Source organism: Chitinophaga sp. SYP-B3965 (assembly GCF_009647655.1).
GTDB lineage: Bacteria > Bacteroidota > Bacteroidia > Chitinophagales > Chitinophagaceae > Chitinophaga.
In genome coordinates this window covers 2,825,904-3,056,589 of the sequence record NZ_WJFD01000001.1, presented here as the reverse complement: position 1 = coordinate 3,056,589, position 230,686 = coordinate 2,825,904, and the positions used below count along the sequence as shown (strand labels likewise).

The 230,686-nt window shown below is 45.2% G+C and carries 172 protein-coding genes, 2 tRNA genes and 3 pseudogenes (2 of these 177 only partly in view); 97 read left to right on the top strand and 80 right to left on the bottom strand.

Annotated features, from left to right (window positions below):
• The 3 genes in view from GFS24_RS12025 to GFS24_RS12015 are tightly spaced (at most 27 nt apart) and all read left to right on the top strand, a layout consistent with a single transcriptional unit that may run on beyond the window.
• Positions 1 to 3,172, top strand: the 3' portion of a protein-coding gene (locus GFS24_RS12025) for a SusC/RagA family TonB-linked outer membrane protein (RefSeq protein WP_153659800.1). Its footprint begins 377 nt before the window's first position; the window shows 3,172 of its 3,549 coding nt (coding positions 378–3,549); the start codon falls outside the window, past its left edge; it ends in the stop codon at positions 3,170 to 3,172.
• Positions 3,173 to 3,189: 17 nt separating this feature from the next.
• Positions 3,190 to 4,536, top strand: a complete 1,347-nt coding sequence (locus GFS24_RS12020; RefSeq protein WP_153659799.1) for a RagB/SusD family nutrient uptake outer membrane protein — start codon at positions 3,190 to 3,192, stop codon at positions 4,534 to 4,536.
• A gap of 27 nt (positions 4,537 to 4,563) precedes the next feature.
• Positions 4,564 to 5,046, top strand: a complete 483-nt coding sequence (locus GFS24_RS12015) for a hypothetical protein (protein WP_153659798.1) — start codon at positions 4,564 to 4,566, stop codon at positions 5,044 to 5,046.
• Positions 5,047 to 5,104: 58 nt separating this feature from the next.
• Here GFS24_RS12015 and GFS24_RS12010 read toward each other — a convergent pair whose 3' ends face one another.
• From GFS24_RS12010 to GFS24_RS12000, 3 genes are all read right to left on the bottom strand, one after another.
• Positions 5,105 to 5,458 carry a hypothetical protein gene (locus GFS24_RS12010; RefSeq protein WP_153659797.1) on the bottom strand — a complete coding sequence of 118 codons (354 nt, stop codon included), beginning with the start codon at positions 5,456 to 5,458 and terminating at the stop codon, positions 5,105 to 5,107.
• Between the two features lie 68 nt (positions 5,459 to 5,526).
• Positions 5,527 to 5,967, bottom strand: a complete 441-nt coding sequence (locus tag GFS24_RS12005) for a MauE/DoxX family redox-associated membrane protein (protein WP_153659796.1) — start codon at positions 5,965 to 5,967, stop codon at positions 5,527 to 5,529.
• A gap of 128 nt (positions 5,968 to 6,095) precedes the next feature.
• Positions 6,096 to 7,136 (bottom strand): AraC family transcriptional regulator, encoded by a 1,041-nt coding sequence (locus tag GFS24_RS12000; RefSeq protein ID WP_153659795.1) that lies wholly within the window; start codon positions 7,134 to 7,136, stop codon positions 6,096 to 6,098.
• 194 nt (positions 7,137 to 7,330) lie between these two features.
• Here GFS24_RS12000 and GFS24_RS11995 point away from each other — a divergent pair, with 194 nt between their 5' ends.
• Entirely contained in the window at positions 7,331 to 8,251 is a 921-nt protein-coding gene (locus GFS24_RS11995) for a YihY/virulence factor BrkB family protein (protein WP_153659794.1), read from the top strand.
• Between the two features lies 1 nt (position 8,252).
• Here GFS24_RS11995 and GFS24_RS11990 read toward each other — a convergent pair whose 3' ends face one another.
• Positions 8,253 to 10,343 carry a type IA DNA topoisomerase gene (locus GFS24_RS11990; RefSeq protein WP_153659793.1) on the bottom strand — a complete coding sequence of 697 codons (2,091 nt, stop codon included), beginning with the start codon at positions 10,341 to 10,343 and terminating at the stop codon, positions 8,253 to 8,255.
• Between the two features lie 20 nt (positions 10,344 to 10,363).
• Positions 10,364 to 13,417, bottom strand: a complete 3,054-nt coding sequence (locus tag GFS24_RS11985) for a CHAT domain-containing protein (RefSeq protein WP_153659792.1) — start codon at positions 13,415 to 13,417, stop codon at positions 10,364 to 10,366.
• 80 nt (positions 13,418 to 13,497) lie between these two features.
• On the opposite strand from GFS24_RS11985, the gene GFS24_RS11980 reads away from it, so the two are divergent.
• The 14 genes from GFS24_RS11980 (at position 13,498) to GFS24_RS11915 (ending at position 34,206) form a co-directional block, all read left to right on the top strand.
• Positions 13,498 to 14,859, top strand: a complete 1,362-nt coding sequence (locus GFS24_RS11980) for an acyl-CoA dehydrogenase family protein (RefSeq protein WP_153659791.1) — start codon at positions 13,498 to 13,500, stop codon at positions 14,857 to 14,859.
• 57 nt (positions 14,860 to 14,916) lie between these two features.
• Positions 14,917 to 15,342, top strand: coding sequence for an SRPBCC domain-containing protein (locus GFS24_RS11975; RefSeq protein ID WP_153659790.1), 426 nt, complete (start codon positions 14,917 to 14,919; stop codon positions 15,340 to 15,342).
• A 65-nt stretch (positions 15,343 to 15,407) separates the two neighbouring features.
• On the top strand, positions 15,408 to 15,668 hold the full coding sequence (locus GFS24_RS11970; protein WP_173003054.1) for a hypothetical protein: 261 nt from the start codon (positions 15,408 to 15,410) through the stop codon (positions 15,666 to 15,668).
• 143 nt (positions 15,669 to 15,811) lie between these two features.
• Entirely contained in the window at positions 15,812 to 18,241 is a 2,430-nt protein-coding gene (locus GFS24_RS11965; protein WP_153659788.1) for a TonB-dependent receptor domain-containing protein, read from the top strand.
• A 69-nt stretch (positions 18,242 to 18,310) separates the two neighbouring features.
• Positions 18,311 to 19,591, top strand: a complete 1,281-nt coding sequence (locus GFS24_RS11960) for an acetyl-CoA C-acetyltransferase (protein WP_153659787.1) — start codon at positions 18,311 to 18,313, stop codon at positions 19,589 to 19,591.
• Positions 19,592 to 19,779: 188 nt separating this feature from the next.
• Entirely contained in the window at positions 19,780 to 22,590 is a 2,811-nt protein-coding gene (locus GFS24_RS11955) for an FAD-binding and (Fe-S)-binding domain-containing protein (RefSeq protein ID WP_153659786.1), read from the top strand.
• Between the two features lie 12 nt (positions 22,591 to 22,602).
• Positions 22,603 to 23,946 (top strand): thioredoxin family protein, encoded by a 1,344-nt coding sequence (locus tag GFS24_RS11950; protein ID WP_153659785.1) that lies wholly within the window; start codon positions 22,603 to 22,605, stop codon positions 23,944 to 23,946.
• 60 nt (positions 23,947 to 24,006) lie between these two features.
• Complete coding sequence (locus tag GFS24_RS11945; protein ID WP_153659784.1) at positions 24,007 to 24,594, top strand: RNA polymerase sigma factor; 588 nt, start codon at positions 24,007 to 24,009, stop codon at positions 24,592 to 24,594.
• A 70-nt stretch (positions 24,595 to 24,664) separates the two neighbouring features.
• Positions 24,665 to 25,555: a FecR family protein gene (locus tag GFS24_RS11940; RefSeq protein ID WP_153659783.1), complete on the top strand. Its 891-nt coding sequence runs from the start codon at positions 24,665 to 24,667 to the stop codon at positions 25,553 to 25,555.
• A gap of 144 nt (positions 25,556 to 25,699) precedes the next feature.
• Positions 25,700 to 29,125: a TonB-dependent receptor gene (locus GFS24_RS11935; RefSeq protein ID WP_173003053.1), complete on the top strand. Its 3,426-nt coding sequence runs from the start codon at positions 25,700 to 25,702 to the stop codon at positions 29,123 to 29,125.
• Between the two features lie 10 nt (positions 29,126 to 29,135).
• Complete coding sequence (locus GFS24_RS11930) at positions 29,136 to 29,957, top strand: DUF4397 domain-containing protein (protein WP_173003052.1); 822 nt, start codon at positions 29,136 to 29,138, stop codon at positions 29,955 to 29,957.
• A gap of 9 nt (positions 29,958 to 29,966) precedes the next feature.
• A complete protein-coding gene (locus GFS24_RS11925) occupies positions 29,967 to 31,601 on the top strand; it encodes a hypothetical protein (RefSeq protein ID WP_153659780.1) in 1,635 nt (544 codons plus the stop codon).
• 105 nt (positions 31,602 to 31,706) lie between these two features.
• Positions 31,707 to 33,053, top strand: a complete 1,347-nt coding sequence (locus tag GFS24_RS11920) for a thioredoxin family protein (protein WP_153659779.1) — start codon at positions 31,707 to 31,709, stop codon at positions 33,051 to 33,053.
• 61 nt (positions 33,054 to 33,114) lie between these two features.
• On the top strand, positions 33,115 to 34,206 hold the full coding sequence (locus GFS24_RS11915; RefSeq protein ID WP_153659778.1) for an amidohydrolase family protein: 1,092 nt from the start codon (positions 33,115 to 33,117) through the stop codon (positions 34,204 to 34,206).
• Positions 34,207 to 34,686: 480 nt separating this feature from the next.
• Here GFS24_RS11915 and GFS24_RS11910 read toward each other — a convergent pair whose 3' ends face one another.
• The 7 genes from GFS24_RS11910 to nirB form a co-directional block, all read right to left on the bottom strand.
• Entirely contained in the window at positions 34,687 to 35,052 is a 366-nt protein-coding gene (locus tag GFS24_RS11910; protein WP_153659777.1) for a hypothetical protein, read from the bottom strand.
• A 1-nt stretch (position 35,053) separates the two neighbouring features.
• Positions 35,054 to 36,415: a rubredoxin gene (locus tag GFS24_RS11905; RefSeq protein ID WP_153659776.1), complete on the bottom strand. Its 1,362-nt coding sequence runs from the start codon at positions 36,413 to 36,415 to the stop codon at positions 35,054 to 35,056.
• A 96-nt stretch (positions 36,416 to 36,511) separates the two neighbouring features.
• Positions 36,512 to 40,027, bottom strand: a complete 3,516-nt coding sequence (locus GFS24_RS11900) for a nitrate reductase (protein WP_153659775.1) — start codon at positions 40,025 to 40,027, stop codon at positions 36,512 to 36,514.
• An 11-nt stretch (positions 40,028 to 40,038) separates the two neighbouring features.
• Positions 40,039 to 41,337, bottom strand: a complete 1,299-nt coding sequence (locus GFS24_RS11895) for an MFS transporter (protein WP_153659774.1) — start codon at positions 41,335 to 41,337, stop codon at positions 40,039 to 40,041.
• An 11-nt stretch (positions 41,338 to 41,348) separates the two neighbouring features.
• Positions 41,349 to 42,641, bottom strand: a complete 1,293-nt coding sequence (locus tag GFS24_RS11890; RefSeq protein WP_153659773.1) for an alginate export family protein — start codon at positions 42,639 to 42,641, stop codon at positions 41,349 to 41,351.
• An 80-nt stretch (positions 42,642 to 42,721) separates the two neighbouring features.
• Complete coding sequence (nirD, locus tag GFS24_RS11885; protein WP_153659772.1) at positions 42,722 to 43,096, bottom strand: nitrite reductase small subunit NirD; 375 nt, start codon at positions 43,094 to 43,096, stop codon at positions 42,722 to 42,724.
• A 26-nt stretch (positions 43,097 to 43,122) separates the two neighbouring features.
• Entirely contained in the window at positions 43,123 to 45,612 is a 2,490-nt protein-coding gene (nirB, locus tag GFS24_RS11880; protein WP_153659771.1) for a nitrite reductase large subunit NirB, read from the bottom strand.
• 199 nt (positions 45,613 to 45,811) lie between these two features.
• On the opposite strand from nirB, the gene cobA reads away from it, so the two are divergent.
• From cobA to GFS24_RS11865, 3 genes are all read left to right on the top strand, one after another.
• Positions 45,812 to 46,597 carry a uroporphyrinogen-III C-methyltransferase gene (gene cobA, locus GFS24_RS11875; RefSeq protein WP_153659770.1) on the top strand — a complete coding sequence of 262 codons (786 nt, stop codon included), beginning with the start codon at positions 45,812 to 45,814 and terminating at the stop codon, positions 46,595 to 46,597.
• On the top strand, positions 46,572 to 47,261 hold the full coding sequence (locus GFS24_RS11870) for a Crp/Fnr family transcriptional regulator (protein ID WP_153659769.1): 690 nt from the start codon (positions 46,572 to 46,574) through the stop codon (positions 47,259 to 47,261). Before cobA ends, GFS24_RS11870 begins: the two co-directional genes overlap by 26 nt.
• Positions 47,262 to 47,352: 91 nt before the next feature.
• A complete protein-coding gene (locus GFS24_RS11865) occupies positions 47,353 to 48,333 on the top strand; it encodes a GlxA family transcriptional regulator (protein WP_153659768.1) in 981 nt (326 codons plus the stop codon).
• Between the two features lie 84 nt (positions 48,334 to 48,417).
• Here GFS24_RS11865 and GFS24_RS11860 read toward each other — a convergent pair whose 3' ends face one another.
• Complete coding sequence (locus GFS24_RS11860; protein ID WP_153659767.1) at positions 48,418 to 49,014, bottom strand: GNAT family N-acetyltransferase; 597 nt, start codon at positions 49,012 to 49,014, stop codon at positions 48,418 to 48,420.
• Between the two features lie 53 nt (positions 49,015 to 49,067).
• Here GFS24_RS11860 and GFS24_RS11855 point away from each other — a divergent pair, with 53 nt between their 5' ends.
• From GFS24_RS11855 to GFS24_RS11820, 8 genes are all read left to right on the top strand, one after another.
• Positions 49,068 to 49,826, top strand: a complete 759-nt coding sequence (locus GFS24_RS11855) for a hypothetical protein (RefSeq protein ID WP_153659766.1) — start codon at positions 49,068 to 49,070, stop codon at positions 49,824 to 49,826.
• 59 nt (positions 49,827 to 49,885) lie between these two features.
• Entirely contained in the window at positions 49,886 to 51,784 is a 1,899-nt protein-coding gene (locus GFS24_RS11850; protein ID WP_216647395.1) for a cytochrome-c peroxidase, read from the top strand.
• A gap of 108 nt (positions 51,785 to 51,892) precedes the next feature.
• Positions 51,893 to 53,497, top strand: coding sequence for a metallophosphoesterase family protein (locus GFS24_RS11845; protein ID WP_153659765.1), 1,605 nt, complete (start codon positions 51,893 to 51,895; stop codon positions 53,495 to 53,497).
• 247 nt (positions 53,498 to 53,744) lie between these two features.
• The gene (locus tag GFS24_RS11840; protein WP_153659764.1) at positions 53,745 to 56,861 is read left to right on the top strand and encodes a TonB-dependent receptor; all 3,117 of its coding nucleotides are present in this window, start codon (positions 53,745 to 53,747) and stop codon (positions 56,859 to 56,861) included.
• A 150-nt stretch (positions 56,862 to 57,011) separates the two neighbouring features.
• Positions 57,012 to 57,362: a hypothetical protein gene (locus tag GFS24_RS11835; protein WP_153659763.1), complete on the top strand. Its 351-nt coding sequence runs from the start codon at positions 57,012 to 57,014 to the stop codon at positions 57,360 to 57,362.
• A 96-nt stretch (positions 57,363 to 57,458) separates the two neighbouring features.
• Positions 57,459 to 58,385, top strand: coding sequence for a PHB depolymerase family esterase (locus tag GFS24_RS11830; RefSeq protein ID WP_153659762.1), 927 nt, complete (start codon positions 57,459 to 57,461; stop codon positions 58,383 to 58,385).
• A gap of 1 nt (position 58,386) precedes the next feature.
• Positions 58,387 to 59,364 carry a sensor histidine kinase gene (locus GFS24_RS11825; protein WP_153659761.1) on the top strand — a complete coding sequence of 326 codons (978 nt, stop codon included), beginning with the start codon at positions 58,387 to 58,389 and terminating at the stop codon, positions 59,362 to 59,364.
• A gap of 3 nt (positions 59,365 to 59,367) precedes the next feature.
• A complete protein-coding gene (locus tag GFS24_RS11820) occupies positions 59,368 to 60,132 on the top strand; it encodes a LytTR family DNA-binding domain-containing protein (RefSeq protein WP_153659760.1) in 765 nt (254 codons plus the stop codon).
• 85 nt (positions 60,133 to 60,217) lie between these two features.
• Here GFS24_RS11820 and GFS24_RS11815 read toward each other — a convergent pair whose 3' ends face one another.
• The 3 genes from GFS24_RS11815 to GFS24_RS11805 form a co-directional block, all read right to left on the bottom strand.
• Complete coding sequence (locus GFS24_RS11815) at positions 60,218 to 60,613, bottom strand: hypothetical protein (protein WP_153659759.1); 396 nt, start codon at positions 60,611 to 60,613, stop codon at positions 60,218 to 60,220.
• A 50-nt stretch (positions 60,614 to 60,663) separates the two neighbouring features.
• Entirely contained in the window at positions 60,664 to 63,555 is a 2,892-nt protein-coding gene (locus tag GFS24_RS11810) for a polysaccharide lyase family 8 super-sandwich domain-containing protein (RefSeq protein WP_153659758.1), read from the bottom strand.
• Positions 63,556 to 63,642: 87 nt separating this feature from the next.
• On the bottom strand, positions 63,643 to 67,632 hold the full coding sequence (locus GFS24_RS11805) for a hybrid sensor histidine kinase/response regulator transcription factor (RefSeq protein ID WP_153659757.1): 3,990 nt from the start codon (positions 67,630 to 67,632) through the stop codon (positions 63,643 to 63,645).
• A gap of 183 nt (positions 67,633 to 67,815) precedes the next feature.
• On the opposite strand from GFS24_RS11805, the gene GFS24_RS11800 reads away from it, so the two are divergent.
• From GFS24_RS11800 to GFS24_RS11780, 5 genes are all read left to right on the top strand, one after another.
• On the top strand, positions 67,816 to 71,019 hold the full coding sequence (locus tag GFS24_RS11800; RefSeq protein ID WP_216647394.1) for a TonB-dependent receptor: 3,204 nt from the start codon (positions 67,816 to 67,818) through the stop codon (positions 71,017 to 71,019).
• A 20-nt stretch (positions 71,020 to 71,039) separates the two neighbouring features.
• On the top strand, positions 71,040 to 73,070 hold the full coding sequence (locus GFS24_RS11795) for a RagB/SusD family nutrient uptake outer membrane protein (protein ID WP_153659756.1): 2,031 nt from the start codon (positions 71,040 to 71,042) through the stop codon (positions 73,068 to 73,070).
• Positions 73,071 to 73,094: 24 nt separating this feature from the next.
• Positions 73,095 to 74,012: a DUF5017 domain-containing protein gene (locus tag GFS24_RS11790; protein ID WP_153659755.1), complete on the top strand. Its 918-nt coding sequence runs from the start codon at positions 73,095 to 73,097 to the stop codon at positions 74,010 to 74,012.
• A gap of 2 nt (positions 74,013 to 74,014) precedes the next feature.
• On the top strand, positions 74,015 to 75,253 hold the full coding sequence (locus GFS24_RS11785) for a glycoside hydrolase family 88 protein (protein WP_153659754.1): 1,239 nt from the start codon (positions 74,015 to 74,017) through the stop codon (positions 75,251 to 75,253).
• A gap of 197 nt (positions 75,254 to 75,450) precedes the next feature.
• A complete protein-coding gene (locus GFS24_RS11780; RefSeq protein ID WP_153659753.1) occupies positions 75,451 to 76,245 on the top strand; it encodes an AraC family transcriptional regulator in 795 nt (264 codons plus the stop codon).
• Between the two features lie 37 nt (positions 76,246 to 76,282).
• Here GFS24_RS11780 and GFS24_RS11775 read toward each other — a convergent pair whose 3' ends face one another.
• Together GFS24_RS11775 and GFS24_RS11770 are read right to left on the bottom strand one after the other, a co-directional pair.
• On the bottom strand, positions 76,283 to 77,872 hold the full coding sequence (locus GFS24_RS11775) for a Na+/H+ antiporter (RefSeq protein ID WP_153659752.1): 1,590 nt from the start codon (positions 77,870 to 77,872) through the stop codon (positions 76,283 to 76,285).
• A 1-nt stretch (position 77,873) separates the two neighbouring features.
• Positions 77,874 to 78,434 (bottom strand): flavin reductase family protein, encoded by a 561-nt coding sequence (locus GFS24_RS11770; protein WP_153659751.1) that lies wholly within the window; start codon positions 78,432 to 78,434, stop codon positions 77,874 to 77,876.
• A gap of 82 nt (positions 78,435 to 78,516) precedes the next feature.
• On the opposite strand from GFS24_RS11770, the gene GFS24_RS11765 reads away from it, so the two are divergent.
• Positions 78,517 to 80,646, top strand: a complete 2,130-nt coding sequence (locus GFS24_RS11765) for a TonB-dependent receptor (protein ID WP_153659750.1) — start codon at positions 78,517 to 78,519, stop codon at positions 80,644 to 80,646.
• A gap of 34 nt (positions 80,647 to 80,680) precedes the next feature.
• On the opposite strand, the gene GFS24_RS11760 is transcribed toward GFS24_RS11765, so the two are convergent.
• From GFS24_RS11760 to GFS24_RS11720, 9 genes are read right to left on the bottom strand one after another with little or no spacing between them, the layout of a single operon-like run.
• Positions 80,681 to 81,871, bottom strand: a complete 1,191-nt coding sequence (locus GFS24_RS11760; protein WP_153659749.1) for a M56 family metallopeptidase — start codon at positions 81,869 to 81,871, stop codon at positions 80,681 to 80,683.
• Entirely contained in the window at positions 81,868 to 82,236 is a 369-nt protein-coding gene (locus GFS24_RS11755; protein ID WP_153659748.1) for a BlaI/MecI/CopY family transcriptional regulator, read from the bottom strand. Before GFS24_RS11755 ends, GFS24_RS11760 begins: the two co-directional genes overlap by 4 nt.
• A gap of 56 nt (positions 82,237 to 82,292) precedes the next feature.
• Positions 82,293 to 84,212 carry a heparinase II/III family protein gene (locus GFS24_RS11750; RefSeq protein ID WP_153659747.1) on the bottom strand — a complete coding sequence of 640 codons (1,920 nt, stop codon included), beginning with the start codon at positions 84,210 to 84,212 and terminating at the stop codon, positions 82,293 to 82,295.
• Positions 84,212 to 86,053: a heparinase II/III family protein gene (locus GFS24_RS11745; RefSeq protein ID WP_153659746.1), complete on the bottom strand. Its 1,842-nt coding sequence runs from the start codon at positions 86,051 to 86,053 to the stop codon at positions 84,212 to 84,214. The genes GFS24_RS11750 and GFS24_RS11745 overlap by 1 nt, the downstream gene beginning before the upstream one ends.
• Before the next feature lie 2 nt (positions 86,054 to 86,055).
• Positions 86,056 to 87,228, bottom strand: a complete 1,173-nt coding sequence (locus GFS24_RS11740; protein ID WP_153659745.1) for an alginate lyase family protein — start codon at positions 87,226 to 87,228, stop codon at positions 86,056 to 86,058.
• 52 nt (positions 87,229 to 87,280) lie between these two features.
• Positions 87,281 to 88,261, bottom strand: a complete 981-nt coding sequence (locus GFS24_RS11735; protein ID WP_216647393.1) for a DUF4466 family protein — start codon at positions 88,259 to 88,261, stop codon at positions 87,281 to 87,283.
• Positions 88,262 to 88,271: 10 nt separating this feature from the next.
• Complete coding sequence (locus GFS24_RS11730) at positions 88,272 to 88,676, bottom strand: hypothetical protein (RefSeq protein ID WP_153659744.1); 405 nt, start codon at positions 88,674 to 88,676, stop codon at positions 88,272 to 88,274.
• A gap of 27 nt (positions 88,677 to 88,703) precedes the next feature.
• A complete protein-coding gene (locus GFS24_RS11725) occupies positions 88,704 to 90,563 on the bottom strand; it encodes a RagB/SusD family nutrient uptake outer membrane protein (RefSeq protein ID WP_153659743.1) in 1,860 nt (619 codons plus the stop codon).
• A gap of 11 nt (positions 90,564 to 90,574) precedes the next feature.
• Positions 90,575 to 93,661 carry a TonB-dependent receptor gene (locus GFS24_RS11720; RefSeq protein WP_253906437.1) on the bottom strand — a complete coding sequence of 1,029 codons (3,087 nt, stop codon included), beginning with the start codon at positions 93,659 to 93,661 and terminating at the stop codon, positions 90,575 to 90,577.
• A 1,851-nt stretch (positions 93,662 to 95,512) separates the two neighbouring features.
• Between GFS24_RS11720 and GFS24_RS11715 the strand changes: the two genes are divergently transcribed.
• The 4 genes from GFS24_RS11715 to GFS24_RS11700 are packed head-to-tail and all read left to right on the top strand — an operon-like array spanning position 95,513 to position 111,937.
• Positions 95,513 to 108,775, top strand: a complete 13,263-nt coding sequence (locus tag GFS24_RS11715; RefSeq protein ID WP_173003051.1) for a gliding motility-associated C-terminal domain-containing protein — start codon at positions 95,513 to 95,515, stop codon at positions 108,773 to 108,775.
• Between the two features lie 9 nt (positions 108,776 to 108,784).
• Positions 108,785 to 109,747 (top strand): type IX secretion system membrane protein PorP/SprF, encoded by a 963-nt coding sequence (locus GFS24_RS11710; protein ID WP_153659740.1) that lies wholly within the window; start codon positions 108,785 to 108,787, stop codon positions 109,745 to 109,747.
• Between the two features lie 11 nt (positions 109,748 to 109,758).
• Positions 109,759 to 111,669 carry an OmpA family protein gene (locus GFS24_RS11705; RefSeq protein WP_153659739.1) on the top strand — a complete coding sequence of 637 codons (1,911 nt, stop codon included), beginning with the start codon at positions 109,759 to 109,761 and terminating at the stop codon, positions 111,667 to 111,669.
• A 19-nt stretch (positions 111,670 to 111,688) separates the two neighbouring features.
• Positions 111,689 to 111,937: a hypothetical protein gene (locus GFS24_RS11700; protein WP_153659738.1), complete on the top strand. Its 249-nt coding sequence runs from the start codon at positions 111,689 to 111,691 to the stop codon at positions 111,935 to 111,937.
• Here the strand turns inward: GFS24_RS11700 and GFS24_RS11695 are convergent.
• Positions 111,934 to 112,827, bottom strand: a complete 894-nt coding sequence (locus GFS24_RS11695) for an AraC family transcriptional regulator (protein WP_153659737.1) — start codon at positions 112,825 to 112,827, stop codon at positions 111,934 to 111,936. The two genes, GFS24_RS11700 and GFS24_RS11695, sit on opposite strands and share 4 nt — an antisense overlap.
• 139 nt (positions 112,828 to 112,966) lie before the next feature.
• Here GFS24_RS11695 and GFS24_RS11690 point away from each other — a divergent pair, with 139 nt between their 5' ends.
• From GFS24_RS11690 to GFS24_RS11675, 4 genes are read left to right on the top strand one after another with little or no spacing between them, the layout of a single operon-like run.
• On the top strand, positions 112,967 to 114,190 hold the full coding sequence (locus tag GFS24_RS11690) for an enolase C-terminal domain-like protein (RefSeq protein ID WP_153659736.1): 1,224 nt from the start codon (positions 112,967 to 112,969) through the stop codon (positions 114,188 to 114,190).
• Between the two features lie 2 nt (positions 114,191 to 114,192).
• Positions 114,193 to 115,830 (top strand): sodium:solute symporter, encoded by a 1,638-nt coding sequence (locus GFS24_RS11685; RefSeq protein ID WP_153659735.1) that lies wholly within the window; start codon positions 114,193 to 114,195, stop codon positions 115,828 to 115,830.
• Between the two features lie 5 nt (positions 115,831 to 115,835).
• The gene (locus GFS24_RS11680; protein ID WP_153659734.1) at positions 115,836 to 116,231 is read left to right on the top strand and encodes an L-rhamnose mutarotase; all 396 of its coding nucleotides are present in this window, start codon (positions 115,836 to 115,838) and stop codon (positions 116,229 to 116,231) included.
• A 9-nt stretch (positions 116,232 to 116,240) separates the two neighbouring features.
• On the top strand, positions 116,241 to 117,014 hold the full coding sequence (locus GFS24_RS11675) for an SDR family NAD(P)-dependent oxidoreductase (protein WP_153659733.1): 774 nt from the start codon (positions 116,241 to 116,243) through the stop codon (positions 117,012 to 117,014).
• Here the strand turns inward: GFS24_RS11675 and GFS24_RS11670 are convergent.
• Positions 117,007 to 117,585: an alpha-ketoglutarate-dependent dioxygenase AlkB gene (locus GFS24_RS11670; protein ID WP_153659732.1), complete on the bottom strand. Its 579-nt coding sequence runs from the start codon at positions 117,583 to 117,585 to the stop codon at positions 117,007 to 117,009. The genes GFS24_RS11675 and GFS24_RS11670 overlap by 8 nt on opposite strands.
• On the bottom strand, positions 117,573 to 117,806 hold the full coding sequence (locus tag GFS24_RS11665; RefSeq protein ID WP_153659731.1) for an Ada metal-binding domain-containing protein: 234 nt from the start codon (positions 117,804 to 117,806) through the stop codon (positions 117,573 to 117,575). The genes GFS24_RS11670 and GFS24_RS11665 overlap by 13 nt, the downstream gene beginning before the upstream one ends.
• Before the next feature lie 170 nt (positions 117,807 to 117,976).
• Here GFS24_RS11665 and GFS24_RS11660 point away from each other — a divergent pair, with 170 nt between their 5' ends.
• The gene (locus GFS24_RS11660; RefSeq protein WP_153659730.1) at positions 117,977 to 118,540 is read left to right on the top strand and encodes a hypothetical protein; all 564 of its coding nucleotides are present in this window, start codon (positions 117,977 to 117,979) and stop codon (positions 118,538 to 118,540) included.
• A 78-nt stretch (positions 118,541 to 118,618) separates the two neighbouring features.
• Here GFS24_RS11660 and GFS24_RS29185 read toward each other — a convergent pair whose 3' ends face one another.
• Both GFS24_RS29185 and GFS24_RS11650 read right to left on the bottom strand, forming a co-directional pair.
• Entirely contained in the window at positions 118,619 to 118,729 is a 111-nt protein-coding gene (locus tag GFS24_RS29185; RefSeq protein WP_253906436.1) for a sterol desaturase family protein, read from the bottom strand.
• A 275-nt stretch (positions 118,730 to 119,004) separates the two neighbouring features.
• The gene (locus GFS24_RS11650) at positions 119,005 to 120,336 is read right to left on the bottom strand and encodes a hypothetical protein (protein WP_153659729.1); all 1,332 of its coding nucleotides are present in this window, start codon (positions 120,334 to 120,336) and stop codon (positions 119,005 to 119,007) included.
• A gap of 162 nt (positions 120,337 to 120,498) precedes the next feature.
• On the opposite strand from GFS24_RS11650, the gene GFS24_RS11645 reads away from it, so the two are divergent.
• A complete protein-coding gene (locus GFS24_RS11645) occupies positions 120,499 to 121,278 on the top strand; it encodes an alpha/beta hydrolase (RefSeq protein WP_153659728.1) in 780 nt (259 codons plus the stop codon).
• Positions 121,279 to 121,606: 328 nt separating this feature from the next.
• Here GFS24_RS11645 and GFS24_RS11640 read toward each other — a convergent pair whose 3' ends face one another.
• A complete protein-coding gene (locus GFS24_RS11640) occupies positions 121,607 to 122,335 on the bottom strand; it encodes a YafY family protein (RefSeq protein ID WP_153659727.1) in 729 nt (242 codons plus the stop codon).
• Between the two features lie 31 nt (positions 122,336 to 122,366).
• Complete coding sequence (locus tag GFS24_RS11635) at positions 122,367 to 124,010, bottom strand: alpha-amylase family glycosyl hydrolase (protein WP_253906435.1); 1,644 nt, start codon at positions 124,008 to 124,010, stop codon at positions 122,367 to 122,369.
• 26 nt (positions 124,011 to 124,036) lie between these two features.
• Between GFS24_RS11635 and GFS24_RS11630 the strand changes: the two genes are divergently transcribed.
• Positions 124,037 to 124,678, top strand: coding sequence for an ABC transporter ATP-binding protein (locus tag GFS24_RS11630; protein WP_153659726.1), 642 nt, complete (start codon positions 124,037 to 124,039; stop codon positions 124,676 to 124,678).
• A 1-nt stretch (position 124,679) separates the two neighbouring features.
• Positions 124,680 to 125,798 (top strand): hypothetical protein, encoded by a 1,119-nt coding sequence (locus tag GFS24_RS11625; protein ID WP_153659725.1) that lies wholly within the window; start codon positions 124,680 to 124,682, stop codon positions 125,796 to 125,798.
• Between the two features lie 8 nt (positions 125,799 to 125,806).
• Here GFS24_RS11625 and GFS24_RS11620 read toward each other — a convergent pair whose 3' ends face one another.
• Positions 125,807 to 126,814, bottom strand: a complete 1,008-nt coding sequence (locus GFS24_RS11620) for a DUF6528 family protein (protein WP_153659724.1) — start codon at positions 126,812 to 126,814, stop codon at positions 125,807 to 125,809.
• A 234-nt stretch (positions 126,815 to 127,048) separates the two neighbouring features.
• Here GFS24_RS11620 and GFS24_RS11615 point away from each other — a divergent pair, with 234 nt between their 5' ends.
• Positions 127,049 to 128,266: a serine hydrolase gene (locus GFS24_RS11615; protein WP_153659723.1), complete on the top strand. Its 1,218-nt coding sequence runs from the start codon at positions 127,049 to 127,051 to the stop codon at positions 128,264 to 128,266.
• Between the two features lie 137 nt (positions 128,267 to 128,403).
• Positions 128,404 to 129,162: a LytTR family DNA-binding domain-containing protein gene (locus GFS24_RS11610; RefSeq protein ID WP_153659722.1), complete on the top strand. Its 759-nt coding sequence runs from the start codon at positions 128,404 to 128,406 to the stop codon at positions 129,160 to 129,162.
• On the opposite strand, the gene GFS24_RS11605 is transcribed toward GFS24_RS11610, so the two are convergent.
• Entirely contained in the window at positions 129,131 to 131,431 is a 2,301-nt protein-coding gene (locus tag GFS24_RS11605) for an ATP-binding protein (RefSeq protein WP_153659721.1), read from the bottom strand. The genes GFS24_RS11610 and GFS24_RS11605 overlap by 32 nt on opposite strands.
• 2 nt (positions 131,432 to 131,433) lie before the next feature.
• Positions 131,434 to 132,930, bottom strand: coding sequence for an NAD(P)/FAD-dependent oxidoreductase (locus GFS24_RS11600; protein WP_153659720.1), 1,497 nt, complete (start codon positions 132,928 to 132,930; stop codon positions 131,434 to 131,436).
• A 167-nt stretch (positions 132,931 to 133,097) separates the two neighbouring features.
• On the opposite strand from GFS24_RS11600, the gene GFS24_RS11595 reads away from it, so the two are divergent.
• A complete protein-coding gene (locus GFS24_RS11595) occupies positions 133,098 to 133,988 on the top strand; it encodes a class I SAM-dependent methyltransferase (protein ID WP_173003050.1) in 891 nt (296 codons plus the stop codon).
• A 27-nt stretch (positions 133,989 to 134,015) separates the two neighbouring features.
• Here GFS24_RS11595 and GFS24_RS11590 read toward each other — a convergent pair whose 3' ends face one another.
• The 3 genes from GFS24_RS11590 to GFS24_RS11580 form a co-directional block, all read right to left on the bottom strand.
• The gene (locus GFS24_RS11590) at positions 134,016 to 134,657 is read right to left on the bottom strand and encodes an HD domain-containing protein (protein ID WP_153659718.1); all 642 of its coding nucleotides are present in this window, start codon (positions 134,655 to 134,657) and stop codon (positions 134,016 to 134,018) included.
• A gap of 166 nt (positions 134,658 to 134,823) precedes the next feature.
• Positions 134,824 to 135,657: an AraC family transcriptional regulator gene (locus tag GFS24_RS11585; protein ID WP_153659717.1), complete on the bottom strand. Its 834-nt coding sequence runs from the start codon at positions 135,655 to 135,657 to the stop codon at positions 134,824 to 134,826.
• Positions 135,644 to 136,030: a helix-turn-helix domain-containing protein gene (locus tag GFS24_RS11580; RefSeq protein ID WP_153659716.1), complete on the bottom strand. Its 387-nt coding sequence runs from the start codon at positions 136,028 to 136,030 to the stop codon at positions 135,644 to 135,646. The genes GFS24_RS11585 and GFS24_RS11580 overlap by 14 nt, the downstream gene beginning before the upstream one ends.
• A gap of 89 nt (positions 136,031 to 136,119) precedes the next feature.
• Here GFS24_RS11580 and GFS24_RS11575 point away from each other — a divergent pair, with 89 nt between their 5' ends.
• Entirely contained in the window at positions 136,120 to 136,704 is a 585-nt protein-coding gene (locus tag GFS24_RS11575) for an FMN-dependent NADH-azoreductase (RefSeq protein WP_153659715.1), read from the top strand.
• Between the two features lie 87 nt (positions 136,705 to 136,791).
• On the opposite strand, the gene GFS24_RS11570 is transcribed toward GFS24_RS11575, so the two are convergent.
• Both GFS24_RS11570 and GFS24_RS11565 read right to left on the bottom strand, forming a co-directional pair.
• Entirely contained in the window at positions 136,792 to 137,535 is a 744-nt protein-coding gene (locus GFS24_RS11570) for an SDR family NAD(P)-dependent oxidoreductase (protein WP_153659714.1), read from the bottom strand.
• A 90-nt stretch (positions 137,536 to 137,625) separates the two neighbouring features.
• Positions 137,626 to 138,489 (bottom strand): helix-turn-helix domain-containing protein, encoded by an 864-nt coding sequence (locus GFS24_RS11565; protein WP_153659713.1) that lies wholly within the window; start codon positions 138,487 to 138,489, stop codon positions 137,626 to 137,628.
• Between the two features lie 135 nt (positions 138,490 to 138,624).
• On the opposite strand from GFS24_RS11565, the gene GFS24_RS11560 reads away from it, so the two are divergent.
• The 4 genes from GFS24_RS11560 (at position 138,625) to GFS24_RS11540 (ending at position 147,232) form a co-directional block, all read left to right on the top strand.
• Entirely contained in the window at positions 138,625 to 138,927 is a 303-nt protein-coding gene (locus GFS24_RS11560) for a DUF6660 family protein (RefSeq protein WP_153659712.1), read from the top strand.
• Positions 138,928 to 139,007: 80 nt separating this feature from the next.
• A complete protein-coding gene (locus GFS24_RS11555) occupies positions 139,008 to 143,288 on the top strand; it encodes a CusA/CzcA family heavy metal efflux RND transporter (protein WP_153659711.1) in 4,281 nt (1,426 codons plus the stop codon).
• A 3-nt stretch (positions 143,289 to 143,291) separates the two neighbouring features.
• A complete protein-coding gene (locus GFS24_RS11550) occupies positions 143,292 to 144,731 on the top strand; it encodes an efflux RND transporter periplasmic adaptor subunit (protein WP_216647392.1) in 1,440 nt (479 codons plus the stop codon).
• A 2-nt stretch (positions 144,732 to 144,733) separates the two neighbouring features.
• Positions 144,734 to 147,232: a heavy metal translocating P-type ATPase gene (locus GFS24_RS11540; protein WP_253906434.1), complete on the top strand. Its 2,499-nt coding sequence runs from the start codon at positions 144,734 to 144,736 to the stop codon at positions 147,230 to 147,232.
• Positions 147,233 to 147,326: 94 nt separating this feature from the next.
• Here GFS24_RS11540 and GFS24_RS11535 read toward each other — a convergent pair whose 3' ends face one another.
• Positions 147,327 to 147,758, bottom strand: a complete 432-nt coding sequence (locus GFS24_RS11535) for a response regulator (RefSeq protein ID WP_153659710.1) — start codon at positions 147,756 to 147,758, stop codon at positions 147,327 to 147,329.
• Positions 147,759 to 148,096: 338 nt separating this feature from the next.
• Here GFS24_RS11535 and GFS24_RS11530 point away from each other — a divergent pair, with 338 nt between their 5' ends.
• Genes GFS24_RS11530 through GFS24_RS11515 form a run of 4 tightly spaced genes read left to right on the top strand, consistent with a single transcriptional unit; the run spans position 148,097 to position 155,864 of the window.
• Positions 148,097 to 154,018 (top strand): HAMP domain-containing protein, encoded by a 5,922-nt coding sequence (locus GFS24_RS11530; protein WP_253906433.1) that lies wholly within the window; start codon positions 148,097 to 148,099, stop codon positions 154,016 to 154,018.
• 33 nt (positions 154,019 to 154,051) lie between these two features.
• Complete coding sequence (locus GFS24_RS11525; protein ID WP_371730428.1) at positions 154,052 to 155,278, top strand: response regulator; 1,227 nt, start codon at positions 154,052 to 154,054, stop codon at positions 155,276 to 155,278.
• Between the two features lie 53 nt (positions 155,279 to 155,331).
• Complete coding sequence (locus tag GFS24_RS11520) at positions 155,332 to 155,706, top strand: hypothetical protein (RefSeq protein WP_153659708.1); 375 nt, start codon at positions 155,332 to 155,334, stop codon at positions 155,704 to 155,706.
• Positions 155,700 to 155,864 carry a hypothetical protein gene (locus tag GFS24_RS11515; RefSeq protein WP_153659707.1) on the top strand — a complete coding sequence of 55 codons (165 nt, stop codon included), beginning with the start codon at positions 155,700 to 155,702 and terminating at the stop codon, positions 155,862 to 155,864. Before GFS24_RS11520 ends, GFS24_RS11515 begins: the two co-directional genes overlap by 7 nt.
• A 6-nt stretch (positions 155,865 to 155,870) precedes the next feature.
• Here GFS24_RS11515 and GFS24_RS11510 read toward each other — a convergent pair whose 3' ends face one another.
• Positions 155,871 to 156,683 carry a hypothetical protein gene (locus GFS24_RS11510; protein ID WP_153659706.1) on the bottom strand — a complete coding sequence of 271 codons (813 nt, stop codon included), beginning with the start codon at positions 156,681 to 156,683 and terminating at the stop codon, positions 155,871 to 155,873.
• Positions 156,684 to 156,824: 141 nt separating this feature from the next.
• Here GFS24_RS11510 and GFS24_RS11505 point away from each other — a divergent pair, with 141 nt between their 5' ends.
• Positions 156,825 to 157,271 carry a hypothetical protein gene (locus GFS24_RS11505; protein ID WP_153659705.1) on the top strand — a complete coding sequence of 149 codons (447 nt, stop codon included), beginning with the start codon at positions 156,825 to 156,827 and terminating at the stop codon, positions 157,269 to 157,271.
• 36 nt (positions 157,272 to 157,307) lie between these two features.
• Here the strand turns inward: GFS24_RS11505 and GFS24_RS11500 are convergent, their stop codons facing one another.
• The 8 genes from GFS24_RS11500 to GFS24_RS11465 all read right to left on the bottom strand — a co-directional run bounded on the left by GFS24_RS11500 (position 157,308) and on the right by GFS24_RS11465 (position 170,297).
• On the bottom strand, positions 157,308 to 158,609 hold the full coding sequence (locus GFS24_RS11500; RefSeq protein ID WP_153659704.1) for a DNA mismatch repair protein: 1,302 nt from the start codon (positions 158,607 to 158,609) through the stop codon (positions 157,308 to 157,310).
• Positions 158,606 to 159,916, bottom strand: a complete 1,311-nt coding sequence (locus tag GFS24_RS11495; RefSeq protein ID WP_153659703.1) for a DNA mismatch repair protein — start codon at positions 159,914 to 159,916, stop codon at positions 158,606 to 158,608. Before GFS24_RS11495 ends, GFS24_RS11500 begins: the two co-directional genes overlap by 4 nt.
• Position 159,917: 1 nt before the next feature.
• The gene (locus GFS24_RS11490; protein ID WP_153659702.1) at positions 159,918 to 162,299 is read right to left on the bottom strand and encodes a Gldg family protein; all 2,382 of its coding nucleotides are present in this window, start codon (positions 162,297 to 162,299) and stop codon (positions 159,918 to 159,920) included.
• A gap of 6 nt (positions 162,300 to 162,305) precedes the next feature.
• Positions 162,306 to 163,229, bottom strand: a complete 924-nt coding sequence (locus tag GFS24_RS11485; RefSeq protein ID WP_153659701.1) for an ABC transporter ATP-binding protein — start codon at positions 163,227 to 163,229, stop codon at positions 162,306 to 162,308.
• A 26-nt stretch (positions 163,230 to 163,255) separates the two neighbouring features.
• Positions 163,256 to 164,731, bottom strand: coding sequence for a RagB/SusD family nutrient uptake outer membrane protein (locus tag GFS24_RS11480; RefSeq protein ID WP_153659700.1), 1,476 nt, complete (start codon positions 164,729 to 164,731; stop codon positions 163,256 to 163,258).
• A 20-nt stretch (positions 164,732 to 164,751) separates the two neighbouring features.
• Positions 164,752 to 168,255: a SusC/RagA family TonB-linked outer membrane protein gene (locus tag GFS24_RS11475; protein WP_173003049.1), complete on the bottom strand. Its 3,504-nt coding sequence runs from the start codon at positions 168,253 to 168,255 to the stop codon at positions 164,752 to 164,754.
• Positions 168,256 to 168,512: 257 nt separating this feature from the next.
• Positions 168,513 to 169,655 (bottom strand): FecR family protein, encoded by a 1,143-nt coding sequence (locus GFS24_RS11470; RefSeq protein ID WP_153659698.1) that lies wholly within the window; start codon positions 169,653 to 169,655, stop codon positions 168,513 to 168,515.
• Between the two features lie 51 nt (positions 169,656 to 169,706).
• A complete protein-coding gene (locus GFS24_RS11465) occupies positions 169,707 to 170,297 on the bottom strand; it encodes an RNA polymerase sigma factor (RefSeq protein WP_153659697.1) in 591 nt (196 codons plus the stop codon).
• A 117-nt stretch (positions 170,298 to 170,414) separates the two neighbouring features.
• Here GFS24_RS11465 and GFS24_RS11460 point away from each other — a divergent pair, with 117 nt between their 5' ends.
• From GFS24_RS11460 to GFS24_RS11415, 10 genes are all read left to right on the top strand, one after another.
• A complete protein-coding gene (locus GFS24_RS11460) occupies positions 170,415 to 170,810 on the top strand; it encodes a nuclear transport factor 2 family protein (protein ID WP_153659696.1) in 396 nt (131 codons plus the stop codon).
• Positions 170,811 to 170,855: 45 nt separating this feature from the next.
• Positions 170,856 to 171,266 (top strand): hypothetical protein, encoded by a 411-nt coding sequence (locus GFS24_RS11455; protein ID WP_153659695.1) that lies wholly within the window; start codon positions 170,856 to 170,858, stop codon positions 171,264 to 171,266.
• Between the two features lie 13 nt (positions 171,267 to 171,279).
• Complete coding sequence (locus tag GFS24_RS11450; protein ID WP_153659694.1) at positions 171,280 to 172,446, top strand: hypothetical protein; 1,167 nt, start codon at positions 171,280 to 171,282, stop codon at positions 172,444 to 172,446.
• A gap of 54 nt (positions 172,447 to 172,500) precedes the next feature.
• Entirely contained in the window at positions 172,501 to 173,088 is a 588-nt protein-coding gene (locus GFS24_RS11445; RefSeq protein WP_153659693.1) for a hypothetical protein, read from the top strand.
• Between the two features lie 89 nt (positions 173,089 to 173,177).
• Complete coding sequence (locus tag GFS24_RS11440) at positions 173,178 to 173,693, top strand: hypothetical protein (RefSeq protein WP_153659692.1); 516 nt, start codon at positions 173,178 to 173,180, stop codon at positions 173,691 to 173,693.
• Positions 173,694 to 173,703: 10 nt separating this feature from the next.
• Positions 173,704 to 173,979, top strand: a complete 276-nt coding sequence (locus tag GFS24_RS11435) for a toxin-antitoxin system YwqK family antitoxin (RefSeq protein ID WP_153660282.1) — start codon at positions 173,704 to 173,706, stop codon at positions 173,977 to 173,979.
• Between the two features lie 143 nt (positions 173,980 to 174,122).
• On the top strand, positions 174,123 to 175,100 hold the full coding sequence (locus tag GFS24_RS11430) for a bestrophin family protein (protein WP_153659691.1): 978 nt from the start codon (positions 174,123 to 174,125) through the stop codon (positions 175,098 to 175,100).
• Positions 175,101 to 175,161: 61 nt separating this feature from the next.
• Entirely contained in the window at positions 175,162 to 175,620 is a 459-nt protein-coding gene (locus GFS24_RS11425) for a carboxymuconolactone decarboxylase family protein (RefSeq protein ID WP_153659690.1), read from the top strand.
• A 36-nt stretch (positions 175,621 to 175,656) separates the two neighbouring features.
• Entirely contained in the window at positions 175,657 to 176,001 is a 345-nt protein-coding gene (locus GFS24_RS11420) for a YciI family protein (protein ID WP_153659689.1), read from the top strand.
• Between the two features lies 1 nt (position 176,002).
• Positions 176,003 to 177,250 carry an RNA polymerase sigma factor gene (locus GFS24_RS11415; protein ID WP_153659688.1) on the top strand — a complete coding sequence of 416 codons (1,248 nt, stop codon included), beginning with the start codon at positions 176,003 to 176,005 and terminating at the stop codon, positions 177,248 to 177,250.
• Positions 177,251 to 177,267: 17 nt separating this feature from the next.
• Here GFS24_RS11415 and GFS24_RS11410 read toward each other — a convergent pair whose 3' ends face one another.
• From GFS24_RS11410 to GFS24_RS11375, 8 genes are all read right to left on the bottom strand, one after another.
• Positions 177,268 to 177,624 (bottom strand): YciI family protein, encoded by a 357-nt coding sequence (locus GFS24_RS11410; RefSeq protein WP_153659687.1) that lies wholly within the window; start codon positions 177,622 to 177,624, stop codon positions 177,268 to 177,270.
• A 108-nt stretch (positions 177,625 to 177,732) separates the two neighbouring features.
• Entirely contained in the window at positions 177,733 to 180,366 is a 2,634-nt protein-coding gene (locus GFS24_RS29180) for a sigma 54-interacting transcriptional regulator (protein ID WP_253906432.1), read from the bottom strand.
• A gap of 104 nt (positions 180,367 to 180,470) precedes the next feature.
• On the bottom strand, positions 180,471 to 181,241 hold the full coding sequence (locus tag GFS24_RS11400; RefSeq protein WP_153659686.1) for an alpha/beta fold hydrolase: 771 nt from the start codon (positions 181,239 to 181,241) through the stop codon (positions 180,471 to 180,473).
• 136 nt (positions 181,242 to 181,377) lie between these two features.
• Complete coding sequence (locus tag GFS24_RS11395; RefSeq protein WP_153659685.1) at positions 181,378 to 182,448, bottom strand: nitronate monooxygenase family protein; 1,071 nt, start codon at positions 182,446 to 182,448, stop codon at positions 181,378 to 181,380.
• Positions 182,438 to 182,791 carry a nuclear transport factor 2 family protein gene (locus GFS24_RS11390; protein ID WP_253906431.1) on the bottom strand — a complete coding sequence of 118 codons (354 nt, stop codon included), beginning with the start codon at positions 182,789 to 182,791 and terminating at the stop codon, positions 182,438 to 182,440. Before GFS24_RS11390 ends, GFS24_RS11395 begins: the two co-directional genes overlap by 11 nt.
• 4 nt (positions 182,792 to 182,795) lie before the next feature.
• On the bottom strand, positions 182,796 to 183,014 hold the full coding sequence (locus GFS24_RS11385; protein ID WP_153659683.1) for a 4-oxalocrotonate tautomerase family protein: 219 nt from the start codon (positions 183,012 to 183,014) through the stop codon (positions 182,796 to 182,798).
• An 11-nt stretch (positions 183,015 to 183,025) separates the two neighbouring features.
• On the bottom strand, positions 183,026 to 183,547 hold the full coding sequence (locus tag GFS24_RS11380; protein ID WP_153659682.1) for a YceI family protein: 522 nt from the start codon (positions 183,545 to 183,547) through the stop codon (positions 183,026 to 183,028).
• A 71-nt stretch (positions 183,548 to 183,618) separates the two neighbouring features.
• Positions 183,619 to 184,185 (bottom strand): Crp/Fnr family transcriptional regulator, encoded by a 567-nt coding sequence (locus GFS24_RS11375; protein WP_153659681.1) that lies wholly within the window; start codon positions 184,183 to 184,185, stop codon positions 183,619 to 183,621.
• Positions 184,186 to 184,261: 76 nt separating this feature from the next.
• Here GFS24_RS11375 and GFS24_RS11370 point away from each other — a divergent pair, with 76 nt between their 5' ends.
• From GFS24_RS11370 to GFS24_RS11340, 8 genes and pseudogenes are all read left to right on the top strand, one after another.
• A complete protein-coding gene (locus GFS24_RS11370; protein WP_173003048.1) occupies positions 184,262 to 184,825 on the top strand; it encodes an RNA polymerase sigma factor in 564 nt (187 codons plus the stop codon).
• A gap of 81 nt (positions 184,826 to 184,906) precedes the next feature.
• Positions 184,907 to 186,037 (top strand): FecR family protein, encoded by a 1,131-nt coding sequence (locus GFS24_RS11365; RefSeq protein WP_153659679.1) that lies wholly within the window; start codon positions 184,907 to 184,909, stop codon positions 186,035 to 186,037.
• Positions 186,038 to 186,264: 227 nt separating this feature from the next.
• On the top strand, positions 186,265 to 189,690 hold the full coding sequence (locus tag GFS24_RS11360) for a SusC/RagA family TonB-linked outer membrane protein (RefSeq protein WP_173003047.1): 3,426 nt from the start codon (positions 186,265 to 186,267) through the stop codon (positions 189,688 to 189,690).
• 25 nt (positions 189,691 to 189,715) lie between these two features.
• Positions 189,716 to 191,179, top strand: a complete 1,464-nt coding sequence (locus GFS24_RS11355) for a RagB/SusD family nutrient uptake outer membrane protein (protein WP_173003046.1) — start codon at positions 189,716 to 189,718, stop codon at positions 191,177 to 191,179.
• An 11-nt stretch (positions 191,180 to 191,190) separates the two neighbouring features.
• Positions 191,191 to 192,393, top strand: coding sequence for a TlpA disulfide reductase family protein (locus tag GFS24_RS11350; RefSeq protein WP_153659676.1), 1,203 nt, complete (start codon positions 191,191 to 191,193; stop codon positions 192,391 to 192,393).
• A gap of 10 nt (positions 192,394 to 192,403) precedes the next feature.
• Positions 192,404 to 192,733, top strand: a pseudogene (locus tag GFS24_RS29440) (DUF4369 domain-containing protein); the annotation flags it as partial.
• A gap of 384 nt (positions 192,734 to 193,117) precedes the next feature.
• Positions 193,118 to 193,489, top strand: a pseudogene (locus GFS24_RS29435) (peroxiredoxin family protein); the annotation flags it as partial.
• 11 nt (positions 193,490 to 193,500) lie between these two features.
• The gene (locus tag GFS24_RS11340) at positions 193,501 to 194,700 is read left to right on the top strand and encodes a TlpA disulfide reductase family protein (protein WP_153659675.1); all 1,200 of its coding nucleotides are present in this window, start codon (positions 193,501 to 193,503) and stop codon (positions 194,698 to 194,700) included.
• 67 nt (positions 194,701 to 194,767) lie between these two features.
• Here GFS24_RS11340 and GFS24_RS11335 read toward each other — a convergent pair whose 3' ends face one another.
• Both GFS24_RS11335 and GFS24_RS11330 read right to left on the bottom strand, forming a co-directional pair.
• The gene (locus GFS24_RS11335; RefSeq protein ID WP_153659674.1) at positions 194,768 to 195,232 is read right to left on the bottom strand and encodes a hypothetical protein; all 465 of its coding nucleotides are present in this window, start codon (positions 195,230 to 195,232) and stop codon (positions 194,768 to 194,770) included.
• A gap of 171 nt (positions 195,233 to 195,403) precedes the next feature.
• A complete protein-coding gene (locus GFS24_RS11330; protein WP_153659673.1) occupies positions 195,404 to 195,757 on the bottom strand; it encodes a DUF2200 domain-containing protein in 354 nt (117 codons plus the stop codon).
• Between the two features lie 100 nt (positions 195,758 to 195,857).
• Between GFS24_RS11330 and GFS24_RS11325 the strand changes: the two genes are divergently transcribed.
• From GFS24_RS11325 to GFS24_RS11310, 4 genes are all read left to right on the top strand, one after another.
• On the top strand, positions 195,858 to 196,313 hold the full coding sequence (locus GFS24_RS11325; protein ID WP_153659672.1) for a MaoC family dehydratase: 456 nt from the start codon (positions 195,858 to 195,860) through the stop codon (positions 196,311 to 196,313).
• 3 nt (positions 196,314 to 196,316) lie between these two features.
• The gene (locus GFS24_RS11320; RefSeq protein ID WP_153659671.1) at positions 196,317 to 196,805 is read left to right on the top strand and encodes a hypothetical protein; all 489 of its coding nucleotides are present in this window, start codon (positions 196,317 to 196,319) and stop codon (positions 196,803 to 196,805) included.
• Positions 196,806 to 196,945: 140 nt separating this feature from the next.
• Positions 196,946 to 197,707: an SDR family NAD(P)-dependent oxidoreductase gene (locus tag GFS24_RS11315; protein ID WP_153659670.1), complete on the top strand. Its 762-nt coding sequence runs from the start codon at positions 196,946 to 196,948 to the stop codon at positions 197,705 to 197,707.
• A 25-nt stretch (positions 197,708 to 197,732) separates the two neighbouring features.
• On the top strand, positions 197,733 to 198,638 hold the full coding sequence (locus tag GFS24_RS11310; RefSeq protein ID WP_153659669.1) for an AraC family transcriptional regulator: 906 nt from the start codon (positions 197,733 to 197,735) through the stop codon (positions 198,636 to 198,638).
• A gap of 54 nt (positions 198,639 to 198,692) precedes the next feature.
• On the opposite strand, the gene GFS24_RS11305 is transcribed toward GFS24_RS11310, so the two are convergent.
• Entirely contained in the window at positions 198,693 to 200,072 is a 1,380-nt protein-coding gene (locus GFS24_RS11305; protein WP_153659668.1) for a sialate O-acetylesterase, read from the bottom strand.
• Between the two features lie 102 nt (positions 200,073 to 200,174).
• Between GFS24_RS11305 and GFS24_RS11300 the strand changes: the two genes are divergently transcribed.
• Positions 200,175 to 201,593 (top strand): sulfatase, encoded by a 1,419-nt coding sequence (locus GFS24_RS11300; RefSeq protein WP_216647390.1) that lies wholly within the window; start codon positions 200,175 to 200,177, stop codon positions 201,591 to 201,593.
• A 123-nt stretch (positions 201,594 to 201,716) separates the two neighbouring features.
• On the opposite strand, the gene GFS24_RS11295 is transcribed toward GFS24_RS11300, so the two are convergent.
• Positions 201,717 to 202,010, bottom strand: coding sequence for a hypothetical protein (locus GFS24_RS11295; protein ID WP_153659667.1), 294 nt, complete (start codon positions 202,008 to 202,010; stop codon positions 201,717 to 201,719).
• 97 nt (positions 202,011 to 202,107) lie between these two features.
• On the opposite strand from GFS24_RS11295, the gene GFS24_RS11290 reads away from it, so the two are divergent.
• Positions 202,108 to 202,872 (top strand): hypothetical protein, encoded by a 765-nt coding sequence (locus GFS24_RS11290; RefSeq protein WP_153659666.1) that lies wholly within the window; start codon positions 202,108 to 202,110, stop codon positions 202,870 to 202,872.
• 35 nt (positions 202,873 to 202,907) lie between these two features.
• Positions 202,908 to 203,114 carry a hypothetical protein gene (locus GFS24_RS11285; protein WP_153659665.1) on the top strand — a complete coding sequence of 69 codons (207 nt, stop codon included), beginning with the start codon at positions 202,908 to 202,910 and terminating at the stop codon, positions 203,112 to 203,114.
• A 140-nt stretch (positions 203,115 to 203,254) separates the two neighbouring features.
• Here the strand turns inward: GFS24_RS11285 and GFS24_RS11280 are convergent, their stop codons facing one another.
• The gene (locus GFS24_RS11280; protein ID WP_153659664.1) at positions 203,255 to 203,899 is read right to left on the bottom strand and encodes a Crp/Fnr family transcriptional regulator; all 645 of its coding nucleotides are present in this window, start codon (positions 203,897 to 203,899) and stop codon (positions 203,255 to 203,257) included.
• Positions 203,900 to 204,084: 185 nt separating this feature from the next.
• Here GFS24_RS11280 and GFS24_RS11275 point away from each other — a divergent pair, with 185 nt between their 5' ends.
• From GFS24_RS11275 to GFS24_RS11265, 3 genes are all read left to right on the top strand, one after another.
• On the top strand, positions 204,085 to 204,561 hold the full coding sequence (locus GFS24_RS11275) for a DUF4199 domain-containing protein (protein ID WP_153659663.1): 477 nt from the start codon (positions 204,085 to 204,087) through the stop codon (positions 204,559 to 204,561).
• Between the two features lie 182 nt (positions 204,562 to 204,743).
• Complete coding sequence (locus GFS24_RS11270) at positions 204,744 to 205,295, top strand: dihydrofolate reductase family protein (RefSeq protein WP_153659662.1); 552 nt, start codon at positions 204,744 to 204,746, stop codon at positions 205,293 to 205,295.
• 114 nt (positions 205,296 to 205,409) lie between these two features.
• Positions 205,410 to 205,979, top strand: coding sequence for a dihydrofolate reductase family protein (locus GFS24_RS11265; RefSeq protein ID WP_153659661.1), 570 nt, complete (start codon positions 205,410 to 205,412; stop codon positions 205,977 to 205,979).
• A 23-nt stretch (positions 205,980 to 206,002) separates the two neighbouring features.
• Here the strand turns inward: GFS24_RS11265 and GFS24_RS11260 are convergent, their stop codons facing one another.
• Positions 206,003 to 206,359, bottom strand: coding sequence for a hypothetical protein (locus tag GFS24_RS11260; RefSeq protein ID WP_153659660.1), 357 nt, complete (start codon positions 206,357 to 206,359; stop codon positions 206,003 to 206,005).
• Positions 206,360 to 206,465: 106 nt separating this feature from the next.
• On the bottom strand, positions 206,466 to 207,107 hold the full coding sequence (locus GFS24_RS11255; RefSeq protein ID WP_153659659.1) for a YceI family protein: 642 nt from the start codon (positions 207,105 to 207,107) through the stop codon (positions 206,466 to 206,468).
• A 299-nt stretch (positions 207,108 to 207,406) separates the two neighbouring features.
• On the opposite strand from GFS24_RS11255, the gene GFS24_RS11250 reads away from it, so the two are divergent.
• A complete protein-coding gene (locus GFS24_RS11250; protein WP_153659658.1) occupies positions 207,407 to 208,315 on the top strand; it encodes a winged helix-turn-helix domain-containing protein in 909 nt (302 codons plus the stop codon).
• A gap of 75 nt (positions 208,316 to 208,390) precedes the next feature.
• On the opposite strand, the gene GFS24_RS11245 is transcribed toward GFS24_RS11250, so the two are convergent.
• From GFS24_RS11245 to GFS24_RS11220, 6 genes and pseudogenes are all read right to left on the bottom strand, one after another.
• Positions 208,391 to 209,401, bottom strand: coding sequence for a two-component regulator propeller domain-containing protein (locus GFS24_RS11245; protein WP_153659657.1), 1,011 nt, complete (start codon positions 209,399 to 209,401; stop codon positions 208,391 to 208,393).
• Between the two features lie 421 nt (positions 209,402 to 209,822).
• A complete protein-coding gene (locus GFS24_RS11240; protein WP_153659656.1) occupies positions 209,823 to 210,425 on the bottom strand; it encodes a hypothetical protein in 603 nt (200 codons plus the stop codon).
• 129 nt (positions 210,426 to 210,554) lie between these two features.
• Positions 210,555 to 212,990, bottom strand: coding sequence for an ATP-binding protein (locus GFS24_RS11235; RefSeq protein WP_153659655.1), 2,436 nt, complete (start codon positions 212,988 to 212,990; stop codon positions 210,555 to 210,557).
• Positions 212,991 to 213,033: 43 nt separating this feature from the next.
• Positions 213,034 to 215,649: an AAA family ATPase gene (locus GFS24_RS11230; protein WP_153659654.1), complete on the bottom strand. Its 2,616-nt coding sequence runs from the start codon at positions 215,647 to 215,649 to the stop codon at positions 213,034 to 213,036.
• 260 nt (positions 215,650 to 215,909) lie between these two features.
• Positions 215,910 to 216,254: pseudogene (locus GFS24_RS29430) on the bottom strand (JAB domain-containing protein); the annotation flags it as partial.
• An 80-nt stretch (positions 216,255 to 216,334) separates the two neighbouring features.
• A complete protein-coding gene (locus GFS24_RS11220; RefSeq protein ID WP_153659652.1) occupies positions 216,335 to 216,943 on the bottom strand; it encodes a hypothetical protein in 609 nt (202 codons plus the stop codon).
• Positions 216,944 to 217,058: 115 nt separating this feature from the next.
• Between GFS24_RS11220 and GFS24_RS11215 the strand changes: the two genes are divergently transcribed.
• Complete coding sequence (locus GFS24_RS11215) at positions 217,059 to 217,232, top strand: hypothetical protein (protein WP_153659651.1); 174 nt, start codon at positions 217,059 to 217,061, stop codon at positions 217,230 to 217,232.
• A 127-nt stretch (positions 217,233 to 217,359) separates the two neighbouring features.
• Here GFS24_RS11215 and GFS24_RS11210 read toward each other — a convergent pair.
• From GFS24_RS11210 to GFS24_RS11200, 3 genes are all read right to left on the bottom strand, one after another.
• Positions 217,360 to 217,445: transfer RNA gene (locus GFS24_RS11210), tRNA-Leu, on the bottom strand.
• An 83-nt stretch (positions 217,446 to 217,528) separates the two neighbouring features.
• Positions 217,529 to 217,604, bottom strand: a tRNA-Gly gene (locus GFS24_RS11205).
• Positions 217,605 to 217,677: 73 nt separating this feature from the next.
• On the bottom strand, positions 217,678 to 218,517 hold the full coding sequence (locus GFS24_RS11200) for an RHS repeat domain-containing protein (protein WP_153659650.1): 840 nt from the start codon (positions 218,515 to 218,517) through the stop codon (positions 217,678 to 217,680).
• 114 nt (positions 218,518 to 218,631) lie between these two features.
• Here GFS24_RS11200 and GFS24_RS11195 point away from each other — a divergent pair, with 114 nt between their 5' ends.
• Genes GFS24_RS11195 through GFS24_RS11180 form a run of 4 tightly spaced genes read left to right on the top strand, consistent with a single transcriptional unit; the run spans position 218,632 to position 221,635 of the window.
• Entirely contained in the window at positions 218,632 to 219,687 is a 1,056-nt protein-coding gene (locus GFS24_RS11195) for a DUF3667 domain-containing protein (protein WP_153659649.1), read from the top strand.
• 12 nt (positions 219,688 to 219,699) lie between these two features.
• On the top strand, positions 219,700 to 220,479 hold the full coding sequence (locus tag GFS24_RS11190; RefSeq protein ID WP_153659648.1) for an enoyl-CoA hydratase-related protein: 780 nt from the start codon (positions 219,700 to 219,702) through the stop codon (positions 220,477 to 220,479).
• 12 nt (positions 220,480 to 220,491) lie between these two features.
• A complete protein-coding gene (locus GFS24_RS11185) occupies positions 220,492 to 221,121 on the top strand; it encodes a carbonic anhydrase (RefSeq protein WP_153659647.1) in 630 nt (209 codons plus the stop codon).
• Positions 221,105 to 221,635, top strand: a complete 531-nt coding sequence (locus tag GFS24_RS11180; RefSeq protein ID WP_153659646.1) for a hypothetical protein — start codon at positions 221,105 to 221,107, stop codon at positions 221,633 to 221,635. Before GFS24_RS11185 ends, GFS24_RS11180 begins: the two co-directional genes overlap by 17 nt.
• Positions 221,636 to 221,675: 40 nt before the next feature.
• Here the strand turns inward: GFS24_RS11180 and GFS24_RS11175 are convergent, their stop codons facing one another.
• A complete protein-coding gene (locus GFS24_RS11175; RefSeq protein WP_153659645.1) occupies positions 221,676 to 223,958 on the bottom strand; it encodes a Tex family protein in 2,283 nt (760 codons plus the stop codon).
• A gap of 167 nt (positions 223,959 to 224,125) precedes the next feature.
• Here GFS24_RS11175 and mazG point away from each other — a divergent pair, with 167 nt between their 5' ends.
• A complete protein-coding gene (gene mazG / locus GFS24_RS11170; RefSeq protein WP_153659644.1) occupies positions 224,126 to 224,890 on the top strand; it encodes a nucleoside triphosphate pyrophosphohydrolase in 765 nt (254 codons plus the stop codon).
• A 4-nt stretch (positions 224,891 to 224,894) separates the two neighbouring features.
• Complete coding sequence (locus GFS24_RS11165; RefSeq protein WP_153659643.1) at positions 224,895 to 228,650, top strand: HAMP domain-containing sensor histidine kinase; 3,756 nt, start codon at positions 224,895 to 224,897, stop codon at positions 228,648 to 228,650.
• Positions 228,651 to 228,709: 59 nt separating this feature from the next.
• Here GFS24_RS11165 and plsX read toward each other — a convergent pair whose 3' ends face one another.
• Genes plsX through GFS24_RS11150 form a run of 3 tightly spaced genes read right to left on the bottom strand, consistent with a single transcriptional unit; the run spans position 228,710 to position 230,478 of the window.
• Positions 228,710 to 229,666 carry a phosphate acyltransferase PlsX gene (plsX, locus tag GFS24_RS11160; RefSeq protein WP_153659642.1) on the bottom strand — a complete coding sequence of 319 codons (957 nt, stop codon included), beginning with the start codon at positions 229,664 to 229,666 and terminating at the stop codon, positions 228,710 to 228,712.
• Positions 229,667 to 229,714: 48 nt separating this feature from the next.
• Positions 229,715 to 229,909 (bottom strand): 50S ribosomal protein L32, encoded by a 195-nt coding sequence (gene rpmF / locus GFS24_RS11155; protein WP_074239520.1) that lies wholly within the window; start codon positions 229,907 to 229,909, stop codon positions 229,715 to 229,717.
• 32 nt (positions 229,910 to 229,941) lie between these two features.
• Entirely contained in the window at positions 229,942 to 230,478 is a 537-nt protein-coding gene (locus GFS24_RS11150; protein WP_153659641.1) for a DUF177 domain-containing protein, read from the bottom strand.
• 194 nt (positions 230,479 to 230,672) lie between these two features.
• Between GFS24_RS11150 and GFS24_RS11145 the strand changes: the two genes are divergently transcribed.
• A protein-coding gene (locus tag GFS24_RS11145; RefSeq protein ID WP_153659640.1) for a PAS domain S-box protein crosses the window boundary here: on the top strand, positions 230,673 to 230,686 show its beginning. 2,452 nt of this gene lie beyond the right edge of the window; 14 of the gene's 2,466 nt are visible here — the first part of the coding sequence; it begins with the start codon at positions 230,673 to 230,675; the stop codon falls past the right edge of the window.

Sequence of the window (230,686 nt, the reverse complement as noted above, 5' to 3'; positions counted from 1 at the left end):
TGTGCTGGATGAAGCGGGTGCGCCATTGCCCGGGGCTACGGTTTTAGTGAAAGGTACAGGGAAGGGGGCCGCTGCGGATGTATCAGGTAATTTCCGGGTGGCAGGAGTGCCTTCGAATGCTACGCTGGCTGTGAGTTTTACGGGGTTTGAGCAGCAGGAAGTTTCTTTAAGAGGCCGTTCTGAACTGGCGCTTTCCCTGAAGCGGCAGGCGAAGACGATAGATAAGGTGGAAGTGTTTTCCACGGGGTACCAGGATGTGCCGAAGGAGCGGGCCACGGGTTCTTTTGAGTTTGTGAATAATGAGGAGTTGAACAGGAGAGTGGGGAGTGATATTTTGAGCAGACTGGAAGGAGTGACAACGAGTATATTATTTGACAGGAGAAGAGCGCTGGCGAGCGATATGGGCATTGGCCTGAATAACCTGATCATCCGTGGCCTGAGTACTTTAGATACTGATCTGCAGTCGCCATTGATCGTAGTAGATAACTTTCCTTATGATGGGAACATCAATAATATCAATCCGAATGATGTAGAGAACATTACTATTCTAAAGGATGCCGCGGCTGCGTCTATCTGGGGTGCCAGGGCAGCTAACGGGGTGATCGTTATCAATACAAAAAAAGGACAGTTCAACCAGCCGGCGAAATTATCTTTCAATGCTAACATGACCATCACGGAAAAACCTGACCTGTTCCATTTCCCAAGGATGTCTTCTTCCGAATTTATTGACGTTGAAAGCTTCCTGTTTGGTAAGGGATATTATAACAATATCATTAGTAACAGTGAATATCCGGGATTATCAGATGCTACTGAGATATTGCTGAAACGCAGATCAGGACTTATTTCTGCTGCTGATTCCGCTGCCGGGATAGATGCATTAAGAAGCCGGGATATGCGGCATGATTTTGAACGGTACATTTACCGGACTGCCATCAGCCAGCAGTATGCCTTGAATTTAACAGGCGGTAGTGATAAAGTGAAGTATGCAGTATCAGGTGGGTTTGACCGTACGCCCAGTATCCTTAAAGGAGATAACTATAAAAGAATAACCCTCAATTCGGATAACAGTTTTACACCCATCAAAAAATTGATCCTGCAGTTAGGTGTGCGGTTCACTTCTGTTCAATCAACAGATAACAGCCTGGGAGATATTGGTGCAAACACCTATTCCATCAGGGAAAATTACAAGCTGCCGTCATATGCCAGGCTGGCAGATGATCAGGGGAATTATTTATCTATTCCTTTTATGTACAGGGAGGGATATACAGATACTGCGGGAGCAGGCAGGTTACTGGATTGGAAATACCGTCCGTTGCAGGAACTTGACAATGCGGATCTTCGTACAAAGGAGCGGGAGTTTGTTATAAATACAGGGGTGAATTATAAACTAACTGATTTTTTGAGCCTGCAGGCAAATTATCAGTTTCAGTTTGCCAGCATTGTAGCCAGCAGGCATTTTTCTAAAGAAACTTATTTTGTGCGGGACCTGGTGAACCTCTTCACTAACTTTAATACAACGGTGCCCAGTCTGCGATACCCTATGCCAATAGGGGGCGTATTAAGTGAAAATAGAATAGAAAGGAATGCCCATATGGGTAGAGGGCAATTGAATTTTAATCACTCCTGGAGAAATAAACACCAGGTAAATGGTGTAATAGGGAGTGAAATAAGAGAGAATATAAATACAGGAAGTGCCAAACGTACTTATGGATATGATGAGGACAAGCTTACATTTATTACAGTAGATAACCTTACTTCTTTCCCGCAATATGGAAACAGAGGGAATGCGCGTGTTCCTGCAGGTACGAATGGTTATACCAAAACGACAGATCACTTTGTTTCTTTTTATGGCAATGCAGCCTATACGTATGATAACAGGTACACTATTTCAGCGAGTGGCAGGAGAGATGCTGCCAACCAGTTTGGTGTAGATGTCAATGACCAATGGAAACCATTCTGGTCACTGGGTGCTTCCTGGAATATAGCCAATGAACCTTTTTTTAAAGTAAAGGCCATCTCCTATTTGCGATTTAGAACTAATTACGGGTACCAGGGTAATGTTAATAATAAACTCTCTCCCTATACGATCCTTTCCTATCAGAATGCCAGTGCACTCTCCAACAATATACCCTATGCCAATATCTCCACACCGGCAAATCCTGGTTTGAGCTGGGAAACGACTAAACAGTTTAATGCAGGGTTAGATTTTCGTATAGCTGGCAACAGGTTGTCCGGTAGCCTGGATGTGTACCAGAAAAATTCAAATGACCTGATACTTTCTGCTCCCATGGATTTTACTTCAGGTGTTACCAGTGTATTAAAGAATAGTGCCAGTATGAAGGGGAATGGCATCGATGTCTTATTAAACAGCCTGAACGTTAACGGGAGGGTGCAGTGGAGAACAGAACTGGGCTTTAGCTATGTAACCAATAAAGTAACGGATTTCCTTACTGACGGTAAGATACCAACGGTCGGCAATATTGTGCCTGAAAGAGGCATATTTATAGTTCCCCGGATTAACCGGACGCCTTATTCGATATTCAGCTATCCATTTGCGGGGCTTGATCCCCTTACGGGTGACCCCCAGGGGTATTCCGGACAGAAGGTGACAAAGAATTATGTTGAATTGTCTGGTCAGCGCCTGGATACCGGGAATATCATTTACCATGGTTCTGCGATACCTACCATATTTGGCAACATTAATAACAGTGTGCGTTACAGGGGTATTTCTCTCAGTATTAATATCAGCTACCGGTTTAATTATTATTTCAGAAAGAATACTATTTCTTATAGCACTTTATACTCGAACGGTATTGCACATGCAGATTTTTCCAAAAGATGGAAGCAGCCCGGAGATGAAAAATACACTACTGTTCCTTCTATGATCTATCCCACTTCCAATGCCAACAGGGACCTCTTTTATGCGTATTCTTCTGTAAATGTTTTGAAGGGAGATAACATCCGTTTGAATAATATCCGGCTGAGTTATGACCTGGGTAATACGGTCATAAAGCGGTTATCATTAAAGCAGGTACAGGTATATATGAATGTTGAAAACCTGGGCATTATCTGGAGGGCTAATAAAGAAGGCCTGGATCCTGATTATGATACGGGTAACACTGCCTATATGCCTCCTAAGCGAATTGCTTTTGGTTTGAGAATGGATCTTTAACATCAAAATGAGGAACAATGCGTACAAAATATCTTCTTATATTCTTATTGATCACCTGCAGCTCCTGTAAGAAATTCCTGGGAACTAAATCCAATCAAATATTATCTACTCCCGGTAACCTGGAAGATCTGCAGCTGCTGTTGGATAATCCTACTTTACAGAATGGATTAAATTCCATCAATACGGGCACGGATGAATATTACGTAACCTACCAGAATTGGTCCAACCTTACTGAGGTTAATAAAAATGGATACAATTGGGACCCGCAATTGAATAACCGGGGAGACTGGAGTACTACTTATCAGTGTGTTTTTTATGCCAATACGGTATTGTTTAACCTGGATCAGATCCCGGAGAAGGGAGATGCTGTAAAGCGGAACAATATCAAAGGAGCTGCATTGTTCATAAGGGCCCATTATTTTTACCTGATAGCCCAGGAGTTTGCACCGCAATATGATCCGGCTACAGCAACAACAGACCTGGGCATTGTGCTCCGGCTGGATGCCGATTTTAATGAAATCAGTTCCCGCTCAACAGTAGCCCAAACTTATCAGCAAATAACCAGCGATCTGGAAGCTGCTGCTGCGTTGCTTACAGAGGAAAGGCCTCTTTTCAAAACAAGGCCTGGAAAGGCAGCGTGCCTGGCCTTATTGGCGAGGGTATATCTTCAAATGGGGAACTATACAAAAGCAAAGGAGCATGCAGATGCCTGCTTAAAGATGGCGAATAGCCTGGTTGATTACAATAACCTGCCGCTGACGGCTCCTTATCCCATGGGGGATTTTAATAAGAACATAGAGATCCTCTATTTATTCAATGCCAGTTTTGCCACTCCGCTGAATGGAGATGAAACAAGGGGCAGGACAGATTCCGTTCTTTATAAGTTGTTTAAAGCAGATGATGTAAGGAAGAAAGCGCTGTTTAAGGATAACGGAAATGGTACCTATACCTTTAAAGGAAGTTATACCGGTACAAAAACATTGTTTAACGGGCTCGCTGTGGACGAGGTATATCTGATCCGGGCGGAATGTTATGCAAGAATGAATAATGCTGTTTCAGCGTTGGAGGACCTTAATGCATTACTGCAAAAAAGATGGGCTACTAATAAATATGTTAATTATCAAAATCTACCGGCAGACCAGGTATTGCAATTGGTGCTGGAAGAAAGGAGGAAAGAATTGCTCAACCGCGGTACCAGGTGGTCTGATCTAAGGCGATTGAATAAGGAGCCTAAATTCGCCATCACCCTTAAAAGAGAATTGAATGGCCAGATCTATGAGTTAGCCCCCAACGACCTGAGGTACACCGTCTTAATTCCTTTGGAGATCATGCGGTTGACTGATCTGCCGCAAAACCCGAGGTAAACAAAAACACAATAAAAAAATACAATTATGATGAGAAGAACTGTTTTGATCTGTTTATTGGTAGTGCTGGGGACTTATTGTTTTGCACAGCAGGGACCCGCTGGTGAAATGCAACAGAATAAAGTAAGGATAACAAACTGGAAGAGGACGGTGTACAGGTTTGCTCCGGATTACTGGGATAATAAACAGCAGGATGAAATAGTGGCAAAGATTGGGCAGGAGGAATTTGAAAAGATGAAAGCATTTGCTGATAAACCGGTGGTTCCTGCTGAAATGTCTATGATTTCTGGTAAAGCGAGAAAGGACAGTGTGGCACAATCCGAACGGTTAAACAGGCTGAACATATACAGGATAGCCACCTATACACACGTTAGCAAATCAGGTAAGGTATTTGAAATGGCGGTGCTCCATGTGCCTTACGAAGAGAACAGGGCGTGGGATGATCAGGTGAAATGGGGGCCTTTGTACTTTTTTATTGAAAACAGGTTCGTGGAAGAAATGCAAAAATGATATAAGATCAAAGGGTAGCTAAGCTGCCCTTTGATCTTATCAGGAGAACGTGTGTTTATTATTCCACGTCTTTGATATCCAGGCTGCCAGGGATGTCTATTTCGTCATTCAGGTTGTCTCCGTCAACTCCTACATTGTAGATGTCAAATTGATCTTCTACTTCGTCATTTTCAATAGCATCACTGAGATCTGCATCTTCTACTCTGATCCAGTTAAGTATCTGAGGACCGCTTTGTTCGCCAAGATGATCAGGCGCTTCGAATATGTCAGCGGATGAATAGCTGTCTCTCAGTCGTTGATCGGCAGTTCCGCCGTCATACACTAAATAATAGCTAACCAATGTTTTGCCTGTGAATGAGCTAAGTGTAAAAGCAGCAACAAGGGCTACTAATGCTAAAAGATTCCTTTTCATAAAATAGTTATTTGATAGTTAAGTGAATGCCTACTCTTTTTATCCAGGGCTTTCGGCTGCCAACCTGTTTACCTACTGTGTTGCAACACAGTAGGCTTACTGCGCAATAATATCTTTGGGTATATAGCTATCGATGTGAGCACGATCATCGTTATTTCAAAGGGCAGGTACCATCTTTTGCCCAGGTAATTAAGCACTCCTCCAAAGAGGTGGGGGGAATGCGGTGTACGTGCTACTATGATCGTTAAAGTCAACAGGAATAAAAGGGACAATATCAAACCGGCTAACCTTGTCCTGGGCAGAAATAATAGTATAGCAATGCCTGCTTCAATGATGATAATGGACGAGGCGACTGCTCCAACACTCCTTGTATAAAACCATAGCAGGTTTTTGAGACTGAGGAAGTTGAGGAAATTATCAATCGCACTATGCACAAAAAAAACGAGTAATAAAGCCGTAACGATCTCCACCGCCCATAGGCGCCATGGTTTGGGTTGTATGTCTTTCATGATGGAAGTAAGGGTCTTTTATTTTTTAATGGTCTTTATCGGTTCAGTGAAGTAAAATTGCTTTAATTCTTTCTCAATCACGTTCACTATTTCATTTTATTATGTGCATTATTTCCGGCGTGGCTACACTAATTGAGCCGGGAGCGCTGTGCTGTAGCGGTTTCCCATTTATGTTTATACTGTAAGGGAGATAAAGCATGGTGTTTTCTGAATACCCGGGAGAAGTAGGTCCTGCTGGTGAAACCTACCTGTGCCCCGATCTCTTCTACAGACATATCACTGTGCAGTAAGAGATGTTCCGCTTCCTCTATTCTTGTCCGTTGGATGTATTCTGCCGGCGTGGTGCCCATGATCTTTCTGAAGCGGGTGGTGAAAGCATTGATGTTCATGCCTGCCTTGCGGGCCAGTTTGGGAATGGAAATATCAAAGGAGTAATGTTCTCCTATGTAAACAGAGGCATCCCTGATGGCCGTTTCATAGGGGATATTAATATCCTTTAACGGCGCAGTGAGCAGGCTGAAATAAATGAGGAGCAACTCATTGATGCGTGATTGCAGGAAGATATGGATGGCAGGACCTTCCAGCCTGCATTCCTTTATCTCATTCACGATCTGCAACGCTTTGCTGTTGAACTCAAATACCTGGAACTGTTCCCCGTTCAATGCTTGCTGTAACAGACTTTCCTGTAACTGTGCAAATTGCAGGTGCTGGGAAACAAATTTGGATAAGTGTGCAGCGGAGAAAGAAAAATAGATGCTTTTATAATGACCTGGTTTGAATACGGCTTTGTTCAGCAGTTTGGGGGGAACATAATAGAAGCCGAACTTCCTGTGTTGCAGGCTGAACAAGCCAGGCCGGCCATATAATTTTGTGACGATGTTCCCTTGCAGGCTGCAATACAACATGGCCATGGGGATGTCCGCTACTGGTGTGAAAGTGACTTGTTTGTTAATGAAGAAATTCATCCAGCCAATGGTCCAGTCCGGCTCTGAGATCACCTGGGTGAAATAACAGCCAAAGGGGCCTTCCGTGAATTCTGTTTCCCCGAAGGATAATTCATATTGCTTATAGTGGTCTGGTATTTGAGAAGAGATATTAACCTGGTTACGCATTTTGGCAGATACGCCAAAGGATAGCCGGGCCGGGTTTGGATGATTGGTAAGCAGCATTGTTCGTATCTTTTTAATGGTTAAATAAGATGCAACAAGCTTGCGGATTCAATATGTAATGTGGAGGATATAAATGTGGTGGCTATGTGAATGTATACCGTTCGACTGCAATATAACAGCATTATTGTCATATTATACATTTAATCCAATTGAGGCGCCCTGTTTTATTAAACCCTATATTCGATCTTCGAATTATGAGAAGCAAGAGAGAACACTTAAAACGCTGGCAATTATTTCTACTGTCATTCAAAGACGCATTCAAAGAACTGAATGCTAATGATCCTTTGCGTATGGCGGGTGCTACTGCTTTCTTTACCACATTTGCACTTCCTGCCATCCTGGTGATCATCATCCAGATGTTGAGGCTCATCTTTGAACCCAGGACGATCAGTCGCCAACTTTTTGACGAGTTACGGGCTATTATCGGCGTTGAGACCACACAGGAAGTGATACATACGTTAAGGGCTTTTCGCGGGATTGCACAAAGCTGGCTGATTGCTATCTGTGGTTTTATCTTCCTGTTATTTGTAGCCACCACCTTATTGAAAGTGATGAAAGGATCTGTGAACCAGATATGGAGCCTGCGGCCTATTGCCAATGGAAATTTTAAGCAGATCATGCTGTCCCGCTTAAAGGGTTTGCTGGTGATCCTGTTCACGGCGGTGCTTTTTATGATAGGCATCCTGGCGGACACTGCACAGGCCTTCCTGGGTCATTATATTGAAAGGGGATTACCGGCGTTTATGATATTTTATGAGAGTGTATTACGGTATGTTATTTCTATCCTTACAGTTACGCTTTGGTTTGCGTTGGTGTTTTACCTGTTGCCAGATGGACGGCCGCGCTGGAAGATCTTACTCACCAGTGCCCTGGTAACGAGTGTATTGTTTAATGTGGGGAAACTGGTACTGCATTGGTTACTTACTTATAGCAATATCAATACTATTTACGGGGCTTCTGCTTCAACCGTGCTTTTACTGCTTTTTGTATTTTATACTTCCCTGATCTTTTATTACGGAGCTGCTTTTGCGAATGTATGGTCCAATGCGAATGGGCATCCTATTCAACCATTACCACATGCCATCCGGTATGAGTTAACGAATGTAGAAGAATAAGTTATTCCATTTCAAGATTGAAGTCTGCATTGAATGCCAGTTTCGCTTCTTTGGCGGTATCGCTGCCAGGTACTTTCAGGCCTTTTATCTTACCGGTCTTTCCTTTATTCAGCAGGTCTGCTATTTGTTTATCTGTTAGTTTTTTACCGAGCACTTCAAAGGGTAGCTTGAATCCGCAAACAGTGTAGTTGCCGCAGCCATAAGCAGTGTTACCTTTTTTTAATAAATGGGTTTTGCATTTGGGGCATTTGAGTTCTTCTATTGCAACAGGGGCTTTGGGCTCTGGAGGCGGCGGTGCATCAGGCGCTATGGTGATCACTTTATAAGAACTTGTTTTTACTTCCCGGGTGAGGTCTCTTACCATTTCTATCAGTTCCTGCTTGAAGGTCTCCATCGCATATTCCCCTTTTTCTATCAGGCGTAATTTGCGTTCCCATGTGCCCGTTAGTTCGGGGCTTTTCAATAATTCGGACTGGATGGTATCTATCAGGTCCATGCCGGTTTGGGTGGCGAAGATGTTCTTTTTCTTCTTCTCAATGTATTTCCTTCTGAAGAGTGTTTCAATGATATTGGCGCGTGTGGAAGGGCGGCCGATACCATTATCTTTCAGCAACTCCCGCATTTCTTCGTCCTCTACCTGTTTGCCGGCTGTTTCCATGGCCCGCAGTAAAGTAGCTTCCGTGAAGGGTTTGGGAGGCGTGGTTTTGCCTTTGTGTACTTTAGGCGTGTGTGGTCCGCTTTCTCCGACTATAAAAACAGGGAGGATCTTTTCTTCCTCTTCTTCTCCTTCTTTCTTTTCCGTTACATCATTGGCATATACTTCTTTCCAACCTGGTTCGAGGATCTGTTTACCGGTTGCTTTAAAGGGTACCTGGCCTACTTTTCCTAATACGGTGGTATTGGCGATCTTACATTCCGGGTAAAAGGCCGCAATAAAACGACGGGCAATAAGGTCATAGATCCTTTTTTCATCCAGGTGAATACCTTCCGGGTACTGGCCGGTGGGGATGATGGCATGGTGATCTGTTACTTTCTTATCGTCGAATACGGATTTTAGTTTTGGAATGGGATTGGCCAGGATGGGGGCTATCAGCGCTTTATAGGGCGTGAGGTCCTGCATGATGCCCTGGATCTTTGGATGCAGGTCTTCAGAAAGATAAGTGGTATCTACCCTGGGGTAGGTGACCAGTTTCTTTTCATAGAGGCTTTGCACGAATTTAAGGGTATCATCCGCAGAGTAGCCATACTTTTTGTTGGCTTCTACCTGTAGGGCCGTGAGATCGAATAAGCGGGGATTACCCTCTTTGCCTTCTTTTCTTTCAAAGGAAGTGATCTCGAAGGGATGTTCTTTCAGGTATTCAAGGCCCTTGTTGGCTTTGTCAACATTCTTGAGCCGGTCTATGGCAGCGGTGAATTCTGTTTCGCGGTAAATGGTTTTTAGTTCCCAGTATTCTTCGGATACAAATGCATTGATCTCTTTTTGCCTTTGTACGATCATGGCCAGGGTGGGTGTTTGCACCCTGCCGATTGATAACACTACTTTGCCCTGTGCGAATTTTTTGGTGAACAGGCGGGTGGCATTCATGCCCAATAGCCAATCCCCAATTGCGCGGGCGCTGCCTGCAGCGTATAGATTGTTGTATTGATCGCCTTCTTTTAATTTCTGAAAACCTTCGCGGATGGCTTCTTCTGTAAGAGAGGAGATCCAGAGTCTTTTAACGGGCACAGTGCATTTTGCTTTCAGCAATACCCAGCGCTGGATGAGTTCTCCTTCCTGGCCGGCATCCCCGCAATTGATCACTTCCTCACTTTCCTGTACCAGTTTTTCTATTATTGAAAATTGCCTTTGTACGCCGTTGTTCTCAATGAGTTTAATACCAAAGCTGGGTGGGATCATGGGCAGATCTTCCAGGCGCCAGAACCGCCATTGTTCATAGTAGTCGTGCGGCTCTTTGAGGGTGCAGAAATGCCCGAAAGTCCAGGTGACCTGGTATCCATTGCCTTCATAGAAGCCATCCCTGCGCTGTTTCGCTCCCAGCACTTCTGCTATGTCTTTTGCCACACTTGGCTTTTCGGCAATGCAAACTTTCATCAGGAGCGAAGGTAAATATTTCACACTAACTCTGCTAATCTGGCTCTTAGCTTCTCTACTTCTTCTGCTTTAGCGATGCCTGCAGCACTGAGGATATTGGTCAGGAATTCGAGGTGATTGATCACGATCATCTTTTTCCCTTTGGACTCCGCTTTTTTCCATACATCATTGTAATTCTTAAATACGGTGTCGTGCGAAGTGAATTGTTTATCCCTGCATGCATCCAGTATCCAGTTGCAGCAATGTACGTTGGCGTTGTTGATCATCTGCCAGTAATCGAATTTCCTGCCTGGTTTGCTGATGAGTTTATTCAGCTGTTCCTGGAGCAGGTCTATTGCCGGGAGGGTGTAATCTTCTTCATTATACCGTACGCTTGTACCCCATGGCCTTGCTGCGGCTACATTCACAACGGCTTCCAGTTCTATCCAGTTGGTATAGGCATAGGCCAGTGTGGTATTGCTTTCTATACCACATGCTTTCTGATAATAATAAGCGGCTGCCTGGCAGGCTTCTATTTTCTGAGCAGGGTCGTCCTGCAGCATGGCCTTTCGTTTATAATTACTGCCAATGAGGCTATAACGTTCTGCGGTTTGGCCGAGGCCCAGAAGTATGCCTAATTGTGAATGGATAAAATCGATATCCTTTAATAATACATCTGCGGTGAAGCCATCCTTGCGGCGTTCATAACACATTTTGGAACGCACGCTGAGGTATTTTTCCATCACGGAAAAAGAGAAAGAGGCATCTTCTACCTGCATCAGTTCCTGAAATTTTTCGCTGGCATCTTCATACCGGAAGAGGTCTGCATAAATGAGTGCTTCTTTTTCCGTGATCCTGGCTGTGCGGATACCTGCTTTGTCTACTGCTTCAGAAATGGTGGCCAGCTGTTGCAGGTAGTTCTCATCTTTTGCGGAACCCATATCCAGCTGGTTGCGGAGGTTGGAGAGATCTATTTCTGCTTCCTGAGATATCACGTAACTGCGTTGACCAGCCGACCATCCGGCGCGGCTGTTGTTCCTGAAACGATAGAAAGGATCTCCGTAACATTGGTAAGCGCCCCAGGTATTTGTATCGTTAAAATCTTCATACACTTTGGCGCGTGATTTCTTTACAGCTTCGCCAAAGGTTTCACCGGCAAACATCTGTTTATAGAATTCGTCTGTAAAGGCCAGTGCGGCAGCATCGCTTACTGCCCATCCTGCTGCAATAACTGCTTTCACACCATTCTGGATCAGTTGTGTGCCAATGTTGGCGGCAAACTTATATCGTTGCTGGTAGAACCTGTTATCTGTGCCCTGCATTTTGCCGAGGGAGCAGCAGTTTACAAATACAAATTCCGGCACAGAACTCATCTGGGCAATGGTGCCGGAGGTGAGGAAAATTCCCTGGCCGATCACCATCCCTGTTTCGCCAGGTTTTTCCGGATTGTAAGAGCCATGGCCTGCGAGGTGTATGATCTTGTACACATTGCCGAATAAGGCTTCCGTTATCACTGAATTGATGCCGTTGATGATGGTGGTGACTTCGAAATTATGGTCCTTCAGGGTCTGCTCTACTATTTTTCCTTCTTTGATAGCTCCCGGTAATTGCGGGAGGAATCCGAAGAGTTTGGGATCTCCTATCACGAGTGCATTATCTGCTGCCACGCTTTGTACGGTATTCCTGAAATTATTGGTGATCATCTGGCGGATCATACCGGAATTGATACAAAGGGGTTTTGCATTGCGGGAAGTGGTATCCTGCAATAATTCCCAGGGATAGGCAGCCGTATCTTCATCGAGGATCCAGTTGATATTTCCCTGGCGTTTTAACTGCTCTTTAAATGCATTCGGGATGAGTAGTTCAAAAACAGTTTGTGCCAGTGTGGGCGTCCATTTATTATTGGTGGAGATATCTTCTATCAATTGATCCAATACCTGTGTGCTGCTGAAAAGATTACTTTGTTCTTCCCGCGCAGAACCAGTGGAGGCATTGAACACAAGGGATTTGAAATGTGCATCCTGTTCTTTTGACTGGATGACGGTGATCCTGTTCCACCAGCCTTCTCCTGTTTTTTCTATGATCCTTTGCTTGCTGCCGGGCAACATGCTGATGCGTTTCTTTTCTATGCCGATATTGTATGAGTTGGTGACATCCTCTTCCAGTTTGCTGAGGGAATAAAGGCAACTTACGGCACGATCTTCGTATAGTTCAATGAATTCCAGCTGCTCTATTAATTGGGCCGTTCCATCGAATAATTTATGGATCTTTTCATTGGCATACTGGATGCCCAGTATAATACCACTGATGGCATTTTCTACTGTGAGCCCGCCATATCCGCAACCGATGATCAGGGATGAAATGCCAATAGGCCCGTCGAAATTATTGCCGGGGTTAAATAATTCGCGTTTCAGGTCTATGAGATATTTGGCAATCCCTCTTTCTACGGTATTGGCCAGTTGGAAGGCGGTGAGGGTTTCTGGTTTTCCCAATCCTACAATGATGGCGCCGGCAAAGGTGGTTTGCGGGCTGATAATGATCTCGGTAGTGCCAATTTCGCCGGGATAGATGCCCAGGTTATGTTTTTCCCGGAGTGCGCCTCTCAGGGCTTTATCTATTTCGTTTTCTGCATAGAGGATACCGTCTCCCTGGAAATGCCCTGCCAGTAAAGGGTAGCTGGCAAAACGCAGATCTCCCTGCATGATGCTGACCTGCAGTGTGTTCCTGGAAGTGGCTGCAGCAGCGGTTGTGGCCGTTTGGCGGTTTTTGAGGTTGAGCCCCCGGGAATCATCTGCTGTTTCCTGGTATATATTGATGAATTGAATGGGGCTCTCTATTTTGATGCCGTAGGGCTCCATTTTTGAAGGAATTTCAAATGGATCTGCAACTACCAGTGGAAATAACATATCCAGGTCGCTCTGCCCGCAGCGCCAGGCGGTTTTATCTGCCAGTACGAATTCCAGAATAAGATCTGAATTGATGGATAATTCCAACAATTCGGCTGAACTGTTTGTACTATAAGTGGAAACTGTTGTCTGCGCACCGGGCGTCCGCGGTTGCAGTTCCCCTCTGATGAGGACCTTATTAATTTTCATGATGTGGGCGATGGGGTTAAATATTACCCTAAATATAAGAATAATCTTAGTTTTGATACTCACGATAAAAAATATGGCTTATGGCTGGAACATTCTCCAAAATTAAGAACGCCTATAACTTGTTCAGATCAATTGATTTTGACAAGCTGGGTAAGCTGTCTCAGAAAGTAGATCTGCAAAAGGTGATGGATGGTTTTTCGAAGCTGGATGATAACCAGCTGAAAGGCCTGATGAAGATGATAGATGGTGGTGGTGGACAGAAGAAAGAACTGCCGGTGATCAATGGTGATTTTTACGAATTGCATTTGCGCCTGAATGAAGAAGATCGTGCTATACAACTCAAGGTGCGTGAATTCATGGAACGCGAAATAAAACCAATTGTCAATAATTTCTGGTTGCATGATGAGTTCCCTTATGAGGTGATCCCCAAGTTTGCAGAATTGGGCTTGTGTGGCGTAACGTATGAAGGATATGGCTGCCCGGGCAAATCTTTCCTGATGGAAGGGATCATAGCGATGGAAATGGCGCGGGTAGATTCTTCTATTGCTACTTTCTTCGGTGTGCAAAGCGGACTGGCCATGGGCTCTATTTATATCTGCGGATCAGAGGAACAAAAACAAGAATGGCTGCCGGTGATGCATCAGATGAAAGCTATCGGCGCATTTGGCCTCACGGAACCGGAAGTTGGTTCCGGTGCTGCAGGAGGGCTTACAACTACTGCAAAGAAAACAGCAGATGGCTGGGTGCTCAACGGGCAGAAGAAATGGATCGGTAATGCTACGTTTGCGGATGTAACAGTGATCTGGGCCAGGGACCTGGATGATAACCAGGTAAAAGGATTCCTGGTACGGAAAGGAACACCGGGTTTTACTGCAGAAAAGATCAAGGGGAAGATGGCATTGCGCATTGTGCAGAATGCCCTCATTACACTGAAAGATTGTGTAGTGGAAGAGAAAGACCGGCTGCAAAATGCTAATTCCTTTAAAGACACTGCGAAGGTATTGCAGATGACCCGTGCCGGAGTAGCCTGGATGGCTGTAGGTTGTGCCCGCGGTGCTTATGAAAATGCACTGGATTATACCCGCCAGCGCAAACAATTCGGTAAACCTATTGCTTCTTTTCAACTGATACAGAACCACCTGGTAGAAATGTTGTCTAATTTAACAGCGATGCAATCCCTTGTATTCCGCTTGTCTGAATTGCAGGACCAGGGCATGCTGAAAGATGAACATGCTTCCCTGGCCAAAGTGTTCTGTTCGTTGCGCACAAGGGACATAGTGAGTAAAGCAAGAGAAGTAATGGGAGGAAATGGCATCTTGCTTGACCATAATGTTGCCCGTTTTGTGGCAGATGCAGAAGCTATTTATTCTTATGAAGGCACCAAAGAGATCAATTCACTGATAGTGGGCCGCGCTATTACGGGATTCAGCGCTTTTGTGTAAACAACAATAGCATGGCATGTAATTTGGCATACTGAACAAGTACTAAAAATTATAACCATGAAAGGGAACCTCATATCAGAAACATCTGTAAGCATTAAAGCTTCTGCTGCCAAGGTATGGAAAGCCATCACAGATCCTAAAAAAATTAAGGAATACCTGTTTGGCACCAAAGTGACCTCTGACTTTAAAGAAGGCAGTGAGATCACTTATGAAGGAGAATTTGAAGGCAAACCTTATAAGGATAAAGGTGTGATCCAAAAAATGGAGCCAGGTAAAATATTTCAAAGCACTTTCTTAAGTGGGGCGAAAGAAGATAAACCGGAGAATTATAACCTGGTCACCTATAGATTGGCAGAGGAAGATGGTAAAACAGTGGTGACACTTTCGCAGGATAATATTACCACAGAAAAGGAAAAGGAACATTCGGATGGGAATTGGTCTGCAGTGTTAAAAAATTTGAAAGAAGTAGTGGAAGCGGAATGATAAAACTTTTTTCCTTCCATAAATTATTGCACATTGCGCCCTCATTTTAAGAGAACAGACAGGAGATGGCCATTAAAAAGATCGTTAAGTTCAATAAAACGTTTAGCATAGAACAACATCAAGTGCAATTCGAATTCCTTCCGATGAACGCCAAGGATCAGCAGTTATACCAGGTGTATTTTATGTACGGACCAAAAAGGGTTCGTTTCCATATGCAAATAAATAGTGAAGGGCAGTTTGTGATCACAGATAAGAACAGGTGCCCGGATAAATGCAATGCTTTAGAAAGCGAATTTTCCCAGGCTATCCTGGAATCTCTCGTTTAAATAAGCATTGCATTTATTTTTTAACCCCATTGCAACCTTTTCGGGAGCTGGTCGTCTTTATTTAAGTATATAGTTTTCCAGCTCAAATTCAATTTCCTAAGTTCAATACTTAGCCCGAACTTTAAAAAGCTTAAAGGTTGCTAATGAAAAAGCTCTTCCTGATAGCGATCCTGTTATTGTGTACAGTCGCTCCAATGTTCGCCCAAACCCACGCCGGGAGTATCAGCATAAAGATCGCTGATGCCGCCGGAAACCCGCTGCCATACGCTAGTGTGGTGATCCGTAAAGTTTCAGACAGCTCTCTTGTAAAAGGCCAGATGAGTGATAACGACGGGAAATGTGCCTTTGAAAAAGTAGCCAACGGTACCTATTATATGGAGGCTTCCCAATTGGGATTCACTACTAAAAAAAGTGCCTCATTTGCAATCGATGCCACTCATCAGCAAATAGACCTCAAAACACTCAGCCTTTCTACCGCTCCTAAGAATTTGCAGACGGTTAATGTTACCGGACAGAAACCTTTTATAGAAAGAAGCGAAGGCAAAACTATCCTGAATGTGGAAAGTAGTGCGGTAGCAGCAGGTAATACAGCCATGGACGTATTACGCAGGGCCCCCGGTGTAACGGTAGATAAGGATGATAACCTGCAACTCAAAGGTAAACAGGGGGTAACTATCATGCTGGATGGCAAACTTACTTATCTCACCAATGAAGCATTGGCCGATCTGTTAAAGAGCATGCCGGCGGAAAGTATTTCCCAGATAGAGATCATTACCAGTCCCAGTGCCAAATATGATGCAGCGGGATCTTCGGGGATCATTAACATTAAAACTAAAAAGGGACAGTTAACCGGGTTTAATGGTACTGTGAATGCGAGCTTCGGCGGTGGCAGGTATCTCTTCTATAATACCGGTGTTAACCTGAACTGGCGGACAAAGAAATTGAATGTTTTCGGGAATCTTAACTGGGGAGACCGGCAGTTCTTTAACACCCGTGAACTGCATCGTACAACAGGCGGTAGTATTCCCATGCAGTTCAGGCAGGATGTTTTCCAGAAAGGAGAATTCCTGAACCGTTCTTTAAAAGCGGGGATAGACTATTCCATTACAGAGAAACAAACGATAGGGGTGATGGTGAATGCGTACAACAATGCTTTCTGGAGAGATGCCCCCAGTGTTACGCAGATCGCCAACAAAGGAGGTAGTACGGATTCTGTGCTCTACACCGGCGTTTGGGGGAACAACCGTTTTAACAATACTGCTTACAACCTTAACTATAAACTGAAACTGGATACTACAGGGTCTGAATTTAGTGTAGATGCTGATTATGCCACTTTCGGCAATAACATGAAAACACTGCTAAGTGACAGCACCACGGTATCGCAAACTGGCGCTATCAGCCAGCGCAGTTCTTTGAACACCACACCTTATTCGGACATCATTATCAAAAGTATCAAGGCAGATTTCGTAAAAACACTGAATAAAACGAGCAAGTTAGAAGCCGGCGCAAAAGCCAGCTTTGTAGAGTCGGAGAACTTTATGCGGTATGATTCCTTGCAGGGAGGAGTGTTTGTACCTGTGCCTTCCCAGTACGATCAGTTCAATTATACGGAAAAGATCCTGGCCGGTTATCTCATCTACAAAAAACAATTTAAGAAAACGGACTTTGTATTGGGATTAAGACTGGAACAAACTACCGCAGATGGTAACTCCATTTCCCTGAAGACCAGAACAGAAAAAACATACCTGGATTTCTTTCCCAATGCTTCTGTGGATTATAAATTTGATGATAACAACAAGTTATCCCTGGCATATTCCAAACGGATCAACCGCCCGGGTTATGGTCAGCTGAACCCCTTCATGTTCTTCCTGGATAAATACACTTACTTCCGTGGTAACTCTTACCTGACGCCGGAGTACACGCATAATACAGAGCTGTCCTATATGTTTAAACAGAAGTACATTGCTACCCTGAGTTATAGCCGTACCAATGATCTATGGGATGAATGGTTAATTGTGGATGATGAAACAAGGATCACGATCAGCACCAACAGGAACATGGGTATACAGAATAATTATTCGTTAGATCTTACGCTGCCGTTTGATATTACGAAGTGGTGGAATTCCAGCAATAACATTTCTTTCTTCTATAATCAATACAAGATCAGTGATCCGGTAAAGAGTTTCACCACGGAAAAGTTGGCGTATAACTTTAATACCACCAATATTTTTACCCTGCCTAAAGACATCAAAATTGAACTGGGCGCCTGGTTCAATTCTCCTACGGTATATGGCATTTTCAAATCCCAGGCACAGGGCGCTGTGAATATGGGGATCCAGAAGAGCATCCTGCAAAAGAAAGGTAACATCAAGATCAATGTAAGTGATGTATTTGCCTCTAACCGTTTCAGAGGAACGGCTGAATACAACAATGTATACCTGAAAGTGGATAACCGCTGGCAGAACAGGACCCTGAATGTTGCTTTAAGTTATCGTTTTGGTAACACGAAAGTAGAAGCAGCCCGGGAAAGACAATCTGGTTCTGCGGATGAATTACAGCGTGCCGGCAACTAACTGAATTATGCACGATGATAGGAAAGGGCTGGTAAAAACTTTATCAGCCTTTTTCCGTTATTTTATATTATGCTGAACAATCATCAATCCCGGAAAGTAGCGATCGTTGGATATAATCGTATCCCCTTCGCCCGTCAGAATACCTTTTATGCGGATGCCAGTAATAAAGACATGATGACGGCGGCCCTGAATGGCCTCATCGCCCGTTATAAACTGGAAGGCCAGTTATTGGGAGAAGTAGCAGGAGGCGCTGTGATCAAACACAGCTGGGAAATTAACCTGATGCGGGAATGTGCGCTCAACACTTCCCTTCATCCCGGAACGCCGGCCTGTGATATTCAGCAGGCGTGTGATACGGGCATTGAAGCAGCTGTTTACATTGCCAATAAAATATCCCTGGGCCAGATAGAAGTGGGTATTGCAGGAGGGGTAGATTCTTCCAGTGATGTGCCCCTGGTGTTGGGAGAAAAATTAAGAAAGATCTTACTGGCTGCCCGGAGAGCTAAAACTACCGGCGACAGGTTGAAACAATTCCTTAAAATAAGGTTCAAAGACCTGAGCCCTGTGGCCCCCATGAACCGGGAAGCGCCAACAGGTTTATCTATGGGAGAACATACGGAGATCACGGCTAAATATTACCAGATCTCCCGGGAGGATCAGGATGCTTTTGCTTTGGAGAGTCACCAGAAAATGGCGAAGGCTTATGAAAGTGGTTTTTTTGAGGACATGATCACACCTTACAAGGGTTTGCAAAGGGATAATAACCTGAGAACGGATTCCAGCCTGGAAAAACTGGCTAAACTGAAACCGGCTTTTGATAAAGTGAATGGTTCCCTTACAGCAGGTAATTCCTCTCCGCTCACGGATGGGGCATCCTGTGTGTTGCTGGCCAGTGAGGAATGGGCTGTACAACATGGTTTGCCGGTGCTGGCCTATATTACTTTTGCGGAAGTGGCAGCCCTTGAATATCAACAGAATAGGCATAATCTCTTACTGGCGCCTATTTATGCTTCTACCCGCATGCTGCAAAAAGCGGGTATGCAATTGCAGGATTTCGATTTTTATGAGATCCATGAGGCTTTTACGGCCCAGGTATTGGCTACCCTGAAGATCTGGGAAAGCCCTGAACTGACGGCGCAATTTGGATTGGATAAGAACCTGGGGGCTATAGACCGGAGCAAACTCAATGTGAACGGGAGCAGCATCCCTGCTGGCCATCCTTTTGCGGCCACTGGAGGGCGTATTATTGCCACCATGGCTAAATTGCTGCATCAGAAAGGGAGTGGTAAAGGGTTTATTTCTATTTGTGCGGCAGGGGGATTGGGGATTACGGCGATCCTGGAGAAATAGATAGTATATTACCTATATAGCTAACCGAACGTGAACCCTTGGTGAACCCTTCCTGGAGCCTATGTGGACCCTATGTCAAGGCTTGTTAAAATAATATCAGTAGGAGGAGATTTGGAACGATCTGTTCCATGAATGTTCTTTCAAAGATAAGAATTTTCTACTTTAGTAGGGAAAATAGGAAGCATTAAATGGAAACAGGCAAGTTATTAGAAGCGATCTTACCCAAAGCCCGGATTAAAACACGATTAATAGACCTCGTTTCCTATGCCTCCGATGCCGGATTTTATTACCTGCGGCCCAAAGCAGTAGTACAACCCGTGAGTGAAAACGAGATCATCTCGCTATTTCACTTTTCCCATCAACATAAAATTCCCCTCACATTCCGCACAGGCGGTACCAGTTTATCCGGACAGGCCATTACGGATGGCATCCTGGTAGATCTGAGTCAATACTGGAATAGTTTATCCATAGAAGAAAATGGAGACCAGGTGAGGGTGCAACCAGGCATTACGGGTGGTATGGTAAATGCCCGTTTGAAAAAATTCAAACGGAAAATAGGGCCGGACCCTTCGAGTATAGATTCTGCCATGATCGGGGGCATACTGTCTAATAATTCCAGTGGTATGTGTTGCGGTGTGAAACTGAACTCCTATCATACTACGAAATATATCCGTTTTATCCTGCCGGATGGTAAGGTGTTTAACACGAGCCTACCGGAAGATTATGCGCGGTTTGAAAAGGAGTGTGCTTCTATTTTTAATTCCATCAAAACCTTAAGCGCACAGGTTACGGGCAATGCAGTTTTACAAAACAGGATCCGCCAGAAATATGAAACCAAAAACACGGTTGGTTATTCCCTGAATGCATTGATCGATTATACGCATCCCCTGGATATCCTGGCGCATTTATTAATTGGTGCGGAAGGAACACTGGGTTTTATTGCAGAAGCGGTGATGCAAACCGTGCCTGATTATCCTAATAAATCCACTGCATTTTTATATTTCCCGGATATCTATGCTGCCTGCCAGGCTATTCCATCACTTACTTTATCAGGTGCGGAAGCAGTGGAATTAATGGACAGGGCATCCCTGCGATCAATAGAACATGTTGCCGGTGTTCCTGAACAATTGAAAACATTACCTGAAACAGCGGCTGCGTTGCTGGTGGAATTTGGTGCAGACAGTATAGGTCTGCTGCGCGAGAAATTAAACCGCCTTTCGCTGGATGGTTTTTCTTTGTTAGAACCACCGCGCTTCACAGAGGACGCATATGAGCAGGCTTTTTTATGGAAACTCCGCAAAGGAATGTTCCCTGCAGTGGGTGCTGTGAGGGCCAGCGGCACAACGGTGGTGCTGGAAGATATTGCTTTCCCTGTAGATAAACTGGGCAGCGCTATCCTTGATCTGCAGGCGCTTTTTGTAAAACATGGTTATGATAATGCCATCATCTTTGGGCATGCCAAAGATGGAAATATACATTTCGTAGTAACGCAATCTTTCAATACTTCCGCAGAGATTGAACGGTATGATCGGTTTTTGAGAGATGTGGTGGTATTGGTTGTAGAGCAATATGATGGTACCCTGAAAGCAGAACACGGAACCGGCCGGAACATGGCGCCTTTCGTTGAAACGGAATGGGGTGGCGAAGCTTACCAGGTGATGAGATTGCTGAAGGAAGCCATTGATCCGCAGAATTTACTCAACCCCGGTGTGATCATCAGCGATGATAAAAATGCACACATCAAACATCTTAAACCATTACCTGTAGTAGAACAGGAAGTGGATAAATGCATTGAATGCGGTTATTGTGAACATAAATGTCCCAGCAGGGATATTACGCTTACGCCCCGCAGGCGTATTGTGGTGAGAAGGGAACTGGCGCTGCTGAAGGAAGCCGATAAGAAAAGTGAATATGCAACGTTGATAAAGGAGTACCAGTACGATGGGCTGGAAACCTGTGCTGTGGATGGTTTGTGTGCTACTGTTTGTCCGGTGGATATCAATACCGGCGACCTTGTGAAAAGATTACGAAGAGAAAATCATACTTCGTTTGCTAATAATGTAGCGCTAAAGATTGCAAAGAATTTTAAAGCTACTACGCAGGTAGTATCTTTTGCATTGAAAACAGGGAATGCCATCAATAGTGTGTTCGGTAAAAATGCGATGCATTCATTTACCGGGGGCATAAAGAAAATAATCCCCACTTTCCCTTTATGGAGCAACCAGTTACAGGCAGCTTCTTTTACGGCTAAGAGTACTAATAACAAGGGACACGCCACTGTGGTGTATTTCCCTACCTGTATTTCCCGTATAATGGGCGGTGCCATGGATGATAAGAAGAACCTTGTGGATACCTTCATGAGTGTATCTGCCAAGGCATCCATCAATGTGTTGATCCCGGATGATATTAAATCAACCTGCTGTGGTCAGTTGTTTTCTTCCAAGGGATTCAGCCAGGCTTATCAGCATACAGCGAATAACACCATCAGCAAATTGTGGGAGTGGACGAACCATGGCCTTTATCCTGTAGTGCTGGATGTTAGCTCCTGTTCGCAAACGATACAACATAGCCGTGGGGTATTAACGCCGGAAAACAGGGAACGTTTTGATAAGATGCAGATCATTGACAGTATTGATTATCTGCATGACCTGGTGCTGGCATCACCCGTTACTATTCATAAAAAGGATAATATTGTTTTACACCCTGTTTGTACTTTGCAGAAAATGAAGTTAACCGGCAAACTGGTGAGCATTGCGAAACATTATGCGAATAATGTAGATGTTCCTATTACTGCTGGATGTTGTGGTATGGCGGGAGACAGAGGATTCCTTTTCCCTGAGTTAACCGCTGCAGCCACTGCACCGGAGGCCCATGAAGTAAAGAAAAATAACTATGAAGGATATTATTCTACCGCTAAAACCTGTGAGATGGCCCTGTCTGATGCGGTAGGAAAGAACTATGAATCCATCCTGTACCTCGCGGATGAATGTACCAGCTGAAAATAGCTTAACATGACAAAGGTCAAAATTATAACCTGCTGTTTGTTCTTCTTCTTTACACTTCCTGCGCTTGCACAGGAAGATGGCATCCGCTTTTTTGAAGGCAGGTGGAAGGAAGTATTGGCAGAAGCTAAGAAAAGCGGGAAACTGATCTTTGTAGATGTTTATACGAACTGGAGTATACCCTCTCAAAAAATGGCAGCGGAGATCTTTCCGTTAAAGGCAGTAGGGGATACATACAACGCCAACTTTATCAATTACCAGGTGAATGCGGAAAAAGGTCCGGGGTTCTCGTTTGCTGAAAAATATTTCGTGAATCGTTATCCTACTTATCTCTATATAAATGGCGATGGGTTTTTAGTATATAAGATCACTGGCTTCACTAGTCCACAACGTCTCCTGGCTTCTGTGGATAGTGCTTTGCACAAACAGGAAGTGAAGGAAACATTGACCGCCTACCAGGAAGCTTTTGAAAGCAGGAAAACGGATAAGGCTTTCCTGCGGCAATATGTGAACTGGCTTTGCATGTACAAAATGCCCGAAGATACCATCAGCCATGTGCTGGACGAATATTTCAGCCAGCTAAAACCTGCAGAATTAAAAGATCCGGTGATTGCCACTTACCTGTTAAATATACTCACAACGATAAGGTCTCCTGTATTTGATCATATTATTTCCCATCAGCCTTTTTACAATACTTTTTTTAAACAGTTTCCCCAAACGTTGGGATATGTGATCGTCAATTCATTGGCGAAAGCTGTTGAAACAAAGAACGATCCGCTATTCTGGGAAGCACTTAGCGCCAGTAAAAAACTGGAGAACCCTGCCCTGCTATATCCTTATACTGTTTTCCTGCTTACTAATCAGTATTATGTAAGGAATCGCCAGGAAAAGCGGGTGTTTGAAAGATCGCCGGTGCTCCTGGACCGCGTTTATCTGATGAAGGAAGAAGAAATAGCCCATAATGACCGGCGGCAATTTGAAGAACTCATGTATCCTTATGTTTCCGGTGAAAAGGATAGTTTGCAGGTGTGGGATTTTCCCCGGCAAAAGGAGATCTGGCGCACCAGTTATTCCCGGTATCTTGCCCGCGTGCTGTCTATAACGGCAGATATGTATCTTCAGCATACCAGGAATAAGACAGATCTGAAAAAGGCCTGCCTTTGGGCGGAAAGAGCGGTGGAACTGGACGAGCATAACTATTTATATTATCCGGTATTATCCAGGCTGTATGCAAAAACAGGGATGAAGCGGGAAGCCATTATTGCCATGCAGTCCGCCATTACGCTGGCGCAGGAGCAGGGCGCGTCTCCGCTGAGGATCATGGTATATAAAAGGATTTTGCAGGACCTGTAACGTTAAATAATTTATACGGACTTAATATAAACTTAACCGGCTTGTGCCTAGTTTTGCGCCATGAAGAATTTGCCGGATGTTGATCTGATGGAACTTGTAAAAGAGGAGAATGACAATGCGTTTGAAATTCTCCTGAACAGGCATAGCAAAGCGCTGTATGACCTGGTTTATAAACGTACCCGTTCTGATGCAGATACAAAGGACATTATCCAGGATATATTTATCTCCGTCTGGAAGAACCGGCAGACCATTACTATTGAAACTTCATTATACCCCTATCTTTACCGGGCCGCTAAATATGCGGTGATCGATCTTACTATCCGCAACCGCAAAGTGCTGGCCTTTCAGGAAATATTGATGAGCGCCCCCATGGATATAGATCCCGGTGCTGAACAGATCACCATTGCACAGGAACTGAAACAGGAATTTGAGGCAGAAGTAGCCAATATGCCTTCCACCATGCGGGATATTTTCCGCCTGAGCCGGGATGAAAAACTCTCTTCCCGCGAAATTGCCCAACGCCTTCAATTGTCTGAACAAACCGTTAGAAATAATATCACCTTGGCCCTGAACCGGCTGCGGGTAAGGTTTAAAGCTAATCAACTCCTTGTACTCGTTCCTCCTGCTATTTATTTTACTTCCCTTTAGGCTCAACTCTTAACATTGCGTTAATATACATCTTCGGTACAAACCCGGTATTACGCAGATGTTATAGGTAATGGAGCATCAAAAAGACGCAATTGAATTGCTGGAAAGGTACCGTACCGGCATTTGCACACCCGAAGAAATTAAAAGGGTAGATGATTGGTTCGACCGGTTTGAACAGGAGCCGGTTCCCTTACATGCAAAACATAAGGAAGTGAACAGGGCGGTCATGCGGATGATCAGGGGCAGGAAGAACTATGTTTTCCTAAGGGTGGCAGCTGTACTGGCTGTGTTACTGGGTATCTCTGCGCTCTGGTTATTCCGGCAGCAGCCTGCTACCCGGGTTGCTTATCTTGATATACAGGCCATGGCAGGAGAGAAGAAAAAGATCATCCTGCCGGATGGCTCCCGCGTTTTACTGAACAGCGTATCCCATTTACGTTTTCCTGAAAAATTTGCAGCTAATAGAGAGTTGTTCCTGGACGGAGAAGCATTCTTTGAAGTGAATGTGGATGAAGAACATCCTTTCATTGTGCATACGGATAGCCTGGATGTGCAGGTTTTAGGAACGTCTTTTAATGTTTCCTCTTACAAAGAAGAACAACGCGCTACCGTTACTGTGGCCAGTGGTAAAGTGCAGGTAAATGATTCGCTGGTCGTGAATCCGGGGGAACAACTAACGTATAAGAACGGCCTCCTGATGAAAGCCCCTGTAGATACAACCGCCGCTCTGGCATGGCAAAAGGGTATCCTCATATTTAAAGATCAGTCATTGGAAAGTATCTGCCAGCGGCTGGAAAGATGGTATGGGGTAAGTATTGAGATCAGGGATCAGCCATTGAAAAGAACGCGCTTCAGCCTTACGCAAAACAATGAAACCATCAGTAACGTCATGGAATCGCTAAGCCTTTCCGGTAAAGGATTCCGTTATAAGATCACGAACAGGGAAATTATTATCTGGTAACATATTATTTAAACGAAATGAGCGAAAGTGGTGGAACACTTTCGCCCGAATAGTTTAAATGATCAATTGAATTTTCGCAACAACAACCATCAAACTACTATGCACAATTTTACGAAAAGAAGTGTAATTAAACCACTATTGTTTATGGGGAGACTCACTTTTATGGCTTTAGTGATCACTTTATCTGCTGTAGGTTTACTGCCGGCAAAGGAAGGGAGATCGCAGGACTTGGCTAAGATCCGGGTTACGCTTCACTATGAGCATGCCTTCCTCGAAGAGATCCTGAAAGGGCTGGAGAAGCAGTCGGGGTTTACTTTTACCTATCCGGCAAAGCTGGGCAAATTAGGCCCTATCAGCATTGATGTGGAGGATAAGTCTATGTTACATGCGTTAACCCAACTCTCCGCAGAAGGGAGATTGCGTTTCAGCCGTACCAATCGCATGCTGGCAGTAAGCGAAATTACCCCTCCGGTTCCGGTTCAGCAGGTGAAAGTTACAGTGAGAGGGCGTATTGTGGAATTTGAAACTTCGCAGCCACTGCCGGGCGCTACGGTGATGATCGTGGAACTGAACAGGGGCCTGGCCGCTGATGAAAAAGGGTATTACCGGTTTGAAGGAGTACCCGGAGGGAAGTACACCATCAAGGTATCTTTCATTGGTTATGAAACCACTACACAGCAAATAACAGCGGGTGAAAAAGATGTAGTGGCAGATATCAAACTGCAGGGCGCCAAACAACTGAACACGGTAGTGGTAAAGAGTGGAAAGAGATTATCCCGCGCACCGGTCACCTACACTACAGATAAAGAACTGCTGACTGAAATTAAAACATCCCGGGCTGTTGTTTCCGGTATTTCCAATGAACAGATCGTGAAATCGGCAGACCGGAATGCGGCGGAAATTGTAAAACGTATTCCCGGTGTTACCGTGGTGGACGATAAGTTTATTGTAGTGAGGGGCATGAATCAGCGGTATAACCTTACTTACCTGAATGATAACCTGGCACCTTCCACGGAAGTGTATAACCGGGCATTTGCTTATGATATGTTGCCTTCTCCAATCATTGATCGTATCCTCGTGTACAAGTCTCCGGCTGCTGAACTATTGGGCGATTATGCAGGTGGAGCTGTAAAGGTTTTCACCAAGAATGCAAAACCGGTGCGCCACCTGGATGTGGGTGTGCAACTAGGATACCGTGATGGCACTACGTTCAAAGATCTGAATGGTTATAAAGCCGGCAATACAGACTGGCTGGGCTTTGATGACGGTTCGCGCAAGCTGCCGGGCATTATCCCTTCTTACCGGGAATCTGGTGGCAAAAATAATCTCACGCAGGCGCAGTTGCTAAATGCTTTCAGTAATAACTGGGAGTATGGCCGTCTGCAGGCTTTACCGGATCTGCAGATCTTTGTAAATTATTTCGATAACTGGCGTATTGGCAAATGGCGTTTGTATGATCTTACTTCGGTCACTTATACAAAGGAAAGCCGCCATATTGTGCAGCAAAGACAAACTGGTAACACGTATGCCTATACGCTGGATAAATTTGGTTTGAATGTAGGCGCATCGAATAGAACAGGAAAGAATGACCTGAGCACACAAACGGCAAAGATCAGCCTGCTGCAGAATTTTACCTTAAAGATGAATGAACGGAACCGCCTGGAGTTTAAGAATTTTTTATTGAATGATGGGCGTAGTACAACGGGGGTAAATATAGCCCAGGCCAATGTAAATGAAAACAGAAATGCCGGCCTTTTCAATTATGCAGAATATAAGCAGAACACCCTTCAGTTTCAGCAGCGTTTCCTGTACAACGGCAATTTGAGCGGATATCACTCCCTGGTTGCAAAACGCCCACAGGAGCTTCACTGGAACCTTGGTTATTCCTATAGTTTGCAGGATATGCCTGATCAACGGATCTCACGCTTCCGGAGAAGCTTTTCACCTGGTAACCTAAACGGTGCAGAAGAAAAAGATCTGCGCTGGCAGGTGGATTATGGTACAAGTGAAAATCAAATGTTCTATGGGATGATGAATCGCTTTTTCGTCAGCAACCGGGAGAACATGTATAACGGATCTGCTGATTATGCGATTACGGTTTCTCCGCAATTACAATTCAAAGCAGGTACTTATCAGTTATACCGGATACGTTCTGTAGACCGCCGCTTTTTAAAGGTGAACCGGGGTGGATTGATCAATACGGAGGTAGCTTCAACTGATCCCGGAGCCTGGGATAACAATGGCAAAATAGATCCTGCGTTGCTGAATTTCCGGGAACAGGACCTGGGTAAAATATGGAGCCCGGAATTCTTTCATGAAGATGGAACCGGACTTCAATTGTATGATGTTTCAAGTCCGCTGGATCAATATGTGGCCAGTGAGCAGAATAACAGTGGTTATATACAGGGGGAATGGAGCAGCCTTAATAAAAAGCTGATACTGAATGCGGGGCTGCGTTTTGAACATAATGTACAACAGGTATCCGGCGCGGTGGAGGCATTTAATACCTTTTTACCCACACACGTGAACCTGGCAAAAAACAGCTGGCTGCCTTCTGTAAATATCAATTACAGGCCGGATTCCAGCCTTGTATTGCGAGCGAGTTACGGCCGTACTGTAAACAGGCCGGAGTTCCGTGAAATAGCACCATTCAAGGATTTTGACTTTGTAAACCAGGAATTCATCAGTGGCAATGTTTTATTGAAAGGTACAGATATCGATAACTATGATATCCGCCTGGAATTATATCCGGGCCGCCACCAAAATGAAACGGTAAGCCTCGGTGTGTTTTATAAAAACCTGGAAAGGCCGATTGAACGGTTGCGGATGGCTAACAGCACGGAAGGTTCTATACCACAAACGGTGATCACTTATTTCAATTCTGATCGCGCAAAGGTATATGGTGTGGAACTGGAATTGCGTAAAAGCCTCGGTTTTATGCCTGGCAGGGTGTTCAGAAATATGTCTGCCGTATTGAACGGTGCATGGATCAAAAGTGAAGCCTCCCGCTCTAAGATGCCGGTTTCTGATAATGATCAGATCGTTACTATACCTGGTGCCGCAGCAGGACTCTTTTCCGGCAGACCTTTGCAAGGGCAATCGCCTTATGTACTCAACGCCGGCCTGTATTATGAGAACCCTGCATGGGGAACCAAACTTGGTGTTATGTATAATGTGAACGGCCCCAGTATCTATGCACTGGCTGATGCCAATGCGGAAGAAATTCTGGCATTGCGGGCAAAAGAGGGAGGATATGAAATTGATGAACTGATTAAGCTGGGCGCTTCTCCTGACTTACTGGAACTCTCCCGGCATTTGCTGGACTTTTCATTTACGCAACGTTTATACCGGTCATTACAGGTACGGATCAATGTACAAAACCTGCTGGACGAACCGGTGCGTATTGCAGAAGATCAGAATTACAACCATAAATACAACAAAGAGGTGCGTACAGCTGCTGTTCCTTCCTATGAAAACAGTCGTGGTTTTTACTATTACGAAGGGGATAATATTTTCCTGCAATACAGGACGGGCCGCTATTACAATGTAACGTTCACCTATGCTTTCTAAAAAGAACAACATGAAAATTAAGATATTAACAGCTTTTGTGCTTTTGTTGTGGGCCTGCAACAAGGACCCGGAATTTACAACAGTAGAAAATGGAGGGCTGGCATTTTACAATGCTTCCCAGTTATTACGCGTGGAACTGGAACAGAAGAATCCCCTTAATGTGCAGCAACCTGCACTTATCCTGCTGAATACAACGGATAAAAATCACAAGCCAGACAGTGCTGCGGGCGCAGATGGGAAAACACTGCCTTTTTTTGCTATGAGCACAGGCGGACAGCAGATGTTTCCCATGTATGGATTTTCACAGGTAACGCCGCCGTGGTTGACCTATATGCGGGTACGGTCCGGCATACAACAGATCTCTTTTCTGAAAACGGATAGCACACTTGCGGTGAAAACGGATGTTGTGCTTGATGCCGGAGAAAACACCACGGTTTTCCTGATGGATAGTTTGGGTGAGTATGCTACGATGGTACTCCATGATGATTCAAAACCTGCTGCTAACCAGGTACAATTACGGATGGTGCATACCAGCCCGGATGCGGGGGAACTGATGGTGAAAGTGAATGGGCAATGGTTAGGGAAGGATACGCTGGGTTTCCGTGATGCTACCGGTTTCCTGTCATTTACCATGCCAGATAGTGTTACCAGTACTATTTACCGTGTACAGGTAAGCAGCAAATCTGATACATCCGGTTTTATTGCCAAAGGTGCATTGATCGGCGCAAAAGGGCATAGTTATACCATGGTGATGAATGGCTATGTGGAGAGTCATTTCGATCCCATTTATGTTGAAGCAGATTTTCGTTTATCCTTTCTCAGAAACAAATAATTTATTGATATGATCCGGTTTAATATAATAGCCATATTACTTTTTTGCAGTTTTATTTCCTGCAATAAAGTAGATAACGATCTTCGTGATCAATACGATCAGCCCAGTATTTCAACGCAATCTTTTTCGCTCCCGGATGGCACTTCAGTGGTTTATCCTACAGTAGTGATGGTAGGTGATACCATAACGCTGGCGGGTAGGTTGAATATAGACCAGGGTGGGGTGATCACTTTTGGGAATGCAAAAGCGATACTTGTACATCATTCGAAAGTAGATTACAGGTATTACCTGACAAAGGCGGATTATGTATTTGATATTGTCCGCTTTGTGGTAACGGCAGACATGGGGTCCGGGCCACAAGACCTCACGGTGAGTTGCAAAGGGCGGATGCAGAAAGGCCCCGCCATTACCATCCTTACGCAGCAGCCAACCAATTCACGGCAGGATACCACGTTGATCGTACAACAATTATTTGATGTGAGCATGCCAGGGTTTAAGGAACGGTATAGTTATCTAAGCCTTCCCTTTTTTGAACAATGCATGGAAGTAACAAAGGATGGCACAGTATTCATGGCCAGTACACATGACATTTTCCGGTTCAGGGCCGGTAGTTATGAAACGATCCTTAAAAAAGAAGACCTGTTAATGATCGGTGAAACACCGGTGAATGTATTGCAATTCCTGGGAGCAGCGCCGGACCCGGATAATACCCTTCTCTATATTTCCCTGGTTGCGGAGTTGCCGGCTGCCACGGATGATTTCAGAGGAGCTGCTTTCCTCTTAAAAATGGATCTTGCTACCAGGGCAATAACCGTTCTGAACCGAACAACATATACGGATTATCAGTTTAGCGCATATGAAAACCAGAAAAACCCTGCTGTACTTATTTACAGAGGCACCATTGAAAACGTACAGCTGTATGCAAAGAATTTAAAAGTAGATGCGAAGAACAGGCTGTTATTCGATAACGAACATGGTGATAATAAAACTTCTTATACCGCCAGGATGGCTGCTGACGGAACAGTGGCACCATTGCTGGAGAGCCCGTCTGGAAATGGCTCGGGGGGAATGAAATATGAGAAGTTTGCATGTTATACGCAGGACGGATTAAATGCCTTCATTTCGCATGAGCATACAAGCAGCTATCCTCCCAGTACCGGCCTCATGTTATATGACCTGGATAATAAGGAAGCTGTTGTGTACACAGATGCATCGGTAAATTATGCGTATTCATCTTCCGAGCCTATTCCTGCATTCAAATTTTCCCTGCAACGGGGTCTTCTTTATTTCGATTATCCCAGGAAAGGAGATTTCATGGCGCTATCTAACAGGGAATTACTGAAGGTTGGTGGCCCTACCATAGGTTCCATTAATCCTGAAACGGCTGTTGTTTACGCTTATGCAGGATTAGAAATTGGTTACAGCGGGAGAACTGATGACTATAAACCAGAACAAAATAAACTTACCGGGCAGGCCAGGTATGTGAGTTTCGGATACGTAGAAAACGTAACGGACAGATGCCGGTTCATAGGGTTGGATGCCGCAGGGCGTGTGTATTTGATGAGAAGTCGTGAATACAGCTGGTATGATCCTTCAAGCACTGCAGAAGGGAGTCCTGAGATAATAGTAATTAGAAAACCGTAACACAACCTTTATCCCGTATATCTGTGAGAAGAGGGCCATCCATAACGGGTGGCCTTTTTTTATGTGAGGAAATTCTATACCTTTATTTTACCCTTAGCGTTTAACATGACAAAATTCAAAATTGTAACAGGCTGTTTGTTATTCTTCTTTACACTTTCTGCACAAGCGCAGAAGGATGGCATCCGTTTTTTTAATGGTAACTGGAAGAAGGCACTGGCGGAAGCTAAGGAAAGTAAAAAACTGATCTTTGTAGATGTATATGCAGGCTGGAGCATACCCTGTAAAAAAATGGAACAGGAGATCTACCCGCTAAAGGTAGTGGGGGAGAAATATAACAACCATTTCATCAATTACCAATTGGATGCGGAAGGGAGAGAAGGTGTTTCCTTTGGAAGGAAATACCAGGTGAAGGGGTATCCTACCTATCTCTATATAGACGGCAATGGTGATGTGGTGTACAGAGGTGGCGGATACAATGACAACCCCGATTGGTTCCTTAAAATGGCAGATACTGCTTTATACTTATACAAAGCAAAAGAAACGATGCTGGTTTACCAGGCAACTTATGAAAGCCGGAAAAACGATAAGTTGTTCCTGATGGATTATATCAACAAACTTGCTCTTTTTGAAATGCCGGAGGATACCATCGACAAAGTGGTGGACCACTTTTTTAGCCAGCTAACGCCAGCGGAATTAAAAGATACGCTCATTGCCGGTTACCTCTTAAAAGCCATCGCAACAGTAAAGTCACCCGTATTCCATTATATCATTTCCAATCAATCCTTTTACAGCGGCTTTACACCACTCCTTTCTGCCACACTGGGTAATGTGGTGCTCAATTCTTATTCGAAAGCCATCGCGACAAAGGATGAGAGGTTATTCCAGCAAACACTGGCAGCCAGTAGTAGGGTTGAAGATCCGCCCCTGAAATATCCTTATGCTATTTTTCTTTTCGAGAACCAGTATTATCTGACCACAGGACAAATGGATCAGGTAATAACAAGAGCTTCGGCATTTATGGATAGCACCTGCCGCATAGGCGAAAAAGAAATGGCCCGCAGAGATCAGCAGCAGTATGAGAATGACATGGCCCTCTATACTTCCGGTATCATGGATAGTACAACGGTTCCTGATTTTCCCCAGGTGAAGCTTACCTGGCGTAACAGCTATTCGCGGTATGTGGCTGGTGGCATGAACAGAACGGCGGAGATCTTTCTGCAGCATGCCAAACAGAAAGAAGATCTGCAAAAGGCCTGCAAGTGGGCGGCGATATCAGTGAATATGGAACCGGACAACTATTCCTATTATGCGGTGCTCGCAGGGCTGTATTCAAAAGTGGGCTTGAAGAGGGAAGCTGTGAGCACGATGGAGTCTGCCATCCAGATTGCATATGACCAGGGCGCACCGGAAATGACCATCCAGGTATATGAGCTTGCGCTGAAAAAGCTATAGCTTATTGCCGCTCATCATTTCGTCCTTTCTCCATATTTATTAGTTTACTATCTTATACGTTATGTGGAAATTCTATACCCTTATTTGTACCCTCCTGCCCTACGCGGGTTTGCTCTGCGCCCAGGAAAGATCTTCCATGGGCTTCGAGGAATATGAGCCGAAATCTACGCTCGTAGTACCGGAACATAAACTTACCAAAGCTAAATTCCCTTTCATTGATGTGCATAATCATCAGAATGGACTGGGGTCCGGGAATCTCAGTGGAATTCTGAAAGATATGGATGCGCTGAACATGAAGGTGATGGTGAATTTAAGTGGTGGTAATGGCGCTGGTTTAAAACGCCAAACAGATAATGTGAAAGCGAATGCGCCTAAACGTTTCATCATATTTGCCAATATTAGTTTTGGTGGGATCGGAGAACCCGGTTGGTCTGAAAAGGCAGCTGCGCAATTGGCGGAAGATGTACGTAATGGGGCTAATGGATTGAAAGTCTTCAAAAGCCTGGGCCTCAGTGTGAAAGATAATGCAGGTAAACGGGTAGCTGTTGATGATCCTCGGCTGGATGCCATCTGGAAGAAAGCGGGAGAATTAAAAATACCTGTACTGATCCATGCAGCTGATCCTAAACCTTTCTGGGACCCTGTAGATAAAGACAATGAGCGCTGGCTGGAAATAGTAACACACCCGGGCCGTAGGAGAGGACCGGATAATCCTGTTCCCTGGGAGCAGATCATTGAAGAAGAGCATCGTATGTTTAAAAAACATCCGGGTACTAAGTTCATCAATGCGCACTTTGGCTGGTATGCGAATGACCTCGGTAAACTCAGTAAGTTAATGGATGAGATCCCGCATATGTATGTGGAATTTGGGGCGGTGATTGCAGAGTTGGGGAGGCAGCCTAAAATGGCGCGGCAGTTTTTTGAGAAGTACCAGGATAGGATCCTCTTTGGTAAAGATTCCTGGGAGCCGGAAGAGTATACTACTTATTTCCGGGTGTTGGAAACTGCGGATGAGTACTTTCCATATCATAAGAAGTATCATGCTTTCTGGAGAATGTACGGTATGAATTTGCCGGATGATATTTTGAAGAAGGTGTATTATAAGAATGCGTTGAAGCTGATTCCCGCGATTGATAAGAGTTTGTTTGAATAAAATGCTGTGGGTTTGCCGCGCAGCAGAGGGCGGAGGTTTTTTTTATTTTAGGAAGGAGATTCTTTTTGATAAATTAAAACCCGCCGCAGGCGAACTCTTTTAGGAGTTATATGCAGGAGGTTATGTACAGATAAAGCCCGCCGCAGGCGAAACCTCTTTAGGGGTTATGTGCAGATGGAGCAGCGAAGGGTGTTTTTTATTTATGCGCAGATGGTTATGCACAGATAAAGCCCGCCGCAGGCGAACTCTTTTAGGAATTAGTGCAGATGGTTATGTACGGATAAAGTCCGGCGCAGGCGAACTCTTTTAGGGGTTATGTGCAGGTGGTTATGTACAGATAAAGCCCACCGCAGGCGAAATCTTTTTAGGAGTTATGTGCAGATGAAGCAGCAGTTCTTTTTTATGCAGGGGCAGGCGTAGCCTGCGCCCATATTCTAATAATAAAAAAGGCCCGCCGCAGGCGAACCTTCGTAGCCCTTTTTAGCAATCATGCTGCGCCAGGGGATTCTCAAAAGCACTGCTGTCATCTTCCTCCCTTTCGGTGAGGCACTTGAAATCCTTTTCGATCAATATCTTTAAGACGCTGTTATCCGGGTTTTGTTGTTCAAACTGAATCCCTACCTGGTCTGTATCTATCCATTCCGCAGCTTTTTCTGCAAGGATGCTCATGTGCACAGCGCTGCCTTCCAGTTTAACTTTCTGTTTGTCGCTGATGCGGATGCAGAAGTGGAGGCTTGAGGGGCCAATGTGGGTTTCTTCTTCTACCTTGCCGTTTTCTTTTAATGCCTGGATATCCAGTTTATCCAGCCTGTAACGGATACTATTTCCCCTTATCCTGATCTTCATGTTAAGTAGTTTGAATTAATGTACTGAGTGGTACTTCTTTAAACTCGCTGATAGCTGTATCGCAGATATAACATTCTTCTCCCTGTCCTTCCTCATAAATGCTCAAACAGCAAGGACATTGCAATACTGTTTTTTCAGGAAGGTTGTTCACCGGAGCTGTTTGCTGCTCTGCCACGTATTGCTGTAATACATCCCATTCACTTCCCTTCTCGTAATAATGCTTACACAAAGATACGATATATGGGCCAAGATGTTCTTTGGTGACATTATCGCGGAAAAGAACCAGCGTGCTGGAATTGGGGTTGAAATCAGCGGTGTAAAGGATGTCGAACCGCTGCATGTACTTTAGTTTGCTGTTGTATTTATTTTCCTGTTTGCGGATCACGATGGCTCCGAAATGACTATTCCCGGGTTGCATGCGGATGCTGAAGCAGAGTCCGTAAGTACGTACGTCTGCTGTGTCGAAGTGGCGGATGATATGTCTTTTGAGGATGAGGCTGTCTTCACAGTTGTCTGCTATCTGCCAGTTTAGTTCATTGGCGGCATGGCGTACGTTGATGCCATGTTTTCCTAACACATAATCCCAGAGGCGGCGGTGTGTTGGATCGATGTCCCGGATGATGATGGATTTCCAGGAGGTGGCGTATAGCTGCCCTACGCCGGTTTCCAGGCAGATGGAGCAGATGTCTTTCAGGAAGGCTACGGAGAATTCTTCATCCCTGCGGTAGATGCCCAGCCAGTAACGGTCGTTGTATTTATTGAACCCTTCGTAATAGGGGAGATGGAATACGGGTAATTCCAGTTCTTTATCTTTTGGGCGGCCAATGTATTCGCAGAGCTTTTCAGGAATGCGATCCATGTGGTTTTCCAGGAATTTGCTGACTTGTGCGATACTGTTGGTGTAAATTAACTCCGGCCAGCAATAAGTAGTTTGTTGGCCTGGGAGGCGGATATATAAATACCAGTGATGTGCATGTGCGGAGGCGATCCAGTTGATGTGCCCGGTGAAAAAGGGAACGAAGGTTTGTCGGCTATCGCAGATATTGATCTTTGCTTTCGGTGGTGTCTCGAACATGTCGAAGATATCTTTGTAGATACCTTCTGTTAACCAGGAATCCGGGATGAAAATATCTGTGGCGGCGTAAGAACTGCTGATATTAGGGGTGACAGAGATTTCTTTGCAGGCAGCTTCAAACTGTTTGCAGTGTTTGTTCTGCACTTCTACATAGAGTTGTTGCCGGAGACCGAAACGGACTTGCGTAACCTGTGCGGCAGTGGCTATCTCCAGCACTTCCTGCAGGTAACCGGGGGAGATGATACCTCCGGTGAAATTGATACTGTAGATGTTTGATAGTCTGGCCATGGTTACACGAGTTCCTGGTAAAGGTTTTTTATTTTTTTGTAGGTATTTGTTACACGAGTTCCTGGTAAAGATTTTTTATTTTTTGGTTGCTACTTGTTACACGAGTTCTTCCTGTTGTAAAGGTCTTTTTACTTTATTCTTTTCCAGCAGTTGTTTCACTTCCGGTTTGCAACTCCCACAACCCAACCCTGCGCCACTGGCTTTGCAAAGTTCATCCAGCGAAGTAAACCCTTCTTTGATCTTCTCACAGATATTACCTTCACCCACATTTCCACAGGAGCATACCAGTTTCCCTAATACCGGCGCTGCCTTTTTACCGGAACGAAGCAGCTCCAGCCTTTTATCTGATAGTTCGATCTTCTGTTGTATAAGGTCTCTGAATTCCGGGAATTCAGATTTATCACCAATGAGGATTGCGCCTACCAAACGATCATTATGGATGATACATTTTTTATAGAACCTCCTGGATTTATCAATGAACACCACCTCTTCATAAGCCGGATCAGATGGTGTTTCCACCATACCCAGCGAACAAAGTTCCATGCCATGCATTTTAAGGATGTTCATGAAAAGGGAACCTTCGTAATAGCCGGTGATATCCCCATTCATATGACGGGCTACAATAGCGGCCTGTTGTTCTGCGGCTGCAGTAATGCCATAGAGTGTACCTTCATAAGCAGCAATTTCACCAATGGCATAAATGGAAGGATCGCTGGTGAGCAGGTATTCATTCACGATCACACCACGATTGCAGGAAAGCTGACAAGCCTGCGCCAGTTCAATATTAGGTACTGTGCCAATAGACATTACCACAGCCTGACAGGCAATATTACGGCCGCTCTTCAACCGGATTCCTTCCACCTTTTTTAAACCGGTGAACTGCTCTATCTCATCATTGAAGTAGATATCAATATCCCGGTCTTTTAATTCTTCAGATAAAAGCTGTGCACCCAGGGTATCCAGTTGCCTGTCCATCAGACGGGAGGTACGTTGTATGACACCCACATCAATATTCATCTCTCTTAGCGAGGCGGCAAGTTCAATGCCTAACAATCCACCACCTACAATGATGATCTTCCCTTTGGATGGATCAACATGTTGCACAAAGGCATCTGCATCCCTGCGGCTGCGCATCGTAAAGATTCCTTTCAGTTTGGGTACATCTTTCAAAGTAGCAGCCCGACTACCAGTGCCCATGATCAGTACATCATAGGTGTGTACATTTCCCAGGCTGTCTGTAATACATTTTTCTTCCCTGTTGATCTTTTCTATGCTCACACCTCTGTGCAGTGTGATATTAAAAAGCGCTTCTTCCGCATCAGTCATCTTTACCAGCTGTGCCCACTGCTGGGTGCCACTGATATAATCGGGGAGCATCACGCGGTTATAGAAGGGTTGGTCTTCTTTGCTGAATACTACTATTTCATCTTTGGTGTTCAGTGTGCGATAAGTTTTCACAAAGCCATAGGCACCGGCTCCGGCACCTATGACTATGATCTTCTGGAAGGGTTTTTCATAACGCAATACCTGTACAGCAGCGTATTTCAGATCAGGTTGTTTCGAGATCGGATCTACGAGATTATTAGTTAGGTTATTAGCACGATTAAGGTCACTGTTTAATATTTTTCCCCAATGCATGGGAAGGAAGACTACTCCTTTTTTGATGGTGGTACAGAGTTGTGCTTTTACACGCACAGTACCTCTTTCATTTTTTATCTCTACCAGATCATCCTGCCGGATGTTCCGCTGTCGGGCATCTTCGGGATGTATTTCTAAGAAAGAAGAAGCAATGTGTTGTTTCAGTTTGCTCACCTTTCCCGTTTTACTCATGGTATGCCACTGATCTCGTATACGTCCGGTGGTAAGGATCAGCGGATAGTCGTCACTTAATGGCTCAGAATTATTTTCATCATCAAAGGAATGGATGTTGGCTTTTTTATTAGGGGTATAAAAGGAATGATCTGTAAATAACCGGGATGTACCATGACTTTTAGCCCCCTCAGGGTAAGGCCATTGTACACTGCGTTTTTCCTGTAGCAGTTGATAGCTCAGGCCGCTGATATCAATATTGGTACCTGCTGTCAGCCGGCAATGTTCATTGTAGATCTCTCCCGCATTGGCATAATCAAAACCTTTAAACCCCATCTTTTGTGCAAAACGGCAGAGGATCTCTGCATCCGGTAATGCTTCGCCGGGAGCATCTGTTATTTTATTGAGGTAACTGATGCGGCGTTCTGCATTGGTCATGGTGCCTTCTTTTTCTGCCCAGGCTGCAGCAGGTAAGATCACATCTGCATAAGCCAGTGTTTCTGGTTTATTGGAGATCTCCTGTACTACTACAAACTTTGCTTTCTTTAATGCGGCTTCCATGAAACGTGCATCCGGCAGGCTTACCAAAGGGTTGGAGGACATGATCCAGATGGCTTTCAAGCGACCATCATGTAATGCTTCAAACATCTCCGTGGCTGTGAGGCCGGGTTTGTCTGATAGAGGAACACCACCCCAAAATTCCTGTACTGCCAGCCGGTGTGCAGGATTATCCAGTACACGGTGGGCGGGTAATAAATTAGATAAGCCACCTACTTCCCGTCCGCCCATGGCATTGGGCTGGCCGGTTAAAGAGAAAGGGCCGCTGCCCGGCTGGCCTATCTTTCCGGTGATCAGGTGAAGGTTGATGAGGCTGAGGTTTTTATGTACACCTACTACACTTTGGTTCAGGCCCATCGTCCACATGGTCATAAATCCCTTGGCTTCACCGATGTAATGTACGGCATCATAGATGGCAGTATCCGGTATGCCGCAGATGATAGCGGCTTCTGCAATGCTTCGCTGCATCACCATCTCCCGGTATTTCTCATAACCATTTGTATGTTGCTGCAGGAAATGGGCATCTGCTTTTCCCTGTTCTATCAATAGTCTTCCGATGGCATGATGTAATACAATATCTGTTCCGGGAAGCAGTTGCAAATGAAGGTCTGCCATGGCACAACTTTGTGTAACGCGGGGATCACTGACGATGATCTTCAACCGTGGATTGGCTGCCTTGGCGGCTTCTATCCTGCGCCATAAAATGGGATGGCACCATGCAGGATTAGCGCCGGCTACAAAGATGCAATCTGTTTGTTCAATATCATCATACGTGCCGGGCACTACATCTTCTCCTAAGGCCATCTTATAAGCGGCCACAGCACTGCTCATGCAAAGCCGGGAATTGGTATCGATATTGTTGCTGCCAATAAAACCTTTTATCAGCTTGTTGACTACATAATATTCTTCTGTCAGGCATTGGCCGGATGCATAAAAAGCTACAGCATCCGGCCCATGTTTTTCAATGATCGCTTTAAATACTGCTGCCGTGCGGTCCAGCGCCTGATCCCAGGAAACCCTTTGGCGTGGGCTGTTCCGACTGTAACGCATTTCAGGATGTGTTAAACGGTCTGAAGTATCTGTTACGGTATAATGCAGGTTCATTCCTTTGGAGCATAACATGCCCCTGTTCACAGGATGATCTTTATCTCCTTCTACTGTTAATCTTCCTTGTCTGTCCTTGTGAACCACTATGCCACAGCCTACTCCGCAATAGCAACAGGTGGTTTTGAATGATGCCTGCATATAAAGAATATTTAATCAGCCAGTACCGGTTTTGCATGTGCCGGTACACTGATATTAGCAGTTTGTTTACTGAACCTCGTCAGCAGTACGATAAAGCCGGTTGCAATCACCGCGTAACCGATATAAGTGAATGCCTGCTCGTAGGAAATATTTTCTGATTTGAACAGGAAGCCAAACAGCATACCGCCAAGGTTTCCACCTGCTCCCACAATGCCGCTTACCAATCCTACATTCTCCTGATTAATAAAAGGAACAATGCCATACGTAGCACCATTTGCCATTTTCAGGAACAATGCAAATCCCAGCATGGCTGCGATAGCCAGGCCAAGTGATGGTGCGCCTGCAAACAGCAACAGTCCGAATCCTTCAGCCACTAATACTAAGGCCAGCAGGATACCTTTCCCGCGCATACCTTGTTTGGCGCCCACTCTGTCAGATACAAAACCACCGAGCGCCCGGGCAAAAAGGTTCATCAATCCGAACACGCCAGCCCATAGCCCTGCGCTGCTTTGTGATAAATGATAAGTATCCACGAAATGAAGAGAAGCCACGTTATCAAAAGTGATCTCCATGCCAAAACACATGGCGTAGGCCATCATCAAAGCCCAGATGCGCCAGTCCTTCAGAATTTTCCAGTCTGTTTTACGTTTAGCACCGTTGTATCCTATTTCATCATAATTGCCATTGGGTGTGTCTTTTGTGTATTTGTGATAAAGTATCGCTACACCGATCATCATCAATCCGGGAACGATCATGGCTAAACGCCAGGAGATGCCTGCGCTGTAACCCATTCCTACTATCGCTGCAAAGATGAGCGGCATCACCATGTTGGTGATACCACCGCCCAGATTTCCCCAGCCACCAGTTACTGCATTTGCAGTGCCTTTGATGTTAGGGGCAAACATCATGGAAGTATGGAATTGTGTGATCACAAAAGAGGCACCGATAGTACCAATAGCCAAACGGAAGATGAGGAAGGTGGTGTAATCATGTGCCAGTCCTACCAGGAACACAGGGATTGAACCAAAGATCAGTAGTCGCACAGCAGTTTTGCGTGGCCCCCAGGTATCGCATAACCTGCCAATGATCAATCGTGCAATGATAGTGCTGGATACAGAAGCGATGATGATATTGCCTATTTGTGATTTGGATAATCCAAGGTCTGCACGGATAGTGGGCATCAGTGGCGCCAGTCCAAACCAGCCAAAGAAACAGACGAAGAACATGAGCCAGGTGATATGGAACGTTCGCATCTGAATGCCTTTCAGTGAAAAGATGCGTAATTTATCGAGAGGTTTGTTGTTTAGCATTAGTCAGGTTTTTATTTGATAAATATTTCCGGCCGGATATTGATCATCAGGTAAGCCCAGTGATTGTTGTACTGTGCATCCGGCACATTTTTAGCAGCGGCCAATTGCGCTGTACTGTTAAAGTAGCTGTAACCACCTTCGAAAGCGATGGCTTTTGTAAGGTTGTATTGCAGTGTGAGATCTGCTTCCGTTCCAAACTGGAGGCCACTTGAACTATAGAACTGGTGAAGGTCTGCGTTGATCGCCCATTTGGTATTTTGACGGAATTTTGCTTTCAGGTAATAGTCCTGCAGACCATTGTTACCAAATTTGCTGGCCACATAGAAGTAGTCCATCGTGCCCCAGAATTTATGCGGTGTGCCATAGAGGGGATCGAAAGTATCTGTGGTAAAATCCACACCGGCTTCTGTGCTGAAGCTGGTTGTAAAACTTCGCTGATAAGCTACAGAGAACAATGCACCATCTACTGCTTTTCCTTCTCCATTTTTTCCTTTCTGATAATATACGGCTGCTGTAATGTTGTTCTTTGAGAAGGGGATGTTGGCATACAAACCTGTGGTGATGCGGTTATAGCTGGCGGCTTCCCATTTCTTTACCAGCAAACTGTCTACACTGTATTTGGAAAACTGATCTGCCAGGAAGAGCAATGATATACTGCTTTTGCCGGTTTGTTTATTGATGTGCAGGAATTCCAGGCTTTTGTATTGTGGTGCGCCGTTTGTATTTGCGGGGTAATTTCCCGGAGGGGCAGGATTGTAAGTAGTGCCTGATGCATTTTCTTTATTTTGGGAAAATGCGCCGCCTGCGTTGAAATTCCAGCTGTTGTGTTTGTATTTAAGTACAGCCGCATCATGTCTTCTTCCTTGTTGCAGCCAATCCAGATTGCCCAGCAGGCGGCTGTCGTCATAGACTAATTCCTGCCGGCCTATTTTTAAAGAAAGGCTTTTGTTTTTGATGAGGGTGTCTGTTAGTAAAATTTCAGCCCATGTTTCGTGCAGGAGGAATCCATTATTGTCTGCGGTGGTGGTTCTGTTGATGGTGGATGCGTCCTGTCCCCAGACCCTTGTGTCCTGCAAAGTGAGGCCCAGTTTTAACCGGTAGGTGGTATAACCTGCGGATAGCCGGGTACGTTGAGAAGTGAAGAGGGCTGGTTTGGCACCTTTGGGAAGAGGGGCTCCCTGGCCGTCCCGCAGTTCTGTGCGGGTTCTTAGTTGCGCGCCCACAGTGAATTGAGCGGAACAATCGAGGGAGACGAAGGAGCCAAAGAAAATGCAGGATGCCCCGCTGAGGAACAATTTTTTCATGTAACTTTGGTAAATTTTAAGTGAGCCAATCATATTAAAATTCAGAAGCCCGGATAGCCTGCCAGCTACCGGGTTTCGCTTTAATACGCTTCTTCGTTTTCGCTAATGCCAATGTATACACGGTCGTCTTCCGTTCTTACCGGATAGGTAGTGAGGGAACATTCGTGCTCATCCGTTAAACATCTTCCATCTGCCAATGAAAATGTTTTCTTGTGAAAGGGGCAGGCTACTTTTGGCTCTCCCTGATGTGAACCGGTCATACCACGACTTAAAGCCATTTGCTTCCTGTGCGGACAAAGATTCTGTGTGGCATACCAGGCATCGCTGCGGGTGAAATAGAACAGGGCGATCTGTTCTTCTTTGTACTTAATGCAAACCCCACCGTTCGCAGGAACGTCTGTTGTTTTGCAGGCAAAGAACCAGGTGATGCCGGTTGTACTGAGCGTTGATGACATATGTGTAGCGATTTGATGTAAAAAATCTATTTCCATTCTGCAGCTTTCTTCTGACTGCGCATGGTTTCAAACTTAACTGTCGGATCTTTTTCTTCCGGTGCGTTGACGAAGTGATTAAAACGTTTCCGGAGTTGTGGATTATCCACTACTTCCTTCCACTCACATTTATAACTATCTACCAGCAATTGCATTTCTGCTTCCAGGCTTTCGGCTATGCCTAAACTGTCGTGCAGTACTACATTGCGGAGGTAATCAATGCCGCCTTCCAGTTTGTTGAGCCAGGTAGCGGTACGGGTGAGGGGATCTGCTGTTTTGATGTAGAACATCAGGAAGCGGTCTATATAACGGATGCAGGTTTCATCATCCAGGTCAGTGCCCAGCAATAATGCGTGTTGTGGTTTAGAGCCGCCGTTGCCGCATACATAAAGGTTCCAGCCTCTCTCTGTGGCAATAATGCCAAAGTCTTTGGATTGTGCTTCTGCGCATTCGCGGATGCAACCGGATACAGCAGATTTTATTTTGTGCGGAGCACGGAGGCCGCGATATCTTTCTTCTATGCGGATAGCAAAACTTACACTGTCGTGTAAACCAAAGCGGCACCAGGTAGATCCTACGCAACTTTTAACGGTGCGTAATGCTTTACCGTATGCATGGCCGCTTTCAAAACCTGCTATAATTAATTCTTCCCAGATAGCGGGAAGATCGCTGAGATGTGCGCCGAACATATCAATGCGCTGGCCGCCGGTGATCTTTGTATAGAGATGATATTTGTGTGCGATCTGCCCGATAACGATCAGTTTTTCTGGTGTGATCTCTCCTCCGGGAATGCGGGGTACTACAGAATAAGTACCACCTTTCTGAATGTTGGCGAGGTAACGGTCGTTGGAGTCCTGTGCGGTGTCATTGCCTTTATCGAGGATCATTTCATTCCACAAACTGGCGAGGATGGAGCTTACAACAGGTTTGCAGGTTTCGCAGCCTTCGCCATGGCCGTAGTGGTCCAGTACTTCGTCAAAAGATTTCAGGGCTTTTACTTTAACAAGGTCCAGTAGTTCCTGGCGGGAATATGCGAAGTGTTCGCATACTACGTTGCGGATGTATTTGCCTTGTGCTTTCATGGTGGCCGTGATGATATCTTTCACCATGGGAACACATCCTCCACAACAGGTGCCGGCTTTTGTACATTTCTTTACGGCATCCAGTGTTTCGTAACCTCCTTCCACAGCTTGTGCGATGGCCAGTTTGCTGATGCTTTCGCAACTGCAGATGATGGCATCATCAGGTAAGTTGATACCAGTGCTGGCAGTTCCATTCCTGGCGCCGAGTAAGATGTCGATGGGATTAGGCGGAAGTATCACTTTGTTCTTGCTCGTTTGCAGGAGCATATTATAAGCGTCTGCATCTCCAATGAGGATGCCACCTAAGAGATATTGACCACAGGTAGAAATATTGATGCGTTGATACACTCCTTTCATGGAATCTTCCAGTACAATGCTGTTGCCTTCTTCCGGTGTAATGAAAGGATTGCCGAAGCTGGCTACATCTACGCCAATGAGTTTCAGTTTTGTGCTCATGTCAAAACCCGTAAAGGATTTATGCTGACCGAGAATGTGAGAAGCAGCTGTTTCGGCCATTTCATATCCTGGCGCCACGAGGCCATAGATCATACCATTATATAAGGCGCATTCGCCGATAGCATAAATGGAAGGATCTGAAGTTTGCAACTGTTCATTGACAACAATACCACCACGGGGGCCGGTAGTGAGTCCGGCAGCTTTTGCGAGTTCATCTCTTGGTTTGATACCTGCAGAGATCACCAGCATATCTGTATCTAATATAGTGTCGTCTGTAAATTGAAGGCCGGTGATGGTATCCGCGCCCAGTATTTCGCGGGTGTTCTTATTGGTATGGATCTGTAAACCCAGCTTTTGCAGTTTGGACTGGAGGATAAAGGAACCTTTATCATCTATCTGGCGGGGCATGAGGCGAGGGGCGAATTCAATAATATGTGTTTCCGCCACGCCCAGATCTAATAATGCTTTGGCTGCTTCCAGGCCTAATAGCCCACCACCGATCACTGTTCCTTTTCTGGCTTTGGGAGCAAAATCCAACATCAGTTCCAGGTCTTCAATGGTGCGGTAGATGAAAACTCCTTTTTTGTCTACGCCCTGGATGGAAGGAACAAATGCGGAAGAGCCGGTAGCCATTATGAGGAAATCATAAGATTCACTGATGCCCTGGTGGGAGTGGACGATCTTATGAAGGGTGTCTATTTCTTTGATGGGATCTCCCAGATGGAGGGTAATATTGTGGGAAGTATACCAATCCAGCGGAGCCATTGTGAGGTCGTCTGCAGATCTGCCGGCAAAAAACTCACTTAAATGCACTCTATCGTAAGCTGGGCGGGGTTCTTCTCCAAAAACCACTAATTCTATGCCTGTATCTCCGGTTTTTTCGACTATTTTTTCACAAAATTTATAGCCTACCATGCCATTACCGATAACTACAATTTTCATTAGAGGGCGATTTTTAAGATCAGGAATAAGAGGATACTGATATATAGTTATATTATCAATATTATATCTTTTAGCTTAAAAACCGTAAAAAAGTAATGGTGTATCTGACTTATATCATAAAAATACACCAAAATGATTTAATTTTATGCATGATGAGTGTTAAATATAATATATAAATATTAATGTAATATATCAAAGCATGCCTAAACCATCCTTATCTTTAGTAGGTGCCGGACCCGGAGATCCGGAAATGATCACCTTAAAAGCTATCCGGACCATCCGGGAGGCAGATGTTATATTATATGATGCATTGGTGAATCCGGCATTATTGGAATATGCGGGGGCGAATGCCCGGGTGAGTTTTGTGGGCAAACGATATGGTTGCCATGCTTTATCCCAGCAGGAGATCAATGAATTGATCGTCAGCAGTGCTTTCGCTTTTGGGCATGTGGTAAGGCTGAAAGGAGGGGACCCCTTCATTTTTGGCAGGGCGGCAGAGGAAATTGAAGCAGCTACCCGCGCAGGGATACCCGTAAATATTGTACCCGGTATTTCCAGTGCACTGGCTGTTCCGGCTGGTCAGATGATTCCGCTTACCTTGAGAGGAACAGCGGAAAGTCTTTGGATCACAACAGGTACCACCCGCCATGGCAGTATTTCAGATGACCTGCGACTCGCTGCACAATCCACTGCCACGGTAGTGATCTTAATGGCCATGAGTAAGTTAGGAGAGATCATGGACCTGTTCAGCAGTTTCGGTAAAGCCACGATGCCGGTGGCCATTATACAAAATGGTACCACCCCGGAAGAAAAAATGGTGACGGGTACGGTGAGGGATATTATATTTAAAGCGGCACATGCAGGGCTGGAAAATCCAGCCATCATAATAATAGGAGAAGTGGTGAGATGGCGGGAGGCTTTGCCAGATATCCTCGTTCAATCGCAAAAGGTAGAAAGATATGAAGAAAGACAAGCAGGGATGTGACCTGCAAACCTGTCTCGTTTGCAAACTGTGTGTAAAAGAATGGAAGCCGGCTATCACGCATGAGCGGAAGAACTTTGCGCTGAAGAAAGGTGCAGAGTTATTTAAGGAAGGAGATCCGGTGAATGGTGTTTACTTTCTCCATACGGGAAAAGTGAAAGTGCATAAACATTGGGGGGAAGAAAAAGAACTGATCGTACGTTTTGCAAAAGCAGGAGATATTGTGGGGCACCGGGGCATCGGAACGGAATTGGTATATCCTGTTACGGCTACTGTTCTGGAAGCGGCCACTGTTTGTTTCTTTGAACTGGAATTTTTCCAGGCTTCCCTGAAAGTGAACCAGGACCTGATGTATGAGATGATGATGTTCTATGCGCGGGAATTGCAGGAGTCAGAAAAGAGGATGCGCAACCTGGCGCATATGCCGGTGAAGGGAAGGATAGCTTATGCCTTACTGGCGCTGCGCGATAAATTTGGCCGTAATGAAGGCGGTTTTATTGATTTTTCATTGAGCCGGCAGGACCTTGCTTCTTACATTGGCGCCACTTATGAAACCACATTCAGGATGTTAAATGAACTGATCCAGGAAAACCTGATCATCTTATCCGGCAAAGATATTGCCATTGCCAACGAAGAAAAACTACGGCAATTAACACTGGCGGGTTAGCAAAATTACCTGTTTGATCTTTAACAGGGGCGGTGCAATTCCGTCAATCTAAGGGGGTGTTTGCGACATCACTTTTACCTACCTTAGTTCCATGAAACACATCACCATCTTAGTTCCCAACGAGGCTGTGCTGGCCAGTGTAGATGACCCACGCTATATTTTCACCGAGGTAAATAAGTTGCTGGAAGCAACCGGTAAACAAGCTGCTTTCGACGTGAGCCTGGTAGGACTTACGAAGGAAGTTTTATTGCATGATAAGTCGTACACGGTGCATACGGATCTGCTGTTGAAAGATGTCAAAAAAACAGACCTGGTATTTATTCCTGCACTCACGGGTGATATTAAAAAAGCGATAGCGATGAACAGGGAATTCATTCCCTGGATCAATCAACAATATAAGAATGGCGCAGAGATTGCCAGTCTTTGTGTGGGTGCATTCCTGCTGGCTGCTACGGGTTTATTAAAAGGAAGGAAATGTTCTACGCATTGGGGCAGGGCTAATGAATTCAGGCATATGTTCCCGGATGTGAAACTCGTGGATGATAAGATCATGATGGAGGATCAGGGGCTCTATTCCAGCGGTGGCGCTAATTCTTACCTGAACCTGCTTTTGCATTTCATAGAGAAATATACGGACAGGGAAACGGCGATCCTCACTGCTAAGGTATTTGAGATAGAGATAGACCGTAAGAGCCAGGCCACTTTTTCTATGTTCATGGGGCAGCGGGATCATGATGATGAGTCTATCAAAAAAGCACAGGCATTCATTGAGAATAATTACCAGTACAAGATTACGGTGGATCAGCTGGCGGGGATGTTTTCTCTTGGCAGGAGAAGTCTGGAGCGAAGATTTAAAAAGGCCACCTCCATTACGGTGATAGAATATATGCAGCGGGTAAAAATAGAATCGGCGAAGAAGAGTTTTGAGAACAGCCGGAAGAATATCCTGGAAGTAATGAATGATGTGGGATATGCGGATACGAAAGCATTCAGGGTGATCTTTAAAAAGATCACAGGTTTATCTCCGATCGATTACAGGAACAAATATAATAAAGAGGCGATGGCTATGTAGCGCATGGCTTGCAGGAATAATACAGATTATGCAGACCATAACTTACAGGAATAATACCGGTTATGTAGCCCACAGTTTACTATGCTATCCAGCCAGGATACTGATATCTTTCCAGCCATACCCTCCATCAAACCCGCCTTTACTGTTGATGAGCTTTTTACCCCCTAAAGCCTCGTGGAAATAACAGGTAGGATTTTGCGGGACACCAAATAACACCATCGTAGAAATATTCCTTTCAAGGAGCCAGCGGGCTGAATATCCTGCCAGCTTGCGGCCCAGGCCAATACGTTGATAATCTTTTAAGAGGTAGATCTTATCTAACTGGCCATGGTAGTCTTTCAGGTCTGCATGCGCATAACGGGCCACTTTTGCAAAGCCAACCAGTTTTCCTTTGGGATCTGCTACAACATAACAGCACCAGCTATCGTCTTTTGCTGCAAACTGTTCCTGCCATTGACGTGTGCGGAGTCCCAATTTGGAGAAACGGGGAGTGCCATAAGTTTCATTCCATGTTTGCACATGCAGTACGGCCAGTGCGGGTACGTCTTCTGTTACCGCTTCCCGGATCAGGAAGGAGCCTGGTGTTTCTCCCCGTTCACGCAGCAGGCGCATATTGCGGGCTTTTGACGGCCTGCTGAGGGAATTGAGGAAACGAAGGATGGCATTGATCGTATTCTTCATGCTATTTAAAAGTAAGGATTATATAATTATCTTCATAGGAGCAAAAAACAACTATGGTATCCTACATCTTCTACTTAGTTATCTACCCCTTGCTGCTGATCCTTTGCGTTTTTATGGGCAACAGACTAGCCGCCCGGCAATTGAAGAAAGGTTATACCTGGAAACCGCTGGGTGTGGAGAATGGTATTGTAGGGTTTTACGCTTTGCTTACTTCTTTTACTTTGGTGCAATCCGGCACCCAGTCGCATGAAAGATCCAACATGGTGCAAACCATTACCACAGATATTTCTGAAATATTAAGGGTGTCCGCTGTTTACGATCATACGGTGTATGAACAGGTGCGGCTTTATTACACGGACCTTTACCAGTTCATTAAACTGCCGGTGGGCACTACCCGGGAAAAAGTGGTGGAAAGGGTCCGGAGCATAGACAGCCTGGACAGCAATTTTGACCAGCATATGCAGCAATACCTGGCGGCGCATCCGGCAGAATGGGACAGGATCAGTACCCTGATGGCTAAAACGGACCGGGTGGAATCCACTTATTACAGGCTGATGCATTCTTATCACCGCACGCTGCCAAAGATGATCCTTTGGGTGTTGTTCCTCTTCTCCATGTGCCTGAGTGTATTGATCGGTTATATCAGTAAGAACAATGGAAACCGCTACCGGATCACGTCTTTTATATTTGTTTTCATGAGTGTGATCATTGTGAGCATCATCCATGACCTGGATAATCCGGCCTTTGGCTTTATCCGGCCTTCTTTTGATGATATTGAGGAAGTGATGAATACTTATAATATCCCAACCTGATCATATTAAATTATGATGAACAGATAACAGGCTGCGGACAGGAAAGCTACTTTTGCGTTATGGTAACGATAAAACGACTGTTATTACCAGGCTTTTGTCTTTGTGTATTGATGAGCCTGACCACCTTCTCTGGTTCATCCATAGGATTAGAACCAACGGTGAAGTATTTCCGGTCGGGGGCGCAGGGTTTTGCAGTTGCTACGGAGGCTTTGCAGTCCGCTGTTCAGGCCATCAAAAAAGATGATTCCGCCAGTGTTATCATGGCCCGGCAGCAATTAAAAAATTGCCGGTTACAGTATAAAAAGATCGAATTCTTCCTTGAATATTTCTTAAAGAGCTCCAGCCTCATTTATAACAGTCCCGCTAAAACAGAGATAGAAGAACCTTATATGGAATACCAGGAACCTGTAGGCATGCAGGTGATGGAAGCCCTGTTGTATGAAGATGATGTGGCGGAGCATAAATCGGAATTACTGGAGCAGGTGAATGTGATCAATTCTTCTGCGGAAGATCTGTTATCCCTGCTGTACGGATTTACAGCAGATGATAAACAGATACTGGAAAGTTTGCGCATAGAGCTGATCCGCATTTATACATTGGGTATTTCAGGGTTTGATGCGCCATTATTGAAATCAGGTATTCCTGAATCTTATGAAGCGCTGAACGCCGTGAAAGTTGTACTGGCACCTTACCTGGATAAACGTGCGCGTTATGCAGACAGTGTGGCTTATTACCTGGATAAGAGCCTGCAATTCCTGCAGGCGGGTAAAGACTTTGATACCTTTGATCGTTTACGTTTCCTGCAGTTATATGCTTTGCCTTTGCAAAGGACTTTTGGTTACATGATCAAGGATATGCAGCTGGTGCATAATACAACGGGTGGTGTATTGAATTATAATGCGGAAGACCTGTTCAGTAAGGATGCTATCAATATAGATGCATTTCCTTCTAATGCTGCCACTGATACGATAGAAACTTTCCCCTTATCCGGTGTTGCAGCCACACCTGGATTGTATAAGTTTATTGCTGAGGATGCTTTTGCTTCTTACGGCACCACGGTGAATGCTGCATTGATCCGGTTAGGGAAAATGCTTTTTCATGAAACGGCATTGTCCGGCAATAATAAAATAAGCTGCGCTACCTGCCATCGCCCGGAGAAACATTTCACGGATGGCCTGGCCAACAGTGTTGCATTTGATGGGCATTCCCATGTAAAACGGAATGCACCTTCTCTGTTGTATTCGGGATTCCAGTATGGGCAGTTCTGGGAAGGACGTACAAAGAGTTTGGAAGAACAGGCGCTGGATGTGATACACAACCCGACTGAAATGAATGGGGATATTGCAAAGGTCTTAACACTACCAGCTTATGCGGTACTGTTTAAACAGGTATTTCCGGATAGCAGTATGAAGGCAGAAAAAGTAGCGGTTGCACTGGCTGCTTTTGTGCGTTCCCTGAATCCGCGTAATTCCCCTTTTGATCAGTATATGGGAGGTGATACGATGGTGATGAATGCCGCACAGAAAAGAGGTTTTAATTTATTCATGGGTAAGGCACAATGTGGCACTTGTCACTTTGCACCGCTCTTTAATGGACTGGTGCCGCCTTTGTACCAACTCACGGAGTTGGAAGTACTCGGTACCCCAAAGAACGAAGACCTGGCAAAACCGCTGGCAGATGATGATAAAGGCCGCTTTGATGTATTCCCTATTTCGTATTATGAGCAGGCATTTAAAACACCTACTGTGCGGAATGTATCAGCGACAGGGCCTTATATGCATAATGGGGCATTTACCACATTGGAGAATGTGGTGGAGTTCTATAACAAGGGTGGTGGAAGTGGTATCGGATTGGCTACACCCACACAAACATTATCATCCGTGCCTTTGCAGTTGACAAAGGAAGAGGTAGCTGATGTGACTGCTTTTATGCGGGCACTGGAAGACTCGCTGCCATAGGGTGTTCACAATTGCTTAAAGATTTGTTAACTGCCTTTGTTACAGCAAACGGCAGGAAGCGTCTAATTTGGCAGCGCAATTACGTAGGATTAAAACTTTTTAATAAACATGAGCATCAGATCTTTATTCGCGCTGTTATGCGTGTTTACCTGTATACAGGTGAATGCACAGGAAACAACAACCCCAAAGCCCAAACCACAGGAACGCAAGCCCAATGTATTACAGGCTGGTCTGATGAGAGGCCCTTATTTACAGGTGGCTACAGATAAAAGCATCATCATCCGCTGGAGAACGAACGCACTGACCAGAAGTGTGGTTACTTATGGTACTACTTTAGGGCAACTGGATAAGATGGCAGAAGATTCCATCCTTACTTTTGAGCATAAAGTACAGGTAAGTGGTCTGCAACCACGCACAAAGTATTATTATTCTATTGGTGGTGGTAACGGAGATACCTTGCAAATGGATGCTGATAACTATTTCGTGACCATGCCTGTACCGGGTACAGAAGGACCAGTACGTATTGGTGTGTTCGGGGATTGTGGTAACAACTCTATCAATCAGCGGACCGTAAGGGATCAGGCTGTTAAATATTTGGAAGATAAACCAATGGATGCATGGATACTGTTGGGTGATAACGCTTATTCCAGCGGTACTGATCCTGAATTCCAGGAGAAGTTCTTCAACATCTATAAAGATAACCTGCTGAAGAAATATCCTTTGTTCCCGGCTCCGGGTAACCATGATTACAACGATCTGTATCGTTTCAAGGCTACTTCCCAGGGCAGTAAAGCCATTGCTTACTATCAGAACTTCTCTATGCCTACTAATGGAGAAGCTGGTGGTGTTGCTTCTAATACACAGGCTTTCTATTCTTTCGATATCGGGAATGTGCATTTCCTTTCCCTGGATTCTTATGGTAAGGAAGATATGGCCAGCACCCGGATGTATGATACATTAGGCGCACAGGTACAATGGATCAAAAAAGACCTGGAAGCATTTAAGAATACGCGCAGAGGCTGGGTAGTTGCTTACTGGCATCATCCTCCTTATACCATGGGCTCTCATAATTCTGATAAAGAAGGAGAACTGGTTAGGATCCGTGAGAACTTTATCCGTATCCTGGAACGTTATGGCGTGGATCTGATCCTTTGCGGTCACAGTCACGTATATGAGCGTTCCCGTTTAATGCATGGGCATTATGGTATGGAAGAGACCTTTGATTCTGCCACGCATAACATGAGCGGTTCTTCTGCTTTATACGATGGATCAGACAATTCCTGCCCTTACATTAAAGACCCTGTGACCAATGCAGGTACTGTTTATGTGGTAACTGGTTCAGCTGGTGCACAAGGTGGCCGCCAGGCTACTTATCCGCATAATGCATTTTATTATTCTTATAACGAAGCAGGTGGTGCTTCCATGGTGGAAGTGGATGGTAATAAACTGGAGTTGAAATGGCTTTGCGCAGATGGCCAGATCAGGGACCATTTTGTGATGATGAAAGATGTGAATAAAACGACTACCATTAACCTGAAGAAAGGGCAGAGCGCTACACTGACTGCATCTTTTGCAGGTACTTATAAATGGAATAAAGGTAAAAGTGCGGAGAGAAGTATTACAGTGAAGCCATCTGCCGGTAAAACGGTGTATGAGGTGCAGGATAATTACACTTGTATTAAAGATACTTTCATCGTGAATGTTTCTAAATAAGTAATGATCATGCGTTTGCTAAATTGGGTAATACGTAGATATTTTCTGAGCAGATAATGAAAGATCGTTTTCTGAATAAACAAACCTGAACTGTTCTAATAGTATAGTTAATATTTGATTCACACGCATCCCGGTACACATTGTGTACCGGGATTTTTTATTATTGATCCCTTAACACCCCCGTAATAATTTGGTTAAACAGTACAGGTAGATTTACATCATATCCCAAACTAATACTAAAACCTGTATGAAACAATTCTACACTTCAACCCTGTTGATGTTATTCCTCATGCCCCTGCATCTCTTTTCACAAGGCCTCATTTCCGGCCGTGTGATCGACAAAGACAACCTCAGCCTTCCCGGTGCATCGATCGTTATCAAAGCGATCTCGAGGAATGCAGTGTCTGATGTAACAGGTAGTTTCAAACTACTGAACATCCCTGATGGCACACATGTTGTGACCATCTCTTACATCGGTTTTAAAACATTTGAGAAAACAGTTACCATTCAAAACGGTGCTGCTGTAAAACTGGATGCTGTGCTTACGGCAGGTGGCAGTAAAGACCTGCAGGCAGTAGAGATAAGTGGTTCATCTGTTTCAGCCCTGAAAGCATTGAACCAGCAAAAGAACTCCAACAGGATCATGAATGTGATCTCTGCAGATCAGATCGGCCGTTTTCCTGATCCTAACATTGGAGATGCTTTAAAACGTGTGCCGGGTATCTATGTACAGTTAGACCAGGGAGAAGCTTCCCTGGTGAGTGTACGGGGTACTGATCCTTCCAAAAGTACGATCAATATCAATGGTACAAATATGTCCGGTACGGGTAATGACCGTTCTGTGGGCATTAACGCAGTGCCTTCAGATATGGTGCAGTCTGTGGAAGTAACCAAAGCGATCACGCCTGATATGGATGGTGATGCTATTGGTGGTGTGATCAACCTGATCACCCGTAAAGCACCTTATAAAAGAATGTTATCGCTCACGGGTGGTAGCGGTTATTCTTTCATGATCAAAAAACCGATGGCAAATGCCAACCTGGTATTTGGTGATCGTTATGGAAAGAAAAAGCAATTTGGTGTGATGGTATCCGGTTCCTACTATAAACAATCCCTTGGTTCCAATATGCATGGCAGTGACTGGGGAGATACCAAATGGGTAGATGACAAAACGTATTTCATGCCTAAATACCTCAGCATGGAACAGATCCTGCTGGAACGTATCCGGCAGAGCTATACCCTTGGCCTGGATTATAAATTTAACGAGAAACATAGTATTGCACTGACAGGTATCTTCAATAACTATAAAGACTGGCGCCAGCGTTATACACTGAAGGTAGATGATATCGGTGCTGATTATCCTACCAACTGGAAACGTGCTGCAGGATATGAAAGAAATACTGCGCAAGGGAAAAAGGTGAAGGATTCGAACAAGGATATGATAGATGATGTGACGAAGGAATATTATGTAGACCGGACTAATGATCCCTTTCATCCGCAATATGATCCTGAACTGGAAAGGCATGTGAATGGTGGTGTGAATGACAAAAACGGTGCAGTGATAGCACAGAAGATCATCAACCTTGGCCTGGAAGGACAGCACATCCTGGGTAAAGTAAAAGTGGAATGGAAAGGGTCTTATATGAAGAACAGAGGTGATAACCCGGATGCACGCAACCTGGAACTGGAAAGTGAAATGGAAAAAACGGTACAGATGGATTATACCAATCCCCGTTTTATTAAAGCAACCGGTGGTACTGGTATTGATAATGTACTGGAAAGCCTGAAAGGCAGACCTACCAATAACAGTGATACCGTAGATACCTGGTATGCAGATAGCTACAATGGTTCTGACAAACGTTCTTTTACCCGTCAATATTTAGCACAACTGGATGTGACCATTCCATTATGGGAAGGTAAGTTTGCCAACACACTGAAGCTGGGTGGTAAATACCGCGGCATGACCAAAGAGAATACGATCCTGAACCAGGTGGTTTGGAAACCGGGTATTGATCCAACCAGGAAAGCAGAGTATGATCAGAAGGTGGCGAATGGTGAAAAAGTGAACATAGAAGATTACCGCGACTGGGGCCATTTCTGGAATGGTTACGGAAACAGCATGAAGAACGTGAGCCGTTCTCTTTTCCCTAACTCCCGTTACGAAGTGGGCAGCACAGTTACAACAGAATGGGTATCTCACCAGGATGTAAGTTATGCCGGTAACACGGAGCATTTTATTAAAGACGCTACTAAAGTGGATGCCCTGGCGGGTAACTACAACGGAGCGGAAGGGATCTCTGCCGGTTACCTGATGAGCACACAACAACTGGGCAGCAAACTTTCGCTGATCGGTGGTCTGCGGTTTGAATACAGCACTTTAAAATATGAAGGTTATAACTACAACAAAAAGATCGATAAGATCGAAGATGAAAAGATCGTTTCGAATACGAATTCCCTTGACCTGATGCCGGCCTTTCACATAAAGTATACCCCCACCAAACAATCTGTTTACCGTTTTGCTTATACCCGTACCATTTCCCGTCCGGCTTATGGAGACATTGCGCCTAAGATGAACGTGAGTATTAAAGACAAAACTGTTTCTGAAGGTAATCCATACCTGACCCCTACACTGTCTAACAACCTGGATCTGCTGGGAGAATATTACACAGGTGGTACGGGTCTCATCTCTGGTGGTGTTTATCTGAAGAACATCAGCAATTATACTGTTATCAAAAAGGATGCAGTGAAATTCTCCCAGGTGGATGCTTTTGTTCTTACACCGGAAGAGTTAGCAGCGAAAGAAGGTGTTACACCAGCTGTACTCACGGATTACAAAAAGTATTACGATCCTTTAAAGGCGAATGATGAACTGCTGCAAAGGACCAAACCCGGTAATGCAGGAACAGCTAACCTGCTGGGTGTGGAAATTGCTTTTCAGCGGAGTCTTTCCTTTTTGCCTAAACCGCTCAGCAATCTGAGTGTATATGCAAACTATACACACAACTGGATCTTTACGAAAAAGGGAGAACCTGAATTGCCCGGTACGGCAAAAGATATCCTGAACCTTTCTATTGCTTATGAAGTAAGCCGGTTCAGTGCAAGGGTGTCTTTCAATAATACTTCTGCTTTCAGTACGATCACGGGTAGTTTGCCGGATCATAAGGGAGATGTGTATTATGATAAGGTGTATTACCTGGATGCTAATATGAACTTCTTCCTGTCTAAGAAAGTAGTGATCTATGCCAACGCTAATAACCTGCTGAATCAATCACAACGCAGGTATATGTGGCAGCCGCAGTATACTTATTCTTCTTTGTATACAGGTGCAACTGCACAAATAGGGGTGAAACTGAACTTATTATAGTATTATACTCTCTGGTGAACAATGAACAGCCAAACCCTTGAGGTTTGGCTGTTTCTATTTAACTCCGGTTTTCTCCGCTTTAACCTCAAAAAAGGTTGCTTCCGCTATTTCTTCCTTGTCCGCCGTTGCGGGATGGGATTTCTTTACAGCATGAAAAAGATCATCATACTTACCACCGTGCTGTTATTTACAGCCTGTACCAGCCTGCTGGCGCAACAGCAGGAGGCGCTGGAGAAATACCAGGCCAATCGTGCAAAATTGAACCTGACGGAAGAGCAAGAGCAGAAGGTGAAGTCCATCGATTCTGTTTACCTGACCGGCCTGGAGGGCTTGCGAAAGGAAGGCGGGTCTAAGATCGCCAAACTGCGGAAATTTAAAGACATGACTGCTGCAAAGGACCAGCAGATGAAGACGGTACTGGATAAGGAACAGTATAAGACTTACCAGGCCCAGCAGAAGGAAATGAAGGAGGCGGTGAAGAATAAGCGGCGTCAGCGGTAAAGTGGTAGTGAAAACACTACGGGGTATTAAACGCTCAGCATTAAAACAATAAAAATACTGCGCTCCCATTAAACGTTCACCCTTAGAATTGATCAAATGAAAAACATATTCATGCAGCTGCCTTTTCTCCTTTCCCTTTTGCTATTAACCAACTGCGACCGGCAAAACGATCCGGATACGGGCAGGCAGTATCGCTTTTCCGGTACTATAACGGTGGATGGCAGAACACGGCATTTTCTGCTGAACCTTCCTCCTGATTACTATGAGGAAGGAGAAAGCTTTCCACTGGTAATAGGCTTACATGGTGCAGGAGGCAGTGGCAGCCAGTTTGAACTGGATTACCGGTTTATACAAAAAGCCAACAGTGCCAGGTTCATTGCCGTGTATCCGGATGGGGTTAGGAGTGATGGGATATTGGGGCTGCGGTTCTGGAATGCCGGCTACTGCTGTAATTATGCCAGTGATAATAACATTAATGATGTTAAGTTTATCAGTGAATTGATAGATAAGCTGGTGGCTGAACATAAGATAGACCGTAAAAAGGTGTATGTGGCAGGCATGTCTAACGGAGGAATGATGGCCTACAGGCTGGCTTGTGAAATACCGGAAAAGATAGCAGCTATTGCAACCGTTAGTTGCAGTATGGTGCAAACGCAATCCTGTACACCTTCCCGTGCAGTACCTATCCTTCACCTGCATTCTGAATTGGATGCGAAAATTCCTTACAAGGGCGGGATAGGATTAGCAGGGTATTATTATCCGCCGGTAGATTCTGTATTGAATATATGGTCTGCTAAAAACAATTGTACTACAGGGCCGCAGGTAATTACAGACAATGAAAAGTATAAATTAACGGAATGGCCTGCCTGTGGCAATGGTGCTGTGATGCAATGTTATCTCACAAAGGATGGCGGGCATGCATGGCCGGGTGGCAGCAAAAGCAGGGATCAGGCAGATACACCATCCACCGCGATCAATGCCAATGATGTGATCTGGGATTTCTTTGAACGTTTTTCCTTGTGATATGAAGTTTAAGTATAAGATACAGCTCATCCTGCTAAGCTCCCTGGCTATTACCATTCTCTTTTCCATACCCAGGCTGGCCCTGTTGCGGTTTCCGCAATATGAACTGCCAGACCTGATTGCCCGTGCGGTATATTCCTTTCTGTTCGCGCTTTTGTTTTTTGCGATCAACCTGGAAAGAAGAAAAATCCGGCTGGGGGTTTTATTCTTATTGAATGTGGTGCTGTTCTTTATAGCAGATTTTTTATTATTGCGCTTACATCTTTACCTGTTTGAACCGGCGTTGAAAGAACGGTTATTCCGTTTCCTGTTTAACGTCACCTTTATATTGGAATTCCTGCTGATCATACTGGTATCCTATATTTACCGGTTGGTTTTTTATAATCAACAGATCAGAATGGCCAACCAGGTACTGCTGAAAACAAATGCGGAAACAAAGTATGAAGTATTGAAGAACCAGGTGAATCCTCATTTCCTGTTTAATTCATTCAATACCATCAATTCCCTTATCCTGCGGGATAAAGAGGAGGCGATGAATTTTGTAAATAACATGTCTGATGTATTCCGTTATGTGCTGGAAAGCAGGGAAATGGTAACACTGGAACAGGAATTGTGTATGATGGTAGCTTATACCGCGATGCTCAAAGGCAGGCATGGGGAGAAGATCATGGTGGAAATAGATATCGATGACACAAAACTGCAACATAAATTGCCACCGATGGCTTTGCAGATACTGGTGGAAAATGCGGTAAAACATAATGTGGTGTCTGCCCGGCAGCCATTACGCATCCGGGTATCTGTAAGTGAACAGGAAACGTTGATCGTTGCAAACGACTTGCAGGAAAAGAAAGTACGGGAACGTTCTACAGGACTGGGACTGTCTAATTTAAACCAGCGGTCTAAATATTTGTCTAACCGGGATATTACGATCCGGCGTACGGACGATCAGTTCATTGTCGCGGTACCGTTAATACAGTAAACCATGAGGATACTCATTATTGAGGATGAAGAAAATGCAGCCCGGCAACTGGAAAGCCAGATCCGGGACCTTGTTGCATTCCCCGAATTTACAGGCGTTATTGATAATGTAGAAGATGCTGCAGCTCTGCTGGCTACCAAACCCCGCATTGATCTTATTTTCCTGGATATTAACCTCTCTGACGGACTTTCCTTTGAGATCTTTAAGGATGTGCAGGTGGATATTCCGGTGGTGTTCACCACGGCATATGATCAATATGCTATCCGGGCTTTTGAACTGAACAGTATTGATTATTTGTTGAAGCCTATCCGCAAGGAAAAGCTGCAACAGGCATTGGATAAATATTTCCGGCTGGAGAACCGGAGCCAGGTTTATACGTTGGAACAGGTGAGCAAACTTCTGGCCGTTCAACCTAACTATAAACGCAATTTCCTGGTCCCATATAAGGATAAACTGATCCCGGTGAACGTGGATGAATTTGCCTGGTTTGAATTACATGGCGGAACAGTGAAGGGCGTGCGGTTAGATAAGACCATCCTGATCATGGAAGAGAAAAGCCTGGAAGAGTTATCGGATGTGCTGGATCCGGGAAAGTTCTACCGGGCCAACCGGCAATACCTGATCAGCCGGCATGTTATAAAGGAAGTGGAACATTACTTTTCCGGAAGGCTGTATCTCAAAACAGATCCGGCTACAGGAGATAAGTTATTGGTGAGTAAAGCCAAAGCGGGAGATTTCCGGCAATGGATGAATGATTACAAATACTAAAAAAGCAAGGTATGCCCCATGGTATACCTTGCTTAATGGTGGCTTATACACTGACCCTATGTGAAGGGTTTACCAGTACTAAACTTTAGTTCTTTGTAAAGGTCAAAAACTCCGCACTGCTGGCATTATCATCTGTTAATTTAATTTCATTTGTGCCCACGGAAATGATCTTCCAATCGTCTGTTAATTCCCCCAGTGGTTTGTTGGCATCTGATTTAACACCAAGGTCCAGGTTGAATTTTTTGGAACTGATGCTCCAGGTGCCGTTTTGATTGGCACCATTCTTTGTTGCTACGGCTGTTCCATTACTTCCGAATGTGAAAGTATAACCGTTGAAGTCATTCGTCTCATTATCGCCGCGCTCAGAAAAGAGGGTTACCCGCCAGGTTCCACTTGTTGGAGCATTGGGATCGATAGCAGGAGAATTATCATCTCTGCTGCAGGATACAAAGAGCAACATTACCAGGGCAATTTTTCGCATAACAGTTCATTTTAAGTCTTATACGAAAACAACAGTGAGTTGGTTGCCAATCAGATCTTTATAACCTTTTTCACGATCACACCATTCTGGCCCTGTAGATGAAGAAGGTACATTCCCGGGCTGATCCCTTTCAGGCTGAAATCAAATTGCTGCCTGCCGCTAATATCCTCCTGGCGTAATAACTGGCCGGATACATTCCTTAATTCTGCTCTCCGGTAACCGCTGGCTTCTATACGGATAAATGCAGCTGCGGGATTGGGATATATTTTAACGCCGGTGGTTTCACTTTCTGTATCGGGCATTTTGGAGAAGAGTCCGGAGTCCGTGGAGCAAAGTAACACAGGACGTAGATTCGTGTCACCACTTTCACGGGAACTGAAAGAAGCATCTGATGTTTGACCGGTGACATTGGATATTACTTTCAGTGATAATACTCCGTCTGCACTTTGTTGTGACAATGCAATGGCGGAAACATCAAATTCCACATAATTACCGGCAGCTTTAGCGGTTATGGTATCCAGATTACTGTTGGTAACGGGCATATTGTTCCAGTTGATGCCGGTTTCTGTCCAACTATCGGTGCTAACGTATTGTGCGGTCCAGGTTACAGCAGCGATGCCGGTGTTGGCGTAATTAACATAAAGACGCAGCTTTACGCGGTCTGTGCTAACCGGGATATTGGCAACGTTGAATTTAAAGAACGTTTCCCGTGCATAGCCTACGCCATCTTTTTTTATGACCAGTGAATTAACTGTTCCGTAATTAACACCGGCATAAGAAGTACCGTTGCGTACATAAGCGTCTGCAATAGCAGGTATCGTTGGAGCAGGTGTATATACAGGTGTTGATGCACTCACATTATATCTTACAGAAGATCCTGCGGAGGAACCGGAAGGCAAGTTGCATATCAACTGACGTGTGTTGGCGATGCCTGGTGTATTGATGTATACGTTTATCGGATCAGCGGATTGAGCAGGGTCTGCAATAGACAGGGATACATTTGCAGTGCCTACATTTTTCAGCATAATTACGCAGGCCCTGTCTACTGTTACAGTAACAGAATCTTTACTGAAAGTACCTGCTTTATAAAATACCAGCTGCCATACATTTAAGCCTACATGTCTTACGGCTTGTACATCTCCGTTATTATTCAGAACACGCACCTGCGTTGTATCATACGCTGGCATACTCTGGCCGGGGATCACGTAATAAGCATAAGCGCCACCGGTAGGAGCTACGCCATGATTGAACCATAATTTGAAAACATTCATGGAAACAGAAGTGGTGCTGCCGCCATTATTGATACTTTTCCAGGTGCCTGTTTGCGCTTGTGTGGTTAATTGCATATTACCACCGGATGGGAAATAATAGCTGATACCATTGTGAGTTATCCACTTGAGATTATTGTTGTAAGTATAACTGCCAGCGGGTACAGTGGTGGTTGTTCCATTGGAATTAACGGTTACCGTGCCGTTCAGCAAAGATTGTTCAACGGTAGTATTGATAGCTTGTGCTGCAGTGGAATTAATATTGGCACCGAGGCATACTACTTCTTTATCAAAGAAGAACCATGCTTTGCGTGCCTGTGTGCTATAATCATTAAAAGCCAATGCAGTTGCCCCATACAGCGAATCAGACATACCGCCGGAAAAAGTAGCGGTGCCGTGATCTGCACCCCATGGAGTACGTAATGGAAAAGTAGTGATCACAGGAACGGTTGTGCCGGGGATCCTGGCCCAGTCCCATACAGGGAAAATATTGTGGTACTCAGTGCCGCTTACAGTAATATTGGTAGCGCCCTCTGAGAGATAATATCCTTTGAGGTTCTCTCCATTTCCATTCTCAGATTTGGAAGTACGTGTAGATGCATTCCGTAAACCAAAGAAATATCCCGGCCGGTGATGGATGGTATAATCAGAACGCCAGAATTGTGTGTGGGATGGATCTATCATATAAGAGGGTGGCTGTGTACCGGAGAGCCTGGCAATGATTTCATTATATTCTGCGATATGGGCTGTGTCCAGGTCCTTCAGTTTATTGAATGATCCTGTTCCACCCTGTGATAAATTGTTACTGCGGCTGATACTTCTTCCATTCACACTATAGTCTATATATTTTCCGCGCATTACTTTCAGGTATCCGTTGCGGACGAAATTACTGAAGAGCGCAAGTTTGGTACCAGATAAAGCATAAGAAGTACCCCGGAGGTAGTGAGCTACTTTTGCTTCGCCATTTACAAATACAGACCCGTATCCAAACATGTATAATTGTGGCCCGTGTTGCTGATAAGAGAGGTCATGCTGAATACCTTCCCCTGTGGTGAGCAGGATGGGATAAAAGGCTTCTGTTACACCTGTTTGCGTAACGGAGGCATTAGCCGTGAGGCAACCCCGGTAAATAAAGTGGGTGGCCACGTCCAGTTTATTAGCGCCAGTCTGGTTAGCCGGCACACCTCTGTTCATTTGTGAAAGGAGATTGTTGCGTAGCGTGGTTCCTATGAATTCCGGGGCTATTTCCAGCATGATCAGGATCTCGCCGAGATACTGAGGATTGGAGATCTGGTTGTGATACCAGTTCCAGCTTTGAGGATCTGCTGTATCCCAATAAGTTAAACTGCTGACGATGGCATTGAAGAGGGTGGTGTCGTGATAATAACTGCTGTTGGATTTGGAATAAGCGATCACAAAGTTCTTTACACGGATGATATGCTGGTCCGCCGTGTAGGTCGTAGAACTGTAAGCGTAACTGATGTCCGGCCAGGAACCATTACTTTGAAGGGTAGCCAGGGTGCTGGTGACCCCATTATCTAAAGTGGTGACATTGGACGCTGTGGAGAGCACCTCAGCTCTCACCCTGTCCATTATAATAGTGTATTCTGTTTGTGCCTGCAATTTGGTCCAGCAGGAAAGGCATAACGATAAAATGAGTAGTGCTTTTTTCATACGTCGTGGATTTTGGTGGATAGTAAACAAATATAACTTTCCACGAGGGAGGGGTAGGGGGACTAATCTAAATAAATAGGGGGAATTTTACTCTGTTTCCCGCTCTCCTGCGAATTCTGTGGGTGTTTTGCCGAATTGCTTCTTGAACTCTTTGCTGAAATATTTGCGGTCGGCATAGCCCACCATATAAGCCACTTCGTAGACGGTGTGTTGTTTTTTGAGGATGAGGGCGGCGGCTTTTTTGAGCCGGAGGGACTTTACGAAGTCGTTGACGGACATATCCGTGAGGGCTTTCAGCTTCTTATATAATACGGGTTGGCTCATGGCTACCTTCCGGGATAACATTTCCACGCCAAATTCCGGTTCGTCCATATGTTCTTCTACCAGCTGGATCACCTTTTGGAGGAAGGCATTGTCTACGGAATTGTCCAGCTGTTCCGGGGTTTCTGTTAATAGTTGGCGGCTGAATTTCATCCGCATCTTTTCCCTGAGTGCCAGTAAGTTGCGTACGTTAAGTTCCAGCACCCGGGTGCTGAATGGTTTGCTTAAGTATAAGTCTGCACCATTTTCCAAACCGCTTACATGATCTGCCTGGGAGCTTTTGGCGGTGAGCAGGATCACGGGGATATGGCTGGTGCGTTCGTCTGTTTTGAGGCGGGAGCAGAATTCCAGGCCATCCATTTCCGGCATCATCACATCGCTGATCACGAGATCGGGGATCTGTTCTGTGGCGATGGCGAGGCCCTGGGCGCCGTTTTCGCTTTCCAGTACCTGGTAAGTTTGCTCAAAGGTTTCGCGGATGAGCTTACGGAGTTCCTGATTGTCTTCGACAATCAGGAGGGTGAAGGCTGATGGGTTATTGCCCAGCATTTCCGGAGTTGTTTCCGGAGTGGCAGTAACGGGGAAAGTGATTTCTTCTGATGGTGAATAACCCAGCACTTCCGGAATGGCGGGTATTTCCTCTGCTGGTTTATAACCCAGCACATGCTGCGTACCTTCAAAATGTTTATTCCCCTGTAACAGGGTAACGGTGAAACAGGTCCTGTTAGCCGGTTCACTTTCTACAGTTAAAGAGCCTTTATGCAATTCCACAATATTTCGGGAAAGTGCCAGCCCGATCCCATACCCTGTATTTTGATGTCCATGATCTGCCACCTGGAAGAAGTTGGAGAACAATTTATCCAGGTACTCCGGGGCAATACCTCTGCCATTATCTATTACCTGGATGGTGATCGTATCCTTTTGCTGTTCCACACTCAGGCAAATAACGCCACCGTCCGGGGTGAATTTGAATGCATTACTCAGCAGGTTGAAACATACTTTTTCCAATTGTTCCCTGTCGAAATAAACAAAGACATGCTCCATATTATGCACGAAGGAAGTTTTGATATTCCTGCTCGGCGATAATTCGGAAAAGCTGTTATAGATCTCCTGGAGGAAAGGAATGAGGTCCTGTTTCTCTACATATAACTTTAAATGATTGGTTTCTGCTTTGCGGAAATCCATCAGTTCGCTCACCAGCTTTAATAAGCGGTTGGCATTATTCTTTACGTTAAACAGCTGTTGCTGAACGGGATCGTCTTTTTTAAAGGTATCTATCATTTTCTCCACCGGCGCCATGAGTAAAGTAAGGTGTGTGCGGATCTCATGGGAGATATTGGTGAAGAAGTTCAGTTTCACCTGGTGCAGTTCTTCTTCTTTCGTTAATAAAGCACGCATGAAGAAGAAGCGGGTTACTAAGAAAAATACAGATGCCACCAGCAGGGCATAGATACAATAAGCCCACCAGGTAAGCCAAAATGGAGGGAGGATCTTTATACGCATGCGGGCAGGTTCACTCCATACTCCATCATTATTAGCACCTTTTACGAGGAAGGTATAGTTGCCGGAAGGAAGGTTGGTATAAGTAACAGCCGTGCCGTTTGTTTCGATCCAATCTCTGTCTATTCCTTCCAGTTTATATGCATACCTGTTCTTATTACTCTTGATATAATTCAGCAGGGCATATTCTATAGTGAATACTTCCTGGTTGTATTTAAATGTCAGCGCTTTGGTGAATCCTATGTCTTGTACCGGTTGATTAAATAACCGGAGACCGGTGAACACCATGGGAGCTGAGTAGGTATTGGCTTCAATTTTTCCGGGGAAGAAACTGGTGATGCCGTTGTATCCGCCAAAGAAAAATTCGCCGTTACTGTCTTCCAGGAAAGAACCATAATTGAATTCATTCCCGGCAATACCATCGCTGGTAGTATAGGTCTGGAAAGCTTTTTTAGCCGGGTCAAATTTGACGAGGCCATTATCTGTGCTGATCCAGAAGTTTTGTTTGTCGTCTTCCAGGAGGCCTAATATATTACTGCTGGGCAATCCGTCTTTTTCTGTATACCGGGCTATGATCTTCATCTCCTGGTCCAGTTTTATCAGGCCGCCATAATAAAGGCAGAGCCAGATGTTCCCCTGCCGATCTTCCGTGATGGAATTATTATAACAATCCGTACACACTGTTTGCAGGATATTGCCTTTCAATACGTATTGTGCATAAGTACTGCCAATCCATAACCTTTGCTGAGAATCTTCATACAGATACCGGATGGAGGTTTTGGACAGTGTGCTTAATAAAGCGGTATCATTCACCTCTGTGAGTTGTGTACCTTCCCTTTTAAAAAGATGTAATCCGGTATTGGTCCCTACCCAGAACCTTCCGTCTGTAGTTTCCAGGATGGCGGTGGTTTCCAGCGTAAGGGTATAAGGGTCCTGTTTATCGTAGAAGAGATGTTTAAACTTACCACTGCCACGTTCCAGCAGATTGAGGCCTCCACCGTGTGTGCCTACCCAGGTATTATTGTCTTTATCATTGTATACGATCTTCACAAGATTAGAACCCAGGCTGGCAGGATCATTAGGATCATGTTTATAATAAGTATACACATCGGTTTTCCTGTTGAGGTAATTGAGGCCTCCGCCTTCTGTGCCTATCCATAAATTATGCTGACCGTCTTCCAGGATACTGCTCACTACATTATTACTGATCCCGGAATGGGAAACATTGTTTTGCAGGGTAGAGAAAGAGGTATTATAAGAATGGATCATATTGATCCCCCCGAAATAAGTGCCGATCCATACGGAACCATTCACATCTTCAAAAAGACTATGGATGGAATTCTGGCTCAGGCTCTTTTTGCCGCCGGGGTCATGCTGGTAGGAGTTGCTTGTATTATTAACAGGATCAATAATGGTCAATCCTTCCTGTGTACCTACCCAGAGTTTACCGGCCTTGTCTTTAATGATCTCCCTTACATTATCATTTATAATGTTTGTTACAGGAGAAAAAGTACGGGTAGTGGGCTGATAGACACATACCCCACCATTCAGCATGCCTATCCATAAACGTTCCTGACTGTCCGCCGTGATAGCAGATATATAATTAACAGGGAGGCTGTTGGGATTCCCTTCTTCATGGCGGAAGTTTTCAAACTGAATATCTGTTCCTGAAATGATGAGGCGGCTGAGACCATTGGTAGTGCCCACCCATATATATCCTTTTTTATCTTCGTAAATGCAGCGTACATGTGTTCCTGCAATGCTGTTGCCGGAAGCATTTGCCGTAAAATGCCGGAAGCCGGTTGCTGTTTTGAGGTATAAACCGGAGGGCGAACCTATCCAGAGCCGTCCTTTTTTATCTTCAAAGATGGCGTAAATGCTGATGGGATAAGGAGACATGGAGATCCTTTCAAACTTGTCGCCGGCCGGATCGTATTTATTCAGGCCCTGGGAGGTGCCTACCCATAAAGTGTTTTTGGAATCACTGAGCAGGGCCAGTACAAGATTGTCATTTAAAGAGGAGCTGTCTGTATTGTTCCTTTTGTAGATCCTGAAGCGCTGGCCATCGTAGCGGTTGAGTCCATAGCGGGTACCGTACCACATGAATCCCCGGCTGTCCTGTGTAATAGATAACACGGCATTATGTGATAATCCATTTTCAACGGTCAGGTAATTAAATGCGATATTTTGTCCCTTCGTTTTTGCGGAAAAAAGTAAAACGGCCAGTATTAATGTAGCCCCCCAGCGATACATCATACCTAAATATATGGTTTTTTTGAGAAATAGCGTACTTTTAGTTGCTTGATAATCAGTATGATGTAAAGCATTTAGGATATTCCCCCCATTCTTTTATGATTGTCCCCCCATGTTTGTTTGGGGGAACCACATATTTGTGATCATGTGATTCGCCAATTCTAATATTCCACCAAAATCATTGCTATGCGATTGCCAAAAATTGCGCAACTACATTCCCGTTATGCTGTAAGATCTCTTGCGGGTTCTATTGTTATGATGCTACTCTTTCCTGTTCTTTTATTTGCCCAGACCCCGGTTCAGAAGAAAACTGTTTCCGGAACGGTGAATGATAACAATGGATCTCCCTTACCTGGTGTTTCTGTAGGTGTTAAAAATGAGAAGACAGGTGTAAGTACCAATGCAGATGGTAAGTTTACCTTATCTGTTTCTCCGGGTGCTACGCTCGTACTTACTTTTATTGGATTTGAAAAGACCGAAGTGCCGATAGGCAATCAAACGGTTTATAATGTCCGGATGAAAGAGAAAGTGGGTACCCTCAGCGATGTGGTGGTGGTAGGTTATGCCACCCAAAGGAGGAAGGACCTCACGGGGGCTGTGGGTAGTGTGAACATGAGCGACTTTGAAAAGGCGCCTGTTAAATCTTTTGATGAAGCACTGGCAGGAAGGGTTGCCGGTGTGGCAGTGTCCAGTAACGACGGGCAGCCGGGTTCTATTGCCAACATCGTGATCCGGGGGGCAGGATCTATCTCGCAGGACAATGGTCCTTTGTATGTGATAGATGGTTTCCCTTCGGAAAATTCCAATGCCAACTCTATTAGTCCTTCAGACATTGAATCTATCGACGTGTTGAAAGATGCGTCCGCCACTGCCATTTATGGTGCAAGAGGTGGTAACGGTGTTATCCTGATCACTACCAAAAAAGGAAAGACCGGACCTCCGCAGGTTACCTACAACGCTTACTATGGCTGGCAGAAGGTCCCTGAGAAAGTGGAACTGATGAACGCTTATGAATTTGTTCGGTATGTGGGGGACATTAATCCCAGCATCAGGGATTCCGTTTACCTGAAGGGGGGCGTGAAACTGGATGATTACAGGAACAAGGAGAGCCTGGATATGCAGGATTATATCTATCAGACCGGTCAGAACCAGAACCATGATATTGCTGTACGTGGCGGTAATGATAAAACCAGGTATTCTCTCTCCGGCAACTTCAACAATCAGAAAGGTATTATTATTAATGGCGGGTTTAAACGTTACCAGGGAAGGTTTGTAATAGACCAGACGGTGAACGATAAACTGAAAGTTGGTATCAATGCCAACTACGCTTATAGTGAGTCCTATGGTATCCCTGTATCTGCTACCAACTTTTATGCATCGGCCACTACGTTGTATTCTGTATGGGGCTCCCGGCCTACTACCAGTATTGCGGGAAGAGATAGTGCGGTAGATCTGATCGAAGAATTCTATGATCCCACCAATGAACTGGCCAACAACCAGGATTACCGGGTGAATCCTTTGCAGAATATCCAGAACCAGATCACGATTGCGAAAACGAATAGTTTTATCGCCAATGCATATGCAGAATATGCTTTTACAAAAAACCTCACGCTGCGTATAGCAGGCGGTATCACCAACACCAGCCTGGAAACGAATATCTTTAATAATTCAAAAACACAGTCCGGCAGTAAATGGAGTTCCAATGGGGTGAATGGTGCTATCTGGAATCAACCCAATTCTACCTGGAGAAGTGAAAACTCACTCAACTACCGGAAGAAATTCGGGAAACATAACCTTACTGCACTGGGGGTATTTGAAGCACAGGGGAACAAAAGTTCCAACAGGAGATTTACTGCCACGCAGATCCCGAATGAAGAACTTGGGCTGGATGCAATAGATCTTGCACCTTCTGCGAATACCACATTAGTTTCCTCCAGTTCCCGGTGGACGATGGCTTCTGTACTGGCAAGGATCAACTACGATTATGATTCTAAATACCTGTTCACTGCTTCGATCCGCGCAGATGGTTCTTCCAAATTTGCAACGGGTCATAAATGGGGGTATTTCCCATCCGCATCTGCAGCCTGGCGTTTCAGCAGTGAAGAGTTCATGAAGCCGCTGCGTTTTGTAACAGATGCCAAGATCAGGATCGGTTATGGTGCTTCCGGTAATAACAGGGTAACGGATTTTGCTTACCTGTCTCAGTTGCAAATGACCAGCAACCAATACTGGTATTCTACCGGCGGCCTTTTCCCTTCCATTGGTTCTGTGATCGTATCTCCTGAAAATGAGGACCTGAAATGGGAAACCAATCAGCAGACCAATATCGGGCTTGATCTGGCTTTCCTGAAGAACCGCCTGAACGTTACGGTGGATGTATATAAAAGAACAACCAATGATCTGTTACTGCTTGCAGCATTGCCTTACATGCAGGGGATTGAAAGTGCCAGCGGTTTTAAGAACATTGGTAAACTCGAAAATAAAGGACTTGAATTTACAATTGGCGGTGTGATCGCTGATAATAAAAAGTTCTCCTGGAACAGTAGTTTCAACATCAGCTTCAACAAGAACAAGATCCTGTCTTTAACAGAAGGACAAACTTCTATTCTTTCCGGTTCCGGTACTTTCTTTAATACTACCTATTCCGGACTGTTCCCTTATATCTCTGTAATTGGCCGCCCGATGGGAGAGATGTATGGATTGATATCTGATGGCGTATACCAGTTTTCAGATTTTAACGCAATGCCCAACGGCACTTATCTGCTTAAACCGGATATCACTACCAATGGTTCTGCCAGAACTGCTATCCGCCCGGGAGATGTTAAATACAAGGACCTGAATGGTGATCTGCAGGTGAACAATTCAGATTACACGATCATCGGCAGCGGTTTACCAAAACATACCGGTGGTTTCAGTAATAATTTCACTTATAAAAACTTTGATCTGAACGTGCTGTTGCAATGGTCTTATGGTAATGATGTGATCAATGCCAACCGTTATGTGTTTGAAGGTGGTATTGTGAACAATCCCAACCTGAACCAGTTTGCTACTTACGCTAACCGCTGGACGCCGGAAAATCCCAGCAATACTTTGTTCCGCGCAGGCGGGATGGGTAATGCCGCTTATTCTTCCCGTGTGATAGAAGATGGTTCTTATCTGAAATTGAGAACAGTATCCCTGGGTTACAATGTACCTTCTCCCATCTTAAAAAGAGCGAAGATCAAAAATATACGGGCATATGCTTCCGCGCAAAACCTGTATACCTGGACCAATTATTCCGGTAAAGATCCGGAAGTGTCCGGCCGCCAGGGTAACCTCACACCAGGTTTTGACTATGCTGTGTACCCGCATTCACTCTCTTATGTACTGGGATTAAACGTAACCTTTTGATCAACGCAAAACTTTCCATTATGAAACGCATTTATCTTTTTGCATGGATCATGATAGCAGGACTTTCTTCCTGTAAAAAGTTCCTTGATACAAAACCAACTGACTTTTATACACCGGATAATTATTACAACACAGAAGCGCAATTGCAGCAGGCACTCACTGGGGTGTATGGAGATCTGATGCGTCCTGAACTGTATGCGCAGGTGATACCTTTTAATTTTACCACCACTACGGATGAAGTATTGTCCAACCGCACAGCGGATGGGGATACGCGCGGCCTTCGTTATAATTATGATGCATCGCAGGTATATGTGGGCAATCTCTGGCGTTTCTCTTACGTAGGTATTGCCAATCTGAACTCCCTGCTGCTGAACATCAACAAACCTGAAATGGATTCCACCAAAAGGAATATCATCAAGGGGCAGGCATTGTTCCTGCGCGGGTTCCTGTATTTCACACTAACGAGTAACTATGGCGATGTGCCATTGATCTTACGTCCATTAGCCATCAATGAAACCACCATTCCGGCAGCTGCGCAGAAAGATGTGTATGCGCAGATAGAAAAAGATATGAAGGAAGCGGAGGAGCTGCTGAAAAATTATACAACTGCTAAACTGGGTTATAATGATGTAGCCACCCTTTCTGCGGTGCAGGCTATGTTGGCAAGAGTATACCTGTATTGGGCAGGTTATCCGTTGAATGATGTATCCAAATACCAGGATGTAATTACTTATACCAGCAAAGTGGTGAACTCTGGCTTACATGCACTGAACCCTGATTACAGGCAGATCTTCATCAACCTGAGTAAAGATCAGTATGATGTGAAAGAAAATATCTGGGAAATAGGGTCTTATGGTGCGGCACCAGGTGTGGCCACGAAAAGCGGCAATGATATCGGGAATTTTGTGGGCATCTCCTCTGCTATTGTGGCTGCGGATACTGCCTCTTACAGTTCTGCATCGTGGGTATGGGTAACACGGAAATTATTTGATGCTTATGAAGTAGATCCGGCTAATACGGCTACGCCTTTAAAATCTTCGCTTGATGTAAGGAGGGATTGGAACTGTGCCAACTATATCTGGGGCGGTACGCCGCGTGTAAGACAACCCCGTCCGAATGTATGGCAGATGAGTGCAGGTAAGTTCAGAAGGGAATATTGCCCTGCGATGGTCCGTAACGTGAATGGTGCCGCAGGCGCTTATAATATTAACTGGCCGGTGATCCGTTATTCGGATGTGTTGCTGATGCGTGCAGAAGCAGAGAATTATGTGAATGGTCCTGCTAATGCTTATGCAGATATTAACCTGGTAAGAAGAAGAGGATATGGCATCATGAACGGGAATGTGGTGAAATCTGTTGTGGTGAACAATCAGGGATCTGGTTATACAGTGGCACCAACGGTTACTATTACAGGTGGCGGCGGAAGTGGTGCTACAGGCACAGCCGTGGTAACATCAGGTAAAGTAGTAGGTGTTTATCTGAGTTCTCCCGGTGCGCTGACTGCTGGTAGTTATTATTCTTCTGCACCATTCGTAATTATTGGTACAGCATGGACAGCAGGTACTGCTTATGCAGTGGGTACACAAATAACAAACGCAGGTAATCTTTATACCGTTACAACAACTGGTACTTCAACCATTACACCTCCTACACAACTTACCGGTGCATCCAGTGCAGCGGTAACAGGTGCGGTGTTCACTTATGCAGGTGTGGTAGCCACTGCTACTGCCACTATTACGAATGGTACAGAAGCTGATCTTACACCAGGCCTTGGCAGGGAAGATTTTCAACTGGCTATCCGTGATGAAAGGATGAGAGAACTTTGTTTTGAAGCGGTGAGAAAAGCAGACCTGATCCGTTGGGGGAATTTTTACCAGGATATGCAAACTTTTGCAGCATGGGCAGGAGCCAATGGTGCATCGGTTACTGCCACCGGGAATCCTAATGGATTGCAGGGCGCACAGAATGTGGGCACAAGGCACGTACTGTTGCCTAAGCCAACTTATGAGCTGAACCTGAATCGTGCACTCATCCAGAATACCGGCTGGTAATTGTTATATACTAAACATTATTTTATGCAAAGATCATTCATCATATTGGCAGGACTGGCTTTAATGGCCGTGGCCTGCAGCAAAACGCTCGAAACAACTGCACCTACTTTCCAGGTAAGGATAGACCCGGCACGGCTTGTAGCGGATACCTTCACTTACAAAGTAGGGGATACCACACAGTTCCTGTTTTCAGGCGATGCAGATAATATTGCCTTCTATTCCGGCGAACCGGGTAAAAGTTATGCCAACAGGAAAGCCTCCTTCAAACTGGGAAAAGTGACGTTATCATTTTCCACGAAAGCAGAATTTGGCACACAGACCAATACACTACAGGTATTGGCGACCAACAAACTAACAGCATTGGATTCCGCTACCGTGGTGAATGCCAACTGGACGAACATCACATCCAAAGCAGCGCTTTCTACCAGTGCTACTGTCGTGAATTCCGGTACCATTGATCTTACGGACCAGGTGTCCGGAGAAAAGGATTCTCTTTTCATTGCATTCAAATACAGCGGTGTAACGGGTAGTACACAACGTACCTGGACCATCACCAATTATGTAGTGAACAATGTTCTGGCGGATCAAACCTTTGCTGTAAGCAACCTGACCACAGATGTTAGTTTCTGGATACGGTATGGTAATGTCTGGAATCCGGCCTCTGCAAGATGGACGGCCACCGCTACTGATCTGAAACTCACTGGTGGTGCAGCAGCAGCCCCTACCAATACCAGCTGGATCATCAGCCGGCCATTGTATGTTGGGCAGATCTCCCCGGATGTAAGTGTGGCGGTGAAGAGCATTACAGATGCGGTAAAAACAGGATATCCTTACAAGTATACGGTGCCTGGTGTTTACAAAGCCACCTTTGTTGCATTTAACCGTACACTGGACGAAGAGAAGTCTGTGATAAAAGAAGTGATCATTAAAGTAATACCCTAAGTATGAAGCGTTTATTAATTTGTACAGCGTTCGTTAGCCTGCTCGCTTTTTCAACAGACAGCACGGAAGATGATTTTATCAAAAGCAATTATTCTTTTGCTACTAAGCAGTTAAAGAATATGCTGAAGGAAACAAAACCGCAAACACCGCCTTTGTTTCCCCGTACAACAGATGCCAGCGGTAAAATGGTGTCTACCAATATGTATGATTGGACGCCCGGTTTTTTCCCCGGGAGCCTTTGGTTCTCTTATGAGTTCACCAAAGACCAAAGTATCGCCACCGCAGCTTCTGCCTGGACGGAGAAACTGGAGCCGCTGAAGGATTTCACCAAACACCATGACCTGGGTTTTATGATGTACTGCAGTTATGGTAATGCTTACCGCGTTACAGGTAAAGCTGCATACAAAGATATCCTGGTGCAGTCTGCCCGCTCTTTGAGCACACGTTTTAACCCGGTAACAGGCAGTATTAAATCATGGAATGCGTTTAAGTCATGGCATGGGAATAAGACTTATTCTTTCCCGGTGATCATTGATAACATGATGAACCTGGAGTTGTTATTCTTTGCTTCTAAAGTAACGGGTGATACTTCTTTCCGGCATGTGGCAATTTCTCATGCATTGACTGCGATGAAGAACCAGATCCGTCCGGATTACAGTTCTTATCATGTTGTATGTTATGATACTACTACGGGTAAAGTGGCAGGCCGGGAAACGGGACAGGGTTATGCAGATAATTCTACCTGGGCAAGAGGCCAGGCGTGGGGGATCTATGGTTTTACCATGGTGTACCGGGAAACAAAAGATGCCCGTTTTTTAAAGACGGCCATGGGCATGGCAGACTGGTTCCTGGATAGCAAGAACCTGCCGGCGGATAAAATACCTTACTGGGATTTTAATGCGAATGAAGCGGGGTATACACCTGGTGTGAATTCTTATGCCAATAAAGTAACAGAGAAACCAAGAGATGCTTCTGCGGCTGCTATTACTGCTTCTGCTTTATTTGAGCTGAGCAGGTATGCGGGCGAAAAAGAAGAAAAATATAAACAGGCTGCGATTAAAATGCTGCACACACTGGCCAGCCCTGTTTACAGGGCGCCGGTGGGCAGTAACGGAAATTTCCTGCTGATGCATAGCGTGGGAAGTATCCCGCATCGTACGGAAATAGATGTGCCATTGGTATATGCAGACTATTATTTCATGGAAGCTTTGCAACGGTATGAAGATCTGTTGCAGCAATAAGAAGTAGTTCTAATCTTGACAATCGCGATGAAATGAGGGCTGCCATTTGGCAGCCCTTTTTGTTGCGCATTGGTAATGAACACATTGAATTAAACAAGATAAGAACAGTGGATACGCCCGGCGCTGTGCATATTAAGTTTGTGAGGTTTAAGTATTAACACGCTTGCTTGCGGCAGTGAAAACAGCTACTTTAGCATATGTCTTCCTCAGTTGCTAAAAGGACCCCAGCCGAAGCACTTCGGCCCTTCATTACGGAATATGTTTTCAGAACGGTGAAAGTACCGGTTGTGAAAGCAATGCCCCTGCGTTACCTCAGTTCTATTGATTTTTTCCTGGGTGCTGATTTTGAAACCACTGATCACCGAACGGGAGAACTGCTCCCTTTTTCCCGGTGTTCCATCCGCGGACCCCGTACTTTCAGGAAAAGTGCCATCAGGATAGAGAAGGACTTCGTCTCCTTTGTGATCCGTTTTAAACCTACTGGCCTGTATGGTTTGCTGGGAATTTCCGCACACCTGTTCCGGGACGAAGCGATTGATGGTGCCCTGGTATTACCGGCCCTTTTTCCGGAGATCACGGAACGTTTGATGGCCTGCAAAGATATTGATAGCTGCATAGCTGTTGTAGAGCCTTACCTGTTAGTTTTGGCGAAGAAGGCCAGCTATACTTCTGTTGGTGTGGATCAGATGGTGAAACTGGTGATGGCTTCCTCTGCCAAAACTTCTATTAATGCTTTACAGCAAAAGGTTTGTTTATCCCAACGGCAGCTGGAGCGGAATTTTGTGAAAGAGATCGGTACCACGCCTAAATTGTATAGCAGGATGGTGCGGTTCTCTAATATGCTGCAGCACAAAATGCATCATACGGATACAAAATGGTCCGGGCTGGCGTATGAATTTGATTATGCGGACCAGATGCATCTGATCAAAGATTTCCAGCATTTCCTGGGGGTTAGCCCCGGGGATTTTGTGGCGGAGGATTTTGCTTTTTAGCTTGTGTTTTAAGTGTTAGCCTATGAGATTCTACCTTTTATGCCTCAAATTTCAACCGTAATTTTTCTTCTTCCAGGTCTAACAGGCTTTGATGCCTGCGGATGATCTCTTCATCTGTGTCCGTGGATCTATCCAGTTCGTGAAGGAGTTTGCGTTGCTGTTCCAGGATTTCTAAGTATACGCGGCGGAAATCTTCATGTTCCGGTTCTATGAGATGTTCTGCGTTGTAGAGATTTTCCCTCTCGTACCGGCTTCTCAATTGTAGTAAGGTCTTATTGGTCTGAGAGATCTCGGGATGCTGCTCATTAAGGAATTGCAGGGTGTGACCCGCCAGTTTTTTCCTGATCATTAACTCCTGTTCTTCTGTGCTAAGCCTGATATCCGGGTCGGGCATCTTTACCCAGCGGATCATCAGGGGAAGTGTTAATCCCTGTAGCACCAATGTAACGAGGATCACCATAAAGGTGATAAAGAGGATGAGGTTACGTTGGGGGAAGGGCGTTATTTTATCCGTTAATAAAAGTGGAATGGATAATGCGGCCGCAAGGGAAACCACTCCCCGCATGCCTGCCCAGCCCAGCAGGAAAGGTCCTTTTAATCCTGGCCTGCTATCTGCAGTTTTGATGTAGCGACTGATGAAAACCGTAAAATAGGAAGCGCCAAACGTACTGAGCAGCCTGGTGACGATCAATACCAGGGAGATCAGTAAACCATATTTAATGGCTTCTCCTAAACTTACCGGTCCCAGTTGATTCACAATTACAGGCAGTTCCAGTCCTATCAGCATAAACACCAGCCCGTTCAGTACAAAACCAAGCGTAGACCATACATTACTTCCCTGGTAACGGCTTCGGTGATTGAGGAAGAGATGGCTCCTGGCGGAAAGGAAAAGGCCACCGCTTACTACAGCCAGCACACCGGAAAAATGAAATGCTTCTGCTGCGATGTACATCACATAAGGTGCGGTAAGGCTCAGCACAATATCCATATTGGTAGTGGTGGGCAACCATTTATGCACGGCAAAATAGATCATCCCTATCAGGATACCTGTGAGTATGCCCATCACGATCACCACTACAAAACTCAATGCCGCTTCATGAAAAACAAAACGTCCGGTATCAACAGCCACGAGGGCAAAACGGAATACGATCAAACTGGATGCATCATTCATCAGGCTTTCTCCTTCCAGGATGGCGGAAAGCCTTTTGGGCACTTTCACATTCTTCAGCACAGCGCTGGCAGATACTGCATCCGGAGGAGATACAATGCCGCCGAGCAAAAAGCCGAGGGCCATGGTGAAACCGGGTATGATGGAACTGGATACCAATGCTACTACAAAAGAGGTAAGGATAACGATCAGGAAAGCGAAACTGGTAATTACACGCCGCCATTTCCAGAAATCTTTCCAGGAAGTGTACCAGGCTGCTTCATACAAAAGAGGTGGCAGAAAGATGATGAAGATCAGCTCCGGGTTGATCTCTATGACCGGCAGGCCCGGGATCAGGCTGATGGCCAGTCCGCCTATCACTAATACAATGGGGTAAGCGATCTTCAGTTTCGAGGCCAGCATCACCAGTGTGATAATAACCATGATAAGGGAAAGATATTGAATAACGTGATGCTCCATCTTATAGATTCTGTGGTTTGAATTTTCTGACCTTTGAGATATTCTTTCCGGATATCATGAATATACCTTCTCCTCTGTAATGCACCGTTGTGGGATATTTTGGATAAACAGCAGCATGTGCTTTCACCACTTCCAGGATAAAGAAACTGTATTTATGCAGCAGGCTCTCGTCCACTACTTTGCATTCAAAATTAGCATAACATTCTTTTATCAGTGGTGCTTTTACTTTATCTGCTTCTTCCGGCGTGAGTTTAAACTTTTTGAATTTATCTGTTTTTTCGCCTGAACTGTTACCAATACCTATTACTTCATCCAGCAGGTTTACGGTGGGGATATTGATCACACATTCTTTGCTTTTGCGGATCATATCGTAGCTATGGTTGGCGCCGGTGATAAAACAGCCGATCCGGGAGGGAGAGAATTCCATGACAGTATGCCAGCCCATGCTCATGATATTGGTTTCCTCCTTCCAGCGGGAGCTTACTAATACAATGGGACCCGGCTCCAGGAATTTGCGGATCTTGTCCACCGGGAGGTCTTCCTTTTTGTAATTTCTTCTCATGATAGTCAATTTAATAATTTTTTCCGGATGCGATCATTGATCCAGCCGATCAAGCTGTAATTTCGCGCAAATTTATAAGCTTATGAGGCGCATTGGCTCCCTTTTATTCATACTGGCAGCGGCTTTTTCCGTTTCTGCCCAACAAAAGACAAAAAAAGATACTGTGTCACTGGGAGAAGTGATCGTATCTGCCAGCCGTAAACCGGAGGTGCTGGACAAAGTTCCTTCATCCGTAACAGTGGTCACCCGCAAAACCCTGGAAAGGGACCTGACCATTACGACTGATATCACAGAGATCCTGGCCAACGAAGTACCCGGCCTGGCGCCTTCTGCTCAAACTAACAGCAATGTGGGACAGTCTTTAAGAGGCCGTTCTGTATTGATCATGATAGACGGGATCCCGCAATCCACACCCTTGCGGAATGGAGAAGTAGACCTCCGCTCTATTGACCCGGCGGTACTGGAAAGGGTAGATGTCCTGAAAGGTGCTACGGCTATTTATGGTAACGGTGCTACCGGTGGTCTGATCAACTATATCACTCTCAAACCGACAAATGCAGGTCCCATCTCCGGTAAAACCACACTTAACCTTACGGGTTCTTTAACCAGTCCCAAGAACAGTCTTGGTGGCAGGGTAGGGCAATTGCTCTATGGTAAGTTAGGAAAGTTTGATTACACCGTTAGCGGAGTATATGAGCAGAACGGAGAATTTAAGGATGCAAAGGGGAATATCCTGGGCAACAATTACAGCCTGGGAGAAACAGAGAGTTACAATGCATTTGTGAAACTGGGATTTGAACCTACCAGCCGTCAGCGTATCCAGCTGATGTATAACTACTATAGCAGCCAGCAGAATTCCAATTACACTTTGGTGAATGGAGATTTTCTCACAGGAAAACCTGCTACCGGCGTATTAGGTAAACAGCCTGGTGAGCCAACCGGCGTAAAAGGAAACCACAATGTGCAATTGTCTTACAAGGCAGATAGCCTCATTGGCGGAACTTCCCTGTATGCAGATGCTTATTATGCTTCCCGGGATGATATCTTCTATGTTTCCATCGGCCGGTTTGAAGGCGGAGACGGACAATCCCACACGCTTGCAAAAAAGCAGGGTTTCCGTTTTATGTTCAATTCTCCGTTGATGAATCATGCTTCAGCAATGGGATCATTGTCTTACGGTGCGGACGTTTTACATGACGTTACTTCTCAACCGCTTGTTGATGGCCGTGTTTGGGTACCTGAAATGAAGATGTTCAACCTGGCGCCTTTTGCAGAAACAGAATGGACCTTCCTGGATAACATCATCCTGAAAGGTGGTGTGCGGATAGAAAAAGTAAACATCGGTGTGGAAGATTACACTACTTTAAGGATCACCAATGCTACCGGTGGTACGGTTACGCCGAGCTTTGCAGTAAAAGGTGGTGATCTGAAATACACCGCTACTTTGTTTAATGCCGGATTACGTTACAACCGTTTCCCGCTCTTTACGCCTTACGCCAGTTTCTCCCAGGGATTTTCTGTGTCTGATGTAGGTTTGGCACTGAGGGATGCGAAGGTGGATAATATCGATAAGATCAACACAGAAGCAGTGCTGGTGAATAACTACGAACTGGGTTTTGTGAGCAAATACAAACAACTCCGTTTTGAACTGACGGGTTTTGTGAGTACTTCCAAATTAGGTGCGGAAATGGTATATGATGCTGCTACTGACTTGTTCAATGTAGCACGTACGCCAGAGCGCATTTATGGTTTTGAAGCAGCTGTACAATACAGCCCGGTGCATAATCTTGATCTGGGTGCTTCTTACAGTTATGTGGAAGGAAAAGCAGATACAGGCCGCATCGATGATAAGTACGATGCTTATCTGAACGGCAGACGCATTGGTGCTCCGAAGATCGGTGCCAGCGTTCATTACAGACCTATCAGCGGTTTTGAGGTTGGTTTGCAATATACCGGCATCCAGGAAAGAGATCGTTTCGTTAAATTGCCCAGCGGGCTTTATAAAGGAAATGAAGGGATCGTGAAGGCGTATAACCTGGTTAACTTTAATGCCAGCTATCGTTTAACGAAGAATGCACTGGTAACGTTAGGTGTGGAGAACGTTTTCAATGAAGATTATTTCCCTGCACGGTCACAATGGTTTATGATCCCCGGCTTTTATTCGAAAGGTAAAGGAAGGGCGTTTAATATAGGTATTGCCGTAAATTATTAATAAAAAAAGGGGCTTCTGTTTGAAGCCCCTTTTTTTATTTTAGAAAAGCCGATTTAGAAGAATGTACCTTGAGTTCCTGTTTTTCCTTATTTAAAGAAACCATCAGGTAGTAATTTTTGCTGATCATTTCATTTACCCTATATGTAGCACTTACTGATCCGAGATCCCCTTTTAACTCAAAACCCAGCAGTTGAATTGTTTCGTTGCTCCCCTGCACCTTCTCTGTCACGGTCAGGTTGTATCCCTGTTCTTTGAACATCGCCCGGATCTTTTCAAAGCTGCCCGCTTCAAAGTTTTCAAATGCTGCCCAGGAAGCGTTAGCGCCCAGCAGTTCTTTGAGTGATATTTGTATGGTAAGTTCTGTGCTGTCTGATTTAATGAGCAAACCTTTGGGCGATTGGTTTGGCGTTATTAAAGCAAAGCTGCTAATGGCCAGTGCCAGGCAGGGGAGTACTAAGAGATAAAGGGCTTTTTTCATGTTGCTGGTTTTATCGGTGAAAAGGGAATGAATGCGTCGTTTTAAAGGATGAATGTTGTAAAGGTTTAGCAGGCTATGCTGCTTGCCGGCATTGAATTTTAAAAGCAACTGTGCATATGCTGCTTTATCTACCCGACCGGTTACCAGTTCATCTGCTTCCAGTTCATGTAAGTTTTTTAATGTTTTCCCGTAGATATACACTAAAGGATTGAACCAGCAGAAGATCTTTACCAATTCAAGCAGGAGGTTATCCAGGCTGTGCAATTTTTGCTGGTGGGCTCTTTCATGTAAATAGATGATCCTCTCTTCTTCCGGGTCCAGGTTTTGCTGGATGAAGATATAATGAAAGAAAGATGCATTGAGGTCTTTTGTGCGTATAACGGTAGGGCTATTCTTTATCTTTTTATATAACTTAATTGCATTGATAATAAAGAGTATTGCCATAATGAATACGCCCATCCAATAAATACCAGCCAGCCAGTTGAAGTTGGAGCTATGGGTTAGTATATCGGGTATTGCCGGCATATTGGCTGGTTGAGTAGTTAGCACGTCCTCTATTGTTGAACGGACAGCAGGAATGTAACCTGTTCCCGGAAAACGCAGGAAAGGAATGAATATAGAAATCAGAAGTGTAGCTATCAGATAAACCCTGTTCCACCGGTGAAAGCTGAGGCGTTGAAAGAAAATAGCATACAGGCTATAGAACAACAACAAACAGCCTATAGAAGACAGGATGAAAGTTTTCATGAGCGTTGGTTTTGTTTATCTATGAATTGTTGCAGCTCCTGCAATTCCTTCTTACTCAGCTTCTTTTCCTGCATCAGGAAAGACAGGAGGTTGGCCGTTTTATCATCGAAGTAGTTTTTTACCATGCGCTGAATACTTCCTTTCTTATATTGCTCTTTGGAGATCAGGGGGCTGTACTCATGTGTTTTTCCGTAGGCTTTGTGAGTTACAAATCCTTTGGTTTCCAGTATTCTCACTACGGAGGACACTGTGGTGTAGGGAGGTTTGGGTTCCTCCATTTCTTCTATGATATCCTTTACAAATGCAGTATCCAGCTTCCAGAGGATCTGCATCACGTGTTCTTCTGATTTAGTCAGTTCTTCCATTTGAGGGATAAAATTTATCTACCTCAAATGTATAACGTATTTTCCAGTTATACAACTTATTTTTCCGTTGATATGGTTATGGCAATGTTTTCCTTTGCTGCAGGACTGATGCTTTTCAGGTTGATCCGGTATATTTCTTCTCCCCATTTCTCTTTCACGCCTTTATCTTCCATTGTTTCCAGGGGGACTCTTTCAATGGTGGGCAGTAAGCGTTTGGCCGGGTAGTGGATAAAGAAATCCTGTTTGGCATGTACTACCAGTAAACCAGGTTTTACTACTTCAACGGGGAAGCAGGTCATGAGGTGTTCTGTGTAATCACCGGCTGTTTTCAGTTGCATGGCATCTTCTACCTGTACATTCTTTCCTTTATTCAGTTTAATACTGCGCTGCCATTTTACGATACCTGCAGCGGCAGGATAAGACGGGGCAATATCCATGCTGAGTTGGCTGGCAGAAGAGGATGTTTTATAAGCTACGTTAGCGGCTTTGAAATCAGGACCCGGTGGTTGTGTTTTACCATTCACGGTGGGTACGTTATGATAGTCAGAGCAATTGTACCAGATCTCGTAACGTTTGTTGCTGAAGGTTTTGGCAGTATAGCTGCCTCGGCCGATATCTATCAGTACAGGCAGGCCATCGTAATACACCACGTAATTGCCGATATCATTATGGTTATGGCTCTCATCATTATTACCACCTTTAGCGGCTACAAAAAAACCTTTCGTGCTGCCTGCATGGTCACGGGATATCATCACCTGTAAGTCCGGCCACCATACATCTCCGGGTAATGGCAATCCTTTGGCTGCTTTGTCGAATTCCTCCTGCATGAAGAGGGCGAAGAAGTTGCGGAAGTACTGGAACCTGCCCACGGAACTTTTATCCTTATCCGTCATGTAATAAGCGCCGAATTCCATCATGGCGGGATCGCTGATGTCTTTTCCGTAGCGGTAGATCATACTGGCTGCCATGCCGGGTTGTGGATCTGCGTCTGCAAAGTTGAGGAAGTATTTTTCACTGATCTGGGCTTTGTAAATGAACTGACCCATGTTGCGGAACTTCTCGTCCTTGTAAACATAGGTGAAGGCATTATTGCTGGCGAGGTTCAGCATAGCGATGTTATCATATAAGGAAGCTGCGGCAGCACCCCAGTAACCGGGGCCTTCATCACATCCGCCATCAGCAGGGTAGGGGTTCAGGAAATTATCCAGCACACCTAATATCTTAGTCACTGCAGCTAAACGTTTGGTATCATCTTTTTCCAGCAGCAACACAGCATTTAGCCAGTTGGAGCAGATCCAGGGATTCCAGTTATTCGGGCGGCGGCCGTTGGCATTGCTGCTCATGAAGCCATGATGTTTGGTCATCAATGGTTCAAAGATGCGGCGGTTGGTTTCGTTATAGATCCGCTTTCTGATCTGCGGGGAAATTGCATCCAGTTTCTCTCCGAGGAAGTAATCTGCCCAGGCTAAGAAAGTAGCTGTTTCTGCAGAGAATAGTTCCACGAATGGGGCTGATACATCATGCAGGCCCAGGTATTCCGGTCCTTTGGGCAAGTGAGCGGGAGAACCCCAGAAGGATTCTTCGCAGATAGACCAGATGCCGTTGACGATCGGGTCCATAAAGCGGCCTTTGTTCTCATATATTTCTGCCAGGATTAATGTGCCTAATACTTCACGTTTTTTAAAGCTGATCACTTCATAATCATTGCGATTACCATTGCGCACGATCTGTAATGATTTGATAGCGGGTACGCCAGGCCATTCATAATTAATGAAACCTTCTGCTTTTGCGATGAGGGCTTTACCGGATGCAGGATCTGCTTTTGCCCATCCGGCACGGTCGTTCAAACGGGGGAAAGGTGTCCATTTGGCTTGCGGGATCAATTCCAGCTTTTGGTATTTTCCGCTGAGCAGGTTTTGTGCTTTCGCTAAAAGGCTGCCTGTTAGCAGACAGATGATCAGGCAAAATGATCTCATTATTTCTTCCATTTTTGGAGCGGCTCGTTAAGGGCATCGCCCACAACGGTTCCTTCCGGATGAAAAACTATGGTGATGTTCGTTTCTTTAGTAGCAGGTAAATACACACTGAGTTTTTGGATGCCATTGTTTGGATTGTTCTCAGCGGGTTGTGGTGATGACTTCAATGGTTTTGCGGGCATCGCCGTAAAAGTTGCGCCGGTAGGAGCTATGATGGTAACTACTATCTTTTTGCCATTTTGCTGCAGTGTGGCAGATCGTTTATTTTCTGAAAGTCTGATGGTTGCTTTGGTATGTGCAAACCAGTAAACCGGTTCTGCTTCCTTGTTACTGATCTCATCTCTGATCACCACCATGTCCTTTTGCTTCAGGAGGGCAATACCGCGATGAACAGAAGTACCATACGCAGGAGAGAGATCCATCACAGCATTCGCTTCTGCAGCACCGCTGTTAAAACTTGTTATGACAGTGGCAGCTTTTGGGTCCTGATCTTCTGCTTTGGAAGGATGGATCACAAGGGTGTTATGTCCTTCAGCACGATTACGATAATACGTCCAGCGTTGGCCACCTTTGGCTGTACTGAAATAACCGGGGATGTTGTAATTGTCTGCACCAAGGTCTACGATCCATCTTTCACCTTGTGCATCGAGGATAAAACTGCCTAAGTCGAGATGACTGTGGTTGGCTTTGTTATCCCCGGCTTTGAAGGAAACGAAAGTAGCATTGGGATCATTCCATTTGCTGCGTAGTGCTACTACTTCTGCTTCGCGGAAATAACTATCCGTTTGCAACGTAGACTTTACATTGATCAGGCTGGCATCATACCATAACAATGCAAATGCATTGGCAGGTTTGAAAGCGTAGAGATATTGCGCAGCTTCCGGTTGCTTAAATCTTTTAGCGAACCAGAAGAGCTGTGCACCTTTGATCGCTTCATCACCTCCATCTGCATAATTGAAAGAACGATTAATGGGACTATTCAGGTATAGGGGGAATAGGCCTGTTTTGGAAAAACCTTCTATGTCTGATAAGCCAAAGTCTTTGCCCAATGCACTGTTCAGCGCAGTAATAATGGCTACATTATATCTTGTGGCGTAATTCCAGTAGCCGGGGCCTTCATTCCATGCACCATCCGGTGCAAAATGTTTCATGGCCAACGGGAGTTTTTGGATTACATTCTGCAAAATAACGGTAGCGAGTTTGGGCTCTTCATCAGCAATCGCTAATGCGCCCACACCAATGCCGCCATTGCATACCTGGTTCCAGTTATGCGGTACATCCGGCCACCAGCCGGTACTTTGGGTGGCGAGTTTTTCATACGCCAGCAGGGCGCGGCTTAATCCTTTTTCAATGATAGCAGAACGGATGATCTTTTTCTGATCAGCATTCCAGTAGTCATAGAACCAATCATATCCCAATGCGAAGGCAAAGGTCATTTCTCCTACATCCAGGAAGTGCGTGGGGTTCCAGTCGGGGAATTGAGCAGCGGCAGAGAGTTCTTTCCATGCGCGTTCTGCAAAACGTTTTTCTTTTGTTACACGATATAAGAGTCCCAGTGTGGAGATCCTTTCTACGGCAGCACGGCTGGTAGCGAGGAGGCGTTTGCCATCTGGTATTTCAAATTTTGCAGCGGGTTCATCGAGGATCTTTTCCCCTGTTGTATATAACTTCAGCCAGGCCGTTTTAACGTATTCGTCTGTGTTCTTTAATGTGGCCACCCGCTCAAAATCAGCATTGCTGAAGAGGAGGCGGGGATGTTCTTTTTTCAGGCTGCCAAGCAGGGAGTCCTGCGCCTGGGCAGATAGAGTTAACAGACAGAGGATAGCAAGTAAATAACGCATAACTAAAAGTTCCAGCCGGTGAGTAATAAGATATCATCCTGTGGCAGTTTCAATCCAGTGATATTTACATCGGAGTATTTTTTGGTTGCCACTGCTGCCATTTTCAGGTAGCCGTTCATCTCCATTTTCTTGATCTGCTCATGCTGCCATTTTTGTTCTCCTTTGGCGAAGGGCAACATCCAGGTGAATGCTTTCTTAATGCTTTTATTATCTGCGGTGGTATAGTTCCAGAGGTTTATCTGTACATTTTCTGCCAGCAGGGCCAGTTCAAAGAATCCTTCGAGGTTCATGGAGGAATAGTTCCAGGAAAGTGTGCGGGCCAGTTCATGCGGCTGGCTGCCTTCTTCTTTCAGCTGGCTGGCTATACGTTGTTGTGTTTGTGTAGTGATGATCTCTTTGGCGAGCGCAGGTTGTTGTGTGAAGAGCGCAATAGAAACAGCCTGCACATCATACCAGGTACCGTGGTTATTGGCTTCGTCTGCTTCATCTTTTCCAATGGGATTGTTACGCATCCATTGCAGGAATTGTTTATGCCATTCCTGGATGGCGGTATAATCTTTTTTAGGCAATGCCTTGGAATCAGCCAGCAATTGCATGCCATCTATCAGTTTCGTAACAGCGCGGGTATCTATCAGGCCTATACCTCTTCCTTTTGTAACGCCGGGAATGGCTTGCCCGTAATTCAGGTTGGGGTTCATGCGTGTAGTGGTATCAATGTACCAGGTGTGTAGTAGTTTGGCTGCATGTGTTGCGTATTGTTCCTCTCCGGTATAATACCAGGCAAGGCCCAGGAGGCAAACATCGTGGCAGAGGGATTTGTAGAATTCCGCATCGTTGATGGCAAAACGTTCCGGGTTGATCTGCCCGTCTTTCCGGATATAGGGCACGCCACCTGGTTTGCTGGAATCCGGCCACCAATAGGGGCCTACGCTCATGTAATCATGTTTGTCCCCGCTGTCCGGTGTTCTGGTTTTGTATACCACGGAATAAGGGCCATCTTTCAAAGCTTTATCGGCAGCGCCTTTCAGTTTTGCGAGGGCTTGCAGCATAGCTGGATCTCCGTCTTTTATCTTTTGCTTATTAGCGCTGAGAACAGATGGTTTCAGCAGAAAGGTCTTTTGTGCGGAGGCTGTTAAAGTAGCGAACAGCCATAAAATAGTGCATAGTTTCTTCATAACAGTCTAAAGATAAAGAAGGGCTATGGAATCCCATAGCCCTTTTTATGTGTTAGTTCATCGCGTAACGTTTGATACAGATAGTGGCAGTTTTGGTAGTATTGTTCAAAGCCTTCAGGAAGATGTAGGCCCTGTACTTTTTGTCTGCGGTTTCTACCCATATGCCTGCTTCGGCTTTCATGTTGATGGCGAAATCAGATGCATCGCCGAGGTCCAGTTTCTGGAAGTCCAGGTCATCAATGAAGATGCCGAATTGCAGGTCGGACAGTTGCTGATCACGGAGGCCCCAGGCTTTCACCAGTTTGCTCACTTTGTTTACGCCGGCAGGTAAAGTAATACCCGGAAGGTATTGCGCATTAGCACCCGGGGAAACAAAGCTGTGGTTATACGGCGCAGGGCGATATACATACACGAGGTCTATCTTATCTGCTTTTGTAGCTGCCTGTGCTGCCGTATAAATAGCCGTATCCGCAATAGAGATATAACAGGCACCACCATCCACCGGTGCGAGGTTCAGTGCCATATCCATTTTGGAAACGTTATAAGGCCCCATGGAGTAGGTAGCTGTTTCACCATCGCTGCTTTTAGCGGTGAATTTGAATGTTACAGGTTTGCCGCGGGCTTCTTCCGGTGGAAAGTAATAATAGCGCAAGGTAGAAGCCATCGTGTCCTTATTAAAGGTCACCACCGTTTTATTACCCGTGTTTACGGAAGGTGCACCGATCAATGTTGGGATATCTATTCCACTATTGTTGGTGTAATAGGTCTTGTTTTCCAGCCAGGTAGCAGGAGCACCTGCAATGGAGGCTTCCACTTCGGCAGAAACGATCTTTCCCTTTAAAGCAGGCAGCGCCATAGCATAAGCGAATTCTATGTTCCGCCCAACCAGGTTTGGCCCAAGTGAACGTTTGATAACATCGTTCTGCAGAATGCCTTTCGGCTCTGGGAGTGCGTATTTATCTTCCTTGCAACCTGCCATGAGCAGGATGAAAGAGAAGAGTAACGCAGTATGTTGGAAATATTTTACTGACATGATCAATGATTTATGGTTGTACGGTAATGAAAATTTTGTAGGTCTTTCTAATCTTGCGGTTTCCTGAAACAACGGCATATTGTTTCGGATTAGCGAGATCGGAGAAGTCTACTTTACCGATTACTTTTGGATCCAGTTTGGCATCCGTTGAAAGGCTAAACTGCGGCCAGAGGTTCTTCAGGTCTGTACCGTAGAACACTTCTATATTGATCGTACAGGCCGTGGTATCTATCACCGGAGATTTTGTTCTTACGGTTTGAAAATCTGTTCCAACCAGATCAAAGTTGGTGACAACGCATTCCGCCCGGTCAGTGATCAGCAGGCCGTCATCGTCCACCGGTTTATCTTTTGAGCAGCTGACCCAGGCAAAAGCCATCAGCATCATCACAACGGTTATTGAAATATATTTTTTCATCTTTCTCTTTTTAAAGTTTGGATTGGGTTACAGCCATGGTGTGTTCTGCGTGAGGTTTGGATTACGGTCACGTTCACCCGGAGGTATCCTGAAAATGTAATTCTGCTGATACGTTCTTTCCGGTGTGTTCTGGTAGTAACGGGTGATGTTGAAACCTTGTGTGTCAATTCTCCAAACGCCTGCACTGCCTGGAGGTCCCCAAATTCTTTCCAGGGCTCTCCATCTGCGAATGTCAAAACCACGCTGGCCTTCACCGATCAGTTCAACAATACGCTCCTGTTCAATAGCACTAAAGAAGGTAGCTTTATCTGCTGTTTTTGATGCGGCGAGCGCAGGCAATTTTCCTCTGTAACGTACTTTGTTCACTAATGCAATCGCATCTGCCTGTGGTCCGTTTACGGCATTGGTAGCTTCTGCATACATGAGGAACACATCTGCCAAACGTATCACCGGCCATGCAAAATTACCATCACTGCGGCCTATGCCCGGGTAGTTCCTTACGAACTTGCGGAAGATATAACCAGAGTTAACGCCATCAGGGAAAGAGGTCGTATAATTTATACCGTCTATAACAACAGGGGCGCTATTTGATTTATAGATGAACGGCCAGTACCCGGTGGATTTCAGGCTGGTTAAACCAATGCTCATTTCGTAATCCCAGATGAGGGATGCCTTCATCCTATAATCACGATTAGCATAACTTTGAGGGTTGATAGCTGAATTAAGCGTTGTTCTTCCAGCTCCTGTGGGTCCGGGGATCATTGGTTTCAGCAGCGGTGCAAAATCACCTGTTACGATGGATTGGTAGCGGTCTGCAATTTCATACCTGGGGTGTACCCATAATTGAGAACTTTCCACTGTACGTGTTCCAAGGTTACGCATCAGTTCTTCACCCTGGCCGGTACCTGTTCCTCCATGCATAAAGTACAGGAGGTTTTCCGCATCACCATTGGCTACAGGCATGAAGAGGTAAAAATAGTTGGGTAATATTTCTGCTTTTCCAAGCACGTCAATGTTGCCAGGCTCACCACCTCTGAAGAGTACCAGGCCATAATCATTGATCACTTTTCTGAAATCGTCTGCTGCTGTGGTATAGGCAGCAGTGGCAGTAGCAGCATTGGGTACGAAGCCTGCTAATTCCGGCCAGCCGAAGTTATTCCAGGAGGCCCAGTACAGTTGCACTTTACCACGTAATGCCAGCGCAGCAGGTTTGGCCATGCGGCCTACTTCAACCGCTTTAGTGGGCAGCTTTTCAAATGCATAGGTAAGATCTGCCATGATGGAATCTTTCACCTGTCCGATAGGGAGACGTGGAAGCTGGGCTACCTCACTGTTATCGAATACCGTTTTACTGAGGTAAGGAACATCCCCCCACATGGATATCAGTTTGAAATAACACAAACCGCGCAGGAGTTTTGCTTCTCCCACCACTATTTCCAAGCTGGGTTTTGAAGTTTCACTGGCAGTTTCCAGCATCTTGTTCACATTATCGATCACATAGTTACAGCGGTTCACGCCACCATACAGGTAACGGTACATCTTATCCCATTTGTCCCCGTAATTGGTAGGATCATAAATACCGGCGTTTCCCTGGTAAGCATCTCCTGTTTTGTAATTATCAGGATATTCAGTTGCCGGAGCTGCCATTCCGCGTACCCTGGTATATTCACCATGGCCTTCCATCATGTAATCCCGGTCGAACACATAACGAACATCAGCATAACAGCCCATGAGTGCCATGGTGGCATCTGCCTCTGTTTTCCAGAACTGGGAATAAGGAAGTTCTACAGTGGCTTTCTGGTCCAGCAGGTTTTTGACGCAGCCGGTTGTAAACATTGCCATACTGGCAACGGCACCTATCAGATATATTTTTATTGATCTTTTCATGATTATAACTTTTAAAAGCCCACATTAACACCTGCGGAATAAGATTTATTCACGGGGTATGCATTACTCCTGTTGCCGGTTGCTTCAGGATCCAGACCGCGATAGTTTGTAAGGGTCATGATGTTCTCTGCAGAACCAAAAATGCGGAATTGCCTTACGCCGATCCTTTTCAGCAGATCAGCAGGAAGGGTATAACCGAGCTGAATATTTTTCAGACGGAGATAGGTCATATCATCCAGCCAGAAAGTAGTTTCTTCCCTGTTTGCATTCCCTGACAGGCGTGGTAATGAACCGCCCCTGTTATCGAGTGACCATGCGTTGTTCCAAAGATCCCAGGTCCAGGCATATCTTTTTCCGGCAGGATTGGTGTTGTTATAGTTATTGGTTACATAGTCCTTACGGCCGGTAGCGCCCTGGAAGAGGATAGACAGGTCAATACCTTTCCAGGCAACATTTGCATTCATAGCATAGAAAGTGGTAGGCCTGTCACGCTGAATATTTGGATAGGCTTTCTTATCCTCTGCGGTGATCCTGCCATCGCCATTTAAATCTTTACGCAGCATATCTCCGGGTGATGCACCTTGTGGTGTGGCATTGTAAACATCTTCCCAGGTTTGTGCAATGCCGATGTCCTCAAACGTGTACAAGAAGTGGTAAGGCATATCTAAGAAGGTGTAACCTTTGCCCAGGAATTCATTCCATTTCTCCAGCGTAGTTTTATTATAAGATCCGTTCAGGTTGACTCCGTATCTTACTTCACCAATTTTGTCAGACCAGGTAAGGTTTAGTTCTACACCTTTGTTGCGCAGGTTGCCGATATTCCTCCTTGGCGCCACATAACCACCAGAAATCAGGTTAGACATATCCGAAGGCCTGTTCATGCCTGTTGTTAAACGGTTGTAATAATCCAGTTCGGCCGTGAGCCTGTTGTCCAGGAATCCCAGGTCCAGGCCAATGTTTAACACGGTATTTGTTTCCCAGCTTAAGGAAGTATTCACCAGCTTGGTGTTCACAAATCCTTTGGTGGCGTCCATGTTTGCACCTATTATGTAGGCAGCAGCAGCCAGCGTTGGTTGTTGTTCGTATCTGCTAACGCCACTGTTATTACCCAGTGAGCCATAAGAGATCCGGAATTTACCCTGGCTGAGGATATTTTCAGTGTATTGCTTGATAAAATTCTCTTCTGTAAAACGCCATCCTAATGCTACTGACGGAAAGAAACCATACTGTGAGCCTGGTAGGAATTTAGAAGAACCGTCATACCGTGCATTGAATTCAAACAGGTATTTGTCAAAGGCGGTATAGTTCACGCGGCCGATATAAGAGAGGAGCCCTTCTGTACTGGAGTTACCACCTGTTGATTGTGTAGTGGTAAGTGCCGCATCAATTTCATGCATGGTGGGATGGAACCTGTCGTTACGGCTGGATCCCTGGGAACGGTCGTACCAGTATTCCTCACTGTACACTACCATGGCACTTATTTCGTGGTGTTTGGCAATTGTTTTCTTGTAATTAAGACTACCATTCAGCATGCTCTTATACCCTGTATTGGTAAAGTTGCCTACGCCGGCATTGTCCCCTACATAAACGCGGGTGCCAAAGGTATTGGTCTGGAAATTGAAAGCTTTGTTAGGCGTATTGGCATTCCAGCGGAATTGATTGTAGTAATTAAGGGAATAATCAATACGTGCAGTTAACCCTTCGATGGGAGACCAATCAAGGTAGAAGGTACTGTTAGCGCCCTGTCTGTTGGTACGGTTGAGTGTATTCTGATATACTGTATATGGATTGTATGCCTGCGCATCTTCATTGTAGGCCATTACACCGCCATAGTAGCCAGTTACAGGATCATAGGGTGTAATACCTGCTATCGCATATTGCAGGTCAAAACCTGCGGTGTTGGAAGTGGCATCATCCGTAAAACCATCTTCCAGGGCATACACAAATTTGCTCCAGTTACCATTGAAGCGTACACCAACGTTCATGTTCTTGCGCAGTTTGTAATCATAGTTAAAGCGCGCATTGTAACGGGAATAATCATTATTGATCTGCAAGCCTTTTTCGTCCATTACTCCAATGGAGATGAAGAAATTGGAGTTCTCGCCACCACCGGTAGCAGAAACATTGTAATTTTTTAATTGCCCGTCGCGAACGATCACATCCCACCAGTCCGTATTAGGGTAACGAAGCGGATCTATCATGCTCATGGCCATCCACTGATCTATTGTACCATCTTTAAAATCCCATGAGGCACGTGCTGCACCAACAGCATTCTGGCGTTGGTGCATGGTGAGCCCACGCGCATAGTCCGCCATGAAATCATAAGCCTTCGTAGGTTTGGTTAACGCAAAAGATCCGTTGAAGTTGAGCTGTGTTTTCTTCAGGCCTTTTCCGGATTTGGTGGTGATCAGGATCACACCATTTGCCGCGCGGGAACCATATACAGATGCAGAGGTGGCATCTTTCAGTACAGAGATACTTTCAATGTCGTTGATGTTGATCAGGTTGATATCTACATCCGGCATACCATCCACTACTACAAGTGGATTAGCATTATTTACAGTGCCTAATCCACGAATCATGAGAGAGGCGCCATTGCGGCCAGCCATACCGGTAGATTGTGTTACAGCTAAACCCGGCACCAGACCTGAGAGTGCGGAAGAAGCATTTGGCAAAGCACGGCTGGTGATGGCTTCATCTACTTTAACTGCAGAAACGGCACCTACCATGTTTACTTTTTTCTGTGTACCATAACCTACTACCACTACTTCACCGAGTGCTTTCTGATCAAGGCCTAATTGAACATCTACTCCTTTGTAATCAGAGTAAGCCTGTTCCTGTTTGGCATAACCAATAAAGGTAAACTCAAGAACGCCGGAAGAAGCGGCCACTTTCAGCACGTAAAATCCGCTGGCATCTGTAACGGTACCTTGCTTGGTACCTTTCACGGCTACTGTAACACCAGGCAATGGTGTTTTAGTTTCATCCGTTACGCGGCCACGGATCTCGCGTGTTTCTTGTTGGAAATAGGTGGCAGTTGCTGCCGTCCCTTTTGCGGATACTGTGGTGGAAAAACAGGCCACTGGGATCCAGGCCAAATATATCCACCGGACACGTAGCCAACGGGGAGATGGACAATTGTGTAAATAATCTGACATAACGCTTTATTTAAAGTGAGGCAAGAAATATAAAATCCGGGCGGTGCTACCTACCTGCCAGGACGAAATTAACGTCATTGAATGCAATCGTTTGCATGATTCAAGCTGTCTTAGTTAGTCTTTTTCTTTGGTTGCATCGTGGAATAAAATTGTTTTTAGTTAGTGGAAGTTTTTAATCACTTTTCTGGTACTGATTTTGGCAATTTCATGGTCACTCGATAAGACCTTCAAAACAAATGTATTGAAAAAAAACAATCGATTGCTCTTTTTTACCTTAAAATAATAGTATTTTCAGGTAAAGGGTAGTGATTACACTTCTTTAACCCTTTGGTCTTCATGATAAGAATGTGGTTTTTCCAGTAAGTTTTACAGCCGTGGAATTATCTTGTTCCAGGCATTTTTCAAGATAAATATCTGGCATTTATATGCAAACGATACCAATAGTATTTATATCACTTACAGGAAGGGGTGTTTGGAAACATTATGCCTTTGTTTGCAAAGGATGCCTGCGCACATACCGCCTGGAGCAGGCGAGTATTCGATCGAACCCTTCGGAAGGTTATTAAAATTGTTTAGATTGATAAAAAACCGGCAACTCTAATGGCTATTTTGTTTGGTATTAGTTCCAGGTAGAACAGGGTGAGGAACTTTTTATTTTTTGTTTATTGTAGCTGGAAAAAAGTCTGCTATAAATCCGGGTTCAATACGGCAATGATTTAAACTTATTTTGTCAAAGAATAGAATAGTAATAGCGTCTCTGCTCCTGAACCTGTTTATTGATCATTCTGAGCATCATTTCTTAGTATGCCTTATTAAAAACAAATTTTTTAGCTTTGCATTAAGCTCTTTCAGTTTTTCCGGAACGTCTCTGATGCTCCATTTGTTCCTCAATTGTCATTCCAGGATACTTATGACTACTGCTTAAACATGGAGGATATTTCAGCGTAAACCTTTTTGACGGAAATCGACAATCGAAAACATGTTTGCATTAATACTGGTATCCGCAAAGCGTGTAGGTAATTTTAATAGTACCAGGCTTCTCCGCAAATATTTAGCTAGTGCCTAATGCCTTTTATAATCCTGGAGGTTGCATCTGCACAAACTTGTTTGCCATATGATGAATGAATGTGTTATGATCTTTTTTTGTTAATCAGTGTTCATTTTTTGTTTTGTGATTTTTTGTTTAGTACCTTTGCTGGTGAATAACCAGACTATACCTATTGGCACGAATGAGAAACCATAGCAAGGAATTATAACAACCTCACTTTTTAGATAAAATATCACGCATATCCGTAAATGATTTCAATGTGACTTAGTATTTTCTATAATGAAAATCAACAAAAGTCCATACTACTCTTATTCATTTCTGAGACTCAGATATGTTGTTTTTAAGCATTTACCAGAGATATCCGTTCTTAGCATCTCCCGATATTTCAAACTATTTGTCTCCACGAGCAGCAATTGTTCCTCAACAAGGAGCATGATTAATCTCATTAATAATAACCCATGAATGTGTATTTGATAATGATTTTAAGATGACATTAAAATTATTATCAAGCAGCTGGAAGAGCTATGTGAATTAGCTTCTTCATGCACCATTTTGCCAGTGTACGCAAGCTTTATTGTTTGTACCGCCGGAGTATGCCTATTATATTAATGTCAGTAGCCAAAACATACTGATCAAGTAAGTTTTTTAATAGAAAATCTGACGTCCTTTCCTGCTTGAGGGGAAGGCGAAGTGTATCCTTATTCATTTATGCAATTGTATCTCTACTCATGATCGTAACTCGCATGCAAAAGAAGGTTTTATTCCTCTTCTCCGTTTCTCTTTTGACTTTACAACTGAATTTGAAAGCTCAGTTTACGCTCACGGAAACCTTTAAGGGTAGTACAACGCAGGGCACCATCATTATGGGAGACGCAGCCAAGCTAACATCTGGCTCTCCCGATCCCGTCAATCAGGGATGGCTCCGGTTAACACCGGCTAGTAACGCCCAAAGAGGGTATGCCTATATCAATAAATCATTCCCTTCCTCACTGGGCGCACTGATCGAATTTGAGTATAAATCATGGCGCCCCAGTAACGACGCTGGTTACAATGGAGCCGATGGTTTTACTGTATTCCTGTTCGACGCAAGCGTTTCAACTTTTACATTAGGCGCCTATGGAGGCTCTTTAGGTTATGCCAACAATGATACGGACCCCGGTCTTTCGGGTGGTTTCCTGGGTATGGCCATTGATGAATTTGGCAACTTTGCAACCGCAAACGAAGGGCGTAATGGTGGTGTAGACTTTATAGCCGGTGCCCCAATAGGACCTAACGTAGATTTCCCATACCTGCGGCCGAATTCCATCTCAATCAGGGGAGCCACCACTTCTAATCCCTCTACAACTAACCCCTATCTCGGCGGTGTAACCCTTAAGGCCGGCTCGGTGCAGAATATTGGCACCACTATAGGAGATGGAGCGGAGAATGAGATCGACTATAACACATATACCTCTACGCGGCCTACAGATGCTCAATTCTTCCGGCGTGTGCAGATCGATATAAAACCGTCAGGTGTCAATCGATACAGTATAACTGTCAGATGGAAAAAGACGGCCAACGGCAACTTTATTGACCTGTTAACCTTTCTCACGCCAGTGGGTTCTATACCGCCAAGCTTCATGAAAATCGGTTTCGCGGCTTCTACGGGGAACGGGTTTAACTATCATGAGATCAGGAATATCATGGTAACAACACCCGGTAATATCCGTATCACCAAAAGGGCCGACAAGGATGTGCTGCGAAGTGTTCCCGATACGTATAGCGCGAACCAGGTTTCTTACCAGATAGACGTAGCTAATGATAACCCTGTTGCTTTGTCAAATATACTGTTTACAGACAGTCTTACAGATGCGAACGGAAATATAATACCGCTCAGTGGATTCACCATCACTAACGTTACTAACAGCGGCTTTTCCGCCGGCACCACTATTACACAATCACCCACCTCCAATAAGGTCACAGGTAGTCTTAATATGGCCGGCAGTTCATCGGGCCGTATTACCATAACCGGCACTTTGGCTGCAGTACCTATAGGTAATGTATTAAACAACACCGCCAATATTATACCTACCGATATCAGCGATCCTGATATAGACAATAATACGGCCGTTGTTTCTACGCCTGTGCTGGCAGAGAATGTTGATATTATCGTACAAAAGTCAACTAATACGCCTTGCCTTTCTGCTTCCGGGAATACATTCACCACTACGGTACATAACATGGGTACTGTGGCTACTACAGCAGCAGGGAATAAAATAGTGCTTATAGATTCATTTCCGGCAACCTATACTTTTGCAGCCAACAGTAATCCAGGCTGGACAGTTGTAGGGCCGGTTACGTCAGGAGCTAATAAAATAGTGACCTATTCTAATATAAGTACATTAGCCTCAGGAGCGGCTACTTCAGCTATTACCTATACATTAACCGCCCCTGGCGGTGTTACAGGTTATACTGATAAAGTGACCGCCTATTACATGAATAGCAGCAACGTAGACATAGAACTGGTTCCCAACCGTGGCAACAATAGTGCGTCGAATCTTATGCAGGTAGTATCTGCAAATCCAACGGTAACAACTCCCATAACTTATTGCCTGAACGGTACTGCAGTGCCACTTACTGCAACCGCAACAGGGGGAAATACGCTGCTCTGGTACAGGTCGCAGGGAGGCGTTTCCTCCGTTAACGCACCAACGCCGCTTACTACACCCGCCGGCACTACCGCATACTATGTTACCCAAACCAATGGTACATGCGAAAGTGGCTATTCGCAAATTAATGTAGCGGTGCAAGCTGCCGTAGTTGCCGGTGCAATCGGAAGCGCCCAAACTATTTGTAATGGCGCTACAGCGGCCACGCTTACATCCACCACGGCCGGTAGTGGTGGTTCAGGTACCTCCTCCTACCGGTGGGAGAATTCTATAGACGGAGGAACTACCTGGACAACGATTTCTGGTCAGACCGGGACCACTTGTGCACCCGGCAGCCTGACGCAAACTACACGGATCAGGCGTGTATTCATATCCACCCTTAACGGGGTCGGTTGCGAAGCGGCAACAGCGCCAGTTATTATTACCGTACAAAACATTCCCACTGCAGGTACTGTGGATGCCAGTCAGTCTATTTGCACAGGTTCACAGCCAGCGGCCCTAACATCATCAACCAATGGTACAGGTTCCGGAACGCTGACTTACAGATGGGAAAGTTCACCTAACGGTTTAGTATGGACGATTATCAGCGGGCAAACAGGCACAGTATATGCACCCGGAACGCTTACTGCCACCACTTTATACAGGCGCACAACAATATCTACACTTAGTTCCAATGTATGCACCTCTTCTCCGGGAACTCCTGTAACGATTACCGTTTTGCAGCCACCCACTGCGTCATCTGCCGGGCCGGATATAACCCAGAATAATTCCGGGATCTTTACAATGCAGGGCAACACTCCCTCAATTGGCTCTGGTAGCTGGGCCGTAGTTAGCGGAACCGGCACTATCATCGATCCTTCCATCTTCAACACAACCGTGACCATTCCGGCCAATAGTTCAGCTATTTTACGCTGGACGATCGCCAACATTCCCTGCGCTTCGTCAACTGACGATGTAGCGATCACCTACACCCGGTCTTCCAACTTGCAGGTAACCCAAACTGTGGATAACACAAACCCGATAGTTGATGAAAATGTTGTTTTCACAGTTACGGTGAAGAATAATGGTCCTACGGACGCTACAGGAGTTGTAGTCACAGATCTCCTGCCCGCTGGTTATACCTTTGTGAGCGCATCTTCAGGCAGTTATAACAGTACAACCGGCGAATGGACGGTCGGCAACCTTAGTAACAGCATTTCTCAAACATTAAACCTGACCGCCCAGGTTAACGCCAATCAGTCAGATTACACAAATACAACCACCGTTATTGGTACGGAAGCGGATATCGTTCCATCCAATAATACCGCTACAGTAAACAATATTATCCCGGTAAGGTCCGCTGATATACAGCTCAGTAAAACAGCATCGCCCAAACCTGCTGTTGCAGGGCAACCGCTCACTTATACAATAACAATCCAGAATAACGGACCAAGTAATTTATTGACGACCGATGTTTTTTCCATTGCTGAAAATTTACCGCCTGCTTTTGCGGTGTCTTCTTACAACGCTTCGGTCGGTACTTTTAACAGCACTACTCATAACTGGAGTGGCCTCACACTCACACCAGGCCAAACAGCCAGCCTCACCATTACAGGGAGTGTAGCCGCTACAGCAACCGGATCTATAACAAATACTGCAACCATTTCGGTACCAGTTGCAATGAACGATCCCAACCTTACCAATAATAGCCAAACAGATAATACTGCGATTTCAAGGGTGCTGGATCTCGGTATCAGCAAAACAGCCTCTCCGAAACCGGTACAGGCGGGAACAGCCCTTACTTATATATTGACGTTGACTAACAACGGCCCTTCTACACTTCTGCCAGCAGACATTATAAACATCACGGATAATTTTCCCGCAGGTTTCACATCATCATCATTTACACCTTCCGCCGGAACTTTCAATTCCACTAACGGTAACTGGACAGGTCTGTCCGTGGCAACAGGACAAACAGCTACATTAACCATTGCAGGCAATGTAGCTGCTACCGTAACCGGTAGCCTTTCCAACACAGCGAGTGTAAGCGAGCCGGTTGGCACAACGGACAACAATCCCTCCAATAATACCGCAACAGACAACACCATAGTAAACCGTGTAGCTGATCTGAGCATTGTAAAAACCGCCTTACCCGATCCAGCCATAGCTGGTGAAGCAATGACCTATTCTATACAGCTTGTTAATAACGGGCCGGCCGCCTTATTGCCAGCCGATGTGGTCAATATAGCCGATCTGTTGCCCACTGGTTTCACGCCTTCCGGCTATGGAACCACTTTCGGCACTTTTGATAGTAATACCGGTAACCTTACCGGGCTGTCGCTGTTAGCAGGCGAAATCGTAACCATCACCATTACAGGCGTGGTAGCACCTTCGCTTACCGGATCACTCACCAACAGCGCAACGGTAACGGCGCCTACCGATATAACCGACCCTGTCAGCCTCAATAATGCAACGTCAGTTAATACGGTTGTGATTGCAAAACCCGTTTTGAATATTACAAAAACAGGTGCTTCATCACTGACTGCCGGTGCTTCTGTTACTTACACACTGCAAGTGGCCAATGCCGGAAGCAGTGATGCCATAAATGCAGCTATTATTGACGCCGTACCAGCTTCCATCAGTGGCGTAACGTGGACGGCTACTGCAGCGGGAGCAGCTTCCATAATTTCCGGGGTTACCGGCAGCGGTAATAGCATAGCGGTTAACGTCAATATTCCGGCAGGGTCAACCAATACTATTACCGTTAATATCTCTGGTACTTTGGACGCCGGCGCTACTGGCAATATAACCAATGCAGCTTCTGTTGCGTCTTCAGAGCCGCAAGGATCGGGCACCAATTCTTCAATTACTTCAAGCGTCACCAGCACATCAGGCGTGGTTATTTCCAAATCCAGCCCCTCTGCGGTTGTTGCGGGAGAACTGGTAAATTACCGTATAGAAATTGGCAATAACGGCCCCAGCAACGCTACCGGTATACAAATAGCTGACCTCGTCCCTGCAAGTATCAGTACTGTCAGCTGGAGCACGCTGGTTCAGGGAAGCGCTGCAATTACCAGCGGAGCCTCCGGTACCGGCAATGCTGTGAACGTTACAGCCAATATCCCGGCAGGCACCTCCAACAAAGTGATCATCGATGTGTCAGGTACCGTACTACCTGGCTTTATAGGCAGTATAACCAATACGGCCGTTGCCACGCCCCAGGAAACCGGTACCACGCCAGTGAGCGCAAATGCGGTGACACAAATCAGCAGTCATCCGGTATTTACGATCAGCAAATCCGGCCCGGCTACCGCCATTGCAGGTAATAATATCAACTACATAATCTCTGTACGCAATACAGGGCCTTCCAATAGTACGAATACTTCCATTACAGACGTAATACCCGCCACCCTTAGCGATGTAAGCTGGACCAGCCTGGTAACAGATGGCACGGCCACTATTACGGCAGGGGCCACGGGTACTGGCAACATTATCAATGTAACGGGAAATTTCAACGCCAATAGTACGATACAGATCAATGTGAACGGCAATATAAACCCGAACGTACTGACCCCGGTCAGTAACACGGCCACGGTAACACCGTCAGAAGCGGGCGTTACACCAGTGTTGTCCAATACAGTAACAACCAATGTGAACAGCCGCTCTGGTCTTACTATATCGAAAAACGGACCTTCAACTATTATTTCCGGATCTACCATCACCTACACCATCGAAGCAGGGAATAACGGGCCCAGTGACGCTGTTGGCGCCGCTATTGCGGATGCTATCCCTGCCAGCATTATTGATCCATCGTGGACAAGTACTGTACAGGGAGCAGCCACCATATTATCAGGCGGCAATGGTGCCGGTTACAATCTGCAAACGGTGGTGAATATTCCCTCCGGCGCAGGGAATAAAGTAATTATTACCATTATCGGTAAAGTTGATCCCACACTGAATGCCGGCATTACAAATACGGCTACTGCAACGCCACAGGAGAGCAGTAGTCCGGCACCACAATCTTCCGTGACCACAACAGCTAATCGTACACCGGTAGTGGCAATTACTAAAAGCGGCCCCACAGCCTTGTTAGCGGGCGCTAATATCACCTACCTGGTGGAAGTGATCAATATAGGGCAATCAGATGCGCTTAATATGGCCGTTAGCGATATGGTACCGCCGGAAATCGGCGGCGTTTCATGGAGCGCAATTGCCAGCGGCACTGCTTCAATAAGCAACGGTTCTACCGGCGCCGGCAATAACTTAGTACTGGAAGTTAATATCCCCGCAGGCAGTGACAATAAGATATTGCTGACCATTACCGGAAAAATGAGCGGTGCATTTAACGGCACGTTGCAAAACCAGGCAGTAGCTACTCCAGCCGAAGCAGGCACTGTGCCTGTTACATCCGCTGTAACTACCACTGTTAGCAAGATACCCGTATTAGCCATTCAGAAAACGGGACCAGCCAGCATCAACTCAGGCCAGGTTGTTACCTACACGATCAGGGTCAACAACACTTCCACTGCCAATGCGAATGCCGCTGTTATTACAGACAATGTGCCTGCAAATATTCAGCAGGTAACATGGACAGCGATGGCGAATGGAGGAGCGGCCATTACTGCCGGTGCAGCCGGGTCTGGCAATAACATTAGCGTTACTGCTGATCTGCCGGGAGAAACCAGTAGTGAGGTGGTGATCACAGTTAACGGTGTACTGGACGCTTCTGCTACCGGTAACCTGGTAAATAGCGCCACAGTAACACCTGCCGAGCCCGGTGCTGCAACTAAAATATCCGCAGATGTAGTTACCCAGGTAATAAAGTCACCGAGCGTAAGCCTTCTGAAAACCGGACCGGCTACCGCCAATGCAGGACAAACAGTAACATATGTTATTGAAGCTGTCAACAACGGTCCTTCTAACGCCGATAACATTGTTATCTCGGATATTATACCTGTATTACTGACTAACGTCAGCTGGACAGCCGTTGCTAACGGAAATTCATTAATCACAACAACCTCCGGTACCGGTGATGTAAACGTTTCGGGCAATTTACTGGTGGACAATGCCAACAGTATCCAGATCACGGTAACTGGCACTATTCCCTCTGCCCAGCTTAATACTACGATGACCAATACGGCAATTGCTATACCAGTAGAAACCGGCGTAGCAGTAAGTTCCAACAGCGTTCAGACAACCATTATTAACAGGAGCGGTATTGCCATTTCCAAATCTGCACCTGCAGTGATCAATGCCGGAGAAACTGTTAATTATACCTTGACGATCACAAATAATGGCCCCAGTAACGCCGTGGCAGCTCTTATCGAGGATAATGTGCCGGCTGATATCTCAAATGTAAGCTGGACGGCAATTTCCACTGGTAGCGCTCTTGTAACCCAGGGCACTGGCGGCACAGGAAATTCGATAGCCGTAACAGCCAATATCCCCGTGGGTAATACCAATACGGTAGTCGTAAATATCACCGGTCAGCTCAATGCTGATTTTACTAATACGACCCTAACCAATGCCGCCACAGTAACCCCGTCGGAAAGCGGCAATCCGGTTGTTAACTCTAATAATGCGGTGACAAACGTCAATATTCAGTCTGACCTGCGTATGTCCAAAACGGGCCCCGGCAGCCTGTCTGCAGGAGAAATCGTGACCTATGTGCTGACTGTGGGCAATCAGGGCCCCAGCGATGTAACGGGAGCTGTTATTACTGACAACCTTCCTGCTGAAATACGGAACGCTACATGGACGGTAGCAACTGTGGGCACTGCTACAGCAAACACTGGTAGCGGAACCGGTAATGTTAACCTGACCGCCAGCCTGAAAGCAGGCGGTGCTGATAAAGTGATCATAACGATCGTTGGGCAGGTAGATCCATTCACGACGGCAACTACACTGGTAAATACAGCGGAAGCAACACCACCCGCAGGTATTACCGATCCAAGTCCCGCATCGGATGCAATAACAAGCAATATCGCCCGCACCGCGAATGTGAGGATCGTAAAATCCGGACCTTCGGACGGCCGTGCCGGAGACCAGGTGATCTATACACTCCGTGTCACCAATGAGGGCCCCAGTAACGCTCCCGCCACAACTATCATTGATAATATGCCTGCCGGCATAGTCTCTCAAACATGGGTGACTTCCGCTTCCGGCGGCGCCAATATTTCACAAACTTCAGGAACGGGTGATGTGTTGCTTACTGCTGATATTCCATCGCTGACAGGCGTTGTGGAAGTAACGGTAACTGGCATTTTAAACCCGGGCCTGACAACCGGTGCTGCTATCACCAATATCTCATCTGTTTCAGTTGCTTCCGGCATCACTGATCCGGAGCTAACCAATAACACATCGCAGGTCGTTACCAACATTGATAACGAAGCAACATTCCTTGTATCCAAATCAGGTCCGGCCAATGCTAACGTTGGTGATAATGTGACCTACACCATCTCCGTAAAAAATACCGGCCTTGGCGATATCACGAACGCAACAATTGTAGACAATGTGCCGGCGGATGTGCAGGTAACTTCCTGGCAGGCGATTGCCAATGGCAGCGCCTCCATACAGGCCGGTGCCCCTACCTCCGGTAATACAAACGCTATATCCACAGTGGCTGACATCCCGGCAGGAAGTGGCAACTCTGTATTGTTGACCATCCAGGGTATCATACTGCCTACAGCGGGCAGCAGCTTTACCAATACGGCAGAGGTTACCTCGGGTAATGTCAAACATAGTTCGGTGGTCACGAGTGTGAACAGGTCCACTGATATTTCGGTGGTAAAAGCGGGGCCGCAAACACTTGCCGCCGGAGAAGATATTATCTATACGGTTAACGTTTTCAACAACGGGTATGTAAGTGTGCAGGGCCTTCAGATCGTAGACAATGTATACAGCTTCATTTCCAATGTAACCTGGGACGCAACTGTAACAGGGACCGCAACCATAACAGGGGTGACCAGCGGCACGGGTAACAGCATACTGATAACAGGCGATATTCCTGCGGGGCAGAGCAATTACATTACCCTTACCATACATGGAACACTTCCGTCTGGTTTGCCCAACACAAATATCCTGAACTCAGCGGAGGTTATAATGCCAGCCGGTGTTACTGATTACAATCCTGCTAATAACATTTCCGAAATAACTACAGGCGTTGCGCTCAGGCCCAATGTTACGGTGCTGAAATCCGGACCTGGCTCAGCAAACGCCGGCAATTCTATTGCTTATACGATCAATATATCAAACAGCGGTCCCAGCGATGCTTACGGTGTAGTCATTTCAGACATCATCAACGCAGCCATCACTGGCGTGATGTGGACTGCGACGACTGCAAACGGTGCGATCATCAGTTCGGGTGCAACAGGCAACGGGAATAACCTGTCTGCCCTGGCGGATATTCCCGCAGGCGGTAATATTACATTCTTTATTTCAGGTGTTATCAGTCCCGATTTCTCCGGCAATATCGACAATACGGCGGCGGCGGCCATTGGCGCTGCACCGCCTGTACTTTCGCCTGTGATTACTACTGTGGTCAGCAAACAGGTAAACCTGAGCATTATAAAATCCGGCATGCCCTCGTTGAGTGCAGGGCTTCCCATCACATATACCATAGAAGCCACCAATGCGGGCCCGAGCAACACCACCGGTAGTGTGATCACAGACAATATACCGGCCAGTATCCAGCAAGCAGCGTGGTCTACTACAATATTAAATGGCGCCACTGTAACAGCAAACCCAACGGGAACAGGCAACAACCTGTCAGTCACCGCCAATATCCCGGCAAACGGCAGGGTGCTCATTACCGTAACCGGCACAGTAGCCTCCAGTACGACTATGGACCTGACCAATATCGCAGTGTTAACGCCCGCAGAACCAGGGCATCAGCCTGTTTCCAGCCAGCCGGTCATCACAGTGATCAGAAAAACACCGCAGTTGCAGTTGATCAAATCTGCGGCACCGACGGCCGCCAGTGGTGAACAGATCACTTATACGCTTCATCTCTCCAACGATGGCCCTTCTGATGCAGTAGATACCAGGCTGTCTGATGCAGTACCTACAGAAATCAGCAACGTGCAGTGGACCGCCACGGCAGTGGCCGGCGCTTCGATCAGCAACGGACAAACCGGAAACGGTAACAATGTGCTGCTCCTTTGCAACGTACCAGTTGGTGGATTCGTAGATGTTGTCATTATCGGTACCATCGATCCTTTGTTCAGGGGCACACTTGTCAATACCGCTACCGCTATTCCTTCTGAAAGTGGCATACCTGAACAACAACAAACTGTTTCTACCGTGATTACACCAGCTGTTGGCCTTGTTATCTCGAAGAGCGGGCCTGCACAGATCAACGCTGGCAATATGATCACCTATCAGGTGGTGGTTACAAACAATGGCCCCAGCACTGCTCTTAATGCTTCTATCACAGACATGGTGGCAGCGCAGATCAGCAATCCACAATGGACGGCCGTAGCTGAAGGCAATGCCGTTATTCTCTCAGGTAGTGACGGCATCGGCAGCAATGTGGCAGTGACCGCTAACATTCCAGCCAATGCCGCCGACAGGATTATCATCAATATAACCGGCGTAATAGCACCTTCTTACCAGGGCGATATCACAAACACTGCTACTGTTCTGCCCGCAGAAACCAATATAGCAGTGCCCTCAACCCCGGTAGTCACAACCGTTAACAGAGTACCAGTGATTACTATCACTAAATCGGCACCTGAAGCCTTGCGATCCGGCAACACTATAACTTACCTCATTGAAGTGGCCAACACCGGAAACGGTGATGCGCAAAACCTGTCTGTCAGTGATATCATGCCGGCTGTGTTTACAGACGTCAAATGGAACGCCGAGGCCCTGGGCTCTGCGACCATATCGGCTTCCAGCGGAACGGGCAACGTTGCTATCACTGCCGGTATCCCGGCAGGCAGCGGCAACTCCGTCAACATCCGCATTACAGGCCTCATACCCACCAGCTTTGATGGTAACATTGTCAATACAGTAACAGCAACACCAGCTGAAAGCACTGCTGTAGTGGCCTCTTCCAGTGTTACAACCGCCGTTTTCCGGGCCTCTGTTGCGCTTGTAAAAACGGCCACCAACACTGTAGTAAAAGCGGGAGACGTCATCAGGTATGACCTGGTGATCACAAATACCGGATCTTCCATCTTAACAGATGTTACCGTCATTGATCCGGGAGCAGATGCAGGCAGCATCGTGCCCGGCATTACAGCCAGCATCGTGCCCGGCGAATCTGCAACTGTAAATGCGGCTCACACCGTCACCCAGCAGGAAGCAGATCTCGGCAGCGTGATAAACAGCGCCATTGTGGATGCCAGAGCACAGGACGAGGCAGGGGTCAGCGATATTTCGGGCCAGACGGTGTCCGATGATATCCCAACCGTAACCATCATTACTGCCAGATCATCAGTTACACTGGTCAAAACAGCGGCACCGGTGAATCCCACAGCCGGGGAAGTTATTAACTATACCCTGATCTTGAGAAATACCGGCAATGTAACGCTGTATAACCTGGTGGTAACGGATCCAAAGGCCGTTGTCAGTGGCAGTCCCGTGGCTATATTGTTCCCTGGACAGGTAACCACCCTCTCTGCCTCCCACGTGCTTACACAGGCCGACGTGGATGCTGCCTCGTTCTCCAATAGTGCTGCTGTAACCGCTACTCCGGCAAGTGGTTCCAATATCACTGACCTATCCGGAACCGGCGAAGAAAATGACGATCCCACCGTGGTGACCCTGCAACCTGCCGGGACCATAACACTTACAAAGACTGCAGACAACGCAGTTACAAAGGCGGGAGATGTCATCAACTATACTATAGTCGTGAAAAATAGCGGCAACGTTACACTCACAGCCATTAATATCGCCGATGCAGGAGCTGACGCAGGTTCTATTGTACCGGCAACCATACCAACGCTGGAACCAGGCAACAGTGCTACGATCACCGCAACGCATACTGTTACTCAAACAAACGCTGACAGGGGCATTTACCGGAACATGGCAAGTGCAACCGCCACAGATCCCAAAGGTAACTCGATCGTGCTCCCGCAATCAGATGATCCTAACACGCCTGCGATCAATGATTCTGCCACCAGCATTATCACACCGGCCGCCACTGTAAACGTGGTTAAAACCGGCGTGCTTGCCAGTGATGGAAATCACATCAGCTACTCATTCATCATCACGAATACCGGTAACGTAAATCTCAATTCTATTTTGCTGCTTGATGCCAAAATCGGTCTGAACAGAACACCTGGCAGTAACCTCGCGCCAGGCGTTGCACATACCGAAACATATGAGTATCCCATTACCCAGGCAGACAGGGATATGGGATCTGTTACCAATTCTGCAACCGTTTCGGCGAATACACCAACGGGAATAACCGTCACAGATGTTTCCGGCACCTCAGCAATGAATGACGATCCAACAGTGACGACCCTTTCGACCACTGCATCGCTGACGCTGGTAAAAACAGGAGTGTTCAGTGGTAATATCATCACCTACACATTTGCCGTTACCAACACCGGTAGCGTAACGTTGAGCAATATTACTTACAGTGATGTTAAGCTCGGTATTACGGGTAAAGCGCTGGATGCACCCGGTGGATTGCCGCCAGGCGGAATGCTTACGGCTACAGAGGTTTATACGGTCACCGCGGCTGACAGAACGGTTGGCACAGTGACCAACTCCGCATCGGTCAATGCCCGGACAATTGCAGGTGTAAGTGTAACTGATATCTCAGGTACCGCTGCCGGCAACAATACTCCTACGGTTACACCCGTACCGAACAATCCTGTAGCTCATGACGATGCTGTTACTACCAACGCTAATACACCGGTAACGATCAATGTATTGCTGAACGACGATCCGGTCAACTCCACCTTTGATCTGCAGTCTATTGCGATCGTAACACGGCCGGTGCAAGGGCTCGTAACCATCCATAACAACGGCACGGTTACCTATACACCTGCGGTAGGATATACAGGTGGAGACAGCTTTACTTATCGGGTAAAGGATGCATCCGGGTTCTATACAAATACAGCTACGGTAACTATAACTATCAGCTTCAACAATATCAAAATACCCACATTATTCACGCCCAACGGTGATGGGCGTAACGACCAGTTCGTGATCGTTGGATTGAACCAGTACATCGAAAACGAATTGATAATCGTAAACCGGTGGGGGAACGAAGTGTTCCGGCAGAAAAACTATCAAAATACTTGGAAGGCTACAGGCCTGCATGAAGGCACCTACTATTATGTGTTGCGCGGCAAGCGGGATAATAGCAATCAGTGGGAAATCATAAAAGGATACGTTACGCTGATCAAGACCTTAAACCCATAACATAAAACCATGAAAAAGCGAATACTGACAGGATGGTTGCTGGGATTATGCTTTGCTGCAAGTGGGCAGCAAAGCACCCAATACAGCCAATATATGTTCAATGGCATCTACATTAACCCGGCATATGCGGGGTACAAAGAGCAACTCAATTTACATGCTTTCTACAGGTCACAGTGGACTGGCTTCCCCGGGGCTCCCCAAAGTTTTTCCGTTGCAATAGATGCCATTGCCAACGATGGCAATGTTGGGCTTGCATTTCAGCTGGCAGGAGACAAAATGGGCGCACAGCGCAATCTTGGTGGGTACGCCAGTTACGCTTACCGCATCCGGACGAATGCAGATGGCAGCGGCAGATTGGCCCTTGGGCTGAGTATAGGCATTGTGCAGCTGGGGCTGGACGGGTCCAAGCTGGAGACGGTTGAACCAGAGCCAGGTATGCCAACCGGGCTGCGTACCAAAATTGTTCCTGATGCCCGTGCAGGAATTTATTATTCTGATGATCGTTTTTACGTGGGTGCGTCTGTAGACAACCTGATTACCCAGTACATAGACATGGACCGTTTCTTTCTGCCGCAGTCAAAGTTACATAGCTATCTAACGGCAGGTATGCTCCTGCCACTAAACGAACAAATGCAGCTTAAACCCTCCTTTCTGCTGAAGGACGATCTGGCAGGCCCTACTTCACTGGACCTTACCCTGTTCCTGCTATTCAGAGACCTGATATGGGTGGGTGGTTCATACCGTACGGGGGTTAAGCTTTACAAAAAAGATTACTTCCAACCGGCACTCACTTTTCGTAACGCTATAGTGGCAGCCATTGAACTTTTCCCGATCGAAGGCCTTCGAGTGGGGTATGCCTATGATATTTCCGTTGGGCCATTGGAAGGCTATAGCGGCTCAACACACGAGATATCTATAGGGTACATGTTCAAAAAAAAGGATGTTGTAGTGACTTCACCAAGGGTGTTTTAAATGATTCAAAAATGACAAGATTTTATAGTATCGTTCTTTTCTTCTTATTTGTTGGTGTGCAGGGATATGGTCAATATATTCTAAAGAAAGCAGATGAATTTTATGATCAGTTCCGATACGCAGACGCAATACCTTTGTATCAAAAAGCTTATCAGTCAAAAATTACACTACATGCAGCAGAACATCTGGCAGATTGCTACAGGCTAAACAATGATTATCAACAGGCGGAGCATTGGTATGAAATTGCCATTACCTTACAGGAAAGCAAAGCCCGGAACCGACTGTATTATGCCAGAGCGCTTCACAACAATGGCAAGTTCACCGAGGCCAGGCAGCAGTACACAGCGTACGCGGAAGCCGATAATCTGGCAAACCGGCCACAGGTAGAAGCATGGATAGCATCCTGTGATTCAGCCAGGTGGTGGATGTCGAGCCCCACTGGCACGGAGATCACAAATATGCTAAAATTCAATTCTCCGGCAACCGAGTGGGGCATAATGCCATACGATAGCGGTCTCGTTTTTGTTTCTGATCGATTGACCATCGAAAAAAGAACTAACAGAAAGCAATTTCTGAAGTTCGATTTGTCCGAAATGCCTGACCACCAACGTTTTCCATGGACCGGTAACGGCTACCAGCGTTTATACGCCAGTGTTGTCTACGATACCACTGTCCGGGGCTTTTCAACGATTGATCCACAAAATTTTCATGCAGAGGCCTATCACATTGGCCCTTGCTCTTTCAGCGCCCATGGCCGGCAGGTGTATTTTGCTTTCACCCCTGTATCAGAAAAAAATCCCAAAAGTACAGCGAAGAAAATTATTGTGCGTACAGGGATCTACTACAGCGAAGTGGACTCTTCCGGCAAGTGGTCTTCCCCCGCTGCAGTGCCTTTCAATGATCCCGGGTGTGACGTAACCGACCCTTTTGTAAGCCTCGATGGCGGCACCTTATACTTTAGTGCAAATTTCCCTCAGGGGGCAGGCGGGATGGACATCTATTACAGCTCCAGACTTTCGAACGGGTCCTGGGGCCCCCCGGTCAATATGAAGGTGATCAATACACCAGCTAATGAAAGAACTCCATATATGACGAGCGATAGTGTTCTGTATTTTGCCAGTGATGGGCATATCGGGATCGGAGGGTTGGATATTTTCCGTCTTCAAAACGATGGTATATACAATCTTGGATTTCCGGTCAATTCTCCACAGGACGACTTTAATTACATTGTTGTAGATACAGTGGGTGTTGCCTATTTTACTTCAAACCGGTATGGAGGGGCAGGAAGTGATGATATCTACCGTGCGTACACTCCGCCAATGAACAAATATTTGTACTTGAGTAAAGTTGTTGATGTAATGGGGGACCCAATTTCCAGTGCAGATGTAGCAGTGAAAGGTACATCTTTAAAAACAGTAACCGCTGCAGACGGTAAATTCAATTTCACCCTTGAGAAGCAAAATTCTTATGCGTTGAATGTATTGGAGCGCGGAAAAGCCGTTGGATGGATGCAGGTCAGTGAAGATGGTACCAGTTCACCGGCAAACCTCATAAAAGTTGAAGTAAATCGTTCTTTCAGACTCAATATCCACTATGAATATAAAGACTGGAGTGTCAGAGACCAGGATAACCCTTCCTTGGACCAACTTGCGGCTTTTCTAAAAACGCATCCCGACGTTTACATCGTTGTTGCTTCATTTACAGATAGCCGTGGTAATGATGAATACAACATGAAGCTATCGCAGAAGCGAGCCGGATCTATTGTAGATTACCTGGTTTCAAAGGACATCGATCGTGGCCGTCTGAACCCGATCGGTTATGGGGAGACCCGTCTTTTGAATAAATGTGGCGATAATGTTGATTGCACTGAAGAAGAGCACCAGCAAAACCGCCGTGCTGAGTTTTGGGTAGTAAAACAATAAGGTGCAAATTTCATTCTGAATGTGGCGCCTAACCGGGATGACGAAAGAAACAGGTTTTAAAACGATCGTGATCACAGAGAACAGGGCGAATGTATCGGCTTATACTTTAGAATATTTCGCGGATAACAAGTGGCATGCTATTGCAGAAGGTATCAATACTTCCCGCATCAAGGTGCATGCTTTAACCGGGTGTATGGAGAAGAAGTGCGCATTAAGTTTGACACTTTCCGCCGTTCACCGGCCATTGCAGTATAATGAAAGACGTTAAACTTTCTTCTTCCGTAATACCCTGTATTGTTCCGGAGACATATCCATGAGCTTTTTGAACAGGCGGGAAAAATAATAGGGATCATCATACCCAATTGATTTGGCGATATCCTTGATCTTAATAGATGCATCATAGAGTAACTGGCAGGCCTTCTGTAGTTTCAGATGAATGAAATAATCGATGGGAGACATGCCGGTTGCTTTTTTAAAGAGATTGGAAAAGTGGGAAGTGGATAACTGGTGGCGTGCTGCGAGTTCTTCTACAGACGCTTTCAATTCCAGGTTATTGCGCATGAACAGGATGGTTTCTGTAACTAGGTCCGGTTCCTTGCCACTTTGCTGTTCCATGTGTTTTTCAGGATAGAGGAAAGTAGCCAGGAAATAATGCAGGCAGAAATTGGCATTCATCAGGTTATCCTTGCTATAGCCCATTTCGAGGCTCTGGTACATGTCTTCCCAGATCTTAATGGACTTCTCATTAAAGGCGATGTCCCTGGGGCCGTCTTTCTCCGTGATCTTCAGGGAGGCGTTGAATGTTTGCATATCCTTGCCACTGTAATGTACCCAATAGATGGTCCAAGGATCCTCTGCATCTGCACCATAACGCATATACTGTGAAGTAGCGGGGATCTGGATGAACTGGCCGGGGCCAACATGATATTGTTTGTTGCCTATGATATACCAGCCTTTTCCCCTGAGGCAATAAATGAGGATATTATCTGCACAGCCTTTCCTGCGTTCCCGGAAATGATAGGCCGCTTTGGGAAAATACCCGATGTGTGTGATGTATACCTGTGTAACAGGTGAGTTGTTCTTATGGATGATGTCCGGCAGGCTGATCAGCTTTTGCCCTTCAAATCCATCTCTTCTTTTTTGAATGACTGTGTTCATGCGGGTGAAAGTCTATATGGTACACTGTTCTGCCTAAAAGTAACCAAAATACCTCAGAAGCCAAAGTGCAGGTGGATAGTCCATTAAGGTTGTAGCATACTCTATTTCAGGGTTTGGGTTTTAGGGATATCTTAGCCTTATGATAAAAAGGATTGCTGTTAGTGATAGGCGCTTTCCGCTCAGTAAAGGTGCGGGTAGCGATGCCATACACCGGGACCCTGTTTACTCTTATGCGGTAACGGAGCTAATGGATGACAAGGGAAACGTGGGAACAGGTTTTGCTTTTACACTGGGAGAAGGAAACGACCTGGTTTGTAAAGCTGCGCAGTTCTATGCGGCGCAATTGGAAGGCAGGGATATTGAAGAGATCATGGCGGACTTTGGGAACATCTTCCGCCAGTTATCTAATGAACAGCAGTTCAGATGGCTGGGCCCTCACAAAGGGGTAGTGCATCTGGGACTGGCTGCTGTAACCAATGCCTGTTTTGATCTTTGGGCTAAAAAGCGTGGCCTGCCTTTGTGGAAATTATTGACGAGCCTTCCTGCGGAAGCTATCATCAACACACTGGACCTTTCTTATCTCGAAGATGAACTAACGCGGGAAGAAGCCCTGCAATTACTGAAAAGCAATCGCAGCAGTATGGCAGACAGGGAACAGATCATTACAACCGGTTACCCGGGATATGATACTTCTGTAGGCTGGTTTAATTATTCTGATGAGGAAGTACGGGAGAATGCAAAGAAAGCAGTGCAGAACGGTTTTTCTGCCATGAAGTTAAAAGTAGGATCGGCAGATGCGGAACGGGATATCAGGCGTGCGCATATTGTAAGGGAAGCAGCAGGCGATGATGTGAAGATCATGCTGGATGCTAACCAGCAATGGACTTTGCCACAGGCGATGAAGATCTGTAAAGTATTACAGTCTATGAACCCCTACTGGATAGAAGAACCTACCCATCCGGATGATGTACTGGCACATAAAGTATTGGCAGATCACATTGCACCTGTTAAACTGGCGCTTGGAGAACACGTACCTAACAGGATCATTTTTAAGAACTACCTGCAAACTGGCAGCGCTGGTTTCATTCAGGTGGATGCTGTGAGAGTAGGTGGGGTGAGTGAATTCATCACCATCAGTTTATTGTGCCGCAAATTCGGTATTCCGGTAGTACCGCATGTGGGAGACATGGGGCAGTTACATCAGCACCTGGTGTTGTTCAACCATATGGCCATAGGACATGAAGCATTGTTTTTAGAACATATTCCACATCTACAGCAGCATTTTGTACACCCGGTGAACATCAGGGATGGTAGATATATCACTCCCATGGAAGCTGGCAGCAGCTGCGATCTGAAAAAGTAAATATGATAAGTCATCTTGATCTTACCATTGCAGGCATTTACATTCTGGCCATCCTGTTCATCGGGTTATGGGCAGGTGCCGGGAATTTTAATAAAGGCGCCAATGAATATTTCCTGGCGGGGAAACGTTTAACATGGCCATCCATCGGGTTGGCTTTGTTTGCTACCAATATCTCTACGGTGCATCTTGTAAGCCTTGCACAAAGCGGGTTTGATTCAGGATTGCTGAACGGCAATTTTGAATGGATGGCGGTATTTGTGCTGATCACCCTTGCTTTATTATTTGTTCCTTTTTATATCAAGTCCGGCGTATCTACTTTGCCGGACTTCCTGGAGAAGCGGTATGATAAAGCTTCGCGGGATTGGCTGGCGGGTGTTTCTGTTGTGTCTGCCATCATTGTACATATTGCATTTTCTATGCTGGCTGGTGGCATTGTGCTGAAAACACTTTTTGGTATGAACATGTACCTGAGTGTGATCATCATCTCGCTTATTACGGCGGTATATACCATCGTAGGTGGGCTGCGGGCTGTGGTGATCACAGAATCCATACAAACAGTGGTATTACTGGGTGGCGCTGTGATCATCAGTATTGCTGCGTATTACAGGATGGGTGGATGGCATGAGATGAAAGCTGTATTGCAAAGTGGCGGAGAGCTGGAGAAATTATCTATGCTCAAACCGCATGGCGATAGCAGTGGCATGCCCTGGTATGCTGTTTTCCTGGGTTATCCCGTAATAGGCATCTGGTATTGGTGTGCGGACCAGACCATCGTGCAACGATTACTTGGCGCAAAAGATGAAGATCATGCAAGGGCTGGTGCGTTGTTCTGTGGTTTCCTTAAAATATTACCGGTATTTATTTTTGTGTTGCCGGGTTTACTGGCCTATACTTTATCTAAAGCAGGATTGCTGGATGTGAGCAGTATCACTTCCGTTGTAGATGGTAAAACGGTGGTAGAGAGCAAGGGTATTTATACTTTAATGATCACGCAATTATTGCCCAGCGGATTGATCGGTGTATTGGTAGCTGCATTATTATCAGGTTTGATGAGCCAGGTGTCTGGTGCCCTGAATGCAGTATCTACTATTGTCACGTATGATTTTTACCAGCGGTATCATCCCGGTGTGGCGGATAAAAAGCTGGTAAGGATGGGGCGGCTGGTAGCGGGAGGGGCATTGGTCGTTTCCTTATTCCTGTTGCCTTTGCTGAATAGTTACGAAAGTATTTTTGTGGGATTGAATGATATCATCGCACACATTGCGCCGCCTATTACCTGTGTGTTTGTATTGGGGATTTTCTGGAAGAAGGCATCTGCTGCGGCGTCTAAATACACTTTGTGGATCGGTTCTGCTTTGGGGGTAGGTGTATTTATTTTCACCAAAACTTATCCGGCTTCTCTATTAGGGCAGATCCCTTTTATGCTGATGGCCTTTTACCTGTTCTGCTGTTGTGTGCTGGTGCAGGTGGTGTTCTCTTATATTTATCCGGTGCAGCATACAGCGGAAAGTGCGCAGTTGTATTGGAAATCTCCATTGGAACCTTTGAAACATCAGGGATGGAAGGGACTGGCTAATTATAAAGTACTATCAGCCTGCCTGCTGGGGATCATGATCGTTTTATACATACTATTCAAATAAAGAAAATGCGACAATTCATACTGCTGCTGTTACTTGTATTATCTGCCTGCGGGCCTGGTAAGGTGCAACGTTATGGTTCCGTTACCGGTTTAAAACCGGAGAAGCTGGGCTATTACAAGGAATTGCATGCCAATGCCTGGCCGGGTGTGTTGAAGAAGATAAAGGAATGTAACATCCGGAACTATTCTATCTATCTGCAAAAGATAGAAGAGCAGTATTTCCTGTTCAGTTATTTTGAATATACAGGGAAGGATTTTGATGCGGATATGAAGAAGATGGCGGCGGATACCTTAACACAAAGATGGTGGAAAGAAACGGCGCCCTGCCAGCAGCCATTGCCGGAGTCGGCTGCAAAAGGGGAAACATGGACAAACATGGAAGAAGTATTTCATGCTGATTAAAGAAGATGTATGCAAGCGTTAAAAGATAAGGTCATATTCCTCACCGGTGGCTCTATGGGCATTGGGTATGAATGTGCAGTAAAATATGCGGAAGCGGGTGCCAAAGTGGTAGTGGTGACGAATGATCAGCTTTCCCTGGAAGCTACAATGGCAACATTAGGCCCGGATCACCTGGGTGTTTTATGTGACGTTACAAGGGGAACGGATGTACAAAGTGCGATACAAAAAACGCTTGACCGTTTTGGGAGGATAGATGCTATTCACAATAATGCAGGGATCGCAGATCCGTCCAAACCATTACATGAAACTACGGAGCAGGAATGGGAGAAGGTGTTTGACACTAACCTGAAAAGCGTTTTCCTTACTTGTCGATTTGGGATAGAGGCCCTGAAGCTTACGAAGGGTTGTATCCTTAATACCAGCAGCCTGGTGGGATCTATCGGGCAGGATAATCATGCGGCGTATGCTGCAACGAAGGGGGCGATGAATGCGTTGACGAAATCTATGGCCATTGATTATGCAGTGTACCAGATCAGGGTGAATGCTGTTGCACCTGCGGGTGTGTGGACGCCGATGTTACGGCAATGGAGTAAGGAGCAGCCTAATGATGCAGCAGGGGTGGATTATCTGAATAATATCCATTTGCTGGGGTATTGCCCGGAGGCGGATGTGATTGCAGATGTTTGTGTGTTCCTGTTGTCTGATAAGGCGCGATTTATTACGGGGCATATTATGCCGGTGAGTGGGGGCGCGGAATTGGGGTATAGGAGGCTTGCTAAATAATCGTTCTAAAAGTCAAATTAACCCTTCCCTCTGCCACCTTTAGCTCTTTGGGAATACTGTGATACCAATGATGCTGTGTGGCTCCTTTCATTAACAGAAAACTGCCGTGTGTTAATAGTATTTTTGCTTTGAGGGTTTTATCCACCCGATGTTTTAAATGGAAAAACCGTGAAGCGCCAAAGCTTACGGAACCAATAACAGGATTGTTGCCCAGTTCTTTTTCATTATCTCTGTGCCAGCCCATGCTATCTTTTCCATCCCGGTAATAATTCAATAATACGCTTGTAAATGTATGCCCGGAGATGTTTTCTATCTTTTCTTTTATGAAGCGTAATTCCGGTGTCCAGGTATGTGGTGTCATGGTGATGCCGGTATAGCTGTAGGCTTTATCTGCATCGCCGTACCATGCGGTGAGGCGGGGTTGCATGATCTCTTTGCCCATGATGAATATGGGTTCCTGTTTCCATGCGATGTTTTCTATCAATGCGGTGCAGAGCTGATCACTTTCTTCCGGGCTGAATAATGCCGGGTAGAAATAGACTTCTCCATCAACAGGTATCAGGTTTTCCATTGTTTATATTTTTCGGGCAGGCAGTGGCCGCAGGGCCTGTATCCTTCGGCCAGGGCTTCTGCTTCATCTTTAAAGAATACACGGTTTTCCATCTTCATCCGTTTGCCGGAAGAACAGGTGAGCAGGCCATATATTTTGCCTTTCTTATAACCGGCAAGACTTATCTCTCCTTTACGGATAAGTTCGCCCAGTTTATTTCCCACTTGTGTATGGAGTATCATCCTGCAAAGATAGGGCTCGTTTCTAACCGGGTAAACCCGAATCTTGCGGATAAGGATCCTGATCAGGTGTTAAATTTAACAAATCCTTCTAAACTTATAGCTTAATACCCCTGTTGATCATGTTAGGTTTGACGGTGCTCTTTTTTAACAGTTTTAAAAAAAAACAGGTAATGAAAAAGTTAGTATTGTTAGTGGCCATCGTGATGGCGGCGGGGACTATGTATGCACAATCTGCATTAGCCATTGTTGGAAAAGACAAGAAAGAAACCCGAAAGGAAAAACATGCGCATCGGGTTGCTTTGAGGGCACTGGAAGGGAAGGATGTCAGTTATCAGTCCAAGGGAGCGTTTGGGGTAGATTTTGGGAACATGCCGGATGTACAATGGACGAGGTCCGGTTTTTATGATGAGGCTACTTTTACGGGAACGGATGGGAAGCAGATAACTGCTTATTATGATAATACATCCTCGTTGGTAGGTACTACTTCTCATCGGGAATTTAGTGATCTGCCGGCCAGTGCGCAGAAATATATAGCTAAACATTATCAGCATTACGCGGATGGGCCTGTGCTGCTCTTTGATGACAACGAGGCCAATGATACAGATATGTTGCTGTACGGGACACAGTTTGATGATGAGGATATGTATTTTATTGAAGTACGGAAAGATAACAAAACGGAGGTGTTGAAGGTGGCGATGGATGGGTCGGTGTCTTTGTTTAAAGAGTTAAAGTAATACTATGGTTGTTGGCTGGTTAGCCAGGAAGCCCTCCTTTTGGAGGGCTTTTTTTATTTTATTTTGGTAGTATACCCTTTAATCAAAGAAAGTCCCGAACATCCTGTCCCATAGAGAAGTACTTACGCCAAATCCTCTTTCTTCACTTTTGTAATGATGCAGATGGTGATTGCGCCATAAGGGTTTCATGAACTTAAAGGGCGGGTTTCAGGCATGGATGGCATAATGGATGCTGCCATAGATGAGGTAACTTCGCAATTCCATCTCCTATAATTTTTTTGTATTCAGTAGCTTTCTCAGGGCTAGTATGATCGCTATAATTAACATTGGCTTTTTGAATACAAAAATGAGGAGATGGGGCCTGGGGGCATGAGAATTTTTCTTGAGTTGCAGGATTTTGACCTTGAAACGTAAGATTCGGCTGTTGAAATAGTTCAGGCAGCAGGGCTGCTGCCTGAATGTTATTACTCAAAGAACTGTAACACCTTTTCATCATAAGCCCGTTGGGCGGATGCGCTCATATTGGTGAAAGCTTTTGCCAGTTTGGTGAGCTGGATCACTTCATTACAGATACCGGATAAGATAGCCGGAGGGGTTTGATTCCTTTGTGCCATCAGCTGGTCTGTGGTTTTATTTTTACCCCAGTAAGCACCGAGGAATTCATCGTATTCTGCTATCGTTACTTTTATGGCAGACAGTTGGCTGGCCCATATGTTTTTGTTAGCCATGGCTTCCTGTACTTTTATGGGGTAGAGTACAATGTTATAAGCAATATCCAGAGGGCGGGTATCTTTTCCACTGCCGGCTTCTCCATGTTCTACAACGGGTAATGCTTTCACCTGTGCATCCAGTTGTTCATCCAGGTTCTTATACAGTGCTGCGAAATGTTCTTCTGTTTTAGTCTGTAATGGGGCTACTGTCTGACTTAATTCCTGGCGATGATTGAAGATGCCTGTTATCTTCTGATCTATCGTAATAGTCAGCGCTGCATTGCTGGTTTTTTTTGGTTCGTTGTCCACAAAACCATTTTCTTTTTTGAACAGTTCATATTCTTCCTGTTGCTGCGGTACGGTCATGTGATTGAACTTGGCGGCGAAGGTGGCATCTTTGAGCATCTTCTGGGTGAATGCTTTTTTAGGATCGCTTTCCTGGCCGTTATAGGCGGAAGGGTTCTGTTTCATTTTTTCAGCCATCTTTTTGGCGAGGGCTTGTCTTTCTTCGGGGCTCATGTTCTGGAGTTTTTCCAGTCCGCCCATTTGCTGGATCATTGGGTTGTTCTGCAGGTCCTGTTTGGCTTTGTAGGAGTTGGGCATGGTGGTGAAGGAAGCAGCATTCTTCAGGATCTCTTCTTTTAACTGCTCCTGGTAGGCTTCTACCTTTTTAATGTAAAGGGCAAAGATATCCTCACCGGGTTTTGCTTTCATGGCTTTTTTTGCGGCATGAAGGCTGATAATGGGTTCCGGCATATCTGCAATGAGTTTCATGAATTCTCTGTCCAGTCCTGCGGAGCCGCTCGAAGCAGGAGGCAGGTATGCTTTTTTTCGGTCGTCTATTTCCTTTTTCATTCTGGCGGTTTCTGCATCCAGAAAGGCTAAGCCGATATCCGTGGCTTCTTTCAGTAGCTGGTCATCTGCTACTGTTTTGATCTCTTTGGCTTTTGCGATATCAACTTTGTTGATGGCCGAGAGTGCCTCGTCTAAACGTTTTTTAAAATTGGGGGCGCTTTTTTGCGCGAAGGTGCTGGAAACAAAGGTCATCAGAACCAATGTTAACAGCCAGGGGTGCCGCTGTTGCATAACAAACTTTTTATTTTTTATTTATTGGCGCAAGTAAGCGCTTCTTAGCGGGGTGGCAATAGTAACATTGGTTTAACTGGGGATTTGGCGGTATGAATTAGCTAAAATAGTGTATTTTGTATAGGTCTATTCCCTATCTGTCACCTCAAAACCTGTACTATTATGGAAACTTCTAAAACTATCTTATTCGTGACCGGCGCATTTGTTACCCATCATTGCTGGGATGAATGGAGAACGTATTTTGAAAGCAAAGGTTATAAAACATTGGCCCCGTCCTGGCCATTTAAAGATGGGGATGCGCCTACGCTTCGGAACAGGCAGCCGAACGATACTGATCTTGCTGCTTTAACGCTTTCGGAAGTGATTGATTCTTATGCGAATGTGGCTCAATCATTACCTGAGAAGCCGATCATTATCGGGCATTCATTGGGAGGGTTGATGACGCAGATACTGGTGAACAGGGGGCTTGCTGCTCTTGGGGTGGCTATTCATCCGGTGCCGCCACTGGGGGTTTTTCCTTATGAGTTTTCCTTTTTGAAGGGTGGGTGGAAATCTTTGGGTTTGTTTACTTCTATGAAGAAGACTTACCTGATGTCTTTTAAGGACTGGCAGTATGCTTTTGTGAATGGGCAGCCTTTGCAGGAGCAGAAGGCGGCGTATGAGCAATTTACGATTCCTGAATCTAAGACTGTGGCGAGAGGGGGATTGAGTAGTGCGGCTAAAGTGGATTGGGATAAACCGCATGTTCCTTTGTTGATTACCTCCGGGAGTTGGGATCATATTATTCCGGCGCATTTGAATGCGCGGAATTTTAAGAGGTATCCGCAGAATGGGTCTGTTGTGGAGTATAAGGAGTTTCCTGGGAGGAATCATTTTGTGTTGGGGCAACCGGGGTGGAAGGGGGATGCTGATTATGTTTTGGATTGGATTCAAAAACATTAGCAGGGTGTTTGCCGCGCAGCAAAGGGCGGTATTTTTTTTTCTTTCTTATGGGAAGGTTTCTTTTTGAAAGGGCCTTTTTTGTAAGGCGTTTGCCGCGCAGCAAAGGGCGGTGTTTTTTTTCTTTCTTATGGGAAGGTTTCTTTTTGAAAGGTTTTTTTTGTAAGGCGTTTGCCGCGCAACAAAGGGCGGTATTTTATATTTTTTATTTTGAGAAGTTTTTTTTGCGAAAGGGCCTCTTTTTTTGGAAAGAGTTCTTTTTCTTTTTTATTAAATTAAAAAAAAACCCCCTTACACATTTGTGCAAGGGGTGTTAATATTTTAAGGGGCTCTACTTATTACCAGTGTTCTTAGGATGTTTTTCTTTTGCTTCTTCAAAATACTTTTGTAAGGTCATTTTGTGTTGTTCGAATTTTTCGGGGAGGAGTTCCAGTTGGAGGATGCGATCCAGGCGGAAGGCGCGGTAGTCTTTTCTTAGATCACAGTAGGCGAGGACCAGCCAGTTTTCCTGGGAGCTGTTGTAGAGCGCGAAGGGTTGGATGGTTCGGGTGGTGCGTTCTTCGTTTTCTGAGATCTGGTAAGTTATTTTGGTGAGGTTGTAATTGGTGAGGGCTAATTGTAACTGGGATAGGTATTTACTCGTTTTTACTTCTTCATAATTATTCCAATAGATAACACGGGAAGAAAGCAGGTCTACTTTATCTTTTGTATGATGTGGTAATACAGACCTGATCTTGTTGATGGCTGCTGTGTATTCTTTTACAAAGGAGGCGTCTTTGTCCTTTATGATGAATTGTTCTGCAGTGATGAGGGCGTTGGCTTCCGTTTCTGTGAACATCACAGGCGGGAGGCGGTATCCTTCCATAATGGAATATCCTTTTCCTTCTTCTGTAAGGATGGGAACGCCGGCTTGCTCTAAGGCTTTGATATCCCGGTAGATCGTTCTTACACTTACTTCAAACTTCTCTGCCAGCGAGGTCGCCGTGACCAGGCGTTTGGTTTGTAGTTGTATCAATATGGCCGTGAGGCGGGAAAGGCGTTTTAAGTCGTTATCGATCATCGGTTAAATTCAGCTTTAAATTTAAGCAAGATTATGCAAGTCTTATCAGTAATCCTTCGTTTCCATTCAAATGAATTTCATCACTGACCATACTGCCTTCTATTTCCGGAGCAGTAGCTATTTCCACGATTCCTTTCAAAGAGAAATTAAATAGTTTGAACTGGCAGGGCTGTGCTGTTAAGTTCAATACAATAAGGAATAAAGGAGCGCCTTCCAGGCTTCTTGTAAAAGCAAGCATCTGATCATCTGCATGTACGGTTGTATACTCACCAGCTGCCAATGCAGGTTCATTTTTGCGTAAATGGATCAGCCGTCTGTATAAGGACAGGATGGAATGAGGGTCTTCTTTTTCAGCAGCCACATTGATGTGTGCATAGTTTTCGCTGAGCCTGAGCCATGGTTTGCCTGTTGTGAAACCTGCATGTTGTGTATCATCCCATTGCATGGGTGTGCGGGACGGGTCTCTGCTCAAATCCTTACCGGGCATATTTAGTCCTTGCGGGTCCTGTATTTCATCCAATGGGATGAGTACATCCTGCATACCTATTTCATCACCATAATAAATGGTAGGTGTGCCGCGTAAAGTGAGCAGGAGCATCGCCGCGATCTTCGCTTGCTGATAACCTGCACGGGTGGCAATGCGGGGCCTGTCGTGATTGCTCAATACCCAGTTGGGCCATCCTGTGGCCGGTAATGCGGCTTCATATGTTTCAATAGCGGTGGCGATCTGTTTTGCATTCCATGGCAGGGAAAGTAGCTGGAAGTTGAAGGGCAGATGCGCTTCTTTCTGATCTGTGCCATAATAGGCCATCAATTGCTGTAAAGGCAGATATACTTCTGCGATCAATACTCTTTCGTCATCATATTCTTCCAATACATTCCTCATTTTACGGGCTATATCATGTACTTCAGGCTGCTCTGTAGAATACGTCTGCAAGAGTTGTTCGAAATCCGGCATGTGATCTCCGTAATCAGGATTGGGCAGGTTATCCCGGAATTGACTGTCTTTTATCACATACCATAATACATCTACCCTGAATCCATCCACACCTTTCTTCAGCCAGTACCGCATTACATTGAGCATGGCTGTTTCCACTTCGGGATTCCGCCAGTTCAGGTCCGGTTGCTCTTTGAGGAAAGCATGATAGTAGTATTGCTGTGTATTTTCATCCCACTCCCATGCGTTCCCTCCAAATACACAGAGCCAGTTGTTTGGCAGGGAACCATCCTGGCAGGCATCCTTCCATATATACCAGTCGCGCTTTGGATTAGTGCGGGAGGAACGTGATTCGAGGAACCAGGGGTGTTGATCGGATGTATGGTTAGGAACGAAGTCCAGCAGTATTTTTATGCCTCTTTCATGGGCGGCTTGCAGTAGTGCATCAAAATCTTCCATGGAGCCGAAGAGGGGATGGATGCCGGTATAATCACTTATATCATAACCAAAGTCTGCCATCGGGGAAGGATAGATGGGGGAGAGCCATATTGCTTCTATGCCCAGCCATTGCAGGTGATCCAGTCGTTGAAGCACTCCTTTCAGATCACCGATCCCATCTCCGTTACTGTCCTGGAAAGACCGGGGATATACCTGGTAAATGATCCCTGTTTGCCACCATTTGTTATTGCTGATCGTCATATTGCTTAGGCTGCAATATTTCTGCCAATAAAAGGACATCGCTTGTTTTTTACTATTTTTATGCCATGTCTGAAACAGTTATTGCCCTTCATGCGGTTAAAAAGAGTTACCAGGATACCCCGGTGCTGGATATTGCCTCCCTGGCACTGATCCCCGGTATTTACTGGTTGCAGGGAGAGAATGGCGCAGGGAAAACTACCTGCATGAAAGTAATGGCGGGCCTGATCCCTTTTAAGGGAGAGATCGTTCTGAACGGAAATGTGAGCAGTCGCCAGCATCCTGTTCAGTTCCGCCGGCTCATCAATTATGCGGAGGCAGAACCTTTGTATCCATCTTTTCTCACAGGGCGTGATCTGCTGGAGTTGTACCTGAATACTAAAGGTGGGGACAGGGAGCAGATCCGAGCCATCAGTGAAAAGCTGGGCATTGATGTGTTTGTGAATAACCCGGTAAGCAGTTATTCCAGCGGTATGCTGAAGAAGTTATCCCTGCTGCTGGCTTTTACGGGTAATCCTGTATTGATCTTACTGGATGAACCATTGATCACGATCGATGTACAGGCCCTGCGGGTACTGTATGACCTGATCCGGAGTTACAGTGCAAAGGGCGTTACGTTCTGCATTACTTCCCATCAGCCAATTGATCCGGCAGAATTGACGTTAACAGGTACGCTTAAAGTGGCACATAAAAACATTACGCTCAACTAGTATGCGTACAACTATTCAGATCCTTCAGAAGATATTTACCCAACGTTTTTATATTCAGAACACGGGATTTTTCCTGGTGCTCTTCTACCTGCTCTTTGGTGTGGTGGATGGGGGGAACCTCATCAGCTATCATACTTCCCTGATGCTGGGTTTCCTGGGCAGTTATACTTTCCTGCTCATCGTGTTATTGTTATGGGGTTTGTATGCTTTGAAGTGTGTTGGTTTTATCCTCAAAACATTTCAAACGCCGGGATATGATTTTCTGTATCCTACCATGGGCAGCATTCCGAAAGCAACACGCGGGCGTATCTGGTTGTTACTGCATATGGCCATTTATATGCCGGTGCTGGTGTATGCAGGCATTGCTTTAGGCGTGGCCGTTACACATGGGTTCTACCTGCCGGCTGTTATTATTGTGGTGTTCAATGTGGCGATGTGTATATGGCCTTTGCTGGTATATGAAAGGAAACTGAACCATCCGGATGTGCTTTTCTTTACAGGACATCTGCAACGCTGGCTGAACCGGCATTTTACAAAACCGCCGTTATTGTTCTTCCTGTATGAACTGTTTACGAATTATCCCCGGCGGATCTTCAGTGTGAAACTGTTTTCTGCGGGTGTGCTCTGGCTTACTTTTTTCCTGCTGGGGCAGATGGAGTTTGATCTCCGCGGTTTACAACTGGGTATTATACTCAGTGTATTACTGCATATGCAACTAATGCTGCATCACCGTTCTTTTGATGACAGCTACCTGAACTTTGTACAGCAACTGCCGGTTCCTTTGTGGAAACATTACCTGCGGGTGATGGGGATCTATTTTTTGCTGTTTGTACCGGAGATGGTCATGATCACCATAAACGCTAAAACATCCCTGCCCGGATTACTGACCTGTTTTGCGGTGGCGGTATCTTTGCTGGTGCTGTTCCGTTGTTTATTATACTTCTCTAAAGTGGATGCGGAAATACATCTGCGTTATGTATTGATCATTTCATTCGTGGTACTGTTCATGATACTCGGAAAGTACGAATGGCCGGCTGTCCTGTTGTTACAGACAGCATCGGCCATTATCTTTCTTGCGAAATATCGTACCTATGAACCATTACCTAAAATGGAATCATAGTGGTTATGTTATGGGTGGGTACATTCGTGGAAGCTGTCTCCTGCGGGATAGCTGAATGTATTCACCAGTTTCCAGCGTGCTTTGTATAACCCCAATGCAGTGTTGCTATATACTACTGCACTGTTGATATCCAATATCCTGTTCGTTCTCCATGTTTCTCCTCCTGTATTATTTGCCTGGGCTATGATGGTTTGATAACCGCTGGGCCCGGAAGAAACTGTTTTAACAGAACTGATGGTCTTTTGCAAGGTGAATGCGCCGGTGGTTACATTGAACTTGTAAATGTGCCCTGAATTGGTGAGCCAGAGATCTGTTGTACTGCCATGTACAGGGAACAGGTCATGAGCATTGCCCTGGGGCATGGTGTAAGTAGTGATGAGGGTTAGCTTCGGAGCTGCGCAACTGTTATTATAGGAATATACCCTCAGCTTGTTGAGGCCGGCAGCATATAATCGCTGGCGTGCATGGTCCCATACTACGTTGTGCACATCGGGGAAAGCGATCTGGCCTGTTTGTGCGGATGCATCATTGATGTACGAGTCTACTGTAAAGATCATGAGGTAACCGCCTGTGGAGGATGCGGTGACTACATTACCATTGGGCAGCAACTCTGCAGAGTGGGTATTCCCTCCTGCATAGTCGAACCAGATGGCCTTTTTAGAGGCAACACTGATCAGGGCCACACCTCCGCCGGAAGCGGTGGCCAGGATGTATTTGCCATTGTACACCAGTTTGGCTTCGCTGAGGTTGGAGAACCAGCCCTGGGCGCCTGAACTGATCATGGCATAAGCCGCGTTGGCTTTCCATTCCCAGGTGATGGCATTGCCGTTGGCAATATCCACCATAATGATACGGGCATTCTTTTGATCGCAGATGATGATCTCTTTGGGTGTGGCAGCTGCGGCAGCCACATCTGATCTTTCTGTTCCTGTCTGGATATTTTCGGGCGCTTCAGTTTTCTCGCGTTTGCAGCTCAGGGCAAGCATTAAGGATGCAACTAAAAATAGTGATCTCATTGGTGAAGGTTTTTTGGATGTAAACGTGAATAAATGTGGAATTTAATCTTCTTCAACAATGACGGGTTCCTATCAGTAATATAGTAACTAAAAATTAATTTTTATAGTGTTTTTGGCATTTCGTGAATTGAAAGTGGCTTTCCGTTAAACGTGCCCTTCTGTTAAAGCAACCCTGCCCTACATTTGAACCATCAAACCAAAAAACAATTTTAAACCCCCAATAGTAAAACTTTTATGAAAACAAAAAACCTTAAAGCCGTTGCACTTGCCATAGTAGCTGGTGCGGCATTATTCTCTACCAGTTGTAAAAAAGAAAACATACTGGATGAAAAAGTAAACCTGGATGGAGCGCTGGCTGGCACTGGCAATAAAGGTGTTCCTGAATTAGATGGGATCAAGTTTGCCCTGAACATTGAAAGCTATATGAATGGTAAAGTGGCAGGTTATGGTTATGCCATCTACCACGACAGGAAGCTGTATTATTATGGCAATGGCGGCGGCGGCTGGGCGCGTAAAAAAGTAGATGCGCCTGCTAATGCACATAGTATTAATACACGCCAGGGTATTGCCAGTTCCACAAAATTTGTTACTGCGCTTGCTACCTTAGCTATGCTGGAGAAGTATGAGCTGGATCTGGACGAAAAGATCTACAAGTATCTTCCTTCCAACTGGAAGCCCTGTAAAGAATTTAAAGAATTAACTTTTGCACGCCTCCTGGCTCACCGTACCGGTTTGAAAAATTATGGCGGGAAATTCTCTGATTACAAGAAAACAGTGGAAGACAGTGTGCAGTTGAACGAGTTTAATGCAAATATCAGGGACTACGACAATATCAATTATGGCCTGGTGGCAATCCTGCTTCCTTACATGATGGTGAAAAAATCACCTTCCACAGCAGATGATAATGCGTTGAAATTGATGGAAGCTTACCCCTCAGAGCTATACAGCATATTAGGTTCTTCCTTTATTCAAATTGTAAGGCAGAACGTTTTCAAACCCGGAGGCGTCATCCACTGGGATATCATGGACTACCGCGTTTGGGGTACTGATGGACCTATGACCGCAGCACAGGGGACTTTAGGATACCCGTCTGTTAACGGCACCGAGAAAGGAAACCAAAAAGGAGATGAACGTGCGAACGGCGGTGCAGGTGGCTTGTATATCAGCCCTTTGGAATTTGCCCGCATCCAGTTAGCGGCTACTGATGGTGCAATTGTAAGCAAGGAAGGTTATCTGCGCATGCGGACCGAGTTACTTGGTTTTGATGGTGCAGTAAAGGGTGCGCATGGCAGATATACCTGGAAGAATGGCGGTGCCAATAATCACGAAACCATGATCTTTGATTTCGGCAGAACACAGGTAGCTGTATTTGCGAATTCAAACCTCAGTGAGATCGGCAATGATCCAAGCATCCTGGCAAATGCATATGATGCAGCCTGGGTTACTAAATAAATAATCACCTATTGAATGAATGAGTCCCGGGGGCATTAAGCCTCCGGGATTTTTTATTAAGTGAAATGGTGGTTCTGTTAATTCAGGGCCCCATTTTCCTGTTTTTTGCCGATCTTACTCCTTATAATCCATAACGTATGAAAATTTCAGCTTTAATTGTGGAAGATGAGTTGCTGAGCAGGGATTTCTTGTCTAACCTTGTACGCGAGTACTGTCCGCAGCTGGAACTGGCTGGCACTGCTTCCAATGTGGAAGATGCCGTGAAGTTTATCAATACACATTCCCCACAGCTGGTATTCCTGGATATTGAAATGCAAACGGGCACGGGGTTCGATGTATTACAGAAAGCTGATCATCATAATTTCCAGGTGATCTTTACTACGGCTTTTGATCATTATGCCATCCAGGCTATTAAATTCAGCGCAGTGGATTATCTGTTGAAACCTATCAACCTGGAAGAACTGGAACTGGCGGTGGCCAAAGTGGAGAAGCAACTGGAAGGTAAAAAGGAAGATCACCGGCTGGATGTTCTGTTGAAGAACCTGCAAAAACCTGCCAGTGATGATTTTTGTATCAGCCTCTCTACTTCAGAAGGGGTGGATTTTATTCCTTTGTCTACTATTATCAGGCTGGAAGCGAAAGGACCATATACGATCTTTTATATCAGGGATGGCCGCCAGATCATGGTGAGCAGGAACCTGAAGGAATATGAGCTGAGCTTGCAGGAGCATGGATTTTTCAGGATCCATAACTCCTACATGATCAACTTGAAGGATGTAAAAAGGTGGGTAAAGACAGATGGCGGTTATGCCGTAATGAGTGATGATGCCATGGTAGCCATATCTCCTAAAAAGAAAGATGAGTTTATGACGCTGATGACAAAGCGGATGGTGTAAGCTGCTGTAATTCTTTAATAGCCTGTTCGCAGATCTTTTTTACTTTTTCGAAGCGCTTAACTTCTGCAAACCGCTTCTGTTGCATTAATACTAAGTCTTTTCCGATATGCGGCTTCAGGCCGAAATACCCCACTGAGGTACTTAGCGTATGCGCGATCTTGTATACCATCTCTCCATTATTCTCTTTCATCGCTTTTTGTAAAGCAGCCAGGTCTTTAGGCGTTTGCTGAATGAAGGTATTGATCATCTCTTTGATGAAAGTAACGTTATTACGTGTTTGCTCTTTCAGGAAACTGAGGTCTGTGATCTTTGCGGGAAGATTAGTGGCGATGGCCTTGAGTAATTCACTTTCTCTGAAGGGTTTGGGCAGGTAATCATTCATGCCGGCTGCCAGGCATTTTTCTCTTTCTCCGCTGAAGGCATGTGCCGTGATGGCAATCACAGGTGTGCTGAGCTTTAAGCTGTCCCTGATCTTTTGTGTGGTGAGATAACCATCCATGCCGGGTATTTGCAGATCCATCAGGATGAGGTCTACCGTGTTCTTTTGCAGGAAGGTTACTGCTTTTGTTCCGCTGTCTGCTCCGCTTACAGTAAATCCGTTATTGGTAAGCATGATGCGGGTGAGTTTCTGATTGAGCAGGTTATCTTCTACTACGAGTACATGTAAACCTTTGCCATTGATGGTCTGGGCTTTTGATGATACGGTTTTTGTTTGTTTGCCAGCTTTCAGGAAAGGCAGTTGTACTTTGAACTCCGTGCCTTTATTGAGTTTGCTGCTGAGGGTGATAGTGCCTCCCAGTAATTCCACCAGCTCCCGTGTAATGGCAAGTCCTAGTCCGGAGCCGCCGTATTTTCGGGTGATAGCTGTATCCGCTTGAGTGAACCTTTCAAAAACATTTTGTTGTTTGGCTGCGGGGATACCAATGCCGGTGTCCTTAATGCTAAACGCTACCTGCATGGCTTGCGGGGTTTCTTCTTTCAGAGTGACCTCTACTGTGATGCTTCCTTTCTCCGTGAATTTGATAGCGTTGCCGATGATGTTGAGCAGGATCTGCGTGAGCCTTACACTGTCGCTCAGCAAAGGAGTGTGCAGTGTTTTATCTATTTTGCTTTTGTATTGCAGTTTTTTGTGCCGCACTTTGGAGGCCAGCATCATTTCGATGGATTGCAACAACTCAGGGAGATGAACAGGAACAGATTCAAAGCTGATCTTTTTAGCATCCAGCTTACTGAGGTCCATGATGTCATTGATGGTGGACAACAGGTTGCTGCCGGATGTGCAGATGGCATCCAGGTATTCTGTCTGCCGGCTGCTCAGTTTTGTTTTCTTCAGCAGTTCTGTGAACCCCAGTATGGCACTCAGCGGAGTTCTTAATTCGTGGCTCATGTTCGCCACAAAATCTGATTTTGCTTTAGATGATTCTTCTGCCAGTTGCCGGGCTTTTTCCATTTGTTCCTCTACGGTTTTTCGTTCAAAGAAGGTAGGTACTACCGGAGGGGTTTTTGCAAAGTGGTGTGTTTTTGCAAAAGTCTTAATGTGCTTTTCAATCATGTGCGGAGGCGACATAATAAAAGTACATTGTTCATCTCCTTTGGCCCTGCAGGTAACTTCCACAGCGGTAAGCGGTATGCCGAAACTTTGCTCACACCAGCCGGAAGAATAACCGGAATTCATAATGCACACCGGTTGTTTGGATTGTTCACCGGACCTGATCCAGGCATCTGCTTCAAAAGAAAAAGGATGATGATAGATAAGATAATAATCATCATCAGGGGTGGGATGGCTTTCGGGAAGGATGTCCACAAAAGCCCAGCCCGTATAGGCAAAATGAATGGGGCCCGCGGACAATTTAGACAGCGGGTCCGTTACATTCATTTGTGCATGAAAAGCTTTGGCATCATTGATGCCTAATGCGTGAGCGATATCAAAGAGGAAGTTCCGGCCAATGCCAAAGGCTTCGGTTTCTCCTCTGTCTGCATACAAACTGAGGATGCTGCCTAAGAAGTCTTTGGACAAGGCAGAGGCCCTTATCAATACATATCTTTCATTGCTGATCTCAATAGTGCCCTGCGAAGGATTCAAAGAGATGTGAGAAAAATACTGCCTTACATTTTCTTCCGCTTTCTGGAATAAGGGAAGGAATTCAGGTGGAACTTTTACGGAAGGCTGATCTGCATGCAGGGAATAGCGATTGCGTAAGGACGCATTCTCGGTTTCCAATGCACGGACCTTTTCCTGTAGTGCTGCGATCTGTGGGGACGTTTTCATCGTTATTGGACGATTTCGGCTGTTCTGTAAACAGCGGGTTGGGGGGATTCCCGTTTAAAATTTGTTTGCAACAAAATACGATAATCTTTCGGGTTAATAGGTTTAAAAAATTCGTAGGGCGCCCATCGTGTAGCGGTAGTACGTAAGCCCATATCCCGCATGAGCTGGTCCAGGTGCATGAAATTGAAAGGGGCAACACAAGTTCCGCTGAATTCAGCAGAGATGGGGCGGCTGCGCTGACGCCAGTTGGCCATGTATTCCATATCCTGCTCAATGCTTTCAGCAGTGGGGAGTTCAAGCTTGCCCTGTACATAACGCACCAACCAGTTTGCGGCCATTTCTGAAGTGAGGGTGGTGAACAGGCTGGAATTGTATCCTACGAAACCCAGCTGTGGTACTTTGGGATGCAGGATATTCCTGAACAGGCGGTAAGTACCATTGCTGTCTATGATCTGATCTGCATACTGTTTTTCCAGGAAGGGCATGGATTGTGTAAAGCCGGTGCCGCATACTACGAGGTCTGGTGTGAGCACCTGGCCATTTTGCAGGAAGAGTTTATTTCCTTCAAAATGACTGATCTCTGTTTGCTGTGCTTTGATCTTGCCTTTTTGTATCTTTTCATAGAAACCTTCCGGTGCCACGCCCAGGCTACAGCTGATCTGGTCTTCTATTTTATGTTGGGGTACCATGCCGCAGGCTTTCAGTTTAAACTGGCTCTTTAACAGCAGTTCCAATCCCCGCCATTGTGCCCAGACCATGGGTTTGCCTATGGAATGGAGGATCTTCTGGAAGAGGGTTTTGCGGGGACAGTCGAAGAAGGCTTCTGAGAAACGGGAGAATAAGAGGTAACGCATGTTGAGTACATTCCCGAAATAACGGGGCACTTTCCATTGTGCTTTGCGGTAAAGCAGGTGGCATTCGCTGGCGCGGTCTGCAGCCAGGGTGGCAATGTCTGTGGCAGATTTGGCGAAACCTATTACGGCTACGGACTTGTTTTCCAATAAAACCGGATCATTCACCTGGCAGGAGTGTAATACTTTGCCGGTGAAGGTTTCCAGGCCTTTAAATGCAGGCAGGTGGGGTTTGTGGAAGGTGCCGGTACAGATGGCCACGAAATGGAAATGCAGTGTTTCGGTTTTACCGGAAACGTCCTGCACCTCCATCTGCCATTCGTCCTCCTCATAGTGCAGTTGTGTAACAGTTGTCTGGAAACGAATTTGAGAAATGATATTAAAGTGGGTGGCATAATCTTCCAGGTAACGTTGTACCTGTTCTCCTGAAGGCCAGAGCGGATAATGGGAGGGCATGGGGAAATCAGAAAAGGCGTATTCATCCCTGGTGGTTTGTGTGGTCACATTCAGATAAGAACGGCTTTTTTCCCAAACGCCGCCAATAGCTTTGGCTTTCTCTATAATAGTTACATGATATCCTTGTTGAAGGAAAGCTTTTGCGGTAGCCAGGCCGCTGAGGCCTGCGCCGATAATTCCAATATGTTTCATTTCATTGGGGGTTTAATGATGATACGAATGTAGTGTGCAGGGATGGGTGGAAAGGGGGGCAATTAATGTATGGGGTGTTTTGATTAACCCAATTCCACTTTCCGTTAATTCCACATATGAAGAATGTTGCTTTACATGCATCTTTACAGCATAAAAACAAACACCCCATGAAAATAAGTAACTCACCCATCGCTTTCCTCCAGGAAATAATCGCCAATGGCGGCCCCGAAGCACAACAATATGCTGAACTGAACCTTGTGTTCGATGTGATCTCCGACGCATTTAAAGCCGGTGATATCACTGCGGAGGAATTAGATGCTCTGCAATCAGGGCTCGATGAAACAGACACGATCCTTGGCCACGTAAAATCCAAACCTTTTGGTTATGCGGGTGACTTCCTGATCATTGATAAAATATACAGGGAACAGGTAACGGAAGATTTACGTTTTGAAAAGTGGGATAACTTCTGGCAGGAACAACCAGCCTGCAAAGCTGTACGGAACCGGAAAGATTATTTCATTCATACTATTCAGCACGCTTTGCAGCAACATGGTTCTATGCAGTTGTTAAATGTAGCCAGCGGTCCGGCAAGGGACCTGGCAGAGATCTATGGTTTAATAGAACCATCCAGACTGCAAACTGTTTGTGTGGAAGCAGATGAACATGCTATCAATTATGCAAAGGAGCTGAATGAAGCACATGCAGCGCAAGTGGAGTTTGTACATCGTAATATTTTCCGTTTTAATACGGATTCGCAATTTGATATGGTGTGGAGTGCAGGGTTATTCGATTATTTTGAAGATAGGATCTTCATTAAGTTATTACAGAAGTTCATGAGCTGGACGAAACCAGGTGGAGAGGTGATCATCGGTAATTTTGGTGATCATAATCCTTCCCGTAATTATATGGAACTGATGGGGGATTGGTATTTGCATCATCGTTCTGCAGAAGAGCTGATCAACATGGCGTTGGAGGCTGGGGCTTCCCGTGGGGCTGTTAGGGTAGGCAGGGAAGATGAGGGGGTGAATCTGTTCCTGCATGTAAGAGTAGGGGTTTAATCCCCCTTACTCTTTCAAAAGGAATGATTATTCTCCCCATGGTGATTGCATGATCTCATCACAGAAATTCCAGCGTTGAAAACCAGGGATCATAAAAGCACATACATCTGCCTTAATATTACCCGCGGTTGTATCTGTTTTATGTTTAAACCCGTCGAAGAAAGTAGGGATGATCTTCTTTTTAAAATCAGTCCTGGGGAAAACGCTGGTGATCTCTTCCCTGTTTTCTGCGGAGAGATGTTCATATCCTTCTCCTAATACATCTAATCCTACCCCTGAAATCATCAGTGCTACTTCCGGTTCTTTATATTCCGCGATACCGATGGTGGTGTGCAGTGCGATGGCATCCCATACCAGTTGTAATGATCCATCGGGTAGTCCATAACTTTTCAGGAAATCCCTGGCGGCATTGGCTCCATCTACTTCAAAGCGTTTATCCGGGCTGCTGTAGTGAGGTGTGAGTCCGAGGTCATGGAAAATGGCGCTTACATACAATAACTCCGGATCGTATTTGGCTTTGTTCCTTTGTCCGTTCAGAGAGGCAAAGAGGAATACGCGGAGGGAATGGTTGTAGAGGAATTCTGTACCGTGTTCTCTCAACAATGCGGTGGCGTTAGTGGCGATGGTGCTGTCCGGAATGATGATACCGGCTATTGATCTTGCAGACATACTTTTTTTTCTACAAAATTAAATGGTGGGCACTCGTTAGGGAATGTTAAAAACGGTGAATTGCATGCCAATTTATGCAAAGAGGTCTGGGGAGGTTTTTTTTGTATGAAGCAGTCTGAGAGAGTATTTCTTTTTGTACGAAGCGCTCCAGGAGATTTGAGTATAATTACATCCCTATCTTTACAAATCTCTCCCTGTACTCTTTGGGAGAAAGACGCGTATACTTCTTGAAGAAATGACTGAACTGTTCCGGTGTGAGGAAGTTGAGGCTGTAGGCTATTTCTTTCACCGGTTTAGAGGAAAATTGTAACGCACGTTTTGCTTCTCCGATCAATTGCCCGTTGATGATATCTTTGGCGCCTACACCCGCACAACGTTTACACAGTTCAGTGAGTTTGCGGGCAGATATATTCAATTGTGTGGCAAAGGCAGCTACCTCATGTGTGGATTGATATTGCTGACTCACCAATCCAAGGAATTCTCGGTACACTTGTTTCTCGTGATTATCATATCCTTTTATTAAGGAAGCATTGATATTGGCGATCTTGATCATGATGATCTTCAGATAAGCAGCGAGCGCATCTGTTTTATTAACGTAAGTTTCTTTCAGGAATTCTTTTAATAACACCTGGAAGAGAAAAGCTATTTCTTCTTTATCTAATGGCAGATGCTGATTGGCTGCAGCATTGTTAAACAACACTGCCTTGCAATTATTAGCACTTGCAGGCGCTTTCTCCCAGAAGCAATCGCCAAAGCTTAGTTCATAACCGGAAATGGTAGTGCCCTTTTTAAATGCGAACAACTGACCACGTGCCAGCAGGAAGATCTCGTTGCCGGAGATGGGATAGGTGTTATCATCTATCTGTATACTTCCTGCCCCTTCCAGTATGAGGAAGATACGATGATAGTCAATCCTGCAAACGGGTTCATGTGGGAAGATATGATGATCCCGGTAAGTGATGGAAAAAGAATCTTCTAAAACAGTATCAGCCTTTATCATTCGTTACCATTTCTTCTTTACTGCGTTGCATGATATTCTTTTTATGCATAGCGCCCCATTCGTGGAGAGACATCACCACCTGCTTCAGTGTATCTGCATATTCTGTTCTTTCATACTCTACTAATGGCGGAGATGCTTCTGCATAAACGATCCTTTTGAGGAAACCATTTTGTTCAAGGTCTTTCAGTTCATTGGAAAGTACTCTTGCAGATATTCCTTTCAGCAAACGTTGCAGTTCATTAAATCTTTTATTACCGTCTGAGAGTGCAATGATGATGCGTAGTTTCCATTTTCCTCCTATTACGTAAAGTGCATCATCTATGGCAGGAAGTCTCTCTAAACAATCTGGCGCATGCAATACTCTATCCTTCATAATATGCTGTTTTAACTAACCTTTAGGTTAGTAGTATCCTATGGATTACTGGTGAGTCATCCATATGCAAATGTATATAGTTTTGCATTATGAAAAGGATATTGCATATTAGTTCAAGCCCGAGAGGCGAAGCGTCCAGCAGTATTATGCTGGCCAACAGGATCATAGAAAAGATACAGAATCTGCATCCTGGCAGTACGGTTGTTGTGAATGATACAACTGCGAAAGATTATCCGCATTTGGATGCGCAATTGATCAGTGCTTACAAGACGATGGAGGAATCAGCTCATCTGTTGAAAGATTCAGATGCTGCGGTGAAGGAATTGTTTGATGCGGATATTATTGTGATCGGTGTGCCGATGTACAATTTCAATATGCCCTCTGCTTTGAAGGCATGGATAGATCATGTTGTTCGTCCGGGTGTTACTTTCAGTTATGCGAACGGATTGGAAGGATTATTGAAGGATAAGAAAGTGTACCTGGCGCTGGCCGCACATGGTGTTTATTCAGATGGGCCAATGAAGGATTATGATTTTTCAGAACCTTACCTGCGGTATATCCTTGGTTTTATAGGGTTAACGGATATCACATCGTTCAGGATTGAAGGCGGGGGTATTCCGGGTATTATGGAAACGGCAGTGGAAAAAGGGCTGGATAGTGTGGTGCTGGCATAAAAAACCGCCTTCCTTAGCAGGAAGGCGGCTATAGGATCCTTATAGGATCTCCCTATGTCGAGCCTATGTCAAGCTTTCTTTGAGCCTCTAAGCAAAGTGATGTCCGGCTACGTGCCCGCCATCGATATTGATGGTTTCGCCGGTAATGAAGTTGCTGGTAGCCAGCATATAAGCCAGTTCCGCAATATCAGACGGTTCTCCGATGCGATGGAGCAGATGGAGGCCTGCGAGGCTATCAGCATCCGAAACGCCGGTTTTAGCCTGTAAAGGGGTTCTGATGATACCCGCGGCGATGGTATTCACCCGGATGTTCTGTTTTCCGAATTCAGCGGCCAGTTGTCGCGTGAGCGCATGGATAGCTGCTTTACTGGAAATAGGGGCAGTGGCAGGGAATCCTCCGATGGCATGATCTACCAAAACTGAGCCAATATTGATGATGGAACCACCACCATTTTTTAACATTTCGCGGATGGCAGCCTGCGTGGTGTAGAAGGTGCCTTTGTAATTGGTGGTGAGGTATCGGTCCAGGTCCTGTTCTTCCACATCGAGGAAAGGTTTGGGTGCAAACTGGCCTGCGTTGTTGATGAGTACGTCCAGTTTGCCGAAATGTTGGATGGCTGCCTGTACTAACTTTTCACCTGTTTCCTTTTGACCAATATCACCTGCAATGGCTTTCAAATTTACGGGATTTCCCAGTTCCTGTACGGCTTGTTGCAGGTTTTTTTCATTCACTGAATTGATCACTACATTATATCCTTTCTCCAGGAATAATTGTGCCATGGCTTTACCAAGACCGGTAGACGCACCGGTTACGATCGCTGTTTGTTTCATTGTATGTATCTCTTTTGTACACACAAAGTTCATATGATACATGCAACCGGTAAATGGACAAAGCAGTATTTGAATGGTACTTTTGGACAGCTATTTGTATTGTCCCGGTGCTACGCCTTCATGTTTTTTAAAGAAGCGGTTAAAGTAAGCGGGATCTTCGAAGCCGAGTGCAAAACCGATCTCTTTCATGCTGAGGGCCTGGTGGTGGAGATAACGTTTGGCTTCCAGGAGCAACCTGTCTGTAATTAATTCCCCGGCGGAGCGGCCGGCAAATTTCCGGGATAAAGTATTGAGTGTTCTGGGTTGTGTATGGAGCTGATCTGCATAATCCTGTACCGTATGCAGGGTGCGGAAATTCTTTTCTATCGCTATTTTATATTTCCTGAAAGCTTCATATCCGTTATTTAAAGCGCGGGTTTCTGTACAAAGCTGCTGTTGCTTGATGCGTTGGATATGTGTGAGCAGTATTTTGAGATAGGAGGAAAGGACTTCTTCCTGGCCTTGTTCGCCGGTGTTTAGTTCCATCTGCATCATGGAGAACAGGTTTTCGAAGATGTTTTGTGCTGCTGTATCTACTGTTAATGCAGGCTGGGCGTTTATGTTATCGAACAGGCAGCTGTCCAGCAGATAATCATCTGCGTCTTTGGGATCGCGGAAGATACCGGGATGGAAACGTAATACATATCCTTCTGCCCATACCTTTTGTGAGATGAGATGTACCTGCCCGGGAGATAAGAGGAAGAGCATGTTCCCAAAATAAGGGTAGGGCTGATTGTCGATGTAATGTATGCCTGTGCCATTCTTCAGCCAGATCACCTCATAGTATTCATGCCGGTGATTCTCCATGAATTCCGTAGCGGTACAATCCTCCACATCAAAAGTGGTGACCTTGAAATGTTCATGGATCTTTTCATCCACGCAATTCTCGCCTAGCTTATATATGGGTACAGACATAGTATGCAATTTACTGATTTAGTGACTGCTGGGGCATTGCACTTTTGGGCGTTTTTATTGCATTTTTGGACATTTTGCAACATGTTGTCATTAAAAATTCATCTAAATACCTTCGAAATACTATATTTTTGTTTCATGCGTATGCTCACATACATATTGACCATCCTTGTTCTGACACTTAGCTGTCTGCCTTGTGCAGATGCTGACGTGGCACATAACGATATGGAAAGTATGTCTATGACCCACCCTGCGCAGGACCAGCATCCGGATGCCTGTTCTCCATTTTGCATTTGTACCTGCTGTGCCAGTTATTCATTTATATATTATACGGCCACCAATTTAACGGTGCCGGTATCTTCTCCCAATTACAGCTTCTTCGACGTGCATACCCTGCATGAAATTTCGCTCCCCATCTGGCAGCCGCCTCAATTAGTGTAATGCTTTCTTATTCTTATTCGTGTGTGCATACGTAAAACGTATGGCGCAAGGTTATGCATTACAACCAACTTTTCTGAAACATGCTGAATAGTATTATCAATTTTTCGATAAAGAATAAACTCGTTATCGGCATCTTCACCCTTGTGCTTATTATATGGGGTGTATGGAGTGCCGGGCGTTTACCCATAGATGCTGTGCCTGATATCACCAATAACCAGGTACAGATCATTACAGTTGCTCCCACGCTGGCAGCCCAGGAAGTGGAACAACTGGTTACTTATCCTATTGAGCAAAGTCTGGCTAACCTGCCGGACCTGGAGGAGATGCGTTCTATCTCTCGTTTTGGCCTTTCTGTTATCACTGTTGTGTTTGATGATAAGATCGATATTTATTTCGCGCGGCAACTGATCAATGAAAAACTCAAGGAGGCGGAAACGAATATCCCGCAGGGAATTGGCACACCAGAACTGGGGCCTGTCAGCACAGGACTGGGAGAAGTGTATCAATATGTGATCCGGCCCAAAAAGGGGAGTGAGGATAAATATACGGCCATGGACCTGCGTACGATGCAGGACTGGATCGTAGCGCGGCAATTATATGGAACGCCGGGGATTGCGGAGATCAATAGTTTCGGGGGATTGGTGAAACAGTATGAAGTGGCGGTAGACCCTCATAAATTAAGGTCTTTGAACATTACCATCCCGGAGATCTTTACTGCGCTGCAGAAAAATAATGAAAACACCGGTGGTGCTTATATCGATAAAAAGCCGAACGCTTATTTTATCCGGGGCATAGGATTGGTGTCTTCTCTGGATGATATCCGCAACATCGTGATTAAAACGGTGAATGGGATCCCTGTACTGATCAGGGATGTGGCAGATGCGAGATTGGGCAGTGCTGTGCGTTACGGGGCAGTAACCTATAACGGGGAAAAAGAAGCAGTAGGTGCGATCGTGATGATGCTGAAAGGAGCGAACAGTGCGGATGTGGTTGCCCGCGTGAAGAAGAAAATGGAAACGATCCGGAACAGTCTGCCGGCGGATGTTGAAATTGAAGCTTTCCTGGACAGGACGGGTTTAGTGGAGAGGGCTATTGGTACGGTGGAAAAAAACCTGATAGAAGGTGCGCTGATCGTGGTGTTTGTATTGGTGGTGTTCCTGGGAAATATTCGTGCCGGTTTGATCGTGGCATCTGCTATTCCGCTTTCTATGTTATTTGCATTGGGACTGATGAACCTGTTTGGTGTGAGTGCTAACCTGATGAGTTTGGGTGCTATTGATTTTGGTTTGATCGTGGATGGTGCGGTGATCATTGTGGAAGCTACCATGCACCATTTGGGTCTACGTCGTTCCCGTGAGAAACTTACACAGGCGGAAATGGATCACGAAGTATTTGTATCTGCTTCTAAGATACGTAACAGTGCTGCTTTTGGGGAGATCATTATCCTGATCGTTTATATTCCGATATTATCATTAGTGGGCATTGAAGGGAAGATGTTCCGTCCCATGGCGCAAACGGTAGGGTTTGCTATCCTGGGTGCGTTGATCCTTTCACTTACTTACATCCCTATGATGTCTGCATTATTTCTTCCTAAGAAATTCTCCGGCAAGCAGACGATTGCGGATAGGATGATGGCTTTCTTCCAGCGTTTATATGCCCCCATTTTAAGAGGGGCTATTAAAGCAAAATATCTTATAACTGGTGCGGCGATAGTGGTATTTGTTATTACGCTGATCGTTTTCAACAGGATGGGAGGCGAATTTATTCCGCAGTTGCAGGAAGGTGATTATGCGTTGCATTGCATATTGCCGCAGGGGACTTCCTTATCTCAAAGTATTGAAACCTCAATGCAGGCCAGCAGGATCATTAAAACTTTCCCTGAAGTAGAAAAGGTAGTGGGCAAAACAGGTGGTGCAGAAGTGCCAACAGATCCTATGCCACCGGAAGCGTCAGATCTGATCGTTACTTTGAAACCCCTGAAAGAATGGACCACAGCAAAGAGTTATACAGCGTTGGCTGATAGCATGATGGAAAAACTGGAAGTGATCCCGGGTGTTTTCTTTGAAGTATCCCAGCCTATACAAATGCGCTTTAATGAATTGATGACGGGGGTAAGGCAGGATGTGGCTATTAAGGTTTTCGGTGAGAATATTGATACACTGGCAGCTTTAGCGCCAAAAATAGCGGCTGTTATTTCTGCCGTGAAAGGAGTTACGCAACCACAGATTGAACGTACTACAGGGCTTCCCCAGATAACGATTCAATACGATCGTGCGCGGATTGCAGGATATGGATTAAATATACAGGATATCAATACAACGGTGAGTACGGCCTTTGCAGGAAAAGTAGCCAGTGTGGTGTTTGAAAATGAAAGGCAGTTTGACCTGGTAGTGAGGTTAGATAGTGCCAACAGGGCTTCTATTGATGATGTGAGCAATCTTTACATTTCCTTGCCGGATGGTGTGCAAATTCCCTTAAACCAGTTAGCGACGGTGTCTATTAAAGAAGGCCCTGCGCAGATCAGCCGGGAAGATGGGAGGCGCAGAGTGGTGGTAGGTTTTAATGTGAAAGACAGGGATGTGGAAAGTGTAGTGACGGAGATACAGGAGAAGCTTGCTGCTGCAAAGATCCTGCCTACTGGTTATTATTATACATATGGCGGCACATTTGAAAACCTGCAGAAAGCATCAGAGCGATTGAGCATTGCGGTGCCGGTATCACTGGCGTTAATTTTTATGCTGCTCTTTTTCACTTTCCGGTCTTTTAAAGAAGCGGCATTGATCTTTACCGCTATTCCCATGAGTGCTATTGGTGGGGTGTTTGCATTGTTGCTTCGTGGAATGCCGTTTAGTATTTCTGCGGGTGTGGGCTTCATCGCTTTGTTTGGTGTAGCAGTATTGAATGGCATTGTTTTGATCAGTACGTTCAATCAATTGGAAAAGGAAGGAATGAACGATGTGGTGCAAAGAGTGATAGAAGGTACAAAGATCAGGCTGCGGCCGGTATTGATGACGGCGACGGTGGCTTCCTTTGGATTCTTTCCTATGGCTATTTCCACAGGTGCGGGTGCTGAAGTGCAAAAGCCTTTGGCAACGGTAGTGATCGGCGGTTTGCTGACGGCTACTTTTCTTACGCTGGTGGTGCTTCCGTTATTATACATCATTTTTAATACGAAGATCAAGATGAAAGGAGCTATGGTGGTGGCGCTTTTGTTCATTGTTCCTGCTGCTAAAGCGCAAAGGATAACGGTGGATGAAGCGTTGTCTGCAGCAAAAGGGAATCTGCAATACGGTGTTAATAAAGAGCAGATCAATAAAGGGAAATTGCAGGCGAAATCGGCAGGGTTGTTTCCTAAGACGGGCATCTTTGCGGAGAATGAAGATTACAGGCCCAGTGATAAACAGGGTATATTGAAGATAGGGGTTTCGCAAAGTGTTGCGTGGCCTGGGTTGTACAGTGCGCAGAAGAATTTGTATGCGGAGCAGTTGAAGTATTACGAAGCCAATACCACCGTGATAGATGCAGATATTAAAAGAGATGTGCGCAGTGTGTATTATCAGTTGTGGTATTTGCAGGATAAGGTGTTACTATTCCAACGGCTGGATAGCATTTACAAATCATTACATGCAGCTGCAAAATTGAAAGTGAAAACAGGGGATAGCCCTGGTTTGGATAGCATTGCTGCGAGTGTGCGGATGCAGGAACTGGAAGCTTTCCTGCAACAAACGGGGAGTGATCTGAAGATCCAGCAGCAGTTGCTCATGCAGTTGTTAAATGCGGATGAACCTGCTTTGCCGGTATTACAGCCTTTGGAGAAATTGCCTGTTCCGTTAACGCTTTCGGATAGTCTGCATCCGGAAATAACTTTACAGCAGCAGAATGTGGCGATTGCGAATGCAGGGGTAAGAGTGGTGAAGAATGAGAACAGGCCGGAGTTTTCAGGGCGTTTTTTCAGTCAGCGTTTATATGGGTTGAGTGATCCTTATACCGGGTTTTCTGTAACGGCTGCGTTTCCGTTGTTTAGTTCTTCCCGTAATAAAGTTCGAACGGCACAAGCGGAAGCGGCTATGCAGCAGAAGCAATATGAATATGGCAGGCAATCTTTTCATACGCAGCGGATGCAGGCACAACAGGAAGTAGAGAAGAACAACAGCCTGCTGCGGTTCTATGAAACGGTGGGGTTGAAACAGGCGAATGAGATCATCAAAGCGGCTACACTGGCTTACAGGGCCGGGGAGATCAGTTTTGCAGAGTTATCTCAGTTCCTGACTCAGGCTATTGATATTCAGCGGAATTACCTGGAGAACCTCAATGCTTATAACCAATCCATTATTGCGTACAATTATTTTATCAATCAGTAAATTATGCGACAGTTCATTATTCTTATTATAGTTGTTTTATTTAGCGCCTGTGCGGAGAAGAAGGCCCCTGCTGTGGAATCTGCTGAAGAAGAGCATGCACATGAAGATGGCAATACGGCTACGCTTACCAACGAGCAAATTAAAAGCATTGGGCTTGAATTGGGGAGTATTGAGAAGAAGCAGTTAACAGCTTCGCTGAAGGCGAATGGTGTTTTAAAAGTACCCAATCAGAACAAAGCGACTATCAATTCCGTTTATAATGGAGTGATAAAGACGTTACTTGTGCAGGCAGGGAGTTCTGTGACTAAAGGGCAGGTGATAGCGACTATTTCCAACCCGCAGTTTATCTCAGTGCAGGAGGAATACATCGGTATCAATGCAAAGATCTTACATGCGGAGCAGGAGTATAACCGGCAGAAGGAATTGAATGAAGGGAATGCAGGGGCGCTCAAGAATCTCCAGGCTGCAGAAACATCTCTTAGAACTGTACAGGCCCGGTCTGCTTCTTTAAAGCAACAGATCGAGCTGATGGGGATCAATCCTTCTTCACTAGCCAATGGGAGACTGGTTTCTGTTATTTCCTTGCGGAGCCCTATCAGTGGAGTGGTGAGTGAGGTGTCTGTGAATTTGGGGAGTTATGTGGATGTGAGTACCCCGGTGGCTGAGATCGTTGATAACAGCCAGTTGCATCTGGATCTGTTTGTTTATGAGAAAGACCTGCCTAAGCTGAAGAAGGATCAGGTGATACATTTTACTTTGACGAATAACCCTGGCAGAGAGTATGATGCGGTGATCTTTTCTCTTGGATCATCTTTTGAGGGGGAGAGTAAAGCCGTGAGTGTGCATGCAATGGTGAAGGGGAATAAGTCCGGGTTGATAGATGGGATGGGGATTACAGCTTTGATCAGTTTGGAAGCTGCGGTAGTGCCGGCCGTTCCGACGGATGCGTTGATCACTTTTCAGGGGCAGGATTATGTGTTTATTGTTGTTGAGGGGGCTGAGGAAGGGGAGGGGCATTCTGAAGGCACGCATGATCATGATTCCGGGAAACCAGATGATCATAAGGAGAACGATTCAGAGAAGCCGCATGATCATAAGGGAAATGATTCTGAGAAACCAAATGATGCTTCAGGGAAATCACATGATCATAAGGAAAATGGTTCTGAGAAAACAAATGATCTGAAAGAGAATAGTTCAGAAAAACCAAATGATCAAAAAGAAACCGATCCCGAGAAGCAACACGACCATAAAGAAAATAAAAAACCTGCCGCTTTAGCCGGCACCGTAACCTTTGAGAGAATCCCTGTTGCCAGGGGCACCACAGATGTAGGTTACACGGAAATAACATTATTGAAAGATATCCCCGCCAATGCAAGAGTCGTAGTGAAAGGGGCTTTTTTCTTATTAGCGAAACAAACTAATTCAGGCGAACACGAGCATTAATTATGGAAAAGATTAAAATAGATCTGGATCTGCTGCTGCCGGAAATCCCTGATGAAAGGGATGCCTGCGTGCAGCGTATCATTACCATGATGCAGCATCATAAAGGTATTGCTAAAGCACATTTGATTCCCGGAAATGGAAAAGATGAAGCGAAACTCTGCTTTCATTATGATCCTGATGAGATATCACTGGAACAGATACAGGCTTATGCAAGAGAAGCCGGGGCCGCTATTACCAAGCAGTATGGCCATCTCATGGTAGAAGTGGAGAAGATAAGAGAGATGATGGTGGCAGGTGTCATTGAAGGGCAGTTGAAGAAAATACCTGCGCTGGTGGATGTATCTGTTTCTGCAACAGGGAATATTCGTATTGAGTATGATCAGCGGTTGATGGATAAGTCAGCTGTGTTGAAGGCTATAAGCAAAGAGGGGTTGAAGGTGAAGAGAGTTGTGGAGGTGGGACATGAGCATTCGCATGGTGATGGTAATGGACAGCATGATCATGATGCTAAAGAACATGGTGGCAATTCAAGAGATCAGGGAGATAAGCATTCCCATGATCAGGAAGCAGGTCATTCACATGATGATGGTCATGATCATGACGATGATGATCACGATCATGGCGATCACGATCACGACCACGGAAGCGGCGAAGGCCCCACCTGGAAAACCTACCTCCCCGCAGCAGTCAGTTTTGCCATGCTGATAACAGGCATCATCATAGACAACTATAGCCCTTTTCCTAACTGGGGAAGATTGATATGGTACGCCATCGCATACATCCCAGTCGGCCTCCCCGTAGCCATCACAGGATTTAAGCTATTAATAAAAGGAGACATCTTCACCGAGTTCATTTTAATGACCATCGCAACGGTAGGTGCTTTCTACATAGGAGAATACCCTGAAGGCGTAGCCGTCATGCTCTTCTATACAGTAGGAGAACTCTTCCAGGATGCAGCCGTGAACCGCGCAAAAAGAAGTATCAAGGCGCTGCTGGATATTCGTCCGGATACCGCGCTGGTATTGATTGATGGAAGTTATAAAGAAGTAGCACCCACGGATGTAAAAGTAGGAGATACGATACAAGTAAGAGCAGGAGAAAGAGTACCCTTAGATGGCGAAATGCTCAGTGAAGGCAGTTCATTTAACACCGCTGCATTAACAGGAGAAAGCAAACCTTCCACCATAAGGAAAGGAGGAATAGCGTTAGCAGGAATGATCAACCAGGAGAAAGTAATAGAACTGAAAGTAAGCAAACTGTTCAACGACAGTTCCCTGGCACGCATCCTCACGATGGTCCAGGAAGCCACTACCCGCAAAGCAAAAACGGAACAGTTCATTCGTCGCTTTGCCCGCATCTATACACCGATTGTGGTTTTCCTGGCTATAGGGATAACATTGCTCCCCTATTTTTTTGTAAGCAATTATGTATTTAACGACTGGCTATACAGGGCATTGATCTTTTTAGTGATCTCGTGTCCCTGTGCATTGGTGATCTCGATACCGCTGGGATATTTCGGGGGGATTGGGGCTGCCAGCCGGAAGGGCATCCTGTTCAAAGGCTCTAATTACTTAGACCTGATGACGAAGATCACCAGCGTGATCATGGATAAAACCGGCACCCTCACAAAAGGTGTATTCAAAGTACAGGAAGTAAAAAGCTACGAACTACCGGAAGAAGAATGGTTACCCCTAGCCGCTGCCCTGGAAAGTAAATCAACCCATCCTGTAGCACAAGCTATTGTAGCACATGTAAAAACAGAAAACACTACAATTGGGGACCTGGAAGAGATCAGCGGCCATGGCTTAAAAGGCAAAGTAAACGGAAAGGTAGTATTAGCCGGTAATGTAAAACTGCTGGAGAAAATGGGCATCCCCGTAAAAGAAGAACTCCGCAGCATCACAGACACCATCGTTGTAGTTGCAGTAGACGGAAAGCTGGCCGGTTATGTAACTATTGCAGATGAAATGAAAGAAGACAGCAAAGCCGCCATAGACGCATTGCACAGCATGAACATTAAAACCACCATGCTAAGCGGTGATAAGCAAACCGTGGTGGATAAGGTGGCGAAGTACCTGGGAATTGACCAGGCATACGGTGATCTGCTTCCTGAGAATAAAGTGGAAAAGGTAGAGCTGGCTAAAAAGGATACAGGAGCCATCATCGCCTTCGTAGGAGATGGTATTAACGACGCCCCCGTACTGGCATTAAGTGATGTAGGCATTGCCATGGGAGGCCTGGGAAGTGATGCTGCTATTGAAACCGCAGATGTGATCATTCAAACAGATCAACCTTCTAAAATAGCCACCGCTATTAGCATCGGCAAAGCCACGAATAAAATTGTATGGCAGAATATTGGGCTCGCATTTGGTGTGAAAGCGATTGTACTGGTACTTGGAGCGGGAGGACTTGCTACGATGTGGGAGGCGGTATTTGCAGATGTAGGTGTTGCCTTACTGGCTATCCTGAATGCTGTGAGAATACAGAAGATGAAGTTTTAACAGAAAGAGATGTTTTGTACAAATTTGAATGTCGTAAGGATTTTAATAAAAAAGGGTTGCTTTACAGAAAGCAACCCTTTTTTAATGAATATCATTAAGCCATCGGCTCCTTAATAAAAGACAACATATGCTTCGCAATAGAGATAAACGAAGCCATATCGCTGGGCTTGATAATGTAATCCAGGATACCCAGTTCGATACTAATTGATTTATGTACCGGAGAACTGGAAGTACTCCACATCACTTTCGGTATAGCCTGATAACGTCCCTTTTGATTCAACAGTTTAACTATTTCCACACCCGTCAGTTCCGGAAGATTATAGTCCAGAATGATCAATACGGGTAACTCATGGTCAGGGATACCATCTAAAAGTGCTATAAACTTCCGCCCATTTGTAATACTTACGATCTTCGCCAAAGGATCTACTTCCTTAACAGCAAACTCCAGCATTTCCTGGTCGTCGATATCATCCTCGGCCAGAAAGATCGTTCTTTTAGTATGGCCTAAATCTTGTATATGTTTCACTGTTGTTATGTTCGATACATAAATGTAGTTATTGTACCGAATATCTTACAAAATATCATATGTTATCTAATAAAATAGGTGATGGAGAAGTGTTTAAAAATACGCTTCATTACTAATATGAGTTGATATCAACTAATATCTACCAAATGGCCACCCGTAAAAGAACTGTTCAAACTTCTACAGCTAAGGGGGAGAGTGTGGAAAAAATTCCACAATCCTCCACAAAGAAGTCCCGTTTACCTAATGAAATTTACCTTGAATCCTTACCTGATGAATTAAATTCCCGAGAATTATTGCAGGTGCTCTCTGAGGTCAAAGGTGGAAATTTTACCGTCCGCATGCCGGTGGACAAAATCGGCCTGAGCGGAAAGATCTGTGATACGATCAACGAGATCATTTCCCTCAACGAAACCCTGGTGGAAGAATTAAACCTGGCCAGGAATACCATCGGGAAAGAAGGGAAACTGAACCACCGTGTAATGATGCCCCGCACCGCAAAAGGTTCCTGGCATACTGCGGTAGGATCTATCAACACCCTCATTTCTGATCTCGTACATCCCACCATCGAAATTGCACACGTGATCAGCTCCGTGGCAAAGGGTAACCTTTCCCGGGAGATGACATTGCAAATTGGCGACCACGTATTACAGGGAGAGTTTGCACGGATCGCAACGGAGGTAAATGGGATGGTGAAACAGCTGAACCTCTTCTCCCGTGAGGTAACCCGTGTGGCACGGGAAGTAGGTTCTGAAGGTAAACTGGGCGGACAGGCAAAAGTAAAAGATGTAGCGGGTGTATGGAAAGACCTCACGGATTCCGTGAACCAGATGGCAGGTAATCTTACTGCACAGGTGCGGAACATTGCAGAGGTAACTACTGCGGTGGCCAAAGGAGACCTTTCGAAAAAGATCACAGTGGATGTACAGGGAGAGATCCTTGAACTGAAAGATACGATCAACACGATGGTGGATCAGCTGAACTCCTTCTCTTCAGAAGTAACGCGTGTGGCGAGAGAAGTAGGTACAGATGGAAAACTGGGCGGACAGGCAGAAGTAAAAGGGGTAGCCGGTACATGGAAAGACTTAACAGACTCCGTGAACCAGATGGCTTCCAACCTTACAGGCCAGGTACGGAACATTGCGGAGGTAACTACTGCGGTAGCAAGAGGTGATCTTTCGCGCAAAATTACGGTGGATGTAAAAGGGGAGATCCTGGAATTAAAAAATACCATCAACACGATGGTGGATCAGCTGAACTCTTTCTCCGCAGAGGTAACACGGGTTGCCCGGGAAGTAGGTTCAGAAGGAAAATTGGGAGGGCAGGCCACGGTAAAAGGTGTGGGGGGGTTGTGGAAAGACTTAACGGATTCCGTGAACCAGATGGCCTCCAATCTTACCGCACAGGTACGGAACATTGCAGAGGTAACTACTGCGGTGGCACTCGGTGACTTGTCACGCAAAATTACGGTGGATGTACGGGGAGAGATCCTTGAGTTGAAAAACACTTTCAATACGATGGTGGATCAGCTCAACTCTTTTGCATCGGAGGTAACGCGTGTAGCCCTTGAAGTGGGTACAGAAGGAAAATTAGGTGGACAGGCAAAAGTACAAGGGGTAGGTGGTACATGGAAAGACTTAACAGACTCTGTGAACCAGATGGGATCCAACCTCACGGCACAGGTGCGGAATATTGCAGAAGTAACTACTGCCGTGGCGAATGGTGACCTTTCTAAAAAGATCACGGTGGATGTGGCAGGAGAGATCCTTGAACTGAAGAAAACCATCAACACGATGGTGGATCAGCTCAACTCTTTTGCATCTGAGGTAACGCGTGTAGCCCTTGAGGTGGGTACGGAAGGAAAACTGGGTGGCCAGGCGAAAGTACAGGGTGTGGGCGGTACCTGGAAAGATCTGACGGAGTCTGTAAACCAGATGGGGTCTAATCTTACGGCACAGGTGCGGAACATTGCAGAAGTAACTACTGCGGTGGCAAAAGGTGACCTGTCGCGCAAGATCACGGTGGATGTAAAAGGAGAGATCCTTGAACTGAAAGATACGATCAACACGATGGTGGATCAGCTGAACTCATTTGGTTCTGAGGTATTTCGTGTAGCCCGTGAGGTTGGTTCTGAAGGTAAACTGGGCGGCCAGGCGGATGTACCCGGTGTGGAAGGATTATGGAAAGACTTAACGGACTCTGTAAATATCATGGCCTCCAATCTTACATCGCAGGTGCGGAATATTGCGGAGGTAACAACAGCGGTGGCAAACGGTGACTTGTCGCGTAAAATTGAAGTGGATGTGAAAGGAGAGATCCTTGAGCTGAAGAATACGATCAACACGATGGTGGAACAGCTGCGTTCTTTTGCGTCAGAGGTAACGCGTGTGGCGAGAGAGGTAGGTACAGAAGGTAAACTGGGTGGCCAGGCGAATGTACCGGGTGTTGGCGGAACATGGAAAGACTTAACAGATTCCGTGAACCAGATGGCAGGTAACCTTACAGCGCAGGTACGTAACATTGCGGATGTGGCCATTGCGGTAGCAAATGGAGATATGTCCAGGAAGATCACAGTGGATGTGCGTGGAGAGATCCTGCAATTGAAAGAGACGTTGAATACGATGGTGGATCAGCTACGTGCATTTGCTTCTGAAGTAATTCGTGTGGCGAGGGAAGTAGGTACGGATGGTAAACTGGGTGGCCAGGCGTTTGTACCTGGTGTGGCCGGAACCTGGAAGGATCTTACGGACTCTGTAAACCAGATGACAGGTAACCTTACTTCACAGGTACGTAACATTGCGGAGGTAACAAAAGCGGTGGCCTCCGGTGACTTATCCAAGAAAGTAACGATCGATGTAAAAGGAGAGATCTTCGATCTGAAGAATACGATCAACACGATGGTGGATCAGCTGAACTCTTTTGCATATGAAGTAACACGTGTGGCAAGGGAAGTAGGTACAGAAGGTAAACTGGGCGGCCAGGCAGAAGTGCAGGGTGTGGCCGGAACCTGGAAAGATCTTACGGACTCTGTGAACATGATGGCTTCCAACCTCACCAACCAGGTGCGGGGTATTGCAAAAGTAGTAACCGCTGTTGCTACCGGAAATCTTAAACAGAAATTATCCATTGTTTCCCGCGGTGAGGTGGCACAGCTGACGGAAACGATCAATGAAATGATCGATACGTTGGCCGTGTTTGCCGATCAGGTAACTACCGTGGCAAGGGAAGTAGGGGTGGAAGGAAGACTGGGTGGCCAATCCAGCGTACCTGGTGCATCCGGTATCTGGAAGAACCTCACGGAAAACGTGAACCAGCTGGCGGAAAACTTAACCACACAGGTACGTGCTATCTCTGCAGTAGCATCTGCGGTAACGAAAGGTGACCTCACTCAAATGATCCGCGTAGAAGCAAAAGGAGAGGTGGAACAATTGAAAGATACCATCAACCAGATGATCGCTAACCTGAAGCAGACAACGCTGCGGAATGAAGAGCAGGACTGGTTGAAATCCAACCTCGCCAAGTTCACCCAAATGCTGCAGGGCCAGAAAGATCTGAACACGGTAACGAGAAGGATCCTGTCTGAACTGGCGCAGGTGGTGAATGCACAGAAAGGGATGTTCTATATCCTTGAACAGGAAGAAAATCAGAATAACCCAAAACTGAAACTGTTTGCCGCATACGCTTATGGCAATGAAGTAGAACAGTCCAGGGAATTTGCACTGGGCGAAGGATTGGTGGGACAATGCGCGGTGGAAAAAGAAAGGATCCTGCTCACCAATGTGCCGTCTAATTATATTAAGATCGGTTCCGGTCTTGGAGAGGCTGCACCGCTGAATTTGATCGTACTCCCGGTATTGTTTGAAACAGAGATCAAAGCGGTAATAGAACTCGCTTCCTTTGATACCTTCAGCCAAACACACCTGGACTTCCTTAGCCAGTTAACAGAGAGTATCGGTATTGTGTTGAATACGATTGAAGCGAACTCGCGTACGGAAGACCTGCTGGAACAATCACAATCACTGGCGGATGAATTAAGAAGAACGAATGAAGAGTTGCAGGATAAGGCGCATTTGCTGGTAAAGCAGAAAGAAGAAGTGGAAGGGAAGAACAAAGAGGTGGAAGAAGCACGGCGTTCGCTGGAAGAAAAAGCAGAACAGCTGCAGCTTACTTCCAAATACAAATCGGAGTTCCTCGCGAATATGTCCCACGAGTTGCGCACGCCGCTTAACTCACTCCTCATCCTGGCACAGCAGTTATATGAAAACTATGACGGTAACCTGAATGAGAAACAGGTGCGTTATGCGAAAACCATCCACAGCTGCGGGGATGACCTTATTCAACTGATCAATGATATCCTCGATCTGTCTAAGATCGAATCCGGTTATATTTCCACCGACTTTATTAAAGTACGTTTCCATGAGGTGACCACTTTCGTGGAAACCACATTCAAACATATTTCTGAAAGCAAGAACCTGCGTTTCTCTATTTCCATGGATGAGCAATTACCGCATTCCCTGGAAACGGATGTGCAAAGGCTGAACCAGATCTTGAAGAACCTGTTGTCCAACGCATTCAAGTTCACGGAAAAAGGAGAAGTGCGGTTGCGCATTTATGAAGCCAACAGGAACTGGAAGATCCTGAACAGCAGTTTGGATAATGCAGACAAGGTAGTGGCGTTTGAGATCAAGGATACGGGGATCGGTATTTCAAAAGACAAACAGAACATTATCTTCGAAGCCTTCCAGCAGGCGGAGGGTTCTACCAGTCGTAAGTATGGCGGTACCGGTCTGGGACTTTCCATCAGCCGCGGTCTGGCAGATCTGTTAGGCGGTTCTATTGAACTGGATAGTGAAACAGGTATGGGCAGCGTCTTTACCCTCTTCCTGCCGTTGCGTTACAATCCTTCTGCGATCAAGCGGGAGAAGTCCAGCAGTCTTACTTTAAGTGAATACAAAATATCTGAGGATCAGGACATCGCGATCCTGCAATCTGTTCCCACCATCAAAGTATCTGATACGAAAGACCTGGATGGGCTCAATGAGATCATCAATGATATCGGGGACGACAGGACGCATATATCTGAAATAGACAAGGTTGTGCTCATTGTAGAAGATGATGTGCGGTTTGCCAAGATCATGCTGGAGAAGGCGCATGAAATGGGCCTGAAAGTTGTGGTAGCCACCAGCTTTGGAGAGGTGTTTGAACTAACTAATAAATTCAGCCCCATTGCTGTTACACTGGATGTAAAACTTCCGGATGCGAGTGGCTGGCGGATACTGGACCTCTTTAAGAACGACATCAACCTGCGGCATATTCCCATTCACCTCATATCCGGTGAAGAGAACAGGCTGCTGGCCATGCAAAGAGGCGCGAGGAGTTTTAACCTGAAACCTTTAAAAACGGAAGTGCTGGCTATCCTGTTCAAGAATATCATAGACCAGGATACGAAGAAGAATAAGACCGTACTGATCGTGGAAGACAGTGAACCGGATGCTTCTCAGATCGCGCGGATACTGGATAACGGAGAGTTGATCAATATAGAGTTTGCGGAAAATGGAAAGGATGCGATGCATTTCATTGAGCATAATACATACGACTGCATCATTGCTGATTATATGCTGCCGGATGTGGAAGGCTCTGATCTCTTTGCCAACATCCAGATGATCAATAAGGTCAACAATACGCCGGTGATCATCTATTCTGCCAGGGACTTTACCAAAACAGAGAAAACAAAACTGAAGCAGTATGCGAATAAGATCCTGCTGAAGGACGTGAACTCTTTGGACCTGTTACTGGAAGAAGCGGTGCTGCAGTTACACATCAATCATAACACCCTTACGCCGGATAAGCGTAAGCTGATTGAAGACCTCCGCTCGCAGAAAGATGTGCTGAGCAATAAAAATGTACTGGTAGTGGATGATGATGTGAGGAACCTGTTTGCACTCACCACTGCATTTGAAAGGTTCCATATCAATACGATCACGGCTGAGAGTGGTAAGGAGGCCATGAGTATCCTGGGTGAACATAATGAAATAGATATCGTGCTGATGGATATCATGATGCCTGAAATGGACGGTTATGAAACCATGCAGAAGATCAGGAGAGAACATAAGAACAGTGCATTGCCTATTATTGCTGTTACGGCGAAAGCCATGAAAGGAGATAGGGAGAAATGCCTGGAAGCCGGCGCTTCAGATTATATTACAAAGCCATTGAAGATTGATCAGTTATTGTCGTTAATGCGCGTGTGGCTTTATAAATGATTTTTTCTAATTTAGCAATAATACGTTACAACTGTGCTGGAAAGAGATCCCGTTAAAATATTAATTGTAGACGACAGGCAGGACAATCTTATGTCTATCGGATCCATATTGGAAAGGGAGAACTATAGTATTGTACATGCTGGTTCCGGCAGGGCTGCATTGAAGATCCTGTTGCGGGAGTATGATTTCTCCCTGATCCTGATGGACGTGATGATGCCTGATATGAATGGATTTGAAACTGCTTCGCTTATCTATGAACGGGATAAGCTGAAAGACATTCCTATCATTTTCATTACAGCGCACAATTATGAAGAGGAATCCATCTACAAGGGCTATAGGGTAGGGGCGGTTGACTTCATTTATAAACCCATCAATCCTGAATTACTACGTATCAAAGTGGGCCTTTTTGTGGAACTCTACCGCAAAACACAATCCCTTATTGCGCAGGAGCAAAAGTTGTTGCGTATGAATGCTTCTTTGCAGAAAGAAGTAGAGGAAAGGGAGATCTCCGAAATGAAAGTAAGAGAACTGAACAACCAGCTGGTAAAATCCAATGTGCATTTAATAGCGGTGAATGAGGAGCTGGACCGCTTCGCTTTTGCGGCCTCTCATGACCTCCAGGAACCATTACGGAAGATCAGGGTGTTCAGTGACCTGATCCTCAGTAAAAAGGGGAAGGAAGAGGACGTGGATAAGTATATGGTGAAGATCACGAATGCCGCCGCCCGGATGCAGCAACTAGTGAATGACCTGCTGCGCTTCTCCCGGCATGCTTTACAGGGAGGCGATTTTGTGGTGACGGACCTGAACACCGTTGTAAAAGAGGCCATGACGGAACTGGAAATGAAGATCACTTCCACGAACGCCGTGATCAGGATAGACGCTTTACCTTCTATCCCGGTGATCCCTGTGCTGATGCGGCAGGTGTTCTTTAACCTGATCAGCAATGCCATTAAGTTTTCAAAAAAGGAAGTACAGCCAGAGGTGCATATTTACGCGGAGAACTCTTCCGCTGTGCATAAAGTGTTCATAAAAGATAATGGAATTGGCATAGATAACCAGTATCTTGAAGATATCTTCTCTGTATTCAAACGGTTACATAGTTACCATGAAATAGAAGGTACCGGTATTGGTCTTTCCATCTGTAAAAAGATCATGGATCAGCATAACGGCACCATCACCGCTACCAGTCAAGCGGACCAGGGGTCTACCTTTATCCTCAGTATTCCGGAGAAATGGCCGGAAGCCATTGTTTCCTAACAGCAGTAACCGTTTGGTATATGATTTGAATAGGTAAATTTAAATATCTTCCTATGCGTATCATTTCTACTAAAACACACGCCCGGCTGGATTACATGTACAGCATTCTGCTGATCAACTCCCCCTGGATCTTTCGTTTTAATGATGGGTCAGTGGCAGAATGGCTGCCGATCTTAATGGGTGTAGCCCTGCTCTTCCTCTCGCTCTTTACACATTATGAAGGTGGCGTTTTAAGGGCGCTTTCTTTTAAAACGCATTTGCTGCTGGATGTAACCGGCGGGTTAATATTGTTGACCGCACCCTGGTTATTTCGTTTCTCACATGAGGTGTTCCTTCCACACGTTGCACTGGGTGCTATTGCAGTGATCGTTCCCCTGGTAACTAAAACAGTGCCTTATAACAGGCGGATAGCTTATAGTGTATGGTAGACAAGGATAAAAAAGATAAGGAAGAATTGCACGACGTTTCAGAGGAACGGATGTTGCCGGAAGTCAGGGAGTCTGATCTTCCGGATACCGGCCGGAGTAATGTAAAGGATGCAGGATTGGATGATGTGGAGGAGACGGATGATCTGAAAACGAAATAACCTCTTTTACTGTTTAATTTGCTTTTTTTCTTCCTGATCTTTCGTGATCTTCTCCCAGGCTTCTTTTGTAAACGATACGAGTTCATCTTTTTCACAATCCCAGAGGGAGATGTTCTTTTCCGATATCACATAATGTTGTTTCCAGTTTGCATATTTCTCGTACAGCATGAGGGTGCAAACGTCTGTAGCGGTAATAAAATCACCGGTTTCAGGCAGATGATTATGTACGCTCATGAGATTTGTTTCTTCTGATTTCTTGTAAGTGATGGGGATAATATTCTTGTGTAATACCTGTGTGCTCATCAGCTTATTATCTTTATCAAAGGTTAGCAGGTAATCATTCCCAAATATTACCACCCCGGTTACTTTGGGGCCTGTTAATACGTATACCTTTTTCACGCCATTATGGATGAGTGGGATGAGATTGAGGTCTGTGTTGTTATACCTTTTAAATTTATCGCCCCCGCTATTGATCTCTGCCAAAGCCCGTTTCCTGATCACATAGAGATCGTTTTCCTCTGGTGTAAAACCCCGTTGTTCCTTGTTGATCTTCGCTGTTTCTGCACTATAAGTACTGTCAAAAGAAATGGTAGCCAGCACTTTAGGGATACTGTCCTTTGAGAAAAAGATACAATTATTGTTATAGGAGAGATAACCGCCAATGTTTCCCTGCTCGTCTTTAAAGTTTTCAAGGAAGATGTCTGTACCATTCCAGGATGCCATTTCACTTTTGTAAAGCAGTTTGCCTTCCTGCACAATGGAGTCTGTCTGTCCAAATGCGAGGGAGGTGATGAATAAGAGGGGGAGTGTTATTTTCATGGTTAGGGTGGTTATGGGTACAAATATGTATTTTTATAAGTTAAAGAAATGTTACATTCCCTGCATTAAAAGATGTCGTTTTTTTACTATCCTGCCTGTGTTGGTTTATATAAACTTTGCGGTATATAAATCAACATGAACATGAAAAGAATACTTCAGATAGCCGTGTGTGCTATCATTTTTTGGTCCTGCAAGAAAAGTGAAACAGTAGATAAGAACGAGCTGGTCAGTTCTAATATTGCTCAATACTCCTTTGGGGAACAAAATTTTACAACCGCTACCTTCAAATTACTGAGCATCCCCACTACTAAAGATACCGCTGATAACTCCGCCTGGATAGTTTACCTGTATTACCAGACATTAGACCGCTGGTACGTTGTACCGGGATTGGGAGTGGGTGCAGCAACGAATTATCGTTTAAGCTATGATTTCAAAAATGAACATGTCAATTTCTATATTGATAAGGTAGGGGCTGGTGAGAAGTATGAAAAAGCCCGGATTGTACGTATTTATAGCAGGAACCAGCAGTTAATAGGAAAACTGCGGGATGATCCTCAGGCTGTAGCCGAAATGATCATAACGAAATAATTAAAAGGCCCGTAATTAACTATTACGAGCCTTTTTTTATCGCTCCAGCAGATCAATGATCTTTTCATTTTCAATGATGATCATTCCCTGCCTGTCACTGGTAATGCCTTCGGTGAGGGTATAGGGATAGCGAGGCACATTACCTTCCATAATAGTTGGGAGATAAGAGAATTGAATGTTATCGTACGTTTGCTTTAATACATCGCCTACTTCGATGATGTGCGTAGAGATGATGAAGAAACAATTCCTGTATTTCGAGAATGCAGCCGTAACGGAAAGTGTGGCATCGTAGGCATCCTTTACATTCGTTCCTTTAAACAGTTCATCAAAGATCACGATCATATTTTTTCCACTGCTCACTTCTTCTGCTACCTTCTTTACCCTGAGTACTTCCGCATAGAAATGGCTGTATCCCATGTTTAAGTTATCAGGCACGTTGATGGAAGAATACAATCCATCCCGTACAGAAAAGCGCATGTCGATGGCAGCTACCGGGAATCCCATATGCGCAAGGTATACGGAAATGCCAAAGGCCTTCATGAGCGTTGATTTTCCTGCCATGTTAGCGCCGGTAAGGAAGATCACATTTTCTTTGCTGTGCAGTGATAGGGGATTGGCAACTGCTTTGTCCAGCCCCGGATGCCTCAGCGCGGTTGTGCTGAATATATTTTCTTCGGCAGGTAATGCATGGGCGTAGGAGAAATCCTTTTCTCTCGCTATGGTACTTACGGCTATGTATACATCCAGCTGGTAAATGGTATCCAGCAAAGTTTCCATTTCATCCCGCATTGCATGCCGCAACAGATGATCATACTTTGCAGCCTGCAAAACGGACAATTGCGGAGCTTTAAAAGCTTCATCAAGCCATGATAATCTTTTGTCCGCAAGGATGTTTTTGGCAACATTTACAAGCGGAGTGTTGAGCGTATTTAGCAACCCCTTTAACGTGTAAAGGGCTTCTATGGTAGCAGTCAACCCGGTTTGCAGGATATTGTACTGATCATCATTCAAAAGTGACCCCATGATCTTTTTACGCAGCATGCCGGTGGTGGCAGATATCACATTGCCGGCAGCGCCGGTACCCAGGTAGTTTTCTACGAAACGAAATTGTTCATGGCGGAAGGGAAAGGTTGGTTCCTGATCCTGGAAGTACCGGAATGTGCTGCTGCGTTGATTGATGGCAAGCGGATCGGTCATGGGTTGATGGAACATCTCGTCCAGCAACCGTTCCCCACCGGCTGTGTGTACTTTATTAAAAAGGCTGTAGATCGAATGCGGCTTGAATTTACCTAAGAGGCTCAGGTCATCCAGCGTTTGTTTATCTGCTATGAAACTCATGCTGATCTCATTTTTTTGATGCCTGCCTCCAGAATGTCCAGGATGCCTTCGTTGTTAATAATGATCATGCCGTGGCGGTCGTCTGTAATACCATTTTCCAGCGTGTAGGTGTATACGGGATGGTTACCGTTCATGCGGGTGGGCAGGTAGATGAACCGTACATTCGGACAAGCTGCTTTCAATACATCTCCCGCTTCAATGATATGCGTGGAGATCACGAAGAGGCTGTTCCTTTTTCCCGCAAAACCTTTGGTGATAGCGATAGTTGCTTCGTAAGCATCTTTTACATTGGTACCGCGGAAGAGTTCGTCAAATACAATGAAGAGGTTCCTGCCCTGGCTGAGTTCCTGTGCCATCTTCTTTACGCGTAATACTTCTGCATAAAAATGACTGGCGCCCATCCCTAAATTATCCGGTAAGTTGATGGTGGTGTAAATACCATCCAGTACGGAGAATTCCATCTTTGTTGCTGCTACAGGGAAACCCATATGCGCCAGGAACATCGCAATGCTGAGGGATTTCATGAAGGTGGATTTACCAGCCATGTTAGCGCCTGTAAGGAACATTACATTACCATCCGGTGTGATGGATATATTGTTGGGCACTGCATTTTTTACCTGTGGATGGTAGACACCTTCCAGCAAAACTTTGTGTTGTTCACGTGGTAATGCTTTCGGGAAAACAAATCCCTTTTCTTTTGCTACCCGCGCAATGGACAGGTATACATCGAGGTAATAGATGTGACGAAGCAGTTTTTGTACCAGCTCCCTGTTGCGGAAACGCAGCAGTGTATCAAACTCTGCCATTGTAGTATGGCTTAGTTTTTTACCGCTCTCTATTACAACGGCAAAAGCCGGTTCTGCGAGGATGTCCGAGATGGCAGTTTTGTCCGCCATCGGTATGGATATATCACTAATAAATGTCTGTATGCCTTTGAACAGTTCTACCAGGGCATTCACACCTTTGTGGATCTGTTGTGTTTCGATGTCTACGCCTATGATATCACTCAGCTTTTTAGTGCCTGTCAGTTTGGTCCGTTCATCTGTATTGGCGAGGTAAGGCTCTGCTGCATCAAAGAGTGAACTTTGGAAAGGGAAGGCCAGGCTTGCCTCTGCAAAGAACTGGATGATCCCGCAACGCTGGTTGATGGCTGCATCATCTGATAGAGGATACCGGAACATGTCTTCCAGGATCGCTGCACCACCTCTTGTGGTGCAGCGATTGAAAATGTTGTACACGGAATCTCCGCCATGTTTGCCAAAGATGTTCAGGTCTTCCAGTGTTTGTTTATCTGTTGTAAATAACATGTTATTTTCTTTTACGCCTGATCAGCAGAATGGCTCCGAAAGCAAGCAGTATACCCGGCAGTACCCATATATACAGGATGCGGAAGAATCCTACATCATCCTGTGCAAGGCTTACCCTTGTATCCTTTGGTTTTGGACGGGAGGCATCGATCGGGAATTCTCCATAACTCAGCCAGCTGAAGAGGGCAGTGTTAAATACAAAGTTGGCCATGCCCTGGCGGCGTAATCCGGCATTACTGATAAAGTCTGCATCACCGGCCACCACTATACGTTGTTCTTTGTTATTCACTTTTCTTGTGAGGGCTACAACAGGAGCAAGCGGGCCTTTTACATCTCCATCAGCGGCAGAGAATGCAATAGTAGCCAGCGCGGTTCTGCCGGTATCGGGTTTCTTGGAAGTAACCACTTCCTGAAAATCATCAGTTACAGCGCTGGTCACCATATCCAGGTCCAGTGGTTTGATCCTGTTCCAGGAAAGTTTAGCGTTAGATACCAGCAGGGGTTTGATGGTGTAGGCGCCGTCTGTCACAAAGGAAAGACCAGCTGTGCCTTCCATGAACACTTTAAAGCTGTCCTCTGCTCTTTCTGCCAGTGGTTTTGAGAAGGTGGCGGATAATTGCGTGAGGTCTGGTGTTACCTGGTCAGGAGTGAGGTCTGTTTTGCTTACCTGCACCAGCATGCCATCCATCATTTGCACACCCAGTTGCTGCAAGAGTGGATTCAGGATAGCCTGTCTGCCTGGCTCTCCGGCAATGAGCAGGTTGCCGCCGTTGTTGATGTATGCCTGCACCTTTGCCATGGTAATGGGGCGTAAAGATAACTTAGGGTCTGCTATCACCAGCGTGGCGATGTCAGCAGGGATCTCCTGTGTTTCGAGGGAAACAGTGTCCACATCAAAACCCTGGTTCACCAGTGAGTTACGGAAAGTAGCGAGGTTAGTGAGGAACCTGTAATCGCGGTCGCCTACTTTATCGATGTCCCTTTCGAGGTCACCTGTGAGGAAGGCAACTTTGGGCAGTTTCGCTTGTTGCAGGCGTTTTAATGCGGCAGCAACTTCTGTTTCACCCGGCCACATCATCTGATCATCAAACACACGCAGGAAAGTGGTTTTTCCTTTCCATTTCAGCTGCATCACATAACGGTTGGATTCCGGCCGCAGGTCAATGATCTTGCGGATCTCAGCCGGTGATTTAAAGTCCTTCAGGTCCATATCCATGTTCTTGACATACTGCTCTGCCATCTCTTTGAGATTTTTCCCCGGATAAGTTTTCCAGATATACGAGCTGCCATAAGAACTATCGTAGTAAGCAACTGTTTTCAGTTCAATATTATGTTTGAAGCGCGTGAATGGTTCCCAGCGTGCAATGTTCAAATTGTAAGTTGCAGGGCCACCGAGCCAATAGTACCTGTCCAGCAGATTGGTGTATGCGGTTATTTCCAGTGGTTCATTGCCAAGGTCTGTGAGGATACTTTGTACTTTTGGTGTGAGTGTTCTTTGCTTGCCAACCGTGGCATCGTAATAACCGATGAGGCTGGGAACAGAACTTACATAACCGATCAGCAGGGCAGAGGCTACGATGGCTGCATACCTGCCGGCTTTCACAAGGGCAGGCTTGGATTCCATGCCTGCTTTCAGTTTATAGATGCTCAACCCAAGGAAGATGTACACGATAGTGATGAAGTAGATCACGTCTTTGGTGGTGAGCATGCCATTCAGCATATTTTCTGCGCGGCCGTTGATAGAGAGGAAGTAAGTAAGTTCTCTCACAAACGCAATACGTTGCCACAGGGTGCCTACATAACTCAATGCGCCTATCATTACAAATGTACAGATGGCAGCTACTACCTGGTAGGTAGTGAGGCAGGACATGAACAACCCGATGGAAGCATATGCACACAACAGGAGATAGAAACCCAGTAAACCGGTCAGCAGCATGCCTTTATCCAGGTTTGGTATGTGGAACAGGCCGGATATTACAAAGATGCTTACAATGGCTATCAGCAACAGGCTGTACACCATCATGGCAAGGAACTTGCCAAAGATGATCTCTCTTACTTTGATGGGAGAGGAGTATAACAGTTTGATGGTGCCACTGCTGGTTTCCCGGCTGATAAGGCTCATGGTGAGAAGAGGAATATAGAGATATAGTTTCTCCATCACATTGGAGAAGAGGGCGCCTCTTCCTACAAATACCCTTTCCGTTAAAGACATGTCAGGCATGCCCATCATCCCCTGCATCTCCTGCATTCTGGCAAAGCTACCTATGGATCCCATGTACACAATGGCACATTGCACCATGAATACGATCAGTAAAAACCAGGCAATAGGAGAGTAAAACAAAGTGCGTAACTCTGTTTTAGCTACTCTGAATATTGTTTTCATTATTAATTATTTTGATTTACCAGATAGTTGTGAAAAGATCTCATCAAGCGCACTTTTGTCCAGGCTGATCTCGCGCAGTCTCCAGCCATTGTGTACGCTGGCTGCCACGATCTTTTCTGTGATATCCTGGTCGCCGGAAAAGTGAATGCGTACCTGCCTTTCCGTGAGGAAGTCTGTTTTGGTAACGCCGGCAATTTTTTGCAGTTCCGCAGCAGATGGCGGATTCTCCATATGAATGAGCATGCTGTGTGGTTCCACATAATTATTGAAGGCATCCATAGAGTCTGAAAAAACGATCCTGCCGCTTTCTATCATCTTGATCTCTTTGCACAATACCTGTATTTCAGAGAGGATGTGAGAAGAGAAGATCACCGCCCTGTCCTGCGCGATCTCTTTGATCAGTGCTCTTACTTCAACGATCTGGTTGGGATCGAGGCCATTGGTAGGTTCATCCAGTACTACCAGTTTAGGCCGGTGTACAATAGCTTGTGCAATCCCTACCCGCTGACGATAACCACCGGAGAGGTTACGGATCAGGCGGCTGCTGTAATGATCAATACCACAACGTTCCTTGGCTTCTTTAATAGCAGGTTTCATTTTGTCTTTCGGCATTAATCTAAGCCCTGCGCAGTAGTTCAGGTATTCGTCTACAGTAAGGTCCATGTACAGTGGCGGGTTCTGCGGAAGGAATCCGATCTCTTTTTTTGCGAGTTGCGGTTCATCGCGCATGTTGATGCCGTTGATATAAACATTCCCTTCAGTTTGATTCAGTGCTCCGCAGAGGATGTTCATGGTGGTGGACTTCCCTGCTCCGTTAGAGCCCAGCAATCCCACAATGCCCGTCTGGCCTATCTCCATGTTGATGTCACGGATGGCCCATGCACTTGTGTATTTGTGGGACAGGTGCTCAAGTTTTACAATACTGGTCATGATCGTATGTATGTGATAAATGTTGATTAAGGATTGTCCTGCATTTCCGGATTTGCATCTACGTAAAGGCGCGGGAATTTCATTACAAGACGGTTTGGCTGGCGTAGCGTGTAAACAGTTGTAGTGCCATCAGCATTATACATGGTATGTGTGAAAGTAATACCGGCATAGAGCGGGTCTACAGAAAGCCTGCGCATATCAAACCAGCGGTAACCTTCCATGGCAAATTCACGGATGCGTTCATCGATGATGAATTTTACGAGGGCGGTTTGGTTGCCTGCAATAGCAGATGGTACAGTGGCATCGGCTACCGGCATCCTGTTCTTACGCAGCATTTCCACATCCAACACAGCGCCACCGAGGTCTCCTGTTCTGGCTTTGCATTCTGCGCTGAGCAGGTATAATTCTGCCAGTTCGAGACCGTACCGTGTATAAGAAAAAGTCTGGTAAGGCTGGCCATATTTCCGGATCCTTCCTCCGGGATTCAGAGAATTGTCAATGTTCTTGTTAGTGTAGAATAACAGCCGGAGATCGCTGGCACCGAACAGGGCTTGTGCCTGTGGTGTTAATACCAACCCATCGCTGCCGGTTTGATTACCGTTAAAGAAGCCGCTGTAGAATATTTTAGATAACACGGATTGCTTCATGTCTGCCAGTTGCAGATTGGGGCCATTAGGTCCGCTGATAGCATGGATCGGGAGGAAAGAACCTCCGGTGCCCAGTGTTTGGTTATAATTATATAAAGATGTTTGGCCGTTGGCCGCTACGTGTGTGAGTGCATCTTTCAGCAATGGTAATGCATCATCGTACCTGCCCATGAACAGGTATACTTTTCCCAGTAAACCTTCCACTGCGGGCCTGGACATCCGGGTAACGACCAGTTGTTTGGCAGGGATATCCGCTAATGCATCCGTGAGGTCCTTAATGATAAAATCATAAGTGCCTTTTAAAGTGCCTCTTTGAAATTCAGCATTGGTAACACTGGCTTTGGTAGTGAAAGGGTAACCCGGATCAGTAGTTGCGGAAGCAGCTGTGTAGGGTTTGCAATAATAGTTGGCCAGCTGGAAAATAGTCCAGGCCCGGGTAGCTAATGCTTCTGCGCGGATGCCCCTTTTTTGTGCATCTGTTCCACCTTTGGAATCTCCTACTTCCTCAATGATCTTATTGAGCGGGTACATATTTGTTAAATGAGCCTTTATGGCCGGCGGTGTAATAGCGGGTGTTGGATAAATGCTGTCCAGCCATTGAAAGAGGGCGTCGCGCACAGGGCTTTTATTGATGAAGTAAGGTGTTTCTGCAGCTACTTCATCTCCCATCAGCTGCGGCTCACCCCATCCGCCTGAACTTGGTGATACATAAAAGAGAGGGTCATTCATCAACTTGTCATAGTCATCTGTAGTAACAGCTACGAGAAGGCCTTGCGGTACAATTTCCAGCCAGCTTCTTTTACAGGAAATAAATAAACTCAGTATCGTTATGGAAAGAATAATATGTTTCTTCATGATGTCTGATTAAAAAGGAATTAAAGAGAAAGACTAAGGCCAAGGCTATAGTTGTGCCTGGAAGCTGGTACGCTGCCACCATATTCAGGATCAATACCATCTTTGTTTGCAGCCCATACCAGGAAGTTGTTGGTTTGCACAAAAACATTGGCGGACCTTATCTTCATGAACCTTAATACATTCGGTTTCAGGCTGTAGGAAAGTGTAATGTCCCGCAGTTTAATATAAGAGGCGCTGACCACGTTAATATCGCCCGCTGTGTAATAACCTACATTCCTGCGGCGTTGACTCGTGAGTCCGTCGAATACATAGGAAGGGGTATTTGTAAAAGCTTCATCTCCTGGTTTCTTCCAGCGGTCCAGGAAGAGATCGCGGATATTTCCGTTGGAGAAGCCCAGTGAGTTGCCCACTAATTTCCCGGTATAAAGTGTGTTTACAGGACGGTACATAACAGATCCCATATTGTAGATCATGTTGAGGGATAAGCTGATCCCGTCGTAGCTGAAGGTATTGCTAAACCCGCCAGTAGCAGTAGGTGTAGTGGTGCCCATATATTTAAGATCTTCTACTTTAACAACGTTGTAAGCTTTGGTAATGCTTTTGTTGGCAAGGTAGATCTGCGGGTCGCCCATGTTATCCAGGCCGGCAAACTGGTATGCCCATATGGCGCCCATGGGATAACCGAGTACCGGTATGGTGCCATTCATCCTGAAGGATACATTGATGAGATTGGCGGCGCTTGGTTTACTAAAGGATACCAGTTTGTTCTGGTTGTGACCTATTGTAAAAGAGGTGGTCCAGCTGAAATTCTTTGTTCTTATATTTTCTGAACGTAAGCTTAATTCTATCCCTTTATTTACCATTTTACCCAGGTTGCCGGTAATGCCGGTGTACCCGGAGAAAGGATTCAGGGGAGTGCTTCCCAGCATGTTTGTAGTGGTCCTGGTGTAATAATCAATGCCGCCGCTGAGCCTGCGTTTGAGTACAGAGAAATCAAGACCGATATTCAGGTTGTTTGTTCTTTCCCATGCCAGTGTTTTATTGGCAATATCAGATAGCGTATAGGCATTTCCTCCTACTAAGGGATGATCATATACATCCTTGATGGTAACGGAAGAGAGGACATCATTCTGCGAAACGCCATTAGCATAAGGTGAGTTACCGGTGATACCATAAGTAGTTCTGATGCTGAGATCATTGAGCCACTTTGCTTTGCTCAGGAATTTCTCCTTGCTGATCCACCATCTGGCGCCGAAGCTCCAGGCAGGATCATTCTGAGAACTTATTTCACTGGCAAACATATTACTGTAATCCTGCCGAAGGCTGGCATCCACATTATATTTACCATCAAAGAAGCTATAACTGGCCAGACCGAAGTAAGAAATGAAACGGGTAACTTCTTTTTTTACGGTGTAAGGACTAATGGCGAGAGAACCAAAGCCGGTGACAGTAGGAAAAATACCCTGTCTCAACCGTGCGTAATCAAGAATGGAATAAGAGGTCAGTGCTTCATCATAACCGAATAAAGTAGTGGTACTGCCATATCTCACCCCTTCCTGTACTTCCTGCCCGGCCTGGAGTGTAAGATGATCCTGGCCTTTTCTGAATGGGGCGTCATAGATCAGTTGGTTGCGGACAGTCCAGTTGCGCTGATCCGTATTGCTCATGGTATAACGGCCGCCTGTGCGTGGATAAAGATATTCCGGCAGGCCATTATTGATCACTGTAAGGTTCAATTGCTGTTTCCTTTCAGAGAGGGCTTTATTGTCCAGGTAACTTGTACCGCTGCCGGGAGCTTTCTGGTAACCATAAGTACCATTAAAGTTTAAACCTTTCCATATATTAACAGATGCATTGGCGGTTACATTTATACTCAGGTTGTTGACGTTATTGTTACCATAATCCATTTCATCAATGGGATTATAACCTAGGCTGATACCACTTTGCGCTTCATATATTCTACTCACGGAATCCAGGTAACCATTCATGTAATTCAGGTTAAGGCTTTTGCCGGATGCATCGCGGAACAGCTGGTAAGGCAGGAAGCTATTGTTTACGCTAACAGGTCTTTTGCTTTTGGTGATCGTATTCACCAAAGAAGTGTTCACCGAAATCCTGACGCGTTTACCGGGATTAATACTTTGTGTGAGATTGAGTTTATAAGCATTGCTCATGGATCCTGGCGTGGTGGATTGCGAGCCGGTATAACCAAAGGAACCATAGAAAGAATATACAGTGTTGCCACCGGAAACAGACACCGTATGATTGGTGGTCATCGCATTACGGTACCATATATCTTTGATCTGTGACAGGTTACTGATAGAAGCGAGACTGTCCAGTTTGCGGTTGGCTTCCACTGCAGTGATACGGCCGAGATACTGATCATACAGGATCCGGTCGTGTGGCGCGAAAAAAGTTTGAGACCTGTAAGCATTGGCAACAGGGTCAAAGAGTTCTTTTGCTACATCAATATACTGGCGGCTGTCCAGCATCTTTGCATAATTGAAATCAGGTTTGTTCCCCACATTGATAAAACCGCTGTAGTTCACACTTAAACGCTGATTCTTGTTACCTGATTTTGTGGTGATCACCACTACGCCGTTGGAAGATCTTGCACCCCAGATGGCTGCTGCGGCAGCATCTTTCAGTACGGTGATATCTTCAATATCATCAGGGTTTACCGCGCTGAGATCAGCAACGATCACACCATTTAATACATATAAGGGAGGGGAAGGATACCGGGAGGTAAGGCCCCTGATCTCACTCTTGCGCAGTGAAACACCACTTCCATTAGTATTCACATCTTCACTATTTCCACCAACAACAATACGCATACCGGGTATTTGCCCTTCCAGCCGTGCTATCACATCCATTGTGCCGGTACGTTTCGCAAAGATCTCCATGTCTGCTTTACCGAAAGAACCCGTAGCCCTTTCTTTACTTAAAACCTGGTAACCAGTATTGAGTACTGTAATAAGGTCCAGGTTGGTGATGCGTGGTTTCAGTTGCACCCGCATGAAGGATTTCGTAACGGCAGGTATGTTCTGCGTTTCATAATTGATACTGGAAAACATGATGGTATCACCCTCCATTACACCGGAGAGCGAAAACTCTCCTTTTTCACTGGTGACGGTAGCCCGCATGATCCTCCTTGCGTATATCGTTACACCGGGAACGGGTTCCTGTTTTTCATTCACCACAATCCCCCGTATATCTGCCAGCGGCGCCGGTTCTTTTTTATTAATGAAAATGGTACGGCCCTGGATCTCAAATTCCAGCATCTGCCCCGCCAGGATCATTTCCATGGCAGACTGCAAAGGCGTATTGTTCAATTGAACAGTAACAGGATTTGCATTGGCCAGGTCTTCCGCCCGGTAAAAAACACGGAAGTCCGTTTGCTCTTTGATCAATGCAAACATCTGTTGAAGGGAAGCAGGCTTGCCGGTGTAAGTAACCGTTTGTGCCGATGTTTTAGCGCTGCCCTGAAGAATGGCTACCAGTATGAGCATGATTGTCAGCTTCATTACTAATATGGTTTTGGTTGATAGGCATTTCTGTAAGGTAAGGGCACAGAAAGGCCGAATGGTAATACTCTTAATTTGCATACCTTTGCACTGTTTAAGTTGAATGAATAAAAGGAGTCTCAACACACCTGAAACATTCGCTGAAATAAGAACCGGGAAAGGTGTCCAATCTTACACCCGGTTTTTTTATTTCTGATAGCGCCTGAACAGGCTGTAGGCTATGATTTTGGCGATAATTGTTTCCCCATGAAATGCATTTAGGGCAGGATAATAAGCTTCCTGCCTTCTTCAATTTTATAATGTATCCTGTTCCTCGACAGGCCTTTTAATACCTGGTCAAGTGTTAATGACTTGTCAATATCCCCGGTGAACTCTGCTTCCGGAATACCCTCCTCGTAAATGATTTCCAGGTCGTACCAGCGGGCCAGTTGCCGCATTACGGTTGGCAGGTCTGCCTGGTTGAAAGTGAAGAAGCCGTCTTTGGCGGTGGTCTGTATTGGTTTGTTATCATTAAGCATGCGTAACAGCCCTGTGCTGGTCAGTTCTGCCTGCTGGCCGGGAGAGAGTACCAGTGACTGGTCTTTCGCGCGCATCCTGATAGCGCCTTCTATCAGTTTTGTTTTAATGGAAGGTTCATCTTTATAGGCCGTTACATTGAAACTGGTGCCCAGTACTTCTATATCCATCTGCCCGGCTACCTTTAAGCGGAAGGGCATGGCGGCATTTTTGGCTACTTCAAAATAAGCCTCCCCCGTTATCTCTACAGCTCTTTCCTTACCAATGAATGCCGTAGGATAACGTAATGAAGAGGCCGCATTCAGCCACACATTCGTACCGTCCGGTAGTGTGATCCGGAACTGGCCACCACGGGGAGTATTCAATGTATTGTAAGTGATCTCTGTAGTAGTTTCCTGTACGTCATATATTAATTGACCACCTTGTTTGCGAATAGCGGCAGTACCTTGCTGCAATACCTGGTTGCCGGTACTGTCCAGCGGGATCACGGTTCCGTCTGCCAGAGTAAGCATGGCTTTGTTTGTGCCGGGTTGTACATCCTGCTTTACGAGTACCTGTTTTGCTGGCTGCTGTATCCATAAATAAGCACCGGCAGAGAACAATAAAAGCAGGGAGGCAGCGGCTGCCCACCAGTAGCGGATAATTTTTGGTTTGGGCTTCACGATCTGCGCATAAACCTTGTCTATAGCAGGTTTATACAACCCGTACAGTTCCTCTGCGGGCCTTTCTTCTTTGATCTCTTCCATCATCTCCTGCCAAACCGGAAGGAAAGCCTCTTCTTCGGAGTAAGACATAAGTAGCCTCAGTTCTTCTTCAGAACAGTCCTTCTCCATATATTTTCTGAACAGGGAACGAAGTTCCTCTTCATGGTGCAATTCGTCCATAATAGCTAATACGTTTAAGTGGAGAAAAATAACTACTGCCGGGAAAAAAAATTATTGCAGCAGGAAATACAACAGCAGGATACCTGCCACATCCGGATGTTCAGACAGGTAATTGCGCAGGAACTGCATGGCCTTAACGATATGATTATTGACGGTGGAAGGGGAGATGTTCAGCATCTTCGCCACTTCTTCGTGGCTTTTACCTTCCAGTTTACAGAGTACGAATACCATTTTGCGCTGCGGAGGCAGCTCTTCTATAGCTTTATGTAAGATCCCGGCCTTTTCTTTCTGTTCCAGCCATTCTTCCGTATGGGTGTAATGGTCAATACTGGCAGCCAGGAGGCGGGACATCACAGCCTGGTCCCGGTTGGCCTTCCGGAAAAGATCAATGGCCAGGTTGTCTGCTATCTTAAATAAGTAGGAACGAAAGGAGCGGGTTGGATCTATTAACGAACGCTTTTGCCAGATGGTGAGGAACACTTCCTGTAATATTTCGGAGGAGAGGTCTTCCGAGTGCAGCGTTTTCAGCAGTTTGCCATATAACCGGGGAGCATAGTGATAATATATCGCATGGAAGGCTTCCTGATCGCCTTCCGCCATTTTTTTTAATAATATGTCTTCACTATCTGTTTGAATGTGCATTCCCCTGATTCTGGCTTAAAAGTAAGAAAAAGGATCAAAACCCCTCATCTTAGATATTTGTATCTAATGCTTACGTATCTGTAATATCCTGAGAGCGGGAAACCTGACCTTTGGTATATGAAAACATTAACATTCTTCCTGCTGATGTGTTTATCATTATCAACACATGCGCAAAAAAACACAAAGATCATGAACACGGAAAAATTAACGAACCTCACGGTACGGAAAGCTATTGAAGCATTAAACGCCGGTGACAGCAAGGCCTGGTTTGCCTTATTCACACCCAACGCAGAACTCTTTGATGATGGTAATAAAATGAACTTTAAACAGTTCTTTGAAAAAGCCCTGGGGCATGAACGTTTTACCAGCATTGATAAAGTAGAGAACAAGAGTCTGGATGTGTACGGCAAATTCCACAGCGATCAATGGGGCGACTTTAAAACGTACTTCAAATTCCATATAGATACATCCGGTAAGATCAGCCGCCTGGATATCGGACAGGCTAGTTATTGAATTCATCATTTTTTCTGTACATTTATTTTATAAAACCCATCCGAAATGACCAAGACCCCCAAAAAAGCGGCTAAGCCGAAGGCTAAAAAGCCGGAGAAAGCACCTGCGAAAACCGCAGCAAAAAAAACCAGATCAGCTACTGCAACACGGGAACCCTCATTTGATGTTGCCACACGGGATGCTACATCCGTGAAAACAACGGTGAATATCACTTTTACTTCCGGCACAGGGCAGGTAACCACTTCATTATTCAGGAAAGGTATATTGATCAATTTGCAGAGCACAAGCGTGAGCGCAGATATCTTTTTGTCTGACACCAAAAGAGGGGATGTATTATCTGTTGTAGGGGTTGCCACCGGCAGCGCAACGATTACGATAACCCCGGTGCAAACAATACCTGCTACCCCCGATAAGTTTTCAGCCGGCCCGGTAATGGGCTCTTATGTTATCCTGTAAAAACGCCTCCATAATGAAGAAAATAAGTATTTGCCTGGTCTTTACGATCCTGTTTTTTACTAGCGTAAAAGGGCAGGAAGGTGTGCCTAATGTGCTAACAGCAGACTCCCTTTCCAGCGGTAACTATAAGGATGCGTTCAAGAGTTTTTTCCAACTGGCGTTTGACCGTTTTACAAGCGATCACAAGGACATCCAGTTCACTTCGAATCCTTTTGCCATCATGGCCAGGAGTAATCCTAAGCTGTTGATCGATTCAAGTTACAAGCGTTATAAAGCACTGCGCAACCTGAACTTTTCTTTTTCTGCCCGGCTGGATTCCAATTATAAATTCAATGGTTTTTCATCGGGCATCACTTATGCCATCGTGAACAGGAGAGATGAAACGGTGTCTGATTTTTTTGCATCGGATTTCAGACGCATCAATCAAAACTATGAGATCCTGCAGCAACAGCTGGTGGCCTTTGCATCTGCCAGTGGGGATGTGGAACTGATCATTAAGTACAACCAGCAGATCTCTGATTTTTTTAAAGGGAAAGCAGGTTCCAATTCATTGGATGCTCCCTTGCAGGCACGATTGAGAAAAATGGCGGATAGCTTAAGTATGGCGTATCTGACAAAGGAATTGAATAATGGTACAGATGTGAATGCAGGGAAATTAATGCAATCCATCTACGACAGTGTGCGCAGCAGTTTTCAAAACCGCCTGCTTATTACAACTGGTGTAATGGATACTACCTATAATAACCAGTTCATGTTCTCTAACATTGTGTTGTTTGCCAACCTGGTAAAAGGTGTAGTGAAACCGAACAAGGTGTGCGGCCTGGAACTGAACGTGAAAGCCTCCTACCAGTTCGTGGACGATACGCTCTATGCCGGCAGGGACCTGAAAAGAAAAGCCTTCCACTTTGAGCCTGGTTTGAACCTGGTAATAAAAGAGAAAAAATCGCAGTATGCATGGGCAGAGTTCAAGGTATCCGGCGAATATACCCATGTGAGCAATCCTTATGTGGGAGAGAAGAAAGATCAGACCACTATCAACAGTGTACTGCGCATCCGCATCTACCAGGATATATGGGTGCCACTGGAAATAAAGTATGATCCGGAAAGCGGGAACTTCTTAGGATTCCTTAATGTGAGGGCAAACTTCAAGGGATTGAAGGGGTTGATGGCTAAGAACTAACACGTTGTGGTTTTTTTTCTATAGCTTTGGCCACACATAAAAATCCTTTACCTAATGAAGAAATTGTTCTCTTTGATCATGCTCGCCGGAGCATCGTTTGTGGCTGTACAGTCCCAGGCCCAGGAAGTTACAAAAGGCAGCCTTGCTTTTCTGAAGGAAGTTCCTGAATTAAATGTTTCGTTTGTTTATGATAAGCTGCGCATAGGCGAATTAGGCAAAGAGGCTGTTTACATAAAAAAGAAGAAAGCTGAAAAGGATGCAAAAGAACCCGGTAAAGGTGATGAATGGGAAAAGAGCTGGTATGAAGACCGGGAGAAACATTATCATCCTAAATTCATAGAGTTGTTTTCGAAATACGCTGAAATTAAACTGGGAGAGAACGTAGCCTCTAAATATGTGATGATCATTGATACCAGGTTTATTGAGCCAGGTTGGAATGTGGGGATCAAATCCGCTTATGCGGAGATTGAACTGGAGATCTCCATTTGCGACACGGCAAACCTGAAAAAGCCAATATGCAAGGTAAGGGTAGACAGGGAAAAAGGCGGTAAAGGACAGTTTGATTCAGGCATGCGCATCGGGGATGCTTATGCTAAAGCTGGTAAGGATTTTGGGAAACTGGTGGCGAAACAGATCAAATAGTTTTTCTAAAATAAAAAGGAGAGCAATCATTATATGGTTGCTCTCCTTTTTATTTGAACACTTCCCATTTTCCTGGTGTTATATGAATTATGAATACTCCCAAAATTACCCTGACATTGTTGTTCTTCTTTTGCTGCTGCACTGTTTTACATGCCCAGCAGATCAAAGATGGTGAAACAATAGACCTTGATGGTATTGCTGTTACCTTTAGTGTGGTGAACAAGGAATCGGTTGATGTGAAAGGCCAGAGTTTCGACCGGTATAAAGTGATCGCATCTGCCCAGAATAATACAGGCAAGGCGTTTAACATCCGTTTAAAAACCTATCCCGATGTGGCAAGTATCGGAGGGGGTAAGATCGTGGAATTAAATTGCCAGAATGCTACAGGGGCCAGGCTTACTTCTAAAAAAGTAGAGGTGAGTATGGCTACCCATCAGATCAAAGTAACCTACCTCGCCAGGAACAATGATGGCAAACTGGTGAATTCCGAGATGACCATTCCTGCCGGTTATTTTTTAGAACCGGGGCAAAAGGTAGAAAATGATGCTATTTTCATTGTACCGAAAGGGGAGGCGCTGCAGGTATCTGTGAGGAAGTTGCTTTAAATTTGTAGTAATGAACAAGGAGAAATACGCCAACGGGCAGAAGATATATGAACAAAAAGGAGATATCCTGACCTACTTTTTCAAAGATGGAAAGATCAAAGCTGAGGGGATATCCATCAATGGAATAATGGAGGGCGAATGGAAATTTTACAAGGCAACAGGCCAGCTCTGGCAGATCGGTAATTTAAAGCATAATGAAAAACATGGTTCCTGGGTCCGGTATGATGAAAAGGGTCAATTAGAGTACCAGGAGCATTTTGAAAATGGAAAACTCAAAAAGAAATAATTCCAGTCTTTTTTGTGCACTATATACAGCGTAAACCCCGCACACCTGGCGATATATCGTGAAACGGTATTTCGATAATTCCCCTTAATTAATTGATTTTTAATTTGTTAACCCTATGGCACATCGCTTGCGAACCCCTATGCATGCATGTAGGAAAATCATATAAACTTTCTGCCTTTCTCTTCTGGACAAGAAGAAAACTCTATACACTTATCATACTGGGTACCCTGCCGGTTGTACTGTATCACCTTTTGGGATTAAAATGGCTGGTAGTGCCCTGGACGGTGGTTTCGCTCCTGGGTACCGCTACTGCATTTATAGTAGGATTTAAAAACACCCAAACATACAGCCGCACCTGGAATGCCCAAACGGTCTGGACCAATATCAGTAACACCAGCAACACCTGGGGGATCATGTGTCGTGATTACATAGAAGACCGGGAACTAGTGAAGCGATTAGTCTACCGCCACTTTGCATGGCTAACGGTGCTGCGTTACCAGATGCGGGAAGAGCGTGTCTGGGAAGTGGCAGGTAAACATCACAATGCGGAATACCAGCGTTACTATAACATCCCCGAAAGGCAAAGCGCCTTTGAGGACGAGATCTTGAAATATATCCCAAAAGAAGAACTGGCTGCTATTGCAGGCACCCGCAACAAAGCAACGCAATTATTGGCCCTGCAAAGTGCAGGCATCAAAACGGTATATGAAGGCCAGCCGGTGTTGCCCGGCCAGTTCATTGAGATGCAACGTATGCTTAATAATTTCTTCGGCCAGCAGGTGCAGTGCGAATCACTCAAAGACACCCCTTACCCTAGGCAGTATTCTATTATCAACACCATTTTTGTGCGCATGTTCTGTTTCCTGCTCCCTTTTGGCATGTTGCAGGAGTTCGACAAATTGAACATGATCTGGCTGGTGATACCTTTTAGCGTGATCATATCCTGGATGTATACGTCTCTGGAGCAGGTAGGGGAAAGTACAGAAAACCCCTTTGAAGGCAGTGCCAATGATGTGCCTATATCACAGATCTGCCGGGCGATAGAAATAGATATGAGGGAGATGCTGGGGGAAAAGGAACTGCCGCTGCCCATACAACCACAGAACGATATCGCTGTTTAAAAATAATTTGTCCAATCCGGCAAAGTCGATTGTTATTCATAAAACAACAAAATAAAATAAAATGGAACAAAGGATTAACTTTCATGAAAAAGGGCAGGGTGCCCTCAAAACGCTCTATCCAATGGGCGGGTATCTGAAGAAATCTTCGATAGAAGTAAAATTGCAGGAGCTGATAGAGTTCCGGGTATCGCAAATTAACGGCTGTGCTTATTGCCTGGATATGCATTCAAAGGATGCCCTCGCGCATGGGGAAGAGCTGCAACGGTTATTCTGCCTGAACGCATGGAGAGAGACGCCATTTTTTACCGACAGGGAAAGAGCTGCACTGGCATGGGCTGAAGCGGTTACTGCCTGCAACGTACCGGATGCAACTTATACAAGGGTAAAGGAGCAGTTCACAGATGAGGAAATGATCGATCTTACATTGGTGGTCTCCTCTATTAATACCTGGAACCGCTTTAATATTGCTTTCCCGAATCCCGCTGCTGTAGGTACTTACACAGCAGGGCAGTTTGGCTGAGGCATTACTGCAGACAATTAAAAAAAACCATGATATATGAATGAGTTCTTATTAGTATTCCGGAGAGATTACAAAACGAAGGAGATTCAACCGTCGCCGGAACAATTGCAGGCGCATTTGAGCCGGTGGCGGGAATGGTTTGATGATCTTAAGGAACGTGATCTGCTGGCAAGGCCGCTTCAACCCTGGGAATCTACCGGGAAGGTATTGAAGCACGACAAGAGTGTAACGGACGGCCCTTATGCGGAGATCAAGGAATCCATCGGAGGGTTTGTGGTGATCAGGGCGGAAAACCATGAAGAGGCGGTGGAAATAGCCAAAGGATCTCCGATCCTGGAACTGGGCGGAACAGTAGAGATACGGATGGCATTTGGTCTGTAGCATGGAGAGAAATGAATTAATACCACATCTGTTCAGAACGGAATACCGGAAAATGATTTCGGTGTTAAGTTCTCTTTTTGGCTTTGAACATATTGAACTCGCAGAAGATATCGTGAGCGATACTTTTCTGGCTGCCACTGAATCGTGGAGTGCCAAAGGAGTGCCGGAGAATCCAACTGCCTGGTTATACCTGGTGGCTAAAAATAAAGCAAAGAACTGGTTGAAAAGGGATACTTTCTTTCAGCAAAAACTGGTGGCTGATCTGATGCGCAACATCCCGGAGGGAGAAGAAATAGAAATAGATCTTTCTGCCCGTAATATCACGGACAGCCAGCTGGCGATGATCTTTGCAGTATGCCACCCCTGCAATCCTGCTGAATCGCAGGTGGCCCTTGCGCTGAATTTACTCTGCGGGTTTGGTGCAGAAGAAATAGCGGATGCATACCTCACTACTAAAACGGTCATTTATAAACGGCTGAGCCGGGCAAAGGAGAAACTGAAGGAAGCAGGTATTAAAATTGAGCAACCCACATTTTCGGAAATAAACGACCGGCTGGAAACGGTGCTGAAAACTTTATACCTCCTTTTTTCCGAAGGTTATTATTCCATTTCCCATAATACCGTTTTGCGTAAGGATCTCTGTGTGGAAGCTATGCGGCTGAACTACCTGCTGATAGAGCAACCGCATACCAATCAGCCGGCCGTGAATGCATTACTGGCCCTGATGTGTTTTCATGCCTCCCGTTTTGATGCAAGAGTGAACGACACAGGAGAAATGGTCTTGTACCAGGAACAGGATGAAACGCTTTGGAACCGCGAGCTGATAGAACGGGGCGAGTATTATCTCAACCAGGCTGCCGCCAGCCCTGTATTAACGAGGTTTCACCTGGAAGCTGCCATTGCATGGTGGCATACGCATAAGGAAGATTCCGGTGAAAAATGGAATAACATCCTGGATCTGTATAACCAGTTGCTGGTACTGGAATATTCACCCATTGCAGCATTGAACCGTACTTATGCCATTGCCAAAGCCAGGAGTAAAGAGGAAGCGATCGTAGAAGCAGAAAAGCTGCAGCTAACGGATAATCATTTTTATTACTCATTGCTGGGGAACCTTTATACGCATATAGACGATAAGAAAGCGATACAGCATTATGAAACTGCTTTAAAACAGGCCAATACGCCTGCTGATATTGCTTTAATTGAAAAGAACATCCGGGAAATAAAAAATAAAAAGCCTTTGCGATAATGCAAAGGCTTTTTATTTTATGCTACGGGTACTGCCATGCGTACTTCAACGATGGCGCCATACTGGATGATGGGGCAACCTTTTGCTAATTCCACTGCATCATCGTAATCCTTTGCCTTGATCAGGAACAGGCCGCCGATGGATTCTTTGCCTTCAGCATAAGGCCCGCTGTGTACCTGCTCTTTCTTTTTCTCCTGCCTGATCACCCTTCCGTCTACATCCCAACGTTTGGGAGGGGCTACCAGCCTGTCTTGCGCAGCGATGCCTGCTACCCACTCCTGGTAAGGTTTAAGGGCTTCTTTCATTTGTTCCGGTGTGGGTGTTGGATTTGCGCTTGTGAGATCTCTGTGGATCACTAAAAGGAATTCTTGCATGTTGTTACAGTTTTGATTTCTTATCATTTACATTGCAAGTGAAGTGCCAGTGGTATAATGATTTGTAAATCAATTTATTGAGTTAAATGTTCTCTTCTTTATCTCACTTTATAAAGTGGATTGTACTTGTTTTCGCGAAATAAAGTAATCCGCTTTTTCGATCTTTAGTTTTCTCATCTTGGAATGCAGCGTAGTGCCGGGGAGTTCGAGTATCTCTGCTGCTCCTCCTGTTCCGGAGATCTTTCCGCTGCAACGTTTGAGGATTTCTATGATATAAGTACGCTCTATCTGCTCCAGTGTTTTTGATGAAGCGTGATGTTCTTCCTGCTGGTGCAGCGGGAGATGTATTTCTTTGAGCATATTCCCGTCGCTGAGCAGTATGCCTCTTTCAATTTGATGTTCCAGTTCCCGCACATTGCCGGGCCAGTCGTAATTCTTTAATTGTTTCATCACCTGGGCGGAAATGCCATGTACGCTTTTACCGATGTTCTTGCTGAATTTGGTAATGAAGGAACTGGCAAGGGGCTCAATATCTTCCCGGCGTTCCCTTAACGGCGGGAGGTGAATGGGGAATACGTTCAGCCGGTAATAAAGATCTGATCTGAAACGGCCAGCCTGTACTTCTGCTTCCAGGTTGCGGTTGGTAGCTGCAATAATGCGCACGTCTACTTTGATGGTGGTTTTTCCGCCAATCCTTTCAAACTCCCGTTCCTGCAGTACACGCAATAGTTTTACCTGTAACTCCGGCGGCATCTCACCGATCTCGTCTAAAAAGAGCGTGCTGTTATTGGCCATCTCAAACTTTCCGATCCGCCGGTCTATGGCGCCGGTAAAGGAGCCTTTTTCATGGCCGAACAGTTCGCTTTCGATCAGTTGTGCAGGTAATGCGGCACAGTTCACTTTTACCATTAATTTATTCTTGCGGGTAGAAGCATTGTGTATGGCGCGTGCAATCAGTTCCTTGCCGGTACCTGTTTCACCCGTTAGTAAAACGGTGGAAGCAGATTCGGCCACGCGGGTGATCATGCTGTATACCTTCTGCATTTGCGTACCACTGCCCACGATCTCCGAAAAATTATAGATCGTTTTGATCTGCTCTTTGAGGTAGTCGTTTTCTATTTCCAGTTTCTGCTTATACGCCAGTACCTTTTCATTAGCCCGTATATTGGAGATAGCGATGGAGATCTGGGCGCAGATGCCCTTCAGGATGGTGAGGTTGATGTCATCCATTAATAGCCAGAGCGTGCCAAGGTTGCTGCTTCCTGTACGCAGTGGTGCCCCGAAAACATTCTTAAACCCTGAGTTCTTCCAGAACTGGAGCACGGGTCCGTAACTGTCCTTTTCTATTTCTTCTGCAACATTAAAGATGGTCGGCCCTTCGTTATGAAGTACCCGGGCATTTAATGGCTCGTGTATGTCAAGGGCACGGGATGCCAGTTCCCGGAATATACTGTTCTCATTTTCGAACATGCCTTCATCCACCATATAAGGACTAAGTGTAACGCCATCATCTTCTATGATACGGATGATAGCAAGTTTTATATTCAGTACTTTTTGCAGCACTTTTGATATGGCTATATGCAGTTCCTCTTTTTTACGCACGGCAGCAACATCGTTGCTGAATTCCAGCAGGAAAGATTGTTCTTTTTCGCGGCGCAGTATTTCTTCATTTGCCATCACATTATACATGGCAATGGAGATCTGTGCGCAGATGCCCTGCAGCAAAGGCATATTGATATCTTCCAGGCAGAGCCACAATATGCCGAGGGGTACATTTCCTGTGCGCAGGGGCGTGCCCACGATCGTTCTGAAACCTAATTTTTTCCAGAGCTGCACGTAAAGTATCTTGTTGCCACGGCTGATCTCCGTGTTCACACTGAAGAACAGCGGGATCTCACTGTTCAGTACCCTGTTCTGAAGTCCGTCTTCTATGGGGAGCTTTGTTGTAATCACTTCCTGCAGCAGTTCGTCGTCTTCTGCTGCATTACTTTCATCATAAATGTATGTGCTCGTTGTTACCTGGTCTTCATTGATCGTCCGGATCATGCAGCTACCAAGGGTGCTAAGGCTTTTACGCACTGCTTCTGCAAGGTCCGCCTTACTTCTCACCGCAGCAATATCATTGCTGAAATTCAGCAGGAAGGATTTTTCATTTTCCCGTTTCAGTATTTCTTCATTGGCAGAAATATTGCTGACAGCGGTAAACAACTGGCTGGAAATACGGTTCACGATATTTACGGCCTCTTCGCCAAAAGTGCCTGTACTGTGGGAGAACAGCATCAGGCTGTATTTGGAAGTGCCATACCCACCCAATATCTTCATGATCATTTCCCGGGCGCCTGCTTCATAGTGCAGCTTAAACCAAAGCGGTGCAGTCTCCAGATCAAAGGTCTGCATATCAAAAACCAGTGGTTTGTAATACAGCGATGCGATATCGTAAATACCATCTTCTGCAGGGGTGGCTATGGAGAGGGCTTCTGCATCGATCAGGTATGCTTTATAATGCGCTTCATTTTCGTCCATGACAGTCATCATGCAACTTGAAAACGGAACGATCTCTTTGAGGCCGGAATTGATCGCTTTCAACAGGTCCTGCCTGTCCCGGACCTTTACCATTTTATTGCTCAGCGAGAGGAGCACTTCATTGATCGTTTCATTCCTGATGATATTGGTGGCTGCGCCGGGGTTGCCCATGCCTTCGGTGCCCGTACCGGCAACAGGGAGGCTTTTCGTTTTTTTCATGCTGAAAAAGAGAGATTTTGCTCATACAGATAACAATCAAAGACGCTCAATTGGACATTTTTCGAAGATCCGGACCACGTGGCCCGGATCTTTTTGAGCTGTTGTTATAATCCCTTTGCTGCTTCGATAATGATCTTCGCTACTTTATCCGGCATGGAAACCATTGGTACATGGCTCGATCTCAATTCTGTTGTTGTTGCTTTTATCATCTTTGCTTCTGCCCTTGCCAATGCAGGGGGCACCATTTGATCTTCTGTTCCGATAATGCACCAGGAAGGTTTGTTCTTCCACGCGGCTGTTGAAATTTTGGTGGCAGTGGCTTTCGCTGCCCAGGGAGTTTGGGTGGCCACCAGGATACCTCTTTCTTTAGCCGGAAGGTCCTGTGCAAAATGTTCATTGATACCTTTGGGAGAGAGACTGAGGAAACCTGCTGCATCCTGCCTGAACTCAGCGCTGCCGGCTGCCGGCGGGAATGCTGATGTTACGTCCACTACGGATTGACCATCGTTGGGGATCAGGGCGCACACATACACGAGGCCCACAACTTTGGGATCATTACCTGCTTCTGTAACAACCATGCCTCCATAAGAGTGCCCTACAAGCAAAACGGGGCCATCCATTAATGCAATGGCCCTTTGTGTTGCCGCAACATCTTCTTCCAGAGAAACGAGCGGATTTTGCACGGCAATAACATTCAGCCCGCTGTTCTGCAAAGTGGGAATGATCTTAGACCAACTGGAGCCATCGGCAAAAGCGCCATGAACCAATACAATATTTTTTACTCCCTTTGGAATGGATTGTGCATCGGCAGTATTGGATGCAACGGAGGCTGCTGTTAAAACTGTTGCAGCAACGATTTGTTTGATGGTAGACATATTTTGTTGTTTAGCCCCTCTATTACAAGCAGTGCGCCAGTTAAATAAGGTTTTGATAATCAGGGAGATTTCAGAAATGGGGGCATTATTTTCTAACCATATTTCGTTAGTTAACGAAATGGTGCACTATAAGGGGTTATACTTTTGAAAAATAAGCGGTGGTTTCTTCAATGAGGGATTGCATCAATGTGTGTACACTTTTGTGTTTCAGTAAGGGGGCTATCTGCCCGCCCCAGAAAAGGATCATATCCCATTTCTGCTGATCCAGGGCGGCTTTCCTCAGCGAGGACATTAAAGTTGATTGTAAGGGGAAGGGTAGTATAGCTGCTTCATTGCCCCTTAATTCACGGGCAATACGGCTGGTAATGCCACGGCCTAACCGGCCGGTAAATGCTCTTGATAATGTGGTGTATTTAGCTTCATCGGAAAATAACATCTGCTTATGGATGGGCAAAGCATTGGATTCATCACAGGCAAGAAAAGCTGTTCCCACCTGTACGGCATCTGCGCCTAAGGCCAGCGCTGCTGCAATGCCACGTCCGCTGGCAATTCCACCGGCAGCAATGACTGGTACTTTTACTTTCTCCCTGATCAGTTGCAACAGCACGAAAGTTCCTATCGTAGATGCTTCTGCTGCATCGAGGAAAGAAGGTCTGTGGCCGCCTGCTTCGAAGCCAGATGCAATGATCATGTCAACACCGCTATTTTCCAGTGCAATGGCTTCATCCAGCGTGGTGGCAGCGCCAATAGTTTTGATGCCCAGCCTGCGGCATTGTTCAAGCACATCAGGAGGCAAAGTACCAAACATGAAACTGAATACCTTAGGCCGGATATCCAATATCACCTGCAGCTGATCTTCGAACCTTGAATGAAAGGGCTGTGGTTTTTCCGGGAAGGGGATGCCCAGTTCGGAAAAGTAAGGTGAAAATGCCTGCCTCGTTTTATCGTATTGTTCATCACTGGCTGGTGCATCGGTGTCAGATACCCAAAGGTTCAGGTTGTAAGGCTTCGGCGTAGCGGCTTTAATTTGCCTGTCTATGTCATAGATCTCCTGCGGGCTCATGGTGTAAGCTCCGTAACCACCTAATCCACCGGCATTGGATACACTTGCTACCAGCGCTACGGAAGAAAGGTTGCCTCCGAAAGGGCCCTGGAATATTGGATAATCTATACCCAGTAATTGCGTTGCTTTTGTATTATACCACATCGCTGATCATTTTATTAACAATAAACCATTTGCCTTCCATGTTGTGAAAAGAAAGGAATTCATGGTAATTGAAATCATACATTTTTACCATCACTTCGGCAATTGCAATTGAATTCACTATGCTAATATGCAGTATTTTTCCTTCGAACGGTTTGCCGGAGTCTTTGGGGCTTTGACGGTTCGCTACACCATCCAGGTATTCGTCTAGTGTTTTTGCATAAGGCTGGCCCTTTACGTCTCCAAAAAGCAAGGTGCCCGGATGATACACCTTGCGTAGCTGTTCCACATTCCCTGTGTAGATACCTGGAAAATACTCGTTTTCTAATACTTGCGCAATTTCCATTGTTTTATTTTTTATCTGCGGTGATCCCTTTTTCACGGAGTACAGATACCTGCTCTCCTGCATATCCCCAATTGTCCAGTTCTACTTCCTGTATGGCGATATGGGTGAGGTGGGGATCTTTGTTCAGTACGTTCGTGATCAGGTCCGTGATCCCTTTTATCAGTTGCTGTTTCTGTTCGCGGGTGACGCCTTCGCGGGTCAGTTCAATTTTTACAAATGGCATAAAGATTTGTTTTATGCAAAGGCCTTTGCGGTGAGTGTTACGTTCAGTTCAAAATCGTTATAGATCAATGTGTCTCCCAGGTTCTGGAAGAAGTTGCCTGACCGGAATTTGATATCAAAGAGGGTACGGTCCACGATAATTTTACCGGAGGCTGTTAAACTATCGCCTGCCGTGTTTACCTGGGCATCAAAACTGATGGGATGCGTAATGTCTTTGATAGTAAGATTCCCTGCTACATGGGCGCCATCAACGGAAGTGATCTCAAAAGAGGCTTCAGGGTATTGCTCAGATGCAAAAAAGTCCGCTGATGCCAGGTGGCCGGCAAATTGAGCATTCGTGGCGGGGTCAGTAATGTCGAGGATCTTGATAGAAGTGGTGTCAAAAGTAAACTGTCCACCGCTCAGCTGGCCATCTGCCAGGATAAGTTCTCCGCGTTTAACTGCAATAGTGCCGTTGTGTGCACCGGTTACTTTCCGGCCCAGCCAGTCGATGTTACTGTTAGCAACTACGATCTCAAATTTTTGTTCTTTCATGACTTTATGTTTTTATGATGACACAAAGTAACGACGGGGCCAATTAGGGATTACGTGATCTACATCACTATTTAGTAAAGACGGCTTAATGTTTCCCTGGAAACGCCCAGGTAGGCAGCAATGAGATGTTTGGGAACAAGGTCATGCAGCTGGGGATATAACCGCATCAGTTCTTCATAGCGGGTTTTCGCATCGTTGTTCATCAGGGAAAGCAAACGGCGCTGTGCAGCCACATAACCTTTATTGGTGCGCCAGCGAAAGAAATGTTCTACCTGGTGGATCTCACTGCAAAGTTTTTCCCTGTCTGCACTGGTTAAACAGAGTAGCTCTGCATCCGTAATGCAGTCTACATTGATGCTGGCTTTGGTTTGGGTATATAGTGCCTGGTAATCGGATGTCCACCAGGTGGGCATGGCAAACTGAAGGATATGCATTTTAACATCGTCATTGATATAAAATGCCTTCAGGCAGCCGGAAATAACAAAGTATTCACCATCTACTTTATCTCCTTCCCTGATCACTACCTGTCCTTTTTTAAAGGAGAGGGGTTTAAAGTGCTCGTAGCAATAATTAAATTCTTCCTCAGTTAACGAGGCCATTTTAGCTATATGATCTTTTAAAACTTCTTTAGCTGTCATAACAATTAAAGATAGCGATTTCAGCCCCTTTTTGTAAATTTATGCACTTGCAGTTATGCTGCTGTCTCAGTTACTTATGCGGGATACTAATGATATAGCTTTACTGGCGTTGTTGAAAGACGGGGATGAAACTGCTTTTACCGAAATTTACAACCATTATTGGGAGCCACTGTATTTCATGGCGCACAAACGCCTGCAATCGGCGCAGGATGCAGAAGAGATCGTTCAGCAGGTTTTTCTGACGCTCTGGCAAAAAAGAGCTGATCTGTCCATACAGTCCCTTCCTTTTTACCTGGCAGCTATGGTGCGGTATGCTATTTACCGTCATTTTGCGAACCTGCAGCGGAAAAGGGAACAGACGAACACTTTACAGACCATCACCGCGGAGCAATCGCCCGCTTTTGACATCGAGAATAAATATCTACTGGAAATATTGAACAAACTGGCCAGCGAACTACCTGCCAAACATCGCATCGTTTTTCTCCAGCACAAGCTGCTGGACCGGCCCCTGGAAGAGGTGGCCGGAGAACTGGGGGTATCTGTACGCACTGCCGAAGGGTATATTGCCCGCGTGATGCAGGTGATGCGCCAGCGGCGGGAATACCTGAGCCTCGCCATGATCTTTATGCTGATTAAATAACCCGGAATTTTTTTTCTCCTTTTTTGCGTGTGAATTCTTCTGACGATGCTCTACTATATAAAGGAGCTTTAATTGCATTCAATGGATACAGCGCAGATCAGTGTTTTAGCAAAGAAATACCTTGATGGCAAGGCAACTGCAGCAGAGCAGGAAGCACTGCATGAATGGTATAATCATGTGAACGAGGGGGATACAGAGATCGTTGTCAGCCCACAGGCGGATACACTGGAAGGAGCTAAAGCACGGATCTTACGCCAGTTGCAGGAACAGATAGCCCGGGACAAAAAGGCCGTTCCAGCTCCCGTGGTGCCCATGCGCCGGAAATGGCTGCCCTGGGTGGCCGCTGCTTTGATCATATTAGCTGCCGGCACCTACCTGGTGCAACAGCCGGAAAAGCAGGAGAGATCAACAGCTGTATTATCTGTACCACCCGCAGGCAACAAAGCCATGCTTACCCTGGGTAACGGTAAGGTGGTAGATCTTAACGCAGCCACAGACGGCGCTATTGAGGAACAGGGTGGTACCACCGTTAATAAACAACAGGCATTACTTATATATGATGGCGAAACACAGCTTGCCATTAATAAACTATCTGTACCACGAGGCGGCAAATACCGGCTTATATTACCCGATGGCACCAAAGTATGGCTGAATGCGGCCAGCGAACTGCAATTCCCGACTGCTTTCCCGGGTTCGGAACGGGTGGTGGAACTGAATGGTGAAGGTTATTTTGAAGTAGCCGCGAATGCAGAACAACCCTTCATTGTTAAAACCACCGGTCTCCGTGTAGAAGTGCTGGGCACGCATTTTAACGTGAAAGCTTATGGGGATGAATCCATCACTCATACCGCCCTGCTGGAAGGAAGCGTGAAAATAGTCACAGCAAATGGCAGCAGCAGTCTGCTAAAACCGGGAGACCTGGCAAAAGTAAATACCGATCAAAACATCAGCATCACGCGGAATGCGGACCTGGACCTGGCAGTAGCCTGGAAGGAAGGGCTCTTTGCTTTCAAGGATGCGGATATTGCTGTTATACTGAAAGAGATCAGCCGCTGGTATGATGTGGATATTGATTATGAAGGAGCGGTTACACGCCGCCATTTTACGGGAAAGGTATCGCGCAGCTATAGCCTCGCAGAAACACTTTCCGTACTGGAAGCCAGCGATCTGCATTTCAGGCAGGAAGGAAAGAAGATCATCGTTTTACCATAACAGAAGCTCTTTTTAGACATGAAGAAAAGGCTCATTATTTTACCATAAAAAACCAATCACAAAGGAACCAAAGACCAAAATCGTACACCAGCTTCTGATAGAATTTTATTTAAATCATTAACCAACCAAGTTTTATGATCTCAACTACCTTTTGCCCAAAGAGGCAAGGCAGGTTATGCCTATCAACCAAATCCGGGCTGCGCCCGTTCACCAAAAGACTGATCACCGTGAAGCTGTCAATCATCTTTTTATTACTTGGAGCAATGCATGTGAGCGCCGCGGCGTCTGCACAAAAGATCTCCATTTCGCAAAAGAATGCGCCACTGGAAAAAGTACTCGATGAAATTGAAAAGCAGAGTGGCTACCAGGTCTGGTATGAGGAGGGCACCGTGCCTTCCGGCGAAGTGGTAAGCATTGCCCTGAAGAATGCTTCCCTGGAGGAAGCGCTCAATGCCTGCCTCAATGGCCGTCATCTTAAATGGACCATTATCAGGAAAACGATCGTGCTTAAAAAAGAGGCGTCACTTCCCTTTATTCCTCAGCCTCCGCAAAAGATCAGCGGTGTGGTGAGAGATGCCGCTACCGGTAAACCTTTGCAGGGCGCCACCGTTCAGGTGAGGGGTACTTCCAAAGCAACATTGACCAATGGCAACGGTGAGTTTGAACTGGAAACAGATGCCTGGGAAGTGATGCTGGAAGTTTCTTTCATCGGGTATGAGCCCCAGCGGGTGAAAGCAGTCAGCAACCAGCCTTTGAGCATTATGCTGGCCGTTGGTACGTCAAAACTGGATGAATTGATCATCACCGGTTACTCCGCCAAAAAAACAGGAGAACTGACCGGTGCCGTACAGAAGATCAGTGGTGATCAGTTACGGAAAGGCATCACTACTTCAGATCCTGTTTCCTTACTGAAAGGCCGTGCTACCGGTTTGTATATTTCTGAACAGGGCGCAGGCGATCCTACCAGTGCAGGTGGACAAATATTTGTACGCGGGCAAAGCAGTATTGTGGGAGTGGGGGTAGACCAGGTGAATGAGTTTGTAATGCCTACTCAGAATTATGGTCCGTTACTGGTGCTGGACGGGGTGATCATGCCCAACCAGAACCTCAAGGAGCTGATCAATGCACAGGACATAGATAACCTCACCATTCTGAAAGACGCTGCCGCTACGGCCATTTATGGTTCCCGTGCCGCCGGCGGCGTAATTGTGGTGACTACCAAAAAGGGAGTAGCCGGCAAACCGCAGATAATGGCAGAAATAAAATACGGGCTGAACAAACCCAACCGGGGATCACTGCGATTCCTTACCGGCCCGGAATTATATGACGTGCAGAAGCGTTTTTATACAGAAGATTACCGTGTCAACAACGGCAGCCTCGCGCCACAGTATCCAACACTGCAGGCATACCTGGATAACCGGCTGCCAGACATGGCGGACGTACAAAACAGTTATGACTGGCAAAAATATGCCTTCATCAGCAGCAATACCAAACAGGTAAATCTCTCCGCGAGAGGCGGCACGGAAAACACCCGTTACTACATCGGCGGCACCTATTACGATGAGCAATCCACCGGCGTAAACAATGGCCTGAAACGTGGTACTTTCCGCATCAACCTGGAAACAAAGCTCAGCAAAAGACTCACCACCAACATATCCCTCAATGGTATTTTTGATAACGGTACAAGAGAGAACAGCAACAGCGGTGTTTTTTTATATGGCATGATCCCCTGGGTAAATCCCTATAACGCAGACGGCTCTCCGAAACCTGTACTGGAATATAAACTGAATGGCAGAACACAGAAGGCAGAGAATCCCATCTTCGAAAACCAGTACAACTATATTCATCCCAGGGCACAGCGCTTTGCCGGTTCTGTCAAAGCGGATTATAAGATCACAGAATGGCTCAGCTTTTCCAGCACCAACTCTGCTAACCTTAACTATACCAAAGATGAACGGTATGTAGATGCCCGGAGTTATGCGGGGTCTGGCACTACCACTTCTTCAAAAGGTTTCCTGGGCACCAATACCAATTATATCAATACTTTCCTGACTTCCAACCAGCTGAATTTCCAGAAAACATTCGGCTTCCATTCTCTGCGTGCTTTAGTAGCTACTGAATATGGCCGCACAAAAATGGAGAACATGCTGGTGAACGTTAATAATGTAAGAGCCGGTTATCCTGTGATATCACTGGGCAGGCAGGTGGGGGGCCGATACGACTATTCCATATACGGTATCCCTACATCCAAAACAGGTAACATAGAGGGAGGCAAAGAAGATCGTGCATCTTTTTCTGCCTTTGGAGAAGCCGGATATACCTATGATGACAGGTACAGTATCAGCGCTTCGTTGAGGACGGATGCATCCAGTAGTTTCGGGCAGGATAAACGATACGGAACATTCTATTCCGTTGGTGGCGCCTGGGTGATCAGCAATGAACAGTTTGCCAGCAATCTCAGCTTCCTGAGTAACCTGAAATTGCGCAGCAACTATGGTACGAGTGGTTCCCAGCTGGGAGACAACTTCCTTACCCGCACATTGTATGATCCGCGTTATACTTACAGCGGGCAGGCCGGGGCCATTATTTCCGTGCTGGCCAATCCTGATCTGCAATGGGAGATCACCAAAACTTTCAGTGCAGGTGCAGACATTGGCCTGTTCCATAAAATTACTGCCAGTATAGATTATTATAACCGCCGCTCGGAAGACCTGCTGCAGAAAGTGACCCTGGATGCGATCAGCGGTTTTCCTACGCAATGGCAGAACGTGGCTACTGTACAAAATAAGGGCTGGGAAGTGCTGATCAATTCAGATAATATCACCGGCAAAAATTTCCGCTGGAACACTTCTTTTAATATCAGCTTTAATAAGAACAAGATCCTCAGCGTGGCAAATGATTCCTTGCGGCAGGGCTTCTACAATGCCAACAGTTTTTATCTGAAGGCCGGCGATGATATCAATTCCCTGAAGGCTGTTAAATATGCGGGAATAGATCCTCAAACAGGGCAACCACGATTTGAAAAACTGATCTTCGACGACAAGGGAAATGCAACCGGTATCGAATATGTAAATTCACTGGCTGAAGTAGGCGCCGCTGCAGACCCGCGGCAATTCCAGTTCATCGGCAGTTTCCAGCCGAAATTCTACGGAGGGCTTACCAATACTTTCTCCTACAAGAATTTTTCCCTGGACGTGTTGATCACCTATGCTTACGGTTACGTGATCAATGATGATCTGGCTGAGCAGATGCAAGGTTCCAATATTACCAGCTATAACCAGGTAGCTTACCGCAGTCACCAGAAGCAATGGACCACACCGGGGCAAACAGATGCTACAGAGCCGGAGATATACACTCAAGCTAATACGGATTATTTCGGTTCCAGCAAATACTTACACGATGGCAGTCATGTGCGCTTGCGTAGTGTTCGCCTGGGATATGAACTGCCCAAATCATTCCTGAAAAAACTAAACCTTTCGCAGGCTAATTTTTATGTGAGCGGCGATAACCTGTACACGCTTTATTCCAAAGAGATCATTTCTTCAGACCCGGAAGGCCCTTCTGTAGGGCAGGCGCAGGACTTTGGCGGTTCTGTTGGTTCTGGCATTGGTATTCCGCGGCGTTATGTATTTGGCCTGCAGGTTGGTTTTTAATTGTTCAGTTTCAAACTTGGAAAAAATGAGATACACTACTATAATCATAATTACCGGTCTGCTGATCACTGCGTGTAACAAACAGATAGACAGCGTACGGCCTTTGACGAAGATCGATAAGGAAGGAGAACTGGCATCACTTGCCGGCATTGAAGAAACAACGGTAGGCAATTATAGCCTGCTGAAGGGCAGCGGGTTTAGCGACTTTGATGTACCCATGCATGATTTTGCAGAAAGCCGGGGCAACAATGTTACCCTGCAAAACTGGAAGCCTGTTGATAAAACTACAGATGCGTTCTTTTTCAGAAACAGTACAGGCCCAACGTTAGGCAACAGCGCTGATTTTTACCGCGGCGCTTACCAGGTGATTGTGAGTGTCAACACCACACTCGAAGGCATTGCGGCCATGGAAAACACAGCCTTTTCTACTTTAACAGAGGTGGAGAAGAACAGGTTCCGTTATGCCAAAGGAGAAAATCTTTTCATCCGTGCGCTGGTTTACTTTAATCTCGTAAGGGTATATGGAAAACCTTATTATCAGTCAGCCGCTGAAAGCCCTGCTGTTATTATCAAAACCAGCAGTGATATTAAGGAGGTACCGGCACGAAGTACTGTTAAACAAGTGTATGACTTTATCATCGCTGATCTCCAAACTGCAGCGCAGCTGATGAAAGCGCCAGTGACCAAAACCAATGCCTTTGGCAGTTCTGCTGCTGCATGGTCTCTGTTATCACGTGCATACCTTTATATGGGTGGCAGTATAGCCGCACCGGATGGTGCTTCCAATCAACGCGCAGTTGATTATGCAGATAGTGTGATAGATCAAACCGGCGGGAAATATATGCTGCTGCAAGGGGATGCTTATAACAAGATGTTTGCTGATGATGAGCTAGGTACCATTGGCCGCGCTAATGGCACTACCAACAAAGAGATGATCTTTGCTTTCGATAACTCTACCGGTGCCAGTTCCCTTGGCCAGCTCTATCACTATGATGTTAATTATAACGTAGGCGCTTACTTTCTTCCTTCTGCCAGTTTTAAAAGCCTGCTGGTACCCGGAGATATCAGGGGTACTTTCCTCAAGCTGAATCCTAATTCCAACTTTGTAGAAACTACCAAGTTCCTGGTGTTGCCCGAAGCCTGGCTCACCCGCGCACCGTATATCCATTTCCGTTTGGCAGAACTGTATCTCAACAGGGCGGAAGCATATGCTAAATTAGGTAACACTGCCAAAGCAAAGGAAAACCTGAAAGCCATCCATATCCGTGCGGGCCTGCCTGCAGCAGATGTGGATAATCTGGCTGCGCCCGATGTACTGGCCGCCGTGTTGAAGGAAAGAAGGATAGAGCTGGCTTTCGAAGGCCATAATAGTTTTGATTATTTCCGGAACGGCCTGCCCATGACAAGAACGGCTGCGGACAATAATGGGACAGCGATGACCATCCAGCCCACAGATCCGAAAGTAGTATTTGAAATCCCTAAAAACTGATCTAACCAGCCATGATAAAACAAACCATTCTCGCAACAGTAGCCCTGGCGCTCCTGTCTGCACATGAACCCGATTCTTTTCAGATCAAAGGAAAGATCGATGGCAAAGTGGAAGGCAAAAAAGTGTACCTCAAGTATGCGGATATTCCTTCCAGAACAATCCTGGACAGCACCGTGATCCATAACGGAGAATTTACCTTCATCGGAACAGCTGCCACGCCCCGGTTTTATTCCCTTGTATTAAAGAATGAAGAGCCTACGGACAGGTATATGCAGGACCGTGTGATCAACCTTTTTGCCGTAAACAGCGACAACATTAATGTTACGGCGCCATACGACAGCCTGAAGAAGGAAATAGAGTTTTACTCCGGCGGGGGTACTTCCCTGGCGGCGGCAGTAAGTGGCAGTGCCAGCAATGATCTCTTCCTGCAGTATTATCGTCAGAAGAGCGCTTTTGATGAAGAGAATGACGGGTATTTTGATGGTTATATCGCATACCTGAACCCCGGGAAAGATAAGGAGAAAGGGCCACGGGAGATCGGCATGGACCTGTGCAGGAAGATGGATGTGGTAGAAAAGAAACGAAAAGCATACATGAAGGATTTTATCCTGCAGAACAAACCTTCTGAAGTGCTGGCGTTTATTGCATTGCAGGCAGTAGAGCAGCGTAGCATGGATACAAAGGAGATTGATAAGGTGATGCAACATTTTACCGGCACTAAGGGCATGCTCACCGAACACTTCCTGCAAAAGGCAGAACAGAACAAACAAGCCGCGGTGGGTTCTATGGTAATGGATTTCACCTTGCAGGATACAACCGGTGTACCACATCGTTTAAAAGATTATATCGGCAAAGGCAAGTATGTACTGTTTGAATTCTGGGCTTCCTGGTGTGGTCCCTGCAGAGCAGATATTCCGCATCTCAGAGAGGTATACGACCTGTACAATAAAAAAGGATTTGAGATCGTGAGCATTTCCCTGGACGACGACAAAGAAAAATGGTTCAAAGCCATGCGCGAAGAAAAAATGAAATGGACACAGTTATCAGACCTGAAAGCCTTTGAAAGTGAGCTGGCCAAAAACTATCGTATCCGCGGCATTCCCTCCTGCCTGCTGTTTGACCCGCAGGGGAAACTGGTAACGAGGAACATGCGGGGCTCCTGGATGGATGCCGCTTTGATAGACATGTACGGAGATCTCTTTCCAAAACACTAAAACAATCATTATGCATATAAAAAGCATTTTCATCTGTCTCTCTGCCGCCGCGTTATACGCCTGCGGAACAACGGGCAAAAAACAAGCTACCATTACGGCCAGCATCACCGGCCTTAAAGACTCTGTGGTATACCTTACCATCCCTGTAGCTGATTCCTCAAAGAGAGATACCATTCCTGTTAAAGACGGTAAATTCACCTGGACCGGCGAAGCAGCCGAACCGGTAAAGGTGTATCTGATGTTCCCCACCCGTTACGTGGATTTCTTCCTGGAGAACAGTGATATTCACATCACGGGGCATGCGGATTCGCTGAGTGATCTGAAGATCACCGGCTCTGCCAGCCAGGATGAGCAACTTGTTTATGAGGCTTCCATTAAGAACATCACCGATCAGGAGGAAAAACTCTACGAAAAGTATGAGGAAATAAAAAGCAATGATTCTTTAAAAGCTGCATGGGAAGATCAGGTGGCAGCGTTACGCAAGCAACGCAGGAAAGGAACGATGCAGTACATTACCGCCAATCCTAAAAGTCCTGTGAGTGTTTCCCTGCTTTCTGATATGGCCGTAATGGGAGAATACAAGCAGCTGGACAGCCTCTACCAATTGCTGGATACTTCCGCACAGCATTCTGCCGTAGGCGGGCGCCTTGGGGCCAGGATCGCTATATTGAAGAAGAGCGCTATCGGGGAACCGATGATAGATTTTACACAACCGGATGTAAATGGTAAACCCGTAAAGCTGTCTGACTTCAAAGGGAAATATGTGCTGCTCGATTTCTGGGCCAGCTGGTGTGGTCCCTGCAGGGCAGAGAATCCTAATGTGCTGAAAGCGTACAATGCCTATAAGGATAAAAATTTTACGGTGGTAGGTGTATCACTTGATGATAGCGGAGAGAAATGGCACAAGGCGATAGAAGAGGATGGCATGCCCTGGCTGCAGCTGTCTGATCTGAAAGGATTCAGGAACGAAGTGGCGAAGGAATATGGTATACAGGCCATTCCATCCACCTTCCTGCTGAACCCGGAGGGTATTATTATTGCAAAGGACCTCAGGGGCCAGGCGCTGCATAAAAAATTACAAGAACTGCTGAATTAAATCAATTGGATATGAAACAAATTTCGCTGCTGATCGCCGCCTGTTTATTACAGTTATCCGTTTCTGCGCAATCCTTCACGCTTACCGGTACGGTGGAAGGAAAACACACAGGATATGTGTATTTAAGTTATCCCCCGGGCAATGGTAATTACAAGATGGACAGTGCATTGCTGCAGGAAGGCCGGTTTACTTTTTCAGGGAAGATCGATGGCCCCTCCATGAGCAGCCTGTTCCTGAGCAGGCCATCTCAGATGTCCTATGATGACGATGCGGCTTCCCTGTTCCTCGAGCCGGGTGCTATGAATGTTTCCCTTAAGAAAGGCCAGCTGAAAGATGCTGTGCTGAAGGGATCTAAAGCGCAGGATGATATGGCATTACTGAATGCAGTCAGGAAACCTGTTATGACCGGCCTTGCTCCATTGTCTGCTACTTACAATAAACTCAACCTGGCATACATCGCTGCCCGCAGAGCAAAGAAAGACAGCGCATCATTAGCTGCCATGCTGGATGAACTGGAAGAAGTAAAAGGAAAGATGGAACCTTATTATGAAAAGATGGACGCCATCGACAAGGATTTTATAACAAAACATCCTGCATCTTATGCGAGTGCTTACCTGCTTCGTTTCCGCATCAGCAGCATGAAACTCCCGGAAGCAGAAGCCTCTTACAACAACATGCCGCCCGCCCTGCAGCAGAGCAGTTTCGGGAAGGAGATCAAAAAAGAACTGGATGGATTGCGCAGTGGGTCTCCCGGTAGCGAAGCATATGTTTTCAGCAAAACGGATATCAATGGCCAGCCACTTAATTTGCAGGATTACAAAGGCAAGTATGTGCTGATCGATTTCTGGGCAAGCTGGTGTGTACCCTGCAGGAAAGGTAATCCTCACCTGAAGACATTGTATGCAAAGTACAAAAGCAAAGGACTGGAGATCATTGGTATTTCTGATGATGACAGCCGGCCGGAAGAATGGAAGAAAGCCGTAGCGCATGATGGGATCGAAATTTGGAAACATGTGCTGCGGGGATTGGATATGGAGAAGAGGCAACGGAAAGAACCGAACCCGGAAGATATCAGTGATCATTATGGGATCCATTCATTGCCTACCAAAATATTGATCGATCCTAAGGGGATGATCATTGGGAGATATGGTGGGGGAGGAGAAGATGATGAGGCGATGGATAAGAAGCTGATAGAGGTAATGGGGAACTGATTCAAGATACTAACCTCTTCATAACAAAACCCGGTCCTGTTCAGGACCGGGTTTTGCTGTTTTGAGGTTAGCCGTTAGAAGATCTGATGATCGTTGTACCGAATATTACATCGTTCCTCACAGTTGAAGGAAAAAGAAGGGTGATGGCATTGAATCGCCTGATGCTTTCCTCATCGTTGTTGACAAGGAAATAAACATTACCGCGGACCAGATCTTTTAATATCAATCCATACGCTGAAGTGATAACTGCAGCCGAAGAAATGCCTGGTAAAGCTGAAAGGCTGCTGCCGGGCATCTGCGAAACAATGATATCAAGATCATTGATGTGCAGCAGCAAACCTTCCGCATCGGATATTGACTTTACTTCTCCCTGTACCAGCTTACCGGTAACGGCCTTTGCGGCAGCCGTCATATTATCGTTGCCGGGTGTTTCATTATTCTTATTGCAGGCGAAAAGGAGCAGGGCTATCAGCATGATGGCGACTCCGGGAAGCAGTATCTGCCTCCCTGATATAGGATTTTTAAGTTTCATTTTTTTTGAGTTTAATTTGATTTGATAATCGAGGTCTGTTGAATAACCGGCCGGGTTTATTCTGAAAGTAAAAGTAAAGCATATATTCCATAATGTAAAATAAACTTTACATAAAGTAAGATAAAGTTGTCAAGGGGGGATGGTGGGGTTTGAGAATTAAACGGAGATTTCTTACTTCCTTAAGATCTTTTCCATGGCCTTTCCTTTGGCCAATTCATCAATCAGCTTATCCAGGTAACGTGCCTTTTGCATGATGGGGTCTTCAATTTCTTCCACACGGTAACCGCAGATCAAGCCGGTAATTTTTGAAACATTGGGATTCATTTGGGGGGCCTCGTTAAAAAATGCTTCAAAATTGGTCTTGTTGTCGAGGAGTTGTTGCAGTGTTTTTTTATTATACCCTGTGAGCCAGAATATGATTTCATCTACCTCATCTTTCGTGCGTCCTTTTTTCTCCGCTTTTTGAATGTAATGCGGATAAACGCTGGCAAAGGACATTTTATATACTCTTGCGGTATTATCCATTTTCCGTGTTATTTACTATTAAAGTTATTCATTTTAGGGTGTTTTTGATATAATCCCCTTATTTTAGCGTCAATTCAAGAAAAAATCTAAACAAAAAAATATGGTGATCGTTAACAGTTTCGCGGAATATCAGGCATTTGAGGGGAAGGAAATAGGCAGTTCTGAATGGCATAAGATTGATCAGGCGCAGATCAATAAGTTCGCGGATGCAACGCTTGATCATCAATGGATCCATACGGATGAAGAAAGAGCAAAAAATGAAGGGCCTTTCAAAAGCACTATTGCCCATGGTTATCTGACGTTGGCGTTAATTCCTTATCTATGGAAGCAAATTGCAGACATCCGCAATGTTAAAATGGAAATAAACTACGGTATAGAGCAGTTTAAGTTTGGCCAGGCGGTACTGGTGAACGACGAAGTGCAATTGACAGCGAAACTTAAATCTATCGTCGATCTGAGAGGTGTTACGAAAGTGATCATTGGTGCTACGCTTAGTATTAAAGGCAAGACAAAACCGGCTTACACGGGTGATGTGGTGTTCCTGTATCATTTTTAAGGCATGATTGACTATTTGCAAATAAACCTGCAGGAAAACATTCCTTTAAGTGATGAAGAGATAAAACATATTGATAAACAACGAAGCGAATTCTTTAAAAATGCACCGGGTGTTTTATTGGCTTGTACGCTTTTGATCATGGCTATTGCCTATTACTTTTTACAGAATGAATTTAGCCCCGTTTGGTTTGTCTTTGCAGGCCTTGTACTGTTCGGCTTTTTCTATTTAATGATCTGGCTGACATTTAGATACTTTAAAAGTAACTGGAAGAAGGATATTGCAAATGGGAAAAACAAACTGTCAAGTGTAATTATTAACCGCCACAAAACAGAAAATGATGAATACATTTTCACTTTTGCCGGGCGGCATAAAGCGGAGAAGATTAAAATCCCGGTTAAGAAAGCGGACTATTACAAATACCAACCAGGAACAAAAGTGCTTGTTACCTATTTAAAGTATAGCAAAGAAGTACTCGAGCTTACTGAATTATAAGCCGTTATATCAAGGGAAGCATACCTGCTTCCCTTTAACATTATTCCCATCTCTGAAATGTATAAGACCTCCCCGGAAATGTATAAATAGCCCTGCGCCACGCTGTTGATCTTTGCTAAAGAAATTAAAACTTTAAAAAGATGAAAACAACAGCATCAAAAATTGTTCTTGTAACTGGCGGGAGCCGGGGAATAGGGAAAAGCATTGCTTTAAATGCCGCTCAACGTGGCATGGACGTTATCCTCACTTACAACAGTAACGCCGATCAGGGGAAAGCGGTTGCTGATACCATTAACAGCAGTGGAGGCAAAGCAATTGCCTTGCAATTAGACACTTCCAAAATCAGTTCCTTTAGTGGCTTTGCCGGTCAGATCTCGCAGGTGCTTAAGCAGGAATGGAACCGGGAGAACTTCGATTATCTTGTAAACAACGCAGGGATATCTCAGCGAACACTCATCAAAGACACCACCGAAGAACAGTTCGACGAGCTGGTAAATGTAAATTTTAAAGGAGTGTTCTTCCTCACGCAAACACTGATCCCGTTGATCGTTGATGGAGGGCAGGTGATTAATATTTCTTCCGGACTTGCCCGGTTCGCCTTTCCGGGTGTTGCCGTGTATGGTGCGCTTAAGTCCGCGATAGAAGGCCTGACACGGTATTTTGCCAAAGAATATGCCGGAAGGAAGATCCGTGTAAACAGTGTTGCGCCAGGGGCCATCGACACTGAGTTTGGCGGTGGAAAAGGCGATGATAGCCATCGTGAGCAAATTGCCGGCATGACCGCACTCGGACGCCTGGGCAATGCGGACGATGTGGGCATGTTTGTCGCCTCCATGCTTTCTGAAGACAGCCGCTTTGTGAATGCCCAACGCATTGAGATAGCGGGCGGAATGTTCATTTAAGGTCTTTTCAGTAAATTTACTAAGTATGCAATCATCATTCGTCGATATCAATACCATAGAGGAGTTACATAAGCTCTACGACAGTCCGCCGCCGAAACATCCACTGGTTTCTTTCCTTCAGTTGCAGCAGATCAGCAGGAATAACTTTCCGGAAAAAGAAACCGCGTTCAGGCTGGGATTTTATGCCGTGTACCTTAAACAGTTAAAAGGATCAATGGGCTATGGGCGTTCCCATTACGATTTTGATCAGGGTGCATTGGTATTTACCGCTCCGGGGCAGGCTGTTTCTACACAGCGTTACATTTCCTATGATGATGGATGGGGATTATTCTTTCACCCTGATCTGTTATACCGGACGGAACTGGGCAAAAAGATGCATGGGTACTCATTTTTTCAGTACGATGCCAATGAAGCGCTGCACGTGTCTGAAGATGAAAAGAAAACTTTGCGCAACTGCGCGGATAACATCGCGCAGGAGTATTCGCAAAACATAGACAAACACTCACAGGAACTGATCGTAAATAATATTGAATTGCTGCTCAACTACTGCAACCGTTTTTACGACCGCCAGTTCTTCACCCGTTCCAAACCCAGTCAGGATATAGTCCAGCAGTTTGAAAGCCTGCTGCTGGACTATTTTTCAAAGGATTCACTGATCGAAGACGGACTTCCGGATGTAAAATACTTCGCATCCCGGCTCAACCTCTCTGCTGATTATCTTTCCGATCTGCTGAACAGGTATACTGGTAAAACCACCCTGGAACATATTCACCTGCAGCTGGTGGACAAAGCAAAATCCCTGCTGTGGAGTACAGAGAAAAATATCAGTGAAATCGCTTTTGAACTGGGCTTTGAACACCCTTCTCATTTCACTAAGATATTTAAAAACAAAACCGGTAAGTCACCGTCGGATTACCGGCACCAGAATTGAAAAAGGGCTAACAATCGAATTGTTAGCCCTCGCTCTTATATCCGAGATGGGAAATTACCATGTATCAGTACGGAAGGATGAAGCCGGCAAACCTTCATTATTATAAAGCTCAGCTGTGAACCAGTCATTGAAAGCATATCGAACTGCTACCGGATTTTTCACATCGTTAGATCTCACGCGAATGCCGGTTGCCGTTATTTTGGCCTCAGCAGCATGAAATACTTTATCCTCACCTGCTATTTCGAACAAGGTAAGGTCCTTCGTTCCTGCATACAAACCGTTTTCAGCATGATCGAAAATGAGATCAATAGTATCCTTGCTGATCTTCATCGACTTGTAAACCGGACCCTGATATGGAAGCTTACTGAATCCATAATCCCGTGCCAGTGCAGCGTAAGCCAGGCGCTTTGCCACCGTCATTTTGTACGGAGGATGGATCGATAATTCCTGTCCTGCATCAGCAGTTACCGCCATTGCCGAATTAGGGATCAGTTGCAGGGCTTGCAGCTGTGCTTCGCGGAGATAGGCTGATTGTTTATCGTTATCGTATTTGAATGGTGCAATCTGCACATAATAGAACGGCCATTCTCCACAATTCCAGCGTTTGCGCCAATCGGCTACCATAGATTGCATCTGTTGCGGATACGCCTGGGGATTTTTCCGGTTGGCTTCTCCCTGGTACCATAACACCCCTTTGATACTAAAACCAAGGATAGGATGGATCATGGCGTTGAAGAGTACGGAAGGGCTATTCTGATTCAATTTTACAGCATTGCCTGAAGCTGGGGGCGTAGTTGAAGGACTCATCCATGCTTCAATGCGGGTTCCGCCCCAGGAAGTGTGAATGATGCCCACAGGTACATCCAGTTTCTCCTGGATGATCTTGCCAAAGAGATAGGCAACAGCGCTCATTTCGCTCACGCTCTCTACATCCGCTTCTTCCCAGCTAATCACCTTTGCATCGAATTGAGCCTTGTCAGAAAACTGACGTGGGATCTGGAACAGCCTGATCTTTGGATTCTTCGCGTTCATCAGCATGTCGTTTGAACCTTCTACAGGCTGGTTGCGAAAACCTTTAACAGGCATGGACATATTGGACTGGCCTGAGCAAACCCATACCTCTCCGATGAGTATATTCTTTAATACCAGTTTTTCACCATCATCGAAGGTGATACTGAAGGGGCCGCCTGCTGCCGGGGTACTTACTGAAACATTCCACAGGCTGTCGCTTCCGGCCTGAGCAGTATACGATTTTCCATTCCAGCTGGTGGTGACCTTCACCTTCGCCGCAGGGCGTGCCTTACCCCACAGAGCGGCATTCGTTTTTTGCTGAAGCACCATGTTGTTATCGATGACAGCCGGAAGAATGACCTTGGCATTGGCAGCCGTATTCACCAGGAGGAACAGGCCAATGCATGCTATTATTCGTTTCATATGAATGATTGATTAAAAATTGGTGTATAAATATATACATGTTTTGTATAATTGTAGTACATATTACTAATAATGAGGTGTTTTTTTTGTACAGTGTTTTCTATGTTGATACTGGTCATGAGCGGCTGCCAGGTAAATAAGCGCTTGGGCGATAATAAACAGCCGCCCAATATCCTCTTTATTGCCATAGATGACCTGCGTCCTCAATTGGGGTGTTATGGAGATAAGATCGTGCAAAGCCCCAATATTGATAGATTGGCAGGATTCGGTGTTTTATTCAATCGTGCTTACTGCCAGCAAGCGGTGTGTTCTCCTTCACGGACTTCTTTAATGACAGCAAGAAGGCCGAATACAACAAAGGTTTGGGATCTGAATACCCATTTTCGTACTACCATCCCCGATGTAGTTACCTTACCGCAGTATTTTAAAAACAATGGTTATCATACGCAAAGCATTGGTAAGATCTATCACGATCCTGCCTCGGCGCAGGATGCCCTTTCCTGGTCTGTGCCGGAAATATTAGCCGTAACGAACAAAGAGGGCAAATATGTACTGCCTTCAAATCTTCAGAAAGGATCTTCCAAAGCAACAGCAACGGAAAGTGCAGACGTGCCTGATAATGCTTATATCGATGGACAGGTAGCAGACCAGGCGATGGCCGTTTTAAGAAAGATCAAAGACAAACCCTTCTTCCTGGCGGTAGGATTCCGCCGCCCGCATTTGCCCTTTAGTGCGCCAAAAAAATATTGGGATCTGTATGAGCAGAAAAATATTCCCCTTCCTGTTCAGCGTATTGTTCCTCCCAACATACCAGCCTATGCTGTGCATAACAGCGAGGAGCTGAGAGGATATAGCGACATTGATCATGTAATTACTGATTCAAAAACGCAGGAATTACTACACGGTTATTATGCCGCGATCAGTTATACGGATGCTCAGATCGGCGAGGTGCTGGCAGAACTGGATCGTTTAAATTTAACCAGGAATACCATCATTGTTTTGTGGAGTGATCACGGATTCCATTTAGGCGAGAAAGGGTTGTGGGCAAAAACAACCAACTATGAACTGGATACCAGGGTGCCTTTAATCATTGCAGCACCGGGGAAAGAACGAGGTGTAACTTCCAATGGACTGGTTGAATTAGTAGACTTATATCCGACCTTAGCGGAGTTAGGCGGCCTGCCTGTTCCTGAAGCATTAGAGGGTACTTCTCTGGCACCATTATTAACGAAGCCTGATCAACCCTGGAAGAATGCTGTGTTCAGTCAATTTCCCCGACCCTGGCAATACAAAAATGAACCTGAAATAATGGGGTATGCTATCAGAACGGATCGTTACCGTTATGTGGAATGGCGCAACTTTAAAACTGATGAAGTCAAAGCAATGGAACTTTATGATCATCAGATCGATCCTGGTGAAGTGAATAACATAGCCAATATTGCTTTGATCAGAGAATTAAAACAGCAGCTTCATGATGGGTGGCAGATGGCGCGTCCGGGCAGGATCATGCGGAGGCCATAGAAAGGCTGAATGAGGCTGGCTCAAGGCTGATGCAAGGCTGGTTAGAGGCTGGCACGAGGCTGCGTAAGGCCATTACAAGGCTGATAAGAGGCTGACACGAGGCCACTAAGGATATGCTTGCCATTAGAAAAAATCCTGTACTTCATCTTTCGATAACCCCACAAACCTACAGAACTCATCTACCGTTACATATTGCTCGGTCCCTTTCTCCAGCATAATGCGAATCCTCTGCATCAGCTCCCGGGCTGACCGCTCGCATATGCCGAGGATATTTTGTATGTCCTTGGTGGTAATGACCACTCTCCGCGGTACTTTTTTATCCATCATTCCTCTCTGTTTGATCGGCAAAAACCGGTAAAAACCGGCAAAATGCGGCAAAAGCGGCGGTCCGTTTTTGGGGAACGTTTGCCGGGACATATTTTCGCCATGTAATTACGAAACACACGCTGATCACGTGAAAAGCCGAAAGGGCATGGCTACGGAAATGCCTGTTATTCATTTTAAAATATTTTTTATGTCACAAAAAAAAGATGATTTATTACAACTCGTCGGTGGTACCCAGAAAATGGCCATCTACAGAAAAAAGAACGGCACCTACGCTTTTCGCAAGAAAGGGGGTGTCAGCAAAGAGCGAATAGAAACAGATCCGAACTTTGCTGTATTGCGGCTCAACCTCCAGGATTTCGGCAAGGCCGGCAAAGCGGGCGGACTGATCAAGACTGCTTTTAAACCACTGATCCCCAAAGAGGCGAACAGCGATCTTTTCCCGCGATTGACGAAGCTCTGCAAAGCGGTGATCAAGTCTGACCTTGAACATGAGCGCGGCTCGCGCAGCATGAAGTTTGGAGATATGAACCTCCTCACCGGTTTTGATTTTAATCCTGCCGGTGTTTTAGGGTCCACCTTCATCGTACCGTTCACTCATTCCCTGGATCGTGTGACCGGACTTGCAAACATCGATCTGCCGGAGTTTATCCCGGCTAACATGATCGTGCCGCCTCCGAATGCCACGCACTTCAGAATGAAGATCGCTGCGGCGGCCATCAATTTTGATGAAGGGAAGTATGTATTTGCGATGGGCATAAGTGGTATCCAGGCGTTGGATGATGCAGCCACACCGTCTTTTACGATCAATGCCCAATTGCCTGCCAATAACACAGATCCGGTGTTGATCGCTCTTGGCATTGAGTTCCTGTTGCAGGAAGGGAATTTCCAATACCCGGTCAATAACAGCAGGTTCAATGGCCTGCAGTTGATCGGTGTGGATAATCCCGCATAATGGTTCCATATTTTCTAACATTTAAATTATATCAGATGGAATTACTGCATCGCATAGTTGCTCCCACACCTCCCTTTTTCAGGAAGGTGCGTAACCTGGGCCTTCTCCTTACCGCTATTGCTGCTGCGGTATTGGGGTTGCCGGTAGAGTTGCCTGTTACCATCGCCGAAATAGCCGGCGGTGTAGCGATAGCAGGCAGCGTAATGACCGGCCTCGGTCAGGCTGCTAAGGAACAGGAATAAGTGTTTCTGGAACCCCGGCATCTGCCGGGGTTTTTTAATTCGTTATGGTTTGGTTAGTGCGGGATGCTCACGGAGGAAAATGCATTACTCGGTTCCGCAAATTTACGCACGTGAATATGAAAAAATGGAGACATCTGGCCTCATTTTGAGAAATGGGCAGTCTTTATGCGGGTGAACGTACGCGGAGAAACACCCAGGTAGGAGGCCAGCGCTTTATCAGATACCCGGTTGAAAAAGCGGGGATAATGCTCCAGGAGCAAAGCGTACCTTTCCGCCGGTTTTTTCCCTATCCATTTGCTCCTCGCATATGCTTCGCGATAATAATACTCGGTAAGCCTGGAGCGCACCAGCAAAAATGAAGGATATTCTAATCCAAGTTTTTCTAAATCATCCACATGCAGGGCAATGCAAATAGTATCTTCCAATGCCACTAGTTTTTCCTCACTCTTTGACTGCGTATAAAAGCTATCAATGGAAATGATAACATCTCCCATGACCATAAACCAGCAGTGGCGCTCACGGCCATCGGGATTCTCTATTGCGGTAACAAGCCCGGACACGGCAAAATATACGTAGTTGCATACCTCCCCGTAATCCAGCAGGATGTTGCCTTTCTTAAAGGAAAATACTTTGCAGAAAGGAATAATAACGTCCATCACTTCCCTGGTGAAATTGGGATTGTATATCCGGAGCATGTTGAACAGGTTGCAGAACTGGGTCTGCATGAAGGGGTTTGTAAAGGGGAATTCGAAAGGCAGCTCCTGGCCTCTGTTTGATTTGTTCATAGTAAATGGTATTAATGAATGAATAAATAATGGTGGTTAACGGAGGGAGGTACGCAAACTTATTTGAGTAAGTCTGGGGTTTTGGTTTTCAAATATAGGGGTTTATAATTTTTTCGTTTCTCAACATATGTAAATTTTTATGCGCAGGCTAGTTCCGAATTTAGCTTTATCTAAAGCATAAAAACATGAAAAAATATTACACCGAACTCAAATGGGCAGGAATAAATTTCGGGATGTACCTGGTATGGATGTTACTGGAACGCTTATTCGGGCTGCATGGTCCCAACATCCAGCATCAGCAACTCGTCTCAACGTTTATCCTTATACCATCCTTATTGATCTATGTTCTTGCGCTGCGTGAAAAGAAGCGGAAAGTGTTCCAGGGGAAAATTACGTTTGGACAAGCATTTAAAAGCGGGATGGTGCTGACTATCCTGATCGTCTTATTCAGCCCGGTGAACCAGCTCATCATCACCCAGTTGGTCTCTCCGGAATATTTTAAAAATATGCGTGATCTTGCTGTTGCTAAAGGGATGTCGCCAGAAGAAGCGCGATCCCGGCTGAATACAGGAGCTTTTATTGTACAAAGTGTTGTTGGGGGATTGGTTACTGGTGCCTTATTTTCTGCCTTGGTTTCTGTTGTAATAAGGAGCAAAAAGTAATGGATGGTACATAACTGTAAGGCAATAAAAAAGCTCATCACTATGATGAGCTTTTTATCTTTAGATTCAGAAGCCTGATCCTGTCAAAAAGAAAATTGGCCTTAAAGACCCTTTTTTGTCACGGAATACCCCTCGAAATATTTAATGCTTCGCTTATTTTTGGTTTAACAAAAACTAATAAAATGAGAACTGTATCATTCTGTATGAACATTAGCATAGATGGCTACTGCGATCACACTGCTTTTAATCCAAGCGAAGAAGTTATGGATTATTTTACAGGAACGATGGACGATGTCGACCTGTACTTTTTCGGCCGCGTCATGTATCAGCTCATGTTTCCCTATTGGAGCGATGTCGCGAGAGATCAATCCGGCACAGCAGCTGAAAATAGATTTGCCGAAAGGTTTAGCGCTATTGATCGCGTTGTTGTTTCACGATCATTGGACAGCGGTGACGAAAAAACGCGGATTATCCGTAGCAACCCTGCGGCAGAACTCCTGAAACTGAAACAGCAACCCGGTAAAAAAATATCGGTAGACAGTGTAAGCATGCTTCCGGAGTTGATTTCAGCAGGCCTTATCGATGAATTTAAACTGGTTGTTCATCCGGGGATTGTGGGAAAGGGGAGACTATTGCTGGATCCCGGAAGCCTTCAGGAAAAACTTGATCTAAAGCTGGTCAATACCATACATTTCAAATCAGGATGTGTGGCACTTCATTATTTGAAACAGTGATGGATTTTTTTTATGTAAATGGTTTAAAACACCCTCTTATTGTCGGGATCGCACCTCATGCAAGTCCCTGGTCCACATTAAATTTGACCAATCATTCATCTCAATAGCAATAAAATGAGAAAGATCAGGATCTTCGAACATATCTCGCTGGACGGCGTGATCGAGCACGACAAAAACTATACGTATGGAGGATGGACCGCACCGTACCGAACCCCTGCCGGACTGGATATGCTTCTGGAAGCATACGGCACCAGCTTTGACCTGTTGATTGGCCGCCACACGTACGACGAGTGGTTAGGCTACTGGCCAAATGCCGGGGATTTCCCGATGGCGAACGCTATTAATGCCGCAACCAAATACGTTGCAACCCACAGGCCTGACAGTCTTGAATGGGGACCCGTGAAGGATCTGGGCGAAGATGTCATTGATGGTATCCGCAAACTCAAGTTGACAGAAGGCCCTGATCTGGTACTTTCCGGAAGTATATCATTAACCTCCATACTGCTCGAGGCAGGATTGATAGACGATGTTATCCTGATCGTATACCCGGTATTATTAGGCCGCGGCAGACGCCTTTTATCGGACAGTTTTGATGCCCGCAAACTTGAATTTGTAAGCACGAAGACCACACCGACGGGCGTGCTCCTAAATACCTACCGGCACGTGGGATCGCTGAATGGCTGATTTCACTACAGTGGGCTTTTTGTTTATTTCTGTAACATCAAATTTTTTAGATTAATCTTTCCGCAATAAATTTCTTTATCGTTAATTCTATAAAAAAGATCTTGCCCTTTTAGGCTAAGTCCTGTTCGCAAGATGCCATCTACTCCTTTATTAAAGAGCGTTACGAAATAAAACGCACTTGATCCTTTTGGGTGAATGGTTCTTTCTAACGAAGACGCTTTTTGAAGACCTTTATCTAAAAAAGAGTTTAAAACTGGCAGACCATAATTAAACAAACCCTCTTTTTCAAGTGTCATTGTATCAGCAGGCAGAAATATTTTAAAGTAGCGGCCGGTTGAAGAGGGAAGTTCAAATGAATCTACAGGAAAATCAATCGTCAATTGAAGAGGATTAGCTGTTTCATTGATTATTCGGGTCCAAAATACAGCATAAACATATACTCTGCCATTAGGGTCAGTGTATTTTAGTCCACCTCTTGGGAGGATGTTATTTTTTTGCTACGATCTTAATATCGAATTCAATGTCATCCGAAACAGCCTGATCAGCTAAATTATCGTAGAACTTTCCTGATCTATAACGGATGCCCCAATCTGTCCGGTCAATGATCACTTTGCCATTCGCTTCTACAATTCCGTCCTTAACTTCCATTTCGGCTGGAAAAGTAACCGGGTGTGTATTACCTCTAATAGTTAGGTTTCCTGTGACTTTTATACTCTTACCACTCACTGATGTAACCCTGGTAATTGCGATTGCAGAAGTGGGGAATTTTTCAACATCAAAATAATCAGGCGATTTTAAGTGATTAACAGGTGTGTTTTTATTCTTCTTGTCTTTATATTCTATTGTATTCATGTCGATTTCAGCTGTACCACCCATAAGTTGACCCTCTTCAATCATCAATTCACCTTTTGATATATGGACATACCCTATATGTTCCTCTGAAGATAGTAGCATTGAACCTTTCCACGTTATAACACTTTCCTTCGTATCTATAGTATATTTTTGTCCCGGGGATAGGGGGCCTGCAGGTGCATCATTTTTATTTTCCCCTTTTACAGGTCCATGGCAACTGAAGAACAAAGGAGCAATGCTTAAAATTAAGTAAGTGATTAATAGTTTGTTGTTCATACTAGAGCATTAAGATTGATTAAGAATATAATTTCATTTAGAACCTTTTCAGCAACCAGGACAGCGCCATTAAATTGTCCATATTCTGCATATGTACTTATTAACTTATCAAGTTTATTGACTTTGGCTTGTCCGTAAGAGACATTAAAGATGCCTGCTATAATAAAGGCGAAAAGGAAAGATTTACGCGTCATAATTTCAATTTGTTATTGATCCAGCGAAATTACTTTGGTATCTTTCAGTACGGGAATTTCTATTGTAAATAGAAATGTAAATTTTGTAAATAAAACCTTGATACTATGCATCTTAGTCGAAATCTCATCTCCGGGAAACGCAAGTACCTGTTGGGATTGATACTACTCTTGTTTATCTCCGGAATCTGCGTGGCTTTCAGCATGGAGGGTGGTGACGATTTTGATATCTCCAGAAGGGAAGTTTTGCTCCGCAGGATCGGACATGAGTTGCTCTTACAGTCGGGAGACAGTACGTCAAGGGTGCTCCCGGTAGAAAAGATCGCAGAAAATGAGTACCAGATCAGGTTTGAGAAGGAGCTTACTTTTCAACCGGCCCTACTGGTGAATACTACCGGGCGTTTGCTGGCCAAAGATCCGTTCGCAAGTGATTATGTTGTTAACGTTTTGAACTGTGACAACTCCAGTGTAGCCTATGGATACGCTATATCCAAAGATAAAAAAGATGATATTGTAACATGCAAAGGAAGAGTGCAACCCAGAGCATGTTACAGGATCAACATTAAATTCAAACCGGCAGGCATATATACAGCAAAGAACAGATATCTCCTGGGTAGCCTCCCGTTTTTAGCATTTGTTGGTTTTATTTTCCTGAGATCTGTTAAGCCTAAGCCGCGAAGAACTTTACCTTTACCTGAGGATGGTCAGCATACGGGCATGATCACTTTAGGCTCAGTTTTGTTTGACGCGAAGGATCGTAAGCTGGTAGCAAATGGAAAAACAATAGACCTGACAGGAACTGAAACCCGTGTTCTGCGCATTTTCGCGTTGTCTCCTAACGAGATCATAGAGAGAAGCCGGCTGCAAAAAGAGATCTGGGAAGATGAAGGTGTTATTGTGGGGCGCAGCCTGGATATGTTCATATCAAAACTTAGAAAAAAACTGGAAGTTGATCCGGATATCAAAATTGTTGTTATACGCAGCAAAGGTTATAAACTTGAGATAAAGGCACATTAAATATTCGCTAAAAAATAAAAACCCTCTTTACGCAATGTAAAGAGGGTTTTGTACCGGGGAGGAGGGGGTAAGCCATTACTTCTGACCCTTTTCAGCTTTAAAGTCCGTGATGGTCTTTCCATCATAACGATGCACCCCATCAAAAGCACCAAACCAGATACTCCCATCATTAGCTTCTAAAATCCCAAAGATCATTGCTTTATTTGTTATTTCGGTTGCCATTGGCTTTTTATCAGACAAGGACTTTTCATCATAACGGGAAAGTGCCCAGGCCCTGCTTGAATCATTAGAGTTGTCTGAACTAGTCCAGATATTACCCTTTTTATCTTCGTAGATATAACCAACAAAACGCTGTGTGAAATTGGTAAATGTACTACCGTCATAACGCCAAAGGCCGTCATAGCCACCCAGCCAGATATTGCCTTTTTTATCTTTGATTATCGAACGAACATTCGCAAAAGGTTTTCCGTCTTTATTGGTTATAGTGGTAAATGTCTTTCCATCATAAACGAAGGCATAGCCCCTTGTGCCAAACCAAAGTTTTCCTGTTTTGTCTTCAATGATAGCATTAACATCATTATGAAACCAATGGTCTTCCGGAATCGGTTTTTGGTATATTGATCCGTGGACAGAATCAGTCGCATGGACTGCCCCTTCTTTCATTTTAAAATTCTGAAAGGATTTCCCATCGTAAAAGCTTGCTCCGCTTTCAGTGCCGAACCAGATATTGCCGGTTTTATCTTCATAAATATTAGTAACCCGATCATTAGCAAGCCCATCTTTGGTTGTAAAGTTTTTAAACGATTTCCCATCGTAATAATAGACACCTGAACCAATGGAAGCGAACCAAAAATTTCCTTTTCTATCTTCTAAAACAGAAAAAAAGCGGGCCGAACTCTCTTTACTTGTAATATTGGTAAAAGATTTTTCATTGTATCGAAAAACGCCTTCCCATGAAGCAATCCAAATATTGCCCTTTTTATCTTGTTTGATTGTACGAACGATGCTGTTTGGTCCATTTTGCCCTTTACCGGAGGTGCAAAAGAAAAACATTAATAGCGATGTGTATAAGAGTACGTGTTTCATGATTTTTCTATTTAATTATCCTATCAAAATTGATTCAGCGAATCTACTTTGATATCTTTCAGGGCAGGGGATCTGGAGTGTAAATAGAAATGTAAATTTTGTAAATAAACTGTTGGGATTGAATTAAATATTCACTAAAAATAAAAAACCCCTCTTTACTTGCGTAAAAAGGGGGTTTGTACCCGGGAGGGGGGATTCTTTGAACCACTATTGGCATTTTTGAGTATTCTGGATAAGATTTTAGAGAATGAAACGACAGTAAAATCAGATGAAGACATTGATTCTTATTGGCTTACGCTAAAAGAAGCCTACAAAGCACCACAATAGTCAAGTAATCGAATCATTTTCCTACAGTTTTACTTTTTACAGATTGTACGATTGTAGATAAACCTTTTAGTACTACTGACTTTTTTTTGATTGGCTACGTTCCAAATACTTTATTCACAAAAAGGCGATGGCGCTCCATCCTTTTTTCTCGTCTGACGATAACTGCATTCAATTCGTGCCGTAGATCATCCAACGGGTTCCAATCGTTATATACCTTCTTTTTAATATTATATTTATTACACAATTCTTCTGATAACTTGTATGCAGTCAGTCCGAATTGGCTGTAATAAAATTTTCGTTCGTTAAACCAATCCTCGAAATCTGGAGCAACTGCAATATTCTCTGAAAATTTGATGATCCTATCTGCGGCCTCAATTTCCGAGGGCAGTGACAGCAATTGGTACATCAAATCATGATTAATACTCCTCCAGTCGACGTCTCCCGGAAAGACAGGTGCTCCTGGTGATTTTACTTGAGGCTGCAAATATCCATCGCTATCGCGTTGCCCGAATAAAAGTCCGTTGTCTTTGACTACATCGCTACAATCTTCCACAAATTTGTCAAGAATACATACTACTCGGATTGCTAGATATTTTGCATTTTTATTCTCTGATTGCTTATTTGTTCGGTAAGTTTGCAACCAAGAGATTCCTGAACCTACCAATACACCAATAAGGCCGAAAATTGCTTCTGTCATTTTTACAATGTATGTACGGAAATCTGATTAAATGCGGTCGGATCAAAAAATCCTGCTGTCTATAGTTTATATATGAGGCTAGGAAACCGCTACTCATTGATATATAATTCTAACAGAACATAAAATACATTAAGCAGAAGCTATATTCCATTCAAGAGATCTATTAAGCCCAGCGAGGAAATTTTCCGATTTGGACTTTTCCTTAAAAAGCTCTACCAATTGTTTCCAATAGCTAACGTCCAATTGTGCTTGTAATCCTTTACACAGCAGAAAAGCAAGGTTTTCTTCGAACTTATTCCATTTTTCATTATAGATGATCTCATTGCGCGCTGAATTTAAGTCCAATCCTGAACTTCCCTGCAGATCAAGTATTATTAGAAAGGGAATACACCATTTTAACATTGCCTTTTTATCTCTACTATAATAATCCGGAAAAAAACTACCTGCATAAGTAATGCCATGTATAGAAAAGCGCGACCTTGATCTTGCTAAAGCACTGGTGCGGCTGGTTGATCTAACATTACCTTCATCATCTATATCAATGGCTTTGCTTGTCTTTTTAATTTCATTTTCCCCAATAGTGATTTCTAAACTCAAATCAAAGGTCGTTCCTTCAACTTCTACTTCTTTTGAGAGTTTATTAATAATACTGACTGGAGCCGCATCCTTTTCTAGTATTGCAACCAATACATCACCCTGAAAACCATCCTCATTTAACGAGATTTTGATTTCTCTAATATAATCTTCATTACCCCAGCTATAATCTTTTAGTTCATCTGCATGTCTTCTGGTAAAGTCAGCTGGAGTATATGAAAGCTTCTCTTTGTCTGTTTCTATATTCACTTGAAAAGGGGGATTAGGAAATACGTTCTTTACTGCTTGTATAAATTCAGATTCAGTCATTTTTTCCCACGGATTCTTTTCTCTGAGCAAAAGCTTGGTATTGGTCCCAGGAACCTTCTTATCGCTTTTTATAATTGTAAAGATACTATCGTGACCTTCGATAATAATTTTAAGTGGTTTGTCGTAATCGAACTGCTCTTTTAGCCTCTTAGTTTCAACTTCTATGGTATCTGCGATCATAAAGCATGACAAGATACCAATACCAAATTCAGAAATGGGTATAAAATCTATCTCACTTTTTGCTTTAAGTTCGTAAAAATCTCTTGATTTATAGAAGGATGACCCAATTTTGGAATAGTATTTATCAATAATTTCTTTATTCATACCAATTCCATTATCCAACACTTCAAGGTAATCTTCTCCTTCGTATGTATAATATTTTACTGTAATCTCTGGAACGTAGGGGACTCCCCATTTTTCATGTAGAGACATACTTAATTTGCAAGCATCTCTTGAGTTCTGTAATAATTCTCTTAGCGCTACATCCGGATTACCATAAAGCTTGGTACCCATTAACAGTTCAATAACTTGGTTTTTATTTAGCTCGAATGATGTATTTTCATAATAGTAAATGGGCTCCCCGGAAACAATATCTTTCTCCGCTTCAATTTTATCTCTTGTAACTCTAACAGCCAAATCAATTTTATATGGATTGGTTTTTCCAGCATTTTGTTCTGGCATTTTTCCAATTATTATTCCGCAATTTTTAAGCTCATCATCTATATAGTCACAAAATTTACGGATGCTGGCCTCTATTGCTGGATGCTTACATTTTGCCGAAAAAATGATATCGTTGGGTGTGATTTTCCAAGCTTGCATTGCACGATGTTTTTGCCATTCTTCTAATGAGATGGAATTACGCACGGCAAGATGTGAAAATAAGACAGAGGGAGTGCGTTTTGCGTCGAAATCTAAAAGGTCCGCGAGTCTTAAAACTACGCCGATAAACTGAAGATTTGTTACGATGTCTTCACCACACGGGTAAGCTTGGTCGAACTTTAGTAATTCCATGGAGTCCTCATTATGGCTAAAGCAAAGCTGGGCCAATTCGTGGGTGAGGTCTGCATCTCTATACCTTATTCTTCCAGCCCAGTCGCGACCAATGATTTCCTTAGCACGAACCGCATGGGTGGTTCGAATATATTCAGATATAAGATGATCATGAAGAAGGTTAGCTTTTGCATCTTTTTTGAGTTCCTTTAATCTGTTGATTTCGTCTAATTTGTCAGGGTATGTTTGTTTGAATCTTTTAAATTGGCCAAAAAGTTCTTCTTCCTCTTCCGTTGGTATATCATTTTCCCAATCTTCTTTCCATGCCTTTATCTCATCCTCATACGGGGCCATTCCCAGATCGTGGAAAAATGCAGAGAGCATTAGCAACATTAAATCAGGAACAGATAACAGTGCCACACGTTCTTTGGAAATTATTTTTTCCATGTTATACAATACCCTGAAAAGATGTTCACCATCATGAAGTGTGTATTCTGGCATGTATTTGAGTATAAGTTTAGATTTCTCGTAGGCATCTTTCACTCCATCATACACTATTGATGTTACCTGGCCTTTAATTGCATCCCCTTCGGCAGTTGCCTTTTCGATAAAGGTTTGATAAATCAGGCTTTTAGCTAATCTAAGTTCGATTTCTGATCTCCAGTCCGTCATTTAATTTCTAAAGCTTATTGTTAATAATCAATTTCATAACTTGTTAATTCCTTCTGGTTCTAATAGTCTTCACAAATTCTTCCAGGATCTTTGCATCTGCTAAAAATTCTGCAGCGTCTGGAATCTGTTCATTTAAAGCACCAGCGCTATCATGTCCTAAAAAATAAGTTGAGCATTTTGACATATTAAGATCTATTAAATCGTAATCATCTTGTGTTAGGTCAATCACCTTTGCAAGCCTTTTGGTTTGTATTTCACGTCCAAACCTCTTTATTACCTCATGTAATACTACTTCTTCTATTGCCCGTTCCCAGGTTTCCCTCAGTTTACCATAGAGCGGCAGTATGGCCGCTTTATATTCTTCTTCTGTACTATTCTTTTCAATCTGATCAACTTTTACATGATCGGTTTTCAAGATGCTAATTCTAGTTTTCACAGGTAAAGCATCCCATGGAGGATTGCTGGCAACGATACCCGTTTCCTGAATTTTCCTGGTAAGACTTTTTATTTCTTTATTAAGTCCTGCTCTATCACAGTGTTCCTGGAGCATAAGTAAGAAGGAAATATCATGTGTAAATACGATGACTTGCCTGATTTTTGATTCTTCAACTATTCGGTGTGCAATCTTATTTCTCCATTTATGATCTAGGGAACAGACCGGGTCATCAAAAATTATTGCGCTCAAATGGTCAGATAATGTTAGTTCAGATAAAAATGTTGCTAGCGCTATACATCTATGTTCACCTTCGCTAAGGATCTCTTTAAGTGGTATGTTACCGGCATGTGGTTCGTTTAGCTTTAAATAATGGTATTGTTTTCCTCTTTCACCACGTGTATCAGCCTCAACCTTAATATTTTTAAATCCCAATTTGGTAAGTTCTTCCTGAAACTTAATTTGAAGGTTTTGGGTTACATAAATGGAAGCAAGCTCATTACTAAGTGTTGTTGACGCTCTGGTATTACATTGGCTTTTACATGTTGCAAGTAGTTTTGATTTTTTTAATCGGAAAAGTTCTTTTCCTATTCGTGAATAGTATGCATGGAGTTGCTTTGCGTTATTCAACTCCTTAATTTCCTTTTCCAATGGCTCCAATTCATCTGCAATAGATAGTGTTTGTAAGCGTATGCTTTCGCTTTCAAGGTTTGCTATTATGCTGTCTATATATTCTTTTGAGTTTTCTGTCAACTCTGTCAACGGGTTTGCTGTTGTAACTTTTTCGCGCATATTCGCTAAGTGAACTTCCCTGGCAGCTTTAAGTTCTGCAATGTACGTTTCATTTTTGCTTCTAAAGTCGGATTCATATACCTCCAGTTCAACTATAGTTGGTTCAAAAACAGCAAAATCAAAATCTAGATTTACAAGTGTTTGAATTTTTTCACCATATATTTTCGCTGCACTATTAAATATTTTTTGGGTATCGTGTTTAATAAATTCTTCAAACGATTGAAACTTGCTTTTCGCTTCGGCACTCAATGTTTGGAGGCATAGCGGGCAATTACTGTCCATGTTCGTTTCGGGGAAAATCTCTGCGTTTCTACTTTCATTGTAAAACCTACGGGCACTTTCCCATAGTTGTTTCCAAGTATCTCCTCCAACATTATTCAACGGCAAACCGGAAAATGCACTCTCTGAACTTATCCTTAATGCATCAGCAGCAGCTGCGTAATCGTTTAGGATCGTATCGATATGTGCTGTTGCTTCAGACGACACCAGGTTGGTTTCAAGTGAATTGAATTTATCCCTAAAAAGTTTTAGCCGATTTATCTTTACTTGGTTATTGGCAATGGTCTTTAGCGGATCAGTTGCTTTCAACGCTGCAATCAAAGTAGCAATCTCACTGATTCTGTTATCTTTTGCAGCATCCCAATAACAAGCCGCCCACAGTTGCGCTCGAGTAGTTGAAAGATTTAATCCATTAAGAAATCGTTTGGCATTGCTGTCATCGTCAAGCTGTAAGAGAGTAAAGTCGAATTTGGCAGCATCTAACAAAGCCTTTTCCGCTTCAAGCTCTGTATCAATGGTTTTTAGGCACAATGCAAACTTTTCAATTAGGGCTAAGCCCTTGGGTATGAATGCAATCTCATCTTCCCCGTCTATATAGTGCTGCGCACTAAAAGAATCGAATACATCAATCTTTTTTAATACCCCATCACTTACTACACCGTTTGATAGAGATATAGTTCGGGAGGGGCCACCGTTTTCCGAATAGTCAACTTGCGCTTGTTTACTTACAGAAAAACTTGTGGCATTGTATAGATTATGGCTTATTAATGGCTTATGCCCCCTGGTGTTACAAACGTGTTTAAGTATTGATGTATAGCTTGACTTTCCGGAGCCATTATCTCCATACACAACCGTTAACCCGCTGTTGAGAAACTCTAAACTAGCAGTTCCGGAAAGCGCGTTAATATTTTGTATGCCATGAATTTTGGTAAGTGAAATGTTGGAATTGCTGGAAGATCCTGAAATATATGCCCGTAATGCGACAAAATTTACAGAGGTATATGAAGTGTTCTGCAGCCCATTTTCAGTTTTACATACATTTTTTATTTCATCTAGATCAACCCTCGATAAGTTATTTTTTCGTATGAGCCTGTCTATAGCTATTTGCCAGGAATGTGGCTTTTGTTCTACCCAATCAACAATTTCTGAAAGCATATATTTTAGTTTATAGGGATACGAGCGGTGTGAGAAGTAACCTTTTAAACAGAGCAAAAATAGCCACGGTGCAATTCATTTTATATTGAAAAATGTCATTGCCTTAACAGGTGGTAACAACATACTGACAATAGCAAGTTACCTATAATAGATCATTAGACATTGGACTGTTGTAAACTTTATTGTTAATCATTTACAAATAAACCAGATTTAGTTTTGCTTACGGTTTTTTTAGCCCCTCGGCAATAATATACTATTATCTAATTCGAAGTTTTCATCAACGGTCCTGTGAATACTAATGACGTTAGTATTACTATGTTTATATAGGTCATAGATATAATATCTTTCGGAAGTAGTGATGAGGTGATCCAATACCTAAATGTCCAGTAGTTTACGGTGAGTTTTAAGGTTATGTTGATATCGCTATTGCTGGGCGGCAGGTTGTTTGAGGGATGATTTTGCACCAGAATAATGCGCGTTGCTGATGCTTTTAATGCCGTGACAAAAAAAATTAGCCTGGCGTCCACCGAACAGTTGCTCAAGCCACCTGTTACAACCAGTACAATTCCCAGAACTTGATTACTATGGTTAAGCGGAACCAATTTGAAATGCTCAACAAAATGAAACTTGTTATGATCTCAAAGCTTTTAAACATAGTGTTCTTAGGAAATATCACCTTTAATGCCTAGCGCAGCCAGGGTTTCAGTATCGTTTCAAGGGTTGATACTAGTTCTCGATAATACGAGTCGTGCAAGGGAAAGAAAAAATCGAACCGATGGTGCAATTCTTCCAACGGTACTTTAAAATCGTCGGCGTCACTTTGAACCAAATCATCGATATCTACTTTTGATAATTGGGAAAATTCCGGCTTCTGTTTGATACGTGCAAAATGTTGTTCAAGGGCGGCGAAAATCGGTTCACGAGCTGCTAAATGACCTGTGGCTGCCAAAATTGCACTGTTTATCTGTTCATAATCGGCAGAACCATGGGCACCGGTATGCCTTGCTTCTAAACAACTTTTTAATTCCTGTCCGTATATGATGCATTGCAAGTAGGGTCCATAGGCCGAACTGGCAATAATTGCTGCTGGGTGGCGAAGTACGTCCTCTCGAACATAATTCCTTAGCTTTGTCGCTCCTTCATAATCGAAACGCTGGTTGCCGACATCTTTTCGTACAATTACAAGCTCTTCTGTCCCTTCACCTTGGTAATGTTGCTGATTATATTGATTGGCAAAAAAATGACCCAATTCATGCCAAAGTACTCGAAGCTTTTGGTAATAGCCACTATCCATAATTACATTTTTTTTTAATAGAGCAGCGTTGAAATCATAATTTAATAATGTTCATTTCACACATTTTTTGCTGTCTTCAATTAACTTGATTCTATTTAATCTATTGCTCATAGTTATGAATCAAAAAGATGTTGATAAAGCTAAAATGGATAATGACAATAATACAGAATTAACTGAACATGAACGCTCGTTTCTTGATCTCGTAGCACAGATAATGGTTGAGATTGTAATGGAAGATGATAAAGATATAGAGGAAAATATACCAGGAGGGGAGTCGAACCAACAGTAGTTCTTAATTGTCTAATTTAAAGCGCGTTGCAAGTATTTATAAATTGCGATGCGCATTCGTGTGCCATGTAGAAAAGCAAATAAGCCTCTAACATTCAAGATGTTAGAGGCTTATTTGTATCACATTGTACCCGGGAACGGAGTCGAACCGTCACTCGCATTGCTGCGAACAGGATTTTAAGTCCGGCGTGTCTACCAATTCCACCACCCGGGTGTACCTGCCTTGTAAATGTAAACATTCACAAAGAACTTTAAACAAAAATTCCAAACTGTAAAGTACAGTTTGGAATGCTTGTATGGAGCGGAAGACCGGGCTCGAACCGGCCACCCCGACCTTGGCAAGGTCGTGCTCTACCAAATGAGCTACTTCCGCTTATGAATAAGAACTTTTTTTGTTGGGATTGCAAAGATAGGAATAGTTTTAATTCTGCCAAGTATTTTTTTGCTTATTGAAAATATTCATACGTATAACGGATCAAACCTAATGTCGTTTTCTCTTTACCAGCGCACTCTTCCGCCTGCGGTAATCCTTTTGCATCATAGCTGTATTTCCAGATCAGGTAGTCGCCACTCTCTATATTTACCACCGTCATTTGCGCTACTTTGCCATTGGCATCATATTCAAAACTATAATCCGGCAGCATCTTTTTACGGACAGGGTGGAAGCGGAGCACATCTGTTAAACGGCCCTGGCTGTCGTAGTTATAATATACCCTTTGGCGGCCGGGTTGTGCTTCCTGGATCACTCTTCCGGCACTGTCTGTAGTGAACTTTACGATCGTGGAATCCAATCCCCCTTTTTTGAGGATCATTTCTTGCAGGCGGCCCCGGGTATCATATATATACCGGCGGTTTTCCGTCATTTTGAATTTATCCTCCGTTCCGCGGGAACCGGCCTTGATCTCTTCCAGGCGCCCGTCCGGCGTGTATTCGTACTGCATCGTATTGATGTTATTCTCTACACTGTCTACCGTTTTGATGAGCCTGCCTGCGGTATTAAAGGTGGAAATCAATACGGAACGGCCGTTCACGCTGCTTTGGGTCAATGCCCGCATTTGCCGGTAAGTGGGGTTCATGCCCCGGATACAGATAAAGTCGCGGTCTTCTTCCTGGTTGGCATCCAGGGTCCTGACATGCTGGAAACTCACCTTGTTATTCTTGAATAAGGCCATTGTAGCCACTGTTTGCTGTGTATTATGTACGTCCTGGTAATAATACTGTGCCTCAGTAGTGCTAACAACCAGCAACAGGCTGGCGGCGGATATGATTGTTCTTAATATGCCCATAAATTACGGATGCTCCCGATTAGGAACGCACAAAAATAAACAAAACGTATATCCCGGGAATATAATTTATAAATCCGCTATCTTTAGCCATCCTAAATCTGCTTAACCTAAATCGTGAAAACACAACATTTAAGAAAAGATAAGACCTGCCTTAACTGCGGTACTGAGGTACCGGATCGTTTCTGTTCCCATTGCGGACAGGAGAATGTGGAAACGAAGGAATCCTTCGGCCACCTGATCGGGCATTTTTTCCAGGACATCACCCATTACGATTCCAAGTTCCTGCTTACGTTCAAATACCTGTTCACCAGGCCGGGACTGCTCACCAAAAAGTATACGGACGGGCACCGGATGGATTATGTAAATCCCATCCGCCTGTATGTATTTACCTCTTTTGTTTTCTTCCTTGTTTTTGGCATCGTTAATCATGCTGATGATAAAGACAAAATAGACAGTGCGAAAAAACTAGATGCCTCCTTAGGGAAAACAGCCAAAAAGCTGGAAGAGAGGAAGGCTGTTTTATTGGATTCCATTGCTATGGGCGCAAAGGATTCACTTCATTTGAAAGAGAACCTGGAGCGGATCGAAAGTTTAAAAGAGGAATTGAAAAATTTAGAGCTGACCAGCATCTTTTTTGCAAATTCAGAGACCCCGGTAGAAACAGGGCTTGCTCGTTATGATTCCCTGCAAAAAGCTTTACCTGAGCCGGAAAGGGATGGTTTTGTGAAACGCTATTTAATGAAGCACAGCATAAAAATGAAGTACGATGCTGTTGCGCAGCAAAAGGCCCTCAGTGAATCACTGACGCATAACTTCCCGAAGGTCATGTTCATCTTATTGCCCTTCTTTGCTTTACTGCTCAAATGGGCCTACTTCCGGAGGAAAATGTTTTATTCAGAACATGCGATCTTTTCTATCCACATTCATACATTCATTTTCCTGTTGTCGCTCGTAGCGATGTTGCTGAACCTGCTGTTGCATTATGATAACATCTATGCCTGGATGTTCCTGATCGTTTATATTTACTTTATTATTGCACTCAGGCAGTTCTACGGTGGTTCTATCTGGAAAGCGATCCTGAAGTCGCTCCTGATCCTGATAAGTTATTTCATAGGAGCGATCATCATCATGCTTTTCTTTGTGATCATCGTGGCTGCGTTTTCTGTATAAAAACCAACATACATGTCCCCGGAGTTTATCATCATACACCAACAGGCGCAGCCATTTATTGCGCACATACAATTAAACCGGCCAAAGGAACTGAATGCACTCAACCTCCAGCTGATGCAGGAATTAAGGGATGCCTTAAAAGCCTTAGATGAGGATGAGCAGGTACGCGTGATCGTGCTCAGCGGGAACGATAAAGCTTTTGCCGCAGGGGCGGACATTAAGCAGATGGCCGGTAAAACTGCTATAGACATGTATAACGTAGACCAGTTCAGCACCTGGGATACCATCAAAAAGATCAAGAAGCCCATCATTGGGGCTATTAGTGGTTTTGCATTAGGTGGCGGTTGTGAACTGGCCATGCTCTGCGATATGATCATTGCCAGCGAAACTGCCCGTTTTGGGCAGCCGGAGATCAAAATAGGGGTGATGCCCGGCGCAGGTGGCACACAGCGTTTAACCAGGGCCGTAGGCAAAGCGCTGGCCATGGAAATGGTGCTCACCGGAAAATTTATTACAGCAGAAGAAGCTTTACAAGGCGGTTTAATAAACAAAATCGTGCCGGTTGAGTTATATTTAACGGAAGCATTCCGGCTGGCTGCTGAAATTGCCCAGTTAAGCCCGCTGGCCGTAAAGATGGCCAAGGAATCCGTGCTCAGGGCATTTGACAGTACACTGGAAGAAGGGCTGCATTTTGAACGTAAGAACTTTTACCTCCTCTTTGCTTCCGAAGATCAGAAAGAAGGGATGCAGGCTTTTATGGAAAAAAGAGCGCCCGTTTTTACCGGGAAATAAAAGAAAAACAAGATGGACGTATTTGAGCAGTTGTTAGCCAACAATAAAGTGTGGGCTGCAAAAAAAGTAGCAGAAGATAAAGACTTCTTCAAACGCCTGCAAAACCAACAGGCGCCTAAGTTCCTCTGGATCGGTTGTTCGGACAGTCGTGTGCCGGCCAATGAGATCACCAATACAGAACCGGGAGAAATATTTGTGCACCGGAATGTTGCCAACATGGTGGTGCATACAGATATGAACCTGCTCACCGTATTGGAATATGCCGTAAAAATACTGAAGGTGGAACATGTGCTGGTAGTAGGCCACTACGGCTGTGGTGGGGTAAAAGCTGCCATGACCAACCAGAACTTTGGCATTATCAACCCCTGGCTGAAACACATCAAGGATGTGTACCGCCTGCACCGGGATGAAATTGATGCACTGGATTCCGAAGATAAACAGGTAGACCGCCTCATAGAACTGAACGTACAGGAGCAGGTGATGAACCTCGCTAAGACCATCACCATCCAGGAGGCCTGGGCTAAAGAACAACGGCCGCATCTGCATGGCTGGGTATATGGCCTTAAAGATGGACTGATCAATCCTGTATTTGATATGGCGCCGGGTACACATATAGATCCTATTTATGAATTCGATGTATAAATTCAGCATCCTTTGTGTTGTAATACTTGCCATGATTGCCTGCGGCAGTCCAACGGAAAAGAGCGTGATAAAGAAAACGCCTGATTCTGTGACCATGATCCCCACGGATACTATGATCCAGACCACGGATACTTCTATCATCCCTTCGCTGGTGGAGTCCTGGAAATCTTATGAAGCATATAACGGCAAGTATGCAGCTGATGTGAAATTGTTGCAGTTACATCCCCTGAAGGGCCGTATAAAAGCTATACTGGGAGCAGATGAAGCTGATTTTATGCTGCGGTATAAAGTAACGCCGCCCATTGAAGTGGAATCCGGTATCCTGTTCAATGAAGGTTGTAAACCGCATGATTGCACCGTTGAAGAAGCAGCGATTGCTATTGATATGCGGAAGGATGTGATCTATGTGGGGATTGCACGAAACAAGGCAGTGAAGCTTTACGGGGAGCGGGGAGACTCTGCCTACCCGGAAAAGTTATTGCAATGGATGATGAAATTTGAAGAAAGTAAATAAAACAAAAAGGCCCGATGGACTCCATCGGGCCTTTTTATTATTAGTCTTTGAACTTGGATTTCAATGCCAGGAGCTTAGCCTGGAAATCATTCAATGGTGCTTCTTTCTTTTCTTTACCAGGAGCACCGCCAGCAGGTTTATTCCCACCACCGCCGCCACCGGTACGTTCCCGCTGCTCGCGTTTCACCGGAGCCGGTTCATTATCTTTCATAGATAAAGAGATCCTTTTACGGGCGATATCTATTTCCAGTACGGTCACCGTTACTTTCTGGTTCAGCTTCACCGCTTCATTCGGGTTGCTGATGAATTTGTTGGAAAGGTGAGAGATGTGCACCAGCCCATCCTGTTTTACCCCGATGTCTACAAACGCCCCAAATGCTGTGATATTCGTTACCACGCCAGGCAGTGTCATGCCGGGTTTTACGTCTTCCATGGATTTGATGCCTTCTGCATATTCAAAGATGGCTATCTCATCGCGTGGGTCACGGCTGGGTTTGGCTAACTCTTTCAGGATATCTTCCAGTGTAAGCTGCCCTACTTCTTCGTTGATGTAATCTTTTACATTCACGATCTTACGCAGGTCTTCACGGCCCATCAGTTCTTCCACCGTGCATTTCTGCCCGGCTGCAATAGCTTCCACTACAGGATAACGTTCCGGGTGAACGGCAGAATTATCCAGCGGGTTGTCGCCATTTTCAATACGTAAGAATCCTGCGCACTGTTCAAATGCTTTTTCACCGAGGCGGGTTACTTTCTTCAGTTCCTTGCGGTTTTTGAAAGCGCCATTCTCTTTGCGGTATTTCACGATGTTCTCTGCCAGTGAAGGACCAAGACCGGAAATATAAGCCAGCAGGTGTTTAGAGGCAGTGTTCAGGTTCACACCCACATTGTTCACGCAGCTTACCACAATACGGTCAAGGCTTTGTTTCAGGTGGCTCTGGTTCACATCGTGCTGATATTGTCCTACACCAATAGATTTCGGATCTATCTTCACCAGTTCTGCCAGCGGATCTATCAGGCGTCTGCCGATAGATACGGAACCACGTACCGTTACATCATGATCAGGGAATTCTTCACGGGCTACTTCAGAAGCGGAGTATACAGATGCACCGCTTTCATTCACCATGAACACATTTACTTTACGGCCGAAATCGATCTTCTTCACGAACTCTTCTGTTTCGCGGCCTGCAGTACCATTCCCTACGGCAATGGCTTCAATTTCATATTTATCTACCCATGTGCGCAGCAGGTGTTCTGCGTCCTGGCTTTTGTAATTCTTTTCCAGCGGATAAATAACATCATTTGCTACCATGTTCCCCTGTACATCCAGTGCTACGGTTTTGCAACCGGTACGGTAACCGGGGTCAACGGCAATCACTGCCTTAGGGCCCAGCGGGGCTGCGAGCAGCAACTGACGGAGGTTCTCCGCAAATACTTCAATAGCTTCCGTATCGGCTCTTTCTTTTGCAGCGGCGCGGGACTCGTTCTCCAGGGAAGGGCGCAGCAGTCGCTTGTAAGCATCTGCGGCCGCTTTGGTCACTTGTTCGCTGGCGGCGTTATGGCCGGTAACAAATTGTTTGTTGATGATCTCCGTTGCTTCTTCTTCTACGGGTGCAATGTTTCCGAAGAGGATACCTTCAGATTCTGCCCGCAGGATAGCCAGCACCCGGTGAGAGGGGATGGTGTGGAGTTCTTCGGAAAATTCGAAGTAATCCTTGTATTTCACGCCTTCTGCTTCTTTCCCTTCAATTACTTTGGAAGTGAACACGGCGGTATTGGTAAAGAGTTTACGCAACTTATCGCGCAGCTCGGCATTTTCATTGATCCATTCTGCAATGATATCCCGGGCGCCTTTGAGGGCTTCTTCAGAAGTAGCCACCTGTTCGTTGATGAAAGTTTTAGACACTTCATCCAGGGGGCCGTCCTGCTGTTCAAACACCAGTTTGGCCAGCGGCTCAAGGCCTTTTTCAATGGCGGTGGTAGCGCGGGTTTTGCGTTTGGGTTTGTAGGGGAGGTACATATCCTCCAGTTCCGTGATCACCCAGCTGTTTTCCAGCTTTTCCAGCAGTTCAGGCGTCATTTTCTCCTGTTCTGTGATGGTTTTGATGATGAAAGCCCGGCGGTCGTCCACTTCTTCAAACCGTTTCTTCAGATCCTCTACCTTGCCAATCTGCACCTCATCCAGGCTACCTGTCTGTTCTTTCCGGTAACGACTGATAAACGGTACCGTAGAGCCTTCTGCCAATAAGCTCATGGTACTCTCAGCCTGCTTCATCGATATACTCAGTTCAGCAGAAATGAGCCTCACGTGTTTCGGATTCATATTCGTTTCTTTTGTGATTTTACTAAGGCCGCAAAGCTAATTAAATTGGCTTTTCTGCCAAGAAAAAGAAATTAACACTGATCCGGCCGGAAATTTGCGGAAAGGAGGATTCCTGAATTTGCATTATTTTTCCGTTTCTTAGCACCCGATCCTTAATATTTAATGTTATGCTGCCTGAACAAGCCTTTAGCCGATTATTGCAGATCATGGACGATTTACGGGAAAAATGCCCCTGGGATAAAAAGCAAACTATCCAATCGCTCCGCCAGCAAACGATCGAGGAATTATATGAATTAACAGATGCGATCACGGAACAGGACTTTAAGGGCATCCGGGAAGAATTGGGCGACCTGCTGCTGCATATTGTTTTCTATGCCAAAATAGGCACTGAGCAGCAACAGTTTACCATCACGGACGTGATCACCGGGATCTGCGATAAGCTGGTAGCCAGGCATCCGCATATTTACGGGGATGTGAAGGTGGAAAACGAAGAGGATGTGAAACGCAACTGGGAAAGATTAAAGCTGAAGGAAGGCAAAACCTCTGTATTGAGCGGGGTACCTGTTTCCCTGCCGGCGCTGATCAAAGCCATGCGCCTCCAGGAAAAGGCCAAACAAGTTGGTTTTGAATGGGATACCCGGGAGCAGGTGTGGGATAAAGTAGAGGAAGAAACAAATGAGCTGCTGGAAGCGGTGGCATTGAACGATAAAGACGAAATAGAGGCCGAATTTGGCGATCTGCTCTTTTCGCTGGTGAACTATAGCCGCTTTTTGAAAATAGATGCAGAAAACGCCCTGGAACGCACGAATAAGAAATTCATCCGCCGGTTCTCCCAGATGGAAACAATGGCAGCCGGTGCAGGCAAACGGCTGGATGAAATGAGCCTCACTGAAATGGATGGCTTATGGAATAAAGTAAAGGAACAGGAATAACATTATGCTCGATATCAAGGAAATAAGGCTGTTCATCCTCCGTAACGGTTACCTGCTGATCATTGCAGCATGGCTGTTCACTTTTGCCTTCCTGTTCAACAATTACTGGAGTTATTACTCTTCCCCCCACGGCGTGCAGCGCAGCCTGGAAAGCGATATCCGCAGCCGCCAGAAGTCCTTTAACGAATTGTCCGCAGATACGGCCCTCGTTAAACAGCTCATGAACGGTACTTATTCAGAAGAAACCCTGAAGGAGATCTATGATGAAAACTATTTTGTTTTTGGATTTGACTCTGTTGCCGTGGGCTACAGGATGTTATTCTGGAGCACCAATACCGTACAGCCACCTGTTTTTGAAGGATTACATCCCGGCATCACCTTCCGCAAGCTGCCCAATGGTTATTATGTGATGCTCTGCCATCCTGTGCAGGATGGTAAATATTTAGTAGGGCTCATCCCCGTTAAACAGGAATATGCCATCAACAATGATTACCTGGGCAGCCAGTTCTACGGGCGTTCTGCCATCGGGGAGGAATATGCCATCAATTTACGTCCGCCCGGCCTGCCAGTGCTGGACCTGAATGAACATATCCTTTTTTACCTGCATTATGATCCTGCCAAATCCAGTCCTGCCCCCAGCCTGGTGAGTGTGTTGCTGCTGATGGTAGGTGTGATATTCGTACTCATTTTTATTAATCTCTTTGCCACACTGCTGGCCAGGCACCTTAACCCGATGTGGGGATTCCTCTTCCTGTTAGGCATTGTGCTGCTCTTCCGGTTCCTCAGTTATGTGTATACCTTTCCGATGGACCTCAGCACGCTCAACCTGTTCAAGTCCATCATCTATGCAAAGGATGATGTGTTCCGGTCTTTGGGAGACCTGTTGCTGAACGTACTCCTGGCTTTCTGGCTCATCCTCTTTTTTCGTCAGCATGTACGCACCATCCATCCACCTGTATTGAGGGAAAGATGGCAGCGCTGGCTGATCATCGGAGCGGCAGGGCTCATGATGTTCATAGCAGGGCAGTTCCTGCTGGACCTGATCCGGAGCCTTGTAATAGACTCTAATATCTCTTACGATGTAACCAACTTTTTCAGCCTGAATGAATACAGTGTGATAGGCAGTATGAGCCTTGGTTTCATTGCCATCAGCTTTTTATTCTTCTCGCAGATCGTTAACTACCTGCTAAACCAGCTCACAGATTTTCAATACCGCAGCAAGTATATTTCACTGGCGGTGGTAGGATTGATCTGGCTGGCCTTCCGTTTAAATAAACCAGACCTCAGCGCCTCCGTGGTATTCATGTTCTGGCTGCTGGGGTATGTGCTCCTGCTGGACCTCCTGGAACTTCGTTTCAGCCAGGGTTCTGCTTCCCTGCCTTTTATTGTATGGATGCTCACCATGACCATCACTACGTCCGCCGTACTTATTTACTATAATAACCAGAAAGAATTGGATACGCGGGAACGGGTAGCCAAGAACATTTCCAGGCAGCGGGACCCTTATATGGAAACGCTGCTGAATGATGCGGGGGACCGGCTGACAAAGGACCCTTTCGTCCGGCAGTTCTTCCTGGAGCGCACGCAGGAGTATAAAAACATGCTGGAAGGAACACTGAAGGATAAATACTTCTCCCGTTACCTCAACCGCTATGATGTGTCGTTCTATACGTTCGATGAAGAAGGACAGGAGTTGTACAATAATGATTCCACCACCCTGGATGAATTGAATAAACGCATCATGGTGGATAGCAGGTTACCCCATGTGATGGGAACAGACCTTTATTATGATGAAAGGAGTTTTAACGACTACAGTTATATTGGCAAGAAAGAATTTACGCGGTTTGGTGATACGGTTTCCGGGTATCTTTTTTATGAAGTAAGGTCCCAGCCGGAAACGCAGCGGCCGGATAGATTATATCCTGAACTGCTCATTGAGAGCGGATTACAGAACACAGACCAGCAGTACATAGAGCTGTACTCTTATGCTGTTTATGATAAGGGCACCCTGGTGAGCAATCATAATAATTACCCCTTCAAAGTAAAACTATCACCATCAGAAATACCTGCAGCGGACCTTGTGGTGCAGGAGGTAAACGGGTATTCCATCCTTTACTATAAAGCCTCCAAAGACAAGGTGGTAGTAGTGGTGAAGCCCAGCAGGAATTTCCTGGAATTCATCACGCTCTTTGCATACATGTTCGTTCTCTTCCTGCTGATCATTGGTATCTACAGCCTGCTGGACCTGTTGATCAAGGCGCGGTTGCGGGTGGCTAACCTGGCGTCTACGGTAAAGCTGAGCATCCGTACCAAAGTGCAGAGCACTATCATTTTTGCGGTTGTATTTTCATTCCTCTCACTGGGGATAGCTACCATCCTTTTCTTTATCAGCCGCTACAGGGCGGAGAATGCAGAGAAGCTGAGCAATACGGTGAATGGTATTGCGCTGGATGTGGAAGATGTTTTCTATGAACACAGGATGTTTGATGAAATGGATATGATCTATGATTCCATCTTCTTAAAAAGTTTATCCAGCCGCATCAGTGAGATTGCTACGGAACATAATGTAGACCTCAATATTTATGACAACACGGGAAGGCTGCAACTTTCTGCACAGCCTTTAATGGTGGAAAAAGGACTTCTTTCTGAATCCATGAACCCGGTGGCTTTTTACCAGTTATCCAAACTGAATAAGATCCAGTTCATCCAGGAAGAGCAGATAGGTTCCATGAAATACATCAGCGGTTACATTCCGCTGCGGGATAAAGGAGGCGTTTTTGCCTACCTCAATGCGCCTTATTTTGCCACGCAAACAGAGCTGAATCAACAGATCTCCACCTTCCTGGTGGCCCTGATCAATATCAACGCTTTTATTTTCCTGATAGCAGGGTTGCTGGTGTTACTGATCTCCAATACCATCACCAAATCCTTCTCCCTGATTACGGAAAAGATCCGGAATGTGAACCTTGGGCAGCATAATGATGTGATAGAATGGAATAAAGAGGATGAAATAGGCATGCTGGTGAAGGAGTACAATAAAATGGTGCAAAAGCTGGAAGTGAGTGCGGCTATGCTGGCTAAAAGCGAGCGGGAGGGGGCCTGGCGGGAAATGGCACGGCAGGTGGCGCATGAGATCAAGAATCCGCTCACACCTATGAAGCTGAGCATTCAATACCTGCAGCGGGCTATTGCCAATGATTCCCCGGATGTAAAGGCCTTATCTAAGAATGTAGCCGGCACGCTGGTGGAGCAGATAGATCACCTGGCCAATATAGCGTCTGATTTTGCTGCTTTTGCCCATATCACAAAGGTGAACAATGAAGTTTTCTCCCTGAGCGAATTATTACAATCCGTTACAGGCTTATATATGAGCAATCCCGAATGCAATATCTATTTTGAAAGGCAGGAGAAACCTTATCTCGTGGATGCAGATAAAACACAGATCAACCGGTTATTTACCAATCTGTTGCAAAATGCCATCCAGGCTATTCCGGAAGGAAGGGAGGGCCATGTGGTGATCAGTATGAAGGATGAAGGGGAACATGCGGTGATCATAGAGGTGATCGATAATGGTCATGGCATTCCGCCGGAGGTGCAGCCCAAGATCTTCGTACCTAATTTCACGACAAAGTCTTCCGGTACGGGTTTAGGTTTGGCCATGTGTAAGAATATCGTGGAGCAGGCAAGCGGGGAGATCTGGTTCAGGACGTCCCCAGGGATCGGAACTACCTTCTTTGTGAAGTTACCTTTGGTGGGGTAACATAAAAAAGAGGATGATCTTTTGGACCATCCTCTTTATAATATCATTAATACTTAAGCTTAATTCTCTTTGGCTACTTCTACAAAGCTCTCCTTGATCTTATCCATCAGCTTAGTTTCTATCATCCGCTGAGCGTTTACGATCATGTTTTTGAAGGCTTCTGCTTTGGAGATACCGTGACCGATAATGATCGGCTCTGCTACACCCAGGATAGGCGTGCCGCCATATTGCTCATGGTCAAAGCGCTCCATATAGTCATCCTTGATATTGCGCCTTACGGCTACATCATGGAAGGATTCTGCCATTTTCAGTACTACATTGCCTGTAAAGCCTTCACATACAATAACATCTACCGTTTCCTTGAAGATATCCCTGCCTTCCACGTTGCCGATGAAGTTCAGTAATGGATTTTCTTTCAGCAGGGGGTAGGTGGCTTGTGCCAGGATATTCCCTTTTCCTTCTTCCTCACCGATATTCAGCAATCCAACCCTGGGATTGGACGTACCCATAATGTATTGGGAGTACAGGGAACCCAAAATGGCAAATTGAACCAGGTTTTCCGGTTTACAATCTGCATTGATCCCTACATCCAGTAATACACCATTAGTACCGTTCTCCCGGGGGAGTACCGTTGAAATAGTGGGGCGTTGAACGCCCGGAATAAGTTTGATGGAGTATATAGCACCAACCATCATCGCGCCGGTGTTGCCTGCGCTGATGAATGCATCTACCTTTTTGTTCTGAAGGAGATAAAAGCCAAGAGAGATAGAAGATTGTGGCTTCTCTTTTAGTGCTTTGGTAGGATGTTCATTCATCCCAATTACCTGGGACGAATGAACAACTGTATATCTTGACTGGTCTAACCGGGCGTCCTCTATCAAGGGTGCTAAGGCTTGCTCATCACCGATCAATGCAAGGTGCACATCCGGTGCAACATTGTCTAAAAATAATCTTACTCCTTTTACTGCTTCTGCGGGTGCATAGTCGCCACCCATCATATCTAGCCCGATTCTCATGAACTTTATTTTGTCTAGTTAGCTCGGGTGTAAAATTAGTAAAAATTATTATTTAGCAGCAGCTTGTTTTTCCAAAACAACTTTTCCTTTGTAGAACAGTTTGTTTTCTACCCAATGCGCGCGGTGTCTCAGATGCGCTTCACCGGTTACGCTGTCTGTACTTAAAGTTTCAGCGAAAGCCTTGTAATGCGTTCTTCTCTTAGCTGATCTTTGCTGCGAATGTCTACGTTTAGGATTCGGCATTTTATTTGAATTTTAATTGTCCGTTGTTAAAATTAATTGTCTCTGAATTTTTCCAATCCTTTCCAGATCGGGTTTGTTTTGTCTTCGCCCTGTTCTTTCATCTTGTTCAGCATGTCCAGTACCTTAGGATCACAGCCGCTTTTTCCATTTGCGTCATCCGGATGAATACGTTGCATCGGGAGGCTCAGGTTGATGAATTCATACACAAAGTCCGCTACGTTCAGGTGTGATTCCGTCCGCTGGATGTAAGTAACATCCGGGTCTTCGTCTCCGTTCATCTCTTCCGGATTTTCCACCAGTTTTACTACCTGGTTGAAATCGTCCCACAACTGCAGTTCAAATGGCTGCCCACAACGATCGCAAATTACGGTTGCTGTGCCGCCAACTTCGAATTTCAAGAGAAAAAAGTTACTTTTCTTATCAAATTGTAACTTTACTGTAGCGTTACAATTCGAGAAATCCTGTTGACCGTAGTTTTCAAAGAAACTATCAGTGATCTGGTATTGGAATGTGTGCACTCCGGGCGTCAGACCTACAAAAGCTATGTCGAATTCGCGGAGATGCTTCATATCAAATAAACCTCACTTTTAGAGGGATGCAAAGGTAACAAAAGATTTCCAAAAGCAAAAATTTCATACTTTTGCTGATAGTCAACCATCATTTATATATAAAAATTTATAAAAATGTCTTATGTTTACTAATAGACACTTGTGTTAAATTTTCTTAACTTCATATCCGCATGAATAAATTCTTTTAATGCACTATGAAATCCTATAA

Coding starts and splice junctions, on each gene's coding strand:
- GFS24_RS12020 (WP_153659799.1), top strand. CDS start 3,190: ATGCGTACAAAATATCTTCTTATATTCTTATTGATCACCTGCAGCTCC.
- GFS24_RS12015 (WP_153659798.1), top strand. CDS start 4,564: ATGATGAGAAGAACTGTTTTGATCTGTTTATTGGTAGTGCTGGGGACT.
- GFS24_RS12010 (WP_153659797.1), bottom strand. CDS start 5,458: ATGAAAAGGAATCTTTTAGCATTAGTAGCCCTTGTTGCTGCTTTTACA.
- GFS24_RS12005 (WP_153659796.1), bottom strand. CDS start 5,967: ATGAAAGACATACAACCCAAACCATGGCGCCTATGGGCGGTGGAGATC.
- GFS24_RS12000 (WP_153659795.1), bottom strand. CDS start 7,136: ATGCTGCTTACCAATCATCCAAACCCGGCCCGGCTATCCTTTGGCGTA.
- GFS24_RS11995 (WP_153659794.1), top strand. CDS start 7,331: ATGAGAAGCAAGAGAGAACACTTAAAACGCTGGCAATTATTTCTACTG.
- GFS24_RS11990 (WP_153659793.1), bottom strand. CDS start 10,343: ATGAAAGTTTGCATTGCCGAAAAGCCAAGTGTGGCAAAAGACATAGCA.
- GFS24_RS11985 (WP_153659792.1), bottom strand. CDS start 13,417: ATGAAAATTAATAAGGTCCTCATCAGAGGGGAACTGCAACCGCGGACG.
- GFS24_RS11980 (WP_153659791.1), top strand. CDS start 13,498: ATGGCTGGAACATTCTCCAAAATTAAGAACGCCTATAACTTGTTCAGA.
- GFS24_RS11975 (WP_153659790.1), top strand. CDS start 14,917: ATGAAAGGGAACCTCATATCAGAAACATCTGTAAGCATTAAAGCTTCT.
- GFS24_RS11970 (WP_173003054.1), top strand. CDS start 15,408: ATGGCCATTAAAAAGATCGTTAAGTTCAATAAAACGTTTAGCATAGAA.
- GFS24_RS11965 (WP_153659788.1), top strand. CDS start 15,812: ATGAAAAAGCTCTTCCTGATAGCGATCCTGTTATTGTGTACAGTCGCT.
- GFS24_RS11960 (WP_153659787.1), top strand. CDS start 18,311: ATGCTGAACAATCATCAATCCCGGAAAGTAGCGATCGTTGGATATAAT.
- GFS24_RS11955 (WP_153659786.1), top strand. CDS start 19,780: ATGGAAACAGGCAAGTTATTAGAAGCGATCTTACCCAAAGCCCGGATT.
- GFS24_RS11950 (WP_153659785.1), top strand. CDS start 22,603: ATGACAAAGGTCAAAATTATAACCTGCTGTTTGTTCTTCTTCTTTACA.
- GFS24_RS11945 (WP_153659784.1), top strand. CDS start 24,007: ATGAAGAATTTGCCGGATGTTGATCTGATGGAACTTGTAAAAGAGGAG.
- GFS24_RS11940 (WP_153659783.1), top strand. CDS start 24,665: ATGGAGCATCAAAAAGACGCAATTGAATTGCTGGAAAGGTACCGTACC.
- GFS24_RS11935 (WP_173003053.1), top strand. CDS start 25,700: ATGGGGAGACTCACTTTTATGGCTTTAGTGATCACTTTATCTGCTGTA.
- GFS24_RS11930 (WP_173003052.1), top strand. CDS start 29,136: ATGAAAATTAAGATATTAACAGCTTTTGTGCTTTTGTTGTGGGCCTGC.
- GFS24_RS11925 (WP_153659780.1), top strand. CDS start 29,967: ATGATCCGGTTTAATATAATAGCCATATTACTTTTTTGCAGTTTTATT.
- GFS24_RS11920 (WP_153659779.1), top strand. CDS start 31,707: ATGACAAAATTCAAAATTGTAACAGGCTGTTTGTTATTCTTCTTTACA.
- GFS24_RS11915 (WP_153659778.1), top strand. CDS start 33,115: ATGTGGAAATTCTATACCCTTATTTGTACCCTCCTGCCCTACGCGGGT.
- GFS24_RS11910 (WP_153659777.1), bottom strand. CDS start 35,052: ATGAAGATCAGGATAAGGGGAAATAGTATCCGTTACAGGCTGGATAAA.
- GFS24_RS11905 (WP_153659776.1), bottom strand. CDS start 36,415: ATGGCCAGACTATCAAACATCTACAGTATCAATTTCACCGGAGGTATC.
- GFS24_RS11900 (WP_153659775.1), bottom strand. CDS start 40,027: ATGCAGGCATCATTCAAAACCACCTGTTGCTATTGCGGAGTAGGCTGT.
- GFS24_RS11895 (WP_153659774.1), bottom strand. CDS start 41,337: ATGCTAAACAACAAACCTCTCGATAAATTACGCATCTTTTCACTGAAA.
- GFS24_RS11890 (WP_153659773.1), bottom strand. CDS start 42,641: ATGAAAAAATTGTTCCTCAGCGGGGCATCCTGCATTTTCTTTGGCTCC.
- nirD (WP_153659772.1), bottom strand. CDS start 43,096: ATGTCATCAACGCTCAGTACAACCGGCATCACCTGGTTCTTTGCCTGC.
- nirB (WP_153659771.1), bottom strand. CDS start 45,612: ATGAAAATTGTAGTTATCGGTAATGGCATGGTAGGCTATAAATTTTGT.
- cobA (WP_153659770.1), top strand. CDS start 45,812: ATGCCTAAACCATCCTTATCTTTAGTAGGTGCCGGACCCGGAGATCCG.
- GFS24_RS11870 (WP_153659769.1), top strand. CDS start 46,572: ATGAAGAAAGACAAGCAGGGATGTGACCTGCAAACCTGTCTCGTTTGC.
- GFS24_RS11865 (WP_153659768.1), top strand. CDS start 47,353: ATGAAACACATCACCATCTTAGTTCCCAACGAGGCTGTGCTGGCCAGT.
- GFS24_RS11860 (WP_153659767.1), bottom strand. CDS start 49,014: ATGAAGAATACGATCAATGCCATCCTTCGTTTCCTCAATTCCCTCAGC.
- GFS24_RS11855 (WP_153659766.1), top strand. CDS start 49,068: ATGGTATCCTACATCTTCTACTTAGTTATCTACCCCTTGCTGCTGATC.
- GFS24_RS11850 (WP_216647395.1), top strand. CDS start 49,886: ATGGTAACGATAAAACGACTGTTATTACCAGGCTTTTGTCTTTGTGTA.
- GFS24_RS11845 (WP_153659765.1), top strand. CDS start 51,893: ATGAGCATCAGATCTTTATTCGCGCTGTTATGCGTGTTTACCTGTATA.
- GFS24_RS11840 (WP_153659764.1), top strand. CDS start 53,745: ATGAAACAATTCTACACTTCAACCCTGTTGATGTTATTCCTCATGCCC.
- GFS24_RS11835 (WP_153659763.1), top strand. CDS start 57,012: ATGAAAAAGATCATCATACTTACCACCGTGCTGTTATTTACAGCCTGT.
- GFS24_RS11830 (WP_153659762.1), top strand. CDS start 57,459: ATGAAAAACATATTCATGCAGCTGCCTTTTCTCCTTTCCCTTTTGCTA.
- GFS24_RS11825 (WP_153659761.1), top strand. CDS start 58,387: ATGAAGTTTAAGTATAAGATACAGCTCATCCTGCTAAGCTCCCTGGCT.
- GFS24_RS11820 (WP_153659760.1), top strand. CDS start 59,368: ATGAGGATACTCATTATTGAGGATGAAGAAAATGCAGCCCGGCAACTG.
- GFS24_RS11815 (WP_153659759.1), bottom strand. CDS start 60,613: ATGCGAAAAATTGCCCTGGTAATGTTGCTCTTTGTATCCTGCAGCAGA.
- GFS24_RS11810 (WP_153659758.1), bottom strand. CDS start 63,555: ATGAAAAAAGCACTACTCATTTTATCGTTATGCCTTTCCTGCTGGACC.
- GFS24_RS11805 (WP_153659757.1), bottom strand. CDS start 67,632: ATGATGTATCGCTGGGGGGCTACATTAATACTGGCCGTTTTACTTTTT.
- GFS24_RS11800 (WP_216647394.1), top strand. CDS start 67,816: ATGCGATTGCCAAAAATTGCGCAACTACATTCCCGTTATGCTGTAAGA.
- GFS24_RS11795 (WP_153659756.1), top strand. CDS start 71,040: ATGAAACGCATTTATCTTTTTGCATGGATCATGATAGCAGGACTTTCT.
- GFS24_RS11790 (WP_153659755.1), top strand. CDS start 73,095: ATGCAAAGATCATTCATCATATTGGCAGGACTGGCTTTAATGGCCGTG.
- GFS24_RS11785 (WP_153659754.1), top strand. CDS start 74,015: ATGAAGCGTTTATTAATTTGTACAGCGTTCGTTAGCCTGCTCGCTTTT.
- GFS24_RS11780 (WP_153659753.1), top strand. CDS start 75,451: ATGTCTTCCTCAGTTGCTAAAAGGACCCCAGCCGAAGCACTTCGGCCC.
- GFS24_RS11775 (WP_153659752.1), bottom strand. CDS start 77,872: ATGGAGCATCACGTTATTCAATATCTTTCCCTTATCATGGTTATTATC.
- GFS24_RS11770 (WP_153659751.1), bottom strand. CDS start 78,434: ATGAGAAGAAATTACAAAAAGGAAGACCTCCCGGTGGACAAGATCCGC.
- GFS24_RS11765 (WP_153659750.1), top strand. CDS start 78,517: ATGAGGCGCATTGGCTCCCTTTTATTCATACTGGCAGCGGCTTTTTCC.
- GFS24_RS11760 (WP_153659749.1), bottom strand. CDS start 81,871: ATGAAAACTTTCATCCTGTCTTCTATAGGCTGTTTGTTGTTGTTCTAT.
- GFS24_RS11755 (WP_153659748.1), bottom strand. CDS start 82,236: ATGGAAGAACTGACTAAATCAGAAGAACACGTGATGCAGATCCTCTGG.
- GFS24_RS11750 (WP_153659747.1), bottom strand. CDS start 84,212: ATGAGATCATTTTGCCTGATCATCTGTCTGCTAACAGGCAGCCTTTTA.
- GFS24_RS11745 (WP_153659746.1), bottom strand. CDS start 86,053: ATGCGTTATTTACTTGCTATCCTCTGTCTGTTAACTCTATCTGCCCAG.
- GFS24_RS11740 (WP_153659745.1), bottom strand. CDS start 87,228: ATGAAGAAACTATGCACTATTTTATGGCTGTTCGCTACTTTAACAGCC.
- GFS24_RS11735 (WP_216647393.1), bottom strand. CDS start 88,261: ATGTCAGTAAAATATTTCCAACATACTGCGTTACTCTTCTCTTTCATC.
- GFS24_RS11730 (WP_153659744.1), bottom strand. CDS start 88,676: ATGAAAAAATATATTTCAATAACCGTTGTGATGATGCTGATGGCTTTT.
- GFS24_RS11725 (WP_153659743.1), bottom strand. CDS start 90,563: ATGAAAAGATCAATAAAAATATATCTGATAGGTGCCGTTGCCAGTATG.
- GFS24_RS11715 (WP_173003051.1), top strand. CDS start 95,513: ATGCAAAAGAAGGTTTTATTCCTCTTCTCCGTTTCTCTTTTGACTTTA.
- GFS24_RS11710 (WP_153659740.1), top strand. CDS start 108,785: ATGAAAAAGCGAATACTGACAGGATGGTTGCTGGGATTATGCTTTGCT.
- GFS24_RS11705 (WP_153659739.1), top strand. CDS start 109,759: ATGACAAGATTTTATAGTATCGTTCTTTTCTTCTTATTTGTTGGTGTG.
- GFS24_RS11700 (WP_153659738.1), top strand. CDS start 111,689: ATGTGGCGCCTAACCGGGATGACGAAAGAAACAGGTTTTAAAACGATC.
- GFS24_RS11695 (WP_153659737.1), bottom strand. CDS start 112,827: ATGAACACAGTCATTCAAAAAAGAAGAGATGGATTTGAAGGGCAAAAG.
- GFS24_RS11690 (WP_153659736.1), top strand. CDS start 112,967: ATGATAAAAAGGATTGCTGTTAGTGATAGGCGCTTTCCGCTCAGTAAA.
- GFS24_RS11685 (WP_153659735.1), top strand. CDS start 114,193: ATGATAAGTCATCTTGATCTTACCATTGCAGGCATTTACATTCTGGCC.
- GFS24_RS11680 (WP_153659734.1), top strand. CDS start 115,836: ATGCGACAATTCATACTGCTGCTGTTACTTGTATTATCTGCCTGCGGG.
- GFS24_RS11675 (WP_153659733.1), top strand. CDS start 116,241: ATGCAAGCGTTAAAAGATAAGGTCATATTCCTCACCGGTGGCTCTATG.
- GFS24_RS11670 (WP_153659732.1), bottom strand. CDS start 117,585: ATGGAAAACCTGATACCTGTTGATGGAGAAGTCTATTTCTACCCGGCA.
- GFS24_RS11665 (WP_153659731.1), bottom strand. CDS start 117,806: ATGATACTCCATACACAAGTGGGAAATAAACTGGGCGAACTTATCCGT.
- GFS24_RS11660 (WP_153659730.1), top strand. CDS start 117,977: ATGAAAAAGTTAGTATTGTTAGTGGCCATCGTGATGGCGGCGGGGACT.
- GFS24_RS29185 (WP_253906436.1), bottom strand. CDS start 118,729: ATGAAACCCTTATGGCGCAATCACCATCTGCATCATTACAAAAGTGAA.
- GFS24_RS11650 (WP_153659729.1), bottom strand. CDS start 120,336: ATGCAACAGCGGCACCCCTGGCTGTTAACATTGGTTCTGATGACCTTT.
- GFS24_RS11645 (WP_153659728.1), top strand. CDS start 120,499: ATGGAAACTTCTAAAACTATCTTATTCGTGACCGGCGCATTTGTTACC.
- GFS24_RS11640 (WP_153659727.1), bottom strand. CDS start 122,335: ATGATCGATAACGACTTAAAACGCCTTTCCCGCCTCACGGCCATATTG.
- GFS24_RS11635 (WP_253906435.1), bottom strand. CDS start 124,010: ATGTCCTTTTATTGGCAGAAATATTGCAGCCTAAGCAATATGACGATC.
- GFS24_RS11630 (WP_153659726.1), top strand. CDS start 124,037: ATGTCTGAAACAGTTATTGCCCTTCATGCGGTTAAAAAGAGTTACCAG.
- GFS24_RS11625 (WP_153659725.1), top strand. CDS start 124,680: ATGCGTACAACTATTCAGATCCTTCAGAAGATATTTACCCAACGTTTT.
- GFS24_RS11620 (WP_153659724.1), bottom strand. CDS start 126,814: ATGAGATCACTATTTTTAGTTGCATCCTTAATGCTTGCCCTGAGCTGC.
- GFS24_RS11615 (WP_153659723.1), top strand. CDS start 127,049: ATGAAAACAAAAAACCTTAAAGCCGTTGCACTTGCCATAGTAGCTGGT.
- GFS24_RS11610 (WP_153659722.1), top strand. CDS start 128,404: ATGAAAATTTCAGCTTTAATTGTGGAAGATGAGTTGCTGAGCAGGGAT.
- GFS24_RS11605 (WP_153659721.1), bottom strand. CDS start 131,431: ATGAAAACGTCCCCACAGATCGCAGCACTACAGGAAAAGGTCCGTGCA.
- GFS24_RS11600 (WP_153659720.1), bottom strand. CDS start 132,930: ATGAAACATATTGGAATTATCGGCGCAGGCCTCAGCGGCCTGGCTACC.
- GFS24_RS11595 (WP_173003050.1), top strand. CDS start 133,098: ATGAAAATAAGTAACTCACCCATCGCTTTCCTCCAGGAAATAATCGCC.
- GFS24_RS11590 (WP_153659718.1), bottom strand. CDS start 134,657: ATGTCTGCAAGATCAATAGCCGGTATCATCATTCCGGACAGCACCATC.
- GFS24_RS11585 (WP_153659717.1), bottom strand. CDS start 135,657: ATGATAAAGGCTGATACTGTTTTAGAAGATTCTTTTTCCATCACTTAC.
- GFS24_RS11580 (WP_153659716.1), bottom strand. CDS start 136,030: ATGAAGGATAGAGTATTGCATGCGCCAGATTGTTTAGAGAGACTTCCT.
- GFS24_RS11575 (WP_153659715.1), top strand. CDS start 136,120: ATGAAAAGGATATTGCATATTAGTTCAAGCCCGAGAGGCGAAGCGTCC.
- GFS24_RS11570 (WP_153659714.1), bottom strand. CDS start 137,535: ATGAAACAAACAGCGATCGTAACCGGTGCGTCTACCGGTCTTGGTAAA.
- GFS24_RS11565 (WP_153659713.1), bottom strand. CDS start 138,489: ATGTCTGTACCCATATATAAGCTAGGCGAGAATTGCGTGGATGAAAAG.
- GFS24_RS11560 (WP_153659712.1), top strand. CDS start 138,625: ATGCGTATGCTCACATACATATTGACCATCCTTGTTCTGACACTTAGC.
- GFS24_RS11555 (WP_153659711.1), top strand. CDS start 139,008: ATGCTGAATAGTATTATCAATTTTTCGATAAAGAATAAACTCGTTATC.
- GFS24_RS11550 (WP_216647392.1), top strand. CDS start 143,292: ATGCGACAGTTCATTATTCTTATTATAGTTGTTTTATTTAGCGCCTGT.
- GFS24_RS11540 (WP_253906434.1), top strand. CDS start 144,734: ATGGAAAAGATTAAAATAGATCTGGATCTGCTGCTGCCGGAAATCCCT.
- GFS24_RS11530 (WP_253906433.1), top strand. CDS start 148,097: ATGCCGGTGGACAAAATCGGCCTGAGCGGAAAGATCTGTGATACGATC.
- GFS24_RS11520 (WP_153659708.1), top strand. CDS start 155,332: ATGCGTATCATTTCTACTAAAACACACGCCCGGCTGGATTACATGTAC.
- GFS24_RS11515 (WP_153659707.1), top strand. CDS start 155,700: ATGGTAGACAAGGATAAAAAAGATAAGGAAGAATTGCACGACGTTTCA.
- GFS24_RS11510 (WP_153659706.1), bottom strand. CDS start 156,683: ATGAAAATAACACTCCCCCTCTTATTCATCACCTCCCTCGCATTTGGA.
- GFS24_RS11505 (WP_153659705.1), top strand. CDS start 156,825: ATGAAAAGAATACTTCAGATAGCCGTGTGTGCTATCATTTTTTGGTCC.
- GFS24_RS11500 (WP_153659704.1), bottom strand. CDS start 158,609: ATGAGTTTCATAGCAGATAAACAAACGCTGGATGACCTGAGCCTCTTA.
- GFS24_RS11495 (WP_153659703.1), bottom strand. CDS start 159,916: ATGTTATTTACAACAGATAAACAAACACTGGAAGACCTGAACATCTTT.
- GFS24_RS11490 (WP_153659702.1), bottom strand. CDS start 162,299: ATGAAAACAATATTCAGAGTAGCTAAAACAGAGTTACGCACTTTGTTT.
- GFS24_RS11485 (WP_153659701.1), bottom strand. CDS start 163,229: ATGACCAGTATTGTAAAACTTGAGCACCTGTCCCACAAATACACAAGT.
- GFS24_RS11480 (WP_153659700.1), bottom strand. CDS start 164,731: ATGAAGAAACATATTATTCTTTCCATAACGATACTGAGTTTATTTATT.
- GFS24_RS11475 (WP_173003049.1), bottom strand. CDS start 168,255: ATGAAGCTGACAATCATGCTCATACTGGTAGCCATTCTTCAGGGCAGC.
- GFS24_RS11470 (WP_153659698.1), bottom strand. CDS start 169,655: ATGGACGAATTGCACCATGAAGAGGAACTTCGTTCCCTGTTCAGAAAA.
- GFS24_RS11465 (WP_153659697.1), bottom strand. CDS start 170,297: ATGCACATTCAAACAGATAGTGAAGACATATTATTAAAAAAAATGGCG.
- GFS24_RS11460 (WP_153659696.1), top strand. CDS start 170,415: ATGAAAACATTAACATTCTTCCTGCTGATGTGTTTATCATTATCAACA.
- GFS24_RS11455 (WP_153659695.1), top strand. CDS start 170,856: ATGACCAAGACCCCCAAAAAAGCGGCTAAGCCGAAGGCTAAAAAGCCG.
- GFS24_RS11450 (WP_153659694.1), top strand. CDS start 171,280: ATGAAGAAAATAAGTATTTGCCTGGTCTTTACGATCCTGTTTTTTACT.
- GFS24_RS11445 (WP_153659693.1), top strand. CDS start 172,501: ATGAAGAAATTGTTCTCTTTGATCATGCTCGCCGGAGCATCGTTTGTG.
- GFS24_RS11440 (WP_153659692.1), top strand. CDS start 173,178: ATGAATACTCCCAAAATTACCCTGACATTGTTGTTCTTCTTTTGCTGC.
- GFS24_RS11435 (WP_153660282.1), top strand. CDS start 173,704: ATGAACAAGGAGAAATACGCCAACGGGCAGAAGATATATGAACAAAAA.
- GFS24_RS11430 (WP_153659691.1), top strand. CDS start 174,123: ATGCATGTAGGAAAATCATATAAACTTTCTGCCTTTCTCTTCTGGACA.
- GFS24_RS11425 (WP_153659690.1), top strand. CDS start 175,162: ATGGAACAAAGGATTAACTTTCATGAAAAAGGGCAGGGTGCCCTCAAA.
- GFS24_RS11420 (WP_153659689.1), top strand. CDS start 175,657: ATGAATGAGTTCTTATTAGTATTCCGGAGAGATTACAAAACGAAGGAG.
- GFS24_RS11415 (WP_153659688.1), top strand. CDS start 176,003: ATGGAGAGAAATGAATTAATACCACATCTGTTCAGAACGGAATACCGG.
- GFS24_RS11410 (WP_153659687.1), bottom strand. CDS start 177,624: ATGCAAGAATTCCTTTTAGTGATCCACAGAGATCTCACAAGCGCAAAT.
- GFS24_RS29180 (WP_253906432.1), bottom strand. CDS start 180,366: ATGAAAAAAACGAAAAGCCTCCCTGTTGCCGGTACGGGCACCGAAGGC.
- GFS24_RS11400 (WP_153659686.1), bottom strand. CDS start 181,241: ATGTCTACCATCAAACAAATCGTTGCTGCAACAGTTTTAACAGCAGCC.
- GFS24_RS11395 (WP_153659685.1), bottom strand. CDS start 182,448: ATGTGGTATAATACAAAAGCAACGCAATTACTGGGTATAGATTATCCA.
- GFS24_RS11390 (WP_253906431.1), bottom strand. CDS start 182,791: ATGGAAATTGCGCAAGTATTAGAAAACGAGTATTTTCCAGGTATCTAC.
- GFS24_RS11385 (WP_153659683.1), bottom strand. CDS start 183,014: ATGCCATTTGTAAAAATTGAACTGACCCGCGAAGGCGTCACCCGCGAA.
- GFS24_RS11380 (WP_153659682.1), bottom strand. CDS start 183,547: ATGAAAGAACAAAAATTTGAGATCGTAGTTGCTAACAGTAACATCGAC.
- GFS24_RS11375 (WP_153659681.1), bottom strand. CDS start 184,185: ATGACAGCTAAAGAAGTTTTAAAAGATCATATAGCTAAAATGGCCTCG.
- GFS24_RS11370 (WP_173003048.1), top strand. CDS start 184,262: ATGCGGGATACTAATGATATAGCTTTACTGGCGTTGTTGAAAGACGGG.
- GFS24_RS11365 (WP_153659679.1), top strand. CDS start 184,907: ATGGATACAGCGCAGATCAGTGTTTTAGCAAAGAAATACCTTGATGGC.
- GFS24_RS11355 (WP_173003046.1), top strand. CDS start 189,716: ATGAGATACACTACTATAATCATAATTACCGGTCTGCTGATCACTGCG.
- GFS24_RS11350 (WP_153659676.1), top strand. CDS start 191,191: ATGATAAAACAAACCATTCTCGCAACAGTAGCCCTGGCGCTCCTGTCT.
- GFS24_RS11340 (WP_153659675.1), top strand. CDS start 193,501: ATGAAACAAATTTCGCTGCTGATCGCCGCCTGTTTATTACAGTTATCC.
- GFS24_RS11335 (WP_153659674.1), bottom strand. CDS start 195,232: ATGAAACTTAAAAATCCTATATCAGGGAGGCAGATACTGCTTCCCGGA.
- GFS24_RS11330 (WP_153659673.1), bottom strand. CDS start 195,757: ATGGATAATACCGCAAGAGTATATAAAATGTCCTTTGCCAGCGTTTAT.
- GFS24_RS11325 (WP_153659672.1), top strand. CDS start 195,858: ATGGTGATCGTTAACAGTTTCGCGGAATATCAGGCATTTGAGGGGAAG.
- GFS24_RS11320 (WP_153659671.1), top strand. CDS start 196,317: ATGATTGACTATTTGCAAATAAACCTGCAGGAAAACATTCCTTTAAGT.
- GFS24_RS11315 (WP_153659670.1), top strand. CDS start 196,946: ATGAAAACAACAGCATCAAAAATTGTTCTTGTAACTGGCGGGAGCCGG.
- GFS24_RS11310 (WP_153659669.1), top strand. CDS start 197,733: ATGCAATCATCATTCGTCGATATCAATACCATAGAGGAGTTACATAAG.
- GFS24_RS11305 (WP_153659668.1), bottom strand. CDS start 200,072: ATGAAACGAATAATAGCATGCATTGGCCTGTTCCTCCTGGTGAATACG.
- GFS24_RS11300 (WP_216647390.1), top strand. CDS start 200,175: ATGTTGATACTGGTCATGAGCGGCTGCCAGGTAAATAAGCGCTTGGGC.
- GFS24_RS11295 (WP_153659667.1), bottom strand. CDS start 202,010: ATGTCCCGGCAAACGTTCCCCAAAAACGGACCGCCGCTTTTGCCGCAT.
- GFS24_RS11290 (WP_153659666.1), top strand. CDS start 202,108: ATGTCACAAAAAAAAGATGATTTATTACAACTCGTCGGTGGTACCCAG.
- GFS24_RS11285 (WP_153659665.1), top strand. CDS start 202,908: ATGGAATTACTGCATCGCATAGTTGCTCCCACACCTCCCTTTTTCAGG.
- GFS24_RS11280 (WP_153659664.1), bottom strand. CDS start 203,899: ATGAACAAATCAAACAGAGGCCAGGAGCTGCCTTTCGAATTCCCCTTT.
- GFS24_RS11275 (WP_153659663.1), top strand. CDS start 204,085: ATGAAAAAATATTACACCGAACTCAAATGGGCAGGAATAAATTTCGGG.
- GFS24_RS11270 (WP_153659662.1), top strand. CDS start 204,744: ATGAGAACTGTATCATTCTGTATGAACATTAGCATAGATGGCTACTGC.
- GFS24_RS11265 (WP_153659661.1), top strand. CDS start 205,410: ATGAGAAAGATCAGGATCTTCGAACATATCTCGCTGGACGGCGTGATC.
- GFS24_RS11255 (WP_153659659.1), bottom strand. CDS start 207,107: ATGAACAACAAACTATTAATCACTTACTTAATTTTAAGCATTGCTCCT.
- GFS24_RS11250 (WP_153659658.1), top strand. CDS start 207,407: ATGCATCTTAGTCGAAATCTCATCTCCGGGAAACGCAAGTACCTGTTG.
- GFS24_RS11245 (WP_153659657.1), bottom strand. CDS start 209,401: ATGAAACACGTACTCTTATACACATCGCTATTAATGTTTTTCTTTTGC.
- GFS24_RS11240 (WP_153659656.1), bottom strand. CDS start 210,425: ATGACAGAAGCAATTTTCGGCCTTATTGGTGTATTGGTAGGTTCAGGA.
- GFS24_RS11235 (WP_153659655.1), bottom strand. CDS start 212,990: ATGACGGACTGGAGATCAGAAATCGAACTTAGATTAGCTAAAAGCCTG.
- GFS24_RS11230 (WP_153659654.1), bottom strand. CDS start 215,649: ATGCTTTCAGAAATTGTTGATTGGGTAGAACAAAAGCCACATTCCTGG.
- GFS24_RS11220 (WP_153659652.1), bottom strand. CDS start 216,943: ATGGATAGTGGCTATTACCAAAAGCTTCGAGTACTTTGGCATGAATTG.
- GFS24_RS11215 (WP_153659651.1), top strand. CDS start 217,059: ATGAATCAAAAAGATGTTGATAAAGCTAAAATGGATAATGACAATAAT.
- GFS24_RS11200 (WP_153659650.1), bottom strand. CDS start 218,517: ATGGGCATATTAAGAACAATCATATCCGCCGCCAGCCTGTTGCTGGTT.
- GFS24_RS11190 (WP_153659648.1), top strand. CDS start 219,700: ATGTCCCCGGAGTTTATCATCATACACCAACAGGCGCAGCCATTTATT.
- GFS24_RS11185 (WP_153659647.1), top strand. CDS start 220,492: ATGGACGTATTTGAGCAGTTGTTAGCCAACAATAAAGTGTGGGCTGCA.
- GFS24_RS11180 (WP_153659646.1), top strand. CDS start 221,105: ATGAATTCGATGTATAAATTCAGCATCCTTTGTGTTGTAATACTTGCC.
- GFS24_RS11175 (WP_153659645.1), bottom strand. CDS start 223,958: ATGAATCCGAAACACGTGAGGCTCATTTCTGCTGAACTGAGTATATCG.
- mazG (WP_153659644.1), top strand. CDS start 224,126: ATGCTGCCTGAACAAGCCTTTAGCCGATTATTGCAGATCATGGACGAT.
- GFS24_RS11165 (WP_153659643.1), top strand. CDS start 224,895: ATGCTCGATATCAAGGAAATAAGGCTGTTCATCCTCCGTAACGGTTAC.
- plsX (WP_153659642.1), bottom strand. CDS start 229,666: ATGAGAATCGGGCTAGATATGATGGGTGGCGACTATGCACCCGCAGAA.
- rpmF (WP_074239520.1), bottom strand. CDS start 229,909: ATGCCGAATCCTAAACGTAGACATTCGCAGCAAAGATCAGCTAAGAGA.
- GFS24_RS11150 (WP_153659641.1), bottom strand. CDS start 230,478: ATGAAGCATCTCCGCGAATTCGACATAGCTTTTGTAGGTCTGACGCCC.